The sequence below is a fragment of the Planococcus sp. 1R117A genome (assembly GCF_051417975.1).
GTDB lineage: Bacteria > Bacillota > Bacilli > Bacillales_A > Planococcaceae > Planococcus > Planococcus shenhongbingii.
In genome coordinates, this window is the sequence record NZ_JBPRLO010000005.1 from 1 (window position 1) to 230686 (window position 230686).

The 230686-nt window shown below is 44.8% G+C and carries 210 protein-coding genes and 3 riboswitches; of the genes, 147 read left to right on the forward strand and 63 right to left on the reverse strand.

What is annotated here, in order from left to right:
* Window positions 1–301: 301 nt before the first annotated feature.
* The gene (locus tag ACSFXN_RS14715; protein WP_437150828.1) at window positions 302–2284 is read left to right on the forward strand and encodes a penicillin-binding transpeptidase domain-containing protein; all 1983 of its coding nucleotides are present in this window, start codon (window positions 302–304) and stop codon (window positions 2282–2284) included.
* A gap of 348 nt (window positions 2285–2632) precedes the next feature.
* On the opposite strand, the gene ACSFXN_RS14720 is transcribed toward ACSFXN_RS14715, so the two are convergent.
* Window positions 2633–3073 (reverse strand): WapI family immunity protein, encoded by a 441-nt coding sequence (locus tag ACSFXN_RS14720; protein ID WP_437150829.1) that lies wholly within the window; start codon window positions 3071–3073, stop codon window positions 2633–2635.
* 220 nt (window positions 3074–3293) lie between these two features.
* Between ACSFXN_RS14720 and ACSFXN_RS14725 the strand changes: the two genes are divergently transcribed.
* Genes ACSFXN_RS14725 through ACSFXN_RS14735 form a run of 3 tightly spaced genes read left to right on the forward strand, consistent with a single transcriptional unit; the run spans window position 3294 to window position 7356 of the window.
* Entirely contained in the window at window positions 3294–3770 is a 477-nt protein-coding gene (locus ACSFXN_RS14725; RefSeq protein ID WP_437150830.1) for a MarR family winged helix-turn-helix transcriptional regulator, read from the forward strand.
* The gene (locus ACSFXN_RS14730; protein ID WP_437150831.1) at window positions 3767–5491 is read left to right on the forward strand and encodes an ABC transporter ATP-binding protein; all 1725 of its coding nucleotides are present in this window, start codon (window positions 3767–3769) and stop codon (window positions 5489–5491) included. Before ACSFXN_RS14725 ends, ACSFXN_RS14730 begins: the two co-directional genes overlap by 4 nt.
* Window positions 5488–7356 carry an ABC transporter ATP-binding protein gene (locus ACSFXN_RS14735; protein ID WP_437150832.1) on the forward strand — a complete coding sequence of 623 codons (1869 nt, stop codon included), beginning with the start codon at window positions 5488–5490 and terminating at the stop codon, window positions 7354–7356. The genes ACSFXN_RS14730 and ACSFXN_RS14735 overlap by 4 nt, the downstream gene beginning before the upstream one ends.
* Before the next feature lie 52 nt (window positions 7357–7408).
* Here ACSFXN_RS14735 and ACSFXN_RS14740 read toward each other — a convergent pair whose 3' ends face one another.
* Both ACSFXN_RS14740 and ACSFXN_RS14745 read right to left on the reverse strand, forming a co-directional pair.
* Window positions 7409–8248, reverse strand: coding sequence for a CPBP family intramembrane glutamic endopeptidase (locus ACSFXN_RS14740; protein WP_437150833.1), 840 nt, complete (start codon window positions 8246–8248; stop codon window positions 7409–7411).
* A gap of 81 nt (window positions 8249–8329) precedes the next feature.
* The gene (locus ACSFXN_RS14745) at window positions 8330–9205 is read right to left on the reverse strand and encodes a CPBP family intramembrane glutamic endopeptidase (RefSeq protein ID WP_437150834.1); all 876 of its coding nucleotides are present in this window, start codon (window positions 9203–9205) and stop codon (window positions 8330–8332) included.
* A gap of 302 nt (window positions 9206–9507) precedes the next feature.
* Here ACSFXN_RS14745 and ACSFXN_RS14750 point away from each other — a divergent pair, with 302 nt between their 5' ends.
* Genes ACSFXN_RS14750 through ACSFXN_RS14770 form a run of 5 tightly spaced genes read left to right on the forward strand, consistent with a single transcriptional unit; the run spans window position 9508 to window position 15587 of the window.
* On the forward strand, window positions 9508–10050 hold the full coding sequence (locus tag ACSFXN_RS14750; RefSeq protein WP_437150835.1) for a helix-turn-helix domain-containing protein: 543 nt from the start codon (window positions 9508–9510) through the stop codon (window positions 10048–10050).
* A gap of 26 nt (window positions 10051–10076) precedes the next feature.
* Window positions 10077–12122: a hydantoinase/oxoprolinase family protein gene (locus ACSFXN_RS14755; RefSeq protein ID WP_437151155.1), complete on the forward strand. Its 2046-nt coding sequence runs from the start codon at window positions 10077–10079 to the stop codon at window positions 12120–12122.
* 1 nt (window position 12123) lies between these two features.
* The gene (locus ACSFXN_RS14760) at window positions 12124–13860 is read left to right on the forward strand and encodes a hydantoinase B/oxoprolinase family protein (protein ID WP_437150836.1); all 1737 of its coding nucleotides are present in this window, start codon (window positions 12124–12126) and stop codon (window positions 13858–13860) included.
* Between the two features lie 2 nt (window positions 13861–13862).
* Entirely contained in the window at window positions 13863–14192 is a 330-nt protein-coding gene (locus ACSFXN_RS14765; protein WP_437150837.1) for a cupin domain-containing protein, read from the forward strand.
* A 42-nt stretch (window positions 14193–14234) separates the two neighbouring features.
* A complete protein-coding gene (locus ACSFXN_RS14770) occupies window positions 14235–15587 on the forward strand; it encodes a purine-cytosine permease family protein (protein ID WP_437150838.1) in 1353 nt (450 codons plus the stop codon).
* A 64-nt stretch (window positions 15588–15651) separates the two neighbouring features.
* On the opposite strand, the gene ACSFXN_RS14775 is transcribed toward ACSFXN_RS14770, so the two are convergent.
* The 3 genes from ACSFXN_RS14775 to hutG form a co-directional block, all read right to left on the reverse strand.
* Window positions 15652–16983, reverse strand: coding sequence for an FAD-containing oxidoreductase (locus ACSFXN_RS14775; protein WP_437150839.1), 1332 nt, complete (start codon window positions 16981–16983; stop codon window positions 15652–15654).
* A 157-nt stretch (window positions 16984–17140) separates the two neighbouring features.
* On the reverse strand, window positions 17141–17311 hold the full coding sequence (locus tag ACSFXN_RS14780) for a hypothetical protein (protein ID WP_437150840.1): 171 nt from the start codon (window positions 17309–17311) through the stop codon (window positions 17141–17143).
* 305 nt (window positions 17312–17616) lie between these two features.
* A complete protein-coding gene (gene hutG / locus ACSFXN_RS14785; protein WP_437150841.1) occupies window positions 17617–18552 on the reverse strand; it encodes a formimidoylglutamase in 936 nt (311 codons plus the stop codon).
* A gap of 186 nt (window positions 18553–18738) precedes the next feature.
* On the opposite strand from hutG, the gene guaD reads away from it, so the two are divergent.
* Entirely contained in the window at window positions 18739–20088 is a 1350-nt protein-coding gene (gene guaD / locus ACSFXN_RS14790) for a guanine deaminase (RefSeq protein ID WP_437150842.1), read from the forward strand.
* A 59-nt stretch (window positions 20089–20147) separates the two neighbouring features.
* On the opposite strand, the gene ACSFXN_RS14795 is transcribed toward guaD, so the two are convergent.
* The 4 genes from ACSFXN_RS14795 to ACSFXN_RS14810 form a co-directional block, all read right to left on the reverse strand.
* The gene (locus ACSFXN_RS14795) at window positions 20148–20537 is read right to left on the reverse strand and encodes a hypothetical protein (RefSeq protein WP_300991474.1); all 390 of its coding nucleotides are present in this window, start codon (window positions 20535–20537) and stop codon (window positions 20148–20150) included.
* 20 nt (window positions 20538–20557) lie between these two features.
* Window positions 20558–21949 (reverse strand): sensor histidine kinase, encoded by a 1392-nt coding sequence (locus ACSFXN_RS14800; protein ID WP_437150843.1) that lies wholly within the window; start codon window positions 21947–21949, stop codon window positions 20558–20560.
* Window positions 21946–22617 carry a response regulator transcription factor gene (locus ACSFXN_RS14805; protein WP_437150844.1) on the reverse strand — a complete coding sequence of 224 codons (672 nt, stop codon included), beginning with the start codon at window positions 22615–22617 and terminating at the stop codon, window positions 21946–21948. The genes ACSFXN_RS14800 and ACSFXN_RS14805 overlap by 4 nt, the downstream gene beginning before the upstream one ends.
* Window positions 22618–22695: 78 nt before the next feature.
* Entirely contained in the window at window positions 22696–24792 is a 2097-nt protein-coding gene (locus ACSFXN_RS14810) for an MMPL family transporter (RefSeq protein ID WP_437150845.1), read from the reverse strand.
* Between the two features lie 389 nt (window positions 24793–25181).
* Between ACSFXN_RS14810 and ACSFXN_RS14815 the strand changes: the two genes are divergently transcribed.
* From ACSFXN_RS14815 to ACSFXN_RS14835, 5 genes are all read left to right on the forward strand, one after another.
* The gene (locus tag ACSFXN_RS14815; RefSeq protein WP_437150846.1) at window positions 25182–25790 is read left to right on the forward strand and encodes a type 1 glutamine amidotransferase family protein; all 609 of its coding nucleotides are present in this window, start codon (window positions 25182–25184) and stop codon (window positions 25788–25790) included.
* A 193-nt stretch (window positions 25791–25983) separates the two neighbouring features.
* The gene (locus ACSFXN_RS14820) at window positions 25984–26259 is read left to right on the forward strand and encodes a hypothetical protein (protein WP_437150847.1); all 276 of its coding nucleotides are present in this window, start codon (window positions 25984–25986) and stop codon (window positions 26257–26259) included.
* 162 nt (window positions 26260–26421) lie between these two features.
* Window positions 26422–26751 (forward strand): ArsR/SmtB family transcription factor, encoded by a 330-nt coding sequence (locus tag ACSFXN_RS14825; protein ID WP_437150848.1) that lies wholly within the window; start codon window positions 26422–26424, stop codon window positions 26749–26751.
* A 38-nt stretch (window positions 26752–26789) separates the two neighbouring features.
* Window positions 26790–27737 carry a cation diffusion facilitator family transporter gene (locus tag ACSFXN_RS14830; RefSeq protein WP_437150849.1) on the forward strand — a complete coding sequence of 316 codons (948 nt, stop codon included), beginning with the start codon at window positions 26790–26792 and terminating at the stop codon, window positions 27735–27737.
* Window positions 27738–27933: 196 nt separating this feature from the next.
* Window positions 27934–28671: a hypothetical protein gene (locus tag ACSFXN_RS14835; RefSeq protein WP_437150850.1), complete on the forward strand. Its 738-nt coding sequence runs from the start codon at window positions 27934–27936 to the stop codon at window positions 28669–28671.
* Between the two features lie 68 nt (window positions 28672–28739).
* Here the strand turns inward: ACSFXN_RS14835 and ACSFXN_RS14840 are convergent, their stop codons facing one another.
* Both ACSFXN_RS14840 and ACSFXN_RS14845 read right to left on the reverse strand, forming a co-directional pair.
* Window positions 28740–29006 (reverse strand): hypothetical protein, encoded by a 267-nt coding sequence (locus tag ACSFXN_RS14840; protein ID WP_437150851.1) that lies wholly within the window; start codon window positions 29004–29006, stop codon window positions 28740–28742.
* A 26-nt stretch (window positions 29007–29032) separates the two neighbouring features.
* Window positions 29033–29185 carry a hypothetical protein gene (locus tag ACSFXN_RS14845; protein ID WP_437150852.1) on the reverse strand — a complete coding sequence of 51 codons (153 nt, stop codon included), beginning with the start codon at window positions 29183–29185 and terminating at the stop codon, window positions 29033–29035.
* Between the two features lie 284 nt (window positions 29186–29469).
* Between ACSFXN_RS14845 and ACSFXN_RS14850 the strand changes: the two genes are divergently transcribed.
* Together ACSFXN_RS14850 and ACSFXN_RS14855 are read left to right on the forward strand one after the other, a co-directional pair.
* Window positions 29470–30324: an RCC1 domain-containing protein gene (locus ACSFXN_RS14850; RefSeq protein ID WP_437150853.1), complete on the forward strand. Its 855-nt coding sequence runs from the start codon at window positions 29470–29472 to the stop codon at window positions 30322–30324.
* A gap of 254 nt (window positions 30325–30578) precedes the next feature.
* Window positions 30579–31235, forward strand: a complete 657-nt coding sequence (locus tag ACSFXN_RS14855; protein ID WP_437150854.1) for a hypothetical protein — start codon at window positions 30579–30581, stop codon at window positions 31233–31235.
* Between the two features lie 139 nt (window positions 31236–31374).
* On the opposite strand, the gene ACSFXN_RS14860 is transcribed toward ACSFXN_RS14855, so the two are convergent.
* On the reverse strand, window positions 31375–32091 hold the full coding sequence (locus ACSFXN_RS14860) for a 3-ketoacyl-ACP reductase (RefSeq protein ID WP_437150855.1): 717 nt from the start codon (window positions 32089–32091) through the stop codon (window positions 31375–31377).
* A gap of 391 nt (window positions 32092–32482) precedes the next feature.
* Between ACSFXN_RS14860 and ACSFXN_RS14865 the strand changes: the two genes are divergently transcribed.
* From ACSFXN_RS14865 to ACSFXN_RS14880, 4 genes are all read left to right on the forward strand, one after another.
* Entirely contained in the window at window positions 32483–33460 is a 978-nt protein-coding gene (locus tag ACSFXN_RS14865; RefSeq protein WP_437150856.1) for a formylglycine-generating enzyme family protein, read from the forward strand.
* 206 nt (window positions 33461–33666) lie between these two features.
* Window positions 33667–35955, forward strand: a complete 2289-nt coding sequence (locus ACSFXN_RS14870; RefSeq protein ID WP_437150857.1) for an arylsulfatase — start codon at window positions 33667–33669, stop codon at window positions 35953–35955.
* 610 nt (window positions 35956–36565) lie between these two features.
* Complete coding sequence (gene yiaA / locus ACSFXN_RS14875; protein WP_437150858.1) at window positions 36566–37027, forward strand: inner membrane protein YiaA; 462 nt, start codon at window positions 36566–36568, stop codon at window positions 37025–37027.
* A gap of 205 nt (window positions 37028–37232) precedes the next feature.
* Window positions 37233–38462, forward strand: coding sequence for a DUF1572 domain-containing protein (locus ACSFXN_RS14880; RefSeq protein ID WP_437150859.1), 1230 nt, complete (start codon window positions 37233–37235; stop codon window positions 38460–38462).
* Window positions 38463–38547: 85 nt separating this feature from the next.
* On the opposite strand, the gene yfkAB is transcribed toward ACSFXN_RS14880, so the two are convergent.
* A complete protein-coding gene (yfkAB, locus tag ACSFXN_RS14885) occupies window positions 38548–39678 on the reverse strand; it encodes a radical SAM/CxCxxxxC motif protein YfkAB (RefSeq protein WP_437150860.1) in 1131 nt (376 codons plus the stop codon).
* A 432-nt stretch (window positions 39679–40110) separates the two neighbouring features.
* Between yfkAB and ACSFXN_RS14890 the strand changes: the two genes are divergently transcribed.
* The 8 genes from ACSFXN_RS14890 (at window position 40111) to ACSFXN_RS14925 (ending at window position 45585) form a co-directional block, all read left to right on the forward strand.
* A complete protein-coding gene (locus tag ACSFXN_RS14890; protein ID WP_437151156.1) occupies window positions 40111–40308 on the forward strand; it encodes a DUF7669 domain-containing protein in 198 nt (65 codons plus the stop codon).
* A 78-nt stretch (window positions 40309–40386) separates the two neighbouring features.
* The gene (locus ACSFXN_RS14895; RefSeq protein ID WP_437150861.1) at window positions 40387–41181 is read left to right on the forward strand and encodes a hypothetical protein; all 795 of its coding nucleotides are present in this window, start codon (window positions 40387–40389) and stop codon (window positions 41179–41181) included.
* Entirely contained in the window at window positions 41162–41746 is a 585-nt protein-coding gene (locus ACSFXN_RS14900) for a hypothetical protein (RefSeq protein ID WP_437150862.1), read from the forward strand. Before ACSFXN_RS14895 ends, ACSFXN_RS14900 begins: the two co-directional genes overlap by 20 nt.
* Before the next feature lie 34 nt (window positions 41747–41780).
* Window positions 41781–42221, forward strand: coding sequence for a hypothetical protein (locus ACSFXN_RS14905; RefSeq protein ID WP_437150863.1), 441 nt, complete (start codon window positions 41781–41783; stop codon window positions 42219–42221).
* A 121-nt stretch (window positions 42222–42342) separates the two neighbouring features.
* Entirely contained in the window at window positions 42343–43194 is an 852-nt protein-coding gene (locus tag ACSFXN_RS14910; RefSeq protein ID WP_437150864.1) for a hypothetical protein, read from the forward strand.
* Window positions 43195–44685 carry a hypothetical protein gene (locus ACSFXN_RS14915; RefSeq protein ID WP_437150865.1) on the forward strand — a complete coding sequence of 497 codons (1491 nt, stop codon included), beginning with the start codon at window positions 43195–43197 and terminating at the stop codon, window positions 44683–44685. It begins immediately after the preceding gene.
* 34 nt (window positions 44686–44719) lie between these two features.
* The gene (locus ACSFXN_RS14920; protein ID WP_437150866.1) at window positions 44720–44896 is read left to right on the forward strand and encodes a hypothetical protein; all 177 of its coding nucleotides are present in this window, start codon (window positions 44720–44722) and stop codon (window positions 44894–44896) included.
* 164 nt (window positions 44897–45060) lie between these two features.
* Entirely contained in the window at window positions 45061–45585 is a 525-nt protein-coding gene (locus ACSFXN_RS14925) for a hypothetical protein (protein WP_437150867.1), read from the forward strand.
* Window positions 45586–45834: 249 nt separating this feature from the next.
* On the opposite strand, the gene ACSFXN_RS14930 is transcribed toward ACSFXN_RS14925, so the two are convergent.
* The 6 genes from ACSFXN_RS14930 to ACSFXN_RS14955 form a co-directional block, all read right to left on the reverse strand.
* The gene (locus ACSFXN_RS14930; protein ID WP_437150868.1) at window positions 45835–46290 is read right to left on the reverse strand and encodes a hypothetical protein; all 456 of its coding nucleotides are present in this window, start codon (window positions 46288–46290) and stop codon (window positions 45835–45837) included.
* A gap of 286 nt (window positions 46291–46576) precedes the next feature.
* Window positions 46577–46819, reverse strand: coding sequence for a hypothetical protein (locus ACSFXN_RS14935; protein ID WP_437150869.1), 243 nt, complete (start codon window positions 46817–46819; stop codon window positions 46577–46579).
* A 35-nt stretch (window positions 46820–46854) separates the two neighbouring features.
* Window positions 46855–47487: an HNH endonuclease family protein gene (locus tag ACSFXN_RS14940; protein ID WP_437150870.1), complete on the reverse strand. Its 633-nt coding sequence runs from the start codon at window positions 47485–47487 to the stop codon at window positions 46855–46857.
* A gap of 549 nt (window positions 47488–48036) precedes the next feature.
* The gene (locus ACSFXN_RS14945; protein ID WP_437150871.1) at window positions 48037–49029 is read right to left on the reverse strand and encodes an MsnO8 family LLM class oxidoreductase; all 993 of its coding nucleotides are present in this window, start codon (window positions 49027–49029) and stop codon (window positions 48037–48039) included.
* 385 nt (window positions 49030–49414) lie between these two features.
* Window positions 49415–51079 carry a DUF2207 domain-containing protein gene (locus ACSFXN_RS14950; RefSeq protein WP_437150872.1) on the reverse strand — a complete coding sequence of 555 codons (1665 nt, stop codon included), beginning with the start codon at window positions 51077–51079 and terminating at the stop codon, window positions 49415–49417.
* 187 nt (window positions 51080–51266) lie between these two features.
* Complete coding sequence (locus tag ACSFXN_RS14955) at window positions 51267–53348, reverse strand: metallophosphoesterase family protein (RefSeq protein WP_437150873.1); 2082 nt, start codon at window positions 53346–53348, stop codon at window positions 51267–51269.
* A gap of 437 nt (window positions 53349–53785) precedes the next feature.
* Between ACSFXN_RS14955 and ACSFXN_RS14960 the strand changes: the two genes are divergently transcribed.
* On the forward strand, window positions 53786–54580 hold the full coding sequence (locus ACSFXN_RS14960) for a hypothetical protein (RefSeq protein WP_437150874.1): 795 nt from the start codon (window positions 53786–53788) through the stop codon (window positions 54578–54580).
* A gap of 205 nt (window positions 54581–54785) precedes the next feature.
* Complete coding sequence (locus tag ACSFXN_RS14965) at window positions 54786–56033, forward strand: TerD family protein (protein WP_437150875.1); 1248 nt, start codon at window positions 54786–54788, stop codon at window positions 56031–56033.
* Between the two features lie 163 nt (window positions 56034–56196).
* Here ACSFXN_RS14965 and ACSFXN_RS14970 read toward each other — a convergent pair whose 3' ends face one another.
* Entirely contained in the window at window positions 56197–56562 is a 366-nt protein-coding gene (locus ACSFXN_RS14970; protein WP_437150876.1) for a peptidoglycan-binding domain-containing protein, read from the reverse strand.
* A 219-nt stretch (window positions 56563–56781) separates the two neighbouring features.
* On the opposite strand from ACSFXN_RS14970, the gene ACSFXN_RS14975 reads away from it, so the two are divergent.
* Window positions 56782–57450, forward strand: a complete 669-nt coding sequence (locus tag ACSFXN_RS14975; protein ID WP_437151158.1) for a vWA domain-containing protein — start codon at window positions 56782–56784, stop codon at window positions 57448–57450.
* A 291-nt stretch (window positions 57451–57741) separates the two neighbouring features.
* Window positions 57742–58707: a N(5)-(carboxyethyl)ornithine synthase gene (locus ACSFXN_RS14980; protein ID WP_300991519.1), complete on the forward strand. Its 966-nt coding sequence runs from the start codon at window positions 57742–57744 to the stop codon at window positions 58705–58707.
* Between the two features lie 242 nt (window positions 58708–58949).
* On the opposite strand, the gene ACSFXN_RS14985 is transcribed toward ACSFXN_RS14980, so the two are convergent.
* Together ACSFXN_RS14985 and ACSFXN_RS14990 are read right to left on the reverse strand one after the other, a co-directional pair.
* Window positions 58950–60164, reverse strand: coding sequence for a DNA/RNA non-specific endonuclease (locus ACSFXN_RS14985; protein ID WP_437150877.1), 1215 nt, complete (start codon window positions 60162–60164; stop codon window positions 58950–58952).
* 325 nt (window positions 60165–60489) lie between these two features.
* A complete protein-coding gene (locus ACSFXN_RS14990; RefSeq protein ID WP_437150878.1) occupies window positions 60490–61998 on the reverse strand; it encodes a tetratricopeptide repeat protein in 1509 nt (502 codons plus the stop codon).
* Between the two features lie 406 nt (window positions 61999–62404).
* On the opposite strand from ACSFXN_RS14990, the gene ACSFXN_RS14995 reads away from it, so the two are divergent.
* The 7 genes from ACSFXN_RS14995 to ACSFXN_RS15025 all read left to right on the forward strand — a co-directional run bounded on the left by ACSFXN_RS14995 (window position 62405) and on the right by ACSFXN_RS15025 (window position 68611).
* Window positions 62405–62914, forward strand: a complete 510-nt coding sequence (locus ACSFXN_RS14995; RefSeq protein WP_437150879.1) for a YfiT family bacillithiol transferase — start codon at window positions 62405–62407, stop codon at window positions 62912–62914.
* A gap of 267 nt (window positions 62915–63181) precedes the next feature.
* On the forward strand, window positions 63182–64024 hold the full coding sequence (locus ACSFXN_RS15000) for an aldo/keto reductase (RefSeq protein WP_437150880.1): 843 nt from the start codon (window positions 63182–63184) through the stop codon (window positions 64022–64024).
* Between the two features lie 221 nt (window positions 64025–64245).
* Window positions 64246–65232 carry a YhdH/YhfP family quinone oxidoreductase gene (locus tag ACSFXN_RS15005; protein ID WP_437150881.1) on the forward strand — a complete coding sequence of 329 codons (987 nt, stop codon included), beginning with the start codon at window positions 64246–64248 and terminating at the stop codon, window positions 65230–65232.
* Window positions 65233–65333: 101 nt separating this feature from the next.
* A complete protein-coding gene (locus tag ACSFXN_RS15010; protein WP_437150882.1) occupies window positions 65334–66143 on the forward strand; it encodes a tryptophan-rich sensory protein in 810 nt (269 codons plus the stop codon).
* A 42-nt stretch (window positions 66144–66185) separates the two neighbouring features.
* Window positions 66186–66683 (forward strand): TspO/MBR family protein, encoded by a 498-nt coding sequence (locus ACSFXN_RS15015; protein WP_437150883.1) that lies wholly within the window; start codon window positions 66186–66188, stop codon window positions 66681–66683.
* Between the two features lie 328 nt (window positions 66684–67011).
* Window positions 67012–67677 (forward strand): DUF998 domain-containing protein, encoded by a 666-nt coding sequence (locus tag ACSFXN_RS15020; RefSeq protein WP_437150884.1) that lies wholly within the window; start codon window positions 67012–67014, stop codon window positions 67675–67677.
* Between the two features lie 199 nt (window positions 67678–67876).
* A complete protein-coding gene (locus ACSFXN_RS15025; RefSeq protein WP_437150885.1) occupies window positions 67877–68611 on the forward strand; it encodes a plasmid pRiA4b ORF-3 family protein in 735 nt (244 codons plus the stop codon).
* Window positions 68612–68996: 385 nt separating this feature from the next.
* Here the strand turns inward: ACSFXN_RS15025 and ACSFXN_RS15030 are convergent, their stop codons facing one another.
* On the reverse strand, window positions 68997–69281 hold the full coding sequence (locus ACSFXN_RS15030; protein ID WP_437150886.1) for a DUF3784 domain-containing protein: 285 nt from the start codon (window positions 69279–69281) through the stop codon (window positions 68997–68999).
* A gap of 421 nt (window positions 69282–69702) precedes the next feature.
* Between ACSFXN_RS15030 and ACSFXN_RS15035 the strand changes: the two genes are divergently transcribed.
* The 11 genes from ACSFXN_RS15035 (at window position 69703) to ACSFXN_RS15085 (ending at window position 77106) form a co-directional block, all read left to right on the forward strand.
* Entirely contained in the window at window positions 69703–70836 is a 1134-nt protein-coding gene (locus ACSFXN_RS15035; protein WP_437150887.1) for an NADH-dependent flavin oxidoreductase, read from the forward strand.
* Between the two features lie 736 nt (window positions 70837–71572).
* Entirely contained in the window at window positions 71573–71956 is a 384-nt protein-coding gene (locus tag ACSFXN_RS15040) for a DUF302 domain-containing protein (RefSeq protein WP_437150888.1), read from the forward strand.
* Between the two features lie 231 nt (window positions 71957–72187).
* Window positions 72188–72448 (forward strand): metal-sensitive transcriptional regulator, encoded by a 261-nt coding sequence (locus ACSFXN_RS15045; RefSeq protein ID WP_432527725.1) that lies wholly within the window; start codon window positions 72188–72190, stop codon window positions 72446–72448.
* Between the two features lie 146 nt (window positions 72449–72594).
* Entirely contained in the window at window positions 72595–73074 is a 480-nt protein-coding gene (locus ACSFXN_RS15050) for a DsrE/DsrF/DrsH-like family protein (protein WP_437150889.1), read from the forward strand.
* Between the two features lie 21 nt (window positions 73075–73095).
* A complete protein-coding gene (locus tag ACSFXN_RS15055) occupies window positions 73096–73461 on the forward strand; it encodes a rhodanese-like domain-containing protein (RefSeq protein ID WP_437150890.1) in 366 nt (121 codons plus the stop codon).
* Window positions 73462–73479: 18 nt separating this feature from the next.
* Window positions 73480–73776 carry a rhodanese-like domain-containing protein gene (locus ACSFXN_RS15060; RefSeq protein ID WP_437150891.1) on the forward strand — a complete coding sequence of 99 codons (297 nt, stop codon included), beginning with the start codon at window positions 73480–73482 and terminating at the stop codon, window positions 73774–73776.
* A gap of 49 nt (window positions 73777–73825) precedes the next feature.
* Window positions 73826–74395: a sulfurtransferase TusA family protein gene (locus ACSFXN_RS15065; RefSeq protein ID WP_437150892.1), complete on the forward strand. Its 570-nt coding sequence runs from the start codon at window positions 73826–73828 to the stop codon at window positions 74393–74395.
* 37 nt (window positions 74396–74432) lie between these two features.
* Window positions 74433–74828, forward strand: a complete 396-nt coding sequence (locus ACSFXN_RS15070) for a DsrE/DsrF/DrsH-like family protein (protein ID WP_437150893.1) — start codon at window positions 74433–74435, stop codon at window positions 74826–74828.
* A 44-nt stretch (window positions 74829–74872) separates the two neighbouring features.
* Window positions 74873–75994, forward strand: a complete 1122-nt coding sequence (locus tag ACSFXN_RS15075; RefSeq protein WP_437150894.1) for an MBL fold metallo-hydrolase — start codon at window positions 74873–74875, stop codon at window positions 75992–75994.
* Between the two features lie 50 nt (window positions 75995–76044).
* Window positions 76045–76272 (forward strand): sulfurtransferase TusA family protein, encoded by a 228-nt coding sequence (locus ACSFXN_RS15080; protein ID WP_437150895.1) that lies wholly within the window; start codon window positions 76045–76047, stop codon window positions 76270–76272.
* Between the two features lie 57 nt (window positions 76273–76329).
* Window positions 76330–77106, forward strand: a complete 777-nt coding sequence (locus tag ACSFXN_RS15085; protein ID WP_437150896.1) for a sulfite exporter TauE/SafE family protein — start codon at window positions 76330–76332, stop codon at window positions 77104–77106.
* Between the two features lie 58 nt (window positions 77107–77164).
* On the opposite strand, the gene ACSFXN_RS15090 is transcribed toward ACSFXN_RS15085, so the two are convergent.
* On the reverse strand, window positions 77165–77365 hold the full coding sequence (locus ACSFXN_RS15090) for a thioredoxin family protein (RefSeq protein ID WP_437150897.1): 201 nt from the start codon (window positions 77363–77365) through the stop codon (window positions 77165–77167).
* Window positions 77366–78044: 679 nt separating this feature from the next.
* On the opposite strand from ACSFXN_RS15090, the gene ACSFXN_RS15095 reads away from it, so the two are divergent.
* On the forward strand, window positions 78045–78566 hold the full coding sequence (locus ACSFXN_RS15095) for an N-acetyltransferase family protein (protein WP_437150898.1): 522 nt from the start codon (window positions 78045–78047) through the stop codon (window positions 78564–78566).
* A gap of 371 nt (window positions 78567–78937) precedes the next feature.
* Here ACSFXN_RS15095 and ACSFXN_RS15100 read toward each other — a convergent pair whose 3' ends face one another.
* Window positions 78938–79543, reverse strand: coding sequence for a LysE/ArgO family amino acid transporter (locus ACSFXN_RS15100; protein WP_437150899.1), 606 nt, complete (start codon window positions 79541–79543; stop codon window positions 78938–78940).
* A 125-nt stretch (window positions 79544–79668) separates the two neighbouring features.
* On the opposite strand from ACSFXN_RS15100, the gene ACSFXN_RS15105 reads away from it, so the two are divergent.
* The 3 genes from ACSFXN_RS15105 (at window position 79669) to ACSFXN_RS15115 (ending at window position 82399) form a co-directional block, all read left to right on the forward strand.
* On the forward strand, window positions 79669–81120 hold the full coding sequence (locus tag ACSFXN_RS15105; protein ID WP_437150900.1) for a PLP-dependent aminotransferase family protein: 1452 nt from the start codon (window positions 79669–79671) through the stop codon (window positions 81118–81120).
* Window positions 81121–81398: 278 nt separating this feature from the next.
* Window positions 81399–81905 (forward strand): DinB family protein, encoded by a 507-nt coding sequence (locus tag ACSFXN_RS15110; protein ID WP_437150901.1) that lies wholly within the window; start codon window positions 81399–81401, stop codon window positions 81903–81905.
* Between the two features lie 119 nt (window positions 81906–82024).
* On the forward strand, window positions 82025–82399 hold the full coding sequence (locus ACSFXN_RS15115) for a YciI family protein (RefSeq protein WP_437150902.1): 375 nt from the start codon (window positions 82025–82027) through the stop codon (window positions 82397–82399).
* 40 nt (window positions 82400–82439) lie between these two features.
* Here the strand turns inward: ACSFXN_RS15115 and ACSFXN_RS15120 are convergent, their stop codons facing one another.
* Window positions 82440–82880: a YybH family protein gene (locus ACSFXN_RS15120; RefSeq protein ID WP_437150903.1), complete on the reverse strand. Its 441-nt coding sequence runs from the start codon at window positions 82878–82880 to the stop codon at window positions 82440–82442.
* 453 nt (window positions 82881–83333) lie between these two features.
* Window positions 83334–83693 carry a hypothetical protein gene (locus ACSFXN_RS15125; protein ID WP_437150904.1) on the reverse strand — a complete coding sequence of 120 codons (360 nt, stop codon included), beginning with the start codon at window positions 83691–83693 and terminating at the stop codon, window positions 83334–83336.
* A gap of 260 nt (window positions 83694–83953) precedes the next feature.
* Between ACSFXN_RS15125 and ACSFXN_RS15130 the strand changes: the two genes are divergently transcribed.
* A complete protein-coding gene (locus ACSFXN_RS15130; protein WP_437150905.1) occupies window positions 83954–84634 on the forward strand; it encodes a hypothetical protein in 681 nt (226 codons plus the stop codon).
* A gap of 225 nt (window positions 84635–84859) precedes the next feature.
* Here the strand turns inward: ACSFXN_RS15130 and ACSFXN_RS15135 are convergent, their stop codons facing one another.
* Window positions 84860–85735: a YitT family protein gene (locus tag ACSFXN_RS15135; protein WP_437150906.1), complete on the reverse strand. Its 876-nt coding sequence runs from the start codon at window positions 85733–85735 to the stop codon at window positions 84860–84862.
* Window positions 85736–85979: 244 nt separating this feature from the next.
* Here ACSFXN_RS15135 and ACSFXN_RS15140 point away from each other — a divergent pair, with 244 nt between their 5' ends.
* Both ACSFXN_RS15140 and ACSFXN_RS15145 read left to right on the forward strand, forming a co-directional pair.
* Window positions 85980–86348 (forward strand): YciI family protein, encoded by a 369-nt coding sequence (locus ACSFXN_RS15140; protein ID WP_437150907.1) that lies wholly within the window; start codon window positions 85980–85982, stop codon window positions 86346–86348.
* Window positions 86349–86432: 84 nt separating this feature from the next.
* Window positions 86433–87404: an NAD(P)-dependent alcohol dehydrogenase gene (locus ACSFXN_RS15145; RefSeq protein ID WP_437150908.1), complete on the forward strand. Its 972-nt coding sequence runs from the start codon at window positions 86433–86435 to the stop codon at window positions 87402–87404.
* Window positions 87405–87604: 200 nt separating this feature from the next.
* Here the strand turns inward: ACSFXN_RS15145 and ACSFXN_RS15150 are convergent, their stop codons facing one another.
* The 3 genes from ACSFXN_RS15150 to ACSFXN_RS15160 all read right to left on the reverse strand — a co-directional run bounded on the left by ACSFXN_RS15150 (window position 87605) and on the right by ACSFXN_RS15160 (window position 90613).
* Complete coding sequence (locus ACSFXN_RS15150; protein WP_437150909.1) at window positions 87605–89008, reverse strand: purine-cytosine permease family protein; 1404 nt, start codon at window positions 89006–89008, stop codon at window positions 87605–87607.
* A 363-nt stretch (window positions 89009–89371) separates the two neighbouring features.
* Window positions 89372–89788 (reverse strand): NAD(+)--rifampin ADP-ribosyltransferase, encoded by a 417-nt coding sequence (gene arr / locus ACSFXN_RS15155; protein WP_300991558.1) that lies wholly within the window; start codon window positions 89786–89788, stop codon window positions 89372–89374.
* A 258-nt stretch (window positions 89789–90046) separates the two neighbouring features.
* A complete protein-coding gene (locus tag ACSFXN_RS15160; protein ID WP_437150910.1) occupies window positions 90047–90613 on the reverse strand; it encodes a sugar O-acetyltransferase in 567 nt (188 codons plus the stop codon).
* Between the two features lie 331 nt (window positions 90614–90944).
* Between ACSFXN_RS15160 and nadX the strand changes: the two genes are divergently transcribed.
* Window positions 90945–91724, forward strand: coding sequence for an aspartate dehydrogenase (gene nadX, locus ACSFXN_RS15165; protein ID WP_437150911.1), 780 nt, complete (start codon window positions 90945–90947; stop codon window positions 91722–91724).
* A 299-nt stretch (window positions 91725–92023) separates the two neighbouring features.
* Here the strand turns inward: nadX and ACSFXN_RS15170 are convergent, their stop codons facing one another.
* Window positions 92024–92608 (reverse strand): hypothetical protein, encoded by a 585-nt coding sequence (locus ACSFXN_RS15170; protein WP_437150912.1) that lies wholly within the window; start codon window positions 92606–92608, stop codon window positions 92024–92026.
* 531 nt (window positions 92609–93139) lie between these two features.
* Here ACSFXN_RS15170 and ACSFXN_RS15175 point away from each other — a divergent pair.
* Window positions 93140–93694, forward strand: coding sequence for a DUF1269 domain-containing protein (locus ACSFXN_RS15175; RefSeq protein ID WP_437150913.1), 555 nt, complete (start codon window positions 93140–93142; stop codon window positions 93692–93694).
* Between the two features lie 267 nt (window positions 93695–93961).
* Here ACSFXN_RS15175 and ACSFXN_RS15180 read toward each other — a convergent pair whose 3' ends face one another.
* Window positions 93962–94666 (reverse strand): IclR family transcriptional regulator, encoded by a 705-nt coding sequence (locus tag ACSFXN_RS15180; RefSeq protein ID WP_437150914.1) that lies wholly within the window; start codon window positions 94664–94666, stop codon window positions 93962–93964.
* A 104-nt stretch (window positions 94667–94770) separates the two neighbouring features.
* Here ACSFXN_RS15180 and ACSFXN_RS15185 point away from each other — a divergent pair, with 104 nt between their 5' ends.
* Genes ACSFXN_RS15185 through ACSFXN_RS15195 form a run of 3 tightly spaced genes read left to right on the forward strand, consistent with a single transcriptional unit; the run spans window position 94771 to window position 98725 of the window.
* The gene (locus tag ACSFXN_RS15185; protein WP_437150915.1) at window positions 94771–96180 is read left to right on the forward strand and encodes a sodium:solute symporter family protein; all 1410 of its coding nucleotides are present in this window, start codon (window positions 94771–94773) and stop codon (window positions 96178–96180) included.
* Between the two features lies 1 nt (window position 96181).
* Window positions 96182–97531, forward strand: a complete 1350-nt coding sequence (locus tag ACSFXN_RS15190) for a dihydroorotase (protein ID WP_437150916.1) — start codon at window positions 96182–96184, stop codon at window positions 97529–97531.
* A gap of 21 nt (window positions 97532–97552) precedes the next feature.
* Window positions 97553–98725, forward strand: a complete 1173-nt coding sequence (locus tag ACSFXN_RS15195) for a Zn-dependent hydrolase (protein WP_437150917.1) — start codon at window positions 97553–97555, stop codon at window positions 98723–98725.
* A 138-nt stretch (window positions 98726–98863) separates the two neighbouring features.
* Here the strand turns inward: ACSFXN_RS15195 and ACSFXN_RS15200 are convergent, their stop codons facing one another.
* Window positions 98864–99760, reverse strand: coding sequence for a MerR family transcriptional regulator (locus tag ACSFXN_RS15200; protein ID WP_437150918.1), 897 nt, complete (start codon window positions 99758–99760; stop codon window positions 98864–98866).
* A gap of 228 nt (window positions 99761–99988) precedes the next feature.
* Between ACSFXN_RS15200 and ACSFXN_RS15205 the strand changes: the two genes are divergently transcribed.
* The 8 genes from ACSFXN_RS15205 (at window position 99989) to ACSFXN_RS15240 (ending at window position 108612) form a co-directional block, all read left to right on the forward strand.
* Entirely contained in the window at window positions 99989–101509 is a 1521-nt protein-coding gene (locus tag ACSFXN_RS15205) for a phytoene desaturase family protein (protein ID WP_437150919.1), read from the forward strand.
* A gap of 14 nt (window positions 101510–101523) precedes the next feature.
* Window positions 101524–102381, forward strand: a complete 858-nt coding sequence (locus ACSFXN_RS15210) for a phytoene/squalene synthase family protein (protein WP_437150920.1) — start codon at window positions 101524–101526, stop codon at window positions 102379–102381.
* A 360-nt stretch (window positions 102382–102741) separates the two neighbouring features.
* Window positions 102742–104241: a phytoene desaturase family protein gene (locus ACSFXN_RS15215; protein WP_437150921.1), complete on the forward strand. Its 1500-nt coding sequence runs from the start codon at window positions 102742–102744 to the stop codon at window positions 104239–104241.
* 133 nt (window positions 104242–104374) lie between these two features.
* A complete protein-coding gene (locus ACSFXN_RS15220; RefSeq protein WP_437150922.1) occupies window positions 104375–104899 on the forward strand; it encodes a glycosyl-4,4'-diaponeurosporenoate acyltransferase in 525 nt (174 codons plus the stop codon).
* 179 nt (window positions 104900–105078) lie between these two features.
* Window positions 105079–105534, forward strand: a complete 456-nt coding sequence (locus ACSFXN_RS15225; protein WP_437150923.1) for a hypothetical protein — start codon at window positions 105079–105081, stop codon at window positions 105532–105534.
* Between the two features lie 105 nt (window positions 105535–105639).
* Window positions 105640–105954 (forward strand): DUF3870 domain-containing protein, encoded by a 315-nt coding sequence (locus tag ACSFXN_RS15230; protein WP_437150924.1) that lies wholly within the window; start codon window positions 105640–105642, stop codon window positions 105952–105954.
* A gap of 253 nt (window positions 105955–106207) precedes the next feature.
* On the forward strand, window positions 106208–107368 hold the full coding sequence (locus tag ACSFXN_RS15235; protein ID WP_437150925.1) for a CaiB/BaiF CoA transferase family protein: 1161 nt from the start codon (window positions 106208–106210) through the stop codon (window positions 107366–107368).
* A gap of 17 nt (window positions 107369–107385) precedes the next feature.
* Window positions 107386–108612, forward strand: coding sequence for an acyl-CoA dehydrogenase family protein (locus ACSFXN_RS15240; protein WP_437150926.1), 1227 nt, complete (start codon window positions 107386–107388; stop codon window positions 108610–108612).
* Window positions 108613–108731: 119 nt separating this feature from the next.
* On the opposite strand, the gene ACSFXN_RS15245 is transcribed toward ACSFXN_RS15240, so the two are convergent.
* Window positions 108732–109208 carry an SRPBCC domain-containing protein gene (locus ACSFXN_RS15245; protein WP_437150927.1) on the reverse strand — a complete coding sequence of 159 codons (477 nt, stop codon included), beginning with the start codon at window positions 109206–109208 and terminating at the stop codon, window positions 108732–108734.
* A gap of 211 nt (window positions 109209–109419) precedes the next feature.
* Entirely contained in the window at window positions 109420–110169 is a 750-nt protein-coding gene (locus ACSFXN_RS15250; protein WP_437150928.1) for an SDR family NAD(P)-dependent oxidoreductase, read from the reverse strand.
* Between the two features lie 419 nt (window positions 110170–110588).
* Between ACSFXN_RS15250 and ACSFXN_RS15255 the strand changes: the two genes are divergently transcribed.
* The 3 genes from ACSFXN_RS15255 to ACSFXN_RS15265 all read left to right on the forward strand — a co-directional run bounded on the left by ACSFXN_RS15255 (window position 110589) and on the right by ACSFXN_RS15265 (window position 114012).
* On the forward strand, window positions 110589–111506 hold the full coding sequence (locus tag ACSFXN_RS15255; protein ID WP_437150929.1) for a hypothetical protein: 918 nt from the start codon (window positions 110589–110591) through the stop codon (window positions 111504–111506).
* Between the two features lie 314 nt (window positions 111507–111820).
* A complete protein-coding gene (locus ACSFXN_RS15260) occupies window positions 111821–112723 on the forward strand; it encodes an alpha/beta hydrolase (protein ID WP_437150930.1) in 903 nt (300 codons plus the stop codon).
* A 177-nt stretch (window positions 112724–112900) separates the two neighbouring features.
* Window positions 112901–113019, forward strand: a riboswitch (SAM riboswitch).
* 159 nt (window positions 113020–113178) lie between these two features.
* The gene (locus ACSFXN_RS15265; RefSeq protein WP_437150931.1) at window positions 113179–114012 is read left to right on the forward strand and encodes a MetQ/NlpA family ABC transporter substrate-binding protein; all 834 of its coding nucleotides are present in this window, start codon (window positions 113179–113181) and stop codon (window positions 114010–114012) included.
* A gap of 115 nt (window positions 114013–114127) precedes the next feature.
* Here the strand turns inward: ACSFXN_RS15265 and ACSFXN_RS15270 are convergent, their stop codons facing one another.
* Together ACSFXN_RS15270 and ACSFXN_RS15275 are read right to left on the reverse strand one after the other, a co-directional pair.
* Entirely contained in the window at window positions 114128–114931 is an 804-nt protein-coding gene (locus ACSFXN_RS15270) for a metallophosphoesterase (protein WP_437150932.1), read from the reverse strand.
* A gap of 104 nt (window positions 114932–115035) precedes the next feature.
* Window positions 115036–116337 (reverse strand): acetamidase/formamidase family protein, encoded by a 1302-nt coding sequence (locus tag ACSFXN_RS15275; protein WP_437150933.1) that lies wholly within the window; start codon window positions 116335–116337, stop codon window positions 115036–115038.
* Window positions 116338–116662: 325 nt separating this feature from the next.
* Between ACSFXN_RS15275 and ACSFXN_RS15280 the strand changes: the two genes are divergently transcribed.
* The 5 genes from ACSFXN_RS15280 (at window position 116663) to ACSFXN_RS15300 (ending at window position 126049) form a co-directional block, all read left to right on the forward strand.
* On the forward strand, window positions 116663–117406 hold the full coding sequence (locus ACSFXN_RS15280; protein WP_437150934.1) for an IclR family transcriptional regulator: 744 nt from the start codon (window positions 116663–116665) through the stop codon (window positions 117404–117406).
* An 81-nt stretch (window positions 117407–117487) separates the two neighbouring features.
* On the forward strand, window positions 117488–118636 hold the full coding sequence (locus ACSFXN_RS15285) for an NADH-dependent flavin oxidoreductase (protein WP_437150935.1): 1149 nt from the start codon (window positions 117488–117490) through the stop codon (window positions 118634–118636).
* An 861-nt stretch (window positions 118637–119497) separates the two neighbouring features.
* Window positions 119498–120853: an MFS transporter gene (locus tag ACSFXN_RS15290; protein WP_437150936.1), complete on the forward strand. Its 1356-nt coding sequence runs from the start codon at window positions 119498–119500 to the stop codon at window positions 120851–120853.
* Between the two features lie 656 nt (window positions 120854–121509).
* Window positions 121510–125280: an AAA domain-containing protein gene (locus ACSFXN_RS15295; protein ID WP_437150937.1), complete on the forward strand. Its 3771-nt coding sequence runs from the start codon at window positions 121510–121512 to the stop codon at window positions 125278–125280.
* A gap of 4 nt (window positions 125281–125284) precedes the next feature.
* Window positions 125285–126049 (forward strand): hypothetical protein, encoded by a 765-nt coding sequence (locus tag ACSFXN_RS15300; protein ID WP_437150938.1) that lies wholly within the window; start codon window positions 125285–125287, stop codon window positions 126047–126049.
* Window positions 126050–126113: 64 nt separating this feature from the next.
* On the opposite strand, the gene ACSFXN_RS15305 is transcribed toward ACSFXN_RS15300, so the two are convergent.
* A complete protein-coding gene (locus ACSFXN_RS15305) occupies window positions 126114–126995 on the reverse strand; it encodes a LysR family transcriptional regulator (protein ID WP_437150939.1) in 882 nt (293 codons plus the stop codon).
* 348 nt (window positions 126996–127343) lie between these two features.
* On the opposite strand from ACSFXN_RS15305, the gene ACSFXN_RS15310 reads away from it, so the two are divergent.
* Both ACSFXN_RS15310 and ACSFXN_RS15315 read left to right on the forward strand, forming a co-directional pair.
* Window positions 127344–128663: a GntP family permease gene (locus ACSFXN_RS15310; RefSeq protein WP_437150940.1), complete on the forward strand. Its 1320-nt coding sequence runs from the start codon at window positions 127344–127346 to the stop codon at window positions 128661–128663.
* A gap of 90 nt (window positions 128664–128753) precedes the next feature.
* Window positions 128754–129590: an NAD(P)-dependent oxidoreductase gene (locus tag ACSFXN_RS15315; RefSeq protein WP_437150941.1), complete on the forward strand. Its 837-nt coding sequence runs from the start codon at window positions 128754–128756 to the stop codon at window positions 129588–129590.
* Window positions 129591–129736: 146 nt separating this feature from the next.
* Here the strand turns inward: ACSFXN_RS15315 and ACSFXN_RS15320 are convergent, their stop codons facing one another.
* Entirely contained in the window at window positions 129737–130315 is a 579-nt protein-coding gene (locus tag ACSFXN_RS15320; RefSeq protein ID WP_437150942.1) for a DUF4256 domain-containing protein, read from the reverse strand.
* Window positions 130316–130498: 183 nt separating this feature from the next.
* Here ACSFXN_RS15320 and ACSFXN_RS15325 point away from each other — a divergent pair, with 183 nt between their 5' ends.
* From ACSFXN_RS15325 to ACSFXN_RS15410, 18 genes are all read left to right on the forward strand, one after another.
* Window positions 130499–131518, forward strand: a complete 1020-nt coding sequence (locus tag ACSFXN_RS15325; protein ID WP_437150943.1) for an SDR family oxidoreductase — start codon at window positions 130499–130501, stop codon at window positions 131516–131518.
* Window positions 131519–132165: 647 nt separating this feature from the next.
* Window positions 132166–134181, forward strand: a complete 2016-nt coding sequence (locus tag ACSFXN_RS15330; protein ID WP_437150944.1) for an LTA synthase family protein — start codon at window positions 132166–132168, stop codon at window positions 134179–134181.
* A gap of 397 nt (window positions 134182–134578) precedes the next feature.
* Window positions 134579–134691, forward strand: a riboswitch (SAM riboswitch).
* A gap of 95 nt (window positions 134692–134786) precedes the next feature.
* Window positions 134787–135596, forward strand: a complete 810-nt coding sequence (locus ACSFXN_RS15335; RefSeq protein ID WP_437150945.1) for a MetQ/NlpA family ABC transporter substrate-binding protein — start codon at window positions 134787–134789, stop codon at window positions 135594–135596.
* A gap of 65 nt (window positions 135597–135661) precedes the next feature.
* Window positions 135662–136690, forward strand: a complete 1029-nt coding sequence (locus tag ACSFXN_RS15340; protein ID WP_437150946.1) for a methionine ABC transporter ATP-binding protein — start codon at window positions 135662–135664, stop codon at window positions 136688–136690.
* A complete protein-coding gene (locus ACSFXN_RS15345; RefSeq protein WP_437150947.1) occupies window positions 136677–137348 on the forward strand; it encodes a methionine ABC transporter permease in 672 nt (223 codons plus the stop codon). Before ACSFXN_RS15340 ends, ACSFXN_RS15345 begins: the two co-directional genes overlap by 14 nt.
* An 18-nt stretch (window positions 137349–137366) precedes the next feature.
* Window positions 137367–138143 (forward strand): enoyl-CoA hydratase/isomerase family protein, encoded by a 777-nt coding sequence (locus ACSFXN_RS15350; RefSeq protein WP_437150948.1) that lies wholly within the window; start codon window positions 137367–137369, stop codon window positions 138141–138143.
* Between the two features lie 16 nt (window positions 138144–138159).
* A complete protein-coding gene (locus ACSFXN_RS15355; RefSeq protein WP_437150949.1) occupies window positions 138160–139302 on the forward strand; it encodes an alpha-hydroxy acid oxidase in 1143 nt (380 codons plus the stop codon).
* 13 nt (window positions 139303–139315) lie between these two features.
* Complete coding sequence (locus ACSFXN_RS15360) at window positions 139316–140506, forward strand: CaiB/BaiF CoA transferase family protein (protein ID WP_437150950.1); 1191 nt, start codon at window positions 139316–139318, stop codon at window positions 140504–140506.
* 395 nt (window positions 140507–140901) lie between these two features.
* Entirely contained in the window at window positions 140902–141996 is a 1095-nt protein-coding gene (locus ACSFXN_RS15365; protein WP_437150951.1) for an ABC transporter substrate-binding protein, read from the forward strand.
* Window positions 141986–142807, forward strand: coding sequence for an alkaline phosphatase family protein (locus ACSFXN_RS15370; RefSeq protein ID WP_437150952.1), 822 nt, complete (start codon window positions 141986–141988; stop codon window positions 142805–142807). Before ACSFXN_RS15365 ends, ACSFXN_RS15370 begins: the two co-directional genes overlap by 11 nt.
* A 161-nt stretch (window positions 142808–142968) precedes the next feature.
* Entirely contained in the window at window positions 142969–143745 is a 777-nt protein-coding gene (locus ACSFXN_RS15375; protein ID WP_437151159.1) for an ABC transporter permease, read from the forward strand.
* Window positions 143745–144530, forward strand: coding sequence for an ABC transporter permease (locus ACSFXN_RS15380; RefSeq protein ID WP_301856913.1), 786 nt, complete (start codon window positions 143745–143747; stop codon window positions 144528–144530). The genes ACSFXN_RS15375 and ACSFXN_RS15380 overlap by 1 nt, the downstream gene beginning before the upstream one ends.
* On the forward strand, window positions 144527–145531 hold the full coding sequence (locus ACSFXN_RS15385) for an ABC transporter ATP-binding protein (protein ID WP_437150953.1): 1005 nt from the start codon (window positions 144527–144529) through the stop codon (window positions 145529–145531). Before ACSFXN_RS15380 ends, ACSFXN_RS15385 begins: the two co-directional genes overlap by 4 nt.
* On the forward strand, window positions 145528–146310 hold the full coding sequence (locus tag ACSFXN_RS15390; protein WP_437150954.1) for a DeoR/GlpR family DNA-binding transcription regulator: 783 nt from the start codon (window positions 145528–145530) through the stop codon (window positions 146308–146310). Before ACSFXN_RS15385 ends, ACSFXN_RS15390 begins: the two co-directional genes overlap by 4 nt.
* A complete protein-coding gene (locus ACSFXN_RS15395; RefSeq protein WP_437151161.1) occupies window positions 146310–147314 on the forward strand; it encodes a histidinol phosphate phosphatase domain-containing protein in 1005 nt (334 codons plus the stop codon). The genes ACSFXN_RS15390 and ACSFXN_RS15395 overlap by 1 nt, the downstream gene beginning before the upstream one ends.
* 413 nt (window positions 147315–147727) lie before the next feature.
* A complete protein-coding gene (nhaC, locus tag ACSFXN_RS15400) occupies window positions 147728–149206 on the forward strand; it encodes a Na+/H+ antiporter NhaC (protein WP_437150955.1) in 1479 nt (492 codons plus the stop codon).
* Window positions 149207–149465: 259 nt separating this feature from the next.
* Window positions 149466–150662 carry a M20 family metallopeptidase gene (locus ACSFXN_RS15405; RefSeq protein WP_437150956.1) on the forward strand — a complete coding sequence of 399 codons (1197 nt, stop codon included), beginning with the start codon at window positions 149466–149468 and terminating at the stop codon, window positions 150660–150662.
* Between the two features lie 77 nt (window positions 150663–150739).
* Window positions 150740–150955: a hypothetical protein gene (locus ACSFXN_RS15410; RefSeq protein WP_437150957.1), complete on the forward strand. Its 216-nt coding sequence runs from the start codon at window positions 150740–150742 to the stop codon at window positions 150953–150955.
* A 218-nt stretch (window positions 150956–151173) separates the two neighbouring features.
* Here ACSFXN_RS15410 and ACSFXN_RS15415 read toward each other — a convergent pair whose 3' ends face one another.
* On the reverse strand, window positions 151174–152583 hold the full coding sequence (locus ACSFXN_RS15415; protein WP_437150958.1) for a sigma-54 interaction domain-containing protein: 1410 nt from the start codon (window positions 152581–152583) through the stop codon (window positions 151174–151176).
* Window positions 152584–152787: 204 nt separating this feature from the next.
* Between ACSFXN_RS15415 and ACSFXN_RS15420 the strand changes: the two genes are divergently transcribed.
* From ACSFXN_RS15420 to rpoN, 4 genes are all read left to right on the forward strand, one after another.
* The gene (locus ACSFXN_RS15420; protein WP_437150959.1) at window positions 152788–154128 is read left to right on the forward strand and encodes an aminotransferase family protein; all 1341 of its coding nucleotides are present in this window, start codon (window positions 152788–152790) and stop codon (window positions 154126–154128) included.
* A gap of 13 nt (window positions 154129–154141) precedes the next feature.
* Window positions 154142–155590 (forward strand): aldehyde dehydrogenase family protein, encoded by a 1449-nt coding sequence (locus ACSFXN_RS15425; RefSeq protein ID WP_437150960.1) that lies wholly within the window; start codon window positions 154142–154144, stop codon window positions 155588–155590.
* Window positions 155591–155605: 15 nt separating this feature from the next.
* Entirely contained in the window at window positions 155606–156739 is a 1134-nt protein-coding gene (gene ald, locus ACSFXN_RS15430; protein ID WP_437150961.1) for an alanine dehydrogenase, read from the forward strand.
* Window positions 156740–157466: 727 nt separating this feature from the next.
* Entirely contained in the window at window positions 157467–158816 is a 1350-nt protein-coding gene (gene rpoN / locus ACSFXN_RS15435; protein WP_437150962.1) for an RNA polymerase factor sigma-54, read from the forward strand.
* A 112-nt stretch (window positions 158817–158928) separates the two neighbouring features.
* Here the strand turns inward: rpoN and ACSFXN_RS15440 are convergent, their stop codons facing one another.
* On the reverse strand, window positions 158929–160725 hold the full coding sequence (locus ACSFXN_RS15440) for a sigma 54-interacting transcriptional regulator (RefSeq protein WP_437150963.1): 1797 nt from the start codon (window positions 160723–160725) through the stop codon (window positions 158929–158931).
* A gap of 170 nt (window positions 160726–160895) precedes the next feature.
* Between ACSFXN_RS15440 and ACSFXN_RS15445 the strand changes: the two genes are divergently transcribed.
* The 11 genes from ACSFXN_RS15445 (at window position 160896) to ACSFXN_RS15495 (ending at window position 173808) form a co-directional block, all read left to right on the forward strand.
* Window positions 160896–161099: a hypothetical protein gene (locus tag ACSFXN_RS15445; RefSeq protein WP_300991638.1), complete on the forward strand. Its 204-nt coding sequence runs from the start codon at window positions 160896–160898 to the stop codon at window positions 161097–161099.
* Between the two features lie 68 nt (window positions 161100–161167).
* Window positions 161168–162613 (forward strand): purine-cytosine permease family protein, encoded by a 1446-nt coding sequence (locus tag ACSFXN_RS15450; RefSeq protein WP_437150964.1) that lies wholly within the window; start codon window positions 161168–161170, stop codon window positions 162611–162613.
* 1 nt (window position 162614) lies between these two features.
* Window positions 162615–163607 (forward strand): heme-dependent oxidative N-demethylase family protein, encoded by a 993-nt coding sequence (locus ACSFXN_RS15455; protein WP_437150965.1) that lies wholly within the window; start codon window positions 162615–162617, stop codon window positions 163605–163607.
* Window positions 163608–163621: 14 nt separating this feature from the next.
* A complete protein-coding gene (locus ACSFXN_RS15460; RefSeq protein WP_437150966.1) occupies window positions 163622–164137 on the forward strand; it encodes a hypothetical protein in 516 nt (171 codons plus the stop codon).
* 5 nt (window positions 164138–164142) lie between these two features.
* Entirely contained in the window at window positions 164143–165108 is a 966-nt protein-coding gene (locus tag ACSFXN_RS15465) for a PDR/VanB family oxidoreductase (RefSeq protein ID WP_437150967.1), read from the forward strand.
* Between the two features lie 27 nt (window positions 165109–165135).
* On the forward strand, window positions 165136–166626 hold the full coding sequence (locus ACSFXN_RS15470; RefSeq protein ID WP_437150968.1) for an aldehyde dehydrogenase family protein: 1491 nt from the start codon (window positions 165136–165138) through the stop codon (window positions 166624–166626).
* 429 nt (window positions 166627–167055) lie between these two features.
* On the forward strand, window positions 167056–167559 hold the full coding sequence (locus ACSFXN_RS15475; protein ID WP_437150969.1) for a hypothetical protein: 504 nt from the start codon (window positions 167056–167058) through the stop codon (window positions 167557–167559).
* 265 nt (window positions 167560–167824) lie between these two features.
* Entirely contained in the window at window positions 167825–169747 is a 1923-nt protein-coding gene (locus tag ACSFXN_RS15480) for a PTS mannitol transporter subunit IICBA (protein ID WP_437150970.1), read from the forward strand.
* A 504-nt stretch (window positions 169748–170251) separates the two neighbouring features.
* Entirely contained in the window at window positions 170252–172339 is a 2088-nt protein-coding gene (locus ACSFXN_RS15485; RefSeq protein ID WP_437150971.1) for a BglG family transcription antiterminator, read from the forward strand.
* Window positions 172340–172344: 5 nt separating this feature from the next.
* Window positions 172345–173484 (forward strand): mannitol-1-phosphate 5-dehydrogenase, encoded by a 1140-nt coding sequence (locus ACSFXN_RS15490; RefSeq protein ID WP_437150972.1) that lies wholly within the window; start codon window positions 172345–172347, stop codon window positions 173482–173484.
* A 216-nt stretch (window positions 173485–173700) separates the two neighbouring features.
* The gene (locus ACSFXN_RS15495; RefSeq protein WP_437150973.1) at window positions 173701–173808 is read left to right on the forward strand and encodes a VWA domain-containing protein; all 108 of its coding nucleotides are present in this window, start codon (window positions 173701–173703) and stop codon (window positions 173806–173808) included.
* Window positions 173809–173920: 112 nt separating this feature from the next.
* Here ACSFXN_RS15495 and ACSFXN_RS15500 read toward each other — a convergent pair whose 3' ends face one another.
* On the reverse strand, window positions 173921–174604 hold the full coding sequence (locus tag ACSFXN_RS15500; RefSeq protein ID WP_437150974.1) for a GIY-YIG nuclease family protein: 684 nt from the start codon (window positions 174602–174604) through the stop codon (window positions 173921–173923).
* Between the two features lie 184 nt (window positions 174605–174788).
* On the opposite strand from ACSFXN_RS15500, the gene ACSFXN_RS15505 reads away from it, so the two are divergent.
* Window positions 174789–175154, forward strand: a complete 366-nt coding sequence (locus tag ACSFXN_RS15505) for a helix-turn-helix domain-containing protein (RefSeq protein ID WP_437150975.1) — start codon at window positions 174789–174791, stop codon at window positions 175152–175154.
* 66 nt (window positions 175155–175220) lie between these two features.
* On the opposite strand, the gene ACSFXN_RS15510 is transcribed toward ACSFXN_RS15505, so the two are convergent.
* Window positions 175221–175994, reverse strand: coding sequence for an SDR family NAD(P)-dependent oxidoreductase (locus tag ACSFXN_RS15510; protein WP_437150976.1), 774 nt, complete (start codon window positions 175992–175994; stop codon window positions 175221–175223).
* Between the two features lie 158 nt (window positions 175995–176152).
* Between ACSFXN_RS15510 and ACSFXN_RS15515 the strand changes: the two genes are divergently transcribed.
* From ACSFXN_RS15515 to ACSFXN_RS15535, 5 genes are all read left to right on the forward strand, one after another.
* Window positions 176153–176755, forward strand: coding sequence for a TetR/AcrR family transcriptional regulator (locus ACSFXN_RS15515; protein WP_437150977.1), 603 nt, complete (start codon window positions 176153–176155; stop codon window positions 176753–176755).
* Between the two features lie 459 nt (window positions 176756–177214).
* Window positions 177215–177931 (forward strand): PspA/IM30 family protein, encoded by a 717-nt coding sequence (locus ACSFXN_RS15520; RefSeq protein ID WP_437150978.1) that lies wholly within the window; start codon window positions 177215–177217, stop codon window positions 177929–177931.
* 51 nt (window positions 177932–177982) lie between these two features.
* Window positions 177983–179011, forward strand: a complete 1029-nt coding sequence (locus ACSFXN_RS15525) for a TFIIB-type zinc ribbon-containing protein (protein WP_437150979.1) — start codon at window positions 177983–177985, stop codon at window positions 179009–179011.
* Window positions 179008–179790 carry a TPM domain-containing protein gene (locus ACSFXN_RS15530; protein WP_437150980.1) on the forward strand — a complete coding sequence of 261 codons (783 nt, stop codon included), beginning with the start codon at window positions 179008–179010 and terminating at the stop codon, window positions 179788–179790. The genes ACSFXN_RS15525 and ACSFXN_RS15530 overlap by 4 nt, the downstream gene beginning before the upstream one ends.
* A gap of 33 nt (window positions 179791–179823) precedes the next feature.
* A complete protein-coding gene (locus ACSFXN_RS15535) occupies window positions 179824–180807 on the forward strand; it encodes an SPFH domain-containing protein (RefSeq protein WP_437151162.1) in 984 nt (327 codons plus the stop codon).
* An 84-nt stretch (window positions 180808–180891) separates the two neighbouring features.
* Here ACSFXN_RS15535 and ACSFXN_RS15540 read toward each other — a convergent pair whose 3' ends face one another.
* Window positions 180892–181665, reverse strand: coding sequence for a ZinT family metal-binding protein (locus ACSFXN_RS15540; protein ID WP_437150981.1), 774 nt, complete (start codon window positions 181663–181665; stop codon window positions 180892–180894).
* Window positions 181666–182382: 717 nt separating this feature from the next.
* Between ACSFXN_RS15540 and ACSFXN_RS15545 the strand changes: the two genes are divergently transcribed.
* From ACSFXN_RS15545 to ACSFXN_RS15580, 8 genes are all read left to right on the forward strand, one after another.
* Window positions 182383–183864 carry an alanine/glycine:cation symporter family protein gene (locus tag ACSFXN_RS15545; protein ID WP_437150982.1) on the forward strand — a complete coding sequence of 494 codons (1482 nt, stop codon included), beginning with the start codon at window positions 182383–182385 and terminating at the stop codon, window positions 183862–183864.
* A gap of 327 nt (window positions 183865–184191) precedes the next feature.
* Complete coding sequence (locus ACSFXN_RS15550; RefSeq protein WP_437150983.1) at window positions 184192–185049, forward strand: YitT family protein; 858 nt, start codon at window positions 184192–184194, stop codon at window positions 185047–185049.
* 345 nt (window positions 185050–185394) lie between these two features.
* Window positions 185395–186285, forward strand: a complete 891-nt coding sequence (locus tag ACSFXN_RS15555) for a YitT family protein (RefSeq protein ID WP_437150984.1) — start codon at window positions 185395–185397, stop codon at window positions 186283–186285.
* A gap of 498 nt (window positions 186286–186783) precedes the next feature.
* On the forward strand, window positions 186784–187233 hold the full coding sequence (locus tag ACSFXN_RS15560) for a PTS sugar transporter subunit IIA (RefSeq protein ID WP_437150985.1): 450 nt from the start codon (window positions 186784–186786) through the stop codon (window positions 187231–187233).
* A 110-nt stretch (window positions 187234–187343) separates the two neighbouring features.
* Window positions 187344–188732, forward strand: coding sequence for a PTS galactitol transporter subunit IIC (locus tag ACSFXN_RS15565; protein ID WP_437150986.1), 1389 nt, complete (start codon window positions 187344–187346; stop codon window positions 188730–188732).
* Window positions 188733–189017, forward strand: coding sequence for a PTS sugar transporter subunit IIB (locus tag ACSFXN_RS15570; RefSeq protein WP_437150987.1), 285 nt, complete (start codon window positions 188733–188735; stop codon window positions 189015–189017).
* 196 nt (window positions 189018–189213) lie between these two features.
* Complete coding sequence (locus ACSFXN_RS15575) at window positions 189214–190416, forward strand: Bcr/CflA family efflux MFS transporter (RefSeq protein ID WP_437150988.1); 1203 nt, start codon at window positions 189214–189216, stop codon at window positions 190414–190416.
* 145 nt (window positions 190417–190561) lie between these two features.
* Window positions 190562–191889, forward strand: a protein-coding gene (locus ACSFXN_RS15580; RefSeq protein ID WP_437150989.1) for an IS3 family transposase whose coding sequence is annotated in 2 segments (ribosomal slippage) — window positions 190562–190940 and window positions 190940–191889 — 1329 coding nt in all. Because the reading frame shifts where the segments join, the coding sequence is not laid out codon by codon here.
* A 163-nt stretch (window positions 191890–192052) separates the two neighbouring features.
* On the opposite strand, the gene ACSFXN_RS15585 is transcribed toward ACSFXN_RS15580, so the two are convergent.
* Window positions 192053–193417 carry a YjiH family protein gene (locus ACSFXN_RS15585; protein ID WP_437150990.1) on the reverse strand — a complete coding sequence of 455 codons (1365 nt, stop codon included), beginning with the start codon at window positions 193415–193417 and terminating at the stop codon, window positions 192053–192055.
* An 816-nt stretch (window positions 193418–194233) separates the two neighbouring features.
* Here ACSFXN_RS15585 and gdhA point away from each other — a divergent pair.
* The 4 genes from gdhA (at window position 194234) to ACSFXN_RS15605 (ending at window position 199835) form a co-directional block, all read left to right on the forward strand.
* On the forward strand, window positions 194234–195616 hold the full coding sequence (gene gdhA, locus ACSFXN_RS15590) for an NADP-specific glutamate dehydrogenase (RefSeq protein WP_437150991.1): 1383 nt from the start codon (window positions 194234–194236) through the stop codon (window positions 195614–195616).
* Between the two features lie 339 nt (window positions 195617–195955).
* A complete protein-coding gene (locus ACSFXN_RS15595; RefSeq protein WP_437150993.1) occupies window positions 195956–196990 on the forward strand; it encodes an ABC transporter substrate-binding protein in 1035 nt (344 codons plus the stop codon).
* 29 nt (window positions 196991–197019) lie between these two features.
* Complete coding sequence (locus tag ACSFXN_RS15600; protein WP_437150995.1) at window positions 197020–198762, forward strand: ABC transporter permease; 1743 nt, start codon at window positions 197020–197022, stop codon at window positions 198760–198762.
* Window positions 198759–199835, forward strand: a complete 1077-nt coding sequence (locus ACSFXN_RS15605) for an ABC transporter ATP-binding protein (protein ID WP_437150996.1) — start codon at window positions 198759–198761, stop codon at window positions 199833–199835. The genes ACSFXN_RS15600 and ACSFXN_RS15605 overlap by 4 nt, the downstream gene beginning before the upstream one ends.
* 474 nt (window positions 199836–200309) lie before the next feature.
* Here ACSFXN_RS15605 and ACSFXN_RS15610 read toward each other — a convergent pair whose 3' ends face one another.
* A complete protein-coding gene (locus ACSFXN_RS15610) occupies window positions 200310–200828 on the reverse strand; it encodes a DUF2798 domain-containing protein (RefSeq protein ID WP_437150997.1) in 519 nt (172 codons plus the stop codon).
* A gap of 502 nt (window positions 200829–201330) precedes the next feature.
* On the opposite strand from ACSFXN_RS15610, the gene ACSFXN_RS15615 reads away from it, so the two are divergent.
* Window positions 201331–201843 (forward strand): pyridoxamine 5'-phosphate oxidase family protein, encoded by a 513-nt coding sequence (locus ACSFXN_RS15615; protein ID WP_437150998.1) that lies wholly within the window; start codon window positions 201331–201333, stop codon window positions 201841–201843.
* 115 nt (window positions 201844–201958) lie between these two features.
* Window positions 201959–202936 (forward strand): Abi family protein, encoded by a 978-nt coding sequence (locus ACSFXN_RS15620; RefSeq protein ID WP_437150999.1) that lies wholly within the window; start codon window positions 201959–201961, stop codon window positions 202934–202936.
* Window positions 202937–203010: 74 nt separating this feature from the next.
* Here ACSFXN_RS15620 and ACSFXN_RS15625 read toward each other — a convergent pair whose 3' ends face one another.
* Together ACSFXN_RS15625 and ACSFXN_RS15630 are read right to left on the reverse strand one after the other, a co-directional pair.
* On the reverse strand, window positions 203011–204417 hold the full coding sequence (locus ACSFXN_RS15625) for an amino acid permease (protein WP_437151000.1): 1407 nt from the start codon (window positions 204415–204417) through the stop codon (window positions 203011–203013).
* Between the two features lie 254 nt (window positions 204418–204671).
* Window positions 204672–206294, reverse strand: a complete 1623-nt coding sequence (locus ACSFXN_RS15630) for a PucR family transcriptional regulator (RefSeq protein ID WP_437151001.1) — start codon at window positions 206292–206294, stop codon at window positions 204672–204674.
* A gap of 148 nt (window positions 206295–206442) precedes the next feature.
* On the opposite strand from ACSFXN_RS15630, the gene ACSFXN_RS15635 reads away from it, so the two are divergent.
* Window positions 206443–207912, forward strand: coding sequence for a CoA-acylating methylmalonate-semialdehyde dehydrogenase (locus ACSFXN_RS15635; protein WP_437151002.1), 1470 nt, complete (start codon window positions 206443–206445; stop codon window positions 207910–207912).
* 19 nt (window positions 207913–207931) lie between these two features.
* Complete coding sequence (locus ACSFXN_RS15640) at window positions 207932–209290, forward strand: aspartate aminotransferase family protein (protein ID WP_437151004.1); 1359 nt, start codon at window positions 207932–207934, stop codon at window positions 209288–209290.
* Window positions 209291–209397: 107 nt separating this feature from the next.
* On the opposite strand, the gene mug is transcribed toward ACSFXN_RS15640, so the two are convergent.
* Window positions 209398–209904, reverse strand: coding sequence for a G/U mismatch-specific DNA glycosylase (gene mug / locus ACSFXN_RS15645; RefSeq protein WP_437151005.1), 507 nt, complete (start codon window positions 209902–209904; stop codon window positions 209398–209400).
* Window positions 209905–209981: 77 nt separating this feature from the next.
* The gene (locus ACSFXN_RS15650; RefSeq protein WP_437151006.1) at window positions 209982–210731 is read right to left on the reverse strand and encodes an SDR family NAD(P)-dependent oxidoreductase; all 750 of its coding nucleotides are present in this window, start codon (window positions 210729–210731) and stop codon (window positions 209982–209984) included.
* Window positions 210732–211143: 412 nt separating this feature from the next.
* Here ACSFXN_RS15650 and ACSFXN_RS15655 point away from each other — a divergent pair, with 412 nt between their 5' ends.
* The 3 genes from ACSFXN_RS15655 (at window position 211144) to ppsA (ending at window position 215228) form a co-directional block, all read left to right on the forward strand.
* Window positions 211144–211689 carry a DUF1697 domain-containing protein gene (locus tag ACSFXN_RS15655; protein WP_437151007.1) on the forward strand — a complete coding sequence of 182 codons (546 nt, stop codon included), beginning with the start codon at window positions 211144–211146 and terminating at the stop codon, window positions 211687–211689.
* A 179-nt stretch (window positions 211690–211868) separates the two neighbouring features.
* A complete protein-coding gene (locus tag ACSFXN_RS15660; protein ID WP_437151008.1) occupies window positions 211869–212447 on the forward strand; it encodes a DUF488 domain-containing protein in 579 nt (192 codons plus the stop codon).
* A gap of 165 nt (window positions 212448–212612) precedes the next feature.
* Window positions 212613–215228 carry a phosphoenolpyruvate synthase gene (gene ppsA / locus ACSFXN_RS15665; RefSeq protein WP_437151009.1) on the forward strand — a complete coding sequence of 872 codons (2616 nt, stop codon included), beginning with the start codon at window positions 212613–212615 and terminating at the stop codon, window positions 215226–215228.
* Window positions 215229–215360: 132 nt separating this feature from the next.
* On the opposite strand, the gene ACSFXN_RS15670 is transcribed toward ppsA, so the two are convergent.
* On the reverse strand, window positions 215361–215762 hold the full coding sequence (locus tag ACSFXN_RS15670; RefSeq protein WP_437151010.1) for a DUF4181 domain-containing protein: 402 nt from the start codon (window positions 215760–215762) through the stop codon (window positions 215361–215363).
* A 273-nt stretch (window positions 215763–216035) separates the two neighbouring features.
* Window positions 216036–216245 (reverse strand): TM2 domain-containing protein, encoded by a 210-nt coding sequence (locus ACSFXN_RS15675; RefSeq protein WP_436837164.1) that lies wholly within the window; start codon window positions 216243–216245, stop codon window positions 216036–216038.
* 199 nt (window positions 216246–216444) lie between these two features.
* Here ACSFXN_RS15675 and ACSFXN_RS15680 point away from each other — a divergent pair, with 199 nt between their 5' ends.
* Window positions 216445–217341: an acetamidase/formamidase family protein gene (locus ACSFXN_RS15680; RefSeq protein WP_437151011.1), complete on the forward strand. Its 897-nt coding sequence runs from the start codon at window positions 216445–216447 to the stop codon at window positions 217339–217341.
* 95 nt (window positions 217342–217436) lie between these two features.
* Entirely contained in the window at window positions 217437–218312 is an 876-nt protein-coding gene (locus ACSFXN_RS15685) for an AraC family transcriptional regulator (RefSeq protein WP_437151012.1), read from the forward strand.
* 119 nt (window positions 218313–218431) lie between these two features.
* Here ACSFXN_RS15685 and ACSFXN_RS15690 read toward each other — a convergent pair whose 3' ends face one another.
* From ACSFXN_RS15690 to ACSFXN_RS15700, 3 genes are all read right to left on the reverse strand, one after another.
* Window positions 218432–219214 carry a glucose 1-dehydrogenase gene (locus ACSFXN_RS15690; protein ID WP_437151014.1) on the reverse strand — a complete coding sequence of 261 codons (783 nt, stop codon included), beginning with the start codon at window positions 219212–219214 and terminating at the stop codon, window positions 218432–218434.
* Between the two features lie 159 nt (window positions 219215–219373).
* Entirely contained in the window at window positions 219374–220222 is an 849-nt protein-coding gene (locus ACSFXN_RS15695; RefSeq protein ID WP_437151015.1) for an alpha/beta fold hydrolase, read from the reverse strand.
* Window positions 220223–220378: 156 nt separating this feature from the next.
* The gene (locus ACSFXN_RS15700; protein ID WP_437151017.1) at window positions 220379–220918 is read right to left on the reverse strand and encodes a helix-turn-helix domain-containing protein; all 540 of its coding nucleotides are present in this window, start codon (window positions 220916–220918) and stop codon (window positions 220379–220381) included.
* A 236-nt stretch (window positions 220919–221154) separates the two neighbouring features.
* Between ACSFXN_RS15700 and ACSFXN_RS15705 the strand changes: the two genes are divergently transcribed.
* The 3 genes from ACSFXN_RS15705 (at window position 221155) to ACSFXN_RS15715 (ending at window position 222783) form a co-directional block, all read left to right on the forward strand.
* Window positions 221155–221796 carry an alpha/beta hydrolase gene (locus tag ACSFXN_RS15705; protein ID WP_437151018.1) on the forward strand — a complete coding sequence of 214 codons (642 nt, stop codon included), beginning with the start codon at window positions 221155–221157 and terminating at the stop codon, window positions 221794–221796.
* A gap of 37 nt (window positions 221797–221833) precedes the next feature.
* The gene (locus tag ACSFXN_RS15710; protein ID WP_437151020.1) at window positions 221834–222265 is read left to right on the forward strand and encodes a DoxX family protein; all 432 of its coding nucleotides are present in this window, start codon (window positions 221834–221836) and stop codon (window positions 222263–222265) included.
* A 281-nt stretch (window positions 222266–222546) separates the two neighbouring features.
* The gene (locus tag ACSFXN_RS15715) at window positions 222547–222783 is read left to right on the forward strand and encodes a hypothetical protein (protein WP_437151022.1); all 237 of its coding nucleotides are present in this window, start codon (window positions 222547–222549) and stop codon (window positions 222781–222783) included.
* A 43-nt stretch (window positions 222784–222826) separates the two neighbouring features.
* Here ACSFXN_RS15715 and ACSFXN_RS15720 read toward each other — a convergent pair whose 3' ends face one another.
* Genes ACSFXN_RS15720 through ACSFXN_RS15730 form a run of 3 tightly spaced genes read right to left on the reverse strand, consistent with a single transcriptional unit; the run spans window position 222827 to window position 225182 of the window.
* Complete coding sequence (locus ACSFXN_RS15720; protein ID WP_437151023.1) at window positions 222827–223576, reverse strand: amino acid ABC transporter ATP-binding protein; 750 nt, start codon at window positions 223574–223576, stop codon at window positions 222827–222829.
* Window positions 223577–223591: 15 nt separating this feature from the next.
* On the reverse strand, window positions 223592–224275 hold the full coding sequence (locus ACSFXN_RS15725) for an amino acid ABC transporter permease (protein ID WP_437151024.1): 684 nt from the start codon (window positions 224273–224275) through the stop codon (window positions 223592–223594).
* 58 nt (window positions 224276–224333) lie between these two features.
* Complete coding sequence (locus ACSFXN_RS15730; protein WP_437151026.1) at window positions 224334–225182, reverse strand: transporter substrate-binding domain-containing protein; 849 nt, start codon at window positions 225180–225182, stop codon at window positions 224334–224336.
* Window positions 225183–225313: 131 nt separating this feature from the next.
* A riboswitch (SAM riboswitch) is annotated at window positions 225314–225418 on the reverse strand.
* Between the two features lie 492 nt (window positions 225419–225910).
* On the opposite strand from ACSFXN_RS15730, the gene ACSFXN_RS15735 reads away from it, so the two are divergent.
* A complete protein-coding gene (locus tag ACSFXN_RS15735) occupies window positions 225911–226345 on the forward strand; it encodes an Hsp20/alpha crystallin family protein (protein WP_437151027.1) in 435 nt (144 codons plus the stop codon).
* Window positions 226346–226432: 87 nt separating this feature from the next.
* Here ACSFXN_RS15735 and ACSFXN_RS15740 read toward each other — a convergent pair whose 3' ends face one another.
* Window positions 226433–227470, reverse strand: a complete 1038-nt coding sequence (locus ACSFXN_RS15740) for a zinc-binding dehydrogenase (protein WP_437151028.1) — start codon at window positions 227468–227470, stop codon at window positions 226433–226435.
* 164 nt (window positions 227471–227634) lie between these two features.
* Between ACSFXN_RS15740 and ACSFXN_RS15745 the strand changes: the two genes are divergently transcribed.
* The gene (locus ACSFXN_RS15745) at window positions 227635–228327 is read left to right on the forward strand and encodes a LuxR C-terminal-related transcriptional regulator (RefSeq protein ID WP_437151029.1); all 693 of its coding nucleotides are present in this window, start codon (window positions 227635–227637) and stop codon (window positions 228325–228327) included.
* A gap of 135 nt (window positions 228328–228462) precedes the next feature.
* Window positions 228463–228954 (forward strand): hypothetical protein, encoded by a 492-nt coding sequence (locus tag ACSFXN_RS15750; RefSeq protein WP_437151030.1) that lies wholly within the window; start codon window positions 228463–228465, stop codon window positions 228952–228954.
* Window positions 228955–229017: 63 nt separating this feature from the next.
* Here the strand turns inward: ACSFXN_RS15750 and msrB are convergent, their stop codons facing one another.
* Together msrB and ACSFXN_RS15760 are read right to left on the reverse strand one after the other, a co-directional pair.
* Window positions 229018–230124 carry a peptide-methionine (R)-S-oxide reductase MsrB gene (msrB, locus tag ACSFXN_RS15755; RefSeq protein ID WP_437151032.1) on the reverse strand — a complete coding sequence of 369 codons (1107 nt, stop codon included), beginning with the start codon at window positions 230122–230124 and terminating at the stop codon, window positions 229018–229020.
* A 20-nt stretch (window positions 230125–230144) separates the two neighbouring features.
* Entirely contained in the window at window positions 230145–230669 is a 525-nt protein-coding gene (locus ACSFXN_RS15760; protein ID WP_437151033.1) for a TlpA family protein disulfide reductase, read from the reverse strand.
* Between the last annotated feature and the right edge of the window lie 17 nt (window positions 230670–230686).

The following is a 230686-nucleotide window of genomic DNA, read 5'->3' on the forward strand; positions in this document are numbered from 1 at the left end:
CAATCAGTGAGGTTTTCCACTGATTGTTAGTTGAACCAATCGGGCTTTTACGGTCAGTGGAGCTTCCGCTTGGAAAAGCGGGAGTCATACTGCCCGTTAAAGCGGGATAAAATGAAAAAATGAAACAAAAGATAAAAAAAGCTGTCCTATTGGTGGACAGCTTTTTTGCGGAAAAAAGTTTCTTCAATCAAGCTAGAGTGAATATTTGGTTTATGCTTGTTGTAATAAAGTGCGCGGAGTAAAATCCATTTTCATATTCGGAAATTATTGGTAAAATAAAGCGAGAAGTGGAGGGCGAAAAATGAGAAAGAATTGGGTTGGACTATTAATCCTGGGACTGTTTGTTTTTCTGGCTGGCTGTTCCCAGCAAGCGACACCGGAAGACCGGCTTGAAGCATACATAGGCCATTGGAATAAAGGCGAGTTCACTGAAATGTATGATGGATTTTTGAATGATGGCACGAAGAACGCATATGACAAAACGCAGTTCGTCGAACGCCAGCAAAAGCTGAAAGAAGACCTCGGCATCGAGAACCTTGAAGTGAACTATACGAAACCAGCGGAAGACACGGAATGGCAAGCGGAACAGCCGGCGGATTTCCCGGTTCAAATCAAAATGGACACGATTGCTGGACCGGTGGAATTTGAAAAAACCTTGACGCTGCTCCACGAGACGCACGGAGAAACAGAAGACTGGTTCGTTGAATGGGACCCGTCATTCATTTTCCCGCAGCTGGAAGCGGAAGATGAAATCCGCATCGACTCGATTGAAGCGGTACGCGGAGAAATCCTGGACCGCAACGGTTTGGGCATTGCCATCAACGGCGGTGGTTATAATATCGGCGTTGTGCCGGAAAAGTTCACGGATAAAACAAAGAAAGCGGAACTGGCGAAAATCCTGAACCTGACTGTCGAGGAAATCGACGCGGAACTGGGGCAAAGCTGGGTCAAACCGGAATTGTTTGTGCCGCTCGCGAAAATCGCGCGCAACAATACGGAAGTACTCGATAAAGCCATTGCCATCCCGGGAGTGGCTGCACAGCAAGTGGCTATGCGTGAATATCCATACGCAGAAGCGTTGGGGCATTTAACAGGTTATATCGGCAGCATTACCGCGGAACAATTGGAAGAACGTAAAGGCGAAGGCTATGCCTCGGGGGATCAAATCGGCCGCCAAGGGCTGGAGCGTGCACTGGAAAAACAGTTGCGCGGCAAGAACGGTGTAAGAATCTGGATCGACAAACCGGCTGAAGGGGCAGAACCGATTACGGTGGCAGAGCAGCCGGTAACAGATGGAGAAAACGTCACATTGACAATCGATGCGGAATTGCAGAAAAAAGCATTCGCAGCGATGAAAGGCGAACCGGGAGCAGCAGCTGCGGTCAATCCGGACACCGGAGAAACCTTAGCGCTTGTTTCTTCGCCAAGCTTTGACCCGAACGAATTTATGCTTGGTATCAGCGGAGATCGTTTTAAGGAACTGGAAGCAGATCCAAAAACGCCATTGTTCAACCGTTTTGCGCAAGCTTATGCGCCGGGTTCTACATTGAAACCCGTAACGGCGGCAATCGGCATGGAAGCAGGAACACTGGATCCGGCAGAAGGCTTGGAGATCAACGGCAAGACTTGGCAAAATGTCTCACGCCTACATCCGGAAGCGCCGAACCCGATTGATCTGAACAAAGCGCTGGTGTACTCGGACAATATCTACTTTGCCCAGCAAGCCGTGAAAATGGGCAATGAAACATTTGTCGAAGGATTGAAGAAATACGGCTTCGGGGAAGACATTCCGTTTGCCATGAATTTAGCGGCTTCCCAAATTTCCAATGACGGCACAATCGATTCTGACGGACAGCTGGCAGCGACATCATTCGGACAAGGGCAGATGTTGACGAACATCCTGCATCTCGCTGCGATGTACGAACCTTTCCTGACCGACGGCAAGATGTACAAGCCGACCTTGCTATTGGATGAAGAAGATTCGCAAGTATGGAAAGAAGGCTTGATTTCCGCGGAAAACGCAGCAACGCTCCGCACCGGCATGCGCAAAGTGGTCGTTGATGGCTATGCCCAGTCGGCGAACGTTCCAGGTCTGGCACTCGCAGGCAAAACCGGAACAGCGGAACTGAAAGCAGCAGGAGAAGAACGCGGCAAAGAAAACGGCTTTTTCGTGACGTATAACCAAGACAAGCCGGATATGCTGCTGGCGATAATGATCGAAAACGTCGAAGACAACGGCGGCAGCGATTACGTGGCCGATATGGCAGCACAGATATTTAAATAAAATAGAAGAAGCAGCGCAACGATCCAGGAACAGTACAGTTTTCTCCGCTGTTTGGCCCCATATTTAGTGAGCAGAACCGAACGAGAGAAGGTTTTCTTGAACAGTCATTCTTTGAGAAAGTCTCTAAAGGTGACAAAACAAAGCTGAGTGCAGCGAAAGGCGGCGACTCCTGTGGGAATAGTGTGAGTCCTGAGACCCCGCAGGGAGCGTCAGCGAGCGAGGAGGCTTAGGGCCACACCCCACGGAAAGCGTCCGCCCTGGAGCGGAATGAATTAAAACAGCAAATGTTTCTCTACAATATTAAAGAAGCAGCGCATTTAGCGCTGCTTCTTTTTTCTTTCTGTTTCATTAAACCCCATCGGCTTTCCCAATCACCGGAAAAGCTTCCAGCACGGCATCGAGCTCGTCAATCAGAATCCGTAAATAACTCTGATCCGATTCAAAGTCGCAAGACAGCTGTGCACCCGTGCCAACAGGATAAAGAGTTTCAAGAATCCAGGAAATCTTGCCGAGTGGATTCATCGAGCCGGTCAGATGGATATAGTTATCAAGATTTTTTAAGATGGCAGTGCCATGCAGCCGTTCATTCATATCTCTCAGCCCGTCGACAAACTCTTTCAGTTCATCGGTTCTAAGATCCGCTTCAAAATGAACGACATATCCCGGGATTTCCAGATGGATGATGGAAGCTATCCAATTGGCGTCCCAGTAATCCCGGCTATCCGGGTAATTACGCCGCAATACGTCGATTTCCAATTTCGTTTCGTTGCCCAATACATGAAACTTCAATTTATCCACCTCGGTCAATTTAACTATGCTTTTACTTAGTCTATCAATAAAGCAGATAAAAAAATAGAGCGAGAGCTTGGGGAAAAGGAAACGAGTTTCAAGCTCGCCAATTGCCAATCCAACTCTTTGACTCCCTGCATAATAAGGAGTAGATTTAACCTATCCAAAACGAACTGTTCGAAATGGAACGGTTTTAGAACGGAAGGAATGAAAATGGCCAATGAATCAGGAGAATGAAAAACTAATGCGTTCCATCCGGTTGATGCGGTCGTTCAGGCGAGTGCAGAAGAATATGATGTGCTTAGACCAGCAAACAGCAGCGCGAAACGGCTTGTCGATGCCGCAATATGCCATTTTGATGACCTTGGCAAAACGTCAGGATATGACACAAAAAAACGTAGGGGAAGTCAGTTTTCTGCCGAAAAGCACTTTGAGCCAGGCAGTTGACGGCTTGGCGCGGGAAGGATTGCTCGAGCGCCAGCAAGTGGAAGACAACCGGCGGGAAATGGGCTTGGCTTTGACCGCTAAAGGCGAAGCGCTGGTCCATGCCATCCACAGCCAACAAGGCGGAAGCCACCAGCGGTTCCAAGAAGCGGTGGAATCGTTGACCGATGAACAATACGAAAAACTGCTGGAACTCCATCAGCACATTTCGGCGCATTTGGAAATACGCGATTTAGAGGAGCAGCGCAGATGATTAGAATCCTAAAAAACTTAAGCGTCTATAAATGGCTTGTAGTTGCTGTGACGGTTCTTATTTTTGGCCAGTCGATGGCGGACCTTTTTTTGCCGACGCTGATGGCGGACATCATTGACAACGGCGTAGTAAAAGGAAATATTCCGTATATTTGGAGCATCGGCGGCTGGATGTTATTGATTTCCGCACTTGGTGCAGCTGCTTCGATTGCGGCAAGCTTTTATTCTTCAAAAGCGGCCATGGGCATGGGACGGGACCTTCGTTTGAAAGTGTTCAGCCATGTAGAAAAATTTTCGCTGCAGGAATTTGATCGAGTCGGCACGGCATCACTGATCACCCGGACAACGAATGACATCACGCAGATTCAGCAAGTGGTCATCATGCTGCTGCGCATGGTCATCAGCGCACCGATCATGCTGGTCGGCGGGCTGATCATGGCGATTTCAAAAGACGCCAAATTGTCGCTGGTCATTGTGGGAGCCATGCCGTTTCTGGTAGGTTCGATTTTATTGATTTTCAAAAAAGGGATGCCGTTGTTCCGGGAAGTCCAAAGACGCCTCGACCGCTTGAATTTGGTGCTGCGGGAAAACCTGACTGGCATCCGTGTCATCCGGGCGTTCAACCGCGAGACGGAAGAAAAAGCGCGGCTCCAAAAAGCCAACCGCGAGCTGACGGATGTATCGATCCGGGTCAATAAAATCATGGCGTTCATGATGCCGGTGATGATGCTTATCATGAACTTGACGGTTGTCGGAGTAATTTGGTTCGGCGGCATCCGCATCAACAATGGCGCGATGCAAATCGGGGATTTGATGGCCTTTATCCAATACGTCATGATGATTATGTTTGCTCTTGTTATGGCGTCGGTGATGTTTGTCATGGTTCCGCGTGCAGCGGTTTCAGCGAACCGCATCAACGAAGTGCTCGATATGAAACCGGCGTTTGAAGACCTGGGCACTGAAGCAGCAGACTTTGAACCCGGCACTCTCGAATTTGAAGATGTGACATTCAGCTATCCAGGTGCTGAAAAACCGGCGCTGTCCAGAGTAAGCTTTAAAGCGAATCCTGGGGAAATTACCGCAATCATCGGCGGCACCGGTTCCGGAAAATCGACGCTGATCAATTTGATTCCACGGTTCTATGATATTTCAAGCGGCGCAATCCGCGTCAACGGCGTCGACATCCGGGATGCCTCACAGGACGAAGTGCGCTCGAAGCTCGGCTTCGTGCCGCAAAAATCCATTCTTTTCACCGGTACGATCGCGGACAATATCCGTTTCGGGAAAGAAGAGGCGACGCAGGCTGAATTGGAGCATGCCGCTTCGATTGCGCAGGCAACCGAGTTTATCAGCGATTTGAAAGAAGGCTACGATACCGAAATCGAACAAGGCGGATCGAATTTATCCGGAGGTCAGAAACAGCGTTTGGCGATTGCCCGCGCGCTCGTCCGGAAACCGGATATCTATATCTTCGACGACAGCTTTTCGGCACTTGATTTCAAGACGGACGCTAAGCTCCGCCGGGCATTGAAAGGTGAAACCGAAAACGCTACGGTGCTATTGGTGGCACAGCGCGTCAGTACCGTGGTCGATGCAGACCGTATCATTGTGCTGGAACATGGCCGCATAGCCGGCATGGGAACACATGAGGAATTGATGAACAGCAACGAAGTCTACCGGGAAATCGCCTATTCCCAGCTGTCAGAGGAGGAGATCGCATGAGTACGGAAAAACGGCCTCAAAGCGGCAGACCCGTCAGACAGGGACCTGGGCACGGTCCCCCTGGCGGCATGATGCTGCCAGGCGAAAAACCGAAAAATTTCAAAGCGAACTTCAAACGTCTGCTCCGCTATTTGAAGCCGCGCCGCAACCGGTTGATTGCGGTGTTCTTCGCAGCGATCCTAAGCACGGTGTTCTCAATTGTCGGGCCGAAACTTACAGGCGATGCTATTACGGAATTGTTTGAAGGGGCTTACGGCAAACTGCAGGGAGTACCGGGAGCGGCGATTGATTTCGGCGCCATTGGAGAAATTTTGTTATTGCTGACGGCCTTATATATTTTCAGCAGCCTTTTCAGTTATTTAATGCAATACATCATGTCGACCGTGGCGCAGGATACGGTTTATGACCTGCGGCAAGACGTCAATAAAAAACTGGAAAAGCTGCCATTGAATTATTTCGACAGCCGGCCAAACGGCGAGACCTTGAGCCGCATGACCAATGACATCGATACGATCGGCAGCACGCTGCAGCAAAGTTTGACGCAGTTTATCACGTCGATCGTCATGCTGGTCGGAATCATTGTCATGATGCTGACGATCAGCCCGTGGCTGACATTGATTGCGTTTGTTTCGTTGCCGCTTTCCATCTTTGTCATCCAGCCGATTTTGAAACGGTCGCAAACGCAATTCGCCAACCAGCAGCGCTCACTTGGTGAATTGAACGGCCATATCGAAGAAATGTATACTGGGCATCCAGTCGTGAAAGCGTTCGGCTACGAGAAAAAAGCGGTAACGCAGTTTGAGAAAGTGAACGATGAATTATACGATGCCGGCCGGCGCGCGCAGTTTATCTCAGGGATCATCATGCCGCTGATGACGTTTATCGGCAATTTCAGTTATGTGCTGATCAGTGTGGTCGGCGGGATTCTGGTGACGCAGCGGGCGATTTCCATTGGGGATATCCAAGCGTTCATCATGTATTCGAAACAGTTCACGCAGCCGATCATGCAGACCGCCAATATTGCGAACATCATCCAGTCGACCATTGCAGCGGCGGAACGTGTCTTTGAACTGCTCGATGAACCCGAAGAGAAAAAAGAAACGTCGACCGTCTCTTTGGAACGGGCGAACGGAGCAGTGGCGTTCGAGAACGTCGACTTTGGCTACGGCGACGACCTGTTGATCCACAATATGAACATCACAGTGACGCCTGGCCAGACAGTGGCCATTGTCGGGCCGACAGGAGCAGGCAAGACGACGTTGATCAACTTGCTGATGCGGTTCTATGAACTCAAAGGCGGCAAGATTGAAATCGATGGACTCGACACCCGTGAATTGTCCCGCTGTTCACTGCGGAAAAGCTTTGGCATGGTGCTGCAGGATACTTGGCTCTTCAACGGCACCATCAAAGACAATATTGGTTACGGCAAAACCGGCGCAACAGATGAAGAGATCTTCGCGGCAGCGGATGCAGCGCATGCAGAACATTTCATCCGCACGCTGCCGGAAGGCTACAACACCGTGTTAAATGAAGAAGCGTCGAATATTTCGCAAGGCCAGAAGCAATTGCTGACCATCGCGCGGGCCATTTTGGCAGATCCGCCGATCATGATTCTCGACGAAGCGACATCGAGCGTCGACACCCGCACCGAAGTATTCATCCAGCGGGCGATGAACCGCCTGATGGAAGGGCGCACGAGCTTTGTCATCGCCCACCGTCTGTCGACCATCAAAGATGCCGATTTGATCCTGGTCATGGACAAAGGGAATGTCATAGAACAAGGCACCCATATCCAGCTGCTCGAGAAAAACGGCTTTTATGCCGATTTGTACAATAGCCAGTTTTCCGAGAAAGTGGCGATCTAAACCAAAATACCAAAGAACCCGCCCAACGATTCGTTGGGCAGGTTCTTAACATTTAACGGCCTTGGCTTTTTTTATTCATAAACACCACGCTGCGGTTCTTTTTCCATACTTCTTCTTTAGCGAGCCAAAAGGCGAAGAGTCCCAATAGCAGCGTGCTGACTGCAAGGACGATGGCGTTCGGCATGGCTTTTCCGGCGATGTCAGCCGCTTCTTGAATGCGGATTGCTTCAGGCCATGCCGGCGCATACGCCATCGTCAAGGCAAAGAATGCATTGTAAAAAATGTGCAGGAGAATCGGTGCAAGCAAGTTGCGGGTTTTCAAGTACACTAACGCTAAAATAATCCCGAACAGAAAAGAACCGATAATATCGTCGTGCGCCAGCCCGAACAGCAAACTCGAAATCAGCACGCCGCCCCATCTGGATGTTTTCATTGCCATCCGGCTCAGCAGCACGCCGCGGAAGATGAATTCTTCAGCGACCGGCTCGAGGAAGATCAGGAGGCCAATGGTGATGATCAGGTAAACCGGGTCTTCCGGCAAAGCGATCGGTTCAAGCAAATAAGCGGCCCAGTCCGGTGAAACCGGCAGAAAGACATAGAGCTGGAGCCAAAACAAGCTTAACGTAAAGGCAATTGACAGCACAATCAAGCCAATCACAGAAGCAATCCAGCGCTCGGCACCGTCTGTAAAAACAAACGTAGAAACTGACACGCTTTGCAAGCGGAACTGATACGTAAAGAACCAGAAAGGAACAATGCCGTAAACAGCAACCGACAGCAAAACCGCTTCCAAATCTTCACTCAGAGGAAAAACGGTCGTAGCATAAACCATGGAAAGATAAACAGTGAGCGTAATCCCGACAATATAGCGAAACTTCATTTTCTGAAACATTCGTGCACCCCTTATGTAGAATAAATCCAGTATAGCAGGTAATTAGACTTATGGAACGAAAAATATAATCCCGTCACGCGTTTATGGCGTTTCGGGATTATTGGTTTCATTTTCAATCGCTTCAGCTTCTTTTTTAAGGGCTGCCTGGTACTTCTCGTCTTCTTTTTTCTGGTTCAAGATTTGGGCGAGCCGCAGGATGACGGCAAGGAGCAAAGTGCCGCTGACCAATAAGGCAATCGCGTTCGGCACGGCTTTTGCATAAATGTCCGCACTTTCCGCGACCGTCAGCCATTGCGGCCAGCCGGGGCTGATGTACATCAAGCCGACCACGAGCGAGTTGTGGAAGACGTGCAGCAAAATCGGGATCAGCAGATTGTCCGTCAAAAGATACAAAATAGAGGCCGTCACGCCGAACAAAAATGCCCCGAAGAAATCCATATGCAGCATCCCGAATAACAAACTCGACAGCCAGACGCCTTCCCACATAGAAGTCTTGACGATCAAGCGCTTCAACAGCAATCCGCGGAACATGAATTCTTCCGCAATCGGTCCGATGACCGCTACGATCAGTGAAACCGTGATCAGATAAGCCGTATTGTCAGGAAGCGAAGCCGGCTTAAGCAGGTAATCGACCATCTGGGGAGCGATTGGCGCCAGCATCCGCAATTGCAGCCACAGAATGCCGATCGAGAAAAACATCGACAACATCACCAAACTGATTGCCGGCAAAATCCAGCGCGACGCTCCTTTCAGAAACACCACATGGGTTACCGGCACCTTTTGCTTTCTGAACTGAGAACCGAAATACGAAACGGGCACGACGACATAGAACATCAGCTGCATGCCCACATCCATCAGGAAAATATTCGAAGAAAACTGCACCAGCACAAAAGCGGCAAGAACCATCCCGCAAAACATCCAGTTAAATAATTCACGAGTCCTCATTTCTTCAAACATCGTTGTGCACCGCCTCTCAGGTAATCACACGGAAAGGGCAGCAATAGCAGTTTGTTATCTATATAATACCCGCTGAAGCCAGAAAATAAGACCAGCAGAATTTGGTTTTTGAAAATTTTGCGTGTCCAATAGCTTAAGGAATAAAAGCTTAAGTAATACAAAATTTGTAGATAAAAATTAATTAATAAAAATTTAATAAATATTCTACCAATTCGAAAGCGATTATGCTATCATGGTAAAAAGTTTAAGCAAACTATAATTATTACTGTCACACTGTATTTTTTAAGGAAGTAGGTATAGATATGGATGGAATCTATCAAAAAATCAAGAACTTACGCATTGAACAAGGGTACACCTTAAAAGATTTAAGCGAGAAAACAGAGCTGTCCGTCAGTTTTTTATCGCAGATTGAAAGGGGATCATCGTCTCTTGCCATCACATCGTTAAAAAAAATCGCAGACGCTTTTGCCGTGCCGATTACGTATTTCTTTGATACCGATACCAGCCACAATTATACGGTGCCAGCGAATGAACGCAAACCGTTTCGGTTGGAAGGCGCACCGACAACTTATACGCGTTTGAACGGTGAATTCGGTAGCCGGATGCTGGAACCGCTAATGGTGACATTGGCGCCAAAACAGGAGCAGATTCAGACTTCCAGCCATCCAGGGGAAGAGTTTTACTACGTGCTGAAAGGTGCGGCGCTGTTTAAAGTGGACGGCAAAGAATATTTTGTCAGGGAAGGCGATTCGATTCATTACCCATCAGATGTGCCTCATGCATGGGAAAACCCTTTAAATGAGGAAACCGTAATTTTATGTGTATTGACGCCGGTGATATTTTAATTCAAAAGAAAGAGGGCTGATCGTTGATGAGAGTGGCTACTGATATCGGGGGAACATTTACGGATTTAGTATATGTGGATGAAAACGGCAAAGTGGGTGTGGCCAAGAGCCATACGACCCCGCCTAACTTTGAACAAGGAGTAATTGACGTAATAGTGAAAAGCGGCATTGACCAGCAGGCGATTGAAACGTTTATCCACGGGACAACCGTTATCATCAATGCGCTGACGGAACGAAAAGGCGTAAAGACGGGCTTGATCACAACAAAAGGATTCCGCGATGTGCTGGAAATCGCCCGCGGAAACCGACCGGATTTATTCAACGTTCGCTATAAAAAACCGGTTCCTTTTGTGGAACGCTACTTGCGCCAGGAAGTGGAAGAACGGCTGAACCAAAAAGGCGAAGTTGTCACACCGCTCAACAAAGAGCAAGTCAAAGAACTGATCGCCTACTTCAAAAAAGAAGGCGTTGAAGCACTAGCGGTTTCTTATTTACATGCATATAAAAATCCGGAACATGAGCAGCAAACGGTCGAATTGATCCAGGAATTATGGCCGGAAGTATCGGTTACGGCTTCACACGAAGTGACCAAGGAATGGCGCGAATACGAACGGACGAACACAGCGGTCCTGAATTCCTACGTCAAACCGATTGCTTCCAAATACATCAACCGGCTGAACGCCAAACTGGTTGAAAACGAAGCAGACAGTTTTAATTACATTATGCAGTCAAACGGCGGCACAACGACGTTCGAACAAGCGAAAAAGACGCCAATCAATATGGTTGAATCCGGTCCGGTCGCAGGCATTTACGGTGCGGCATATCTCGGAGAAATCATCGGGGAGAAAAATGTTATTGCATTCGATATCGGCGGCACCACTGCGAAATGTTCACTCATTTCTAACGGTGAAGTAAAAGTGTCAACCGATTATTACATTGAAAAAGATGATCTCAATGCCGGTTACCCGATCAAATCACCGGTCGTCGACATTGTTGAAATCGGCAACGGCGGCGGATCAATCGCTTGGATTGATGAAGGCGGATCATTGAAAGTAGGGCCTCAATCTGCAGGAGCAGTACCGGGTCCGGTTGCATATGGACAAGGCGGCACTGAACCGACCACGACTGACGCCAATTTGCTGACAGGGCGCTTGTCACCGGAAAACTTCGATTACCAAGTCGATTTAAATTCCGTCAAGCAAGCCATCAACGACAAAGTAGGGAAAGTCTACGGCCTGGAACCGGAAGAAGCGGCACTCGGCATCATCCGCATCGCTAATGCCAATATGCTGAACGCATTGAAGCTTATTTCAGTCCGAAAAGGCCATGACCCGCGCGACTTCACGTTAGTGGCTTTCGGCGGCGGCGGTTCGATGCACGCACCGGCACTGGCCCGTGAACTCGGCGTCAAGAAAGTCGTTGTACCGATTGCCTCATCAGTATTCTCAGCTTGGGGCATGCTGATGACAGATTTGCGCCATGACTATATCCAGACGTACATCAACCGCTTGCAAGACGTTAGTCTGGCCGAATTGAACAATGAATGGGACAAACTTGAAACACAGGCACGGCAGCAATATGCCGAAGAACATGTCAGCGAAGAAGACATCGTCTTTAACCGCTTTGTTGATATGCGCTATTCCGGCCAAGAGCATACCGTAAAAGTGCCGCTGCCAAACGGAGAGATTACGGAAGAAACGGTAGCGCAGACCATCACTTTGTTCCATGACATGCATGAACAAAGCTATACGTTCAAATTGGAGGAAGCACAGACGGAAATCGTCAACTTGCATTTGACGGCATTCGGTTCCGTGCAAAAGCCGGAATTGCAGAAACTTGAAGCGGGCAGCACAGATCTTAAAACAGCTCTGAAAGAAACACGCAATGTATTTTATGAAAACGACGGCTGGGTGGCGACAAACGTTTACCACCGCGACTTGCTTGCACCAGGCATGGCCATTCAAGGTCCTGCAATCGTCGAAGAGCCGACGGCAACCACCGTGTTCTATGCCGGCCAGACTTTATCAGTTGATGTTTATGGAAACCTGATTATCGAGACGGAGGTGCAATAAGATGACAATGACACGCCCAGTGAAAGTGGATCCGTTCACAATTGAAATTGTCAAAGATTCCTTGATTGCCATTGGAGATGAGATGTTCCATGCACTTGCCCGGACATCTATGAGCCCCATCATCTATGAAGTGCTCGATTACGCGAGCGGCTTGACGGATGCCAAAGGGCAGCTATTAACGCAAGGAAATGGCGTCACCGGATTTATCGGAATGCTGACGTTTATGGTCAAAGAAACCTTGAACAAATTCGGGGAAGATGGCTTGAAAGAAGGCGACATCATCATTATCAACGACTCGTATGTCGGCGGCGGTTCGCATTTATCCGATGTCGGCCTGGTTATGCCAATCTTCCACGAAGGAAAAATCATTGCCTTTTCCGCCAATAAAGCGCATTGGACAGATGTCGGCGGCAAAGATCCTGGATCGTTCAGCAACGACGCGACAGAAATCTACCAGGAAGGCCTGCAGTTCCCCTGCGTTAAATTATTCGATGAAGGCAAATTGAACCAAGCTGTTCTCGATATCATCAAAGTGAATATCCGCTTCCCGGATTTATCAATCGGCGACTTATGGGCGCAAGTGGCAGCGCTTCGCACAGGTGAAAAACGCGTCAAGGAATTGTGCAAAAAGAACGGCGCGGACGTGGTTCAGGCATCGATCGATCACCACTTAAATCACGGTGAGCAATTAGCGCGCAAGGAATTGGCAAAATTGCCGAAAGGCGAATTCTACGCGGAGGATTTTGTCGATGACGACGGTTTTGGCAACGGGCCCTTCCCGATTAAAGTAAAAGTGACGATCACCGATGACAAATTCATCTGTGATTTCCGCGGCAGCCATCCGCAAGTGCCGGGACCGGTCAACTGTACTTATACCGGACTCGTTTCAGCGGTGCGGACGATTTTCCTTGCGGCGACCAATCCATCTCAAGACGTCAATGACGGCGTGTTCCGCCCGCTTGAAATCATTACGGATCCGAAATCAATCTTAGCGGCTGAACGCCCTGCACCGGTTTCGATTTACTGGGAAAGCATGCAAGGGGGCGCCGACTTGGTATGGCAAGCGCTTGCGCCATCACTTCCAGAGCGTTTGTCTGCTGGACAACTTCTATCGGTTTGTGCCGTGACGCTGTCGGGACAGCATCACGTAACGGATGAGCCGTTCCTGATTGTGGAGCCTTCTGCCGGTGGCTGGGGCGCAGCACAAGGGCAGGACGGGGCACGCGGCCAGTTCTGCATCGGCGATGGTGAAACGTATAACGTGCCAGTCGAAGTGGCAGAAACACGCTACGGTGTCATGATTGACGAATACAGCCTGCGAACAGACGGAAAAGGTGCCGGGGAATTCATCGGCGGTGCCGGAGTAACACGCACTTACCGGGCCATGACCGACAAGCAATTCGTATCGGCTACTTTCGGCCGCAATAAATACTTGCCATGGGGCTTGAACGGCGGCGAAGAAGGGTCACCGAACGAATTCACGATTGAAAAAGCCAATGGTGAAACGGACGGCCCATTTGGAATCTATCCTCGCTACCCACTCAATACGGGGGATGTTGTGAGACTCATGACTGCTACAGGTGGCGGTTACGGCAATCCGCTGCAGCGTCCGGCAGAACAAGTGGCGAAAGACGTGAAAAATGAATACATCACGATCGAACAGGCAAAAGAAGTGTTTGGCGTCATCGTCAACGCAGAAACATTTGAAGTGGATGGTTTAACTGGGAGAGGGGTTTAATAATGGACATTTTGAACATCAAAGACTTGGAGCAAGAAGGCAATGAATCTTATTCCATGCATACGATTTTTGAAGAACAGCAAGCGGATGCGGCAGTGAAAGTCGGGCATGTCATCATTTATCCTGGTGAAACTGTTCCACTCTCCGGTGTCTCAAAACATGCCGAAAACGAATACTCTGTAATCGTCAAAGGCTCACTTGTCACAGAAATCGACGGACAAAAATACCGGGTATCAGCTGGGCAAGCGACGTTCATTCCAAAAGGCGAAGAACATATTGCCGTCAACGACGGCGACGAAGCCTGTGAACTTGTCTTTGTGATGGTTGGCTAATAGCACGAACAAAGAAAAATGAGTGAAGAGGAGTTGGGGGAAATGGCGAAGCAGGATCAATCACATTCCATGATGGAAGATGGCGCTTTAGACGCGGTTCCAGCAGATAAACGACAGCATTGGATTACGCCGACGATGATTTTCGGCGGATTGGAATTTTCAATTCCGGTATTGATGGTAGGAGCGACGCTTGCCGGATCATTCGGCATGTCGCAGATTTTCTGGATCTTGCTCGTTGCACTTTTTGTTTTTCAATGGCTTGGCAACGCAGTATCAGGCTTTATCGGCGCAAAGACAGGCCGTTCTTCCTCGGTGATTACAAGAGCGAGTTTCGGCTCGGTTCAGGCCCGCCTCATTGTGGGATTGACCATTTTCATCGTATCGCTTGGCTGGTGGGCGTTGCAGACAGCTGTAGCCGGAAATGCCATCTCAGCGATGCTTGGCATCGATTACGAAACAAATTACGGCACTTGGGCCATCATCACGGTCGTTATCGGATTGTTATTTGCGATTCCTTCCATCATCGGCTACGGTTCGATGAAGTGGACGGACTATATCGCCGTGCCGGCTGGCCTGTTACTGGTAATCGGAGGAATTGTCCTGGCGTTCCGCAATACCGGATTTGAAGCCATCATGGAATGGCAGCCGGAACCGAGCATGACAATTTTTGCAGCAATCTCTTTGATTATCGGGGTCAACGTTTCCCAGTGGGTTATCGCTTCTGACTATACCCGCTACGCAAAGCCGAAAATGAAAGATACGGTATTGATTCCGCTTGGCATCATCGGCGTCGGATTCCCATTATTTTACGTAGGTGCTGTCATGTCGGTCGGCGTCGGTGACGCAGATATCGTCAATGTCATGATGGGACTTGGTTTTCCGGTCTGGGGCTTCTTGATCCTATGGTTCGCGACATGGACTAGCCAGCTCGTCAACAACTACAGCATGGGTCTGGCGATGGCAAATATGTTCAATGTCGCATCGAACAAAGGGCGTGCTATCCTGACGCTGATCGGAACATTGATCGCCATCGTTATCGCCCTTGCCGGAATCCTGGATTACTTTATGGACTTCCTGTACATGACCGCGTTGATTTATCCGGCAATTGCCGGCGTCATGATGGCCGATTTCTTCTTTATCCGCAAGCAGCAATGGGAAGATAACGAAGGCTGGAACTGGATGGCGACAATCGGCATCGTTGCCGGCGTCCTAGTCGGCTATTACTCGCAATACGTCAATACTTTCGGGCTCCCGGCCGTTCAGTCGCTGCTCGCTTCCATGGTCGTTTACTATGTCGCGATGAAAATCAAAGCAGCCGTCAAGCCGGACCATTTCACAGCGGTCATGGTTGACGGCAAAGTGAAAGACAATGTAGAGACAGAACCTGTTCAATAAACAATGAAGAGAAACGAAACCCCGCTTGCGGCAGAAATATCTGCCGCAAGCGGGGTTTTTATCTTTATTGTTTGACGTCAAAAAGTGCATTAAACGCTTCGCTCATCACCGGATGATTGTAGATTTGGTCCCGCAGGAATGTATACGGCGCATCCAAATCCATCGCCAGTTTCACAAGGTTGATGAGTTCTGGAGATTCCGGCCCGAATAAGCTCGCTCCCAAAATGCGGTCGGTTTTTTGATCGATCACCACTTTGAACAAGCCGCGCAAATCATTGATGACATGCGCCCGCGGATGGGCTTTGATCGGCAGTGTGCCTTCCAGTATATCAAAGCCTTGTTCTTCCGCTTCTTTCGCTGTTAGACCGACCCTTGAAAGTGGCGGGTCGATAAAGACGGAGTAAGGAATGTTATTGCGGCTGTCGAGTGAGCGGTTGCCGCCGCCGAACAAGGCATCCATGACAATGCGCGAATCGTCCAAGGAGATGTACGTAAACTGCATGCCGCCTTTCACGTCACCCATCGCCCAGATATTTTCCGCTGTTGTTTGAAGATGCTCATTCACTTCGATGTCGCCGTTATCGGTCAGTTTTACCGCTGTATTTTCAAGGCCAAGCCCCTCGACATTCGGTTTCCGGCCCGTCGCGAGAAGCACAGCATTTGCCGTTAAGCTTTCTCCGTCCGACAAAGTCACGGTGACGGAATCGCTGTTTTGTTCGATAATTTCTTCTGCGTGGGAACCGAAAACAAAACGGATACCTTGCGCTTCCATCTCTTTCTGGATTTCGGCAACGATATCCCGGTCTTCATGCGGCAGCAGTTCATCTTCCGGAGTGATGACGGTGACTTCTGCACCGAAATTAGTGTACATCGACGCGTATTCAAGCCCGATATAACCGGCACCGACAATCGCCAGTTTTTTAGGCAGCTGTTTCAGTTCAATCAGCGTGGTGCTGGTATAGACTTTATCCGACGTGTTGACGCCTTTGATTGGCGGGATGTTGCTAGTGGCACCCGTGTTAATGAAAATGTGTTCGGCAGTCAACACTTCCTGCAGCCCGTCGCCCGTGATTTCCACTTCTTTATCGGAAAGGAATTTCGCAGCCGCGGTGAAAATCGTAACGTTTTCATTGTCTGCTAGGCTTTTGTGATTTTTGGCCCGCAGCTTTTCCACCACTTCGTTTTTCCGTTCAATCGCATCCGTATAAGGAATTTCATTCAAGCCGTCATGGACGAGGATTTTCGTCGGGATGCAGGCGATATTGATGCACGTGCCGCCGTACATCTCCGGATCTTTCTCAACAAGCGCGACTTTCCAGTCTTTAGCGGCAAGTTCCCCGGCCAATGTCTTGCCAGCTTTCCCGAACCCGATAATGATCGCATCAAAAGTTTGCATAAATCTTCACCTTTCTTTATTTCAATTAAGAACTTATATAAATTGCCTCACTTTCTTATCTTCCCTCAATGGTTTTGCCTAAACAGGGAGAAAATGTCCAAATAAAAACACTTGGACGGAATCCAAGTGTTTTTCTCTACTAATATGTACAAAATGATTAAGCGTTCTTTTTACCAAGCTCCAGCTTTTTCTGTTCCAACGCAATCTTACCGCGCTCCAGCTGGATTTTCGCCAAATTGAGCTTTGCTTTTGTGTTGATGTCGAAGCCGACCAGCACGAGGAAACCAAGGCCCAGTACAGCAATCAACGCAAACATGCCGATTTCCATTTAATCACTCCTTTATCCTTAGAGACGGAAAAGTTTTAAGGACTCCTTTTCCATAATACGGAACAGAAGGTGAAGGGTTTCACGATTTTATTAAAATAAGCCTCGGAAACAGCTCATATTTCAGTGCAGAATCGTATTTTTGCCACTACTGGTCGTATTTTCAGGACTACTGGTCGTATTTCGTCCGTAACTGGTCGTATTTTCAGGTTTACTGGTCGTATTTGCCGCCGCTGCAATAAAATCAATGAAAGATAACCAGCCAAACAAAAAAGCGCTTGGAAATCCAAGCGCTCTTTAAACCGTGATCAATGAAACGCAGCCATCACTTCAGCTACCAGATATGCGGCAAGCTTCGTCGTTTTGCCGTTTTCATCGATTGTCGGATTGACTTCGGAAATATCAAAGCTGTGCACTTTTTTGTTGGCGACAATATGCCACAACAATTGGCGCACGACGACCGGTTCGAGCCCGAATGGGGAAGCGTCGACAATGCTCGGCGCATAAAAGGACGATAGCGATTCCATGCAAAAAGTGACGAGTACATGGTCATAATTCTTACAGAACGCATCAATGACGTTTTGCGTGCTTTGCAAGTCGCGCAGCGCCAAATCTTCGGCAAGGACGAACTGTGCGCCGAGCTGTTCCGCTTTGTTGAAAATCGCCCGCGTGTTGCCGAGCGGCTGGACGCCAAGGACGAGATAGCCGGCATTGCTGTCGGTTTCCAGAATCTGTTTGAATACGGTGCGGGAATCCGGGCGTTCCGCATCCTGCAAATCGAAATACGCATCAATGCTGATGATGCCGATTTTCGCATCCGGGCCGAGAAAGCGCCGCGCGCCCCAATAATGGCCGTACGTTGTTTCATGCCCGCCGCCTAAAATGATGGGCGTTGCGGAGCGGCCCAGCAAATTGCTGATGTGTTCACCCAGTTCTCTCTGGGCTTTTTCCATATCGCCGCCTTTTTGCATCACCGTGCCGGCATCGACAAGCTGTCGGCCGCCTAAGTGATCGGGAAGGTCCGCCAGATGGCTGCGGATTTGATCCGGTGCTTCTGCGGCTCCCGTTTGTCCGCCGCTGCGCTTAGCTCCTTCATCGCATTCAAAGCCGATGATGGAAAAAGAACGTTCGGGAACTTCATCGCTGCATAAGAGTTCAACGCTCTGATGGAAGCGGAAACTGGCCCGGTCTGTCCGGCTGTCAATATGTCCGTGCCAAAAATGCCTTTTCGGTAATTTATACAAACCTAACACCTCGAGTTAATGGAATGAAAAACATAATACTCTCATTGTAATGAATTTCGGAGCAGAATGCACAATAACAGCGAAATATAAAGCAGAAAAACAAGAAACAGGGTTTGACCTTTTTCACGGAATCTTCCTATAATGAGTCATTGTACAATTAACAAGGACCGGGAGGCATCAGACAACATGGCAAAAGTAATTAAAGGAACCGGCTTTTCAAGCGTCAGCCGGCAGGAAATCGAGATACTGGAAGACCATCTTTTCTGCATAAACGAAGACGGCTTTATTGCCCAGCGCATTTCCCCGAAACAAGAGGAATACGAAGAAGTGCTGCAGCAAGCGCGCAAAGAAGAGCAGCTGATTGAACTTGAAGAAGGCCAATACTTGCTTCCGGGCTTTATTGATCTCCACATCCATGCACCGCAATGGGCGCAGAGCGGTACGGCACTCGATTTGCCGCTGTATGAATGGCTCAATGCCCATACCTTCCCATTGGAAGCGAAGTTTTCGGACACAGCTTTTGCGCACAAAACCTATCATCATTTGGTGGATACCTTGCTGGCAAGCGGCACAACAACCGCTCTTTACTTTGCGACGATCCATGAAGAAGCAAGTTATATCCTGGCACAGATCTGCGCGGAGAAAGGGCAGCGCGGACTAATCGGGAAAGTGGTGATGGACGACCCTGAGCAAAATCCGGACTATTACCGCGATGCCAGTGCTGAAGAGGCGTTGGCAGGCACAGAGCGTTTCATCAAACGAGTGAAAGAACTGAACGCCGGTACCAAGCAAGGCGTCTATCCGGTAGTGACGCCGCGTTTTGTGCCGAGCTGCACGGACAGCGTGCTGGAAGGCCTCGGCAAAATTGCTGAAGCGCATGACGTCCACGTCACTTCACATTGCAGCGAAAGCGATTGGGCGCACGACCATGTAAAAGAACGCTTCGGCATAAACGATGCCCAAGTCTTGAAAGGCTTCGGTTTGTTGACCGACAAAGCGGTGATGGCGCATTCCAATTTCCTGAGCGACGAAGATGCCAGGACTTATCAAGAACAAGGAACAGCGATTGCCCATTGCCCGGTGTCCAACGCCTATTTTGCCAATAGCGTTATCCCGATTAAGCATTTCTCGGACATGGGCGTGGAAGTCGGGCTTGGCACCGATTTGTCCGGCGGCTTTGATCCGAGTGTCTATTCAGCGATCCGACAAGCCGTCATGTCTTCCCGCATGCTGGAAGACGGCGTCGATCCGCAAAAAGATGCGTCATCCCGCGGCCGGGCCCATTCCCGCATCACTGTTAAAGAAGCGTTTTATTTTGCTACAGCGGGAGGCGGCGAAAGCGTCAGCCTTCCCATTGGCCGGCTGGCGAAAGGGTACGCCTTTGATGCGCAAATCGTCGACACGGGGATAGAAGATGCCTCGATGCCGATTTTCGACGGAATGGATACACTGGATGACATTTTCGAAAAGCTGCTGTATTTGACGCAGCGCCGGAACATTGTCTCAGTATTCGTGCATGGACAACAAGTAAAATAATCAAACCACAAAAGAACCCTTCCAAGCATTTAACGCTTGGAAGGGTTCTTCTTCAGTTATTATTCTTTCTCCGTCACGAACGTAATCACTGCAAACAACAAGAACGCGAACAGCAATAACGAACCGCCGGCGATGAATAAAATCGTCACCAAGGTATCGTTCCAGTTGAACGGATTCAAGTTGTAAATCCACATGCCGGCACTTAAGCCGAAAGCGCCAAGCATGGCGAGCACACTGTGGATGGCGACCAGTTTTTTATACTTGATGGTATAAACCCGGTAAAAAATGCCCCAGGCAAAAACCGACAGCCAGCCGACGACCAGGATATGGGCGTGGACGGGGCGCAGGGAATAGTCCATTTCGCCGGCCATTTGAGAGCCGAGGAACGTGCCGATCAAGCCGAAAATGGCCGAGAATTGAATCAAACGCAAACTCCAAACTTTTTCCATTGAATAAATCCTCCAATTTCTTATCGTATTGCTTCCGGCACCGGGAAGGTGATGGTGAATTCGCTACCTGTGCCGACTTGGCTATCCACCCGGATGTCTCCGTGGTGCAGCGACACAATCTGCTGGACGATGGCCAGGCCAAGTCCGGTGCCGTCTGTTTTGCGGGCGGCATCGACCCGGTAAAAGCGGTCGAATAGTTGCGGGATGGCAGCTTCCGCGATGCCGATGCCGCTGTCTTTAAACATAACAGCAACTGCTCCATCCGAAGCATTCAATCCGATTTCAATGCTGCCGCCAGGTTTATTATACTTGATGGCGTTCGTCAGCAGGTTGTCCCAGACATTTTCGAGCAGTTCCGGATCGCCGCGGAAAACGGCCGGCGACAGCTTATAGGAAATGTCGATGTCTTCTTCTTCCAGCCGCCAGCGGTATTTTCGGACGACGCTTTTTAAGCTTTCATCGAGCCGGAACTCAGCCGTTTTCATCGGGTACGCGCCTTGGTCGAGCGACGTCAACAGCAGCAATTGGCGCGTCAGACTCGACAGCCGCTTTGCTTCCTGGTCGATGATCGACGTATAGGCCAGGCGGTCGCTGTCCGGCAAATCCGGCGATTTCAACAGGTCGGCGTAGCCTTGGATATTCATCAGCGGCGACTGGAAATCATGCGATACATTGCTGATGAACGATTTCCGTGCCAAGTCGTTATGCTGCAGCTGGATCTGCATCAAGTTGAAGCTTTCCGATAGCTGGCCAATTTCGTCATTGCGCTGGATTTCGAGCGGATAGCTATAGTTTTCACGGGCGATGTATTTCGTCGCTTCTGTCAGCTGGACAATCGGGCGCGTCAGCTGGCGGGCCATCCACACCATGCCGAGAATGCTGACGACGCCGATTGCCCCGACAAAGCCGATCAACACGGAATGGATATCCGTCGCAAGCAGCTTGGTATCCGGCCGGATAAACAGCCCGTAACGCTCACCGTCATACGTGAACGGCACGCCGACCGTATTGTGCAGCTTGTTGGTAAAATGGGCAATCATGAAAATCTGGTTCGAAAAATCATCCAGGCCGGTATAGCGTTCGCCGTTACTTATGGCGCGCTGCGCTTCTTCTGGCAGCGTGGTGTCTTCAAACGCTTCACCGTAAAACTTTTTTCGGCCATCGCTGTCGACTACCGCAATCTGATAGCCGAGATTGGCGACAGCTTCCAAGTAGTGGTCGAAGTTGTTGTCAGAATGGGGAACCATGTTCAGAGTCGCGGTGATTTCCTCGGCGATGCCGATATTCTGTTTGATGGTATCTTCTTTCGTAACACTCAAATAGAAAACGTTGGCCAGCGTAAAGCCGATCAAAATGGAAAGCGCTAAAATGAACAGCGTGGCAACGATAAACTGCCGGTACAAGGTTTTCATTTAGGCGCCTCAAGTTTATAGCCGATGCCGCGCAGCGTATGAATTTCAACATTCGCCCCGTAGCGTTTCAGGCGGTCGCGGATGCGGTTGATATGGGTATTCAGCGTCATTTCGCTGCTTTCGTTGTCTTCGCCCCAGACATGCTCCAGCAGCAAAGAGCGGGGCGTCGCCATATTCGCCCGCGATGCCAACAGCGACAGCAATTCAAACTCCTTTAGCGGCAAGATCAAGGTTTCATTGTTAATCGCCACTTCGAAATTCGGGCGGTTGATCGACAAATTGCCGGCGTGCAGGATTTCCTGGATTGAACGCTCGAACCGCCGCAGCACCACCGCCACCCGGAATAAGAGTTCCTTCGGCTCGAACGGCTTGACCATATAATCTTCCGTTCCCGACAAAAAGCCTTTTTCCTTGTCTTCCAACTGGCCTTTCGCGGTTAGCAGAATCACCGGGACATCGAGGTCCTGCGTCAAGAGGCGAGTCAGTTCAAAGCCGTCCATGCCGGGCATCATGACATCGACAATCGCCAAATCAACGGTTTCTTCTTCAAGCAGCATCAGCGCCTGTTCCGCGTCACTGGCTTTGAACACGGTATAGCCTTCCCGTCCAAGGTGGATGGCCACGAGCTGCTGAATATAGAAATCGTCATCTACGACGAGTATTTTCATGCGAATTCCTCCCCATCGCTTGGAAAGCCCGGCACATCAGAGGCCGGGCTTTCAGCTACCTTTATTATGCCGGGTTTCTTAATCTTTTTCAAAAAACAAAATCAGCGCCGGCAGCAGCATGCCGCGCACCAGGAACGTATCGATCAAAATGCCGATCGACACCATAAAGCCGAAAATGAATAAATCGGCAATCGGCATGGTGGTGAGTGCCGCAAACGTCGCTGCCAGAATGATGCCGGCAGAAGAAATCACGCCACCGGTATGGCTGATGGCAATTTCAAGCGCGTCTTTCACTTTCCGCGAACGCCGCTCTTCCATAAAGCGCGAAATCAGGATGATGTTGTAGTCGATGCCAAGCGCCACCAGGAACACGAACGCATAGACCGGCACCCGCGTACTGATCGCTTCAAAGCTGAACAATACATCAATGAGGAAAATCCCAAGGCCAAGCGCCGAAAGGTAAGAGAATAAAATTGTCGCCATCATGTAAATCGGCATTTTCCAGGAACGCGTCAATGCGAACAGCAGCACGAGAATCAATAAAGTTTCCAGTATGACAATCTTGTAAATGTCCTGATTGTTGACGTCCCGTTCATCAACGAGTTTCGGGGTGATGCCGCCGAAATGCGTTTCGCCGTCAATCGCTGCTTGTTCAAGCAATGCCCCGCTGTCATCCCGCAATTGCTTCACGAAATCCAAAGCTTCGGTGGAATACGGATTGATCGACAACGCCAAGTTGAATTCCAATGCCTGGCCGTCATCGGTGCAGTTGGACAAACGCGCAGAAGCGATTTCATCGTAAGACGCAAGCTGCTCGGAAAGATCAATCGCCGCTTGTTCGGCAATCGGCTCATCGCTGACGACCAATAGAGAAGAAGGGGCGATGTCGCCTTTCTCGAATTTCTCTTCGACGATTTCATAGCCGACTCGGGAAGGCATATCGTCCGGGAAAGATTTTACCGTATCAAATTCAAAGTCGAGGTTCAGCACGTTGAGCGCTGACACCAGCATCAAAATGGCCACAAGCCCGCCGGAAAGAAGTGGCTTGTTAACGACGAATTTTGCCACCGGTCCCCAGATGCCGTGTTTCACATTTTTCGCATCGCCGTATTTCGGCACTTTCGGCCAGAACGCCTTGCGCCCGAATAAGGTGAACAGCGCCGGAATCAGTGTGATCGACGCAATCATGATGACGAACACCGCCATGCCGAACGTCGGGGCGAAGTTCGCGTAGTCGCGGAAATCCGCAAAGAACAGCACGAGCATCGCCGCCAGCACCGTACCGCCGGCAAAGAAAACCGGTTCGCCGGTCGCACGCATGGCGTATTTCATCGCTTCGTATTTGCTTTCATAATGGTTCAGTTCCTCGCGGTAGCGGGAGAACACGAACAGCGAGTAATCGATGACCGCCGCGAACAATAAAATACTCATGATCGAAGTGGTCTGGCTGGTCAGTTCCAAGCCGCCGGCACCCATAAAGGCGAGAGCCTGGTTGACCACTTGATAGACGATGCCGGTCGCAAGCAGCGGGATGATCGCGAGCAGCGGTGAGCGGTAAATGACGATCAGCAGCACTAAGATAATCAAGACGGTCGCAATCAATAAGACAAAGTCCGCTTGTTCGAACAGCTTCACGGTGTCACCGGCAATGCCGGCAGGTCCCGTGATGTAGAACTGCATGCTGTCAAAATCGGCGGCGATGCCGCGTCCGATTTCGGAAGCTTCGTCGTTGATCTCGGCGAAGTCAGCGCTTCCAAGGCCGGCTTCCAAGGTCATTGGCACGATCATCGTGGTTTTGTCTTCGGAGTAAAAGCCTTGAAGGGCAGGCGGCGGCAATTGGCTGATGTCGACGATCGAGTCGACGCCTTCAATATCGGCGGCCGCAATGCCAGCCATGATTTCCTGGACTTCTGCCAGGTTCACTTCGCCTTCGTCGTTATGGAAGACAAGGATGCCGGGCGTCCCTTGGTCGTCCGGGAAATACTCTTTCAGTTTCTGGTCCGCGATGATCGACTGGGCGTCATCGGGCAGCGACTGGAAGTTGGCCACTTTGTAATCGTTCAGTGTCGGCCCGAACGTGAGACCAATCGCCAGGACAATCCAGGCGATGATGGTGATCCACATGCCGCGTTTTGTGGAGACCCAGTCGGTGATCGGGTTCAGTAGTTTGTTCATGTATGCCACTCCTCATTCGAATTTAAGTATCGTAACCACATCATCATAGCGGACGAATATAAATTGAATATCAATTTTTGATGGCGGGGAGTTGAACAGTATTCAGGATTTGGCGTAGCCGAAGAATTCGCTTCAGGTGGACGCTTTCCGCGGGGTGGTCCGCAAGCCTCCTCGGCCTATGGCCTGCGGGGTCTCGCTTGGACCACTGAACCCGCAGGAGTCGCCACCTTCCGCTCTTTCTTCTGATATTACTCTCAAATGAGGTGAATTCAGTATGCCAGTATCATTAAATTTTATTATATATCAGAAAATTCGGAAGTGTTATAATGCAGAGTAAGTAGAATATTTGATGTGGAGAAAAGCATGTTTAAATGAAGGGAGAGGGTTGGATGGAGCTTGAGAAAGTGTTGTTTGTGGTGCTGGACGAGTATGCGGATTGGGAAGCGGCGTCTTTGGCTGCGGCGCTAAATGAGAAGCCGGAGCAGGGCGAGCAGAAGTATGAAGTGAAGACGGTATCGCTCAGCAAGGAGCCGGTGAGTTCGATCGGCGGGTTCCGTACGGTGGCGGATTATACAGTGGATGAAGTGGGCGACGATTTTGCGGGACTGGTGCTGATCGGCGGCAACTCGTGGCGTAAAGAAGAAAGCAAAGCGGTTCAGAAGCTGGTGCAAAAAGCGCTGGATGGCAATAAAGTCTTAGGCGCAATTTGCGATGCCACGGTCTTTCTTGGGATGAACGGCGTCTTGAATCATATCCGGCATACGAGCAATCATTTGCCTGAACTGCAGGACGCGGCGGGTGAGAATTATACGAATGAAGCGCGCTACGTGGAGCAGCAGGCAGTGCGCGATGGCAATATCATCACTGCCAACGGCTCTGCATATCTGGAGTTCGGAAAAGAAGTGATGACGGCACTCGAGTCAGCGCCGCAGCCGGAAATTGATGAGTGGTATGAGTTTTTTAAGAGCGGCTATTATGAGTTTATCAAAAATCGATAAGGAATTGGCTGGATCAAAGTAAGCCGCCCAGTTTTAGAACAAGCAATAGCACCTCAATTCGTCCGGTTTTGAAAAACCAAACATTGCGAATCGGGGTGCTTTTTTATGTATCTCTCTTAACTAAGTAATTTTGCTGCAAACTGGATTCAATTCAAATTTAAAAGATTCATCATTTGTAGGAGGTGGTTGATGAATGAAAAAATCTTTCTTTTCGATAGCAGGCGGTTTAATTACAGGACTGATTTTAGCGTTTATCTTTTTTGATTACCAAACGATCAAGAACGAGCATATCGGGTTAGGCGGAGTTGACCGCATGGTAAAAGACATGGATTTTGAATTTGTTTTTAATGCTTCGTTACTGGTGATCGGAATGTCCACCATCATTTATTTGATTTGGAGCTGGATAGATAAAAAGAAAGAGGAGAAGTTTTTGAAGAACTATACCAATAGCAGAAAGCGAGACAATTAAAATGACAGTTAAAGCATTTTCCCATCGGATGCTTTTTTCTTGGACTTATTTGCAGCTCTCTATTGATTGACGATTCGATTTATTTAAAATAGAATATGAGCATATACTAATATATACATATAGTAGAACGAAAATAGTGAATCAGGAAATGAGGCGGAACCGATGGAACCATACAAAGAAAATGTAGCGCTAAAAAGCAGCAACGATTTGGACGAGGAAACTTTATTTGTCGTATCGCAGACGTTCAAGGCATTGGGCGATCCGACGAGAATCCGGATCCTCAATTTGCTGTTTGAAGGGGAATATGCCGTCAATGATATTGCGGAGACGCTGCAGCTGAAACAGTCCACGGTATCGCATCAGCTCCGGTTCCTGAAAAATCTGCGCTTGGTGAAATTCCGGAGAGAAGGCACGACGTTGTTTTATTCCCATGACGATGATCATGTGATGAGTGTGCTGAAGATGGCCATCGAACATGCCTGCCATAATTGATCCGGCAGGTGATTGAAGACAGTTAGGAGGTTTTTCAAGTGGCGCACGATCATGGGCATGACCACACGCATGGGGCGAATAAAAAAGTGTTGATCATCAGTTTTGCCATCATCACGGCTTATATGGTGATTGAAGCGGTCGGGGGATGGCTGACAAACAGCTTGGCGCTGCTGGCGGATGCCGGGCATATGCTGAGTGACTCCATTTCGATGGGCGTCGCGATATTGGCGTTCACGTTAGGCGAAAGAGTGGCCGACTACAGCAAGACCTACGGCTATAAACGGTTTGAAATACTGGCGGCGGTTTTCAACGGCGTGACGCTTGTAGGGATTTCCGTTTACATCTTTTACGAAGCGTACCACCGGTTTGCCAATCCGCCTGAAGTGGCATCTACCGGTATGCTGATCATCGCGGCTATCGGTTTACTCGTCAATGTCCTGGTTGCGTGGCTGCTGATGCGCGGAGGCGATACGAAAGAAAATTTGAATGTGCGGGCAGCGTTTCTCCATGTACTCGGCGATTTGCTCGGTTCAGTTGGAGCGGTTGCGGCGGCCTTGCTCATCATGTTTTTCAATTGGGGCTGGGCAGATCCGCTGGCAAGCGTCATTGTCGCCGTGCTGATTCTGATCAGCGGCTGGCGAGTCACGAAAGACGCTGTGCACATCTTGATGGAAGGCACGCCAAAAAACATGGATCTGGACGACATCATCGATACGATGGAAAACGTGGAAGGCATTGAAAGTATCCACGATTTGCATGTCTGGTGCATCACGAGCGGCCAAAACGCGCTTTCCTGCCATGCCGTCGTCGATGGCAATCTGTCCGTCGGGGCCAGCCAGGAAATTTTGCGGAACGTCGAGCATAAACTCGGGCATAAAGGGATTGGGCATGTCACGATCCAGATGGAAAATAACGAACACCCGCATGAAAATGGATTGCTGTGCCAGAATAACGGGGAATCAGGGATTCATCGGCATGAACATTAAAAAACGCTTGGACAAATTCTGTCCAAGCGTTTTTGCCGTTCCGTATTTCAATGAAGAACCCGTTGCGCCTCTTGTTCATCTTTCTTTGATATTTATTCACTTACATACGATATTTCCGCTCCAGATGAGCTAAAATTTCCGAAAAAAGGGTATACCAAATTAATTGCTAAGAAGATTTTCCGAAGGGGAGGTTGCCATGTTCATCACAAGCCTGCTTGTCATCATCGGGTTCATGATGGTGCATATTTTTACGGATGCCATTAAGTATTTGGAGAAGCGAATGACCGACCGGCTGATGTCGCTGGTTTCCGGCGGTTCAATTGCATACGTTTTTTTGCATCTGGTTCCTGAACTGACGCATTATAAGGATGTCGCACAAGAAGCGCACTTAAACACCTGGCTGGAAGGGATCGACTATGTTACCTATATGGCAGCATTGCTTGGGATTGCCGTGTTTTATGGCATCAACCAATTAAGCGAAAAGTCCGAGCGGGAAAATAGGCGCAAAGAGAATTTAACAAGGCCATCTACAGCTGTATTCGTCCTTGAAATCAGTGCTTTTGCTCTTTACAGCGGCTTGATCGGTTATCTTATCCAAGAGCTGAGCGGCGACAGCATTGCTGCTTATGCCATATACTTCATCGTTTTTTCGTTTCATTTTATTGCCAAAAACCGAAACCTCTATTTGACGCATGAAGAACTTTATACCCGGATAGGTAGATGGATTTTAGCGGCTTCGGTTCTGGTCGGATGGATCCTATACGAGACGACGCATGCAAGCGAGCTGACTCTGGCCTTTCTGTCGTCGTTCCTGACAGGCGGAATTGTATTGAACATCTTGAACGATGAGCTGCCGGAAGAAAGGAAAAGCAGTTTTCCTGCGTTTCTCTTTGGTATGGTCTTTATTGCCGTTTTGCTGCAAATTATCATTTGATGAAAAAGCTGCACAAGAAAAAACCGCAGTCTGAAGGCTGCGGTTTTACTGAAAGAGATTTAAGTGGATCAACGCAGAGCCTGTTCGGCCAGGTGCTCATCTTCCTTTTTCACATAGAAATCATATTGCGTATTGGTGATTTCTGAAGTAGTCCTGGCGAAAGGCATAGTACCTTCTTGGCCGCCGCCAAAGACACTGTAATTCGACTTCCGTACAACGTCATAGGAAATGCCGTGCTCGCTTAATTGATTGGCCGCCTTGAAATACGGCTCATTGCCGAAAGCTGAGTGAACCAGGCATTTCTTTTCCATAAACAAAAACCGGAATAATCCCATTCCAACCGCACCCCTTTCTGAAACTCCTAGCGCTTCCGCAGTTCCTCCAAAATGTCCTTCAAAAGAGCATTCCGTTCTTTAGCCAAGCTGAATGCTTTTACAATCAAATAAATCACTACTGCAAAAAGCACGAAATAAAACACCATCATGAACATCGGCCACAGCATCAGGTTGCTCACATCAATCACCGTCCTTATCAGTAATACGCAACAAACTTCCAAATGTTTCAAAAAAGAAGAGTGGAAGCAATGAAGATTAAACGGATTGATGCTCTCTGATCTTTTAAGCAAATCCATCGAATGAACAGCTATGTATTTTATTCTGAAAGCTGTGTTAGATTATGGGTAACTATTGGGAAAACAGAAATTCAAACGGCTGAAATTATTATGAAATATGGCTGCAGGAAATTCCTCAATTAATAAGCTAAAACGAAATCCGAAATATGGTTTTAAGGAGGGGAAACATGGAGGATAAACGATGGCCAAAAGCTGCCATAGCGGCGGGGTATCGCCATAGCATCGGGCTGAAAACGGACGGCACGGTAGTTGTGGCAGGCGACAATAAATATGGCCAATGCGATGTGAGTGGATGGCGCGATATGACAGCGGTAGCAGCGGGCAGCGCCCATATAGGGAGTTCCCATACGGTTGGACTGAAATCGGACGGCACAGCTGCGGCTATAGGATGGAATAAGTACGGCCAATGTGAAGTGAATGACTGGCGTGATATAGCGGCGATCGCAGCAGGCTGGCGCCGTACGGTTGGAATTAAAGTGGATGGCACGGCAGTCGCTGTTGGCCGAAACAATGATGGCCAGTGCAATGTAGATGACTGGCATGACATCGTAGCGGTATCGGCGGGGGACTGGCATACCGTTGGGCTGAAGTCGGACGGCACGGTGATAAGTGCGGGAAACAATCGATACGGCCAAGGCGATGTGAGCGGCTGGTGCGATATCGTGGAAGTCGCCGCGGGGTACCTTCATACCGCCGGATTAAAATCGGATGGTACGGTGGCAGCTGTAGGGTTGAATAAAGACAGCCAATGCGAGGTAAGCAACTGGCGGAATATCGTGGCGATAGCAGCGGGGAGCAATCATACAGTCGGTTTGAAAGCGGATGGCACAGCAGTGGCAATAGGCCGGAACAATGAAGGGCAATGCGAGGTGAACGGCTGGCGTGACACCGTGGCGGTATCGGCAGGAAGCGCGCATACGCTCGGCCTTACATCCGACGGCACGGTAGTAGCTGCTGGCCGGAATACGGAACGTCAATGTGAGGTAACCGGTTGGAGCGGCATCGAGGCAGCCGGCAATTAATTATTGAAGGACCAATCATTCTGATTGAACAAGACACCTGAAGCAGCGGAGACAATTTATTATAGAAGAAAAAAGATTGGGCAGATGGATTCTGTCTGATCTTTTTTTATTAAGGATTCGTAATCTTGAAGGAGGAATACTGATCTTAAATATAGAATTTGTGGCTATATCTTTTATTTTGACTGCTAATATTCGATGGGGAAATTTGTTAATAACTTCATCAGTTCAACAATAAGGAAAGAAAGGTGGGACGAATGGAGACAGCCGGAAAGATCTTTTATCTCAGTGCTGTGTTATTGTTGCTGACGGGTTGTGTCGGTAACACGAATGAAGAAGCTGCAACAGGTGCTCCAGGAGAAAGCTCTGTAAATGAATCAGCAGAAAAAGATACAAGCGAAACCGATGGAAACACATCAAAAGGTGAGGGAGAGGAAGCGGATATGAACAAGGAAAACGAAGTCTCTTCAGAAGAAACTATCACAACTGATCAGGATAGCACCACTCCAGATGCAGGCAATCAGCAAGAAGATGCCTTATCCGAGTATTCTAGCGAGCAGATCGAATACGCCCGAGTGTGGCTGCAGCTCGGGCCGAACCAGAACATCGACGGCTTGTATGTGGAAAAAATACCCGCTGATACGCCGCTCAATCCGGACGATGAAACAAGCGGCGTCTATCCGGAAGACGTCATTCAGCTTGCTGGTTCCCGTCTGGTCGATGGCTCTGTCACCTATAGCGGCAACGGAGACGGCACCATCAATGTCTATAACGTGCCGCTGCGCTGGGACGGCGAGTATCCGGCGGGGGAAGAGTTCTACACGGAGATCATTGATAATACGGAGTCGGTAGCTGTTGATGTAGGGGAAGATGAGGAAGTTATTCGGTTGATTAAATTGCTGAAGGATGAATGATAATCAGCCATAGCACTATAAATAGACACCAATCAAAAAATCCCATTCAAGCAGAAATTTTCTGTTTGAATGGGATTTAGTTATTTCATTAAAATCAGGTTAAACCATTGCCTCTATATGTATAGAGTTCGTTATCCAATTACGGATTAGTCGACCATAGTCCAGCCGATTTCAACAGAACACGTGGATGCAGCTTCAGTTGGGCAACCATCATTTCAGCCAAATCTTCCGGCTGCATGACTTTGTCTGGATTGCCGTCCGTCAGGTTTTCCGAAAACGCCAGGTCAGTGGCAACCGTACTTGGTGTTAGAGCACTAACGCGGATATTGTGTTTTCTGACTTCCAGCATCAATGATTCCGTCAGTCCCAGGACACCGAATTTCGAAGCGCTGTAAGCACTTGTCACCGGTGCACCTTTTTGGCCGGCTGTTGATGAAATATTGATGATGTCGCCAGCTTCGCGCTCAATCATCTGCGGCAATACAGCATGCGTCACATAGTAAACGCCCATCAAGTTCGTGTCAATAATGCCTTTCCATTCGTCAGGCGACAGCTCAAGGAACTTGCCGAATTTGCCGATGCCGGCATTGTTGATCAAAATATCAATCGACCCCAGCTCTTCCGTTATATGTTCGACTGCTGCATTGACGGCTTTCATGTCAGCGACGTCAGCCACAGCAAATACTGTTTTCACTCCGTATTGTTCCAGTTCCGCTGCCACGTTCTCCAGATTGGCTGCAGTACGTCCAACAAGTCCTACGTTTATGCCTTCCGCTGCAAAAGCGAGGGCGGTCGCCCGGCCGATGCCTTTCCCCGCTCCTGTAATCAACGCATTTTTTCCTGTTAAGTTTTGCATATGAACAGCTCCTCTATAATCAATCAGTTCCATCCATCAGTGTAGCAAAGCATGGAGAAAAAAGCCTAGTGAAGAACTTCACGAAAAGAGTTCTGGTCCTTCGCTAAGAAAGGACGCTTTACTCGGTTTTCTCATCACTTAAATGGATCAAACCAAACTCGCTCAAATTAGTGCGAATAATCATCGCAATAGCTAGACAATTCTATTTATTGCTTGCATTGACTTACTTATCACCTTTGTTATAATAAATTGTACGAATAAAGTAAGAATGTACGATATTCGTACAAATCTGAATATTATTAAATGTAAGCCCTTTATATTTATATATTGAAAATTAGTTTACAGTAGATTTTTTTGGGATCACGGATTTTTAGGTTGGGAGGCGTAGGTAATGGAACAAAAAGAAAATTCGCATTGTTGTGCTGCAAGTCGTTTGAAATTGAGGGACAATGATGATTGGAAACTGGAAAAGGATGTTAAATTGGACCCAAAGTTAACCGGAAAGAAATTTTCAAGGGAGAATATGGTTTATATACCTGGAGGAAGTTTTCTCATGGGAACAAATGACAAAGAGGGCTTTCCTTTAGACGGAGAGGGTCCCATTCGAAAGGTAACGGTTAGTCCCTTTTATATGGATGAATGTACTGTAACAAATGCTGACTTCAAATCTTTCGTAACTGCAACAGGATATATTACAGAAGCCGAGAAATTTGGAAATTCATTTGTTTTTTATCAGTTTTTGAGTTCAGAAACTGATAAAAAAGTGACGCAGAGAGTACAACAAACACCATGGTGGATGGTTGTAGAGGGTGCTTGTTGGAAAAATCCCGAAGGTCCTGATTCCACGATAGATGGTCGCTTGGATCACCCGGTAATACATATTTCATGGAATGATGCGCAAGCGTACTGTAAATGGTCTGGTAAACGGTTACCCACTGAAGCAGAGTGGGAATTTGCTGCTCGCGGGGGATTAGAACAAAAAAAGTATCCATGGGGTGATGAGTTGACGCCTGGTGGAATTCACCAATGTAATATTTGGCAGGGGAGTTTCCCGAAAGTAAACAATATGGAGGATGGTTATGCTGGCACAGCACCGGCTAAGTCTTTTCCAACAAACGGATATGGCTTATATAACATTTCCGGAAATGTTTGGGAGTGGTGTTCCGACTGGTTTAGCATAAACATTCAAAGCCGGGGCGGTGGTGTAAACCCAAAAGGGCCTAAAACAGGCGACATGCGAATCATGCGCGGCGGATCCTATTTATGTCATCAATCTTATTGTAATCGCTATCGTGTCGCGGCACGAACTTCGAATACGCCAGATAGTTCAACTGGCAATATTGGGTTTCGCTGCGTTGTTGATGTCTAAGAAAACTATTAGCGGGATTAAAAAGAAATTTTACTTATTTGGGGTACCAATATGTTCCTTTCTTCTTGATTTAGTTGAATAGTTTAGTAAAGATGTTCCAAAACTGGCTAGGTGATCAATAGAGGTTAATGGATAGGGCAGTGAAAGAAAAACGAATGAATCCGTAAAAGCAATACAATTATTGTGAGGAAGATGGGGGAAGACATATGGGGAATAAGAGGATTTTTTCTAACTATATTAATAAGTTAAGTGTGTTTGGTACAGTAGCTCTACTAGCTTCGGCATCTGTATTAAGCGGTTGTTCATCGGGGGAAAAGGTTGAAAGCACAAAAAGAGAATCTGCAATAGAGCCTGATACAAACGTCATTTACATTGTGCTGGATGATACAGGTTTTTCAGATCTGGGAAGTTATGGGTCCGAAATAAAAACTCCGGTTATGGATGAGCTAGCCGAAAATGGACTAAGGTATAATAATGCCCATGTAACACCACTTTGTTCACCGACAAGAGCATCATTACTGACAGGAAGGAATTCACATGAAGTTGGTGTTGGGACAGTTACCAATTTCGACATGGGACCGGAATTTCCGAATAAGCGGGGAGCGATTAAACCTGAAGCCGGAACGATTGCTGAAGTGTTAAGGGAAAATGATTACAATACTTATGCAGCCGGAAAATGGCATTTGGCTCCAACCGATCAAACAACCCCTGCGGGTCCTTATGATAATTGGCCACTCCAAAAAGGATTTGACCAATATTATGGCTTTATAGAGGATTCATCAGACCAATATAGACCAGATTTAACGATTGATAACACCCAGATACCTTCTCCTAATGACGAGGAGTATCATTTTTCAGAAGCAATCGTTGAGAATTCGAATAGATACATCACCAATCATACAAGTATTCATCCAGACAAAAACTTTTTCTTGTATCTGACTTTCGGTGCGCAGCATTCTCCGCATCAAGTACCGGAAAAGTATATAGATATGTATGAAGGTGTATATGACAAGGGTTGGGATGAAGTTAGGGAAGAACGTTTCGAGAAACAAAAAGAGTTGGGTATTATTCCGGAAGATACAAAATTATCGCCTAGCAATGAAGACATAAAACATTGGGATGAATTAACCGAAGTAGAGAAAAAGAACTACATCAGATTTCAACAAACGTATGCAGGTTTCTTAACACATACTGATGAACAAATCGGGAAATTAGTAGACAATCTACGTAGCCTCGATCAGCTGGAAGATACTATGATTGTATTAATATCGGACAATGGAGCCAGTGGAGGGGGAGGAGCTAACGGTTCGTCGAGTAGAACTTTAGCCTTTAACGGCGAGGGTGAAACAATTGAAGAAGTAGACAAACATTACGAAAATTTTGGCAATGACCAAACAGGAATGGACTATCCTAGAGGATGGGCGCAAGTGAGTAACACACCTTTTAGAAGCTATAAAAACACTGCTTTCGAGGGAGGAACCCATTCGCCATTAATTATCCATCATCCGAAGTTAATAAAAGATCCAGGTTCCATCAGATCACAATACGTTAACGTAAATGATATTACACCAACTGTATTTGACATAATAGGAATCACACCTCCAGAAGAAATAAATGGAGTGAAACAAATGGAATATTCCGGAGAAAGTTTTAAAGAGACATTTACAAACCCTAAAGCTAAAGGGAGAGAAACACAGTATTTTGAAGTGTCAGGACAAAGGGCTATCTATCATGATGGATGGAAAGCGGTAGCAAATCATACAAAAGGGGAAGCCTTCGAAGAGGATCAATGGTCTTTGTATAATGTTGAGGAGGATTTTTCTGAAACGGTGGATATTGCAAAAGAAAATACCGATAAATTGGAAGAATTACAAAAACTGTGGTTGGAAGAAGCGGAAAAGTATGGAGCACTACCGCTGACTGATCTCTTTATAGAAGGATTTTTATCTATTCCAGATGATACGTTGAGAGCAAAAAATCATTTTACGTATTATAGAGGAATGAGCAGGTTAACAGACTCGGCAGCCGCACCGATCATTAACCGTTCCTATGAAATCAATATTCCAATTGAACGTAATAACAGTGAAGAAGATGGTGTTCTTTTAGCGCACGGCGGCATCGAAGCCGGTTACACAATTTATATTAAAAATAATAAATTGGTGTATGAATATATATTAGGCGATAGAGAATATAAAATTACTTCTAATGTTGATGTACCAGTCGGTGAGTCCGTGGTGGCTTACAAATTCGATAAGACAGGCTCACACGAGGGGAAAGGTACATTGTACATTGATGGTAAAAAAGTCGGGGAAACCAATTTAGAAGAAACACAGTCCTACAAAATGTCATTTGAAGGCCTGGATGTCGGAAAAGATTCTGCCTATCCAGTTAGTCAAGAATATGCGGATCAAGGTGAATTCGAATTTAAAGGGAAACTCCTAAAAGTTGAATATAAACTTGGGAATGATGAAGAGTTTATAACACCTAAAAGTTAATTGGTGAGGTCGGACTCCCTAGTCCTAGGAAATATATGCCCGTAAACATAAAAACAGGAAAAAGCATTTACAGAGCTTTTTCCTGTTTTTATGATATGGCTGTTTGTCGAATTAAGTGCAACAATTTTTCCTGAAACGCCTCGTATGCAGTTGTCCAGCTTAAAATCGCACCCCTGTGTACCGAAAGATGTCATCTATTCACGAAAATTACATAGCCACCAGCCATCCTAACTGAAATCAGTCGGTTTCGAGGATGGCTGGTGTATGTTTATGGGCATTGAGAAATGTTTATAATTGTTCCAGACACAGGGGTGAAATGGCAAATTTGCAAAACCGCTGGCGAAAATTAATTTATTCAGCGGTTTTCAATTTTGCAGGAAATTGAAAACGGAGAACCGCATTTATCTTTTTAAAATTTTGCTTTAAACCATCATTCTAAATCCAATTGCATATGGTAGAATAATCCTAATAATGAATTTTATAAAATAATATTAGCGATGCAGGAAGGACGGCAATCAGGCACTGCTTTTATTCGTATAGTTTCCTGGATCGAGAAAGCAAGGCAAAGGGAAAGCAAAATCCGCATTATCAAATGACAGGGGCTGAATGTATGTTGGGAGAAAGAGAAGAAGATGTGTTCACTAAAAAACCGGCGGAGAAACGCAGGCTTGGTGAACCGACTGGCGCTTTCAAAGGCGCGGCTTGGGGTGCATTGCTAATTGGGGTGTCGTCGTATTTGATCGGGTTGTATAATGCGGCGATGGAGTTGAACGAAAAAGGGTATTATATTGTATTGCTGATTCTCGGACTTTACTCCGCCGTATCGCTTCAAAAAGCCGTCAGAGACCGCGATGAAGGAATACGGGTCACGAATCTGTACTACGGCATCAGCTGGTTTGCGCTGATTTCGGCGATTGCTTTAATGGCGATCGGCCTATTCAACGCCGGCAGTATTGTGCTCAGCGAGAAAGGCTTTTACGGCATCTCATTCGTGCTGAGCTTGTTCGCGGTCGTCACGGTCCAAAAGAACGTCCGCGATACGGAAGAAGCGAAAAATATCGGAGAATCGTGACACGATTCCAAGCAACTATCATAAAGAAAGAAGCGTCCAATATCTGTTGGGCGCTTCTTTTTATGTTTGGAAATAGCAGTCCCCTTAATCGTAAATCTTCATAATGAATTGATTCATAATGCGGATTCTGGGTACATGTTTATTAAGAAGACGAAGCGGTCATTTTGACCAATCTATAAGATCGATTAGAAATGAGGTTTATAATGTGGAAAATATCCTTCCAATAGCAGCAGTAGTACTAATTTTGATAGTTGGCCTTTTCCTTTATTTTAATAGAAGAAAAGAAACACCTGCAGAGCCTGAAATATCATCAAGTCCAGAAAGCGAACCGGAAATAAAAAATAGTGAGCCGGTTATAGAAGAAGATCCTTATGTTCCTTTTATGCCTCACATTTCAGAAGTTGAAGATGAAGAAATAGGGGAAAGGCAATATAGAAAGATAGAAATCCCGGCAATTTTGAAATTCGATATTCGGGAAACGCTTAATGCCGGGGCACTGGTAATTGAAGATGCCAAAAAATATAAGGTGAAATTCAGTCCTGAAGTGGTGAAAGGGTTAAAGAACAAAAACATGACGCTTATAGAACGAGTGAACAGAAAAGGGTATCTTCCTGCAGTAAAAAAAGACGGCACGAAAGGCATTTATGAACAAGCCGTTTTATTGAAAAAGGTTGATCCGAAACTGGTTGCCCATGCGAGCTTCAGTCTGTTAACCGCTGTTGTCGGGCAGCAGCAATTGATTGAAATCCAAAGTTCGTTAAAAAAGATTGAAGAAAAATTAGCTGTTCTATTGCAAAACAGAGACAATGATTTTGCCGGGAAAATCGAATCCAGGTTCAGCTATTTCAGAGAAGTAATCACACGCTTCAGAAATAATGGCATCCTGCTTGGTGGCGTGGAAGATCAAAAAGTAGAAGATTTCTATACGGCTACTCTTCAAGATTTAAAGGTCTTAAATAAAGATCTTAAAGGAATAGGAGAAAACATCGATAAGTTGAAAGAACATGAAACGATTCGGAATTGGGGAGAAGCGGCAGTAATAAAGGATTATAAGAAACTAATTGATACATTCAACAACAAACAAGAATTGGTGTTATTGAACATCAAGTTCATCGAAGAATGTTACGAGCCTTATTTAACTTCAGTAAGAAATTATCAGGAAGCGAATTCAAAATCCCAAGCGTTAGTCGAAGTGGTGGCTGAAAACAATAACATTATTAGTGTAATTGAAAGCAAAGTGAAAAAGATTGAAGAGAACTATAAAGTGAAATTGAACTTTGGGGTAAAAGCGTTGAAATACAGAAACCTTGAAGGTTTGAAAGAAGTCGCTCCCTTGAGGATCAGTCAGCAAAAGCTTGCCGCAAAAGAGATTCCTACCGAGCTGCTGTTTGAAATCACTGATGAAGAAAAAGTGTATGCGTACGTGCCTGAATAAGGAAGAACATCACTTAATATTCAGAGTTGAAGACATGAAAAGGCCCGATCTAGTTGGATTCTTCCACTAGATCGGGCTCTTTAAATTAAACGGTAATTTTTGATTTTTGGACAGTGAAATCGGTTTCCGGGTAATAGGCATCTTTCACTAACAGATTCGGTCCGAGACATTTTGCTGCGGGACAATGGCAGCCGATCGTCTTCGCTAATGGCCGTTCCAGCCAGCGGTCAAGCATGGCCGGCAACGAATCGGTCTGGATATTGCCCATCGCAGGGGTATCGCCAAAATCCGTGACGATGACTTCGCCGGTGAAAATATTAACGTTTAACCGGGAGCGGCCATCCGGGTCATTGCGGACGGTGACGTTTTTGCTGGCATGGATGCGGTTCAATAATTTAGTATCTTCTTCGTTTTGGCTGCACGGATAAAACGGCAATGTACCGAATAACATCCAGACATTGTCATCGCGGGCATCCAATAAGTCATGGATCGCTTTTCTCGTTTCATCGAGCGATAACACTTCCAGTTGGCTGGCGAAATCGCTTGGGTACATCGGATGCACTTCGTGGCGCGCGCATTTCATTTCTTCAATGATCTGCTTGTGGATGCTCTTCAAATGAGGCAATGTCCGTTTGTTCAGCATTGTTTCTGCCGATACCATCACGCCGGCTTCCGACAGCGCACGGCTGTTGTCAATCATGCGCTGGAACTGTTCGGCCCGCCGCTCTCTGGAAGGTTTGCGTTCCATATTGGCAAACCCGCCATCGACAAAATCATCGATTGTGCCCCAGTTATGGGAAATGTGCAGGACATCCAAGTAAGGCGCGATTTCCATATAGCGGTCAAGCGGCATCGTCAAATTCGAATTCATTTGGGTGCGGACTCCGCGTGCATGGGCGTATTTTAATAGAGGCAACACATAATTGGCGACCGATTTTTTTGAAAACATTGGCTCTCCGCCGGTCAAACTGATCGTCCGCAAATGCGGAATTTCATCCAATCGCGCAAAGAGCAGCTCGATCGGCAAAGCATCCGGATCCTTATGCGCCAGCATATAGCCGACAGCACAATGTTCACAGCGCATATTGCATAAATAGGTCGTGGTAAATTCGATGCTGGATAAGGTCAGTTTGCCGTGTTCTTGAATATCCATATACGCTTCCCACGGATCGTATTGGGGTGTAATTTTGGTAAGTGTTGTTGCAGTGTTTTCCATATATACCGAACTCCTAATAATTTTCTCGACTATTAAGTATGCGCTTTTCGATTTGCTTGCGCAAGGGGCGGTTGTTAACTCTTAATCCGATTACTAATTGCGTGCCTGGGAAAATTTTTAAACGGTTCCGACCATTCAAGGCAATTGTCTGGAAGGAAAAATCATTAGGGTGAGAAGGGGTTCTGGGTAATGGAGCTTTGATAGTTTTGAAAAAATCGGAATCACTGTGAATTATGCCGTCCCTTAGAAAGTTAAATTTTTATGTATTAAAATGGAAATATATATGTATATATTTATGTTAAAATGATACTATTTACTCAATGAATTAAATAGTAAAAAAGTATGTGCATGCAAAAGGGGACATAACATATGACCACTAATCAAAAGAACCGAACCACTGCTAGAGATTAAATTCTGTCAGCAGTAAAAGTAATTACCCAAGAACGGCAGGGTAAAAGTTTTAAATTTGAAGAAGTGATCATTCTAATGAAAAGTCGAGAGACAACTTATAAAGAAAGTACAATCCGAACACATATCACTTCAAGATGTTGCGCTAATTCTCCTAACCATCATGGGTCTGTTTACAATGATTATGAAAGAATAGGAAAAGGTTTGTATAGATTGATTTAGATACAGCTTAATTTGCAGGCTATATAAAATAAGCTCCTTTAGATTTAACTAACTATTATTTTGAAAGAAGAGATGTTGATGATCAGTGAAATTAAAGGGAAGATTTCGAGGTCTGGGAGTAATTTGACCGATAGATTAGAAGACAAATTAACCGGGGACTTCTTCGGAGCGCTTAGGTATTTGCCTTTTGAGCAAGGGTTGAAAGGAATATTACAACAAGTTAAGTTTGCTGAAGAGAAAGACCAGAATGAGTGGCTGACATTATTAGATTTGCAGAGCAGTTATAAACTTGATTATAAATTTTGGCCGAAACATCCTAAAGGGGAAATTGATTTAATGCTAGAATTCGATGATTTACTAGTCGGAATCGAAGTGAAATACAAAAGTGGTATTTCTTCGGAAGATGATGCGGAAGTAAAGAAAGTCATTGATTACAAGGATAGCCTTCATCAATTATCCAAGTATTCACATATGCTTGAAGAACGAGCAGGCAATCGAAAATGTTATCTCCTCTTTTTAGCTCCATTTGCTATTCAGTATCAAGTGCAACAAAAACTGAATGTTACATATGAAATTTCACCAGCTGTCAAAATGGGGTACACCATTTGGGAAGACTTACATACGGCACTTATTTGGATGACAAAGACAGCTCAGCAAGGCGCACAACAATTGGTACTAACAGACGCAAAAGAATTACTGGAAGTAAAAGGATTGAAAAGATTCAGCGGATTTGTGAATTTCACTGCTTTTTATGAAATACAGCATACACCTTATATTTATGAAAGTGATAAAGCTTTACCAAGCTCAGCATGGTCTTGGCCAGAAATGCAGTCATCAGAGGAGGATCAACCTTATGTCTACAGTACATACTAAAGGTGAAAATATTGTTCGAGCAAGCAATCTATTAAAAGAAACCTATGAGAATTTGAGTGTATTGTTTAGTGAATTGGATCGTGTTGGCGAGGAACAAGGATATGTTTCGATTACTCCGAGATTTATGCGCTACAAATCGACAATTGATTCCGACGGCTGGCTTATAACAAATTTCATCAAACTTTATGTGAAATCTACAACGATTCCAGAGGGTGTTGATGATATTAGAGACTTGCCTTGGTATGGTGTGATGGTGGATTTAACTGAAGATGACGAAGTGGACTTTCCGGTACTTTCAATATTGCGTTATCAATTTGATCAGTCTTACTGGAACGGTATACCATCAGTCTCCGACCATTGGACATTTTGGTCTCCGTTTTACGAAGAAGAGTTTGATAGATTGCATACAAAGAATGAATGGACTGTACTATCAAACGGTAAATTAAAGAAAAAATATGCTGGATTTGAAAAGCTAAAAGCGATTGATATGCCATTGTTTGATGTAAAGTCTCCAGAAGATGTTCGGGTAAAGGTTTTTGAAGGGTTTAAACAACTGGATTTTTAAGGAAAGAAATTAAATTTAGAAAGCAGGAATTCGAATGAAAGAAGTAATTTCACTTCCGGCAGGACGGACGCAAAAGATAATACAAAAGTATTTAATTCACGCACATCCACATCCACGCTCGTATAAAGAAGCTGAATTTATCGCTCTTCGTAAAAAGGGCGGCATAATGGATACACTCTATAATGTTCAGCATGAAGTAGTTTTGTGTCCTAGAAATGAAAATTTAAATGAACAAATCAATCACCTGAATGAAAACTTTCAAGAACGTCTTAAAGGATATATCCAAGAGCGAAGTAACACCTTTGGTTTTGATGAGAGAGAAGAATATAAGTTTTATCTATTGGAAATTAAAAGGTATTTGAACCATCTTCCAAGAACAGCGACAACTTCACAAGCTCACACTTACTTTACTTTTAGTGAGCTGACGAGCGGGAGACAGATTGTTTTAAGAGAATCCGAAATGAAGAAGCAATAAAAATTAAACAAATAAAATACAATTTAATAATTCTACAAGTTTGAATTCATATGTCGATTAATTAAGAATTATACCTTCCATTCCAGAATTCATAATAACCAATTAAAAGGGGATAACTTCTATGTTAAATAGTTCATTGAAAAAAGAAGCAATTGAAGAGTTGAAAAATTCACTAGCCACTCACGAAAAATCTTCAAAAAAACTACAAAATAGAGCAATTAGTCTTCACAACACTCGTGCCTATGGAGTAGATGTTATTAATAAAGTAGAAGCATACATTAACAAATTAGCCAATACTCCAAAAGAATTTGAGAAAACATTTGAGAAAGTAGAAGTCAATTTATCAAGCTTTAAAATACTCAGTGAAATTTCATATGACGAAAAAGAAATGATTAAATTAGCCGGAGGAGGTACTGCGGTAGGTGTAGCGGCAGGTGTAGCTACTGCAGCAATTGCGCCGACTGCTGCTATGGCAATTGCTACAACTTTTGGAGTTGCTTCGACAGGAACTGCTATTTCTAGTTTATCAGGGGTAGCAGCAACTAATGCTGCATTAGCATGGTTAGGCGGAGGTGCTCTTGCGGCTGGTGGTGGGGGTGTAGCAGGTGGCGGAGCATTATTGGCGTTAGCTGGTCCTATTGGCTGGGGAATTGGAGCTGCTAGCCTTGCAGCCGGAGGAATTCTTGCCAACAAAAAAAATAAAGAAGCTGCTATTAAAGCTGATAAAGAACGTGTGGATGTTATAAAGGCAATTAAAGTTCTGGAGGCAACAGCCACAGAAATTACAAAGTTAAATGCTTCAACCGAAAGACTCGCTACAAGTATTGAACAGAGCTTAATCTCGTTTGTAAGTAACGCAAAAAGTGTGGAATCTTACACTGAATTTTCACAAGACGAAAAAGATTTATTAAGAGCTTTAATAAATAATACTGAAAGTCTTTCAGTTTTATTTAAGAAGGAAATCGGAGAGTAGATGTCTACACATGTTTGGAAAGATCAAGTCAATGCAGCCGGTGTAGATGGATTTAATCAGTGGAAAGAAGCTTCTATAAATAATCAGTTAGAACAAGTTGTAATAGAAAATATAAAAAACCAAAATCTACAAAATCAAAATTTTGAAAACGCGTTAGGACATATGATGAAAATGCGCGTCTTTTTATCGAATCCCAAAAATATTCTTGGATCAGAACAAACAAAACATGGAGAAGTGGCAGAGCATTTAGAGGTGAATGTACGGAATGCTTGGGCTGTTTTGAATGGGCAAAGCGAAGTTGCTACCTTTAATGGAGTTGGCCGCACTGCTCCTGAAGACTTCATCATTGAAGGCATTAAATATCAGTCGAAATTTATTAATGGAACAAATAATACACTTAAGCATGTACTCAATCATTATGAAAAATACGAAGATGGGTTAATGAATTATTCTATTCCTAAAGATCAATATAAAGTTATTGAAGCAATAAGAGCAGGTGAAACTCCTAGTCAGTTAAGTGATAAGTCTGCACGTGCTATTCTAAAAAAGGTAGAGGAAATAGAAAGTCAAACAGGTAGAAGTTTTCAAGATTTGGTACAACCATCCGTATCAAACTATGATGAAGTACAATTAGGTGTAGTTGGAAAAACCGTTTCGAATTATCAGAATGAAATTGTAGAAGAAAATCAAGAAATTCAAGATGGAATTCTCAAAGAAGCAAAAACAAAAACAAAAATACTTGAAGCTAAAAAAGGTCCTTCGATAGGTGAAGGAGCTAAAATTGCAGGTAGTGCTGCAGCAATTGCTGCTTCTTTAAATACTATAACAGTCATGTACAGCAAAGTTAAGGAAGGAAAAAAGATACAGGATTTTAATGAAGACGACTGGAAAGAAATCGGTTTAAGTTCCGCAAAAGCAGGTGCAAAAGGTGGAGTGACTGCAGGAAGCATTTATACTTTGACAAACTTGACTTCGTTATCGGCACCATTTGCCGGTGCTGTAGTTAGTGCCGCTATGGGGTTAGCAACCTTGAGCGTAGATTTGAAAGAAGACCGAATTTCTATGGATGAGTTTGTTACAGAAGGTCAGATTCTTTGTCTTGAAGCAGGGATAGCAGCTACTGGCGGGGCAATTGGACAGATGTTAATACCTATTCCAGTATTAGGTTCTATTATTGGAACGGTGACAGCGAATTTTGTTTGGGGATTTGCAAAAGACAATATTGGTGCTAAAGAACAGGAACTAAAGAAAGTACTTAATGAGTATACAAATTCTCTGCTAGTAGATGTAGATCAAGCTTATGAAGACATTATTTCTAAAATAAATGCAACATACAACCGTTACAACTCTCTTATTGAAGCAGCATTTGATGTTCAAGCAAATTCGGCTGTTCTGGCTGCTGCTTCTGTTGATTTGGCAATAGAAATAGGTGTAGATAATTCGAGGATTTTAAGAAATAATGCTGATTTAGATTCATTTTTCTTAGGATAAAAAATAAGGAAGTATAAAATGAAGAAATCAAAAAATGAAGCCGGAATTTATCGCTAAGGCAAAAGCATATGCTGAAGAGATAAGGGAAAGAGCAGGTATTCCTGTCGAAGTTATCAAGGAGATTCAAGGAGAAGCTGGTGTAATGACCGAGTATGATCAGAACATGTGGCATGCGAGAGAGGTTTTGAGGGGAATCGATGGTGATTACTGATATAGAGATACATTAGAATATTTTAAATTCAGATTTGTTAGTGCTACGAAGCAAGAGTCTTCTTTATATTTATAAATATACTTCTTGAATTGAGAGGACACCATGCTAAACATATTTAAAGAAACACTCACTAATATATTTGAGCAATATGAGGAGAGAAAATAATGGTAGTACTTCTAGTAATTATATTAATAATTACCTTTACAATTGTATATGCCAAAAAACAAAACCAGGAGACAGAAAAGAAAAATGTTAGAGCGGATAGTACTTTGAAAACTAACTTAGAAGTAAATTCTCAAATTTCAAAGGAGAAGGAAGAGCAAGCGAAAGACAAAGAGATTATCCTCTACGACATTCGAAATTTAATCAGTTTGGATAATGGATGGGCGCATTATTTTTCTTATAATGAGGAACGGATACGTTATGAAGGGAGAAAAAGAGGGGAAACGCAAAGTTATGGTGACTTTTCTATAAATATGCTGTCTAGAGTTGAATTGGTAATGGGTGAAGAAACTCGTTCTGGATATGTAAGGGCATTTCTCGATTTTTATACCGATGATGGAAACAGTAGAGTTTATATTACTGACAAAAAACTCATAAATGAAAATATCGACTTCTTAGAAGAGATTGCAGATACGATAAATGAAGAAATTATTCCAAACTATGAAGAGTTGGAATTTGTGAATTAGAATTGCGTGGAACATAGGACACTGGAATTAAAAGAAATATGAAATGCCTTTCCAATTTTTTATCGGAAAGGCATTTTCCTATGTTCTTGAATATCCATATACACTTCCTACGAATCGTATTGCGGCGTAATTTTGATGAGTGTTGTTGCATGATTTTCCATTTATACTGAACTCCTAATAATTTTCTCAACTATTAAGTATGCCCTTTCGATTTGCTTGCGCAAGGTTCGGTTTCAATTCATGCTATCATCATTGATGAACACCAGTAATCTCTTCCATCAACCGAATCCATTCTTCTCTCTTAAAATCATACATATCCAGTTCGATCTTCCGCAGAACCAGATGGATGCTATCGAACTTTTCATCTGAGCGGAATCTCCACCAGCTTTTCACTGTGGGAGCCTTGGTGCCTGGCGGGTAATACATCAATGTGCCTTCAGGATTTATGATGTCCTCGACTCGATCAACATCCAAAAGATTATGCGGGAAATCAATATAGAGGCCGAGAGACGCTTTATGGGGCGTGATAGACCCGATTTTATGCATGGATTCCGCATCCTTCTTTTCAAGAGAATCACTCCAGGGAACCGGGTTATGGCTGGCAATCAAGATCTTGCCTTCTGCATTCGTTTCAATCTTGCAATTCGGAAGACTGTTAAAGAATTCGAGCATTTCGTCCATTTTTTTCGTTACTGATTTGTTCACTTTGCCACTCCTTCAACTTACTCATTGGTCCTATCATAATTCAAAACCCCACTACTTGTAAATATGAACAGTATCTATAGCATTTTCGTCTCTCTATATAAAAAACAATTCCAAACGATTTTGACCATTCACTGCAATTTATGCTTTATACATTTCTGTCCCGGTAGATAAGTGTTTTAGACGTGGGTTATTCATTTCTTCATTTTGTTGTAATAAAAACAGCTAAGAAAAAGCTGTCCCTAAAAACTTCCGGGGACAGCTCTTTTTATGCGATAGAATAAAGTCCTTAATTCCGTTCCAAAACATTGGTGAGCATATGGTGGACGACTTCATGGTCGCGCGGGTCGTTTAGGATGTATTTACCGCCCGGCAGTGTATACCATTCTTCGGCGCCAACATACGTGATTGAAAGCGTTAAAGCCCCGTTTTCATCGCAGCTTGTTCGCAATTCGAGTTCGCCGCTAATTACGCCGACTTCCTCAGTCATGACTCCATGGGACGCTGTGAATACCGATGATTTTGTTTCCAAATCTCCACCTCCAACTTCTGGTTATCTACTGAAATTTAGTAAGAGCATGAGTAAAGCATCGTTTGCAGGGCTGTTTTTTCTGATGACTGTAAGCTCATGTCATAGCTGTACTTCGTGTTGATCCACATTTTTGCATAAGCGCACTTTGCTCCCGCACGCGGAGGCTGCCATGTCGATGGGTCCTGGTCACCTTTCGAACGGTTGACGCTTGCTGTCACTGCGATCAGCTTTGGCCCGTTCAGGTCATTAGCGAAATTTTGGCGTTTTGTCTGAGTCCAGCTGCTTGCACCTGAACGCCACGCTTCAGCAAGCGGGACGACATGGTCAATATCAATTTCTGAGGGTGAATATACGGTGACACCATCATAATAACTATACCATTTGCCGGATGTGACCGGGCAACTTCCGCTGTAGTAGTCGGCGTCGCGCTTCAGCACGACTTGGCGCGTATCACAGCCTCCGCCTTGGCTGATCCAGTGCGGAAATTTGTCCCGCGAATAGCCGGTCATGGAACCCTCTGTCTTTACGGTCAGGGCGTTCAGCTGGGATTGGGCGTCAGCTTTTGTCGGAATGCCAGGAGGCAAGCCGGCAGATGCAGAATTCGGATTAAACTGAAAAACACCGAACATCAAAACGAGAGTTGCGGCAAATAAGAAAAACTTTTTCATTACAGAATTTCCTCCCTTGTAGTTTATATGTATCACCATCCATCCTGAAACTGATGAGATGCTAATGCCTTGGTGCAATGGTGCGATTAAAGCAGCAGATAAAGTAATCCTATATCCAAATCGTAATGCATAAACGGCCTATATAAAAGTAAATAATAGTAAATATTATGTAAATATTTGAAGTGATGAAGGATTTCATAACCATTAGCCTTACAGTTGGCTGGAGTTTTCCACTTGGATGACTGTTGAACATTTAGCCGGAGCATCTCTCGATATTTGTTTATAAAATTCTCCTACACAATTAACTCATGGAGTATTACGAAAAAAGATCATATAGGAGTGGCTCTCAAAATGCATAGAAAAAAAGCCACCTTCAATGAAATCAATCGATTTCGAAGGTGGCTTTGTATTTTTATGAAGTTGGCAGGTATTCATAATTGGGCCGGCCGCAGGGACCATTTAGTACTGGTCGGTAAAAGGTAAAATAAAAGAAATTAGCTTCCTAATCGAAGTTTTCAGGATATTCCTCCTTGAATCTGTAAAACGTTTCTATAACAACTCCTGTGCCAGCAACCGGTAGACATCCAGCCGTTTTTCCTGGGAATGGGGGATGCTGCAAATCATAGCTTCTTCAAAACCGTATTCCATTTGCTCCTGCTGCAATTGAAGGGCTACGTCTTTGGCGGAACCGACTAAATGGATGTTGCGGTTTGCCTGGATTTGCATGCGGTCCATTTCCGTCAATGCAGAGTTTTGTGCTTCTTCGGGTGTCATGAGGGGCATAATGCGGCCGCGCGTTAGCATCAGACGCGAAATATCCTGCGGCAATGCTTCGTATTCCGCTTCTTCGGCCGTTTCAGCCGTTGTCGCTAAATACGACACCGAAATTTCGGGTTTTTCCATAAAAGCGGAAGGGACGAAATTTGTCCGGTAGGAATCCAAAATGTCTTTCGTCATGCCGCCGTTAAAGAATTGGGCAAATGAATAGCCGACGCCCATTCGTCCCGCTTCCAATGCGCTATTGCCGCTCGAGCCGAGAAGCCAAGCTTCCGGGAGCTTGATATTTGTCGGAGAAGCAATTGTTTTATTGTACATATTGTCCTCAGGCACTTCGTCGTTAATCAGTTTCAGCGCCGTGTCGAATTTCCCGTACATATCATCCGTCATGGCCCGGCGTCCTTGAGACAAGGCATAGATGGAACTATGGTCGCCTCCCGGTGCGCGCCCTACACCGAAATCGATGCGGCCTGGCGCAAGTGCGCTCAGTGTCTTGAACACCTCCGCAAGTTTCAAAGGCGAATAATGCATCATCATCACGCCGCCTGTGCCGATTCGGATGTTTTCTGTTTTGGCGCTCAAATATGCGGCAGTGACTTCAGGAGCGGAGCTGGAAAACGCGCCTGAGCCATGATGTTCCGCCATCCACATCCGGCTGTAGCCTAACTTGTCGGCGAGAACCGCAAGTTCCACCGCTTTTTTCATGGCATCTTCTGCCGTGTTACCTGTCGTCACGGGAGCTTGATCCAATACGCTTAGTTTCATCTAAATTACTTCCTTTCTTGAATTGCAAGTTTGCATAGTAAGGAGTATAGCAGTCCGGCATAATGGAATCATGTCATCTGCCTGTGAAATACTCACGTCCCTGTATCGAACACAATTTCCACTATACAAGAAAGCTGCATATCAACACGCTACTCTCGCTGATTCAAGGGGTGACGATTGTATGTTTATAGAGGGAAGAAATTATTCATAATTGAGCCGTACACAGGGACCATTTAGGAACCACTGGAAAAACGTTGAAATAAGTAGAGTAGATACTATGAAAACGCCGCTCCAAGGAATACTTATTTCCTCGAAGCGGCGTTTTTTATTGATACTTATAGATTGGATGAGAATTAAATTGATCCCGGCACTGGCACCCTTCAATTTAGAACGCCCCAGATCCTCCGCCACCGCCGCCAACTCCTGCACCAGAACCTGCCGTGCCGCTGCTTGCACTGGCGGCAGTAGTCGAACCGGCTGATACGAAAACGGCCGTCATGAATATCGGATTCATGACAAAGCTCGAATCGTCTGCTGTCGCTTGGGCGGAAGTGAAAGCCGCAACTTTCCGTTCGGCGGTTGTTGGGTCGCTGCCGAGCAGGTAGGCATAGGCGCGCTGCTTTTCATCCAGCGTCAGCCGTTCCCACTGTTCAGCTGGCAAGTTTTGCATGGCCGATTTCAGTTTTCGCCAATGATGGCGGATTTCATGCCCTTCGAATGTGATGGGCGTGTAGCCGATGGCAAAGCCGAACGCGAGCAACGCCAAAGCGATGGAAGCCGCCATCCAAGGGAAGAGCTGGTAGATTCCGGTATAGATGGCGAGTCCGATGAATATGGCACCCAGGATGCCGGCAGCTCCGCGCAGATCACGGTGCTTCTCGTAATAATTCTTTTCTTTCACTTCCAGGCTGACGCCTTTATTCCATTCGGCGATGGCGTCGTTATACCCCGCATGATTCAGTTCGTTTTTCGTGAATTCTTCCACTTGCTGAAGCGTGAATTCCTGGCTGTCGCCGATGCGGTCGAATAACAGCTCGATCAAAGTAGCTTCATGAGTATGATCGATTTTTCGGTGGATCAGCTCAAAATGATCTTCCGTGAGCTGCCGGATATTGCCTTTTCGCATAAGCTCCAGGACGGCTGCCGAGATGGCATTCGGCGACAGGAACACTGAGTTTGTGAAATAAAGAAGCGCCGGAATGCTCATCGACTCTTTCGGTACAAAAAATTCATAAGGGACTTTACGGATTTGCCGTTTCCGCTGAATAGCACGCATCCATGCCAAGAAAATTCCGGACAGCAGCAAAACGCCGCCAATCGAAATGGCTGGAATCCCGACGTTCTTTGCGGTTTGCTGATTCTGGGCGAAAGCCGCTGCTTCATTTTCCAGTTGCTCCTGGTCTTTTGCAAGTTCGTCGCGGACAGTACCGTCCATTGTAGATGCACCCGGGAACAGTTCGGGTTCAAAAATCGCCCGGACATTGGCGTTTTCGCCGTCCGGCACATAGCCCAACTCAAACACTGCAGCACCGTCATCTGTGACACGATCTGTGCCGAAAGCTTCCTCGTAGCCGAGAGCTTCTGTATTTTCAGCCGGAGCGGGGGGAGTGACGGCAATCGTCATGTCGCCATATTCGCTTTCGTTGCTTTCGTCGAAGAACGCCCAGTAAAACTGCGCACCATCTTCAAATTTTTCCACCGCATTGGCAATATCATAACTCAGTTCGATTTCAATTATGTCGCCATCCTCACCTGAGCGGTAAATCTTGTAAAGGCCATCTTCCATTTCCACCCTCAATGATTTGCCGTTTTCCGAAGCCGAGAAATTCTCGATGGCCGTTCCTTCTTTTTCAATAAGGCTGCGGGTGATGCCATTAAAATCATCATCGAATTCGTACGTGAATCGTTCCGTGACATCCGCTGTGCCGTCCGCGTTTAACTGCGCATCGATCCGGACTTCATTAATGTCAAAGTCAATCGCGTATACCTGCACGGGAACCAGCAAAGCTAAAATAAAAACTAATGCGTATGGAATGATTTTTCTCTTCATGATCCATCACCTCTTGTACAAGCATACGGATGGCGCTTGAAAAAGTTTCAAGGAGGGAGGCGGAGGCTTGTCTTTAAACGAATGTAAATAGCTCTGAAAACAGAAAAACCCCAAATGGATCACTTTATTTAAAGTGTATACCATTTGAGGTTCAGTTTAATCTACTCTATTCCCTAGAAAAACAGTGTTATTTTTGTGCGTTGCTGTGTTCCGGAGGATTGCCATTCTTTTGGCCGTTTCCTTTATTCCCATTTCCTTCTTTGCAAACTCCGATCGCTTTTCCTTTTCCATTCCCTGGTTTTTCGCACGCCTCTGATGATGCCGTCATATTTCCGTTTTTATCAAAATAAATCGTTTGAACATCATCGTAGACACGGCGTTCTGTTTTGACCAAGTCATAGTTGTCATCAAGAATCGGGAAAATATAGACGGGTGATAGGGTTAACTTCGCACCGTTTGGCATGTTGGCGAAGTCCATTTGCAAATGGCCATAATGCAGTCCGCCATCAATTAACTGTTTGACGCCATTTTCATTCGTCTTCCATAATTCGGGCTCATTTCGGCTTGCACTCCACTCGCTGTGCGAATTGTAGTCGAGCGGTACAAGCTGGCCGTCTTCATTTCGAACCATTTTTTCGCCGCGTAAGCCATCTCCCGCTACACCGACGTCATACGAATGAAAGCCAGTGCCATCCTCATTTGAATCAACCCAGCTGCGTTCAAACATTTCATCATGTCCAGACAGGACCACAGCTACACCGTATTTTTCAAACATCGGAGTATACACTCTCATGGCCACACCAGACTGGCTGTCCGGGTGCTCGTGATTTGGCGGCGTACCATGGACTCCATTTGAATACGCAGCATGGTGGAATTGGACAAGAACGATTTGCCCTTTTTCGCGTGCATCTTTCAATTGTTCTTCTGCCCATTTGTATTGCTCTGTACCTGGGTTAAAGTTTGGCAAGTCGGAATCTTCCGGGCTTGTCCCTTCGAATACTTCCGTAAACGCTTCGTTATAGGCTTCAGCTGTAAATTCATTTTGTGTGTCTGTCGTATAATACGGATCACCCGCAGCACCTTCTTCTGCCCATACCTCTTCCTTCAAGACAGAATCATCTTCGCTGTATTTTTCGCCAGTCAAGGTTCCTGTTTTCGCTGATTCATCAGGAACGCCATTTGTGGAGTCCAATGTCAATAAAGTCACCGGACCGATATCTGTCCGGTAATAAGAATCTTTATACTGCGGATTATTCGCATCCCCAGGCGTATCGAAATATTCATGGTATCGATTGCGTGAAATCACGGCAGGTGTCCGGTCAGCATCACTGCCATATCCTCCGTTTATGGATGCATATGTTTCCCAGTTTCCTAAAGCAGGCAATAAGGGGGTACGGGAAGCCAGATCTGTGTAGTCACCTGCAAAATGACGCCAAAATTCATCCCAGGCAGGCTGGAATCCTGAACCTTGTCCAAGGTCACCCGCGATAAGCAGTGCATCCGGGTCAGCCGCCTCGATATGGGCTAAGTTTTCATTTAACGCCGTTTGCTGATCAAGCGGATAACGGACCAAAAACATATCATTGCGCGATTTGTTTCCATATTTCTGATCAAAGGCGGACCCTTTGCCTGGACGCTCCTCTGAACCCGGTGCATAGGTGTTCACCGGATGCGATTCCCATTCCCGATGTTCTAATGCTCCGTATGGTTCTGTTTCCGCGTCAGAAAAAGCGACCAATGTTAAATCGTCCCATTTGTCGCGTTCCGGGTACGTTTTAAACGTGGCATGATGCGTTTCTTCTCCTTGCTTTACTTTATACGAATAGGTGGAATTCGGCTTTAGCCCTTCAATGGACACCGAGTGCTTATAATTGGCATTCGATTCCAGCCATGATCCTTGTGGAATGGTTTCTGTTTTGCCATTTCCGCTGTCATACGTTAATTCCTGTTTTAACTCTTTTTCCGTGTACTCCATCAAGTCCATGTAATATGGATCCGACGTGACGGTTTTCTTGCCTTTGATTCCCGGGCCTGTGACAGTAACGGTACTAGGTTCATCTAATTCGGATACCCAGCTGATCTTCATAGATGTACTGGCTGGAGACTGCAGATAGGGCAAGACCCGGAATCCTGTTTCCGGTTCACGCAAGGCGAATTCAGAACTGTCTTGGCCTTCCTCTGCCAGTGGGCTTGTCGGCAGCAGGCCCGAAATGCCGATTAATAGAGCCATTGTTGAAATGGTTAGCTTGCTTGAAAATGCCTTCTTCACTAGAACACTCCCTAACTTCAATTGTCTCTACCATTTTACCAATCCATTATTTCTAGGAGATGACGCCACTGTAAATAACTATGGAGCTTGTGTAAAGAAGCCGGCTTCTAAAAACCTGGTTCCAGGAAGGAAACAGATCAAAAAATTTTGTTTATAAACTCCGAGTTAAATTCCATACATTTGCCTGTCTATAAAATTAGATTTTAGAGCGGCGGTTCTTGAGTTTTATTCAAGATGAATAGATCATTTAGGAAATGTGTTGCTTCTTGGAAAGTAACATTAAACTTTTGAATCTTTTATAGCGTGTGTTCCGTATAATTAAAGCGAGATGGAAAAAATACTCATCTTCCGAAGGGGTGCTTTTGAAAAGTCTTATCTAATCTAATGACTTTTTAAAGCTTCGTTTCTCACTTACTCTTTGCGAAAGGCATGATTTAATGGGCACAGTTTCACTTGTCATCTTCCTCTTTTTTCTCCCGTGCGCCTGGTTTTTCTGGACCAGCATGAGTTTGAAAAGCGGCAAAACCGGGAAATCCCGCTGGAGAATATCCCTAGCGGCTCTTATTGCAGTGGTCCTCATCAGTGTTGTTTTGAACTACTATTTTTCCAATGCCTATCAGCTTTCTTTTTTTCAGAATGGTTTTGAAAGCACCATGGCCATCATTGTTACCGCAGCGTTTCTGCTTGTTATTACCATCATTAACGTGATTGTAAGCATCCTATTCAAAGGCGCCCCGAAATCCTTCCATAACCCTAAGGCGGTATGGATTTTCACAGCGGTGTTCTGCGCAATAATCCTGTTTTTCACCATGTGGGTTTATCCGTTAGGGGAGAAAGCCTCCTATATCCAAAAAGTTGAAAAGGCTTTAGCCCTGTCCGAGCAGCAGCAAGCCGATGAGGAAATCACCGTCCTGTTTATGAGTTCTGAAAAGGACTGTTTACGGACTACAAACTCAAATTGCACTAACGAAAAGTATAAAAACACATTTTTCCTTAAAAACAATTTAGATACACAAAAAGAGATCCAAGTGCGGATTCGGGCACTGGATTCCAAACAAAAAGAATTGAAGGTCATCGAATCTGATATTATGACGCTGGAAGCGGGAGAGTTGAAGTTGGTCGAGACGGAGGAATCGTCTGAACTGGAGAGTATCTGGAGCCGTTCTTCCTTTGAAACCGATACTCGGGTCCATTCCTATGAATCTTTGTATAGATACCGCGATAACAACTAAAAAAGCTTCCATCTGTGTCAAATACAATTTAATAAATCTGCGTAAGAAATCCGCCCATCCAACTATCGGGCGGATTTCTTTTCTCATGGCATTAGAAAAGTCAAGCAGCTAATATGTCCCTTTTTTATAAACCCTGAAAATAATATACAGAAATAGTATAGTAAATTTAGGAAATTAATTTTATTAATTAGAAGGAGGAAGATTGATGGCAGTTTTGGTGAAAGGGCAAAAAGTGGATTTAACAAAAGCGAATCCCACACTGGCAAAAATCAAAGTAGGGCTTGGATGGGATATCGGCAGCAGCAATCAAACTTTGGATTTAGACGCGGTTGCTTTGATGGTGAATGCGGCAGGACAACTGGCTAATAAAGAAAATATCGTTTTCTACAATAACTTGATCAGCCGGGACGGGGCAGTTCAGCTATCAAAAGATAACCGAACGGGAGAAGGGGCGGGAGACGATGAACAAATCATCATCGATTTAAAAAAGATTTCTTCCGACATTCAGAAAATCGTCGTGGCCATTCATATTCATGAAGGGGAAGCGAAAAAACAAGATTTCAGCCAAGCGAAGAACGCCTACATACAAATCGATGACGCTCAAAGCGGACAGTTGTTGCACCGATTCGATTTAGGAACAGATTTATTGAAAGGTACCGGAATTATTGCTGGCGAAGTATATCTGCATAATGGAGAATGGAAGTTTTCGGCAGTCGGACAAAGCTTCGTCAGAAGCCTGCGTGACCTATGTGCAACGCATAACTTTCAAGCGGAGCCTGCTTTCTTTGTGAAGGCGCCAGTCAAGAAAGAAGCGCCGAAAAATGCTGGAACTTCTTCTTCAATCAATCTCACGAAAATCGAGTTAAAGAAGACAGGCGACAAGATCAATTTAAACAAGACCAGTTCTCCATTAGGCGAAATTTTGGTGAACCTGAACTGGAATCAAAAAACGGCGAAAGGATTTTTGTCATCGGTTTTAAATTCCAGCTCTTCTGTCGATTTGGATCTGGGCTGTCTCTTTGAATTGGAAGACGGCTATAAAGGGACGGTTCAGGCTTTAGGAAATGCATTTGGCGACTTAACCTATGAACCGTATATTGCTCTTGACCATGACGATCGAACCGGCGCAGTTAAAGGCGGCGAAAATCTTCGGATCAATGGCAATAAAATAACCAAGTTCAAAAGGATTCTCGTTTATGCATTTATTTATGAAGGAGCGGCAAATTGGGCGGAGGTTGATGGAGTCGTGACCCTCAAGCAGCAAAGTGGGCCGGATATCGAGGTTCGCCTGGATGAACACCGGAAAGGGAAAAGAATGTGCGCGATTGCACTTCTTGAGAACGTCAATAACGAAACAATGAGTGTGAAAAAGGTAGTTGAATATTTCAATGGCCATCAGGAAATGGATAGAGCATTCAACTGGAATATGAGGTGGGGCGCTGGTTCGAAATAAAGGTCCTTTAAGCAAGAGATTTGAAGCAGTACAAGACAACAACCCTAATGCAGTTAATACACTTGAAGTGGGTAGACTTCCAGAAATTTTATTTCGCATTCACTAATACATAAGGGCCGTGTCAGAAACTGGTTAGTTTCTGACGCGTCCCTTTTTTACACTACTAATATTCCCCGTATATGGCGACCCACGTATTCACGCCGACAATGCCGTCGACTTTCAAGCCTTTATCCCTCTGATATTTCCGGACATTCTTGTCGGTCTCGGCCCCGAAAACGCCATCAACCGCCGTTTTTAAGCCATAATGATTCAATGTCCATTGGAGAAGTTCCACTTCAATGCGCTTACTTCCTTCGCGCAGGATGAATTGATGCTCCGGTGCGATGTCCATTAGATTTTTCAATTCAGCTGGCAGCTTGTCTTCCTGAACTGCAGCTGCATGGCTTGTGGCTTCCACCGGCTGTAAGGAGAAGGGAAAGGCAATCAATAACCCGAATGCCAGCAGCATTGGAATCCATTTCTTCTTCACGGCTGATTCCTCCTGGAATTATAGTTGCCTCCAATGTACCCAGTCTAGGATGAAACGAAACGGTTATTTTTTATTTCTAATAGTTTACATTTATGTGTTAGTTCTGTCATTGGCGTTGCCAAGACGTTATACTTAATAAAAAGAATCATACAGGAGGCGTACGTCTTGGGGTTATTCGATAAAATAGGACTTTTTAAAAAGCCGGAAAAAGAAGAAAAAATCAGTGGCATTTCATTGAAGAAAAAAGCGGCAACAATTGTGTTAGAGAAGAAGAAATTGACTGGAGTTTCTGCCAGAGTCGGTGTGGTGCTTGATATTTCGGGTTCGATGAGAAAACTGTACAACGAAGGTGTCGTGCAGGATGTAGTGGAGCGGGTGCTGGCGGTCGCAAGCCAATTCGATGATGACGGCGAGCTGGATGTTTGGGTCTACGACAACGAATTCTCACGGCTGCCGGCAGCGACCGAAGCGACGTTCATGGGCTATGTAGAAAAAAACATCTTGTCAAATACGGGCGTCCATAAATTCGGCCGCAACGATGAGCCGAAAGTGATGGAAGATGTGATCCGCAAGTATACAAAGCAAGACCCGAGCAATGAGCCAGTGTTCCTCGTTTTCATCAATGATGGCGGATGCAAACCGGGCATCAAGAAATTCATCGTGGAATCATCGGGCCAGCCGATTTTTTGGCAGTTTGTCGGGATTGGCGATTCGAATTTTGATGTCTTGCGAAAACTTGATACGATGGGCGGACGCGTCGTCGACAACGCGAACTTCTTCCATCTCGACGACATCAGCCAAGTATCGGATGAAGAATTATATGATCAGCTGTTGAATGAATTTCCGATGTGGCTGAAGGAAGCGAAAGAAAAGCAGATTTTGAAGTAAAGAACGATGCCAGTCTTGTTAAAATCGCGCTCCTGTGCACGACACAATTTAAGATATGCAATCATACTGCATAAGAAAGCCGATAAAATCAGCAATGGAGATATCGTCCTCATTCAATTGAAAGATCACGAACACTGAAAGTCTGTGATTTCAATAAATAACAATAAAATCCAAACGATTTTCATCGGTCATGGTATGATTTGAAGAGAGCCGTGTTTCACGCAGTGCTTAAATCGCTGTGTTTGCCGTCTGTACAAGTTAAGTTGAAACGGAGGGTTTATTATTTACACATTGGGATTTGTCATCAGCCATAAAAACAACGAAAAACGCCGGGCTATTTTGCCGAAGGATATGTCGGGCATCAAGTTTCCCGAGCGCCTGTATTTTGAACAGGGCTACGGAGAAGCATTAGGCATAGCGGACGAAGAATATAAGGCGCACGGCGTCCATATCGTCTCGCGCGAACGCGCATTGGAATGTGAAGCGATTGTTGACGTGAAACTTGGCGACGCCGATTATTTCGACCAAATCACTGAAGGCAAACTATTGATCGGCTGGGCGCATGCTGTCCAGGACATCCGTTTCACTGACGCGGTGCTAGCGGGCAACCATACGGTCATCGCATGGGAAGAAATGTTCGAAGGCGGCCGCTATATCTTTTACCGCAACCGCGAAGTAGCGGGCGAAGCGGCTATTCTTCAAGCGTACCAGCATGTCGGCAAAATGCCGTATGAAACGAAAGTGGCGATCCTTGGCAACGGCCATACCGCCAAAGGCGCGATGCGCATCCTCCACGGACTGGGCGCAGAAGTTGATGTGTTCGGGCGTAGGCTCGAATCGCTGTTCCGCGAGAAAATGACCGAATATGATGTTCTCGTAAACTGCGTTATGTGGGACACGAAACGCACAGACCGCATCATCTACAAAGAAGATTTGAAACGTTTGAAAAAAGGCGCCACGATCATCGATGTCAGCTGCGACCCGGAACTGGAAATCGAAACGTCACGCCCGTCGACGATCGACAATCCGGTGTACACAGTTGACGGCATCATCCATTACACAGTCGATAACACGCCGGCCATGTTCCCGCATACCGTCACAAAAGTGTTGAGCGAAGGTTTCTGGAGCATGCTTGATGACTTGACGGAAGGCAATTGGTCCGACATGGTCAAAGAAGCAGTCGTCATTGAAAACGGCCGCATCATCGACCCAAACATCACCGAGTTCAGAGAAGCACGCGGCTTGTTGGTGAAATAAATTAAAGCAGACTCCCGCACAGGAATTTGGTGCGGGAGTTTTTTTGAAAAAACGCTTTTCTGGATAATTGCCGATTGATACTATATATCAGGAATGGGAAAACTGTTATACAAATAAAAACGGCAATGCCTAAGCATCACCGTTTCTGCTTCTATCTATATCAACTCTCGCATATGGTTAAAAACCGTGAACCTCATAAACTGTTCTTCCGCTCATTTATTTCACTCGAAAGTTCCAGCTGCTTACTCACCGACCATGCCGTCATTATCATTATCCCGCATATGGGGGTATAACCAATGATCGCTCGTGATGGGCATGCTGAAACCTGCTGCTTCTGCTTCTTTGATCGTCACTTGTCCGTTGCCGTTTGTATCGACACTCGAAACATCCCCGCCTGTGTTTGCAGGGGCTGACTCGGCAGGGACACTCTCTGGGGTTGGACTGCTTGAATCAGCAGGCTCACTGCCTGTTAAACCGAGTGATGCGTTTACTTCATCCGGGTTCACGTTGTCAAAGGTATCAACGACTTCGTTGCCCATGACTGTATAGGTATACTGGTAACTGGAAGGGATTTGCGTTTCCGTATCCGGATAGGTGATGATCGCTTCAAAATTCGTTGCTCCGCCTGCATCGCGGATTACTTTTTCCATATAAGCCTGATCGCCATGCCGGTTGAGCGTACTTTCCTGCGGGGTGATGTTATAGGCATTCGATACTCCTCCAAGAGAATCCGCAATGACATGTCCTTCATCTAAAAGGTCACTTTCGACGCCCGGAACTTTCGCCTCATCTGAATAGTATCTGCCAGACGATGTTACCGGTTCGCTGCTGTCATCTTGTATAACGAGTTCGTCCGCAATGACACGCACAAGTTGCCCGTATTCATTCGTAAAGGCCCAGTATTCACGGTCCCCATACCCGATATCAACGACGACGTTGGCTTCGCGGTATCCAGACACATCACCGCCATCCACTTCGATCAGGTCATATCCGGCAAACCGGTCATTATTCAGTTGGGCTGCTGCTTCCGCAGCGGCTTTTTCTTTAGCTGCCAGTTCCTGCGCTTCTTTCTGTTTCGTAAGCTCTTCAGCCTTCGCTTTTTCTTCAGCTTTTTTCTCAGCCGCCAGACGCGCTTCTTTCTCTTGCGCAAGCTTCTCAGCCGCTGCTTTTTCTTCGGCTTCTTTCTCAGCTGCGAGGTGAGCTTCTTCTTCTTTTTTCTTATCTTCCTCCGCAGCCGTCTGTTCACTTTCAATGCCTTCTGCAGTTTCTACTTCGTCTGCTGTAGATCCGACTCCAATAATAGAACCAATTATCACTGCAAATGAAACACCCGCCGCTAGTCCAGCTTTCTTAACAGTCAGCCCTTTTTTGAACAAAGCACTGACGAGCAACATCACGATGCTCGCAGCAAAAGCCAGTAAGGCAACCAGCAGCAATAAAACAAATAAAACATCCATTTATTATTTCCCCCTGTTTTCTCTCTTTCTAGATCTATATTGCTATTTTCCAAAGATGAATATAACACAATTTGGAAGGTAAATACTAGGGGATGGTAAATTTCCGTTTGGAATTATCTGTATTTGTTAGTTAATTCAATCATATACGCGTTATAAATAGAACCAACTCGGATTAGAATAAAAGTTACGTAACTAAAAATAGGATTTAAAAGTGTGGTTTTTCTTTTTATTCACCCTTATAAATTATTAGAAAATGGCATCTTTTACTTGAGAACAAAATGAAAAGAGCTTCCGCGGAATGCGGAAACTCTTTTTTTGATGGATATCAACTGGCTTCCGGAAATTCTTTCTCTACCTTTTCAGTCAGTTGTTTAATAATGGTTTCATTGTAGATAAGTTCTTCATCCAAAAGAATCATATATCCTTCGTATGGTGAAGACGAGCTGATTAGTTCATAGGCTTCCAGGTATGCCTCTAAATCGTACATATCTTCATCCTCCGATGATTCTTCAGCAGCTGTTTTGATCAATTCCAATGATTTTTCAGGGTTGATAAGCACATAAATTTCCGCAAGCGTCGTCAAATCATCAATCCGGTATTCAGGGTCCCCATTTTCAAGGTGTCTTTCCATGAATTTAATCGCTTCATTAAATTGGCCCTGCATAAGATAAAGGTCGGTCTGCATCCATGCCAGTTGACTTAAATCCTCATCCGAGGCAAGTGCTGAAAGCTCGTCAATGATGCCAGCTGCTTCTGCATAGTTACCTTTTTCCATCGCTTCATAAGCAGCGTTATATTTTTCCTGCTCTGTTTTGCTTTCCTCAACCACGTCATCAAGGAAGGTTTTTTGGAAATCGCCAAGCGTCATGCCGGTTGTTTCTTCCAGCATTTCATAGAATTCACTTGGCAATTTTGCAGGCAGAAAAGTCTTCAATACATCTTCTCCATGTTCATTGACAAGCGACTCGACCGCCAAAAAACTTTGGATGTAGGGATCGTATTTCCGTGTATACGTGTCGTGGAAAGAATAGTTATAATCCAATAGATGGAAATCAACGGTTTCAACGTCTTCCAGCTCATACCAGTCACTGCTTTCGCCTGCGAGGTAGTCAGCAGTTCCTTCTTCAAACCAAGACGGCAGACGTGTCTCAGCCAATCTATGTGTTTCGGAATATAGATGGCTTTGATGATGACTATATTCGTGAAGCAAGATGATATCCCAAGAATAATCGTCCGGGACCATATGGATTTCCTGGGTAGAATAATCATAATAGCCCCTCGCTTCGTCATGACCAGTCGCTTCTGCCAATGTATCGAAATCATCATGGAAAACAATAGTCAGGTTGCCTGTGTCTTCATTGCCAAAAAAATCGGCAATACGCCCTTTTTCCCGTTCCAGAAACTCATCAATTTTACTGATTTCACCTTTTGTTGAAGAAGTATACGAATAAGTAACATCGTTTTTCTCCATAGTGCCTGACAAATCCTGATTCGTACTGCTATTCCAAAGCGACGAAGCCAGCGTTTGGGTTTTTTCGGCAGCTGTAAAATTTCCCGTGAGCTCTTTGGCTTCCAACAAGGTATTCGCAACAGCGAACAAGCCGATTGCCGAACTGAGGTAAACGGTCAAAATCAGAAGACTCGCGACTTGCATCCGGCTGGTCAACCGTATTTTTTTGAGCTGTCCGATTTCGATGCCGTAGAGGCTGAAAGCAAGTACAGCTATGCAAAGTGCCAGCAACACTAAGGAAATCAGAATTCCAAGCACCAAGCCTTGACTAAATATCAGCCAGTAACTGCCAATACTCATCCCTATAAATATAATTATTAACATTATTGCTTTTACTAGAAATTTCAAGTCGCTCTCCACTTTCCATTTAAAATTAACTCAAACTATATATCTGCCGAATGAAAAGGAAGAGGGCGCTAAATTCAGCTATTACTTACTTTTTCGCCTCGTGTAACATACAAAAACCTGCTTATAATAAGGAATAGTATCAGAAGATTTTCTACTAAGTTTTCTATATATTAACATTTATTGGTACTGGAATATATCTATTTTCCTTAAGTATTTAGTCTTTATTTAAAATGCTTCGATTTACTGAAAAGGGGGGATTGTGTAGCTCCCTGGGAAGCAGAAACAAGCGCACAGCCACTCGGTTTACAAAACCCAATCTCATTGGTATATTGACTGTGAATACGATAACCCCAAATACGGATAAGGAAAAGAGGTTGGAAAAATGGATGTGAGATTTCCTATTGGAGAATTAGAAGTTCCTGAAGACGTGAAAGCTGAGCATGTGCAAGAATGGCTCGGGAAAATCGGCAGTTACACGACGCGGCTGCGGGAAGTGGTCGATGGCTTAAACGACGAACAGCTCGGTAAGAAGTACCGGGAAGGCAGCTGGACTGTGCGTCAGCTGGTGCACCATATTGCGGATTCACAGCTTACTATGTACCAGCGCCTGCGGCTGGCTTTGACGGATAACAATCCGACGGTTCCGGCTTTTGATCAGGAAAAATGGGCGGCGCTTCCGGATAACGATCTGCCAGTGGAAAGTTCGATCCGGATACTGGAAGGCTTGAACGAACGGATTGTGGCACTTGGGCAGCATGTGACGGATGAGCAATTGGACCGCGTCTTCACCCATGAAACGAACGGTGAAATCAGCGTCGCCACGAAACTGGCGAAACTGTGCTGGCACGAAGAGCATCATTTGGAACATATCAAGATCGCCTTGGCGAACTAAATCGCTCTCATGCGTCAATTATTATTTAAGCTATACAATAATTTCATATTAGGAATCCGCTCTATTTACCAATGGAGCGGATTCCTTTTTTTGCTTTATGGGCCCTGAAGAGGAGTATTTGTAGCGGTTTACACTCTTCTGATCCGGAAAATACAATCTCTTTGTCACATGGACAGAAATTAGCAGTTGGGCACAAAAGACGGAATAGTTTGAGTTTGGGACCGGGTAAGCGTAATCTTATAGCAGAGAAGAGAGGAGTGAACGTGAATGGAAAAAGCAATACCAGAAGTGACGTTGAACGACGGCACCATGCTGCCGGTTACCGGACTCGGTACATATGGCCTTTGGGGCAATGCAGGGGCGAACGCAGTGAGCAGCGGGATTAATGCCGGTTACCGGCTGATCGATACGGCCTATAATTATGAGAACGAAGGAGCAGTCGGGGAAGGGATCAAGCGCAGCGGCATATCCCGCGAGGAATTGTGGATTACTTCCAAGCTGCCAGGCCGCTATCATACTTACGACAAAGCATTGGTTGCCATTCAGGAATCGCTGTACCGTTCAAAGCTGGATTATTTAGATTTGTATGTGATTCACTGGCCGCTTCCAAATCAAGACCAATACGTGGAAGCGTGGCAGGCTTTGATTGATGCGAAGAAATGGGGGCTCGTCCGATCGATTGGCGTGAGTAACTTCCTGCCTGAGCACCTGGAGCGCATCATTGGCGAGACCGGGGTAACGCCGAGTCTCAACCAGGTTGAATTGCATCCGTTCTTCATTCAGGAAGAACAGCGGCAAGCGCATGAGAAACACAATATCCAAACACAGTCATGGAGCCCGCTTGCCAGGGCTGTTGATATTCTGTCGAATGAAACAATCCGTAAAATCGCCGGGAACCACAATAAGTCCATTGCTCAAATTGTGCTGCGCTGGCATTACCAGATTGGCTCTGTTTCGATTCCGAGATCCACTTCTCCTCAGCGGCAGCGGGAAAACCTGGAGATTTTTAGTTTTGCCTTAAGCGAAGCTGAAATGGCTGAAATAGCCGAGTTGTCACGTCCGGATGGCAGACTGAATAGCCAGGATCCAGCTACCTATGAAGAGTTTTAACATAAGCATTGGGGGCACCTCATTCCATCAATCGCACTTCAAGGAAAAAAACAGTTCTAAACGATACTGAACCTGTACAAAAATTTATAGTCCAACCCATGGCACACCCGCTGCAGCATATTGTCGGGTGTGTTTTTTCATGTTCTTTGGCTGAAATTTACAGGATAACAGTTTTACCAAAAAGCCAATTCGGGAAGAGATAGGGGAGGAGGGGTATATCTATGGATTCATTTAAAGCGATTGTCGTCAAAGAACAGGAAGACGAAGTGATTTATGGAGTGGAACAAATAAGCGAGGACCAGCTGTCAGACGGTGAGGTCCTTATTAAAGTGGCGTATTCTTCGATCAATTACAAAGATATGTTGGCGGTACAGAAAAAAGGGGGCGTGATCCGGAACTATCCGATGATTCCCGGGATCGATTTGAGCGGTACGGTGGTCGAGTCGGCAGATTCCCGTTTTCAGGAGGGACAGGAAGTGATTGTCACCGGATTTGAAATGGGCATGAGCCACACAGGCGGGTTCGCCGAATATGCCCGGGTACCTGCAGATTGGGTGGTGCCGCTGCCAGAAGGTTTAAGCCTGCGGGACGCCATGGTTTTCGGAACAGCCGGCTTCACGGCTGCATTGTCCATCCTGGCATTGGAACAAAACGGCATGGACCCGAAAAACAATCCCGAAATACTGGTGACTGGATCTACTGGCGGCGTCGGCAGCATCGCGGTACAGATGCTCGCTAAAATCGGCTATCAAAATATTACAGCGCTGGTCCGGAAAGATCATCAAGTGGACGTAGCGAAATCACTCGGTGCGCATACCGTCATTTTCCCGGACGACTTAGGCGAATTGAAAAAGCCGTTGAACAAAGAAAAATTCGATTATGTACTGGATACCGTCGGAGGGGATGTTACCTCTGTTTTGATCCCGCAGCTTTCCTACGGCGGCAGCATGACCGCCTGCGGAATGGCAGCCGGTGTTGAGTTAAAAGCAACCGTTTTGCCGTTTATCTTGCGAGGAGTCAATTTGCTCGGCATTGATTCCGTCAATGTGCCGATCGAAAAACGGCCTGCGATTTGGGCGAAAATGGCGGATGACTGGAACATTGCGGGAACGACTTTGGCAGAGGAGATTCCGCTTGAAGAAGTGCCCGGCACGATTGAGGCCATCAAAAACGGAGAGCATTTGGGACGGACCATTGTGAAGTGCTAGCGAATCGCGGGCTAATTCCAAGTTTGCATAGTCTGGTGTCGATCTTGTAGAGAGATATTCTTTGGACGAAAGCAAAACAGCTATCGAAAGGATCGGTTACTATGGATGAAAACACGCTGAAAAAAACGAAAATATTCACCGTTTTAAATCTGGTCGTTTATTTTTCAACGCTCGGCGTCAACTATCTCGGTTCTTCAGGATTTTTTAACGGAAATACCCAAAAGGATATCTCAGACAAATACACGACGCTCATATCCCCGGCACCTTTTACTTTTTCCATTTGGGGCGTCATTTACAGTTTGCTGCTGGTTACGCTAATTTACTTATTTGTAAAAAGAAAAGATAAGAACGTCAGCCGGCTGGTTTTATTGATTTCTCCATTATTCATCGTGAGCTCTCTATGCAATATGGGGTGGATCGTCGCGTTCTCTTATGAACGGCTGGGCATATCCACCATTTTGATATTTGGCATGTTGTTCTCCTTGCTCATTATCGTGGAAAGAATTTATAAAAATCGCTTTGAATTTCCTTCCACGCTTGCGGGGCTCAGTTTTACTTTCTATGGTTCGTGGGTGTTCATTGCGACCATCGTCAATATTTCTTTGTTTTTAGTGCAGCTGGAGTGGAACGGATTCGGGATTTCCGATTCCGTCTGGACCATCATCGTATTGGGGATTGCCATCGCCTTTGTCCTCTTTTACTTGTGGCGGTTTAAAAACGCCGCCTTTCCGATTCCTTTAGCTTGGGCTTTCTTTGGGATCTACAGTTCGTATACGAGCGGACGGCTCGATCCGGCTATGTCCTCGGCCATTCAAGGAGTTCTTTTAGCCGGGATCGGGATCTTTGTTATTGCTGCTGTGTGGAGATTTGTTAAAAATGGAAACGCTCTTTTCCTGAGACATACAGGTTAAGCGCGTTCTTGAAAGACAAGTAAATTTAGAGGAGGAAATTGCATGGAGTTCTTGAAAGTGGAAGGCAAGGTCAGCCCTGGAAAACTGGCCGTGAGCATCATGGTGCCGGTTGTCGGCGGCTCATTAGCCGGCGCGTTCGCAAACCGCAATACCCAAGAAGAGTACGCAAAATTGAAAAAGCCTTCCTTTTCTCCGCCGCCTTGGATTTTTCCTTTGGCATGGACCGCTTTATACACTTCCATGGGGATGGCAAAATACCGTGCGGCTCAAAAAGCCGCGTTGAAAAACGAAGCGGGGAAAGTGCTGGTCCCTTACAATCTGCAATTAGGCCTGAACTTCCTGTGGTCATTCCTTTTCTTCAAATGGGGGCTGCGCGGCACCGCGCTTGCGGAAATGGTTTTGCTGCTCGCCACGATCACGTGGACGACGTATGAATTTTACCAATACGATCAAACCGCCGGCAATCTCATGATCCCTTATATCGCTTGGGTAATGTTTGCAATGGGCTTGAACAGCTCAATTTGGAAGCTGAATAAATGAATGACAAAAAAATCGCGTTCCCGGGAAAGAAAAATTTTAAATGGTTTGGCCATACACTAAAATTTATATCAGATAAATAGCCGCTCCGAGGAACTCAACATTCTTCGGAGCGGCTATTTGTTTTAGTCATACTGATAAGTTATTTGGGAATTGTCTGTTTTCATGGAATGACCCAAAGCGCTTTCCCATCATCCAATTCAAAACGCCGCAGATCGCACGTAATAAAAGTTGAAGAGAGGGAACGTTAAAATAATATTTGGCATAGAGCATGTTACGATGAACGGTATAATCTATCTTAAATAAACTAATATAGAAGGTGACGATGAGGATGTTTTATATTAGTACAAAAAAGCTTTTGGCAGCAGGCATGATGGCAGGCCCCTTATTTACACTTTCTTGGTTAATAAATGGTGCTGTTCGTGAAGGATATAATCCGCTGCGGCATCCTGTCAGCTCATTGTCTATCGGCAGCAACGGCTGGATACAGGCTATTACTTTCCTTATTGTTGGCATCCTGCTTTTAGGGTTTTCGTTTGTTCTTATCCGAATTTTAAAATCTCAAGGAGTTTCAGTTGGCGGTGCACGTCTCATAGCATTATGTGCAATAGGGTTGATCGGAGCAGGCCTGTTCGTATGTGATCCTTTGAGCGGTTATCCATCCGGATTACATACAGCTCGATCAGATAGAAGCATTTCCGGCATACTGCATGATATGTTTTCTGCGTTTCTTTTTATTGGGTATCCATTTGCTGCTTTCAAGTTCTATAAAATATTCCTGCAGAAGAAAGAGCCTGCTTGGGCAAACTACACCATAGTTTCAGCATTTGCTTTTATTTGTTTTTTCATTATAACAAGTATGGGTTTTGGCCAAGTAACAGGTTTTGTTGAGTACGGAGGGTTATTCCAGCGTATTACGTTAACGATATTTTGGATTTGGGTGACGTTGATTTCTCTCTATTTTTTGCAGCGAGACAGAAAAGTAGTAATGAAATAATAAAAAACTGTGCTTTGATAAAAAGGGGAAGGCGTCTCTGGGTATATATAATGAAGTAGAAACTCGGCAGTTGAACGGCAACTACCGGTTTAATTCACTAATTACATTTTGATTGGTGTTCTTATCGTTTGTCTGATGGTGTCGCTCCTTGGGAAGTATAAAACAAGGTCATTCAAATAGAAAGCAAGGTGAATAAACCATGAAATCTTATATCATCAGAATCGAACTCGAACACTCCGATCCGCTGATTTGGCGGCAGGTAATCATGCCGGCAGGAGCCACCTTCAATATGCTTCATGACATAATCCAGCAGGTGACAAATTTTCAGAGCGGCTATCCCTTAGGCGGATATCACCTGTTTGAATTCGATTTGGCGGAAGACAATATCCGGGTGACGAATGACGAGGAAGCCTACCTCGAGCATCAGTATTTCAAGAAGAACCGGAAAGAGTTTGCAGAGCGGCTGAAGAACATGGAGCCTGAGCACAAACGCTTTGAGGAAGCTTATCAAAAGCGGCTTTCAATGGTAGTCCGGAAGCCTTCAGGCATCAAGGTTGATGAATATTTGGAGAAGCACGGTGAGCTTCTTTACAGGTACGATTTTGGCGACAGTTGGGAATTTCGGATTCGATTGGAATCGATTGTCGATGATTATTATTTCGGGTTTCCGACGCTGCTGGACGGAGCGGAGACGGCACCACCTGAAGATGTAGGCGGCATTCATGCATTTTATGAGTTCCTGCAAATTTACCGCAACCCGCAGCATCCCGAGCACAAAGAAACGAAGGTCTGGGCAGACAGCCAGTACTTCAAAGAATATGATCCAGACCGAATCAACGGCAGACTGAAAAGCCGGATGTACAAAAAGACGGAATGGGATAAAATCCAACATGAAAACCATCGGGTGATTGAGGACAAATACCGGAAGAGTTGAGCAGCTGCTTCATATAGAAGAATCACCACTTCTAAGGAAATAAAATCGATGAGCACGTCCGGCATTTGGTAACCCGTTCAGTTGAGTGGTATAAAAGAAGAATTAACAATGCGTTTAGACCCAAAATCAGTAATGATTCCAACAGTCTTCTTCTCTTGTTACACCGTGCTTTTTCACGAATAACAATGCCTTTGATACTGCAATTAGCATGATTTTTGACAAGGTGACAATAGCCCTTGTTATATCCGGAAATCGTGTTGAGTCAACAGCCAATTCCATTGTTAAGGGCTTTGTTAAAGATTAGTGCTGATAGTAAAAAAAAGAACTTCCAATTGTCATGAAAGGTCTATTTCGTATTATAGGTTTATTAAACCTGAGCGCGCTTTTAATCAAACAACCTTTTATTGATAATTACATACGTTATTGTTAATAAAGCTAACATAGCAATTACAAGAACAGTTTTTTCATAAGTGTAATCAATAAAGCTATGGATAACTACTAACAATCCTAAAGGCAGGAAAAATACTCCTCCTGCAATTTTACCTAATAAAGATTTATTTTTTATGTTTTTTTCATTAAACCCAGCTAATAGCCACGTTTGCTTTTTTACAGCTACCAAGTAGGAAACAAGTAAAAAAGCTGTTCCGATAATTAATAATCCGTAGTCCATTTTCGACCCTCCTGAAACTGTATTTATTTCCCAATAATCTTTTTACGATTCTGGGTATAAAAAGTTTCAAATTTAGCTAACTTGAATCGTGCTGTGCTTCTTGAATAATAGGATTTAATCGAAAGGATAGCGTTTGCTATCCTTTTTGCTTTTCACGAAATTAAAAATAGCACCCAAAACAGGTGCTGAAAGCACAATGTCAATATCTCTCCTAATTTCAATCTGGAACCTGCGGCAAATAGGTTGCTACTTCTGATGTTTGTCCCACTAAATGGAACGGGCAAGCATTTGACCAGGCGTGTTTTTGAATGTTCTCCTTCCTTTAACAACGACAACCCATAAGCTAGAATTCTTGTAGTCACCCAGAGCTTATGCTAATTTGGATAAATGAACCAATAAAAGAAAAGAGGGATTTATTTATATGAAACCACAATATAAAGCTTTATTCGAAGAAATCACCTTGCCGAACGGCGTCGTGCTGAACGACCGTTTAGGCGTTGCTCCGATGACTACATATTCAGGGAATCCGGACGGCACCGTATCCGATGAAGAACTTGTCTATTACCGTCGCCGCTCAAATATCGGAAGCTTGTTCATCTCCGCATGCATAGCGGTTTCTGAAAACGGCCTCGCATTCCCGGGACAATTTGTCGCGTATAACGAAGATGTCATGCCGCGTTTGACGCGTCTGGCGACTGAGATGAAAGCGAATGGCAACAAGGCGATCCTGCAGATGCAGCACGGCGGACGCCAAGGGCAGCCGGATTTGATTGCTGCGAACGAAACGGTGGCCCCAAGTGCGGTCGGAGGATCTGCCCATAAGCCGGCACCACGTGAACTGACAGAGGAAGAAATCACAAACATCATCCGTGATTTCGGCGAAACGACGCGCCGTGCCATCGAAGCCGGTTTTGACGGAGTCGAAATCCACGGTGCCAATACGTACCTGATCCAGCAATTTGTATCGGAAATGACGAATCGCCGGGAAGACGAATGGGGCGGCAGCTTCGAAAACCGCTTGAAATTCCCGCTTGCCGTTCTTGCGGAAGTAAAGCGCGTGGCAGTCGATTACGCAAGCGAAGAATTTATTATCGGCTACCGTGTGTCGCCGGAAGAATACAGTGAAATGGGAATCGGTTATACGATTGAAGAAACTAAAATCCTGACCGAAAAGTTGATCGAAGGCGGCATCCATTACCTTCACGTGTCGCTCATGGATTTCAAAAAACGCCCTCATAATGAAGCAATAGAAGGCAGCATCGTCGAAATCCTCTCTGAGCAAATCGCTGGCCGCGTGGCATTTGTGGTCGTCGGCAGTATCACGAAACCGCAAGACGCAATTGCCGCACTTGAAGAAGGCGCGGATATCGTCGTGATGGGACGCCAAGTGCTGGCAGATCCGGAATGGACGGAAAAAGTGAAACAAGGCAAAGAAGACGAAATTTATAAGAACGTACCGAAAGAGCGGATCGGCAAGCTCGATATTCCGGGACCTCTTTGGGAAAAGATCGTCCAGTACAAAATGGTGGAAATTGAAGAAGGCGTAAACGTTTAAGTTCGAATACGAATCAGGAAAGCTCTCTAGCCAAAAGGCTAGAGAGCTTTGTTTGTTTTATTATTCATTTTAATGGAAAGGCAACTAATTTCTAGTGCATACCATTTTAATATTTTAATGGTGAATCTTGAAATGTACTATTTGCTCTTTGCCGCTAACACGTTTGAAGCTAAATTTATGATCTTTCATAATTACCTCTAAAGCAGAGTTTTCTTTATGTATTCCTGTAAACCGTTCGTAAAAGTGTATGCAATTCCGTGAACGTTCGTAAAGTGTTTTGATACGTTTATGAACGCTGTTTTTGCCGTTTTTCAGCTGTTTTTAGAGTGTTCGTAAACCTGTACTTTTACGAACGCTTTTATTTTCAGTACTCCTACCTTCACTAGTTTTTATTGGCACACTAAGCTTTAAACTAATGCTTAAGAAGTGGCACGGAAAGTCCGACTTACAATCATCACTGAGTCGTATCTATTGTTTCTGAGAGGATTTAGAGATATTCTTAAATTGTTATATACCCCGTGGGGTTTATTTGCGACAGAGGAGGCGAAGGCATGAAAGTCTTATGGAATGCTTTGTGACCGGCTCAACGATTTGCGTTCCTGGCAGGAATCGCGTTTCTATTTTTTACACTTATAACGAAGTTTTACTAATTCAATTAAAATGCAGGATGTTTTATTCGGTTAAATGAGGGAATTTTACCAAAAGAACAAGTTCGCAAAAAGAGAGGAGCAACAACATGTTTAATTACACGGTGGAAACTTCAAAAAGCAGAGATGAAGCGGTACGGGATCTTGAAGAAAAATTGACGGAAGAAAAGTTTGGTGTCCTGTGGAATTTCGATTTGACTGCCAAACTCCAGGAAAAAGGGGAGAGCTTTAATACGCCTTTTACGGTACTGGAAGTCTGCAATCCGAAGGAAGCGAACCGGGTCCTGTCTGAAGATTTGATGATTGGCTACTTCCTTCCCTGCAAAATTGTCGTGTATGAAGAGAACGGTACAACAAAAATCGGGATGCCGAAACCGAGCGCGTTGACTGAAATGGTTGAGAATGAGTCAATTAAAAAAATTGCGTTGGAAATCGAAGAACGGTTGATTGGATGTATCGATAAGTCGGTGTAACAGCTACCAACTCTATTTTTTTTCTAAAATAGTATACCCCAGACGGTAATTGTTCGATTGTTTAAAAGAAGATGAAGGATTGTCTTCTGCTCTGCAGCCTCTGCCTTATAGCAGCAGATGTTTGCGGATGATCCTTCATTTATCCCGGCCAGTTCAAAGGGTTGATTTCATACCCATGAGGGTATATGATAGGTTTATGAGATTGATTCTTTAACAGGAGGCAAGAGAGTGATGGAATACGATAAACAAGTTCAAAACCGGTTAAAACGGATTGAAGGCCAACTTAAAGGTGTATTGCGGATGGTGGAAGAAAATGAAGACTGTCGGGATGTCGTCACCCAGTTATCGGCTGTGCGAAGTGCAGTAGATCGTGCCATCGGCGTGATTGTCAGTGAGAATCTGGAGCAATGTGTCCGGGAAAGCCTTGAAAAAGGGGAAAGCACAGACAAACTTGTAAAAGATGCAGTCAGTCTGCTCGTCAAAAGCAGATAAGGAAGCCCTCAATCTTTCGGGTTGACGGCTTTCCTTATGCATGTTAATATACCCCAATGGGTATATTGAATATCCGTTGAGTTGCTGATTTTTTATTTGAGATTTTAAATACCCCTAGCGGTATATTGAATGGAGGAAACAAACAAGTGGATCAGAAAAAGACAACAAACATCATTTTATTCAGTGGGGATTACGACAAAGCGATGGCCGCTTACATCATCGCCAACGGAGCAGCAGCTTATGATCACGAAGTGACCATCTTTCATACGTTCTGGGGATTGAATGCACTCCGAAAAGACAACCCGCCAGCGGTGAAGAAAACATTCCTGGAAAAGCAGTTTGCCAAGATGATGCCGCGAGGCGCGGATAAGATGGGCTTGTCCAATATGAACATGGGCGGCATGGGAACGAAAATGATCAAACAGGTCATCAACAAGCACAATGCGATGACAATGCCGCAGCTGATTGAAATGGCGCAGGAGCAGGAAATCAACCTTGTGGCGTGCACGATGACGATGGACCTTCTCGGGCTGAAGCAGGAAGAATTGCTGGAAGATGTCACTTACGCCGGTGTAGCCGCATATCTCGCGGATGCCGAAGACGGCAACGTCAACTTATTCATCTAATAGAAGGAAAAGAGGGGAAACATGGATACTTGGGTAATGATTCTAATCGGAGCTGTCATTGTCTTTATCGGTTACCGGGCTATGTCACCGGCAAAAGGTGTGAAATCCATTTCCACTGACGATTTAAAACCTGAATTGAAGAAAAAAAATAAACAATTCATCGATGTCCGGACACCGGCGGAATTCAAGGCGAACCGCATCAAGGAATTCAAGAACATTCCATTGAATGAACTGCCTAAGCGCACGGGTGAACTCGATGTGAACAAAGAAACGTATGTGATCTGCCAAAGCGGCATGAGAAGCAGCAAAGCAGCTTCAATCTTGAAGAAAAAAGGATTCGACCACGTGATCAATGTCAGAGGCGGCATGGGAAGCTACCGTCCTTAATTTGGAGGAGGAAAAAAGATGAATCGCATGACAATTCAGGAAGTACAAGAATACATCGAAAATAATAAAGACGCATCTCTTATTGATGTACGGGAAACAGAGGAAGTAAAGGCAGGAAAAATTCCTGGCGCCGTCAATATCCCACTAGGCCTTATCGAGTTTCGCTTACAGGACATCGACAAGTCAAAAGAACATATAATGGTATGCCGTTCCGGAAACCGCAGCGGTCAGGCAACGCGCTTTTTGGAAAGCCAAGGGTTTAATGTCGTCAATATGGACGGCGGCATGCTGGAATGGGAAGGTCCTACGGAATAAATTTTTTTACTTTAAAATATACCCCCACGGGTAAAATGGAGGAATTCACATGATTCAAACGGATAAAGTACTGGATGCGAAGGGGCTTGCTTGCCCAATGCCGATTGTTAAAACGAAAAAAGCGTTGAAGGATATGGAGCCTGGCCAGGTCATCGAAGTGCAGGCGACCGACAAGGGGTCGCTCGCAGATATGAAAGCTTGGGCGAAGAGCAGCGGAAACCAATACCTCGGAACTACTGAGGAAGGCGATGTGCTAACGCATTACCTCCGCAAAGCGGACCAGTCGGAAGAAAAAGAGGAAGTCCAATTTCCGCATACCGTGACAAACGCTGAGTTGCAAGAGCAGCTCGGGCGTGATGATGTCATCGTGCTGGATGTCCGGGAACCGGCAGAATATGCATTTGGCCATATCGGAGGGGCAATCTCCATTCCACTTGGCGAACTGGAAAACCGGACACAGGAATTGGATGCTGAAAAAGAAGTGTTCGTCATCTGCCGCACCGGCAACCGCAGCGATTTTGCAGCAAAACAATTGACCGAAAAAGGCTTTAACCGCGTGAAAAACGCCATCGAGGGCATGACCCAATGGGATGGCGCAACAAATCAAAACAACGCATAAGCAACTTAACAAAACAACTTAACTGGAGGAATTACAAATGGCTGGAAAAACAGCAATCATCGCATCAAACGGAACCTTATTCGACGCTTACAAAGTCTACAACATCGCCACTGCAGCAGCGGCAAGCGATCACGAGGTGGCCATCTTCTTCACCTTCGAAGGATTGAACCTAATCCACAAGGAAGCATATGGCCAATTGGCGCTTCCGGTAGGCAAGGAACAACTGGCAGAAGGCTTTAAAAGAGCCAATGTGCCGGCAATTCCGGAACTGGCGGAAATGGCGCAGGAACTCGGCGTCAAGTTCATCGGCTGCCAAATGACCATGGACGTCAACGGGCTTGAAAAAGAAGCTTTCGTGGACGGCATTGAAGTTGGCGGAGCGGTGACGTTCCTGGAGTTCGCCAAAGACGCAGACGTCACATTGACATTCTAATCTAAAAAATTTTAACGAAAAATATACGGGTGGAGGTATTCAAATTGACGATTAAAGCAATGACAGCAAAAGAAGTGGCACGGAAAGTGATTGATAACGAACCGTTGTTCATCCTGGATGTACGCAACGGCGATGCGTTCGCGGATTGGAAAATCGAGGGCGGCAACATCCAGTATTTAAACACACCTTATTTTGATTTATTGGACGGGGTCGAAGAAGTGGTTTCGGAACTTCCAACAGACAGAGACATTCTCGTCGTCTGTGCAAAAGAAGGGTCGTCGGTGATGGTTGCGGAGATGTTGTCAGAAGAAGGCATCGATGCGGCGTATCTTGAAGGCGGCATGAAGGCTTGGAGCGACCATTTGGAACCGGTGAAAGTCGGCAATCTGAAAAATGGCGGGGAGTTGTACCAATTTGTGCGCCTTGGCAAAGGCTGCTTGTCGTATATGGCCATTTCGGACGGCGAAGCCGCACTCATTGACGCAACACGCATGACGGCCAGTTACCTGGATTTCGCAAAGGAAAAAGGCGCAATGATCAAGCATGTATTCGATACCCACCTTCACGCGGACCACATTTCCGGAGGGCGTGCAATTGCAGAAGCGACCGGCGCAGCGTATTATTTGCCGCCTGCAGATGCAGAAGAAGTCGTATTTGATTACGTTGAGTTGGTAAACGGATTGACCGTGACACTTGGCAGAACTAAAGTGGAAGCTCTTTATTCGCCAGGCCACACCATCGGTTCTACATCCTTCATCTTGGATGACCACTACTTGATGACAGGCGACATTCTGTTCATCGATTCCATTGGACGCCCGGACCTTGCGGGACTGGCAGAAGACTGGGTCGGCGATTTGCGGGAATCCCTTTACACACGCTATAAGGAATTAGCGAATGATTTGGTTGTTCTTCCGGCTCACTTCATGATCATGGATGAACTGAACGAAGACGGCAGTGTCTACAAGCAACTCGGCGACTTGTTCAAAGAAAACCATGGCCTAAACATTGAGGATGAGCAGGAATTCCGCGACATGGTAACGAAAAATTTGCCGCCGCAGCCGAATGCTTATATGGACATCCGCAAGATGAATATGGGGAAAATCATGCCGGACGAAGAAGTGCAGCGTGAAATGGAAATCGGACCAAACCGCTGTGCGGTACGCTAAGCAAGAAATACGAATCAACTAAATAACTCAAATTTGAAGGAGAGATTTTGATGAACGCAGATAAAGTATTAGACGCAAAAGGCTTGGCTTGCCCAATGCCGATCGTGAAAACGAGAAAAGAAATGAAGGAAATGGAATCCGGCCAGGTATTGGAAATCCAGGCGACTGACAAAGGAGCCAAAGCGGATATGACCGCATGGGCGAAATCCGGCGGCCATGAACTGCTGGATTCCCAAGAAGACGGCGATGTCCTAAAGTTCTGGATCCGGAAAGGCTAAAGGCTGAAAAGGGCATCGAACTGATGCCCTTTTTCCTTTTAGAAAGGTGGAACTGGGATGAGTCTAGATTTTATGATCGCTATTTTCCTGATCGGTTTTATTGGTTCGTTTATCTCCGGCATGGTCGGCATCGGCGGTTCGATCATCAAATACCCGATGCTCCTCTACATACCGGTGATGCTCGGGTATACAGCGTTTAGCGCCCATGAGGTGTCCGGCATCAGCGCGATCCAGGTATTCTTCGCGACGATTGCTGGTGTTTGGGCCTACCGCAGCAGCGGTTATTTGAACAAAACGCTCATCGCTTATATGGGCGGAGCGATTCTTCTCGGAAGCTTTATCGGCGGCTACGGTTCGACGCTGATGTCAGAACAGGGCATTAACTTTGTCTATGCCATTTTGGCGACGATTGCCGTCATCATGATGTTCCTTCCGAAAAAAGGCATCGACAATATCCCGATCGATCAAGTGACGTTCAATAAATGGCTGGCTGCAGGGCTGGCGTTCATCGTCGGAATCGCAGCGGGCATCGTCGGTGCGGCCGGGGCATTCATTTTGGTGCCGATCATGCTCGTAGTGTTGAAGATTCCGACGCGAATGACCATTGCGACTTCACTGGCGATTACGTTCATTTCGTCCATCGGTTCAACGGTCGGGAAAATCGTAACAGACCAGATCTTGTACGGGCCGGCAGCCGTCATGGTTGTGGCAAGCATTTTGGCGGCACCGCTCGGGGCAAAGTTAGGGCAGAAGATGAACACGAAATATCTCCAATGGATTTTATCACTATTGATTTTAGCAACAGCCATCAAAATCTGGCTCGATATTTTGTAAGGTGTCCGACAAAAAAATAGAAAGGAGGCAGCCAAGCTGCCTCCTTTTTGCTTTGTCTTCAAGAGTAAAAACCACTGTAGATTTTTTCAACTTTCCTTTTGAATTCCTCCATGTGAACAAACCTGGCTTCTCTCAAGATCTCTTTTCCATCAGCAAACAAAACAAGGACCGGAACGGTGAAAATGGACAGGAAACCGGCCAGCTCGGGAATTTCCTCGGCATTTGCCAACCTTGTTTGGATACGCGGAAAATCATGCATCGCTTCCTCCACCTGAGGAAGTAAACCGTGGCAGACACTTCAATGGGTTGTAAGGACATAGAGAAATTGCAGTCCGGTTTCTTTGCTAAAGGACTGTACTTCTTCCATTGAGGCAAGTTCTTTCATGTTTTATCACTCCTGACTTCACCTTTTTCCTTTTATACCCGCTTGGGTGAAGGTAAAGCGAAAAGAAGGGGAAAAGAATTCTTCGGTTCTTTTCTATTGCTTCATCTGCTTTTTCATACTGAAGATATTGGATAGATCCGTTAATAGGTAAACTATAGTAACTGGCTGTTTAAAAGGACTGAATTCAAATCTCTTCATGCGGCCTAAGAAAAAAGCGAAGGCATATCAACAAACTTCAGCAGGCCACTACATTAATTTTTGCAGAAAAAGTCAGAGTGATGAAGTTTACACATGACCGCTTATCGGAAGAGAAGAAGCTCAGACATGAGTTTCTTCTTTCTTCTTTTTTGTTTGGATAAGTGTACTTTTACGAACGCTTTTTCTGAGGCTTTAAAGTGTTTAACTACTTGAATATTAAAATTCTATAAGAAAGTAATATTAGGAGTTAATTAGATTTTTCTTTTAAAAAGGAGGTGTTATTGGCTTCTTGGAAAGTATATTGTGTCAAAGCATGTTAAAATATTTCCATTGTATATTACTGGAGGTAAATAGTTTGAAGATTAAAAAAGCAAGTGAAGAAGATATTAAAGGTATAGCAAGAGTTTACGTTGATAGTTGGAAGACTACTTACCAAGGCTTAGTCCCAGACAGTTACTTGGACAAGTTATCCTATGAAAAAACAGAACAAAAGTGGCTTGATTTTTTACATAAAGAAGAAGAACCTTTTATTTATATTGCTTTGAATGATGCAGAAAAGATTATCGGTTTTGCATCTGGGAAAATTCTTGCTGATGAAACTTTTAAGGGAGAATTGTATTCACTTTATCTATTACCGGAGTGCAGAGGATTAGGTATAGGAAGACAACTTGTATCAGCTATTGCGAAGCATTTTATTGGAAGAGGCATTGATTCCATAATCGTGTGGGTAATGGAACAAAATGAATCCGGACTTGGTTTCTATGAACGGATGGGAGGAAAGGAATATCTTCGTAGGACGAGCGAGTTTGATGGGAAAATAGTTAATGATGTAGCCTACGGTTGGAAAGATCTCTCAGAATTAATTATGAAAGAATGAAAATAACTGTCCACTAAGTAAAAAAGGGTAGTTACAGGCAAGATACATACAAGCAAAGGATTTATCTGTATTCAGTTAACTATTGACGGTCACATTTTTTCTTAGCAGTATCTATTATTTCCTAACTAATTCTTTTAAGAATAATGAAAAACAGTTTCCATATCATCAATTTATCGGTAGCTGTACAAATAGAACGGGAGAGAAAAGGCTAACTATAGAGCCTTTTCTCTCCTTTTCCTTATGAAATATAATATTACTAATGCATTTTTTTAGAAGGATGATGTTAATTGGTATAAAAATATAGAGTATGGCCCGCGATGAAAGATCGAAGAGGGAACATTCCTTTATTTTTTATTAAACCGCTAGTGTGTCTACAGTTGTGACAAAATATACAGAGCCATCATCCAGATAATCAATGCGGATAGCTGATTGATTCTTTTCAAAAGCCTCCCACTTGTATCGAATTGACCGACTTTTCTTCCGACAATGGCCAACGAAATGAACCAAATCCAAGAAACACCGATAACCGCTGCTGTGAACACCCATTTTTCTTCTCCGGCATAGACGAGTGAGCTTGTGCCAATTACACCGATCGTATCCATAATGGCATGGGGATTTAGTAAAGAGACAGATGCCGCAAATGTAACCTGCCGTTGAGCCGTTAATTGGCTGGCATGTTGATTCGAGCTGGTTTCTGGATTCGTTTTCCACATCACCCAGCCCATATAAGATAGAAATACAAAGCCTACCAGAAACAGACTTGTTTTTAACCATTCAAAACTAAAGACAATTGCCGATACACCAGTAACAGCTAAATAAATGAGCGCTGTATCACAAATGGCCGCCGTCATGACTGCTGGGAAGGCATGCGAGAGCTTTCGATAAGTGGCTCCTTGATTAAATATAAATACGTTTTGGACTCCTAAAGGCAATATGAGTCCAAACGCTAATACAATTCCATGAAGTAATGGTTCCATAATTTTTCCTCCTAACGTCTACCTATTCAGAATAGAGAAAGCAGGTCCATTTGTCTCCGACCAATTGGATGGGAATTATCCCAACCAATTTGATATAATCTACAGGCAAGAAAGGAAGTGCCGATATGTCTGAAAACATCTGGAGACCACAGAAATCTTCATCGATTCCATTGCACCAGCAAATTACGGAACATATCAAACAGAAAATAATGGTGGGAGAGTGGACGGTAGGATTTAAACTTCCACCCCAAAGGGCATTGGCAGCACAATTCCAAGTGAACCGAAGCACCATCGTCACGGCACTCGAAGAACTGATTGCCGATGGATTGGTTGAATCCAAAAGGGGAAGTGGTACGCAGGTGGCCAATAATACATGGAATATCCTCGCATCCGATCCTCCTGACTGGACCCATTATGTGCAATCCGGCATTCATGCGCCAAACCTGGCCATAATCCAGGAAATAAATAAAGCAGAAGCGGACCCTGCTGTCGTCCGGCTCGGAACAGGGGAATTGTCTCCTGAGCTTTTGCCCATAGAGAACATGAAGAAGACCATGCAACTTAAACAACATCAGCCATTGGCGCTGGGGTATATCGAACCCAAAGGAAGTCTTTCCTTGCGGCAAGCTGTCAGTGATTATTTAAAACCAAAAGGGATCGACGCCTCGCCTGATTCGATTCTGATTGTTTCAGGTGCAGTTCAAGCGTTGCAATTGATTGCTGTCGGCTTGTTGAAAAGAGGGGCTGCGATTCTGCACGAAACGCCTTCCTACCTTAATTCTATCCACGTGTTTCAATCGGCAGGAATGAATTTACTTGGCATTCCACTTGACCAAGAAGGGATGGAAGCCAAATCGATTGGCCGCTTAAAGCGCCAGCACGACGGCGCCTTGCTCTATACCATTCCTTCTTTTCATAATCCGACAGGAAAGGTGATGTCGAAAGAAAGGCGGCAAGAGCTATTGGAGGTCAGCCAAAGAGAGTCCTTGCCCATTATTGAAGATGATGTTTACGGGGAATTGTGGTTCGATGAGCAACCTCCTCCTCCACTCAAGGCGGACGATCGGCAAGGGAATGTCTTGTATGTAGGGAGTGTTTCGAAGACATTGAGTCCAGGCCTGCGAATCGGCTGGCTTGTCGGGCCAGAGCCGGTCATTACCCGGTTGGCGGACATTAAAATGCAAACCGATTACGGATCCAGTTCCATCTCGCAGCATTTGGTCGAGGAATGGCTCAGGAGTGGCATGTATCAGGAGTTCATCAGCCAGACCCGCCAGAAATTGAAAGAACAGAGAGATTTTACGCTTGGGCTCTTAACGAAGTATTTCGCATCCATCGCCACATGGGACATTCCGAAAGGCGGATTTTATATTTGGCTGGAGCTGAATGGTGGGATATCTGTTCGAAAACTGTTTGATCTGGCGCTGAAAGAGGGGATTCTGCTGAATCCAGGAATTGTTTACGATAAAATGGATCAGAATCATTTTCGCATTTCGTATTCCTATGCTTCGAAAGAAGAACTGGAAAAAGGGTTGCGGAGACTTTCTGAGATCATTAAAAATTTTCAAATTATATAAACAGAAACGTTATGAAGAAAAATAGCTTAGTGAAAATATTTGGCAACTATTCTTTTATATAAATCAGAACTATAAGTTTACATATGACCGCTTATCGGAAGGGAAGAAGTGATGGAATAAGCTTCTTTCCTTCCATTTGTTCGTAAACGTGTACTTTTACGAACGGTTTTATGTTGGTGAATAACACCTAAAGAAGTCCCTGATTAATTATGGTACAATTATCGATGAATTAAAGTCTGAAAATTCAAAACTTATAAGCTGCTGATGGAGGGGAGAAAATGAGTAGAAAAGAAGTACTTTCCATTTTCAAAAATGAGCTTAGCAAATACTCGCCAGAACAGCTACGGCATATTCCTGGAGAAGGAGTTTGGTCCATTGGGCAGATGTATGACCATATCATTCTAGTAGCGCATGAGTATCTCGATAATGTAGAAATATGTGCTGCATCAAATGAAGAACAATCTTTAGGTAAAACTTTGGCTGGTAAGAAATTATTTAAAGATGGTGGATTTCCGCCTTTTAAAATCAGACTTCCAGATGAAATGAATGCTCCGCCCAATAATTCAGATGGCAGAGAAAAACTGGCGAAAAGAATGGAAGAGGTCATTGAGAGATTGGAGCATTGGGAAGCGGAAGTGACTTCAATCAATCCGAATTATAAAGTTGAACACGGGGGATTCGGCTGGCTGAATGCAAAAGAATGGTTGGACTTAGTGGTGATGCATTCCCATCATCACTTGCGTCAAAAAGACGAGCTTGAAAGTTATCTGAAAAAGGAAATGTAGTTTTTGAGTGATGTTAAGCAAACTTTTTTGGAAATTGGTTTTACGAATTTTGATTTTAGTCCCTTCGCTAAAATTTATAAAAAAAAGGAAAAGTACGTATCTCAAAAGGAGGCTTTTAGATGAAATACTTGTGCTTGGGTTACCTCAACAAGGAGAAGATGGAGGAATTGCCAAAGGAAGAAATCGATGCCATCATGCTGGAATGCCAGCCACATCTTGAGGAATTATCCAACAGTGGTCATGTGCTGGTAGATGCTGGCGTTGCACAAGAAGTGAAGAGCTTGCAGCGGGTTGACGGAAAGATACAAGTTAGTAAAGGTTATTTAACTCAGCCGGAAAAAATCATTGGAAGTGCGTTCATACTGGAAGCCCAGAACATTGAAGAAGCAATTCGAGTGGCTTCTCTACATCCGACTGTGCAGGTCAGTTTAGGAGAACAGCTTGGGTGGGAAATTGAAATCCGCCAGATCGACTCCTTCGACATGAAAGACTAAAGGGATTGCAGAGGCAAGCCCTTTGTTCTTGTCCACTATGTTACTTTAAATCTAAAATGCCTTTCCCCGTTTCAAAATCTATCGGCAATGAGGAATGTTCATGGACAATCGCCCATGAGCCCTTTGCTTTTTTGAGTCCAAAGGTGAACCGGTTGATTGTCTGCTGAAGCTGCATATCCGATTCTTCTTGATAGCCAGTAAATGTCACGGCGCAATGTACAAAAGCCAAAGTTGAAGTTTCTTCAATTACGGCATCGTCAAAAGCGACTTTTAGGAGAACGCCCCCTTCACGCAGGCCATTGAACCAATTGGATACATTTTCCTTCCATGCAGAAATCCCTTTGCTTTCCCAGTTTTCCCAACAGTCATAAATGTGAATTTCAGAAGCATACAGGGACAATAATTTCTCGACATCTTTTTCATAAATTGCGGTTCTGTAGGTTTCAAGGACATCGTGCACATCAGAAAATCTTTCTGCCATCAATCTCTTCTCCTTTCCTGGATCAAATATAGAAATCTATAGCTCAGCTCTTTATCAGTAGGTTATCTAGTCTGAATTCGAGGTTCAACTCGTTTATCCTGCTTCAAAATCCAAGTGTATTCCTTTATCTAGAACAGAAGAGGAGGTAAAGAAAGCTGTTTAGAAATAATATTGCTAGAAGCAATCAAAACGAAGTTAAATTCAATTGCAATAAGAACATAAAAATACTTTAGGAAGAATAGTAAAAATTGATGATAAGTTTACATATCAGGTTATCGGTAGGGGAAAAGCGTAAGGAGAGCTTTTCTCTTTCTTTTCATCTGGAAAAGTGTACTTTGACAAGCACTTTTAAAAAGTTAAATTAAGCGCGTTCTTAAATTTCAAATGGAATACTTATTTCTTAACGCCAGGTGCTTTTTCAGCCAGTGTTTTTATCTCCGTTAAGCCATTGTCCTAAATTGTCCGACGGCCTAATTCTTTCTGAATCATCTCAAGCTTGGCGGATCGGAGCTTGCGCTCGTATGGGTCCGTTTCGGATTCTGGCTTGGCGAGATAGTCTTCGTTATACTTGATTTCAAGGTAGAGGATGTCAGTAGTCTCCATAACGGCATGTCGGTGGGACTTTTCCACTTCCGCTTCGATTTTCCCCAATTCATATTCTGCTGGATCTCGCTGAGCAATTTCGGCTTGAATTATCGTTATTGCTTTCAAATCCGGTCTCTTTTCATGGTTCAATCGTGTCAGTCGCTCATACAACTTCTTGTTCGTCATTTTTTTAACGTTCGCTTCACTGTATCTCGAAAATAAGCTCATCATTATCCTCCTTTAAACCTCTGTTGGTGCAATTGCTCATGCCTTTCGTTCACATAAAACGAAGTTGGTTGTTCAGAATAGGAACTTTCACTGATAAGTACACAGTACCATAACGGGATCAACTCCTATAAACTGAATGAGACTCGCCTAGTTCAAGTCGCGCATGTTAATTGTCTCAGTTTCATCTGTAATTGTTTGTACTTGGACATCCTCCTTCGTAATTAATACAAAAAGTACAAAATGAAATGAGGGCATTTAGAATGATTGGAAAAATTTTCAGGAAATTATTTTCTAGAGATTACGGGCTATCAGCAACAGAGTTTGCGTCACTTCTGTGCTATAAAACATGGAAGGAAGCTAAAGGAAATACCTATGCCATTTTCTTTACGCAAGCGGATGACTGTTGGTTTGCGACAGAACTTCCTGACGGTCAATGGGCGGTGTGGAAAGAAGAAGGAGAAATGCCATATCCTTTTACGGTGTTTTCCACTTGGCATGAGGCGATTGGACATCTTCGGGGCTTATTTGACGAAACCGCATTGCCAGAAAGCCATTGGATCATGGAAGCGTCAAAAAAGAAGGTGAGAGATTTAGTCGATAAAGAAACTCAAATACAAATCTTGCTCTCTGGGAACGCCTTACAATTTGCTTGTGAAACACTGGGTGTGAAAGATATGAGAATTCGTGAATACGCTGAAGTCTTTACAGTAAGCATGGAGGAAGTCTATGACTACGTTTTGAACCATGGACTCCCGCCAAGTGACGCGACGAGGGATCCGCTGGTTGAAGGCTTCCATTATTACAAGAAAGACGGCAAATGGCACACTTTTTTCAGGGAGAGAGGCCAGACATTCGACAAAAAGAATTTTGATGACGAGGAGCTTGGCAAAAGGTACATCGTTACCACATTGGTGCAATTAAGTGGCACGGGACTGTACTAACACTTAGAAGTGCAAAGGGTAAATAGGCGTTAATTTCTTAAGCTTTTAGTCAAGGTTTTTATGAGTTTACAGATGAGGGGATTATCAGAAGTTTCAATATATGAAGTAAAAAATTTAAAAACCAGTAACCTCTCCATTAAGGTTACTGGTTTTTTAAAATTCTATGCAAAATAAAACTTGAATTGATGCAACTTATCTCTAAAAATAACATCCACCACTAACAGATCAGTGGATATCCCGCTTTTTAAAGCTTCCGCCTCTGACTTCAGCTGCATCGTAAACGACGATGAATGCGTTGCTGTCGATTTCGTAGATGATTTCTTTCATTTTGCTGTCTTCGAGCCGGTTGATGATGCAAGTAATTTCTTTGTGTTCCTCATTCGTGTAGGCGCCTTTGACGATGCTGTAAGTAGCATTGCGGCCGAGGCGGTCGTAGATGGTCTGAACGAGCAGCTCCGGTTCACGCGAAATAATTTTATATGTTTTGGAGCCGCTGAATCCTTCTTCGACCAGATAGATTACTTTGGACGCGATGAAATAAGCAATCCCGGAAAGGAAAGCGCCTTTCAGGCCGAAGACGAAAGAAACAATGATAAAGACGAATACATTAAGGAATAAAATCATATCACTCGTTCCGAATGGCAATTTGCGTGAAAGCAGCACAGCCAGCATATCGATGCCGTCGAGCGCCCCGCCGTTCCGAAGAGCAAGGCCCATACCAATACCGATAATGATTCCGCCGATAACGGTGACCAGCAAGGTATCGCCTTCAACGATAGTCGGAACGTGGTGCATGACCGTTGTTGCATAGGCGAGAGAAGCAATGCCGATGAAAGAGTAGATGGCGAAGCTTCTGCCGATTTGTTTATAGCCTAAATAGACAAATGGAATGTTCAGAAGAGCAATCAGCAAACCAAGCGGTATTCCGGATAATTGGGAGCCGACGATGCTAATGCCTGTAATTCCGCCATCCGATACATTGTTCGGAATCAGCACGGCTTCAAGGCCGTAAGCGGTGATAAATGCTCCGATGATAATGGAGAGCGCCCGTAAAAGCGTTTTGGCTTTAATCTTTTTTCGTTTTGTGTCTGTTGCACTCATTCTATTTTCTCCTTCTCTGAAGTTTCATGATGGAATTTTTTCACGCTAATTATTAAATATAACCTTTTTTTGGCTTTTTTAGTAGGAAAAACTTGAAGGGGACGATCAAGAAGAGCGGACCTGTAATAGAAAATTTACTAAAAAAAGGGATTGGAAGCGGATGTCTTGAATTTTATTAAGGATGAGCAAAATTATAGTAAGAGTTGAGTGTCAAAGGCTGCAGCCTTAAAAAGGAGGAATTTCCATGCTGTTTATGTTGATAGTCAAAGCTTCACCCAGTTCGGAAGCCGGAAAGCGCCCAAGCACGGAGTTGATAGAAGCCATGTCCAGGTATAACGAGGAGTTAAAGGAGGCGGGTGTTCGGGTTATGACAGAAGGGCTTCATCCCAGTTCGAATGGAATTCGCCTTTCGTATGTGAAGCCTGGTGAAAAGCCTGTGGTTACAGAAGGACCTTTTGCAAATCCAAAAGAATTAATTTCCGGTTTCATTTTGATTGATGTGAAATCGAGGGAAGAGGCCATCGAATGGGCCATGCGGATGCCGGACCCGATTGGAGATGGCGAAGGCGAGATTGAATTGCGTCAATTGCACGAAGGGCCAATGGAGATGTAGAGTTTAGAAACGCTGTCCGAATAAGCTTCACTTGGTAATGGCATGGCCGGTGGCTTTTCACCGGACAAAAAAGGGGGACGGAAAATGAAAGCCATGGTCTGCACCCGGTACGGGCCGCCGGAAGTTTTGGAGCTGCAACAGCTCGACAAGCCGGTACCAAAAGCCGGTGAAATTCTGATAAAAGTTTACGCGTCCACTGTCACAGCAGGAGATTGCGAGATCCGGAGCTTTAAATTCCCGGTGTTATTATGGGTTCCGCTGCGACTGTTTTTTGGCGTGCGGAAACCGAGATTGGACGTGCTGGGGCAGGAATTCGCCGGAGAAGTTGAATTTGCGGGAGACGCGCAGACGCTATTCAAAAAAGGGGATCGTGTATTTGGTGCGACTGGATTGAAGCTTGGCGCGTATGCCGACTTTCTGTGCCTTCCCGGCAGTAATGCCATCGCCCGCATACCTGAAGGGCTTAGTTTTGAAGAAGCCGCCACCATCCCGACAGGCGGAATGAATGCCTTGTTTTTTCTTCGGAAAGCGAGAATCCAAGCCGGCCAGAAAGTGCTTATTATCGGAGCCGGCGGAAGCATCGGCACGATGGCCGTTCAGCTCGCCAAAAATTCAGGCGCTGAAGTGACGGCCATCGACAGCAAGGAAAAGCTGGACATGCTCTTATCCATCGGTACGGACAACGTAATTGATTACCGGCAAGAGGATTTTACTGCAAATAGCGAAACCTATGATGTGATTTTCGACGTTGCGGGAAAAAGCCCTTTTTCGAAAACGGTCAATTCATTGAAGCCTAAAGGCATTTACCTGATGGGCAATCCGAGCCTTTCCCAAATGTTCCGGAGGCTTTTGCCGACAAAAAAAGGCGACCGGAAAATTATAGCGGGAGCGGCCAGCTATAAAGCCGAAGATTTACGCTATCTGAGCAAACTATTGGCAGAAGGCAGAATCAAGCCGGTCGTTGATCAAGTATTCCCGCTGGAACAGCTGCGCCAAGCACATCATTATGTAGAGAGTGGAGCGAAGAAGGGGAATGTGGTCATTGCCAATCAATAATGTGAGTCAATCGTACTGAACATTAAAATCGTTCTTTGTGTAAAAAATGATTCTAAATTAATCTCTTCATTGCTGCGCCCGCTGCATCAGCATTTCAGGTGTGGCTTTTCGTTTTATTCACCATTAGAAAAGCTGTCCCAAAAAGCCGTTATTCACGACTTTTCCGTACAGCCTTTCCAAGAGCGTTCATTTCCAATCCATCAGGCAATATAATCATCTTTATTCACATCTGTCGCTTCCACTTTCTCATAATAAGCACCTTTTGTGATCAGCGCCAAAACCACTGTCATGACAGCTGCCATCAGCGCGGCTAAGAAAGCGGCGGTGCTTTGGAGGAAAAGTCCGAAATAACCAAGTGCGGCAACAGTTCCAATTATAGTCGGCACCAGCAGTGAGACAACGCCGACGGGATTCCATTTAAAGAGATTTTCTTGTCTGGCATCGTAATAACGAGGCCCGATTTTCAGCAATTTTTTGACGATGAGCGCATCGGTTACGAGAATCGCTGCCCACGACATCAGCGCTACCCCCTGGAACGTCATCGCTGTTTGCAGGTGGTCGATGATGCCGCCAAGCATCAGCACCATGGCCGTAACAGCTGCCATGACTACCCAGAAGCGCCGGCCTGGAGTGAACCGGAACATATTTTCAAAAAAGCTCGATAGGGAAAGCGAAGCGCTGTAAATATTCGTGATATTGATGCGGACTTGCGTCAATGTCGTAAACAGGACGCCGCCGAGTCCGAGCAGCACAACGATATAGACACCGGGGTTCGATTCGCCTATTCGGACCCCGAACCAGATGCCGAGGCAGCCCATGACGCCGAAACAGAAAATCTGCGGAATAAAGCCGATTGCGATGGAGCCGATTTTCAAATCTTTCGGCTTCAGGAAACGCGCATAATCGGAAGCGATCAGCGCTGTCAGCCCCATGATGCCGTGCTGCATCCCGATGCATAATAATAAAGCTGTGCCGCCGATCTGGGCACCTTCTGGCATGTACGTCCAAAAACTTCCATCGTAGACGGATGGACGGTTGTAGGCAACGACGATTGCCGCGATTAAAAAAAAACCGAAAACCGGCAAGGACCATTTTTGAAGTTTGTCCAATTGTTTGATGCCGAACCAGTTCAAGGGGATAACCAATGAACCAAAGATGATGATAAGAATCCACTGGGGGATTACGGGAAAATATGCATGGATAGCGGTCACCAGGATCATGCCTTCAAAAGCACAGTACATGATGAAGTTTGATGCATAAATCAAAGAAGTGAGCGAGGCTCCGATGTAACCGAATCCTCCTCGGGATAGTAAATTGACGTTCATTCCCGACTTGGCAGACAGGTAGACGATAAAGGAACCGACAATGCCCGCTGCAATAATCGCATAGGCCGCTGAAATGAGGGCATTCGCCGCTCCGAATTGAAGTGCCATAACACTGCCCATCTGGAAATAGAAAATGGCCGTCGCAATTCCGAATGTAATGTTCGTGATGCTTAGCCAGCTCATTCTCCGATATTCCCGCGGAATTTTGTCCAAAGAATAATCCTTTTTTCTGTTTGCTTCCATTTCTCGTTCAAGATCTGCAGCAGAATCAGTTCTCATGTCAGCTCCTTCTTTCCTATTTAGATTTCTGCAGTGCCTGTTTTGTGCATATAAAAAGCAATGGAATGTACGGGAAAATTAAAAGTCAATGCCAAGGACATAGGCATCCTCTTGAGTGAAAAAATCCGAAATGGTTCCAGTAATTTATTCTTTATATCTTTCCGTACCCGCTCTTACCGTATTTTAGGCATTAAAACAGCTTGTCGGTATTGAACACTATTTAAGAAATACAGTGAACTTATTTTGCAATTAAACAAAACAAAAAACACCAGCTTCGAAATCGATTGATCTCGAAGCTGGTGTTTATCTCTTTATTTTAGCTAATGAAGTGAGGGAACTAATCAGGAATGTCCTTTTAAAAATTCAGTCCAATATAATCGCCTTCCCTTGTTCCCGCAAAGCTTTTAAAGAAGCCAGCATATGATTGATTTGTTCATCAGAATGCCGTTCCCAAGATCCCAATTCAGCAACGATCTTCAGAGGAGATTTGGATCGGTAGGAGCGTGTTGGATTGCCGGGAAACCGTTTGTCGGTCAAGTTCGGGTCATTTTCAAAATCACCCAGTGGTTCGACCAGGTAAATTCTTTCTTTGGCGTTGGAGGCTGCGAGTTCCGCACCCCATTTGGCAGCTTCCAATGTGGCTGTGAAATAGATGTAATTGGATTTCTTGTCCTGGTAATTGGATAAATTCTGCGCCTCCAATAAATCACCGATCTTCAATTGGGCTTTTGTTCCATGAAAGAAAGGACCGGGGTCTAAGACATCTTTTTTGTCATTCATACGGATCTGCCTCCTGTACTATTCGCATTGTATAGAACAGTATAGGGCAGGGATTCGGAGAAAAGTAGTCTATAAATCATTTTTTATCAGCGGTATAATGGTAGTAAAGAGAGTGATATCGAACGACAAAGATTAAATAAAACCGTCGTTTAAGAATCTGGTAATCCGGTTAACGCCAGAGTGAGGTATATATCTGAATAAAATAGGGAAAGCCCAACTTCTCTGTTGTTCTGGAGAAATTGGGCTTTTGTTGCTGAGCTAAATCGTTTTCACAAACTTCGCCGGCACTCCGGCAATCACTGTATTTGCAGGGACATCCTTCGTCACTACGGCACCTGCCGCAACAACGGAATTGTCACCGATCGTCACACCGGGCAGAATCATGGCGCTGGAACCGATCCAGGCATTTTCACCGATGATCACAGGTGAGGAGTAGGTGGTGTTCCGGGTTTCCAAAGGCAGTCCATGATTCAGTGTGGCGATCGTGACATTCATGCCGATTTGTGAACCGCTGCCTATTTGGATTCCTCCCCGGTCCTGGAACGAGCAGCCGGTGTTGAAGAAGACGTTCTTTCCAATGGTGATATTTTTGCCGAAGTCGGTGTAGAACGGCGGGAAGCACATGAACGACGGATCCACGGTGCTACCGGTCAGTTCACTGAAAAGCTCCACGATTTCTTCTTTTGAATGATACGAAGTATTCAGTTCCATGGTGATCCTTTGCGCTTCAAAACTGCATTGCACCAATAATCCATATAACTCTTGATCGCCGGCTGGGATGGAGTTGCCTTTCCGGCAAAAATCGATAAATTCGTTCATGTCCATTGTTTATTGCCACCTTTCTTTTTGGCCTAACTGGGACTCGGATACCGCATTCATGTTTGATCGAACTGCTTGTTGTTTGTCGATCTTCTTATAAAATATAATTTAACACACAAAGTGATTAAACGAAGCTGAGATGTTCCGGGGAATGCTGTTAAGCCAGTTGGTGCAGAAATCGACCGGTTTTCTGATGAAGTCCTTTACGCATGCGACTGAACATTATTTTGTGGAACAGCGTAATTAAAGGGTGAATCATCATTCCTTATAATTTACATACGTATGTCATAATCATGGTAGTGTTGATTTTTGATTCAAATAGATGAGGAGGCCAATCATGAACATCGGAATCATCGGAACAGGAAACATTGCATCGTACTTGTTGGAACAGATAAATCGAAACCACCTAGCCAACGGAAGGGTCACAGCTATTTTCGGGCGCAACGAGGAAGTGGGACAGCAGTTAAGCGAACAGTTTGAAGCCGATTTCTACACAGACCTTCAAGGATTTTTAGACTTGCCGCTCGATATTGTGGTGGAAGCAGCGACGGTGGAAGCGGCCAAAATCTATTTAAAAGATGTGGCCGCCCATCAGAAAGATCTCGTCGTCAGCAGCATCGGCGTCTTTAAAGATGTCGCTTTCTTGGATGAGCTGAAAAGTTTGGCGGAGTCCAACGGCACGCATATCTTCTTGCCGTCCGGTGCAATCGGTGGATTGGACGTCTTGCAGTCGGCGAAAGCGGCTGGTGGGTTAGAGCGTGTCCAGATTACGACACGGAAATCTCCCGCATCGCTTGGGATTGAATCGGACGAAGAAAAGGTGCTATTCGAAGGCTCCGCATATGAAGCCGTCGAGAAATTCCCGAAGAATGTCAACGTAGCATTGGTGCTCGCACTTGCTGGCATCGGAGCCGAGAAAACGAAAGTGCGCGTCATCGTCGATCCGGCCGTCGAGCGGAATACCCACACAATCGAAGCGGAAGGGGATTTCGGCAGGATGCAGCTGCAAGTCGAAAACAATCCGATGCCGAGCAATCCGAAAACAAGCCTGCTCGCTGCCTTGAGTATTCTGGCTGTTTTGCAGAATAAAGATAAAGCTTTGCGGATCGGGAACTGAATTCTTGTTCTGAAAGTGAAAAAGTAGCCGGTTTTGCTTAAAAAATCCCTCTGAAATGGAGGGAATAGATAGGATTCATCCAATTGATTTTAGTAAACCTATTTAGAATTTAAGTGTAAGCAATTTGCTTTGAATCATTTCTTTTATTGAAGCATCTCATTTTTAAAAAATGAAAGCGACAGCTGGACACATTGCATGTCCAGCTGTCGCTTTTTTATCGGGTTGAATCCTGGTTTCTGAATGAGTTGTCTCAAAAAGCTTTCGATAAACTGCAGGGCATCTTACATCGATTATCTGATTTATTTCTTTTGTCTTTGCCTTAAAATAATAAAAGCCGTAACGGTCCCTCCAACTAACCCATCGATCATATCAATCATGGTGTCATCCGGGTTCCGTCCTTGGATTGTAAAGTTGAGCAATTTATCTCCAGCGAACTCCATCAATTCCCAGACCGCTGCAGAAGCAAGCGAAAAACAAATGATGTAAAGGCCGATAAAAGCATTTGGGAGTCGGGCTGTCAACTGTTCTCCCACCATTTTCTTCAGGATGATCCAGCTTCCAACCGCCAGCATGATTCCTGATCCGATATGAAGAAAATCATCAAAATGCGGAATATCATAAAAACCGCCAAAAGTACCCAGCCCCACTGAAATAAAGATAAAGCCATAAACGATGTTCACAAAAAAGCTCGGCAGCGAAAGTTTAAGATGTCTTTGCGCAAAAGCGATCGCCCCCATCAGTATGAGTGTGAAAATACCCATTATCACTTTTGTGTTTTCTCCACTGGCAAACATATAACCCGTGCCAATGGCCAGCAAAATGAACACACTCCACCAAACGGTTCTTTCCCCTGTTTCACCGTGGCCGTTCTTCAATAATTCCATCTACGTTCATCCTTTCAAAAACCTTTAAAAAAATGCCCTATTGAATCATTTTACTTCATATCCAGCTCAAAGGGGCTGATTTACCATTGAGTCGCGGTTCACTGGCGCTGTTCATTTGGGCTTTTAAAATTCAATGGAATCACAATTGCAGTAGCTCTAGGGTCCGGAAAGCGGCTCTAATTACCGGCTCGATTTTTACGGTAACCCGCCACAAATGGAATTTAAGAGTAAATTCAGAGAAAAAGGGTATGTATTATAAGGTAGGGCTAAAAAAGTCCAGCGAGTGAGTATCAAACGGATTTTTTGTTTGGTATGGACACTGGCCATAAAAAATGTGCTCCTGTCACTTCCTTTACATCGCTGAGCTATTGTTTAGCAGGATGGCAGATTGTTTGATGCGGGCAATTATTTGTTTGAGATTACCAGGTATACAGTATTTCCAAGCTTGCCGTTATTAGTAAAAAACGGCGGTGACGGAAGAATTATATGGAGCAGCATTTCGAATAATAAAAAATGGAGTGGATGTAACACATGGAAAACGTCATCATTAGTTATTTTAAGGTAGAAAGCGAAGCTTATCAGGCGTTATCGGATTTGAAAAAAGCCAGTACATTCAATGAGAATTTTAAATTGTCACAAGCGGCATTATTAAAAAAATCAAATGGGCAAATCATCATGCAAGATGGTTTTGACACAGGCAAACGAACGCAAAATGATACGTGGAAAGGCGGGTTAATCGGTACGCTTGTTGGGATCTTAGGCGGTCCGCTTGGCATGCTGCTTGGGTTCGGAATCGGGTCCGTGGTCGGAATGGCCAAAGATACAGGCGAAGCCAAGGAAGAATCGAACCTTATTACAGCAATCTCTACCCGAATGACAGAAGGGGAAGTGGCAATTGTGGCAATCGCCCAGGAGCTGACTGAAGAATCCTATAATCTGATTTTAGAGAAGTACGGTGCGGTAACAGTGCGTTACAGTGCCAGCGATATCCAGGAAGAAGTGGAACATGCTCAGAATGTGGAGAAAAACCTCCAGGATCGGGCAAAAGAAGAAATGCGGCAGAAACGTTCTGAGTTTCGTAAATAAAAAGCCGGAGAATAACACCGCAAATTCAAGGAAGAATTTCAAAACCTTTAAAAAAGGTTTCTTCCGCAGACTAAACTGAAATAAGCAATCTAAATATAGAAGACTCCAACCCCCTGTTTAAACTTTTCATGGAAACAGGGGTTGGAGTTGTACTTTTTATCTATACCGTTAATGCAATTACTAAAAAGACGTTTCCTGTAAAGCCCAAAGAGTGGCTATGCAGGAAACGTCTTTTCTGTATCGGGTTTTCTTTTGGATACTTACTTCTCACTCCATCATCAACGAAATATCCGCCGCCGCTTCTTTCAAGCGGTGAATATAAGCATCGATTTTGTCTCCGTTTATTCGGAAAGCGGGTCCGGCGATAGATAATCCGCCCATGATATATTTTCCGCTTCGAAGGATTGGTGCGGAGATGCCGATTGCTCTTTCGTCCACTTCAGAATTGGTGAGGGCGTATGCGTTATGTCGGATCTGTGCCAGCTCTTGCTCCAGTTTTTCTCCGTCGGCGAGGGAAAGAGAGGATGTGATGAGGAATTGCCGGTGCTCATCGGGTAAATAAGCGAGCAAAATTTTTGATGAAGCTCCTTTAAAAATATCCAGCACTTGCCCCGCTTCGTAGGAGTACCGTAATTTATGCTTGCTTTCCAAATGGGCTAACACCTTCACTTTAGAGCCTTTAACCGCGGTCAAGTTAATGGATTCGCCTAAATCATCATTCAGTTCCTGCATGATCGGCAACGCCGTCTCAATCAGTACATCGAAGGAATCTTCTTTGACGCGGGAAATTTCATCTGCCAGCCAGCCTGGTGCATACAGTCCTTTTCCGGCCGGTTCAAGCAATCCAGCCCGAATCAGCGCTTTGATTTGCCTGTAAAGAGAGCTTCTCGGGACATCCATTTCCTGCAAAATCTCTTCAATATGGAGCGGCGAACCGTATGAGTGGAATAATTGCAAAACTTTTAAGTTCATTCGACGACTCCTTTCAGTCTCAATATATGAGACATTCTATTTGTCTTAATATTCTTCATACTATAGGATTTTTAGTAATAAATCAATAAAAAAGGGGTTTTACAATGACTACGAATGTGATTTTATTTCTGACAATTGGAGTTGTCTTGCTGGCAATTGTAATTTTTTCTTACTTTTTGGGACGCAAGAATCAAGGGATTGAGAACTGGTATGTGGGAGGCAGGTCGCTTCCGCTTTATGTACAGATCGGGACGCAATTTGCGACGGTGATGGGCGGTGCGGTAATTGTTGGTCTGGTTGGAACAGCTTATACGAGCGGCTGGTCGACTTTGACATATGGTTTATTGACGATGATCGGCTTTATTCCATTTCTATTCATGGCAAAGTGGTTGAGGAACAGTGAATTTGAAACAATGCCGGATATTATCAAAAAGATTTACGGAAACCATCCGGTTTTATCTGTGCTGACGATTTTAAGTACGCTGATTGTTCCATTCGGCTGGATGATCACGCAGCTTGTCGGCTTTGGAAAAATATTCTCGACGATTACGGGAGTGGATGCATCACTCATGGTGACGATTTTTGCGGTGATCAGCCTGGCATTCGTTTTGCCAGCAGGCATGACTTCTGTTGCCTGGACAGATTTTATCTTCGGCTGTGCGATGGCGGTCGGAGCTGTAATCGCTTTCTTCATGGCAATGGATTTGGGTGATGGCTTCCAAACAATCATGGCCAGTACGCCAAGTGAAATTTCCGATTTTCCAAGCGGGCTTGTCGGTATAGGGATGGGGACAGTCCTGTTTTGGATATTCGGGGTCATGCCAGGTAACTTGACCAACCAGCAATTGTACCAGCGCATCTTCTCTGCGGATAATTCAAAAAATGCGACAATTTCCATTGGAGTGACGGCTGTGCTGTTTGCCTTAGCGACTTTCTGGTCATCGACGATCGGTTTGACGGTGCGTTCACTCAATCCTTCACTCGACAACCCAGAAAACGCGACAGGCTGGTTTTTGACGCAGACACCGGATTGGTTTTTGATCATGTTTGCGGTGTTTATCGTAGCGACAATCATGTCGACGCTGAGCAGTGCAGTTCAATCGGTCGTCGTGACAATTACGAAAGACATCTACACGAATTACATCAATCCAAACATTGAAGAAAAGAAACTGGTTTCGGTTTCCAGAATCGTTTCAGTAGCTGTACTGGCACTGGCTGTTATGATGGCGAACTTTTATCCGCAGGCGCTTAGCTGGATTGTCGCATCATTCGCCTATTCGGTGTCGGCATTGCTTGTGCCGATTTTAGGCGGCTTTATCTTGAAAGACAAAAACATCCTGGATCACCGTGCAGGAATTGCAAGTATTGTGATGGGAGTGGGCGGTTCTGCCATCGCTCATATGCTGGGCTCAGATATGTATGTCATGTATGGGTTAGCGGCGTCATTAATCGGCTTAATTGCGTCATATATCGCTTTGGCTGCGGCGGCACCCAGTAAAGTGAAGGAGAGTTAAGATGAAATTTGAAAAAGTGATTAAAGGAAATATTGTAACGCCTGAAGGGAATTTCTTAGGCGAAATTGGCATAAACGGCGGAAAAATAATAGAGATATCGGAAACAACCGGCGTGCTCACAGGGCAGGAAGTCCATGAGTACGGAGAGGATTTCGTGTTCCCAGGTTTTATCGATGCACATGTCCATTGTTACAGCAATCCGAATGAAGGCATCAAAAAAGCTTCTTCCGCAGCAGCGAAAGGCGGGATCACGACGTTCTTGGATATGCCGTATGATTTGCCAATCCCGGTTGCGAGTATCGATGTGCTGAGAAATAAAATTAACACAATCAATGAAGAGTCGATTGTCGATATCGCTTTATGGGGGACCATTCCAAAAGAGAACGGGGCAGCGGTGATTGATGAACTGGCGGAAGGCGGAGTTGCAGCTTTCAAGCTGTCCACATTTGAAACAGATCCGTACCGTTTCCCGAGAATAGCGGATGCCGATATACTGGAAGCAATGAAAAAAACGGCGGAACGGGATTTGGTGATTGCTTTCCATGCCGAAAATGATGAATTGCTGACGCACTATATCGACGATGCAAAAGCGGAAAACCACTTGGAGCCGATCTATCACAATTTGACAAGGCCGCCGGTAACGGAAACAACTGCTGTCATCAAATTATTGGATATGGCTTCCTGGACAGGTGCAAAACTGCACATTGTCCATGTCAGCCATGCGAAAAGCATCGACTACATCAATTGGTTCAAGCAGCAAGGAACAAACGTCACTGCTGAAACCTGCTATAACTACTTGTTATTGACTACCGAAGATTTAAAGAAACACGGTCCGAAAGCGAAAATCAACCCGCCGCTCAGACAGCCTCAGGAAGTTGCAGACCTGGAAGCGCAATTGATGGATGACGGCATCGACTTTATTACGTCCGATCATGCACCATGGCAAAAAGCGGATAAATCAATCGGAGAGAATGATATCTTCAAGGCGAAATCAGGGACTCCCGGCCTGGAAATCATGGTTCCGTTATTGTTTGACCGACTGATAGGAAAGAAAGAAGTAACTGTGAGTCACTTTGCTGATTTGCTGGCACTTGCTCCTGCTAAGCGTTTTAAGCTTGTCCATAAAGGTTCGATTGAAGAAGGGAAAGACGCCGATTTCGCAGTCATCAAAAACAATGCAGCCTGGGAAATCGACGAAAACGAATTTCTCTCGGTTTCCGATGTCTCGCCATATCACGGGCAGCAAGTGAACAACCGGATCGAGGCGACTTTTGTCAGAGGACAATTGGTGTATTCTCATGATAAAGGTGTAGAAGAACGGGCCACTGGCCAATTTGTAAAACCGAATTAAGATTTGGAGGATGTGATCAAAATGAAGATTAACCATCAAAGATTAATGGATCTGCTGGATGAATTGAATCAGATCACTTCAGAAGGGGAAGGAATCACTCGCCTTGCTTACACGGAACAAGAACAAGCGGCGCTGGACTGGTTCGTCGAAAAATGTGAGCAGCATTCCATTAGAACGCACCGTGATGCAATCGGCAATGTATTCGGGACCATCGGACCGGAAGCTGAAAAAGGGATTTTGATCGGGTCGCATCTTGATACGGTGAAAAACGGCGGAAAATACGACGGCGCACTGGGTGTAGTAGCGGGGTTGGAAATATTGATCACGCTGTTGGAGACCGGTGCTCAATTAGAGAAGCCGGTGACGGTCGTTTCGTTCCGCGGTGAAGAAGCGAATATTCTGGGCGGCACATTCGGCAGCCGGGCATTTTGCGGAACCATCGAATTTGATGAAGATTTTATCAAACGGCTGAAAAGTACGCCTTTCAGCCTACAGCAAGTGAAAGAGACCATCGGAGCAGAACGGTACAGCAATTACTTGGAACTCCACATCGAACAAGGGAAAAAGCTGGAAAACAATGGAGCGGACATCGGAGTCGTCCATGCGATTGCAGGCATCAAGAGGCTGGATGTCACTGTCCACGGGGAAGCTGCACATTCCGGGACAATGGGGATGGAAGAGCGGAACGATGCGCTCATCAGCACGGCAAAAATCCTGCTGGAATTCGAGCGTCTTGTCAAAGCATATGGCGAACCGAATGTCGGGACAGTCGGAGAATTGTATGTGCATCCGAATTTGCCGAACGTCGTGCCGGGGCGGGTGGATTTCACTCTCGAAGTCAGAGGGACGGACCTGGAGACGATGCGTGAAATAGCGGAGCGGTTTTCGGACTATGCCTCCACTTACCACCAGGTGGCCATCAAGCCGAATGTCGAAAAGCACCCATCCGATCTCTCGGGAAAAATAGTTGCCACAGTCGAGCAAGTTTGCAAGGAAGCCGGTATGGGCTACCGGGTCATGATGAGCGGTGCAAATCACGATGCGAATTCGCTGGCGGCCGTCATGGATTCTGGGATCATCTTCATCCCGTGCGTGAACGGTGTCAGCCATAACCCGAATGAATGCGTGGAAGCAGCCGATATTGAGAAAGGTGCGAATGTGTTGCTTAGAAGTGCATTGAGCTTATTGGAATGATTCTTTTCACGCATCTCAATAAATACTGGAAATGAAAAACAGGCACCGTTTCAATCTTGAAACGATGCCTGTTTTTTGATGGCCAAAAAGAGGACCACCTCCATGATAGAAAGCAGGCTATCTTTGACTTCATTTTTACTAATCACTCTTATCACGGTTTTCCTCAAAAACATCCGACATGGAATAAGCGATCTGGATCCTATTCGGCTTGAAATAGATTTTGTGATCGAACACGCCGCTGCCTCCTATGAAGAATGCAGTAGCTTCGTTTCTTTCTGCAATGTCTTCCAGCTGTTCAAACAAATGAAGATTGTGCTGGAACGGCGTGGCGGTTGTTGCGGATAACAGGATTTTCTGCGGCTGCAATCGCTGCACTAAGTACTCAATCGACGACAGCTTCGGGGAAGGTCCGGCAGCAATCGTTTGCCATCCATGCATCATCGCTTGGAGCAAAATAATATGCAAGGGAATTTCATGCGTTTCGTGGGGCAAACAGCACCCGAGCATGAGAGGGGACCCTTCCGCCAAGTCAAAGTTTCTCCGGATTTGGACCAAGAAATCACGGACGGCCAAACTGGTGATGGTTTCTTGGCTTTCATCCCATTTTCCGCTTGCCCATAAATCCCCGATTTCCCGCATCAACGGCTGGACCGTAGTGCTTAAGAATTTCTCCAAGCCATAACGGTGAAGTGCCTGCTTTAATAACAGCAATAAACCGGCCTCATCGTAAATAGCGCCTTTCTCTAAAAGGGCCAGTACATCTTCGCTTAAAGGCATTTTAGGAACGGGATCTGGAGCTTGATGCGAATGGAACAAATGCAGCGCTTCTTTCATGGAATAGCCTTGGTCCCGCAATCTGCAAACTTTCATCAATGTGCCCACGTCTTCGCATGTGTACAACCTATATCCATTTCTATGCCGTTTCGGGCAAATCAGTCCATAGCGCTGTTCCCATTTACGGATCACTTGCGGAGATAAACCAGTAAGTTCAGAAACTTCTTTTACAAGAAGACCATGTTCTTGGTTTGTTTTCATTGTGCCGGGCCTCTTTTCCTCGAAGAAATCCTAGTATTTCTTATATACTTACCTTATACTAATGCTATATAAACATTATACAAAAATTATGCGGTTAATGTTTCAAACCGATTGTGATGGGTATAAAAGGTAATAATACACTGTGCTTCTATGGTTAACTGTAAAATGTTTTGGCCAAACCTTGTACAAGTGGAGCGTTAGACTAAAAGCAGAATCGAGGAGATTCATTTGAAAAAGAGTGTTAGTGTCATCGGGGCAGGCGTGGCCGGGCTTGCGAGTGCTTGCCGGCTGCAGTGTGCTGGATACGAAGTTACCTTATATGAAAAAGAAGCCATGGCTGGCGGAAAGATGAACCGAATCCAACAAGACGGTTATCAGTTTGACTTAGGGCCGACTATTGTCATGATGCCCGAACTTTACCGTGAAGTATTTGAAATGTGCGGCGTCGACCCGGATGACTATATTCCGATGCAGCGTCTGGATCCGATGTACAGCGTCTTTTTTGAAGGGGAGAGGGATGAGCATTACGAAATCAGCTCAGACTTGATCAAGCTGACAAAAACGCTCGAACAATTTGGAGAAGAAGATGCGCAAGGGTTTTTTAAATACATCCAAGAGATCTACAGCCGTTTCGTAGTCGCTAAAGAACATTTTCTTCAAAAACCTTTCCGCAAACCATCCGACTTTTACAATCTGTCGGTGCTGCGCCAAGGGTTAAAGCTGAAGACGTTCGACAATGCGGATACTTTCATCAGCAAATACATTAAAAACGAACGCCTGAAACAAATGATCAGTTTCCAAACCCTGTATATCGGTGTTTCTCCTTACAGCGGCCCATCTCTTTACACAATGATTCCGATGATCGAATTCCTGTATGGTGTATGGTTCATCAAAGGCGGAATGTATACCTTGGCACAGTCTCTTGAACGCTTATTCTTGGAAAAGGGCGGCACGGTTCGCTACAACTCTCCGGTGGATGAGATTGTGATTGAAGGCGGCCAAGCGAAAGGCATTCAGGTGAACGGCGAATTCATTCCTTCAGACTTTGTGATGTGCAATGCCGATTTCCCTTATGCGATGAAAAATCTGGTTGCAGAACCGAAGGCAAAAGGAAAATATACCGATAAGAAAATCGACAAGATGAAATACTCGTGCTCGTGTTTCTTGATGTATCTCGGCATGGATAAGAAGTATGAGGAAGTGCCGAATGCCCACAACTTTGTTTTCAATGAAGAACTGGAGCAGAACTTGAATGATATCTTTTCAGGAAAGCGCCTCGACACGGCCTCATTTTATGTCTACATCGGTTCGAAGCTGGATCCAAGCCTCGCACCAGAAGGGAAAGACGGGCTGTATGTACTCGTTCCAGTCTCTGATAAATCGTGTTCCCAGTATGAATGGAACGATGAAACAATCCAGCATTACCGCAACAATATTTTGAATGCCCTGGAAAAAATCAAAGGATTCGAAAACGTGAAACAGGAAATCGTATCTGAATCGTATATGACCCCGCCCGATTTTGAACGGCGCTTTAACGCCTACAACGGAGCAACTTTCGGTCTTCAGCCAACACTTGCCCAGAGCAATCATTTGCGCCCTCAAAGTAAAGCCACTCATTGTGAAAACCTTTACTTTACAGGAAGCAGCACTCACCCGGGCGCCGGCGTTCCAATTGTTCTGCTGTCCGCACGAATCGCCACGGAGGAACTATTGCATGATGACAAAGGAATCCTATTCCATACCCGCTGAAAGGGGAGCTTTCTATGACTGCTCAAATGTCTGTTCCAGACGACTTTGCGTTTTGTGAACAAATCATTAAACGACACTCGAAAAGTTTTTACTACGCCTTCTCAAAACTGCCGGAGGAAAAAGCGCAAGCCGTCTATGCCCTTTATGCTTTTTGCCGGACAGCAGATGATAGCGTGGATGAAAACCTTGGAAGTGCAGCTCAGTTGGCAGCTTTGGATAAATTAACAGATGAACTTGATCGTTTTGCCAGGAAGCAGGAAATCAATCATCCGTTGTGGCGTGCATTGCGTGTGGTCTTCAACAAATATGATATGGACCTTGAGCCGTTTTATGACCAAATCAAAGGGCAAAGGATGGACATCTCTTTTTCCGCGCCTCAAACGCTGGAAGATGTGGAAACGTATAGCTATTACGTTGCCGGGTCTGTTGGCCGGATGCTGTTGCCGATCATTGCTTCAAAGTCGAAAGTGGATTGTACAGACTCAGCCGTCAGTCTCGGCGTAGCGATGCAATTGACGAATATTTTACGGGATGTCGGAGAAGACTACCGCGGGAAAAGAAGAATCTACCTTCCGACTGAAGAACTTAAGAGAGCGGGCTACCGCGTTGAGCAATTGGCCAACGCGGAAATCACCGGTAGTTTTATAGAAGTTTGGGAAGGGATGGCCAAGCGCGCTGAAGACCTGTATGACGAGTTTCTTGAATGCGTTTCGAACTTTGACGAAGACAGCCGCTTTCCTGTACTTGTTTCGGCACAAGTCTACCGAGGGATTTTAGGAAGTGTTCGCCAAAACAATTACGACTGTTTCGCCCGGAAAAACTATGTGACGAAACGGGAAATGGTGCGGATTTTGAGTGACTCAATTATATAAGTTTTAAGGTAATGGACTTTTATATACCGCTTCGGCCGCTTTGGGCAGGACTTCCGCGATGAGCCGAGAAGAACACTCGTCTCATCACTCCGTCTCGCCCTTGGACGCGCCTGCGCTTTATTCGCTTTTTAGAAAAAAGAGGATTATTGATATAGCTTTTTGATGATAGCTCTCTTAGATATGGAGCAAAACAGCGGAGAAAACCGTACTGTCTCTGCATCGCTTCGCTGCTTCGTCGCAAAGACTTAGCCTCCCAGGCTTCGGCTAATGTCTTGCCGCGGGAAAGCGGAGCTGTTTTGTGGAATATCAGCAAGCTAACTTATTTATGAAAATAACTTCGGAAAGAAGGACGGTACACATATGGCGAATCCCAACAAATCCGTACTCGTTATCGGAGGAGGGCTCGGCGGCTTATCTGCCGCTATTTCTCTCGCACAAAACGGGTACGCTGTTTCTTTATATGAGAAGAATACACATGTGGGCGGCAAACTGAACCGTCTGGAACAGGACGGTTTCGGCTTCGACCTGGGCCCGTCCATTTTAACCATGCCGCATATTTTCGATAAGCTGTTCCGCGGCAGCGGCAAGCGCTTGGTTGATTACGTGCCCATCAAGCGGCTCGGGCGCGAATGGCGTTCTTTCTTTCCGGACGGCACGGTGTTGGATTTATATGGAGATCTTCGCTTGATGGAACGGGAAAATCCGGCGCTTTCCCGTAAGGACATGAAAGAGTATTATGCATTTCTGAAGTACGCAAAACGGCTTTATGACACGACGGAAGCCGGCTATTTTGCAGAAGGCATCGATACAGTGAAAGAGGCTGTTAAGCATCACGGAGCCATGGCAGCTTTAAAAGGCTTCGACGTGAATTCAACTGTGCATGGAGCGATTTCCAAACGGATCAGCAGCCCGCATCTGCGTGATATGCTTTCCTATTTCGTCAAATACGTCGGTTCTTCTCCATACAATGCTCCGGCGGTTCTCAATATGATGATTTACATGCAGCATACGCAAGGCTGCTGGTATGTGCCGGGCGGGATGCATAAATTGGCGGAAGGCTTGACGAAGCTGGCGGTTGAAGAAGGCGTTCAAATCCATACCGGGATGGGTGTGGCACAGGCGCATACGAATAAAAATAAGCAAATCACGGGTGTTGAACTGGAAGATGGATCGTTCAAGGCCGCCGATTATTATGTATCGAATATGGAAGTCATCCCGTTTTATAGAAAGATGGTGGCTGCGGAAGGGAAGTTTGTGCGGAAGCTGGAGAAGAAGTTTGAACCGTCAAGTTCCGGCCTTGTCCTGCATCTTGGGGTGAAAAAGGAATATCCTTTCTTGAATCACCACAACTTCTTCTTTTCGGAGAACTTGCATGAACAGATGGAGAAAGTGTTCAAGAAACATGAACTGCCGGACGATCCCACTATCTACGTCGTCAATGCCAACAAAACCGATCCGACCCAAGCGCCTTCCGGACATGAGAACTTGAAAATCTTGCCGCATATCCCTTATATCCAAGACCAGCCATTTACCGCGGAGGATTATGCGAAGTTCGAAGCACGCGTTCTGGAAAAGCTGGAACGCATGGGCTTGCATGGATTGCGGGATCATATTGTGACACGCGACGTCTGGACGCCCCATGATATTGAACGCAAATACGGATCCGACCGGGGAGCCATTTACGGCACCGTTTCCGATAAAAAGACAAACAAAGGCTTCAAGCACCAAAAACAAAGCGAGCTTTATGACAATCTTTATTTCGTCGGCGGTACGGTAAATCCAGGCGGCGGCATGCCGATGGTCACACTCAGCGGCCAGCAAGTGAGCGATAAAATCGTGAAGCGCGATAAAGGGAAATAAGCCGTTCACAATGACTGTGTTTCTATCCGGTTTTATTGCTTTGTTCACTTTCTCTATTTGACCATCTACGCAAATCAATGAGCTAGCAGGGAGCAATGCCCGAATTTAAATAAAATGCTGAGGTGATCCGCAAATGCCGTTAATTGAATTGCCCATCGGTTGGCTTGTGTTGGCGGATGCCGCTGCATGGACGTTTTTTCAACTCGTCATTTCTTATGGTGCGACCCGTATTCCTTTTCACTGGTTTGTCCGCCATGACCGGCTATTCCGCTCATTCCGTTTTGAACGGAATGGGGAGTTGTGGCAGCAGCTTTTTCGGATTAAAGGATGGAAAGGGCATTTGCCGGACGGGTCCATGTTTTTCCCGAGTGCTTATAACAAGCAGGCGCTTCATGGACACGATAGCCCGTCTTTGGCTGAATTTGTGGTTGAATCCAGAAGAGCGGAATTGACCCATTGGTTAGTGATGCTGCCTGCTCCGCTATTTTGGCTATGGAATCCCGCAGGGGCATTTTGGATGAACGTAGCCTATGCTTTTTTCTTTAATATTCCATTCATCATTACCCAGCGGTATAATCGTCCCCGCTTAGAGCGCTTGATCATCCAAAAGCAAAACAAGTCCCAGGCACTGCCTGACAGCAGAATATTGAAAAGCTGACAAGGATCAAGAGGCGACTCATGGTCCTTTTTGATTTGAAAAGATTCATCTATGTAAATAAAAGGACTTTGGAAAACCGTTGGCGAATATACTGTCAAAAAGAATCTGAAGATACTTTATGTGCCCAGCGAATGACGGAGGAAGCCGGCCAAATTGCAACGAAATGGGAGGAATCAGTGATGGACACAACTGCTCGAGACGACATGATAAAGCGAATGGACTTTTTCATCGGCAATTGGAATATGGAAGTGATTCACCCTCATATTCAGCCGAGCCCGATCTCAGGACAAACCAATTTCAGGTGGCTCGATGAGAAGTATGTCATCCAACGAACGCATATCAACAAAAGCGAATTTCCCGACAACACGATTATTTACGACTGCAATCCGGATACGGGACAGTATTTGATGCATTATTTCGATTCGCGGGGAGTGACTCGTTTGTACCCCATGAATTTGGAGAATGGAGTTTGGAAATGGTGGAGAAACACAGCCGATTTTTCGCCTTTGAAGTTCCAGCAGCGTTTTACCGGAGAAGTCGATGACACGGGAAAGACCATACGAAGCCTATTGGAAAAATCGGACGACGGCGTGAATTGGGAGCGTGATTTCGAAGTGGTGTATCGAAAAGAATAAGTTGATGCAGATCATTGATGCGGAATTTAAAAAGGCGTCAAGCTGTTTGAAATGGTACTATACTGAAAGAGTTAAGGTTTGTTTCTTGAAGAAAGGAATGAAAAGATGAACACGATTTTTATTGCAGGGCACTCCCGGCTGCCGTCCGGAATGGCCGCTCAAAACATCTACGAAACGCTGACAATTACAGCAGAAGTGGATAAAAAATACGGCGTGATTGTAACAGCCAGCTGCACTTTAGCGACGGCTCACGGCCAGGAATACATTCATCAATTGCTCAGGGGATACAGCCTTCAAGACGGGATAGAAGAACCGATCGCAAAATTGAAAAGCCATTACTTAGGAAAAGCAGGGAATGCCTTGATTTCCGCCTTAAAGGATTTGCACAAACAATACGAGACTCGTGAAATTCACCATTGATTTTTCAGATTATTTTATTTTTTCTATTTACAAGCAAAACTTAATAGGTTAGGATTGGAAGTACGAATCATGCCGAAACGCAAACGCGTTCGTCCCGCATGGTCAATTTTTAAATGTATAATCCCATACTGCCTAGTCTGCCGACAACCTCTTCCAGGTTTTCGCCACAGATAAAAGCCAGTTCAATATTGACAAACAGCTTGCTGTTGTCTATTTGAACTGGCTTTTTTGTTGCCACGAAAGGAGTGAAATTATGTCTGGAGCATTAGAAAACATCAAAGTCCTGGATTTATCGCGGGTACTGGCAGGTCCTTATTGCACCATGATCTTAGGCGATTTAGGCGCAGAAGTCCTGAAAGTGGAAGCGCCCGGAGGAAGTGATGAAACCCGGAGGTGGGGGCCGCCTTTCAAGGAAGACGTAAGCGCATATTATCTCAGTGCCAATCGAAACAAAAAAGCCATAACAGTGGATCTGCGGACGGAAGAAGGCGTTGAAATCGTTAAAACGCTGGCTTCGGAAAGCGATGTGGTGATCAATAACTTCAAAACCGGGAAAATGGAAAGCTTTGGGCTGGGCTATGAGACATTGGCGGAGCTAAATCCGCGCATCGTTTATTGTTCGATTACCGGGTTCGGGGAGACGGGGCCAGAGCGTGATATGCCGGGCTATGATTTTATCATCCAAGCCATGAGCGGGTTGATGAGCATAACGGGAACAACAGAATCAGGTCCGCAAAAGTCGGGGGTTGCAATTGTCGATGTCTTGACGGGACTGTATGCGTGCATCGGCATCCAGGCGGCCTTATTGGAACGCACTGTTTCGGGAAAAGGGCAAAAGCTCGATATTTCCTTGTATGATTCTGCGGTGAGCGCATTGATCAATATTGGCAGCAGTTACTTGATGTCAGAAAAGATTCCAACGGCTCTCGGAAATACGCATGCCAATATTGTCCCGTACCAAACATTCCGCACTGCTGACGGCGAAATGGTGATTGCCGTCGGAAACGACCATCAATTTGCAGCACTGTGCAAGGTTCTTGGGAAACCGGAGCTTGCCTGGGATGATAAGTACAAATCAAATCCGATGCGTGTAGAGAATCGGGAACAGCTGATTCCAATTCTTCAAGAGCAATTATTAGCGGAGAAAACAGCTTTTTGGCAAGAAAAACTGAAAGAATGCAATGTTCCGAGTGGTCCCATTCAGAACTTGGAGGACGTTGTAAATGACAAGCAGCTTCAATCACGGAACATGTTTATCGAACACGATCATCCGACAGCCGGCCGAATCAAAATGATCGGCAGCCCGCTGAAATTGTCCAGAACGCCAGTGGAAGTGAAACGCCATCCGCCGATGCCGGGAGAACATAATGAGGAAGTATTCAACCGCTTAAAAAAAATGAAAACATATAACTAATAAGGGAGAGAAAAACTATGAACTTTAAATTTACTCAAGAACAGGAATTGCTGCGCAGCGCTACCCGGAATTTTGTAGACAAGGAAATCATGCCCTATATCGAAGAATGGGACCGCGAAGGGCAATCAGACCCGGCGATTTATTCCAAACTTGCAGAACTTGGATTGATGGGTGTATGCATTCCCGAACAATATGGCGGCAGTGGCATGGATTATAATTCACTGGCCATCGTTTGTGAAGAGTTGGAGCGGGGCGACACGACTTTCCGGACAGCGGTTTCGGTCCATATTGGACTGAATAGCATGACGCTTCTTCAGTGGGGAACCGAAGAACAGAAACAGAAGTATTTAACGCCGCAAGCCAGCGGAGAAAAAATCGGAGCATTCGGGTTGACCGAGCCAGGCGCTGGATCAGACGTGGCTGCGATGCAGACGACTGCCAAAAAAGACGGCGACCACTATATTCTGAATGGCCAAAAAACATGGATTTCCTTATGCGATGTGGCCGACCATTTCCTGGTTTTCGCTTACACCGGAGAACAGTCAGAGAAACATAAAGCGATTTCGGCATTTATTGTAGAACGGACGTGGGAAGGATTTTCATCCAAAGCGATCAAAGGGAAACACGGCATCCGGGCAGGCAACACCGGGGAGTTGTTCTTCGAGGACGTCAAAGTGCCAAAAGAGAATTTGCTTGGCGAAGAAGGAGAAGGATTTAAAATCGCGATGGCTGCACTCGACAATGGCCGTTTTACTGTTGCTGCAGGAGCAGTGGGGCAAATCATGGCTTGTTTGGAAGCGAGCGTCAGTTATTGCCACGAACGCAAAACCTTCGGAAAAGAGATTGGCAGACACCAGCTTGTTCAGCAAATGATTGCCAAAATGGAAGCGGGCTATCAAATGAGCCGTCTGCTTGTGTACCGGGCCGGCGAACTGAAAAACGAAGGAAAGCGCAATACGAGAGAAACGTCATTGGCAAAATGGCAAGCCTGTGATTTTGCCAACCAGGCTGCAGACGACGCTTTCCAAATTCACGGAGCTTATGGATACTCGGACCAGTATCCGGTCAGCCGCTTTTTGCGAAATTCCAAAGCGCCGGTCATATATGAAGGAACACGTGAAATCCATACCATTATGCAAGCGGAATATGTACTCGGTTATAAGGAAGACAAACCGTTAAGCAAAACCCTTCCAGCTTGGCAAGAGGAAACAGGCGAAACCGTTGCTTCTTTGCCAAATAACTAGATCTTAAAATTTTATGGGAATACAATAAGCGGCAATAAACATTGCCACACTCGCTGCATCAGCAGGCTGGGTGTGGCAATTGAACTGCTTCCCTGGAAGCGGGAAGTATATTTTACCGTCTATTTTCCAAGAAATTCAGCAAGGTTTTCAAGTGTGGAATTCAAACCATCGTCATGATCTTCTTTTCGTATTCCTTCAGGGACATGTTCGCAAACGATTGTCACTTTTGTTCCTGCTGGAACGGCTTCCAAGTACCAAGTCTGGCTCATCTCGCCGGAGAACGCCGGATCTTCAGAATCGAATTTTCCGGAACATACAATTTTGGTATCCGGAACCAACTCCAAAAACTTCCCTTCGGTTACGTCCGTATTGTCTGAAGTCTTTCCAGGGGTTGAGTGATCGGTTTCGTAAGTAAGAGTCATCCGGTAAGTTCCACCTTCGTGAGGTTCAAAAACGTCCATATGGGCCGACATTCCTTTTGGCGGAAGCCAAGAACGCAAAGATTCAGGGTTCATGAACGCTTGGTAGATAGCGTTTGGCGATGCCTTAATCACTCGTGAAGCGGAATCGATTCTGCAGTTGGACCGGGTTGCCATGATAAAACCTCCTCAGTAATTTTTCATCCATTTTAATTTCAATTTCATCATAAACGTATAAGGCATCAGATGCATTTTATTTGTATGATTGTCGGCCAACTCCAACGGTTGTAATCTTCTATACAGATGAAACACCAGTAAGTCCAATTGAATATAAAAAGAAAAATGACTTCGGATTTGTACCCGAAGTCATTTTTAAATTATTTCTTGATTAAAGTGCGCCCATGCCGCCATCAACACGATACTGAGCACCTGTGATGAATGTGCTTTCATCCGATGCCAAGAACAATACCAAGTTCGAGATATCATCAGATTCACCATAGCGGCCAAGTGGAATGCTGGTTGCGAGTGTTGCTTCGTCCACTTTCAGCCCGCTTTCGAGCGAACGCATCATGCGTGTATTGACTGGAGATGGGTGAATAGAGTTGACCCGGATTCCATAAGCTGCGTTTTCGATTGCGGCGGCTTTCGTTAAACCGACTACTGCGTGTTTTGATGCAATATAAGGGGAAACGTTTGGAGATCCTCCTAAACCGGCAACTGATGAAGTATTGATGATGCTGCCTGATTTTTGGTTGATCATGACTGGCAAAACATTTTGCAGGCCTAAGAATACGCCGCGGACGTTGACAGCCAGAACTTTATCCAAATCTTCTACTTTCTGTTCAACGATCGGCGCGACTTTCCCTTCAATTCCTGCGTTATTAAAGAAAATATCGATTTTTCCGTAAGTGTCCATTGTTTTCTTGACATAATTTTTAACGTCTTCTTCTTTAGTTACATCTGCTTGGACGGTTAAGACATTATCGCCCAATTCTTTTTTCGCTTCAGCCAACGCCTCTTCGAATAAATCAACCAATACGACAGACGCACCTTCTTCTAAAAAGCGTTTAGCGGTAACTTTACCGATTCCACCAGCACCACCTGTAATGACTGCTACTTTGTCTTGTAATCTGCTCATACTAAAACTCCTCCTTAGATTTTTCTGAATTTGTACAGCTGAGTTCCTGTACCTTACATTTAATACTACGCCAATATATCTTTAATTCAAGATATCTGCTTATAATTGCACGATGAATCGGGAAAATTCAGAACGGTTGAAAAATTTTGCTGTCACAGAATGTGTGTTATGACGGCTGGAAAACTATGAAATCTATTAAATAGAATCGTATTAAGGACGTGAGAAAGTCAGCTATTCAAGTTTGTAATTATGTCGCTTTTAAGACAGGAAAAGCTTTAAATGTTTCTTTAAAATACAATCGTTATAGACTAAAGGAATTGTTCATTGTAATATAAAGGAAAAGAAATAAAACTAAAAGATTAGCTGAAGCTCATATCCGGTACAATACAAAATTATAGTTTCTAGAAAGAGGAATAAAAATGAAAATCCAATTCAAAAACATGACAAAAAATCTTATCTTATTCAGCACGATCACAAGTGTTGCTTTAACTGGCGGAGTAGGAAGCGTCTTTGCTGCAGAAGCACCAGCATACTCGAATACTCAAGCCTACGAAGCGCAGCATATTGAACAGGATACGAAGTATTCGAAAAAGGTAATGAAAGCGGTCCGGGTTAGTTTAGGAGCAAATGCTAAGTCAACCCAAGTAGATGCTGTGATTCAAACGATGCCGAAAGTGAACGTCATGGACCGTTACTTAGCTTCATTTGGCAAAAAGGTCAAAGGCAATGAAGTTCGGCTGGCGGTAAAAGAAATCTTTGATATCGATCTGAACTACGTTTCGAAGATGGATTATGGCAGCAAATTGGCCAGCTATCCTACAGATGTGATGGAAAGCTTGCGTGTTTCCTTGAACGAAGAACCGGCATCGACTAAGCAAGATGCACGGATTATGGAAATGGCGAAGAATGAAGTGATGGACCGCTATCTGAAAGATCACGATTACGCACTCACTGGCGCAGAGAGCCGTGTGCTGATCAATCAGATTTTTGGGGTTAATCTGGAGGGCATTTCCACTTTGGAACATATGCAATTAGCAGTCAGCTCTAAAGGCCAATGGATTGTGAAAAGTGATACAGATCTATTCGTTCTCGAATCCAGCTTGGATGATGTCGATGTTTCGATCTATACGACACCTTACTTTAAAGAAGTGACAGGCAGCGACCAATTGCCGGAGCCGTTAAAAACGAACTTAATGAATCTTGGCTTTACATATAACGAAGAAGCCAATCTTTTGTATTACAAAAACCCAACCGGTGAATCCGTACCGGATGCGTTCAAAGGCCGAGTAATGGGAATTCTTATTGGCACGATTGTGACGGAATACAAGAACAAATAATGGGAAAACCTTCAGGGACTTAGAGGAAACTCTTGGTCCTTTTTTGCGCTTTCCTTTGTTGCAGAATGATTGGGCATGATGGGGTATGGATCAAAACTTAATGTTTTAGAAGAATATAAGACAGGCTGAATTCTGGCAGCTCCGCTAGGTTTGGTAATGAAAAATACTAAACAGATTCTTTAAAAAGAATTCTCCTTCAATTGACCCGTACAATAATCAATCCTTTATATTAATTATCTGATTTTTCTGATACATTTAGAAAGAGGAAGTTTTTGCTATATTTTCGAAATAATAAATTCCAAAGGAGGGATGAAATGAAGGTTATCAAGAATGATGTTACGTTCGTAAGCGAAGGGTTAAATTGTAAGGGCTGGTTGTACGTTCCGGAAGGAGGAGAGCTTAGCAAAAAACCGGCGATTGTCATGGCGCATGGATTTAATGCGGTGAAAGAGATGCATTTGAAGAACTTTGCGGAAAAATTTGCAGAGGCAGGTTTTGCCGTATTGGTTTTTGATTACCGATTTATCGGGGAAAGTGAAGGGGAGCCAAGGCAGCATGTGATTCCTGCAGAGCAGCATAAAGATTATAGAAATGCAATCAGCTGGATTTCAACTCATGATCAAGTAGATGAAAATCGAATTGGCATATGGGGAGCTGGCTACAGTGGAGCTCATGTATTGCATTTGGCAGCAATAGATCCACGGGTGAAAGTTGTCGTAGCCCAAGCTCCCGTGGTAAACGGATGGAAGAGTGCTCAACGGTTAATGAGAAATGACATATTCCATGGATTCGTCCAAAATCTAAGTGCTTACCGTCTGGCCCGTTATATGGGAGCGGAGCACCAGTATGTGCCGGTAGTTGCACCAGAGGGTGAAGTAAGTGCTTTGCCGATTCCAGAGGCTTTTGACTGGTTTACTGAAACAGGGAACACGATTGCACCAAATTGGGAAAATAGAATTACGCTTGAAACAATGGAAGCTCTTTTGGAATATAGCCCGAGCAGCACGATTGAGCGTATTTCCCCGACACCTTTATTAATGTTGGTGGCAGAAAATGATATGTTGGCGACAGCGGATTTAACCATAGAAGCTTTTCAAAAAGCACATGAGCCTAAAAAATTAGTGGTTCTTCCCGGCGGCCACTATAGTGCCTATGTAGACCCAGGATTGTCGGATTTTCTGCCACCACAAATTGAGTGGTTCAAGGAGCATTTGTGAGACTGATTTAAAGAAAGCAGAGAGACAAAAAAAATGCTTTCCTTTATCAATGGAAATTCTAAACCTAAGTGGTATTTCAATCTGGTTCTTTATTGCTAAAATTCACAATAAACAAAATGGGTCTTGCTTTTTGCGTTATATTGAAATAGTATGAAAATATAAATTAAATATGTAAATCTCTTATGAAGAGCGGCGGAGGGACTGGCCCTGTGAAGCCCGGCAACCATTCAAGGTTTTGAACGACCATGAAAAGGTGCTACATCCTGCAAAATACTTGGTATTTTGGAAAATAAGAGAGGTGTAAACTCAAACTTTTTTGAATGCCTCTCTTTTAAGAGAGGCATTTTTATTTTTCACAGAAAAGGAAGCGGGTTGTCATTACAACGGCTGCATGCAGTTGAAGGTTTTACTGGCCACACTGGCAATGAAAAAGAAACAGGAAAAGGGGAAATGACATGAAGAAATGGATAGCAGGAAGTGTACTGGTTTTGTCAGCAGCAGTTTTAGGAGCTTGCGGAAGTGGTGAAGAGGCATCAACTAAAGAAGCGGAAAGCCTTGTCAGTGATGGTGTTTTAACGGTCGGCGTAACCGGAGGTCCGCATGAAGAGCTCGTCGAAAAAGTTGCGGAACTTGCAGAAGAGCAAGGACTGGACTTCACTATTGAAACGAAAGTGTTCTCTGACTACGTAATGCCGAATGTTGCGTTAGCAGAAGAGGAAATTGACTTGAACTCATTCCAGACGGAACCGTTTTTTGAAGAAATGAAAAAAAGCCGGGACTTGGATTTGGTCCGCGTCGGTGATACGGTAACGTTTCCGATGGGCATTTATTCATTAGACTACAAAGATGTCAGCGAACTGCCGGAAGGAGCAAAAATCGGTTTGCCGAGTGATCCGACCAATAGTGGACGGGCTCTAGCTTTGTTCGAAAAAGCGGGCCTTCTTAAAGTGAAGGAAGGCGTTGGCTTGCAGGCGACGGTAATGGATATCGCTGAAAATAAAAACAACTACGAGTTTATCGAACTGGACTCTGCTCAAATTCCACGCCAATTGAACGAGCTGGATGCAGCAGCCATCAATACCAATTTCGCGCTTGAAGCGGGCTTTGTGCCAGCAGAAGATTCGATTTTCATCGAACCAAGCGACTCGCCTTTCGTCAATCTTGTTGCATCACGCACTGAAAACAAAGACGATGAAGCGATCAAGCAATTCCTTGAACTGTACCATAGCGATGAAGTAAAACAATTCATTGAAAAAGAGTTTGCGGGATCGCTTATTCCTTCTTGGTAAAACTTAATGAGAAAGCCGCCTTCGATGGAATCCATCGAAGGCGGCTTTTTTTGTTTAACGGTATTGGCCAGTATTCGCAGGTCCGAAAAAGGGAGTAGGCGGATAGCACAATTCTTTAAATTTCAATCATTTTAATCGTTGATGCGATTTCTTCTTCAGCTGACTGCAGGTTCCATTCATGCGGGTAATAGCCGAGCGGATTGCAGATTACTTCAATGTTTTTATAATGTTCATGATAGCGTGTATGGGTATGGCCAAAAATAAGCTTTTTGACCTGGTATTCCATCGCCAGTTCGCCAAAGCGGGAACTTCCCATCATGGCATTGAAGAAATCCCAGCTCGGATCTTCCTTCACTTGCAGAAAATGAGCGAACGGTACAACATGAGTGACCAGGATGATGTTTTTGCCGCGATATTCTTTGAGCCAGTTCTCCAGTTTTGCGGTATACTGCTCCGTCAAGGCAGAGTCGGTTACTGGCCAGTGGGCATACGTTTTATCCGGCCACGTAAAGCTGCCGAATGTGCCTTTGGCAAATTGCTGTTCAGTAAATCCCGCAACGCCGAATGTGTAATCATACCAGCCGCCATCGTCGATTACGACCCAGTCTTCGTTCAATTGGACAGGGCCGTTGCCAAGATTTCCGCGGAACTCGAGAAGTTTGGAATAGGCAGCGGCGGAATCTTCCGCATAGACATCGTGGTTGCCATGGACGAATAATAGCTTGGTTTCTGGAAAACCGTCTTGCAGCCGATTTAAAAGAGCCAAACCTTTTTCAGGGCCGGCAGCTATATCTCCGCTCACGATGAATACGTCGGGGGAGTGGTTTTTTACCCATTGTTCGACTATGGCTAAAATATCTGTTTCTGTTTTTTTGCGGTTTAACCCTTCATGAATGTCTGATAAAACGGCGATTTTCAACTGCGGTTCCTCCTGTCTCGGTTGCATCTGGTTAAAATTCGTATAGCCGTCATGCACGGATTCAGTAAGAACGCCATTCCTTTTCCGGAATGGCGTTTTTGGTATTATCCGTACTGATTTTTGACTAAGTCGAATAAATCGGTTTTTTTCAAATACGCTTCCGGAGCAAGGAAAGTCACCGTAATGACGCCTGGATGGCGGCCGATTTCAATCGCTCCAGTGATGGTCGCGCGGTTCATGATTTCCGGAACGGACACACCGAAAAATTCAGCAGCACGGTTCAACCCATTTTCAGTCGCATCATTCAAATTCGGCCCGGATCCGATAAAAGAGACCGGATAGGATTGTTCAATCTGAGAGACGTTCCATTTGTCAGCAATTTGCTGGGCGGATTGCCGTTCTTCTGCAGTGAACGGCTTCGCCGTATAGGGCAGATCCTCGATATTCGGCAGCAAAATCGGTCCTTTGATATTAAACCCTTTCAAAACATGGACTTGGAGATGGGTGATGCCCGAAACGTCTGCTGTATGCCCGGCGATTTCACCGTCTCCTTGCATCGCATGCATATCACCGAGGTAAACGCCGCCTCCGGGAACTTTAACAGGGCAGATCAAAACAGCACCGGCGCGCACACGGTTGACATCCAAATGGCCGTCCGTCCGGTGGGTTTCCAATTCTTCCTGCGTGCTCGCATAATCATGGGTGGCACCGACCAGGAAAGAACCGAAGTCTCCGGCATTATGGGAATCAGGCGTTGGCCGGGATGGCGTCGTTCCCAATTGTCCAAGGAAAGGGCGCATGCGTGCCATCGTGCCGACCAAGTCATGCGGTGCAAACGTGACGACCGGATTTTGTACAGAAGCTTCGGGAGTTTTCATGTAATCCCGTCCGGCTTTTGCAATGGTTTCAGCTGCTTCTTGCGGCAAGGTGAGGCCGACATCGCCGTTTTCCCCGAAGAAAATGGTATAGCCATTCGTGAAAACGAATGGAGTGGCGTCCGCTCCACACTTCGCACAGCGGATGGCTTCCATGCCGATGCCTTTAATGACGGTTTCCGGATTCTTTGTTCCGCATTCCGGACATTTCGCGGCGACGTAGCCATCACCGTCTGCGCGGTCTTCAATCATTTTGTCGTTGCCGGAAGCGGTCGCTTGCGAAGTGACCGTGATGGACTGGATCCGGATGGCAATTGCGTCGCCCGGTTCAGCCCCTTCCACATAAACAGGTTTTGTCACTTCGTGGCCGCCCTTGATGCTTGGCGTAATCATGGGGCCCCAACAGCCTGGAGCCGTATTCGCAATAATGTATCCACCGTCTTTCACCGGCCCTAACATTTCTTTTCCCGGATCCAAAATGCCGTCTACGAAATGATTGACGAATAACGTTTCGACTACCGTTTTGTTCACAATAATCCTCCTCTTTGTTTGAATTATCAGATTACTTAAATTATATAGGTTTAGGGGGCCTTTAACAATTAAATGCGCTGTTTTTCATTTTAAAACAGCCTGCTCATTTCAGAATTTAAAGAAGGAAGACGACTTTTTTACATCAATAAAACCAACGATTTCAAAGATGGCTTCCATCTATATAACAGCAGGAGCCAGGCCCATAAATGAGCCGTGCATCGGAATAGGAAGCAACAGTTAAGTTTCACATAGTGAAACAAAATGCCAAGTTGTTGTAAGTGCAGAAAGGCTCCTTTAAGATGAGTTCAAAGATGAGGTGAACTTGATGAGCAACTATGAGGTGGCCACATTAAAAAAAGGGCTGCAGATTTTGGACCTGCTGCAAGAAGAGGAACTTCTGACCTTAACCGAAATCACAGCGGCTTTATCTTTAAACAAAACTACGGCTTTTCGCTTGCTCTGCACTTTGGAAAACATGGACTACGTCATCAAAAAAGATAAGTACTTCACGTTGAGCAAAGGCAAGTTTCATCAAAGCCACAGCACACGCGCTTTTGACTGGACTTCATTGAAAACGCCTTATCAATTAGGAGTAGAGGAGTCAGAAGGGGTTTATATCGGCGTATTGGAAGACAACGACGTGGTGATGAAGCAAATGCTCAAACCGCCTTTCAAGGAACCGTTTCAACCTGAGATTGGCGACCGGTCTCCCGCCCATATTAGCGCACTTGGCAAAGTCATACTGGCGAACTTAAAGCCTGCAGAACCAGAGGGAATTTCTTTCCGCCTCTCGCTTAGCCAGGCTACAGACCAGACCTTCATCGATCGGGAGTTGTTTGAGCAGCATTTGGACATCATCCAAAAACAGGGATTTGCCATTGATGATGAAGAACGTTTTGTCGGCGTCCGCTGCATCGCAGCACCGGTATTCTATAAAGACCGCGTCATTGCCGCAGTTGCGATTGCCGGACCCGTCGACAAGATGAAAAAGACTTTGCTGAGAGGCTTGACCAATAAAGTCAAAGCCGTCAGCAAAGAAATCACAAAAGAGCTGGACCTTCGCTATTAGGAATGGCAAGGCTTAAAATTTTAATAGCTTCGTATTCAACAGCCACAAAGTTTTGTAAACATCAAGAGGAGAGATTAACCGATGAAGGAAAGTTATAAACCATTATTTGAACCTTTAACATTGCGAAATGGCGTGCAGTTGAAAAATCGCATCGTCATGCCGCCGATGACTACTTTTTCAGCAAATCCAGATGACACGGCTTCAGATGCAGAACTGGCTTATTATGCCGCCCGTTCAAGCGGTCCAGGCATGGTTGTTACCGCCTGCGCGTATGTCCAGGAAAATGGCAAAGGCTTTGAAGGGCAATTTTCGGCACACCAGGATGCGATGATTCCGAGCCTCCGCAGCGTAGCTTCTTCTATAAAAGAACAAGGCGCAAAAGCGGTGCTGCAGCTTTATCATGGCGGCCGCTTAGCGGTACCCCATCTGATTTCAAATGGAGAAACGGTCAGCGCAAGCAGTGTGGCGCCGCTATTGGATAGGGGGTTCTATAGCATTGAACAGACACCCCGCAGCTTAACCGACATCGAAGTGCTGGAATTGATCCGGGATTTCGGCGAAGCGACGAGACGGGCGATTGAAGCCGGATTTGATGGAGTGGAATTGCACGGCGCAAGCGGCTACATCATCCAGCAATTCTTTTCTCCTCATTCCAATACACGGAATGATCGCTGGGGAGATTCTCTTGAGAATCGCCTGGCTTTCCCATTAGCTGTTATTGAGGAAGCGAAAAAAATCATTGCGGAACATGCCAAAGAACCGTTTATCCTTGGCTACCGCTTGTCACCGGAAGAACCCGAAACACCGGGCATTACGATGGCCGAGACATTTGCGCTTCTCGATGCTTTAAAAGAAGCGGATCTGGATTACCTTCATATGGCGTTGAATGATTTTTGGTCGAAGCCGCGGCGCGGTGTGGAAAGCGACCGATCACGGATTGAACTGATTCAGGAACATGTCGGAGACCGTGTGCCGATTATTGGTGTAGGTTCCATACATACACCAGACCAGGCTGTCGAAGCACTTGAGCAAACAGGTATTCCTTTGATTGCTCTTGGAAGACAACTGATTATGGAGCCGACTTGGGTGGAAAAAGTCGAACAAGGACAGGAAACCGAAATTCAAACGGCAATCCATTCCGATGACCAGGATAAACTTCAGGTACCGGATCCATTATGGGAGTTAATGATGTCTGTTCCGGGTTGGTTTCCAGTAAAAGTCACAAAATAATTAAGAATTTAATCTAAATTAAAGCGGCAAGGGAATTCTCCTTTGCCGTTTTTTTATGGTTGCGGCCGTTTTGATTCAAGGAGTGGCCTGTTGGATTTTCCTGCATCAAAAGTTCGAATTTCGATTATGCGTATATTTATTAAGATTGCTTTTGACTACCAGGCTTTCGTCAGCTAGCAAATTTTGTCAGGATTGTAGCTGAGTACAGCGGCTGAAGAAAGAGCCATCTTTTAAGAGTTTCAATTAAGAACTATTTTAAATTAAGGTTCCGATATATGCTTAAAAACCTGATAGGACCATAAACCTGTTTTTAAGTAAGCAGAAAATTCTCCATTGACTTTACAATGAGCCATAAATATACTAATAGTGTAATAAGTTCTCTATTTATAGAATATTTAATGAAAGCGCTTTAAATGAGTTATATTCATATATCTATTTCTATATTTTTGCTTCTCTATTTATTTTCGCTGGCTAAATTGATTTATGGGAGTTATTCAGATTAGGCAGAGAAAGCGAAGGAGAGAAAGTGTTAGGCGTCATAATGGCTCCGCAAATTTTAAACAGCTTTCTGCTGAATTAGGCAGAATACCTCTTCTTCAAACAGCGTATGCAGCTGTTTGGAAGGGGTTCTGTTTTTAGTAACATCTTTCAACTAAAGCATAAATTTAAGAATGGTATTGAAGAAAAGTGCTTGTAAGAGCATTGCATAATCAGTGGTACGAACTTCATGATTTTGCCATTTCATGCATTAAGGCTGAAATAGCGGATCAGGAGAAATAAGGCAAGTTTATCAAAGAAAAGAACAAGCACGTAAAGAAAGTGGAGTTTTTGCAGAAGAACTAAAAGACGAGGGGGACTAGTATGGCTACAATAAATACGAACGAAGTAATCGCCAACAGTAAATTCAATCGCTTCCATTGGAGTTTGCTGTTATGGAGTTTTTTGATCATCGCATTTGATGGATATGATTTGGTGGTTTACGGTACGGTAGTGCCGGTGCTGATTGAGAACTGGAACTTGACATCAGTTGAAGCTGGTGCCATGGGCAGTTATGGATTATTCGGTATGATGTTCGGTGCCGTTTTCTTTGGAACATTGGCAGATCGGATCGGGCGCAAAAAAGTAGTGGTAATGACAGTTATCCTATTCAGTTTGTTTACCGTATTGTGCGGCTTTGCCGACACGCCGACGATGTTTTCAACGTATCGCTTTTTAGCAGGCCTTGGCCTTGGCGGAATCATGCCGAACGTCATTGCGTTGCTGACGGATTATTCACCTAAATCGATGAGAAGCATGATGGTTTCAATCGTTTTATGCGGCTATTCCGTAGGTGGGATATTGGCGCCTTTGCTGGGCATTTACTTGATGCCGCAATTCGGCTGGGAATCGATCTTCTGGATTGCAGGCTTGCCGCTTTTGGCCCTGCCATGGATGTACAAACAATTGCCGGAGACTGCCAGCCATTTGATCCGTTCCGGCAATAAAAAAGAACTTTTCAAGATTTTGAGAAAAGTGAGCCCGGAAACGGAATTCAATGATAACGATGAAGTATTGGAACTCGAAAAATCAGATACGAAAGTTCCGCTTGTCGGCTTGTTCAAAGAAAAGCGCGGCTTGAGTACAGTCATGTTCTGGATTGCTTTCTTCTCTTGCTTGTTGATGGTCTACGGACTGAATACATGGTTGCCTAAATTGATGATGGATGCAGGATATGCATTGAATTCAAGTCTTGGCTTCCTTATCGCATTGCAAGGCGGCGCGATTGTCGGTACTTTGATCATTGCCCGTCTTTGCGATAAATACGGTGCTAAAAAATTGCTGGTGCCGATGTACGCATCAGGCGCAGTCGTCTTGACTTTACTTGGTTTTGGCGGCAACATTGTCGTAATTTATGTCTTGGTGGCAATTGCCGGAGCAGCAACAATCGGCTCACAAAATATTGTCCAGGCTTATGTCTCGCAATATTACCCGGCTTACATCCGTTCGACTGCACTTGGAACGGCATCAAGCATCGGCCGCATCGGCGGCATGCTTGGACCGGTTCTTGGCGGTTTTCTGTTATCAATCAGTTTGCCGATCCAGATGAACTTCATCGCTTTCGCGATTCCAGGATTGATAGCTGCAATCGCCTTGGCATTAGTGCCCGATAAAGAATCATATGCAAGACAAAAAGAATTAAAAATACACACTTCTCAAACGAGTGAGACGATGTATTAATATTAAGAAGAACTGCATCCTTGAGGATGCAGTTCTTTCAGTTTGTTGAGAAAGTTAAAATTTGTATTAGTTGTCCCCCTTAACCGATATTCCGCCAACCAGCTCCGCTTGCCGCGGGCGAGCGCCAAGCCTCCTCATCCGCTTCGCTCCTTGCGGGGTCTCGGCTGTCTCGCTATCCCGCAGGCGTCTGCGCTGGTTGTCTCCATATCTAGAGAGCAAGCATAAACATTAGAGAGCTTTCCGAAACAATCACACTTTTAGAGAGTCTCTAGAAGTGGTAAAAGGAAGCTGAATGCAGCGGAAGGTGGGCGACTCCAGCGGAAATAACATGAGCTGAAGACCCTGGACTGAGCAAAGCGAAGGAAGCGGCTGAAGCCATGTCCGCGGAAAGCGTCCCACCTGGAGCGAAATGTGAAAAGGATATAGAGAGTTTCTCTACAGCTTAGATTGGCGTTCATTAGGCCAGACAGCAGCTGGCGTGGTATGTAGAAATCAGTGTTTTCGTGCAACTTTTTTAGTCATAAAATTCACAGCTTAACAACATAAATTCCAAGAATAGATGATATGATGATTAAATGAAAAAGAACAGCTTTTATTTTTGAAGGGCTGGATCTTGGCACAAGAGATTTCTTCAGTTATACAGAACAGGTGATTAAATGGTATTAGCAAAAACAGGTACATACAGCACATCCTTACGAATGACAAAGACCGCTACGGAAAAGATGAGAGGGTTCGGCATCAACGAACGCTCATTTTTTATGGAGAAACAGGCTTTTAATGTGTTTATCGAAAGGTATCCTTCAAATCCGGATGCCTCTCTTTCGGTTGCCCTGATTTTCGACAAAGCGGAGAATAAGCGTTTGACCGAGAAGGAACTGGAAGGATTGATCGTCTTTCACTGTGTCGTCAAGAACCATCAATTGCTGGTGACGAATGTGACGCTTCGGAAAGCGTATGGAGCGCTCGGAACGAACTGGCAGCGTGAAGAATCCATCCGTTTTGACAACTCCCGGGACCCAGCGCCAGTCGTACTCCTCAATTTGTTCAATCGCATGACACCGGCAAAGGAAAGTTCGGATTATGTGAAAAAGCGGATTTCCAGCTGGGAAGGCTATTTGAAGATTCAGGAACGCGGCATGGATATACCGGATATCAAGACTTCTTATTCGAAACTGGCTTTTAGCCGCGATTTCAGCCGCATCACGTTGACCGGCTGCCAAATGAAAGACAATGAGTGGAAAACCTTGAAGAATTTAAGTGTTCGGCTTGCCGGGATTGATGGCGATGTCGGAACGGTGATCAAAGCAGCGAACCGGACGGTCGAAATAGAACTTCAAAATTACGCCGTCAAACAGCTTCGCGAGAAAGAACATTCATTAAATAAAAGAGAAGTGGTCTTCAGCAATTTTGCGGCCCTCAGCCAAATCAGAAGGCTGCGCCAAGGTTTTACGAATTTAGAAAAGGGTTTGGCAGTGAATCCGAATCTTGACCGCCTGTTGTTTGAAGAAAAACTGCCGGTGCAGCCGCTCCAAAAAATAGAACGGCTGGCATTCCATAATCGGCTGAATGAATTCCAGCAGCAAGCTGTATCAGGTGCGGTGGCGGCGGAAGATTTGTATGTCATCCAAGGTCCGCCTGGCACAGGGAAAACCACGGTAATTGCAGAGATCTGCCTTCAAAATGCCAAAAAGGGATTGAAGACGCTTGTCGCTTCACAGTCGAATTTAGCGGTTGATAATGCACTCGGCCGTTTGCTGGCGCATAAAGATATCCGAATTTTGCGTGTCGGCCGGACCGAAAGCATCGAAGAAGAAGGCAAAAAATTTATCGAAGAAAACGTCGGCCAGTATTGGAAAGACAATACACTGAAAGAAATATCGGCACAATACGAGACGCGCCAAAAACGGGAAACCCAGCTGGAAAAAGAACTCGCGGCAACGGAACAAGCTTATGAAGAGTTGCAGCCGGTTTACGAAAACTTAGCGGCAGCCGTCAAGGAGAAGAAAACAGCGCAGGAAAAACATCATGCCATTGAAACGGCATTGGAAGAAGAACAAGACAAACTAAAAGCATTCGAGCTTTTGAAACAAAAAGCCATGGATGAACAGCGTGAAATGACACAAAAGCTGCAGGCGCTTGAAAAGTTGATTCACCAAGATCAATTCATGATTGAAAGCAAGAGCATCCAGTGGTTCCAGGAAGAGCAAAAGCGGATATCGGATAATATCCAGCAACTCGAGCGTGCATTGCTGTCCAGAAAGCTTGAAGAAGAATTGACCAGTAAAAAGCGGGATCTTGCTGCAATTGCTGATAAACGCAAACAAGTAACGGCGGTTATTGAACAGAAGAACGCTTTAGCAGATGCAACCGGACGCGTGAAAAAAGTGGACAGCTTGATACAGGTGATGGCTGAGCAAAAAATTGAAGAAACACCGGCCATCACTTATTCTTTCAATAAATTAGAGATGATCCGTGAAAAGATGAATGAGTTTGAAAAACTGCGGAAATACAACGAACTGATTGCCGCAGCGATTTCCTATGTGGAACAATTATTAATGCCTTTTAACCCTTCTATTGATGAAATGAAGCAGCACGCCTTAGCAAAACCGGAAGCCTACCGTTCTTCTGAAATCGATTCCTTTTTGGAAAAGCTGCGGGAAGTACTGAAGAGTCCGCAGCGAAACGAGCCGGCGGTTTTGGCAAAAGCGCTCACAGGGTTGTACAAGCGCCAACAGAATCTATGGAGAAGAGGCGCGAAGCTGAAGTCTGCGGAAGCGTATATCGAAGAAACCAAGCGGACTTTTCAGGAATTGAAAAAGGCGGTGTGCGGAGAGCTGTTAAAGCAGCAACAGCATTATCTCGAGTTGGACCGGAAATGGCAGACAGAACTGGAACGGAAGCAGCAGGACTTAGCTCCGCTTGAACAGCAATACAAAGAACTGGCTGTTGATGCCGATATTCCTGAAGATATCGAAGCAGCCATCCGTGAATATAAAGCTGAACTCGTTGAACTCCAAAAAGAAAAAGCCTTGTATGAACAGGCAGAAAAGCGGTTGGAAGAACTTCAAGGCGATTGTGCACAAGAAACAACTGCTTTAGAGATCCAGGAAGCAAGAATGGCTGAAATAAACGCTGAACTGGAACAAGTACAAGAAAGCATATCGCTCAAAGAAAAAGAAGTGGATGCTTTAAAAAATATCCTTTCTTCCAACCCCGAGGCCGAATACGAAGAAACGGCGAAGAAAATCGCCAGTCTTTCATTTGATCAGGAATCCCTCAAACAGGAAAAGAAGAATCTGCCTTTGATGCAGTCCATCCAGAAAAAATGGCTGGATTTATTGGAAGGCGCGAATGACCATGATTTAGATGAAATCCGCAAATTGTATATCAAGCATGCCAATGTCATTGGGACGACTTGTGTGGCTTCTGCACGCAAGGATTTCGTCGACAACTATCCGGTATTTGATGTCGTGATCATCGATGAAGTGTCGAAAGCAACACCGCCGGAACTGTTGCTGCCAATGCTGAAAGGCAAGAAAATCATTTTGGTCGGTGACCACCATCAATTGCCGCCGCTTCTTGGAAATGACACTTTGGAAGAAACGCTCGAGGAAATGATCAAAGAAAACAGCGGCTTTGAAGAAAAGCGGGAGCTTGAGAAGCTGCTGGAAGAGTCGTTGTTTGAGCGTTTGTATAAAAACTTGCCGGAAGCCAATAAGACGATGCTTGCGATTCAGTACCGGATGCATGCGGATATCATGGAAACGATCTCGCCGTTTTATGAAGGGGAGCACAAGCAATTGCAATGCGGACTTATGGATTCCGACCAGGAACGCGATCATTTACTCGAATCGAATTCAGTGAAACGCAGGAACCACTTGATGTGGCTGGATCTGCCGAATGAACCGGCGTATTTTGAAGAACGGATGAGCGGCGGGAAAAGTTTATACAATCCAGCAGAACTTGGGGAAATCAGTGCGCTGTTAGTGGAAATGAATGGTGCAGTGGCGGAAGCGAAGCGGGCTGGAAGAATGGCGGCAAACGAGCTGAAAAGCGTCGGTGTCATCTCTTTCTACGGCGAACAAGTCAAACGGCTGCAGCGGATGATTGACCAAGAGCTGCGCTTGCCGCATTTGACGATCCGGACCGGAACCGTCGACCGGTTCCAAGGAAGCGAAATGGAAATCATTCTGCTCAGTATGGTGCGCAACAACCAAAACAACCACGGCGATATCGGATTCGCAAAAGATTACCGCCGCTTGAACGTCGCGTTGTCACGAGCCAAGCAATTATTGGTATTGGTCGGCAGTTCGGAAATGTTCACGAAACGTGCGAAAAAAGATGAAACTAAGAAAATGTACCAGCATGTATTGGAAACCGTTAAACAGAAAAATGGCTTGAAGCTATTGCAGGGAAGCAAGGGGTGAGCGTGTGGATCAACTTAAAAATGAGCTTCGGTCGCGTCTGCTGGCCATCTCCGATGTGTCCATCATAAAAGAACAGGTGTGGAAGCTGCCGATTGTGTCCTATGACGTAAGTTTTAACCGGGTCAAGCGATTGAAAATGGACATCTTGATGAAAATGCTGCTCTTTGCTTTTCAGGAATCGGATATCCGCAGAGCCGCTGCTTTAGCGGATATGCTGCTGGTGGAAGAGCTGTTTATCCGCGACTTGATCGACAAGATGCAGCGCGGGCAATTGATTCAGCTTGAAAAAAAGGGCTTTAAATTGACGGCTAAAGGATATAGCTACCTGGAAAAAGGCATTTTTGATGAAGAAATGGAAGGGGATCAAACATTGATCTCCTATAGTGCCATCCATGACGATTACCTGTTAACGGCAGAAGCTGCTCATCCGGAAGCTGAAGAGAAGCTTCCGCTTTATCGCTATGACGCAGTAAAAGGAAGCTTGAAAAAAGACCGAATGCAGCAGCTTCTTGCCAAGGAAATGGTGTATGCAGAGGAAGGAAGTTTTCAAATCATCGTGACGGACATTACAGCTTGCATTGAGCACAAAACGCACTGGATTCCGTGCATTGAATTTCAATTATACGATCAACAGCAGGACCTTTTTTATGCCCGCGTCTGGAATACATTGCAAGGCAGCTGGGATGAGAAGCTGGCGAAGCAAATTGAAGAGCGCGAAGTGGTGAAATGGCGTAAAGCGATGGAGGAACGGGAATCGGCTTTGGGTTGAATATCTATGAATGACAAAAGAGCTTCCGGGGGTGCAAGCTACTCCCGGAAGCTCTTTTTTATGATTAGAAAGGTGCGTTATCCGATAGATAGTGGATGAATTCACGGACCGCAGGTGAAGGTTTTTTCTTCTTTTTGGATATGAGGCCCAGTTTCCAAGGAAATGTTGGATTGACGATGGGAATTGCTTTGATTAATTCAGGATCGAATTTTTTCTCGATAGGTTTCGGGCAAATTGAAATCCCTAAGTTTTCGCCAATCATTTCACTGATGAAGCCCCATTCGGAAATTTCATAAGCGATTTTTGGCTGAAAACCGGCTCGCTGGCATTCTTGGACAATCAGGCTATGAAAGAGCGCTTGTTTAAACAGGATGAAGGTTTCATGTTTCAGCTCTTTCATTTCCACTTTTTCCTTCTGTGCGAAGGGATGGGAATGATGAACAAAAAGCGCCAGTTGTTCATCGACCAAAGGAACTGAATCGAACTCCTTGTCATCCACTGGCAAAATTACTACCCCCAAGTCCGATTTTCCGTCTCTAACATCCTGTTGGACTTTTTTCGAGTCATCTTCCGTAATTTTTAGTTTGATATCGGGATATAGATTATTAAACCCTTTGATGATTTTCGGGAAAAACAAAAACCCGATTACTGGCGGGATGCCAATTTTTATTTTTCCTTTTTTTAAGTTCATTAAATCGTATAGGTTAACAGATAAATCATTCAGCGATTCCATAATCACTTCGCCTTCCGCCAAGACGATTTCCCCTGCCTCTGTTAAATCAATTTTCTTTGTCGAACGGTCAATCAGTTCAACATTCAATTCATCTTCCAAGTCTTTGACTACTTTACTGATTGTAGACTGTGACAGATGAAGGGACTTCGACGCTTCCGTGAAACTTTTATATTTAGCTACTTCTATAAAGTAAGTAAGATGGCGTATGTCCATATCTCTAAACTCCTAACCATGATTAATATAGATGATTATCATTCTAAACATTCATTTTACTCATGAACAGTTGAATTGTATACTATATGGGTCGTTAACAATTTTAACTTAGAAGAGAAGAAACGGATGGTGAATGAATAAGATTTTTCAGATAATTTCTGTTTTATTTTCACAAGGCATAAAAACTAGATAAGGCATTGACGTAAAGCTGTTGCCATACTTGTGAATTATATATCTTGAATTCGAGATACTTTAGCCTTGGAAAAAGAGAACAAGCATTGTATGCGCATACTGAGCAAGTTTTCTTGGAAGAGTAAAACTACTAAAAAGTAATGAGGTAAAAATAAAATGGATATATTGGGTTTACTGGGAATTGCGTTAGGAATCCTGACGATCATTCTCTTTATTGTGAAAAAGTTCAGCATCATCGTGGCAGCTCCCATCGCTACGATTGTCGTCCTGCTGTTCAGTGGAGTCCCGATACTGGAGACGGTATTTGGCAAAGAAAACTCCTATATGACGGCACTTGCCGGATTTATTGCGGCCAACTTTGCCATCTTCTTATTGGGTTCGATCTTGGCGAAATATATGGACAAGAGTGGGGCGACGGTTTCGATCGCCGATAAAGTCTTGTCGGTGGTCGGAACGAAGAACCCGTACAATGCTTTAGTGGCATTGTTCATCATTTCCGCCATCCTCACATACGGCGGCATTAACGTTTTCGTCATCATCTTTGCTTTGATTCCGATGGCGAAGCCGATTTTCCAACAGTTGAACATTTCCTGGAAATTGGTGATTATTCCGATTTTCGGGGGGACATCAACATTCACCATGACGATGCTGCCGGGGGCACCGTCCCTGCATAATATTGTACCATCAACGGGCTTGGGTACTTCGCTGACAGCAGCACCGTTAATCGGGATTGTGACCTCGATTGTTGCGATTGTTTTCATCCTGCTATTCATGAAATGGTCGCTCAATAAGAGTTTGAAGAAGAACGAAACCTTCGAAGTGAAAGACGGCGTATTGAAAGATGAAGCGGTCGTTGACCGTGAACTGCCTTCATTCCTTGTCAGCTTGCTGCCGATTGTCACTTTGCTGGCCATCATCCTGATTTTCAGTTCAGTGAACAATATCATCATTGTGGCTTTGATTGTAGCGATTTTACTGAGTGCGGTTTTATTCCGTAAACAAATCACTCAACAAAGAGAAGCATTAAACGAAGGGGCTGCCGACTCATTGGCATCCACCATCACGACAGGCAGTACCATTGCATTTGGTAGCATTACCACCAGTGTTCCAGCGTTTAAAGGCGTCTTCCGAATGATCCAATCGATCCCTGGACCTCCGATCCTGTCACTGATGATCGGTACAGGTCTGATCAGCGGGATCACCGCTTCCGCAGTTGGAGCCATCGGAATCGCAGTCCAGAACTTTGCCCCGATTTATCTGGAAATGGGGATGAATCCTGAAACGATCCACCGTACAATTGCCATCTCGGCGGGGGCATTAGCTATCGTCCCTTACTCTGGTTTCTTAATCATCTTTAACAGCTTGACAGGATTGCCGATGAAAGACACCTTCAAAAATGCCTTTATCAGTATTAACGTAACCCACTGGATCGCGCTGATTGTCATCATCATCATGACGTTGGTAGGTTTAGCTTAATCACGAAACAAGAAGAACATTAAAAGAACGATGAAATCAGAACGAATCCGCACCACCAAAAATTCAACACCCTATTAGGAGGAATTCGACATGAGTAAAAAAATTGGATTTGTAGGATTAGGAACAATGGGCTTCCCAATGGCAGTCAACTTATTGAAAGCTGGATTTGAAGTTATCGGATACGACGCATTCCCAGCGGTTTATCCAAAAGCGGAAGCAGCAGGAATCACGATGGTTAAGACTTTGAAAGAAGTAGCGGAACAATCCGACGAAGCAATCATCTCTATGGTTCGCGACTACGCGCAAAACGTTGACATCATCTTCGGTGAAGGCGGTCTGTTGTCCGCTCAGCCAAAAGGCAAAACCATCATCGTGATGAGTACACTAGATCCGGAAACGATGAACCAATTGAGCAAAAAAGTTGAAGAAGAAAGTGATTTGAACTTGATTGACGCAGCAGTGAGCGGCGGGGCATCTGGTGCTCAAGCAGGTACGTTGTCGATCATGACTTCCGGTTCAGAAGAAATCGTGAAATCGTTCCAGCCTTACTTTGATGCAGTTGGCTCGAACACATTCTACTATGGCACAGAAGTCGGCAACAGCCAGGCAGCGAAATTGATCAATAACCTGATCCTCGGCATCAACATGAATGCTGTAGCGGAAGGCTTGAAACTAGGGGCACATTACAACTTGCCTGAAGAAGAAGTATTGAACTTGTTGAAAGTGAGCACAGGTGACAGCTGGGTAGTCCGCAACTGGAGCGATGTTTCTGAATGGACATCTGAAACTGCGTTGGCTGTTCTATTGAAAGACTTAATCGCGTCTTACAACCAAGGCATCAAACACAATGTTTCTATGCCATTCAACGCCTTGTCATCGATTCAATTGTTCAACTCGATGGAAAAAGAGAAGCCAGAAGCAAAGTAATTGAACAAATAGGTTGGTTAGACAATTTTTAATAGGAAAGGGTTCTGTATTACATAGAATCCTTTCCTTTTCATTTGGACATAAGTTTAATGAAAACGAGCTTCTACGGGCTGTATTTTCCCAGTAGAAGCTCGTTTTCATCAAGTTTAAACTTTCAACGCACCGCGGAAACCCCGGGCAGCGTAATAGGAGTCTGCGCCGTTGTGATACAAAAAGACTTGCCCGTAGCGGAGATCGCAGAAAAGAGCGCCACCGCGTTCCCGGATCTGCTCGGGGGTTTGTACCCAACTGGAAGTCTTCAGATCGAAATTCCCCAATTTTTGCAGCGCCCGGTACTGTTCTTCCGACAATAGCTCAATGCCCATGTCTGCTGCCATGCCGATTGCGCTGTTTTCAGGTTTGTTTTTCTTTCTCGCCTCCAGCGCTTCCGGGTCATAACAAACACTTCTGCGGCCTTTCGGGCTTTCCTCTGAACAATCATAGAAAATGTATTCATCTTCCGCTTTATCGTAATCTACGGCATCCGGTTCCCCGCCCGTCCGTTCCATCTCATAGAGCGACCACAGCTTGGCGGGATTCGCCTCCAGCTTGGCTTGAATCTTATCCCATTCCAGCCATTCATGGCGAGTGATGTTGTTCTCGAAACGGTCTTTCAATGTGCTGAGCAGTTCTTCGCGTTGTTCTGGTGTCAATTCGTTTTTGCTGCTGTTATTTGTCTTGGTCATGTGTTTTCCTCCTTAGGTTTATTTATATAGGTAATAACTCAAGTATATCTAAAAATGTTGCTTCTATGGAAAAAAAGGAATGTCCGATGCCGCGGTAGAATATTATAAGCTGATGGCTGCAGAAGAAATGACTGAGATTCGATTTTTTAATAAACCTTTTTGAAAAAAGAAAGGGGAATAGATATGAAAATCTTGATTCTTGGAGGCACTCGTTTTTTGGGCCGTTTTCTGACTGAAACAGCGCTTCAGAAAGGGCATGAAGTGACGTTGTTTAATCGCGGGAAAACAAATCCGGAGTTGTTTCCGGAGACAGAGAAGCTGATTGGAGACCGGGACAGGGATTTAAAGGAGCTGGAAGGGCGTTCGTGGGATGCAGTGATTGATACATGCGGTTATGTTCCGTGGACTGTCCGGGAATCAGCCGAGCTGCTCAATGATGCAGCCGGGCATTATACTTTCATCTCAACTGCCTCAGTTTATGCAGAATTGGAAGAACCGGGAATTGATGAAAATCATGTGGTCGGGCAGCTGGCACCAGAAAAAGTAGAAGAGCTGAAGAAAATGGAAGCCAGTAAAGTGGTCAGCGAACATTACGGAGAATTGAAGTTTTTATGCGAGCAGGAAGTGGAACGGGCATTTCCAGAACGCAGTTTGATCATCCGGCCGGGGCTTATTGTCGGGCCTTATGATTTTACGGACCGCTTCAATTACTGGGTAAATCGCATTGCAAAAGGCGGGGAAGTGCTGGCGCCGGGACGAAGACACAAAGAAGTGCAATTCATCGATGTCCGGGACTTGGCCGAGTGGATCGTCAAACTGGTGGAAGCGCAGACTACCGGAACCTTTAATGCGACAGGGCCTGAAAAAAAGTTGACGATGAAGAAGTTTTTGGAAGTCTGCAAGGCGGTTGCCGAAAGCGATGCGGAATTGTGCTGGGTTGATGAAAACTTTTTATTGGGACATGGAATAGAAGGTTGGTCAGACATGCCGCTATGGATACCGGACCGGGAAAAGATGGCCGGTTTCCTCACAGTGGACATTCGAAAAGCGCTGAAAGCCGGACTGACGTTCCGGCCGGTCAGCGAAACGGTTCGCGACACGCTCGCCTGGGAAGCTGCGCGAACAGTAACAAAGCGCAATGCAGGATTGGATCCAGAGAAAGAAAAAGCGGTGCTGGAAGATTGGAAACAACGGGCTCTTTAAAATAGAAAGTTCATTGGCTTCCGGTTGTAAGTACATTTGGATCAAGTATTTGATGCAGCAGCTGCTGCAGGATAATTTGTCTCCTGCTTCAGCAGCTGCTTGTTTTTGTTAGGAGAAGAATATGCCATGGAACAATTTCATTTAAATAGTTTGGAAGAACTTCCCTATTTGTGGTAAACTAATAAGATAGGGGATTTTTAATCAAACATCAATCGCTTTTTAATAAAATAACAGCTTTGTCATAAGGATAGGCAGAGCTGCTTATGCGAATTAATAATATTATTTCATTAGACGCTGAGAATGTTTAGGAATAGCCAATGATTGAGCCAGAACGGGTTATTGGTTTCACAGCGAAATATGCGAAAGCCAACGGGGAAAATAACCGGTCGCAGTGGAAATGAAATGAAAAAACCAAGTTTGGGAACCTTAGGCGAGGCGAATCGTTCCTAAAAATAGAAGGTTTTATTTCTTTTGAAACAATAGCTGTGAGAGCGGAAAACTTTAAACTGTCATTTTTATTAGTATTTTAGTAAAATGGAGTTTGTCATTCTTTGTAAGAAGTTCTCGCTTGAGGTTATCTGACTTCAAGCTTTTTTAGTTCAATGTCCGAATAGTTCCCGTGAAGTTTAATAATGAGAAGGTGCAATATGGAGAAAAACAAAACTGCGAATACTAAAACTTATAACAAGTATGTACCTCTTTTTCTATTAGCTGTTGTCATGCTATGGATGAAGACCTATGTATCCCAAAAAACACAATTTAAATTAGATGTCGACGGATTCCTCCAGGAGTTCCTGCTGTTCATCAACCCACTCGGATCCGCGCTGTTGCTTTTAAGCTTGTCGCTCTTTTTTAAAGGTACGCGAAAGTACATATCACTCCTAGTAATCTATATCCTCATGTCTGTCTTTTTGTATGCGAACGTGGTGTACTACCGATTTTTCAGTGATTTCATCACGTTGCCGACAATGTTTCAAACACAGAATTTCGGCGATTTAGGAGGCAGTATCGCTACACTGATACAGCCGACCGATTTACTTTTCTTTGTGGATGTTGTTTTACTGGCATATTTAGTATTTTCGAAAAGAGTCAAGAAAGAGTCCCGCAACTTCAAAACCAAAACTGTCCTTCCGGTCATCACCATCGCATTGGCCGTTTCGTTCTTCAATCTTGGCTTGGCGGAAGCAGACCGGCCGGAATTATTGACCCGCGGTTTTGACAGAAGTTACATTGTGAAGTATTTAGGCATGTATAATTACGCTCTTTATGACACAGTTGAAACGCTTAAATCCTCTTCTCAACGAGTATTGGCTGACAGCGACGAAGTTACAGAAGTGTTGAACTACACAAAATCCAATCATGCAGCTCCAAATGAAGCATATTTCGGTGCAGCTGAAGGGATGAATGTCGTTTACCTGCATCTGGAATCGATGCAGACATTCTTGATGGACTATAAATTGAACGGGGAAGAAGTGACTCCGTTTTTAAATTCAATGATTAAAGATCAAAATACGCTGTATTTCGATAATTTCTTCCATCAAACCGCTCAAGGTAAAACAGCGGATGCGGAATTCCTGCTGGAAAACTCGCTATTCGGTTTGTCCAAAGGATCGGCTTTTATCACGAAAAGCGACAATACGTATCAGTCAGCTCCTGCCATTTTGAAAGATAAAGGATATACATCTGCTGTCTTCCACGGCAACAACGGTACCTTCTGGAATCGCTCTGAAATCTATAAATCCTTTGGCTATGACCATTTCTTTGATATTGAGTCTTATACCGGCTTGACTGAAGCAGATATGGCAGAATACGGCGTAATGGATAAGCCGTTCTTTGAGCAGTCGGCAGATATGCTGGCCACATTGCCGGAGCCTTTTTATTCGAAATTCATCACGGTGTCGCACCATTTCCCTTATAAAATCGACCAGGAGTTGACGACAATCGGAAAAGGCACGACGGGTGATGCAAGTGTCGATAATTACTTCCAGACAGCGCGCTACGCGGATGAAGCGATTCAGCAGTTTTTTGCGGATCTGGAACAATCCGGTTTAGCGGATAACACGATGATTGTGATGTACGGCGACCATTACGGAATTTCCGACAATCACAATAAAGCGATGGAACAAGTGCTTTCAAAAGAAATCACTCCAGTTGAAAACACCAAGCTGCAGCGGGTTCCGCTGTTCATCCACGTGCCAGGCATGGAAGGCGGCATCAACCATACGTATGGCGGCCAAATCGACCTTCTGCCGACTGTGATGCATTTGCTTGGAGTTGAAACACAGAATTACATCCAGTTCGGTACAGATCTATTGTCCGATGAACATGAAGAACTGGTGACTTTCAGAAATGGTGATTATGCCAGTCCGGAGATCTATTCAATTGGTGACACCTTCTATGACCCTGAAACCGGGTTGCCAATCGATGAGAATCAACTGGAACAAGCGCAAAAACTCCAGCAGTACGGGAATTACGAATTGCAGCTGTCAGACCGGGTAGTCAACGGCGACTTGCTGAGATTCTATACACCTGATGGATTCAAGCCCATTGATCCAGCCGACTATAATTACTTGAACAAACCTGCTGTAGGGCCGGTTGAAGAACCGGCAGTTGAACCAGTTGAACCAGTTGAACCAGTTGAACCAGTCGAACCAATAGAATAACTGATGAAATAGAAGAGGTATCTGAGAAGCCGGCTTTTGCTGGCTTTAGAGATAGCCTCTTTTTCTTTTCCTGCGAATTTCTCCAATCACTGCAATTTTCACCCGGTTCTCCAACGCCTTCTTTTGCTTGTTAACCACAGTATCTCAAAGCATTGATAATCTATTGCAAAGAAGATGTAAAGAATTGTGAAGTTTGAATCTGATCCTTGGTCCGTTAACGGGCACAACTGAAAATGGAACACTTGTTTCCAGTTTATCGGAAGTTTTGGTTGAAGTGAAATGCCGATGATTATTGTTATACAATTTTAAGAAAAAATAATATTAAGAAAACGTTGACTTTGACGTGTTAATGCGCTAAATTTATCAATAAGGTTTCGCAATTGAATAAGCAACTAATCTCTTATCAAGAGTAGCGGAGGGACTGGCCCTATGAAGCTCGGCAACCATCCATGTTAATCACATGGAAAGGTGCTACATCCAGCAGAACTGAAAAGTTCTGAAAGATAAGAGAGGATGAATTTACGATAAATTTGTGCCTCTCTTTCTTTATGGAAAGAGAGGCTTTTTCGTATTTCGAGCTTAAAAAACTATTGGGGGATATTAAAATGAGAAAACTAGGTGTTTTTACAGCTTTAACTATTGCAGCAGGTTTATTGGCAGGGTGCAGCGGCAATACCGAGTCCACTGAATTGAGCGAAGAAAAATTAGTGGTGGGCGTTACTTCTGGTCCCCATGAGCAAATCATGGAAGTCGTATCGGAAGTCGCTAAAGAAGACGGACTGGAAATTGAGCTGAAAGTCTTTACCGATTATGTGCTGCCGAACACGGCGCTTTCTGAAGGTGATTTGGACGTCAATAGCTACCAGCATAAACCGTTCCTGGAAGCGTTCAATGAAGATCATGGAACAACTCTGGTGCCTGGCGCGACAACGATTCTAAATCCAATGGGCGTTTATTCGAACGAATATGACTCCATTGAAAAATTGCCGAAAGGCTCAACATTCGGTTTGCCGAACGATCCAACGAACGGCGCCCGTGCCTTGTTCATCCTGGAAGAAGCGGGAGTCATCACGCTGAAAGAAGGAACGGAAGAAACGGCATCGGTTTTTGATGTAGAAGAAAACCCGCTGGAACTTGAGTTTATCGAGCTGGAAGCAGCGCAGATTCCGAAGCAGTTAAGCGAACTGGACGCAGCAGCCATCAACACAAACTGGGCGATTGAAGCAGGATTAAATACACTTGAAGATTCGATTTTATTGGAATCAAGCGATTCTCCGTACGTCAACCATATTGTGGTAAGAGAAGAAAATAAAGACGACGCTGTACTTGAAAAGCTGAACGCGGCTTATCAGTCTGATAAAGTCAAAGCCTTTATCGAAGAAGAATTCGATGGGTCTGTATTGCCAATCTGGTAAAATTCGGAGAGCCGCGTGGCATTTATGCCACGGGCCTTTCCTATTTAGAAGGAAGTGTAACGAGCATGATTCAACTAGAGAATGTTTCAAAAGAATTTAAATCGAAAAAAGGAGTTATCCGGGCAGTGAGCGATGTATCGCTGCATGTGAAAAAAGGGGAAATCCATGGCGTCATCGGTTATAGCGGAGCCGGGAAAAGCACGTTGATCCGCTGCGTGAATTTACTGGAAGCTCCAACCGCTGGAAAAGTGCGGCTGAATGACCGGGAGTTTACGGAGCTGTCGAAAAGTGAACTGTTGGAAGAACGCAAAAATATCGGCATGATCTTCCAAGGGTTCAATTTGCTTCGGACGGCTACAGTCGAAGAGAATATCTCCATTCCTTTAAAGCTGATCGGAGTGGAAGCTGCGGAAATTCCAAAGCGAGTGGAAAAGTATCTGGAGATCGTCGGCTTAACAGAAAAGAAAAACGCTTACCCGGCACAATTATCAGGCGGACAAAAACAGCGTGTCGCCATTGCCCGTGCCCTTGCACAAGAGCCGGATGTCTTGCTCAGCGATGAAGCGACGAGCGCACTCGATCCTGAAACCACCGAATCGATTCTGGATTTGCTGCTGAAGATTAATGCGGAATTCGGCATCACTATCTTGCTGATCACCCATGAAATGCATGTCATTCAGAAAATATGCGACCATGTCTATGTGATGGACGGCGGTGAAATTGTGGAAGACGGTCCGGTAATCGATTTGTTTTCAAAACCGCAGCATAAAACGACACGGAGTTTCCTGAATACGATTTCGCAGCGGAAATTGTCGAAGGAGTTTGTCGCTAACCTGAAGAAAAGCGGTTCAGTGCTGCGTCTGACGTTCCGCGGAGAAGCTACAGGAGATCCGGTTCTTGCCGCTATGGCAAAAGAATTTGATGTAAAGCCGAATATTTTAACGGCGAACATCATGGAATTGAAAAATGGGGTCATTGGAAACCTGGATGTGCATATTGCAGGAGCAAAAGAAGAAGTTGGCCGCTCGTTGGAGTTTTTAAAATTCAAGGGTGTAGTGATTGAGGAATGGGATGATCAATATGGAAAGATTTAATACATTCGTTGAACAATGGCTGCCGGTGATTGGGACCGCAGTTCTTGAAACCGCTCAAATGGTGTTGATTTCACTGGCGATTTCCGCTGTACTGGGAATACCTTTAGGGATTTTGCTGGTATTGACGCGGCGCGGGCAAGCTTGGGAAAACAAATGGGTATATCAAATCCTGAATCTGCTTGTCAACATAATCCGTTCAATTCCGTTCATTATTCTGCTGTTTTTCATCTTGCCATTTACGAAGCTGCTTGTCGGCACAACGATTGGCGTCCAAGGCGTTATCGTGCCTTTAGTCATTTATACCGCGCCGTATATAGCCCGGTTAATGGAGTCTTCTTTATTGGAAGTGGACAGCGGCGTCCGTGAAGCTTATGAAGCGATGGGCATCAAAACAAGACATATTATCTGGAATGTTTTATTGCGCGAAGCGCGCCCGTCGATTGTCCTCGGGTTGACGATTGCTACAGTCGGGCTGATCGGCGCTACAGCGATGGCCGGGCTTGTCGGAGCAGGCGGATTGGGTGACTTGGCTTACCGTTATGGCCATTTGCGCTATGAGGTCGATGTTATGTATGCTACCGTTTTTATCTTAATCATTCTGGTTCAAGGCGTTCAAAGTCTTGGGAATTATTTTTCGGCCCGTCTAAAAAAAGATTAAACAGAGGAGATTATTTCAATGCAAAACGAATTGTATCTGGAGAAAGACGGAGCGATCGCGACACTTGTGATCAACCGCGCGGACCAGCGCAATGCATTTTCACTCGACATGTTCAAACAATTGCCGTCATTGCTGACTGAAGCGGCTGAAGATTCTTCTATTAAAGTGCTGATTCTTAGAGGCGTCGATAACAGGGCTTTTTCAGCAGGAGCGGATATCAAGGAATTCATGGACAATCGTTTGTCTCAGCAAAAAGCAAAAAACTATAACGACCATGCCCTGGCAGCAATCGAGCAGCTTTACCGTTTTCCGAAGCCGACCATTGCACTGATCCGGAAACTGGCGATCGGCGGCGGATTGGAATTGGCAATGTCCTGCGATTTCCGCATTGCGTCAACTGACAGCAAATTCGGCATCACAGCGGCGCGCCTCGGCATCATCTATAATCTGCGGAGCACGAAACGCTTGTTGAACGTTATCGGCCCGGTTAAAACAAAAGAGCTCCTGTATACCGGGAAACTGATCAAAGCGGAAGAAGCGAAAGAACTTGGAATCGTGCAGCAGCTGCACGAAGGAGATGCGGCCAACGAGGCGGCATGGAGTTTTGCCCAGGAACTGGCTGCTGTGTCTTCAACAGCGATGCATGGCAATAAAAAAGTGATCCAAGCCATCATTGACGGAGCACAATCCGAAGATGAACAAATGGCTTCGCTGATTTTGGATTCTTTCGAATCCGATGATTATAAAGAAGGCATTCAAGCTTTCCTGGAGAAAAGACAACCGAATTTCACTTGATAAAGGAGCGATTCTGATGAGCAGCAGATTAGAAGGAGATGCGTTTTTAAAAAACATCGCCTCTCAAAATGATTCTCCGCTGACGCATGAAGAGTGGGAACAAAGCGCAGAACAGAAAATGAAAGCACATGAGTTCGGGCATATCCGTTCAGGTGCTGGAGCAGAAGAAACGCTGCGCCGGAACCGTTCCGCGTTTTCGAAATGGGCCATCTTGCCCCGCATGCTGAATGATGTTTCTTCTATTGATACTTCGATCACTTTATTTGGGCATAAGTACGCCCATCCTTTTTTGCTGGCGCCGATCGGCATGCAGAGACTTGCCCATGAAGACGGAGATCTCGCTTCTGTCCGCGCAGCCGCAAAATGGAATGTGCCTTTTATCGCCAGCACCGTCTCCAGCTATTCACTGGAAGACATCGCAGAAGCGGCAGGAACTAACCCAAGATGGTTCCAGCTGTATTGGTCAAATAACGAAGCCGTTTCATACAGTATGCTGAAACGCGCTGAACAAGCTGGATATGAAGCCATTGTGGTGACCGTGGATACGGTCATGCTTGGCTGGCGGGAAGAAGATCTGCGAAACAACTTTTCCCCGCTGCGTGAAGGCATAGGGAAAGCGAATTACCTCAATGACCGTGTTTTTATGGAATCATTGGCTGATACGAGTGATGCAGGCATTATCCAAGGCATTTTGGAGAATATCCATCATCCATCATTCGATTGGAAAAAAATCGAAGACATCAAACAAGCGACTACATTGCCCGTCTTGCTGAAAGGTATCCTCCATCCGGATGATGCCATATTGGCTGTAGAAGCAGGGATTGATGGCATCATCGTCTCTAATCACGGAGGCCGTCAATTGGACGGTGTAGCGGCATCACTTGATGCCTTGCCGCTGATTGCCGAAGCGGTTAATGGAAGAATCCCGCTCTTGTTGGACAGCGGCATCCGGAGAGGCACGGATCTCGTCAAGGCTTTGGCGCTTGGTGCAGATGCCGTGCTGCTCGGCCGGCCTTATATTTATGGGCTGGCTGTTGCTGGGCAGGCTGGCGTCGAACAAGTACTGGAAAACTTTATAGAAGAAACGAAAGTGTCACTGGCATTAGCCGGCATTCCCGATATATCAAAATTCGCTTCTATTAAATTGATCAGAGAGTAAGGAGAGGTTAACGGTGAAACAAGCTTTGCAGGGTCTGCGCGTGGTGGATTTGACGCAAGTATTGGCGGGGCCTTATTGCACAATGGTTCTCGGCGATATGGGTGCTGACGTCATTAAAGTTGAAAAAGCGGCTGGCGGGGACGACACCCGTAAAATGGGCCCTTATATAAACGAAGAAAGCTATATGTATATGATGGTCAACCGCAACAAACGCGGCATGTGCCTGGATCTGAAAGCGCCGGAAGGACTGGCTGTTTTCAAGGAATTGATCCGGACGGCTGATGTGGTGATTGAAAATTACCGGCCAGGTGTGGCGGATAAGCTGGGAATCGGATACGAGGCATTGAAAGCCGTTAATCCTGCGCTTATTTATTGCTCGATTTCCGGATATGGACAGACCGGTCCCTACAGCCAAAAAGGCGGCTATGACATTATGGCCCAAGGACTCGGCGGCTTTATCGACATGACCGGCGAAAAGCAAGGCAAGCCGGTAAAAGTGGGAATCGCCATCAATGATATCGCAGCTGCCCAAACGGCAATCCAATCAATCATGGCAGCTTATATCCATCAGCTGAAAACAGGGGAAGGGCAATACATCGATGTATCGCTGGTCGATTCCGGATTGGCTTGGACAGTATGGGAAGCGGCGGCTTATTTTGGAAAAGGCGAAGTTGCTTCCCGCAACGGCACGGCTCACCGGGTTTCTGCCCCTTACCAAGGATACGAAACCAAAGACGGTTCGATTCTGGTAGGTGCCGGCAATCAAAAATTATGGGAGAAATTCTGTTTGGAAGTCGTTGGGAAACCTGAATGGCTGGAAGACCCAAGATATGAAACAAACAGCAAGCGGAATGATCATTCGGAAGAGCTGGAACAAGAAATCGAAACCGTGTTTGCTGAACATTCATCTGAACACTGGCTTCAATTATTGGACAAAAGCGGCATTCCGTGCGGCCCGATCTATTCCTACGATCAAACATTGGCGGACCCGCATATCAATTTCCGCCAAATGATCCAGCAGTTTGAACATCCTGTTGCTGGCCCTGTGAAAACTCTGGGATTCCCAGCGAAATTCTCTGAAACGCCAGGCCAAATCAACAAACCGGCGCCGACTCTTGGCCAGCACAATGAAGAAATTTTGCAGGAACTTGGATTTTTAGAAGCAGACATCGAAGAATTAAAAGGGAATAAAGTTTTCCTGTAATTTCTGTTATATAGAAAGTGAAGAGCCTCTCCGGCATCTGTCGGAGAGGCTTTTTGAAATTAAAGAAACCCACTTTCATGCCACACCCCATCCGCTGTTATATGGAGAGGCAGTGTTTTATTTTTGTTAAGTTGAATTAAAGGATTATCCTTTTGTATCTCGTTTTGCCTCGCTTTGGAATCCCCCGAGATTTAACCATCCCTTCTGAAATCCGAAAAGAAGTCAACTCTTTTTTTACTATATTTCAATAATAAAGAACATCTTTATATTCTCCATAATTCCTCAACAATCTTTATCAAGAGTTATCAAAGGCTCCATACTGGCTCAATGTTTGTTTACTATGATTATCACTGTAATCAAATCAAAACAAACAAAAACAAACGGAGGTTCTAAAAATGGTCTTTAAACAGATTTTAAAACGAAGCATGCTGGGAATCATGGCTGTCAGTTTGCTGGCGGCATGTTCTGATAATAGTAAAGATGTGAGTGCTCAAGTAGATGGCAATTCTTTGTCGAAGGATGAAGTAGTGGAAAAAGCGAAAGCGGAAGGCGAAGTGAATTCAGTAGGCATGCCCGACACATGGGCTAACTGGGAAGAGACTTGGAATGAAATAGAAACCGAGTTTAACATAGACCACACTGATACAGATATGTCGAGTGCGGAAGAGCTGGCAAAATTCGAAGCGGAAAAAGACAATGCCTCTGCGGATATCGGTGATGTTGGAATTGCTTTCGGACCAATTGCGGAAGAAAAAGGATTGACTCAAGCTTATAAAACAAGTTATTGGGATGATATTCCGGAATGGGCGAAAGATGATGAAGGCCATTGGGTAGTCGGATATACAGGTACTATGGCTTTTCTGACAGATACAAGCAATGTTAAAAATCCGCCGAAATCATGGGAAGACATTAAAAATGGCGATTATGTTGTAAGCATTGGCGATGCCTTAACGGCGAACCAGGCGCAATTTGCCATTTTAGGAGCGGCGATGGCTTTTGGCGGCGATGAAAATAACCTGCAGCCGGGCATCGACTTTTTCGCTGAACTGGCAGAACAGGGACGCTTGCAGGGAGATCCGACGGTGGCAAACCTTGAAAAGGGGGAAATCGATGTAGCCATCATGTGGGATTTCAATGCATTGGGCTACAGCAATCAAATTGACGAATCCCGATTCGATGTTGTCATTCCTGAAGAAGGGTCGGTTACTTCCGGGTATGCCACTGTAATCAATAAATATGCTCAAAATCCACATGCGGCGATGTTAGCAAGAGAGTATATCCTGTCTGATGAAGGGCAAGAAAACTTGGCGAAAGGCTATGCCCGTCCAATCCGTGAAAATGTAGAACTTTCACCGGAAGTGAAAGCGATGCTGCTGCCGGATGAAATGTATGAAAAAGCAAAACCGGTCGAAGACCAGGCTGCTTGGGAAGAAGCAACAAAAAAAATCCCACAAATGTGGCAGGAGCAGGTATTGATCCATGGCAACTAATCGAGTCGTTCTAATCGTCGTAGATGCCCTCCGGTTTGATACAGCTTGCAGCCATATGGGCTATATGCAGCATTTAGTGGAAAGCGGCGTGGCTGCGCGTTATCAAGTGCGTTCAGAAGTTCCCGCCCTGTCCCGCCCATTATACGAGACCATTCTGACAGGTACACCACCTATTGTCCATGGCATCAACAGCAACCGGACGGTGCGGCTATCGACTCAGCAGAGCTTGTTCCATTTGGCAAAAAGCAGCGGAAAAAAGACCGCCGCCGCCGCTTATCATTGGGTGAGTGAGTTGTATAATTCAGCGCCGTTCAATGTCATGGAAGATCGGATTCAACTGGATACAGGACTGCCGATTGAAAACGGCTTATTTTATTTCGAAGACCATTACCCGGATAGCCACCTCTTTGCGGAAGCTTCGTGGTTACTGGAGCAAAAAAAACCCGATTTTCTCTATATCCATCCAATGAATGTGGATGATGATGGCCACAAGTTTACAGCGGATTCAAAAGAATACCGGAATCGCGTGCTTTCAGTCGACGCCTTGCTTTCAGTCTTTCTTCCATTATGCATGGAACGGGGATACGACGTTATCGTCACTGCTGACCACGGAATGACGGCAGACGGCAACCACGGCGGAAACACAGCTGAAGATCGTCACGTCCCGCTGTTTGTGCTATCTGACAAAGTGGCAGCCGCGGTATCGGATGAGCTTGTCTCCCAGTTGGAGATTGCCCCGCTGGTCTGCCGGTTGCTGGAAATTGAACCGTCAGAAGCCATGGTTTCTTTAACGCTCGAAGGGTGCCGTTGATTTCGGAAATCAGGGTTTGCTTGGAAAACTAAGATAAGCTACAAATTGATATGCAGCAGAAAGGCTTTTGCCTTTCTGTATTCTTTAATGGAAGCAGTGATATTTTGACACCGAAAAGAAAGTCTTTGCTCTTGCTCATTCCGTTCATCATTCTCATGCTCATGTTCTTTGCCTTGCCTTTGGTTAATATGTTCATTTCAAGTTTTACTAACAGCGACGGCTTCACCATGAATCAGTATAAAACGACTTTGACAAGCAGTTATATTTTACAAGGGTTTAAAAACAGCATTACGCTGTCAGCCGTTTCTGCTTTGGTCGCGCTTGTCGTGACGCTGTTTGCGGTTTACGCAATGATGCGCTTCTCGGATCCGGTAAGAGAACGGATCTTGGTCATGATCAATTTAACTTCGAATTTTTCAGGTATTCCCTTGGCGTTTGCATTTATTGTCCTGCTTGGGAATAGCGGCCTGTTTACTTTAATGTTTGAAAAATGGGGGATTGATGCATTTTCTTCTTTTTCTTTGTATAGCTGGAGCGGTTTGTTGCTCATCTATATCTATTTCCAATTGCCGCTTTCACTCATGCTCTTATATCCGATTTACTACGGAATCCAGCAGCAGTGGAAAGATGCCGCTGCCTTGCTCGGAGCCAATACGATTCAGTTCTGGATGAAAATCGGAATTCCGGTCATGCTTCCGGGAATCGTCGGGACATTCAGCATATTGTTTGCCAACGCGATGGGTGCGTATGCATCGGCTTATGCCCTCACCGGCAGCAGCTTCAATCTAGCAGCTATCCGAATCGGAACTTTGCTGTCCGGAGATATTTTTGCCCAACCGGAACTTGCCAGTGCCATAGCCGTGCTGCTCGGGGCAACGATGATTTCAGCGATGATCCTGAGTGAATGGAGCATTAAGAAAACGAGGAGGAGTCTATGATGAAGAAAAAGGGGATCCCTGATCTATTCTTGTTTTTTCTAGTTCTTTACTTGGTATTGCCCATTATTGCCACGGCGCTTTATGCTTTTGCAACGAAATGGAACAGTACAGTATTTCCGGAAGGGCTAACCTTCAAATGGCTGAAAGTGCTGTTCCAGGATGCCGACTTCATTCAAGCATTCGGACGTTCGGTTTTGTTGTCTGGAGGCGCAGTCCTTCTTGCCTTCCTATTCATTGTTCCGGCGATATTCGTCGTGGTGCTGTATTTTCCGAAATATGAAAAATGGATGCAAACCATTGTTGTCCTGGTCTATGCTTTCCCAGGCGTCATTTTAGCGGTTGGCTTGATCCGTACATACTCCCAATTTGGAGTGCCGATGATTTTGGCGGTGTTAGGCGCTTATGTCATCAGCATTTTTCCTTATATTTACCAAGGAACACGCAACAGCCTTAGAAATATTAACGCTAAACAATTATTGGATGCAGCGGAGCTATTAGGTGCTTCAAAGCTGCAGGCTTTTTCGAAAGTCTTGCTGCCAGCAGTATATCCAGGGTTATTCGTCGGTGCTTTATTGTCGTTCTCGATTTTATTCGGGGAGTTCGTGCTCATCAACCTGGTCGTCGGCTCAAGATTTGAAACCGTTCAAATCTATTTGATGGAAAAACTGAGCACCAGTGGCCATGTGGCAAGTGCAGTTGTCTTTGTATATCTTGTGTTGATGGGGATTTTGACTTTGGCGATCTCCATATTGACAAAACAATCGAAAGGTCTGGTGAAGTCATGAGTTATGTCCAAATAGAAAACCTTGAAAAAACCTACGGTGCCTCCACCGTTCTTTCTTCCATTGATATGTCGATTGAAAAAGGAGAATTCGTTACGCTTCTTGGGCCGAGTGGCTGCGGCAAAAGCACCATTCTGCGCATCATTGCCGGGTTAACGGAAGCCACATCGGGCAAAGTGAAAATCGAAAACAAAAACATGGAAAAAGTGCCGACCAAAAAACGTGAAATCGGCATGGTGTTCCAGTCCTATGCATTGTTCCCCAATATGACGGTTTACGAAAATGTAGCCTTTGGCTTGAAAATCAATAAAATGCCTGCAGGAGAAATAGAAACGAAAGTGCAGGAAATCTTGGAGATTGTCCATCTGTCTGATAAAGGCGCTGCTTATCCTCACGAATTATCCGGAGGCCAGCAGCAGCGGGTGGCATTGGCGCGGGCTTTGATCGTCAAACCGAAAGTGCTGCTGCTGGATGAGCCGCTCAGCGCGCTGGATGCCCAAATCCGAAAAAAATTGCAGGCGGATTTGCGTTCCATCCAAATGAAAATGGGAATTACGATGATTCTCGTAACGCATGACCAGGAAGAAGCAATGGCTGTATCGGATAAGATTTTTGTCATGAATAAAGGGGAAATTGCCCAATGGGGAACGCCCACTGAAATCTATACAAAGCCCAAAACAGAGTTTATTGCAAACTTCATCGGCCATTACAATGTCTTCGACAAAATGGAACTGGAAGGGCTGCTAGGAGAAACAGTAGCGAAAACAGGAGACAAACTGGCGATTCGTCCAGAAGCGATTTCGTTTGAAGGAAATGCTGCGGACTACCGTTTAAAAGCGGTCGCCCAAAAATCAGTGATGAGCGGAAACGTCATTCGCACCGTATTCCAGTCAGGAAAGCGGGAGTTTTCTGTAGAACAGCTGCATCACCGCGGGTATTCGATTGAAGTTGGAAAGGAATACGAATGTTATGTCGCGCCGGAAGATGTGATTGATTTAACATGACTTTTTCTAAACTCGAAAGATTCCATTATATACTCAATCAGTTGCAGGAAAAACAGAAAATATCTGTTGGGGACATTGCCGAACAATTGGAAGTCGCACCGGAAACTACCCGGAGAGATCTGGGAGAATTGGAAGAGCGAAAATTATTGACCCGTGTACACGGTGGAGCTGTCCATTTTGTTAATCTTCGGGTTGAACCGCAATTCAAACGGAAAATGGATATGCAAAAAGATGCAAAACGGCAAATTGCCAAAGTTGCTGCCAGCCGGATTATAGATGGCGATACCATCGGAGTGGACACTGGCAGTACGACGGTATACCTGGCAGATTATTTGGACGGCTTGCATAACCTGACCGTAGTCACCAATTCACTCGCTGCTGCTGAGCGTTTTAACCTCGCATTGGAAGAAGGGCGGATAACCGGAAAAGTGATTTTGCTGGGAGGCATTACAAACCCGGCACAAGCTTCAGTGGCTGGTTCCATAACTGTCGAATGGCTAAATAAAATGAATCTGGATAAAGCCTTTTTATCTTGCGGCGGCATAAAAGATGGAACCGTCTTTGACTTTGACATGGACGAATCGCTGGTTTCGTCAAAAATGCTGGAGCGGAGCGGCAGCCGGATCTTGATGGCCGATTCTTCTAAAATCGGGCAGCAATCGTTTTACAGCATTTGCGGCATGGATGAACTAAGCGAAGTCCTCTGTGATGGGCCGTGCCCGAAAGACTGGCCGGAATACGAGCAGCTATGGACGGTAGTTGAAGGAGGAATAGAATGATGAAGATGGATTATCACGTTCATTTGGAAGAAGGACCCTATACATTGAACTGGCTGGAACGCACTTCTAAGACCTTCGCGTCCTTCGAAACGCCAAGTGATTTGAAGAAAGGCTCGAAGGAATTTATGATCTGGCAAGTCAAGCAGTTACAAGATCGGATGGCATACGGTTGCTTTAGCAGTTTCTGGCTGGACTTGTATTTGGAAAAAGCGAAGCAGTTAGGTTTGAAGGAAGTCGGCATCGTTGACCATTTATATCGCTTTAAAGAAACACGGAGTTATTTTGAAAAAAACATGATTCTCGATCATACTCATCCCATCGGGAAAGTTCAATCAGACTGGCTGGACCAGGTCATGACGGAGAAAATGGATGATTTTGTTGACGCAATCGTAAGGGAAAAAGAAAAATGGAAACTGCAAGGAATTGAATTGAAGCTCGGCATCGAAGCGGATTATTTTAAAGGCTGCGAAGCGGAGCTGATGGAACTGTTAGGAGAATATCCTTGGGATTTCGTTATCGGATCTGTTCACTTTATAGACGGATGGGGATTCGATAACCCTCAAACCGCCTATGCTTTCCAGAAGTTTGATCTAAAGGATTTGTACAATCGATTTTATGCCACTGTGGAAAGCGCCATCCGGTCAGAGTTATTTGATTTTGTAGCGCATTTGGATAATTTGAAAGTTTTTAACTACCAGGTGGAAGATGCGGCGTTCAATCAAAAATGGCACGAAGCCATAGCGGATGCGCTTGTCGAGACAAAAACTGCCACCGAAGTGAATGCTGGGCTGTATTACCGGTATCCGGTGAAGGAAATGTGCCCGGGGCCATCCTTTTTAAAAACTTTAGTGGAGCGGGGAGTCGAATTCACTTTGTCATCCGATAGCCATTATCCGGACGATCTTGGAAATTATACAGCTGAAAATAGCGAGAAGTTAAAAGAATTGGGCATGAAAAGCTTAGTGAGCTTTGATCAGCGGATGAAAAAGTATCACTATTTATGATAAAACGATGGCCAAGAAATCATTTTTAAATACATAGCTAAGAGAAAAGGAGTTGTCCCAAAAGTAATTTGGGACAACTCCTTTTCGACGAAGCTAGCGAAGCGATGCAGGAGCAATAGTATTAACCTACGCTTTATTAGAAGCAAGGGGCTGTCCAATAAGTCTAATAATAGACTTGTTGGACAGCCCCTTTTTGTTTTGGCGGCAATACTTTCTAATAAAAGTGTTTTAATGAATTTCTGCGCTTCTTCAACCAAGTCGAAGTCTTCCTCGAATATCAGCCAACAGACAAATAATTTTTTAGAAATTATCCCAACTTCGGAAATAAACAGTTAAAATTAAATTTTTTTCTAGATTATTTTGAATTTTAATGTAATATAAAGTCATACTTTAAATGTAAGGGGTTGCATGAGATGCAAACGGAGCAGCAAGAGATCAAAACAAAGCAACGAGAGATTGAAACACCGTTTTTATTGGCGATTATTCCATTGATTACTATGATTGCCGTAATGGCTATCACGATTATCATATTCGAAGGCAGTCCGCATGTCCCTTTGGCTGTGGGAACAGTGGTTGCTGCATTTATCGCTTGGCGTCTGGGCTATAAATGGGAAGACATCGAAGAAGGAGCCTATAAAGGAATCCGTCTCGCTCTTCCGGCAATTTTAATCATCATAGTTGTTGGAATGATCATTGCCTCTTGGATTGGTGGAGGCATTATTGCAACCATGATCTATTACGGATTACAAATCATTACCCCTTCTTTGTTCTTAATGACCATCTGCGTCATTTGCGGAATTGTTTCACTGGCAATCGGCAGTTCCTGGTCGACAATGGGGACCATCGGTGTAGCAGGCATGGGGATTGGCATAAGTATGGGCATCCCAGCGGCAATGGTGGCTGGAGCGGTTATCTCAGGAGCGTACTTTGGCGATAAGATGTCGCCGCTGTCTGATACTACTAATTTGGCGGCTGGCATAACAGGAACAAATTTATTTGACCATATTAAGCATATGACCTATACGACGATACCGGGCCTGGTCCTTGCTTTGATCGTCTATTTTTTCCTTGGCCGTCAATTCGGCGGAGCTGAAGTGGATAAAGAAAATATCCAAAACATCTTGGCGGCACTCAACAGCAGTTTCATCATTTCACCTTGGCTATTGCTTGTGCCTTTGGCGATTGTGGTTATGGTAATGCTGAAAGTGCCGGCATTGCCTGCATTAATAGCGGGAGTATTTCTCGGCTTTATGTGCCAAATTCTTGTGCAGGGCGGAAATGTTGGAGATGCGGTCAACACGCTCCATGACGGTTTTGTGATTGCTTCAGGAAACGACATGGTTGATGAATTATTTAACCGCGGCGGTATTGAAGCGATGATGTTCACCGTTTCCTTGACTATTTTTGCTATGGTCTTTGGCGGTGTTTTAGAACAGACAGGCATGCTGAAAGCCATAGTTAAACAAATTTTGAAAGTGGCGAAATCAGCCGGCAGTTTAATCGCTGCAACCATCGTTTCGGCTTTCTTCACAAATGCTACGGCTTCAGAACAATACATTTCGATCCTTTTGCCGGGCAGGATGTATGCGAGAGCTTATCAGGAAAAAGGGCTGCATTCGAAAAACTTATCCCGTGCGCTTGAAGACGGCGGAACTTTGACTTCGCCATTTATTCCCTGGAATACATGCGGAGTCTTTATCCTGGCGACTTTGGCAGTCCATCCATTTGCGTATGCTCCTTATGCGGTGGTCAATTATGCAGTGCCAATCATTGGAATCATCATGGCGCTCGTCGGCTACAAAGTTCAGTTTTTGACAGAAGATGAAATGACGCAATTGAAAGCCAAGCAAGAAAGAATGAATCGTGAAAACGAATTGACAGAAGGCGTTTAAAAGATAATTAAAAGCGGGCATCCCTTTAACTTTCAAAGGGATGCCCGCTTTTTTAGGGACTGATGCCATTCATCACTTAGACGAGTTGAACTTGTCCAAAGATTGGACATTGGACCGTTACTTGGCAAGAAAGAATTTTCCTGATGCAAAGAAGTAACGGAAGCTGCATTCCAGCCATATGCGACTTTAAGAGGAAATAGCAGGTGGAAAGCATTTTTTCATTAAGATACGGGTAGAGTCAGGGAAAGGAGGTTTTCTGATGTTAACTGCAGAATTGATGAATAAATTAGAAGAAAAAGAACAGCGGATTATTGATATACGCCGGCATCTCCACGAGCATCCGGAACTTTCATTCGAAGAGGAGAAGACATCCGCTTATATTGAAGATTTCTATAAAGAGCTGCCGGTGGATGCAGTCGATACGAATGTAGGAGGACACCGGGGGATTGTTGTAACAATCAAAGGTGCCAAGCCCGGAAAGACCATAGCAATACGTGCCGATTTTGATGCTTTGCCGATCCAGGAAGAAACCGAGCTGCCGTTCGCTTCCAAAAACGAAGGGGTCATGCACGCTTGCGGCCATGATGGACACACCGCTTATATGCTGGTTTTAGCTGAGACCTTGGCAGAAATGAAAGAGCAATTGGCGGGGACGGTTAAAATCATTCACCAGCCGGCTGAGGAAATGCCGCCGGGCGGAGCGATTGGCATGGTCAAAGCGGGCGTTCTCGATGGCGTGGATGCCGTCTTCGGAATTCACGTCATGTCGACAATGGAAACCGGCCAGATCTTTTACAGAAGCGGCAATACCCAAACCGGGAGAGCCCGCTTCAAGCTGCTTGTCCAAGGGAAAGGCGGCCATGGCTCTTCTCCGCATATGGCGAATGACGCCATTGTTGCAGCAAGTTCGTTTGTGATGAATTGCCAAACCATCATCAGCCGCCGGGTCAATCCTTTCGATACCGCAGTGGTTACCATCGGTTCTTTTGACGGCAAAGGGCAATTCAATGTCATTAAAGATGCCGTAGCTCTTGAAGGAGATGTGCGGACGATGTCAGAGGAATCCCGTGAACTGGTGGAAGCGGAAGTGCGTAATTTTGCTAAAGGGTTGGAAGAGTCTTTTGGTGTTGAAACAGTTCTTGAATATGAGAATGACTATCCTGTCCTTTATAACGATCCGGAAATGACGGAACGCGTCCGCCAAGCGCTGATCCAAGCGGCGATTCCAGAAGTCGATGCCGTCAAGGAAGTCGCGCCGCAGCCGCCGTCCGAGGATTTCGCTTATTACCTGCAAGAAAAGCCTGGCTGCTTTTTTTATGTGGGCGCCAAACCCGAAGGCAAAGACTGGTATCCGCATCATCATCCGAAATTCGAAATTGATGAAAAGAGCCTGCTGATTAGTGCGAAAGCTATGGCAGCAGTGGTTGCTTTTTTCTGCGGGACAAGTGAATCTTGAAGATGTTTTAAATGGGATTAGTATTTGCTGCAATGGGTAAACTTAAACTAATTATTTTTAAACAGGAGGGAAGGACAATGGCCAGAAAAGGAACAGCAGGACGAATGTCCAAAAAACAATTAGGCTCTACTGAATCCGGAATCGACCAGGCGATCAATAAAACAAAACAAGCGTTTGACAAGGACAATGAAGCGACTGAATATGAAGGCGTCGAGGATGAAATGGAAGCTGCAAAAGAGTATTCAAAGAAGGCATCGGACAATCCGCCGGCAAGGGAGACCGATGGCAAATAGTGAAGAAAAAAGCCCCTTCAAGGGCTTTTTTTTATGGAATAAAACCTTTTAAATCGTATTTCTCTCACTACTGGTCGTATTTTCCGTGTAGTGAGTCGTGTTTTCTCCGCTACTGGTCGTATTTCAGGCGTAGTGAATCGTATTTTCAAAAAGCTGATAAAAATTAAAACCGTTTGCGGCTGTAGAGATGAATATCTCTATGGCTTTTCTGTGCGGTTTTACCCTTTTCGGACAATAGAATATTGTTTCAGCTTCCGGACCACAGACGGCTGGCTGATGCCGAGAAAATCGGCCATTTCATATGTCGTTTTACAGCGTTCCAGGGCTCTAAGGAGCAGGGTTTTTTCAGTTTTTTCAATGGCGGTTTTCCAATCTGCATCGTCAAAAATGCCATGTTCGATTTCTGGAGTCGCATGAGTTTCAACAGGAAGGCTGATATTTTTAAAATTGATGGGCAAATGTTCAGGGTGGATCGTTTCTTCGTCAGCTGTCAGTATGACGCGTTCTAAGACATTTTCCAGTTCACGCACATTTCCCGGCCAATTGTATTGGGTCAGAATATCGTAGGTCACAGCATGAAGCTTTTTGGACATGCTGTATTTTTCGTTGATTGTTTGTACATAATGCTGGACTAAAATAGGAATGTCTTCTCTTCGCTCCTTTAATGGAGGAATCTGAAGCGGGATGATATTGATGCGATAAAATAAGTCCAAGCGAAATGCCTCTTTTTCGACCATTTCTTCAATATTTTTATTCGTCGCTGTAATTAACCGAAAATCCACCTGTCTTTCTTTTTTTCCTCCGATCCGCATGACCTTTTTTTCTTGCAGCACACGCAGCAGCTTCGCTTGTACCGCTAAAGGCAATTCACCAATTTCATCTAAAAAGAGAGTGCCTTGTGCGGCCTGCTCGATCAACCCTTGTTTGCCTTGCTTGCTGGCTCCAGTAAAAGAGCCGGATTCATAACCGAACATTTCCGATTCAAATAAGGTTTCGGGGATTGTGCTGCAATCCACTTCTATGAAAGGTTCGTTTTTTCGGTTGCTTTGGGCATGCAGCATGCGGGCGAATGTGCTTTTTCCTACGCCTGAAGGCCCGAGCAAAAGGACAGAGGCATCTGTTTTAGAAACCCTGTAAATTGTTCGTACAATTTGTTCGATGGAAGAACTTCGATACAAGATGCCGTGATAATCCGACTCTTTTCCTCTCAGTTCCTCCACTTCATTCTGATAGCTGACCAATTTCTTTTCCAGATCTTTATATTGTTCCTGTAAATTGAATATTTCGGTTTGGTCTTGGCTGTAGCTGATGGCCCGGATAATCTCGCCGCTATTGCTGAATACAGGAAATCCAGTAGCCATGACCGTTCGCCCAGTATTGGTCTTCTGCAGAATCTGAACCGGTTTCTTGCTTTCAAGGACCATTGCGTGAATGGAAGGGGATAAAATTCCTTCTTCTTGCAATTGATAAACGGATTTCCCGATATACTGATCCGGTTCAATTCCGTAGATGGACCAGTGATTGGGATTTGAACGCAAAATGATGCCGTCTTGATCCGTAATGGTGATGTTATTATTCGACGTTTCGATAATCTTGTCCAATTCTGTTTGCAATAAATCAATCTGCATGCAATCGCTCCTCTAAAAATCATTCAACATTGATTCAAAAATAAATCAATTTCAATGAATAATTCAAATATGAATCAAATATAACATTTTAATTCAAATATGAATCAATAAATTGAAAATATTCTATCCATCTCTGCAAAAAAGAGTTGGCACGGAACTTGCTATATAAATAATAAGTACAAAAATTATTGATATCAAAGGGAGATGTTATTAATGAATACAGAAAATACAATCCAGGAATTAATGGAATTAGATAAAAAACACTTTTTACACCCTACTTCGCCAATCGGGCAGCAGCAAGAAAAAGGTCCTTCTTTCATCTTTACAGAAGGGCAAGGCATTTACTTAACTGACATGAGCGGAAAGAAATTGATCGATGGCATGTCGTCACTTTGGAATGTCAATATTGGCCATGGCCGCGAAGAAATCAGTGAAGTCGCTGCTGCGCAAATGAAGAAGCTGGCGTTCAGCTCTTGCTTTGCTACATTCAGCAATGAACCGGCAATCCGTTTAGCGGCAAAACTTGCAGAAATTGCACCTGGAAACTTATCAGCGACGTTTTTCACTTCAGGCGGATCTGAAGCGAACGATACGGCCTATAAACTCGCGCGCCATTACTGGATACTGAAGGGACAGCCGAATCGCCAGAAAATCATTTCGCGCACAAAGTCCTATCACGGTGTTTCGATGGGAGCAACAAGTGCGACGGGATTAAAACCGTTCCGGGATTTCAACACGTCAATCGCACCTGACTTCCATTATGCTGAAAACTTCTCAACTGACTCGTTGCTGGAAGTCATTGAACGTGAAGGTGCACAGACCATTGCCGCTTTTATCGCTGAACCGGTACAAGGTGCTGGTGGTGTCCACATTGTTCCTGAAGGATACTTCAAAGAAGTTCGCAGAATCTGCGATGAGCATGGCATTTTGTTCATTACTGATGAAGTGATTACTGGATTTGGGCGTACAGGAACTTACTTTGGCATCGAACATTACGATGTGGTTCCGGACATGATGTGCTTTGCAAAAGGCGTGACAAGCGGTTATGCGCAATTAGGCGGCGTGATGATATCCGAGACTCTTCACAAAGAATTTGCTGAGCTTTCGACTGGGACACTTTTACACGGCTACACATATAGCGGCCATGCAATGGCTTGTGCAGTCGCTTTGAAAAATATCGAAATCATTGAACAGGAAAATTTAATCGCCAATTCCAAGCAAATGGGTGAAGCCATGCTTGCAGGATTCAAAGAGCTTCAACAACGCCATGACATTATTGGAGAAGTGAGAGCTCTTGGTTTGATAGGGGCAATCGAAGTAGTCAAAGACAAACAGACAAACGAAAGATTTGAATCACCATTAGTGCCGCAGCTCGTTGCCGAGGCCGCTAATAGAGGCCTGATTTTCCGTTCGGTCGTATTTGATGGGCAAGATACACTTGTGTTCGCTCCACCGTTAGTCATCAGCCAAACAGAAGTGGACGCGATGGTTAACATCCTTGACGAAGTATTTACAGTTGTTGGCAAGAATCTCGTGAAAGTATAAGGAGGCGGAATATATGGCACAGACAGAAACGATTGCAGCGAAAAAACAATTATTTATCAATGGGGAATGGGTTGGGACGGAAACGTATAAACCTCTTTATTCACCTTATAGCAATGAAGAAATTGCTCAAGTTCCTTCTGCGACTGCAGAAGACGTGGACAAGGCAATCGATGCAGCATTTAAGGCAACGGACATCATGGCTGAAATGGCTGCGCATGAACGCGCCGCAATTTTAGAGAACGTAGCGAGAATCTTTGAGGAACGTGCAGATGAAGCGGCCGCCATTATTGCCAGTGAAGCAGCCAAGCCAATCAAAACAGCGCAGGCAGAAGTGAGCCGGACGATTGCCACTTATAAATTTGCAGCCGAAGAAGCAAAACGCATTCACGGCGAGACCATTCCGATGGATGCAGCTCCAGGAGGGGAAAACCGCATCGCTTATACGGTCCGTGAACCTCTGGGAGTGATTGGTGCGATCACACCTTTCAACTTCCCAATGAACTTGGTAGCCCATAAAGTGGGTCCAGCAATCGCTTCTGGAAACACAGTCGTGCTGAAACCGGCGGGCCAAACTCCTCTGTCGTCCCTGTTTTTAGCGGAGGTGTTCCAGGAAGCCGGCTTGCCAGCAGGTGCATTGAATGTCGTAACAGGCAGTGGGGCAGTTATTGGCGAAGTGCTCGTCAAAGATGACCGAGTGAAGAAAATTTCATTTACCGGAAGTCCGGCAGTCGGCATCGGCATTCGCAACAAAGCCGGATTGAAGCGGGTAACGCTGGAACTGGGTTCCAATGCGGCCGTCATCATTGACCGTGGAATCGACCTTGATAAAATTATTGCCCGGTGTGTGGCAGGAGCTTTTGCGTTTCAGGGCCAAGTTTGTATTTCGCTGCAGCGCGCCTATGTCCATGAGGACTTGTATGAAGAATTCGTCGAAAAAATGGTCGCAGCCACCAATAAGCTGAAACTCGGTGATCCGCAAGATCCATCAACAGATGTCTCTGCGTTGATTAGCCCGAAAGATGTGGAACGTGCTCTTGCATGGATTGAAGAAGCGAAACAAGGCGGAGCGAACATAGCGGCAGGCGGCGCGGCAGAAGGAAACATGCTGCATCCAACTATTTTAACCGGTGTTGATGCCGAACTGAAAGTTTCCTGCCAGGAAGTGTTTGCACCGATCATTGTCATTAACAAAGTCGGATCCGTTCAAGAAGCGATTGACCAAGTCAATAATTCACGCTACGGCCTGCAGGCAGGGATTTACACTGAAAACATCCATACGGCGCTAATGGCGACGAAAAAACTGCATGTCGGCGGCGTTATGGTAAATGACATTCCGACATTCCGTGTCGATCACATGCCTTACGGCGGTGTGAAAGAAAGCGGAGTTGGGCGTGAAGGCGTGAAATACGCTATTGAAGAAATGACCGAACTTAAGCTTGTCGTGTTTAATCAAAATTATTAATGAGGAGTGAAATAGATGATTATTGGAGTGCCAAAAGAAATTAAAAACAACGAAAACCGGGTAGGAATGACGCCAGCAGGCGTAACGGCTTTTAAAAAGAACGGCCATGAAGTCTGGATTCAAACGAATGCAGGCTCAGGAAGTGGTTTCACAGATGTAGAATATCAAAACGCAGGAGCAAAAATTGTTGGAACAGCAGAAGAGGCATGGTCAGCTGAAATGGTCATCAAAGTGAAAGAACCGGTAGCAGAGGAATATCACAACTTCCGTGAAGGCCAGATCCTTTATACGTACCTGCACTTAGCTCCAGAACCGGAACTGACTAAAGCGTTGATCGACAAGAAAGTGACGGCTATTGCGTATGAGACGATCCAACTTGATAGTGGAGCACTTCCGCTTCTAACACCGATGAGCGAAGTGGCCGGGCGGATGTCTGTTCAAATCGGCGCACAATTCCTTGAGAATCCAAAAGGAGGCAGAGGCGTTCTTTTAGGCGGAGTTCCAAGCGTAGCGCCAGGCAATGTAGTCATCATCGGCGGCGGCATCGTTGGAACCAATGCTGCGAAAATGGCTGTCGGCTTAGGAGCGAATGTGACAATTCTTGATGTCAATATTGACCGGCTCCGCCAGCTGGATGACCAGTTCGGCGGAAGGCTGAAGACTTTGGCTTCCAACCCTTTTAATATTGCGAATGCCGTAAAAGAAGCTGATTTGCTTGTCGGCGCAGTATTAATCCCAGGTTCTCGGGCGCCAATGCTCGTATCGGAAGAAATGGTGAAAACCATGCAGCCAGGAGCCGTTATTGTGGATGTTGCAATTGATCAAGGCGGTTCGATTGAGACGGTTGACCATATTACGACACATAGCGATCCGACTTACATCAAACATGGCGTTGTCCATTATTCCGTAGCGAATATGCCAGGAGCAGTAGCCCGCACATCTACAATGGCGTTGACGAATGTCACTATTCCGTACGGCGTGCAGATTGCCAATAAAGGCTATAAACAAGCTGCATTAGCGAACAAAGCACTCGCCAAAGGCATCAACGTTGTCGATGGGAAAGTCACTTATAAAGCAGTAGCTGAAGCGCATGGCTATCAATATGTAGCAATTGAAGAAAACCTGAACGAAGCGGTAGCTGCACTTTAAGAGTATATGAACTTCTGTAAAGCAGTCTTTCATAGCTGAAGCGCAATCACCGCTAGAACTTAATGCAGGCAAATAAAAACAGATAATCCCTTTGCGGATTATCTGTTTTTGGTTTGGTGAGAAAGCTACAGATTAATCATCTTACTTAACCGATATTCCGCCAACCAGCTGCGAAGACAGTGGCCGAGGTCTGTGAGGCCATGTCTTTGCGACGAAGCGCGTAGCGCTGCAGGAGCATATGTTTTAGCTGCGGGCTTGCGCCGAACTAACTCGGTCGGGCCGAGTTAGTTCGACACTTCGACACTTCGACACTTCGTCGCTACGCTATCCCGCAGGCGTCTCCGCTGGTTGGCTCCATATCTAGAGAACCGGAACAAATAGGAGAAGGTTTTCTTGAACAGTCACTCTTTTCGAGCGCCTCTAAAAGTGGTAAAAGGAAGTTGAATGCAGCGGAAGGCGGCGACTCCTGAGGGAATAGTGTGAGCCCTGAGACCCCGCAGGGAGCGTCAGCGAGCGAGGAGGCTTAGGGCCACACCCCTCGGAAAGCGTCCGCCCTGAAGCGAAATGAAATAAAAAAGCAATCAAAACATCTTCATAATCAATGTTTCTTCATCATCTTTACTGTTATAACAGAATGGATTAAAAACATATTTTTAATAAAGTGCAGTAAAAGTTGCCGATGTGTATTATCATACTATTAACAATGTTTTAAAAGGTGGTAATGTTCATGCAGCTAGAAGTTAATATCAAACAGAGTTTAGCATTAAAAATGACGCAGGAAATGCAACAATCGCTGCAGGTTCTCCAAATGTCGGCAGTGGAACTGCAAGCAAGTCTAGCAGAGAAAGTGTCGGAAAATCCTTTATTGAATATTGAATACCAAGACCATCAAGTTGACTTTAAAAAAATTGAGAAGATGGCTCTTTTGAAGAATCATTCGGGTTCAGCCACTTCGGTTAAACATATAAGCGAGGATTATTTACATACTAAGAGACCGGTAAGCCAGGATGTTGAGGATATAGAAAAGTACTTGGTGGAACAAATCCCGTCTAATGCCGATTTGAGCGATATCGAAAAAAGAGTCCTTCTTTTCTATATTAATAACTTAGATGAGTCGGGATATTTGGATGTTGACTTGGAGACTGCGGCTGACAAGTTTGGTGTGACAATCGAGTCAGCGGAAAAAGTTTTGCGGATTCTTCATACCTTTGAACCGGCTGGCATTGGCGCACGAAGCCTGAAAGAGTGCCTATTGATCCAAATGGCAGAAACCCACTCAGAAACTTGTTTGCCTTATCGAATTGTTGCCCACCATCTGGATGATTTGGCGCAAGGTGCCTTGAAAAAAATTGCGGTTTTGTGCAAAATGCCTAAAGCGGAGGTACAAGCTGCTGTTGATTTCATCAGATCCCTTAAACCAAAGCCGCTGCAGGAAGTGGCTTCAAGCGCGGTCGAGTATGTCATTCCGGATATCATAGTGGATGAAGTGGGAGGCGAATGGGTTGTAAGCGTTAATAGAAAACATATACCTACAATATCGATTAATGAATATTACGCGCACATGATGAAAGAATGCGATGCTGAGACAAAAAAGTATTTAAAAACGAATTTAAAAGATGCCAGCATCTTGATCCAAGGTTTGGAACAAAGAGATCAAACGCTTTATAGGCTGGCGAGGCTGCTTGTCGAAGTACAGACAAGTTTTTTCGAAAAAGGGCTAGCGGCTTTAAAACCCATGCGTTTGAAAGATGTTGCGGAGCTGCTGGAAGTCCATGAGTCTACAATCAGCCGAGCGGTCAACAGCAAATACATCCAAACGCCTTTTGGGGTATTCAAGCTGCAAGCGCTTTTCGCCAAAGGCTTCCTGAATACAGAGGGCCAAACAGAGTCCACTTCCCATATTAAAGCAAGAATTAAAGAAATTATTGAGTCGGAAGATAGCAGGAAACCATATTCCGACCAAAAATTGGCCGCTATATTGAAAGAGGAGAATGTCCATATTTCCCGAAGAACAGTGGCGAAATACAGAGAAGAACTGTTGATCAGCAATTCAGCGAAGAGGGTCCGGTACAGTTAAAGCCACTGGCTATAGAAGAATATAAACTAAAAGAAGGTGAAAGTATTGATGTGATATTCATTCATCAATCTTTCACCTTCTTTTTCTATCCAATTATTCGGTTAGTCAAAGCTTATAGGGTGATATTCAATTGCTTGCTGAGCCGCTGCAATTCGCTGTTGACGTATTCTTCACTGTAATCGAATCCGATAATGGCAATGATCTGGCCAAATTCATCGTAAAGTGGAGCGGCGCTGCTCTTCCATACCCCGTATTCATCTTCATATAAAGGCGTGACTCCGCTTTTTCCTTTAAAGGCCTCATAAATTACTTTCATCATTTCAGGCGGTCCGATATATTCTTCGCCGGGTTCAATGACAAAATCATTAGATGCTGCCACATGAAGCACTTTTCCATCCGGCTGCATCTGGAATACATATACCCATTTGATTCCGCCTTCTTGCTGATGGATTGCCGTGAATTTCTGGGAAAGAGGTGCTTGGAGTGCTGCGTTCGCTGTATCTTTCATCGCATTTCGCACTTCTTCGGGAGAAATGGTCACGGCTGTGACAACGGTGATGGAACGCAAATGTTTGTTTAACTGCTCTTCCAAAATTCTCCGCTTACTGAGCTGGCCAACTCCGTTATTTTGCATTTCCCTGATTTTTTTGTATTTCCGGCTCATGGTGGGCTGGCTGATGCCTAGGATATTCGAAGCCAATTTGACCGACTTGTATTGATCCATCGCCATTGTAATCAGCTCTTCTTCCACCATTTCCACAGCTTCTTGAAGCGGCATCAATTGGCTGATCATGGGGCTGGTGACCCGGGATGGAAATTTCGGCGGAATAATTTGTTCAATCAATGAGCTTGTAATAAGAGATTCATTGGATAGAACAATCAGACGGTCCACCATGTTTTCAAGCTCTCGAATATTTCCGGGCCATGGCTGCAAACATAAATAATCAAGTGCATCTGGAGAAAAACTGATTTGTTTTTGATAACGCGTATTGAATTTCTGGATGAAGTGCTGAACCAGGGAAGGGATTTCTTCCACTCGGTCACGCAAAGGTGGAATCATTACCGGTACTACATTTAATCGGTAATATAAATCTTCCCGGAATTCTCCTTTTGCTACTGCTTCTTCAAGTGGTCTGTTGGTTGCCGCAATGACCTGTATATCTACTGGGTACGATTGACTGCTGCCGATAGGGGTAATGACCCGTTCTTCAAGTGCCCGTAAAATTTTCACTTGCAGTGACAACGATAATTCACCGACTTCATCCAAAAACAGAATTCCAGTATGCGCTTGGCGGAATTTCCCTTCGACACCGCCCCTTTTAGCTCCCGTAAAAGCCCCGTCTACAAACCCGAACAATTCACTTTCCAATAAGTTCTCAGGAATCGCTCCGCAGTTTATGGAAACAAATGGTTTGTCGGCGCGATTGCCTATTCGGTGGATCGTTTTTGCCGCCATTTCTTTTCCGACCCCCGATTCCCCGAGCAAGAGGACGGTTACTCCGACTGCAGCAACTTTCTGCAGTTTAGAAGCGACTTCCTGCATTGCTTGGCTGTTTACGATAAAGGACGAAGATTTGAAATCGATCGATTCAGTTTTTTCTTTCTCTATATAGGTAGGGACCAGATGTGTATAAGCAAAGTAGAAATGATTTTGATCCTTAAAGACCGTGGTCAGGACATCGAGCCCCATCCAGGTGGTTTGCCGGAAAACCTGTTTTTCTAAACCTGTTTCTATTTGGGAATAAACCCCTTCCGTGAATAATTTGATTTCCAGTTCATTTATTGTTTTATATGCAGAAATATTATCCGGAAAGGCAGCGCCTTCCCCGTCTGCTGAGCAAATATGGCCGTCCTTGGTGGCCACAATCAAGTAATCATAAATTTGAAGTAAGACAGATTTCCATTCCATTTGCAATGCTCCTATTCGAAATTTCAGAATTGAATTTATATTTCATTAATGAATGAAGTTACGGAAAACCATTCTTGTGAAGTAAGAATTAAAGCGCTTTCATAGTTGGCACGCTTATTGCTATATAAATTAATATACATTTAAATATTTTATAAAATGGGAGGTTAATTATGAAAGAGAAGAGCAAATACGAGCAAAATCTTCAATCTGATGACCCATTTATCCGAGGCATGTACGAAGACTTGGAACAAAGAATCCAAGTTTATGAAAACAGTGAAAACGACAAGACAGAACATACCCAGTGGAAAGATGCCACGGGAGTCATAGCCATTATGAGCCTGATTACCATCCTCTTAGTTGCTACAGTCATATAGAGTCTAGAATACCATGCAAAAAACGTTTTACCAATACTAGAAAATGACAGTTAAGAAGGAGGGGTTTTATGCCAAAACAAACATCAGCTGTAACAAATGACGTTGCTTTCGGATTTTTGCCCACAGACAAAAAAGGGCGCATTTTCAATTTCGGGGATTTACTGCTCGTCCAGGTTGTCATTGGTTTATCAGCTTTCGGCCTCTTGACCGGCGCTTATACAGGAACCATGTTGGGGTCATCTGAATCCTTGGCAGCCACGCTCTTTGGAAATGCCTTTCCAATGTTTTTAATCGCACCCATTATTCTATTCTTCGCCAGGTATGGAATTGATACATTTGTCGGCTTCCGCAGTTCTCTGGGCTATAAAGGCGCATACGGATTTTTCTTCATCTTTTTAGTTCTAACTCTCGGTTATATTGCAATTGCTTTGTTTATGGCAGGGGAGGCTTTGGTTGAAGTGGCTGTCTGGCTGGGTATGCCGTCTTTCTTTGCCAGTCCCGGGACCGGTACACCGTTTTTTGCCATATTCCTGTTTGCAGTGACATTTATGATTACGGTGCGCGGCCCTGCAGCCATCCGAAGATTCAATCTTTTTGCAGTCCCGGCTTTCATTATTTTCCTGGTAGGACTGATCGCGATTATCCTTTTTGGCCAACATATTCCGGCCTTGAACTCGCTGCTTCCTACTGAACCATTTGAAACCAATTCACGTTCACTTGCCATCGCACTTGAAATCAATATCGGTTTAGGATTTTCGTGGCTCCCTTATTTAGGCCAATACAGCAGGCTTGCTAAAAATGAAAAGCATGCTTTTAAAGCTGGTTTCTATAGTTTTGGCGTCATCGTTTCTTTGGCATCAATTGTTGCGGCTTTTTCAACATTGATCGCAGGTTCACTGGCACCGGCAAGCTGGATGATGCCAATCGCAGGTCCATACGCCGGATTTATCGGTTTGGTGATGCTGACAGTAGCCAACGTAGGTGCAGCGATTTTCCTTATGTATTCGCAAGCTGTCAGCTTCAAAGCTTTGTTCCCGAAAAAGACATGGCTATTTTCAATGGCAACTACGATTCCTGCGGTATTCCTATTATTAAGCGCTACTTTCTATAACGCTTTCGGGTCTTTCATAGCTGTCATTTCATTTATCATGGCAAGCCTTGGCGGAATTATTATCGCTGACTACTTCTTTGTTAAAAAGCAAAAAATTTCCTTAAGGCATCTTTACGATACAGAAGGAGCCTATACGTATTGGAAAGGGGTAAACCCATCCGCACTTGTCGCGATTGCAGTCAGTGTCCTGGTTTACTGGGGATTATACAATCCGCTTACATTCAACTCGAGCAATCTATTTTTATACATGTCAGCAGGGATTCCAACCTATTTTGCGGCATTGATTTCGTATTACGTGTCCGCTAAATATATTTTCAAATATGAAGTTGATCAAGTTAATAGTCCTGTCATTGTAAAACCTAAAGAAACAGCAAATACCTTAATCTCGAAAGGGGAAATTTAATATGTTCACACAAAGCATGGATTTTAAAACTACTGATTTATCGACGTTTCCGTTTCCTTTTACTTCAGGAAACTACCGCTATTCCAACGACTTGAAAAAGCTGCAAAATATAAACTGTGTGGAAATTACTCCGGAGTATGAATTGATGATCCAAGCCAAAAGACGTTTGTTGCAGGAACAGCCAGACGTCCGTTTTCAATCTTTCCCGCACACACATGAAATGCAGTGGGAAGTGCTTGAAATGCTGGTCGATATGGCAGTCAGCCGTTACCCGCAGCATTTTGAAGTGACGAAAGACGGCCCCAACTGGACGTTCAAAAACAACATCTTGGGAGAAGAAGAGTCTTTCGTTTTTGGAGACTCCAGCACGTTGGAGCTAGAGCCTTTGGATTATATTGGACGCCATTTCCATAACGATTTTGTTTTGATGGTGCAGCGCGATGATAATTATTATTTGGAAGTTGGACAAGTGTCTTACGCCGCTTTGTTTTCAGCACATTGGAATAAAGGGATGTCTTTCAATGAGATTCATGGCCCTGTTCCATTTGTATCACGCAAAGGTGATCAGCTGGCCGATCGGGTCCGCCAGTTCTTGCACTCGATTGAAGCGGGGGAACCTTGGACACGCATCAACTGGAACTTAATGGCTAACCGTTGGGATGTCAACTACGAAACAATGGATGTTTGGGCACCTGAGAGAAATTTGATCACGGCTGAAAATGCCGGTGAACTGGTCCGCCTTCGCGTAGAAGAGCAGAAATTTTACCGTATGCCAAGAAGCAATGCGATTTTATTTGTTTTGAATACGCAGTTCCTTCCAATGGAAGACATGAAATTGCGCCAGGAATGGTTTGATTTAACTTATAGCGTCTTGCAGGATATTCCAGAACCAATGGCAGAGTATAAAGGGATTGCTCCTTATTTGCCGCAAACGGTTGAATATTTGCGCAGAGAAGATGAAAAAATGAAAGCAAATCAAGAAAGCCGAGCATAAAGGAGAGGATTTTTATGTACAGCCGTCCGGTATTATTTGATCAATCCCCTACATTAGCCGATAAATTTTCACTGTTGCAAGGACGAACAAAAATTGCGGTGTTGTTTGATGAAAGCGGAAAATGGCAAGCAGAAGACTTGTTGGAAAAAGTGGGGAATATTCCTGCAACTGCGCTTCTGATTTCAGAAAGCACGTCCAGCCAGACAATCAGTGAATTCATTGTTTCTCAAAAAATGGGAACCCAATTATGCATTATCGCCGAATGGGATAGGGCTTATCGGATTTTTTCTGCTGCTGTTGACGAAGGTGCATCAGAAGAGGAAATCCAAACACTCATTATCGGTCAAAAAAAGCGCTTTATTTACTGCATGAAGTGTTTCAGCACTTCTGAAATTCCGGTCAATGAGTCAGCTGTGCAATGCCAGTGCAGCGCTCATTTAGAAGTCGGGCCATTCTTTTCAAAGTTTAGAAAAGGTTATATTGGCTATCCTTTTATACCTGTCGAACAGCGACAAACAGTGGGGAGTTGATAGAGATGAGAGTCGCAGGGAATATTCAAGTGGAAGTCGTTCAAATCACACGGGAGACGGAGTTTGTAAAACGGTTCCGATTTGCTCCTACAGATAATTTGCTGTTGCCGGCATTTGCGGGAGGAGCTCATATAAAAACGTTTCTGCAGAAAGAAGGCGAAGTTTTAGAGAGAGCTTATTCTCTCGTAAGCCCGCCTACAGAACGGAATTTCTACGAAATAGCAATCCGGCAAGATGATTACTCAACAGGCGGATCCCTTTATTGGCATACGGAAGTTGAAGTTGGTACAGTACTCGAAATCAGTTTCCCTAGAAACCATTTTGCTTTAAGCTACCAGGCGAAGCACCATGTTTTTTATGCAGCAGGCATAGGCATCACCCCGTTTTTGACAATGGCGAAAGATTTGGAGGAGTGGCAGACTTTCGAACTCCATTACACTGCTCGTACGGCAGAACAATGTGCATTTTATGAGCAATTAAAAGAACAGTATGGGGACCGGTGCCATTTCCACTTTTCACGCAGCGATAACCCGCAAAAGATGTCGCCGGCTTCCATGCTGGATCACCGAATCGGCACGCATGTCTATTTCTGCGGACCGGTAAGCATGGTAAAAGAATACCGGGATGCAGCGGCGTCCTATGGATACCCAGCAAAAGCCATTCATTTCGAGTTATTCTCCAGCGGGCAGGATAACGGACCGAAAAATGCATTTATCGCTGAACTGATTGACAGCGAAACAACGCTGCATGTAGGCGAGAATGAGACATTATTGGATGCATTGCTAAAAGCAGGAATTGACGCGCCGTACGCTTGTAAAATAGGCGGCTGCGGCAGCTGTGAATTAGAAGTCGCTGAAGGTGAAGTTCTTCACCGTGATATCTTCTTGACGGATGATGACCGTCAAAAACGAAACTCTATTATAGCTTGCTGTTCACGCGCCAAATCTGGAAAAATTGCGATTAAAATTTAATCTAGAAAAAATAAGGGGGAAAATAAAATGACAGTATTGACAAGTGTATTGGAACTGAAAAATTACATTAACGGGGAATGGCGATTGGCTGAATCCGGCGAAATTTCTAAGGTCATCAATCCGGCAAACCAGGAAGTGATCGCCCATGCGCCGCGTTCAAGCAAAGAAGAGACGGAAGAAGCGATTCGTGCAGCCCGCGCATCATTTGAAAGCGGAATTTGGTCGGGCAAAACGACGCATGAACGTGCAGCCATTCTTAATGCGATTGCAGACAAAATCGATGAGCGAGCAGAAGAATTGACGGTTCTGGAAACGATGGATAACGGCAAACGCAAAGAAGAAGCAGGGTATGACATTGCTGATGCAGCAACTTGCTTCCGTTATTATGCGGGTTTGATCCTACATCCTGAAGGCGAAACGTATCAGGTGCCTGACAATGTACAGGCAATGGTAGTGAAAGAGCCAGTAGGCGTAGCAGGATTGATTGTTCCTTGGAATTTTCCGCTTCTCATGAGCGTCTGGAAAATCGCGCCTGCACTAGCAGCAGGAAACTCTATCGTGTACAAACCTGCTGAAGTAACACCGGTTACAGCAATGAAGCTGTTTGAAATCATGGAAGAAGTCGGCATTCCTAAAGGTGTTGCCAATATGGTATTAGGCCGTGGTTCAGTTATCGGCCAAACCATTGCAGAAAGCATGGACGTGGATGTTGTTTCTTTCACTGGAAGCACAGAAGTAGGACGCGGAATCATGCGGGCAGCAGCTGGCAACCTGAAGAAGATTTCACTCGAACTGGGCGGCAAGTCGCCGAATATCGTTTTTGCAGATGCTGATTTTGAAACAGCTGTAGATTATGGTTTATTCGGCATTTTCTTTGGCGCAGGGCAAGTGTGTTCGTCGGGAAGCCGCATTTTAGTTGAAGAAAGCATTTACGATGAATACGTTAAGCGCTATGTTGAACGCGCAAACAAAATTGTAGTTGGCCCTGGTTTGAAAGAAGGCGTTGATGTAGGCGCGATTGTAAGCGAAGCCCAAATGAACAGCATTTTAAATTACATCGAAATCGGCAAAGCAGAAGGCGCAACATTAGCAGCTGGCGGCTATCGCTTAACTGAAGACGGGCTTGATAAAGGATTTTTCATCAAACCTACTGTCTTCACAGATGTCACTAACGACATGCGCATAGTTCGCGAAGAGATCTTTGGCCCTGTTGTGACCATCCAGAAATTCCGCACAGAAGAAGAAGCGATTCAGCTGGCGAATGATACCGACTACGGTCTTGCAGGCGGCGTATTCTCCAATGATGGAGCCAAAGCGCTGCGGGTCATTAAGAAAATCCGCGCTGGCATTACGTGGATCAACGATTACCATCCGACTTATGTGGAAGGCCCATGGGGCGGATATAAACAAAGCGGGATTGGCAGAAGCCTCGGGAAATACGGCATGGAAGATTTCCAAGAGGTAAAGCAAATTAACACGAGACTGAATGTTGAACCGAATGGCTGGTTCCCGAGCTGACACGAATAGAAAATGACCGAATCTTTACTGTTAGTGAGATCGTCGTGTTGAAGAAAGGCCAGTAAGTGTACAGCAAATGCATATTTTAAAAGCCACAGCTAAAAAGCGCAACTTCCCTAGTTAGAGATGACTAACAACGGAGAGCGGTTTTTCAGCTGCGGCTTTTTTTTGCGTTGTATCATTTGTAGCATCTAGTATTAACTGGAAGAAGCAAATGGTACTAATTATTTCGAATGCGCAGAAAACTATGATAAATGTGATGGCGATATGCTACTATAAAAGGTACATATAACTATGAAAGTGTGAGGATAAAAAAATATAAAAAAATTGTAGGTAATTTGGATTTCGAAAAAGAATCCGATAGATTGCATGAGTGAGGCATTCCTGACAGTCAAAACTACAATATAAAGGCAAAGAGGAGAGAAGCCGATGACTGGCATAAGAAGGTTGTTCCTGGCAAATGACCAAAGAGTATTTAAAGTTGCCCAATCCCAGGATGAGGGAAACGAAGGAATAGAAGAGTTAGCCAATCAGCGAGTCTTGGAAGTTATCCTTTATTATGAAACAAGAAATAAAAAACCATATGATTTACTTGTTGTGGAGTTTGATCGGCTTGTATTAAGTTCAGAAGGAAAAGAGGCAGGTACCTGTAAAGAGGAAAGAATAAAGCGGCATCATTTCTTTGGAATCGGCTTCAAAACTGCAGAAGATCTAGCTGCTAGAAAAAGCCCGTTGTCTTTGCCGTCAGCCCCCATCGTTCCGACGCTTAAAGAAAAAGAAGCCTTATACAAATACATAGAGGAGAACCTTCCCTCCTTATCGCTGGAAGCGCCTTTGGTTTTAGAAATGAATCTTAAACGTCTTCAATCGATTTATCAAAACCAAGTTAAATTAATTAAAGAGGCAATGAAAATAAGAAATGGCAAGAGATGATGAGCGACAAAAAATTCATTGCAAAAAAGCTTTAAGGCGTCTAAGAAGAACGACTTATAAATGAAAGGTTGATAAGGCGGTGCCAGCAGCTTTTATAGTTGCTGGCACCGCCTTTTTCTTCTATATAAATATAGAAAGGATAGGGTTGTCCTGGCAGGGGCGACAAAGTTGACTTTCAATGTTATTGAATGCGCTTCCATTTATCCTCTATGATTTAAGTAAGATTAAAAAAGCGAAGGCTTTTTTCATAGAAAGGATGAATGAGATGAATCAATCAGCAATGAAAGTTTCCATACAAAAGTTCGGCAACTTCCTGAGTTCGATGGTACTGCCAAACATCGGCGCATTTATCGCTTGGGGATTAATCACGGCATTGTTCATTCCAACGGGCTTTTTCCCGAATGAAGAACTCGGCAAAATGGTCGGTCCGATGGTTACCTATATGCTGCCGCTGTTGATCGGGTATACAGGCGGCCGGCTGATCTATGACCAGCGAGGCGGCGTAGTCGGTACAATTGCAACGATGGGGGTCATTATCGGGGCTCCGGATACACCAATGTTCTTAGGGGCCATGATTATGGGGCCGCTCGGAGCATTTGTCATTAAGAAATTTGACCAGTTGATCGAAGGCAAGATTCGGACCGGATTTGAAATGCTGGTCAACAACTTTTCTGCCGGTATTTTGGGAGGCGGACTTGCTATCCTGGCGTTCCTCGGAGTTGGCCCGGCTGTAAAAGCATTTACAGAAGTTCTGGTTTCAGGCGTTGACTGGTTATTGGCAGCAGGCTTGTTGCCATTAACGAGTATTTTAATCGAACCGGCAAAAATTCTGTTCTTGAACAATGCCATCAACCATGGCGTCTTGTCGCCAATCGGATTGGAGCAAGTTCAGCAAGCCGGAAAATCAGTTCTGTTCTTGTTGGAATCAAATCCAGGACCAGGTCTTGGTGTGTTGCTTGCTTTCATGCTGTTTGGAAAAGGAATGGCGAAACAATCAGCTCCAGGAGCAGCCATCATCCATTTCTTCGGCGGGATTCATGAAATTTACTTCCCGTACGTGCTGATGAAGCCGATGTTGCTGGTATCAGTCATTTTAGGCGGCATGAGCGGCGTCTTTACACTTGTGTTGATGGGCGGGGGTTTGGTGGCTCCTGCATCACCAGGAAGCATTCTGGCGATTGCTGCAGTAACACCGCCTGAAGGAATGGCTTACTTGGCTAACTTTGCCGCGGTATTTGTGGCAACAGCCGTTTCGTTCCTAATTTCCGCAGTCATTCTGAAATCGAGCAAACAAACAGATGAAGATATTAACGAAGCGACAAAGAAAATGGAACAAATGAAAGGCAAGAAAAGCTCAATTGCTGGAGAGCTAGGAGCGACTGCAGCAACGGCTAAAGGGGTATTCCCGGAAAACGTGGAAAAAATTATTTTTGCCTGTGATGCCGGAATGGGATCGAGTGCGATGGGCGCTTCTCTTCTGCGCAAGAAAGTAAAAGAAGCGGGCCTGGATGTTAAAGTAACGAATACGGCAATCAGCACCATTCCATCCGATTCTCCAATCGTCATCACGCAGGAAGAACTGACTCCGCGGGCGCAAAGCAAAGTGCCGAACGCCTATCATATTTCAGTTGATAACTTCCTATCCAGTCCGGAATACGACACATTGATCGACCGGCTGAAAAATGGTGTGACAGGCGAGCAAGTGGAGCTGGTTGAAGAAAGCGAAGCTGCAGCAACAGAAGCACCACATGAAACTCAAGAAGAACAGCTGCTGCTTGAAGAAAACATCTTTATCGGCCAAAGCTTCAGCAATAAAGAAGAAGCGATCCGCTTTGCCGGACAAGCACTTGTGAATGCTGGCTATGTGGAAGAATCCTATGTAGATGAAATGATGAAGCGTGAAGAAATCACGACAACTTATATGGGCAACAATGTTGCGATTCCCCACGGCACCGAAGAAGCCAAAAAATCGGTCATCAAATCAGGCTTTACTGTTGTTCAGGTTCCAAATGGAGTAGACTTTAATGGAGAAAGTGCAAAATTGATCTTTGGCATCGCCGGCAAAGACGGCACCCACTTGGAAATCCTTTCAGGTATTGCAGTCATTTGTGCTGAACAGGACAACGTTGATCAGCTGGCAGAAGCAAAATCCGCTAAAGAACTATTAGAGATCATCAACAGCAACTAAATATTTCAAAGAGAAAGGCAGGATTTCCTGCCTTTTTGCCTATATATGTTGGATAAAGGATTTTCATCTGCCGATATTCCGCCAAACAGCTGCGCTTTCCTGCGGGCGAGCGCCAAGCCTCCTCAGTCGCTTCGCTCCTTGCGGGGTCTCGGCTGTCTCGCTATCCCGCGGGAGTCTCCGCTGTTTGGCTCCATATCTAAGAGAACTATCATCAAAAAGCTATATCAATAATCCTCTTTATTCTAAAAAGTGTATTAAGCGCAGGCGCGTCCAAGGGCTAGGCGAAGCAAGAAGACAGGTGGTCTTCCTGGCTTCTTGCGGGAGCCAATGAGGTGACCAAAGTTTTTGGGCACCTCATTTGCGACGAGCTTGCGCAGGAGCACAAGTCTTTGCCTTACCCAAAGCGGCCGAAGCGGTGTGGTAAAAAATGATTCTATAGTTCAACATATCTATTTTGCATTTCTCGCTCTTGAAGGAATCTTAAAAGTGAAATGAGTGAAATAGATGTTTATTACCTTTAGGGAAAAATCCATTATCGAGTTGATTGTCAGAACCTCTGGAAAGCATACGGTACACTCCCTATCTACATATCTGAATGTCAGTGCCAGAACGATCCAGCGGGATTTGAAGTCAGTAGAGAAGCTGTTGAAGCAATTTGATTTAGAAGTAAAGCGCACAGCAAATGAAGGACTCTTCATTGAAGGGAATGATGATCAAGTCTACCGGCTGATCCAGCGATTGATCAGTGTCAGCCCGACGGACGAAACGCCGGAAGAGCGGAAGTTAAGTTTGCTGATCACTTTGCTGCATGAAGGCCCTTCTTTCAAAAAGCAGGTCCTAGCCAAACAAGTGGGGATCAGCACTGCAACGCTGACGTCGTACTTGGATGATTTGACCGAATGGCTTCATAAATTTTCGGTCACCTTGTCGAGGAGAAGAGGCGTCGGGATAGAAGTGGACGGCCGGGAAGCCAATAAACGGCATGCACTGGCCAGTTACTTCCTTGTTTATTTTTACGAAGAACTCATTGAAAGTTTGTATTTCCTGCAACAAGGGAAAAACCCGGAAGAGAAAATTCTTGGCTATTTTTCACCGCAGTATCTGGCAGTGATCGATGGATTAGTGAACCAAAAAATCAATAAAGAACAAACAAGATTGGCGGACAGCGATTACATTGGACTGGTCGTCCACACATGCCTGACGCTGCAGCGGACGGAACAGCAATTCCTGCTGGAACCAGGTGAAGGGGTTTCAAGTGAATCGGCTGGAGAGCATCAATTGATGGAAGCGATTTGCGAAGAGTTAAGCGAACAGCTTGCCATAGCGCTGACTGCCGAAGACGTGCATTTTTTGACGGTCATTTTAAAAGGGTCAAAAGTACAGGCGGCTGACTTGGTCTATTACGACAGTGTGCTGCTTGGCAAGCTGATCAAAAACCTCATTCACGATGTGTCAGCCCAGTTGCATATCGATTTGACCGATGACTTTTCACTGTATCAAGGCTTGCTCGCGCATATGGGACCATCCATTTTCCGCTTAAAGCAAAACCTGGAACCTTTTAATCCATTGACCGACGAAATCAAAAGAAAATATCCGGTCTTATTTATGGCAGTGAAGCAGAGCCTGGAAAATGAATTCAAGAACATTGAATTTCCGGCAGATGAAGTCGCTTTTATTGTCCTGCATTTCGGTTCGGCTTTGCTGATGAACGAAGAAAGAGTGCAAATCAATGCAGTAGTTGTCTGCCCGACAGGCATCGGAACTTCCAAGATGCTGGCGAGCCGCATTCAAAAAGAGCTGGCGGAAATCAGTTCGGTGGAAATTTTATCGATCAACGATTTTCAATCCGCGCATTTTCAGGATTATGATTTGGTGATCTCCACGATTCGGCTTCCGATTACAGAGGTAGATTATATCATGGTGAGTCCATTGCTCAGTGACAAAGACATTGGATCCATCGAAAGTTACCTGCAGCATAATGTAGAGAAAATCACCAGGAAAAAGCAATACTTGAATTTTGGGAACTCAGACGAAGTCCGATTCGAGAACAATCGGCCGAATATGCAGAACCTCCTGCAGGAAATAAAAGACGTGCAGTCCAGCATGGATGCGATCCTTACCAATTTCAAGGTGTTTAGAAAACAGCAGGTCACGGATCACTGGCAGGTTTTAGAGGAAGTGCTTGAGCAGGCAGAACGGGACGGGCTTGTCGCCAGTGCCGATGCCGCTATGCGTCAATTAGAAGAACGGGAAGTAAAAGGCGGGCTCGGGATTCCGAATACCGATATGGCTCTTTTCCATTGCCGCGATGAATCTATTCGGGAGCTCTTGTTTCAAATAGTGCATTTGGATACCCCGTCCGTGGTTAAAGGGATGGATGGCGGAAGGGTGCAGATGAGAAATCTGCTGTTGATGCTGGCACCGCTCGACATGGGTGCCAGAGAACAGGAAATATTGAGCCTCATCAGTTCAAGCTTGATCGAAAGCGATGCAGCCATGATGATTTTTTCATCTTCCAATGAGAGCATGATCCGAAACAAACTGGAAGATTTATTTTTTGATTACCTACAAAATAATTTGATAAAGGAATGATCCCATTGAAACAAACCGTTCATTTTGGAGCAGGAAACATTGGCAGAGGGTTTATCGGGGCGTTATTTTCCGAGTCCGGTTATCATGTGACATTCGTGGATGTTGCAGACCAGATCATCAACAAATTAAATGAAGAACAAAAATACAACGTAAAGCTGGCGCAAGCGCAAGAAGAAACGATTACCATCGAAAATGTTTCAGGCGTCAACAATATGAAAGATGAAGGCAGTGTTATTGAAGTTATTCAAAAAGCGACTTATTTGACCACCGCGATTGGCCCGAATATCTTACCGCGGATTGCACCGCTGATTGCCCAAGGCATTGCGGCACGCCTTCAGGCTACCGATGAAAAATTGTATGTCATTGCTTGTGAAAACCAAATTGGAGCAACCGATATCTTGAAAAAACATATTCTGGACAATCTTGACGCGGAAACGAAGAACAAGCTGGAAGGCAGAATTTATTTCTTCAACTCCGCAGTCGATCGGATCGTGCCGATTCAAGACAGCAGTTCACTCGATGTACTCGTGGAACCTTATTACGAGTGGGTAGTCGAAACCAGCGAAACAATTCCGCCGGTAACAGGCATGACCCTTGTCGAGAACCTTGCACCTTTTATCGAACGGAAGCTTTTTACCGTTAATACAGGGCATGCCGTGATTGCATACCTTGGTTATCTTGCCGGCAAATCGACAATTGACCAAACCTTGGCAGATAAGCAAATTGAAGACCAAGTGCGGGAAACGCTGAAAGAAACAGGCGCATATCTCATAAAAGAGTACGGCCTTGATGAAGAAGAACACCTGGCTTATATCAATAAAAACATCGAGCGCTTCAAGAATTCGTTTTTAAATGATGGGGTTACAAGAGTAGGACGGGCACCTATACGTAAGCTCGGACCGGATGACCGCTTTATCCGGCCGACGACGCAAGCGCAAAAAGCTGGATTGTCTTATACCTATCTGGCCAAAGCGATTGCAGCTGCGTTAGCTTTCGACAATCCAGAAGATGAAGATGCAATGAAAATTCAGCACATGATCCAGGAAAACGGACCTGCATCGGTGTTGAAAGAAGTAAGCGGTTTGGAAGAAGACAGCGAAATCACTCAAGAAGTGATTCGCCAATATGAATCTTTGAAAGCATAGTAAGTGAGAAACCCTCTTAAGATGATTCTTAAGAGGGTTTTTTGTGCTATTTTCTTAAAGAATTTGGCTAAAGACAATTTCTTTTACTTCCTGGAATGAATCATCAGGAAGTCTTTCGACAAATACAGCGTTTCGGGCTGACAAATCAAGCGATTTGATGTGCTGGCATAGAACGGAACTCTGAGTGGCGGTTCTCGAGCCCAAAAGGAAAGTTAAATGGAAGGGCGTTTTATCGATAACGCAAACTTCTTTCATTTAGAAGATGTAAATAAAGTAACAGATGAAGAATTATACGATCAATTGCTGGATGAGTTTGCACAATAGTTGAAAGAAGCGAAAGAAAAAAGAGTGGTGCGCTGATATATGCGAAAAGGCCGACTTGAAGAAGTCGGCCTTTTGTATTTTTTTAGAGGTTTCCTATTAAAAGTCCATAGAATTACTTCTCTTTCAAAACACCTGCTGTCACTAAGTTATTCAAAGCTCCTTTATTCTTGAAACGGAAATAACCGCTCAATCGATTCAAGTCTTTTTGAGTCAGAAGAGAATAATCTGTAACCAATTCATATTTGTCTTCTAATTTGGCAAGCAAGGTTTTAGCAAATTCAACTTGTTTAGCAGTCAGTAATTTATCTTCTTTACTCTCAATCTGTGTTTCAACTGGTTTTGGCGGTTCTGGGATTTGAATCGTTTCATTGATTTCAAAAGTGTATTTTCCTGCTTTGATCCAAGCAATATCTTCTTTGCTCAAAGAAAACCATTCGCCTTCTAACCGTTTATCGGCGAAATGCTTGTGGAAGGCAACTTCTGTTTGGTGATGGTTGCCGGATTTGATTAAAAAGATAAGTTTGTTTTCAAAAGGGAGTTTCACGCCGAAAACGTTCATTCTCTTTTCGACATTTTTGGTCTTGCCAATTTTAAAAGATCCGTTCATATACTCTTGGACAAAATATACATAACCTGGAGCCTTGCCTGGAAGATTAGGTGATTCCAGAACTTTTTCAAGTTCGTATTGATTAGATTCAAAGAGGTATATTTTATTTGATTGGGCAACCGGTGGAGTATTCGCAGTACCGGAAGCAGTGCTGCTGGATAGTAGTTTATTTAAAAGATTTTTAATCATTACTTGGCCGTCCTCCTCTAAAAAAGTATTAAAAAAGTACTGTTATTTTGATTATAACTTAAATGGTAATATGTTACTATTGGATTATTAGCGTTAGGTCTTAATAATTAATGATTTTCCTTAGAATTGTTAATGAAGGAATTGAATTATTAAAGAAATTATTTAAGAAAGAAGGGAAAGGTCCATGCCGAAATTATCCGAGAACTTAAAATTATTCAGGGAAAAGAATAAGTTGACCCAGCAGCTCGTTTCACAGCATCTGAAAATCACAAAAGCCGTGTACGTTAAATATGAAGCGGGAAGTGCGGAGCCGAATCTTAAACTTCTAATGAAGATGGCAGACTTGTATAGTGTTTCCCTTGATGAGTTAATCGGCAGACAGTTTATGCCGAACGGCAAAATGATCGATCAGCTTCTGATGAAGAAAGAAATAACCAAAGAAATGAACAAAGAAATCAACAGTATGGTAAAACAAATTGCCAATGAATTTATCCAAAGCAAGGAAGCGGATATTGTGAGAAGAGTAAAATTGAAGTTTGGTTTGAATTAAGACAAAAAGAAACAAAAACTGGCATGAATTTTAAAATTCATGCCAGTTTTTTATTTTATTGGGTTATTAAGAACGTGAAATCCATCCGCCATCTACAACCAGTTCTAATCCTGTTACATATTTCGATTCATCAGAGGCTAAATAAAGATAAGCGTTTGCAATGTCTAAAGCTTCCCCAGCATAAGGAGGTAAAGCAGATCGCCCCTCATAATGAGCACCCATTTCTTCCCGTGATTTAATGCCAGCTTTTTCAACCATTCCTGTAAAAATAGCGCCAGGATGCACTGAATTTACGCGAATGTTGCTTTCTCCAAACCACTGCGCTGCGTGTTTGGTCAATGCACGCACAGCCCCTTTGGATGCACTATAAGCTGCGCCATGCCCATCGCCCATGCCGCCAAGAATTGCCGCAATCGAAGAAGTGTTGACAATCGAACCGCCGCCATTGTTCTGCATATGCGGAATGACTGATTTCATCCCAAGCCAGACGCCTGTCGTATTGATGGCCATCACTTTATCCCAATCATCCAATTCAGCTTCTAAAATGCCTTTCGCAATATGGATTCCTGCATTATTTACGAGAATATCGATTTTGCCGTATTCTTCAATTGTTTTGTCAATGACTTCTTTCCAGGAATCCGGTTGGGAAACGTCCAAACGAAGCGCAATGGCTTCGCCGCCATTCGACTTGATTTCGTTCACTTTTTCCTCTAAGGCATCCACGACGACATCGGTAGCAACTACTTTTGCGCCTTCTTTCGCAAACAACTGTGCTCCTGCTAATCCCATCCCGCTTGCTGCTCCAGTAATAATTGCTACTTTTCCATCTAATCTTGCCATATGAACTCCTCCTTAAAATAAAAAGTTAATTCAATTACATCGTAAAGGAGAAGGATAGTATAGACTATAAACAAGCAAGGTGATTATGTAAGATATAAAACAGGAAGAGATGTTTTGTGCGAATTTCGAAGAGAAATTGGACAAAGGGGATGTTTTTGTTGGAAATTAAAAAGGAGAAACAAAAAAGTATAGTCAGAGCAAAATCTGCTTTCATCAATGCCTATATCCAGTTAATCGAAGAAACGGGTGATCCTCAAAATATTACTGTATCTGAAATTGCAGCTAAAGCGGAATATAGCCGGAGCGCATTTTACTTTCACTTTAAAGACAAAGAAGCGATTAACGAAGCATTATTTAATATTGCTTTAGGAGGGATTTATGAGGCATTGACAAAGCCTTATAAAAAAGCTCAAGAAATTTCTTTAGATAGTCTAGTTCCATCAAGGCAATTATTTTTTGAGTTTATCGAGAAAGAAAGGTATTTATTTTGTTCGTTGAATAAACTGTCTCTTAACCCATCAATTTTTGATCGTATGGAAGAAGTCTGTTTAGATGTCTTTCTAAACAGACATCATCTTAACATCAATACGAATGTGATTGATTATGAAATAGCTATAAGTTACCATTTCAGTGCTTTAATCGGGATGACGAAATACTGGATAATAAACAACTTTAAATATTCTTCACATTATATGGCTGAACAAATGGCCCATATTTCTTTGTATCCGCCAGTTTCGATTACAGTGACTGATAGCGTATAAATAGAATTGAGCTTCGTATATAAATACCGCTCTTAGCTGATTATAGTTTATCCAGTTTTTTATTAACTTAAGGTGTATACGTAAAAAGGCGTTAAGAAGAATCCAATGGATTTTTCTTAACGCCTTTAGCTTTTCATCGGTGATAAACCAGTATGATTTAAATTTCTATCGACGCTCTTAGCGATTTCTATCGGTGTTTATCGCCGCCTAATCGACGTTTCAGCAATTTCTATCGGTGTTTCAACCATCCTAATCAGTGTTCTGCAATTTATATCGAACAAAATGAAAACTTTCTAATACTCAATACGTATAGCAGTAGACAGTTTTTCTAAACAAGCTGTCTTGCCAAACAACTCCACCCGGGATTACACATGATTATTCACCGGCGGTTAAGGGTAATCTCTCCTTATAAGAGGAACTGCCGAGCAGTCCGAAAACCACACTAAAAGGAGAATGATGATGGAAATTCTAAAACGCTTCAGAGACATTATGGCAAGCAATATTCATGCAATGCTGGATCAAGCGGAGGATCCGGAGAAAATGATTGACCAGTATTTGCGCGATTTGAATAGCGACCTTGGGAAAGTGAAGTCGGAGACGGCTGCCATTATGGCGGCTGAAAAGCGGGAGCGCCGGGAACTGGCGGAGCTGCAAAAAGAAATCGACGATATGCAGCGCTACGCAGTGAAAGCGCTGGAAGCGCAAAACGAAGACGATGCCCGGAAGTTCCTTCAACGCAAAGCGGAACTGACGGAAAAGGAAAAGACGATGCAGACGGCTGTGGAACTGGCAGCTGCCAATACAACACAGATGCGCCAAATGCACGACAAACTGGAATCGGATATCGGGGAACTGGAATCGCGCCGTGCCGAGCTGAAAGGGAAAGCCTCTGTTGCGAAGACGCAAAAACGCATGAACGACTTGAATTCTTCTGTGAGCAGTACAGGTGAGCGGATTTCCGCGTTCGATAAAATGGAAGAGAAGATCAACCAGCAGCTTGATGAAGCAATGGCCATGTCAGAGCTGAATAAAAGTTCAGGCACCGACATCAAAGATTTGGCTGCGAAATACGAGACCGATACGGATGTGGACAGTGAACTGGAATCGCTTAAAGGCGGAATCAATGTGGACGATGAGCTGGAGGCGCTGAAATCTCAGCTAAGTAAAGGCGAATAATGGCTATGGAGAAGAAAATGGTTCCCTGCATGCAGAAGGGAGGAAGCGGGATTGGTTGTTCAGTATAAATGCCCCAATTGCGGATCGGATATGGCGTTTGACGCGGATTCGGGCACGTTGTCCTGCCCCAGTTGTGGAAGACAGGATAATATTGAAACGTTTCCAGAAGAGAATATCCAGCAGAAGTTTGAAATGGATGAAGCAAAAGAATACCATTGCGAAAACTGCGGTGCCGTAATTCTGACAGAAGCCAGTACAACAGCCACCCATTGCAGTTTCTGCGGCGCGCCGGTTGTGCTGTCGGACCGGCTTACGGGTGAGTTCGCGCCTGCGAAAGTGATTCCTTTCACAATCACTAAAGAAGAAGCTGTCGCCGCTTTCAAGAAATGGACGCGGAACGGCCGGTTGACGCCGAGAGGCTTCATGAACGGTGACCGGATCAAGAAAATGACGGGGATGTATGTGCCGTTCTGGCTTTATGATATTGATGGAACTGCTGAAGTGGCGGCAATCGGGACGCGCGTGCATCAATACCAGCGTGGCGATACCATTTATACTGAGACGGACTTTTACGACGTGTACCGGGGAATCGATCTCAGTTACCTTAAAGTGCCGGCGGATGCGTCGGAAAAAATGGACGATGAATTGATGGACAAACTGGAACCTTATGATTACCAGGAGCTTAAGGATTTTAAGATGCCCTATCTCGCCGGGTATTTGGCGGAAAAATACGATTACGACGATGAGGTTTTATTCTCAAGAGTGGAATCGAAAATCGTGCCGTACATCGATGCGTATATTAATGGCACGATTTCGGGCTACTCGACCGTCAGTTATACCCAAAAACAAATTCAGGCGAATAAAAAAAATGTTTACTACACGTTATTCCCTGTGTGGATGGTGTACTATGACTTTGAAAACAAGGAACACACCTTTGCGATGAATGGCCAGACCGGGAAAGTGGTCGGCAAGCCGCCGATCAGCGGAGGCAAAGTAGCTGCCTGGTTCACCGGCATCGCTGCAGGCACTTTCGCAGTGATGAAAGCCATTTCGTATGTCATAGGAGGTGTTCTTTGGTGAGACTACTAGATCTAAAAGCACCGGTTTTGTTTCTGTTGATGGTTTTTACAATATTAACTGGTGGACTGGCGGTTTCAGCCCAGACCGACCAGCATGTTTATGATAACGCGGGCTTGCTGAGTGAAGCGGACGTAAGGGAACTTGAAGCCCTTGCAGCAGAGCACAGCCAAAAACATGGAGCCGATTTTCTGTTTTTGACCACTTCGAACATGGGTGGTTTGCCTATCACTACATATATGGGCGATTTTTTTGACCAATGGGCAGTAGAAAACAATCAGGAAAATGCAGTCTTGCTGACAATCGATATAGGGACGCGGCAAGTCTACCTCGCCGGTTTCGGGACAGCGGAAACCTCGCTTGATAATCAACGGGTCGATATGGTGCTCGACCGCATCATGCCATTTATGCGGAGCGGCGATTACGGCGGCGCGTTCCGTGAGACAGTGACGACAGCAAGCCGCTATATGGAATACCGGCCAGGCGTAAATCCAGAGAACATTTTCTTGAAAACCTGGTTTCAGGCGGCAGTATCTTTGCTGCTTGGCGGCGTCATTGTCGGCTCGATGGTCTTAAATGCAGGCGGACGTGTCACGACAACAGCCCGCACTTACTTTGATGGCAACAATACGAGGGTGAGAAGCCAGCGTGACCAATTCCGGAATAAGACCGTATCGCGGCGCAGAATTCCGAAAAGCAATAGCAGTGGCGGCGGCGGTTTCGGCGGTGGCGGTTCAACTGGAGGCGGACGTTCTTTCAGCGGTGGCGGCCGCAATTTCTAGACGCAAATCGAATTAAAGGAAGGAATGAACAATATGGCCTTTTTCGGCAATCAATTTTCAGATGTAGTGGAATGGGACGAATTCAGAGAAGATATGATTTTCTGGAAGTGGACCAATCAGGAAATCAAAAAAGGCAGTAAGCTGATCATCCGTCCCGGACAGGATGCTGTTTTCCTGAATAACGGCAAAATCGAAGGGATTTTTGAAGACGACGGCGAATATGACATCGAATCAGAAATTGTGCCGTTCTTGTCGACGTTAAAAGGATTCCGTTTCGGTTTCAACTCCGGCATGCGGGTTGAAGTGCTGTTTGTAAATACCAAAGAGTTTGTCGTAAGATGGGGCACGAAAAACCCCATCAATATACCAGCCCCTGAACTGCCGGGTGGCATGCCAATCCGGGCGAATGGCACTTTCCAGTTTAAAGTGAATGATTATATGGCATTGATCGATAAAATCGCGGGCATCCGCGACAGCTATTTGGTGGATGAAGTAAAGATCCGGATTACCGCAATTCTCGATCAGCTCCTGATGAAATGGATTACCAAAGAAGGCAAGAACATGTTCAATCTGCAGGCCAACGCCCATGAAATTGGCGCTGGCATCCAAGATGACTTGAATATGGAATTGATGGACGACGGCATGAAAATCACCGGCTTCCAGGTTATGAGCTTCAACTATCCGCAGGAAATCCAGGATATGATCAACAAAAGCGCTTCCCACGGCATGGTGGGCGACATTTCGAAATACCAGCAGATCTCCGTTGCCGATGCGATGGGGAAATCATCCGGATCCAATACCGCGTCCGATATGGCCGGCATGATGATGGGAATGAACATCGCCAAAGAAATGATGGGAAAACAAAAAGAATCTGCTTCTGAGAATCAGCCCGCTGCGGGCAATCAAAACTCGAAAGCAGCAGGCGGCAACGCAGCAACACCGAATTTCTGTCCGAATTGCGGCCAGAAAAATGAAGGCGCCAAGTTCTGTCCGAATTGCGGGCAAAAGTTAGTTTAATCGAAAAGCCCATCAAGCAGGTAAAACGATTTCCTGCTTGGCGGGCTTTTTTTATTCATATTCCAGCTAGGGCTATTTCCCGCATTAATGCGCCATCATCTCATGTGCAATCGTATGCCCATCCATAGTAGAAGGATAATAAGTCGGCCAGTTTACGACTTCATCAAGCAAAGCTTGGCGGTCATCGCCCCAATACAAGTGGTAATGGGATGCAGGAGTTGGAAAGATGCTATGGTCACTGAATTGGATAAACTTCGGAAGGCCAGCCGTTTCTTCCGCTAACTTAAAGACAAAGCGGACGCCTCGATTTCCTGCTTCATATGTAAGGATTTCATAGCCGTCGTAGACATACTTCCCTGAAAGTTCTTCGCCGTTTTGGACGAACGTGACAATATCTTCTTTAATAACGATTCGGTCGACATCTGTCTTATAGCCAGTGGTGTAATATTCTTTGTATTCTTCAGCAGTCATTTTGTCTGAATGCGAAGCTTTATCGGCAAACACTTCATCAAGTTCTCCGCTTTTTAAGTATGGATATACTGACTGCCAATACCCATCCCAATCGGATAGAGGACGGTCTTTTACTTGGCTGTCTTCAAAAAAACCATCATAGATTTTCTGGGTTGCTTCGTCAAGCTCATGGCTGTGAACAGAGGCATGGTCATGCTCGTGCTCATGGCTGCTTTCCTCTGAATGGCTTTCCATCGCTTGTTCCTGTGTTTCAGCGGAATCACCAGAAACGCTTGAAGCAGAAGGGGTTTCTTGTTCAGCCTCAGCTAGTTTTGCAGATTGACAACCAGCCGCCAGCAAGGAACTGATTGACAGGATGGCTATGCCTTTACTTAATGAATTTTTCATTATTAACACTCCTTTTAAATAGTAATGATTACACTTTATGATTATACAGATAAACGCTTGTTTCTGTAAAAATAAAAATATTATGAATTTATCTATCCGATTTTTAATACGATTGCCGCTTTTTTCATTCAATCAAAATACTTTGTAAAATAAATAGGGAGCATTACGATAATCATGGCTTCGAATGGTTCCTTATACACAAAAAATATTACTGCATGCATGGCTAAATTATGATTCTACAAAAACTTCTTAGAATTACGTTTATAAATTATTAGCAAGGGAACATTACTGTATCAATATATGTAAATTTGAACTTACTATTTAAAGGTATTTTAAAATACAAAAAGTATTTTAGGGAATAAAACAGTAAACGCTTTAAGATCAATTAATAGGGAGGGGTTAGAAGGACCATACTTATTGCAGATATAAATCTAGGAGAAATATATTGTGCGGCGACATAAGAAAATTAATCTTAGAACTGTTGCAAGAACTGACTGGTGGAAATGAATAATGCGCAGCAGCATTAATACATAAGAAATATCGGATTTCCGCCACTTTCCATGAGGCGGATTTAAAAATGCTATTCAGCTGAACAGCCAAACGACAGCAAAAAAAGTTGGAATGGAAAACGCCAAATAGGAGCGTTTAGAGATGAAGTCATATTGGCACTCAATTTAATAAAGTACCATCAAAAAGTTGATATACGAGGGAGGACATATGGAGAATTTTGTAGATTGGATGAATGGAATCGTTTGGAGTTCGGCATTAGTCTATCTTTTTTTGATAGTAGGATTGTTTTATACGATTGCCACACGTTTTTTGCAAGTGAGGCTTCTAAAGGATATGGTGAAGCTAGTTTTCAAAGGGGATAAATCGAAAGCGGGAGTATCTTCTTTCCAAGCATTTTCAATGTCATTGGGAAGCAGAGTGGGAACCGGAAATATCGCTGGTGTAGCCACTGCCATCGCATTTGGTGGACCTGGAGCCGTTTTTTGGATGTGGGTTATGGCGATTTTGGGCGGTGCTACTTCGTTTATTGAAATTACGTTGACACAAGTTTACAAACGCAAAGTAAATGGCGAATATCGCGGAGGCACGCCTTACTACATAGAAAAAGGATTGAAAGCAAAATGGTTTGCTGTCGTGTTTGCGGCAATTACGCTCATTGTCATGGGCGTGCTGTGGCCGGGACTGCAAGCTAACACCATCGCAATCGCAATGGAAAATGCGTTCGGAATCGAACCGTATATTACTGGCATCATGGTAGTCACGGTGCTCGGGGTCATCATTTTTGGAGGCGTCAAGCGGATTGCTAAAGCTGCTGAAATTATCGTTCCTATTATGGCATTCATCTATATCTTGATGGCTGTGATTATTCTGTTCTTTAACATTACTGAGTTGCCTGGAGTCATTTCACTTATCATTTCAAGTGCATTTGGTGCCAATGCGGCGTTTGGAGGAATTGTTGGTTCCGCCATCTCATGGGGGGTTCAGCGGGGAGCATTCTCGAACGCAGCAGGAATCGGCAGTGAAACATTTGATGCAGGCGCTGCAGAAGTATCTCATCCTGCCAAGCAAGGGCTGGTTCAATCGTTTTCAGTTTATATTGATACCATCCTCATCTGTTCAGCTACAGCCTTTATGATTCTGCTGACTGGCATGTATAATGTCCAACCGGAAGGAGGAGCTCCAATTGTGAATAACCTTGGAGATGCCGAACCGTCTGCCTATACACAATTGGCAGTGGAATCTGTGATCCCTGGATTCGGTGCTGCTTTCCTGGCCATAGCGCTGTTCTTCTTTTGTTTCACTACTGCTATGTCTTATTACTATAAAGCAGAAACCTGTTTGGTCTTCATAAGACAGAATCCAAAAGCGGATTTAACATGGCCAAGACATGTGTTAAAAGTCGTCTTATTGGCCATGACTTTTTACGGCAGTGTGGCAAGTGCCAAATTTGCTTGGGCATTAGGAGACCTTGGGATGGGCAGTATGGCTTGGCTGAACTTTGTCGCCATTTTACTCCTTACAAAGCCTGCTTTAAAAGTATTGAGAGACTACGAAAAACAGAAAAAAGAAGGGAAAGATCCTGTTTTCGATCCATTAAAATTAGGGTTCAAAGACGCAGACTTCTGGGTGAAAGAGTATGACGAATCTGAAGTCTATGAACTGGATAAAGGAAAAGCGGAATCCATTTAAAGTAAAAGAGGCGGAAATTTAAATTTGAAAATCTGTCCTTGACGCTGATTTGGGACTGCATAAAGGAAAGGCGTTTCCATTGCTCATAAGAGTAAGAGGAAACGCTTTTGCTTTGCTGTAAAGTAGCTGTACAAAATCAATAAGCATAATATTATAGCTCTATAAAAATAAGTTCTTATATTTAGAGAAATAAAACTTGCGTTCCGTCCATATTGTCCCCTATAATTTGAAACATTATGCCGGAACTTTAAAAGGCCGAACGGAATTACAGATGGCCTTTTTTGATTTTCATTGATGTTGAATTTACTGAAGAATGGAGACTGATTTATGGATAAACTTTATAGTTTGATAATTATTTTTGCAGGATCGGTGCTGCTTGGATTTGCCTTCAATATGTTTTTACTGCCGCATGAAATTTTATCAGGCGGCGTCACAGGGCTGGCGATGATTTTTGGTTTGCTGACACCGGTCAATACCGGAATCTGGCTATTTGTCCTAAACGTTCCGGTCTTTATACTGGGATGGTTCAAACTAGGCAAGGTGTTTATCTTTAATAGCATTTTTTCGGTGGCAGTGACATCGATTTCCATGCAGTATATTCCGGTCATGAAAGTGACGGAAGATGTATTGCTATCCTCTGTATTTGGAGGAGTTCTTGTCGGTGCTGGCGCTGGTTTCATCATCCGTTTCTACGGTTCAGGCGGCGGTTTTGATATTATCGGCCTGCTTTTGACGATGAAGCGCGACATTCCGCTTGGCTTTTTGATCTTCGCTCTTAACAGCCTTGTTATTTTTGCATCGGGCTTCATCTTTTCATGGGAACTTGCGATGTATACGATGGCTTCGATTTACATCACCGGATTGGTCATTGACCGGATCCACACACGCCATATCAAGCTGGCCTTGATGGTGGTGACGAGCAAAGGAGACGACGTCAAAAAGAAACTGCTCGAGAATCTGTACCGCGGCATTACTGTGACGGACGGTGAAGGCGCCTATTCGGGCAATAAAGTCAAAGTGCTCTACAGCGTTATCTCACGCTATGAACTTGCTTATGTCCGGCCGCTGATCAAAGCAGTCGACCCAAACGCTTTTGTCAGCATCAGCGAGACGATGGAAGTTATGGGTAATTTCCGGAAGACTGATAATTTCAAGAAGACGCCGGGAACGGACGGCTCTTTATAAGGAATAACGTTTGAAGTATTTAAATAAGTAAAGCGGCAAAGCCTTCAAGAATTACTAATCTTGAGGGCTTTTTCATGCTTTTTTCGGTCTAAGAAGGCACCTAAAGAGTTACTTATTAGTATTATCGTATAAGGCCAATCAATAGATCTTCAATATATGGCGAAAATAAAAACACGAAAAAATGAGTCGCTTTATATGCGTAAAGAAAACTTGCAATCCTGCCCCTTCACCCCCTATAATTTGTTACATTGTGCCACAGCCACGGAAGGTCGAAGCGGAATATGCGTGGCCTTTTTTTGATGGTTTTTTTAGGCAACGAGTATAGGGAAGAACGGAGAATTATATATGGATAAACTTTACAGTGCACTGGTTATTTTCGTAGGATCGGTGCTGCTTGGATTTGCATTTAATATGTTATTGCTGCCTCATGAAATTCTATCAGGCGGTATTACAGGGATTGCCATGATTTTCAGTTTGATGACACCCATCAATGCCGGAGTCTGGCTGTTGGTGTTGAATATCCCGATTTTAGTAATAGGCTGGATGAAACTAGGCAAGATGTTTATTTTCAATAGCATTTACTCAGTGGTAGTGACATCGGTTTCCATGCTTTATATCCCGGTCATAAAAGTGACAGAAGATCCATTATTGTCATCGGTATTCGGTGGAGTTCTGGTAGGAGTTGGTGTCGGATTTATCATCCGTTCATATGGTTCGACAGGCGGCTTTGACGTAGTCGGCCTTCTTTTGACAATGAAGCGCGATATCCCACTTGGTTTTTTAGTATTTGTTCTCAATAGCCTGGTTGTTTTCGTATCCGGGTTCATCTTTACATGGGAACTCGCAATGTATACGATGGCTTCGATTTATATCACCGGCCTTGTTGTTGACCGGATTCATACGCGCCACATCAAGCTAGGATTGATGGTGGTGACAAGCAAAGGCGACGCTGTCAAAAAGCAATTGCTTGAGAATCTGTACCGGGGCATCACTGTGACCGACGGTGAAGGCGCCTATTCAGGAAATAAAGTCAAAGTGCTTTATAGTGTGATTTCGCGCTATGAGCTGGCATATGTCCGGCCGCTTATCAAAGCCGTCGATCCGAATGCTTTCGTCAGCATCAGCGAAACGATGGAAGTTATGGGGAATTTCCGCAAGGATGATAATTTTAAAAAGGGTCCGGGGACGGGCAGTTCGATCAATGGCATAGTTACGAATCCATCCGAGCAGGCATAAACAAATAACAGAAGTAAAAAAGCCTTCCAGCAATATGGAAGGCTTGTTCGTTTTAACTATCTGAATAATTGAAAAATGTATTTTCATTTTAACAGATAGGTATATAATGAAGGTAAAAGGAGGAGTTGAAATGGAACCAACCTTTGGTCTTGTGCCTTTGCTCGTACTTGCCGCCATAGCAGTTGTTCTCATCATGACTTATTTCATCTTCCACCATTGGGCAAAATAAAGAACACGACCAAAAAAGCCGCATATTTGGTATGTGGCTTTTTTGCATAGAACATACGGGGCCGGAATATATGTTAAGTGTATTTGAATAGAGTTCATAATATTCCAGATATTCTATTGATTAATTTTGAAAGCGCTTTTATAATATGGATAAAATCATATGTGCTAATGCAGAACAATTGTAAAAAACCAGGAACTGCTCATAAGAGGAGGGACGGTAAAAATAAATTCGCTGCGGCATCAAACGCATGAAACAAGGAGGAGTGGATGATGAAGCTAGATGAGGAATTGGTCATTATTGAAATGGAGGCCAATTCAAAAGAAGAAGTGCTGACCATATTAGGCAACCAGCTGCTTAAGAAAGGGTTTGTCAAAGAAAATTTTGTCGAAAGTATCCTTGAGCGGGAAAAAACGTTTCCTACGGGACTGCCTACTGTGCCGTTTGGCGTTGCAATCCCCCATACTGACGGCAATATGGTGAATGAGTCGAAAATAGCTTTTGCTACTTTGAAAAAAACGGTAAAGTTCGTTGCGATGGGGCAAGGAGACCAATTGGTCGACGTAAAGTTGGTATTTTTGCTTGCCTTGAAACATCCATCTGGCCAATTAGAGATGCTGCAGAAATTAGTGGGGCTTTTTCAAAATCCGGATACGGTGTCGAGATTGGCTGCCGTTAAAAATGTAGACGAGTTAAATGAGCTGGTCGGAGACAAATCGTAGAAACAGCGCAGCAGCTGAACTTTAATCTGAAAAAGTCATACTGTACTTTTTATTAATCCATTCAAGCTGCAATACTCTGCCACAAAATATTAATTTGAGGAGGAGATTTGATGGGGTTTCTACAATGGTTCGTGGACCTCGGAGCTACAGTCCTGTTGCCGATTTTAATTTTTATCTTTGCGCTGGTGCTGGGGACTAAGCCAGGAAAAGCTCTCCGTGCAGGGATAATCGTCGGAATCGGGTTCGTGGGGATCAACTTGGTCATCGGCTTGCTGGTGGATAGTTTAGGGCCTGCTGCCCAAGCGATGGTCGATAATTTTGGATTTAACTTAAATACAATCGATGTCGGCTGGCCGGCAGCTGCAGCCATATCTTACGGGACATCGTTAGGGAGTTTAGCGATTCCACTTGGCGTCGGTGTAAATATTCTCTTATTGACCTTCGGGTTGACCAAAACGCTGAACGTCGATATCTGGAATTTCTGGCATGTCGCTTTTACGGGTTCTTTGGTTTATGCGCTGACCTCAGATTTTTGGCTGGGCATACTCACCATTATCGTTCATTTGATGCTGCTGTATTTAATGGCGGACGTCCTGGCGAAATATATTGAGAGATTCTATGGATTTCAAAACATCACCTTTCCGCACGGTACATCGGCACCATCGGCCTTTGTTGCCTTGCCGATGAACTGGGTTTTCGACCGGATTCCTGGATTCAATAAGCTGGAAGCAGACCCGGAATCCATTCAGAAAAGACTCGGCATCCTGGGTGATTCAACGATTATCGGTGTAGTAATCGGGATTTTGATCGGGATTTTGGCAGGATACGATGTGCCGGGAATTCTGCAGCTGGCAATCCAGACAGGTGCCGTCATGGTGCTCTTGCCAAGAATGGTCGCTCTTTTGATGGAAGGCTTAATCCCGGTATCGGAAGCAGCAGGCGCATTCGTTAAAAAGCGTTTTCCGGGAAGGGACTTGTATATCGGCATGGACAGTGCACTGGCAATCGGGCATCCGGCCGTATTGTCTTCCGCTTTGCTGCTCATTCCAATCACGATTTTCCTGGCGGTGCTGCTGCCTGGAAATTCCGTTCTGCCATTTGCTGATTTAGCATCGATTCCATTTTTAATTTGTTTGATGGTGCCGATATTCAGAGGGAATATTGTCCGGACCGTCATCGGCGGGACCATCTATATTGGAGTAGGTTTATATATCGCCACGTGGATAGCTCCGCTGTTCACAGAGGCAGCGATTGCTTCAAATTTCGACATGGGGGAGAACTCCAGCATTTCTTCATTGATTGATGGAGCGGTTTGGACAACGTTCATCTTCGTCTGGATTCCAAAAATACTGAGCTGGTATGGCATGGGCGCTTTGGGGCTGTTGACTCTTTTCGGATTGATCTATCAAAATAAAATCAAACCGAATCGGACAAGAGCAAAAGAAGAAAAAGCAGACGAATCAGCAGAAGACGATCGTATAGAAGGGAAGGAAGCGTAGATGAAAAAATTATTGATTATGTGCGGTACAGGAATTGCCACTTCAACGGTGGTTAAAGGGAAAGTGGAAGAATGGCTGAAAGCGAATAATTTGAGCCAGGAAGTTAAAATCTACCAGTCAAAAGTTAGCGATGAAATAAACCGGATCGATGAATACGATGTGGTGCTGACCACTACATTGGTGCCGGACAAGATCAAAGACAAAGTGATTGACGGTGTGCCGCTTTTGACGGGCATCGGAATTGACAGCATGTACGAAAAAGTTCTAGCTGAGATCAAACGTTAATGCTTCTTGTGAACAAGGCTGAGCCACCTGTGTATAGCGGGTGGCTTTTGTCGTTTACAGTTAAAACAAAGGGTTTTAGAACGCGTGCTATTTTTGGAATTAAGGCTTTCTATTGAATTTATCCTATAAATGCTTAAACCTTTTAACCGAGTGCTGTATAGTTAGTTACGTATTCTACTGAAAGGTGTTAAAAGATATGCTACATAATCCGACAGGAAAAAAACGAATTGGGCTAGCATTGCTTCTCAGCATGCTGGGAATTCTGGCACCCTTGAATATTGATATGTATTTGCCAAGTTTCCCATTGATTGCTGAAGAGTTAAATGCCCATGTCTCACTGGTTCAAATGAGTTTGACAGCCTGTCTGATTGGCTTGGCGGTTGGCCAAATCATTATTGGGCCATTGAGCGATTCACAAGGCAGACGGAAACCGTTGATCATCTCGATTTTCTTATTTGCGCTATCATCTCTGCTTTGTGCAGTAGCACCGACGATTGAACTCTTGATCGTAGGCCGTTTTTTACAGGGGTTGACAGCCGCAGGAGGCGTTGCCCTTTCCAAAGCAGTGGTCAGTGATGTTTTCACCGGCAGGGAAATGACCAAGTTTTTTGCGTTGTTGATGGTTATCAATGCGGTGGCCCCCATGGCAGCACCGATTGCTGGCGGCGCCATCCTGGCAGTGCCATTTGCCGGATGGGAAACCATCTTTTACTTTTTAGGATTTCTTGGTTTGGTGATGGCAGTGATCATCATCTTCCGTCTTCCTGAAACGCTCCCTAAAGAAGAGCGAATTCCGAGTTCACTCGGTGCTTCTGTGCGTACGATGGGCAGCTTGCTGAAAACCCGGCCGTTTATAGGCTATGCGTTGGTTGCTGGAATGATCCACGGCGGCAGTTTTGCTTATGTAGCAGGAACGCCTTTTGTCTATCAGGAAATCTATGGGGTTTCCCCTCAAACCTTTGGCTTGCTGTTCGGCATCAACGGCATTGCCATGATTCTTGGGAGTTATATCATCGGCAAGTTCGGCGGCATTGTTTCTGAACACAGCCTGCTGCAGGGAGCTGTTTTTCTGGCTTCCGGAGCCACATTCCTGCTTTTGATCATGACCATTATTGAAGGGCCGCTCGCCTCCATCGTCACGCTGATTTTTATTTATATGATCGCAGTCGGGATGACGTTTACGAGCTCTTTCACTTTGGCTATGCATGGCCAAGGGCATAGGGCGGGTAGTGCCAGTGCAGTGGTAGGGATGTTGCCATTGGTGATCGGCTCGCTCGTTTCGCCGCTTGTCGGCATCAATGAAACCTCTGCTGTCCCAATGGGTGCTATCCTGTTCGGCTCATCCGTTCTGGGGCTGATTGTTTTCTTCACATTGACGGGAAAGAAAAATGCAGTTTAAGCAAATGAATTAATTAAAAAACAGAAGCTGAAGGTGAACTGAACCCCAAATGGTAGACACTTTAAAAAGTGACCCCATTTGGGGTTTTTTCTGTTTTCAGACCCCGGTATACTAAATGTAGCTAACTTGGACGGGAGAAGATCACATGAGTAAAATCATTTTTAACGAACATCAGCGCCGGGTCTTGGAGGCGAACCCGAATATCGCTTCCGTTTCGGATCGAGCGATCCAATACACGCCGGAATTCAAAATCCACGCCGTGAAAGAAAACCAGGCGGGCAAAGGGCCTGCCCAAATCTTTGCCGAAGGGGGATTTGATTTGACTGTAATCGGTTCCCGGAAAGCAAGCTCCTCCTTGAACCGTTGGCGGACAACCTACAGGATGTACGGAGAAGACGCCTTCTTCGAAGAGCGCCGTGGAAAAGGCAGTACTGGGCGCCCTTCTGCGAACGATCTCTCCGCGGAGAAAAAGCTGGAGAAAGCGGAAGCGCGCATCAACTACCTGGAAGCGGAAAATGAGCTGCTAAAAAAGCTCGAGGCGCTCGAGAGGCAGGCGAAGAAACGCACTTGACTCCAGCGGAAAAATACGGAGCCATTAACGCGGTGGTCCGCAAATTTCAATTGAAGAACTTGGTGGAAACCCTTTGCCGGACGGCGGGTGTCAGCCGGAGTGGCTATTACGCCTGGTTGGAGAACGTGGAACGGCACGCCATTCGCGAAGAACACGACTACCGAGATTACCTGTTGCTTAAAAGCATCTACGATGCGCATCGTGGGAAAATCGGCTATCGCACCTTTTATATGGTGCTCGCGGAACTGTTGGAAACACCGATGAACCATAAGAAGATTCTGCGCCTCATGCGCAAATTTAACCTATCTGCCACTATCCGGCGAGCGAATCCCTATAAGCAAATCGCCAAAGCCACACAAGAACATGCGGTCTGTCCGAACCGGTTAAACCGTGAGTTTGAACAAGATGAGCCCGGTAAGGTATATGTCACCGATATCACCTATCTGCCAAATCGTTCAGGGAAAATGGCGTACCTGTCGTGCGTGAAAGATGTCGCCACCCGGGAAATCGTCGCCTATGAAGTCTCCACCACGCTTACGATGGAAATTGTGTATCGCACATTAAAAAAACTGAAGGAAGCGTTGGATGGAAATGTTCATCCGGAAGCGATGATCCATTCCGATCAAGGGTTCCACTATACCCATCCGGAATACCAACAACGCGTGAAGAAAATAGGAATGACCCAGTCGATGTCCCGCCGGGGCAATTGCATTGACAATGCCCCCATGGAATCCTTTTTTGGCCACTTCAAAGATGATGTCGATTTTAAACAGGCCACCAGCCTTTCCGAATTGAAAGAACTGGTGGATGAGTACATGGCGCATTACAACGGAACGCGTAGGCAATGGAATTTAAAAAAGATGACTCCGGCACAATACCGAAGTCATCTGATGGCAGCGTGAGCTGCAGGGTACTTTTATTAAACTGTCCATTAAATGGGGCTCAGTTCAAGGGAAGTCTTCAGCTTCTGTTTTTATATCAATCGCACCACTTTTGTTTTAACTTGAAATTTGAACGCAAAAAGAATCCACTCCCGAACCGAAAGTTCGAAGGAGTGGATTCTTTTTATACAAATAAATGGCCGAACAAGACAAGAATCGGCAGGGTAATCGCAGTGCGTAGTGCAAAAATCGCGGCAAGCTCCCAGAACTTAAGCGGGATATTTGAACGCAGGATCAACAGTCCAACTTCAGACATATAGATGATTTGCGTCAAAGACACACCGGCCAGGACAAAGCGGGTCAATTCGCTTTCAATGCCGCTGCCAAGAACAGCCGGCAAGAACATATCCGCGAAGCCGACGAGGAATGTAGGAGCCGCTTCAGCCGCTTCCGGAAGTCCCAATAATGTCAGTACCGGAATCAGCGGATAGGATATGATTTTGAATAGCGGTGTGTATTCCGCGATGATCAATGCCATTGTTCCAAGCGCCATAACCAATGGTATCAATGCGAGCCAAATATCAAGCACCGTTTCAATGCCGATTATTGCAAGTTTCTTTGGGCTAGCGGCGCTGTCTGCTTTAAGGCGCGCTTCGTTGAAGCCCCATTTGACCAATGATACGCCTTCAGGAATCGTATCATCGACTTGTTTTCCAACCGGCGCAAAATACTCATTCTTTTTGCGGGACAACGGCGGAATACGCGGCATGATAACTGCAGCCACCAAACAAGCGACGGAAACAGCCAAGTAGAACGGCAAAAACAAGTGGCCGATGCCAACGACATTTGCCACGACTAAACTGAAAGCGACGGATGCAATCGAAAACGTCGTGGCGATAACGGAAGCTTCGCGTTCTGTGTAATAGCCTTCATCGTATTGCTTCATTGTTACCAATACGCCGACTGGCGCAGCACCCATCCAAGATGCCATCGCATCAATCGACGAGCGGCCAGGTAAAGTGAACACGGGGCGCATAAATTTGTTAACCAGTACACCGACAAATTCCATCAGCCCGAACTCTACAAGCAAAGGCAATAAAATGCCGGCGAACAAGAACCAAGTGAGCAACACTGGAGCCAGATCAAAGAGGACGACTCCGCCTGTGTTGCGGGAAGCGATTGCGTCAGGGCCGATTTCATAAAAGGCCATGATGCAGAATGCGAAAGCGACTACCTTTACTGCAAGATTGAACGGTCCGTTGATGAATGTCGTGCGCAGAAAAGGTGACTTTTTCACAAACTCCGGCTTTAAAGCCGTTGCAGCTAAACTGGAGATGGCTGAAAAACCAAGCAGGAATAAGATGAATGCCGGAATTACTCCACTGAAAGTAGAGAGCAGGAATGATGCTAAGATGCCGACACCAATTGTTACTTCCCCGTTATAAGATATGGGGCATAAAAACAAGAGTGCTCCGATTAGGGATGGAACCAGAAATTTCCAAGTTGATGCTGGTGAAACTGTCTTTTTGTAGCTTTGAAGCGTAGTCATGTGTTTTCCCCTCCATCCTCTTTTATTCAATAATGTATACACTATACATTATTCGGGAATAAGGTTACAAGGGAATTTTAAACTTCCTTTATAGAACCGTTTTTTTTTGCTGTAAATAAAGCTTTCTTTCCTATTAATTTATTTGATAAAAAAATGATCAGAGTTTTCTGGAAATAATGTTGAATAAAAATACGAAGTTCGTATATAATATTAATAAAAAGAAGATGATTAAACAGCTCCAAATCTTTCTTTTATGTTTAAGTAATTTTCTCTTTTTTAAAAAACGGAGACTATTGATAAATTTGTAAATATATTAAATCTAAGTGTATTAAAAGTGCTTATTTTTCATTTGAATGGATAAAATTCTTACTTTACAATAACAAAATCTGATAGTATGAGTATTAATAGATTTTTTAAAACTTATAATAATATCTAGATAGAAGAGCTTTTGTGCCTCCCTTAAAAAAAGAAACGTTAGAAGCGTCATAAATAACGAGTGAATATTTGATTCTTGCATCAGCATGTAGCTGATGAAAGAATTTTTATTTTTTATTTAGCTCAAAGTCAAAGCATATTGTTTTTTATTAATTCTAAAAATCCCATAGAGCTTGCTGTATAAGTATTTAAAGAAAAATCGGAAGCTTTTTCTAAAGTTTTTTATCGTTGCAAAGAGAGCCAGTTTTGAAAAACAGCTTCTTATCTTAAAATATTTAATTGATTATAAGGAAATCAGTTTGTATAATGATTTATAAACACTTATTTTTTTGGATAATTATTCACCTTTACCCTTGTTTCTAATGAAAGGAATGAATACAATTGCAGTATATTGAAAGAGAAGATAAAGTCATCCAACAATCAGCTTATGAATATATAAAAGCCACTCATAAAAAAGTTAAAGAACGCAATCCTGGGGAATCTGAATTTTTACAGGCGACATGGGAAGTCTTTGCATCATTACAGCCTGTTTTTGAACAGCATCCTGAATATGTGCAAGAAGGTATTCTGGAGCGCATTTCCGAGCCTGAACGTTTTATCGCATTTCGGGTCACTTGGGAAGATGATAATGGAAACGTCCATGTAAACAGGGGATATCGGGTGCAGTTCAACAGCACACTGGGGCCTTATAAAGGCGGCCTCCGTTTTCATCCTTCTTTAACTGGCAGCGTCGTGAAATTTCTTGGCTTTGAGCAGATTTTCAAGAACGCCTTAACTGGCTTGCCAATTGGTGGAGGCAAAGGCGGTTCCGATTTCGATCCCAAAGGGCGATCAGACCGGGAAATTATGCGTTTTTGCCAAAGTTTCATGACAGAACTCAGCCGCCACATCGGACCAGATATCGATGTTCCTGCGGGTGACATCGGCGTTGGCAAACGGGAAATCGGCTATTTGTTCGGACAGTATAAGCGCATCCGCAATGCTTTCGAAGCCGGTGTCTTCACGGGCAAAAATCCGGACAACGGCGGCAGCTTGATCCGCAAAGAAGCGACGGGTTACGGCACAGTCTATTTTGTTGAAGAAATGCTGAAAGGCCAGGGCCATTCTTTTGCCGGCAGCAAGGTCATCGTTTCCGGTTCAGGAAATGTATCGATTTATGCAATGGAAAAAGCGATTGAGTTTGGCGCAAAAGTTGTTGCGTGTAGCGACTCGGAAGGGTATATCTACGACCCGGAAGGCATTAACGTGGAAACCGTTAAGCAGCTGAAGGAAGTAGAAAGAAAAAGAATTTACCATTACCTTGAACATCATCCCAATGCACGTTTCGGTAAAGACAAAACAGAAATCTGGACGCTTCCATGCGACATCGCTCTTCCTTGTGCGACGCAAAATGAAATCGGCAGAGAAAGTGCAGAAGCCCTGGTAGACAACGGAGTCAAAGCAGTGGGCGAAGGTGCGAATATGCCATGTGACGATGAAGCGGTCCGCGTGCTGACACACAACAAGGTTCTTTTTGCACCGGCGAAAGCTGCGAATGCGGGAGGCGTAGCAGTTTCTGCGATGGAAATGTCACAGAACAGCATGCGCTATTCTTGGTCATCTGAAGAAGTTGACGCTAAATTGCATCAAGTCATGAAGACTATTTATAAAAATTGCATGGAAACTGCAGAAAAATACGGTTCCCCAGGCAATCTGATTGTTGGCGCCAATATTGCCGGCTTTAAAAAAGTAGCAGATGCAATGCTTGATCACGGATTAAACTAACTTGGTTTTAAAAATAGATGAAAAAGAGCTCAGGCGAAGAAATTTGCCTGAGCTCTTTTTTGTTCCAAAGAAGTGCAATTCACGAATAACGAACCCGGTTGCTTATGGCCACATTTTTTATCAATGTTTTCAGCAGCTTCTATCGGCGTTTTGCCAATCTCAATCGGCGTTTCGCGAATGCCAGTCGGTATTTCCAGACTTCTTATCGAGGTTCTCCGGAAAACTCTTTAGTCCTCTTTACGCAATCCTTATACTTCTTAACAGTTTCTCCACAATAACTTCACACTCAAGCTTTACACTAAATGAATAAACAACGAGAGAAACTGAGGGGGAATTGAGATGAACAAATTGTTTACAGGTGCAAGTGTGCTTGCCATGACAGCGATGCTGGCAGCGTGCAGCGGAGAAGAAGCGGCAAATAATGCAGAGGCGGAAAGCACGGATAGCGGATCAGCGGTTTCCGGTTCACTCGATTTTTATACATCGCAGCCGGATGCGGATGCACAGGCGCTTGTGGACGCCTTTACTGAAAAGAATCCAGATGTGGAAGTCAGCATTTTCCGTTCAGGCACCGAAGAAGTGGTATCGAAAATCCAGGCGGAAGACCAGGCAGGTGATATTCAAGCTGATGTTTTATTGGTAGCAGATTCCGTGACGTTCGAGAATTTCAAAAAAGAAGAATTGCTGCTGCCTTACAAGTCACCGGAAGCAGAAGCGATTGATGAATCATTTGTCGACCCGGATGGAGCTTATACCGGAACGAAAGTGATGGCAACAGGGCTTGTCGTCAATACGAACGAAGTGAAGGATCTGCCGGACAGCTGGACTGTTTTGACGGAAGAAGCCTCAAAAGGCAAAGCGGTTATGCCAAGCCCGCTGTATTCAGGGGCAGCAGCTTATAATTTGGGCGTCATCACGAAACAGGACGATATGGGATGGGAATTCTATGATAACCTGCGCGCCAATGACATCACCATCACGCAAGGAAACGGAGCCGTCCTTGAAGGAGTGGCAATGGGCGAACAGCATTATGGCATGATTGTGGACTACCTTGTAGCTCAGGCGAAGAGCGATGGATCTCCGGTTGAGCTTGTGTATCCGAAAGAAGGTGTGCCGGTCATTACAGAACCGGTGGGCATCCTGGCGAATACGGATAACGAAAAAGCCGCACAGGCATTTGTCGATTTTGTGCTGTCGGAAGAAGGGCAGGAATTGGCGTCTGAACAAGGATATACGCCTATCCGTGAAGGCATCGAAGCACCAGAAGGCCTGAAATCATTGGATGAAATGAACGTGCTGGAAGCCGATTCAGTGGAATTGCTGGAAACACGCGAAGACGATAAAGCGAAGTTCGGAGAGATTTTTGGCCAGTAATCGATTTTGCAAGGCAAGGAGCTAACGACATGACGTTAAAACAGCAGGCAATTGGAGAGAGAAAAAAGGGCATGCCCTCTTTCTCTCTCTTTTTTCAAAACAAAAAATTCTATAAAGGCATTGGCTTATTGGCAGTGTTTCTGCTTTTCCTATTGCCGGTGCTTCGGCTCGTGTGGCTTAGTTTTGTTGATGGAAGTGGCCTGACCTTGGATTACTATCGACAAGTGCTGCAGGAAACAGCGACTTGGGTGACGGTCCAAAATACGCTAATCATTGTACTGGGTTCAACGCTTTTGGCGCTTGTTTTAGGTATCGGGTTTTCCTGGATTGTCGCCTATGTCGAGGTGAGCGGGAAACGGACGATGCAGCTGTTCATCTTTCTGCCGTTTATCATTCCTTCCTATATCACAACACTCGCATGGACGCAGTTTTTCAGCGGCTCAGGTCCAGTGGCGGCGCTATTGTCCCGGCTTCCAGGAAATCTGGAAGTGCCGAACCTGTATAGCATCGGCGGCATTATTCTGCTGCTCGGATTGTCGCATTATCCGCTCGTTTATCTCTTTACGGTCAACGTCTTCCGCAAGATCCCCCGTGATTTGGAAGAAGCGGCGGCGACGTCCGGCTTGTCGAAAAAGCAGGCATTGCAAAAAGTAGTGTTGCCGCTGGCGCTTCCCGGAATTGCGAGCGGCGGGCTGATCGCCTTTTTATCTAATCTCGACAATTTCGGGATTCCCGCTTTTTTAGGGACGCCTTCGAATATCCGTGTGCTCAGTACCTATATTTACGAACAAGTGGTAGGATTCGGGCCGGAAGCTTTCTCGCGGGCTGCCGTTTTGTCCGTCATGCTCGGTGTAATCGCGCTTGCCGGCACATTGCTGCAATGGTTTTTGCTCAGGCGGAGCCGCGTTACCGAAACGGCACGCAGCGATTCACAGCCGCGTATTTTCCTAAAGCCGATGAAAAGAAGATTACTGGAAATCGCTTTATGGATATTTTTGCTTGTGACGAGCGTTATGCCGCTGATTGCGATGGGTGCTTTGTCGCTGATTTCTGCCTACGGCGTACCGTTTACGTTAGAGAATCTGTCATTGAAGAATTATGAGCAGGTTTTTTTAAATGATTCCAAACCGGCAGCGGCATTTATGAATAGCCTAAAACTCGCGTTGGTTACGATGGCCATTTGCTTGTTCCTCGGAACCTTGTTTGCCTATCTCCGGTTTAAATATCCTGACTGGAGCACGAAAACGGCGGAATTGTTTATCACGATTCCGTATGCACTGCCGGGAACGGTATTTGCGCTTTGCATGATTTTTATGTGGATGGAGCCGGTGCCTGGATGGAACCCTGGAATATACGGTACTGTTTTTATCTTGTTCATCGCCTATACCACCCGATTCCTGGTGCTGCAGGTCCGTGGCAGCTATACAGCCTTCCTGCAGATCGACCCGTCGATGGAAGAAGCGGCACGGACTTCAGGAGCCAAGGGCTGGGCAAAGTGGCGCAAGATTTTATTGCCATTACTGTTCCCGGGAATCCTCAGTGGTGCGTTGCTGGTATTTTTGATGGCATTGACGGAACTCACCGTATCGAGTCTGTTATGGTCTTCCGGTTCTGAAACGATTGGTGTGGTGATCTTTGGTTACGAGCAGGCGGGCTACTCAACGTATTCGACTGCATTCTCTACAGTGCTTGTACTGGGCATTTTGCTCGGCGGCGCATTGTTTATGATGCTCGGCAAGCTATGGGACAGAAAGGTGCTGAAAGCAAAATGATTGAAGTTCAAGACGTTTCAAAGAAATACGGAGATTTTACGGCGCTCCATTCGGTCGATTTGAAAATAAAAACCGGGGAATTTATCGCGGTGCTCGGCCCTTCCGGCTGCGGCAAAACCACGCTTTTAAAATTGCTCGCGGGATTCATGGGTCCGACAACAGGAAACATCGTCATGGACGGCACTCTTACGGCCACGGCAAAACGGGTCACGCCACCCGAAAAACGCAATATCGGGATGGTGTTCCAGTCATTTGCCTTATGGCCGCATATGACGGTCGCGGACCATATCAAGTTTCCGCTCGACCACCATCCAAACCGGAAAAAAGAAAGCAAAGCCGAACTGCAGTCCAGAATCAATGATGTGCTGGGGCTTGTCGGACTGGATGCTTTTGCAGCACGCTATCCATCGGAACTGTCTGGCGGGCAGAAACAGCGGGTGGCCTTGGCGCGGGCGATTGCACCGCTGCCGAATCTGTTATTGATGGATGAGCCATTCAGTGCGCTTGATGTGGAGCTGCGGATGGAGATGCGAAAAGAAATTCAGAAGCTGCACCGGGAAACAGGGGCTTCCATTGTTTTTGTCACACACGACCAAAGCGAAGCGCTTGCCATCGCAGATAAAATCGTGGTGATGAACGATGGTCGCATCGAACAAATCGCGCCGCCGGAAATCATCTACACGCGCCCTGAAACTCCATTTGTAGCGACGTTCGTTGGAAAATGCAATTTGATCAAAGGGCAGTGGCAAAAAGAAGGGTTTGTGCCGGAAATCGACCCTGGCAGCATTTGGCCGGATCTTGGTGTGGCACGCAGCTTTAAAACGGACGGCATCTACCCGGTGCGGCCGGAACAATTGCAATTATCTCCAGCGAAAAAGAACGGACTCCATGGACGCGTCACATTTGTCCAGTATCAAGGGCATGAAATCCACTATACCGTGGAAGTAGCAGGAGGCACATGGACAGTGCACGAGCCGGTTTATTTGCCGCGATTTCAGGCCGGAGATGCGGTGGAAGTTTCGCTGAAGGCAGGCGCAGGTCAGGAAAGAGATTTTCTTTCTGCTGCGAGATGAAAAAAAGCTTCCAAGCACATAAGTGTCTGGAAGTCAGCTTGTTGAAATAGTTGAAATTTGTATCAGTGATCCGCCCTTAACCGATATTCTGCCAACCAGCTGCGCTTGCCGCGGGCGAGCGCCAAGCCGCTTCGTCGCTTACGCTCCTGCAGGGTCTCGGCTGTCTCGCTATCCCGCAGGCGTCTTCGCTGGTTGGCTCCATATCTGGAGAGCAGGTATAAACATTAAATAGCTTTCCAAAACCATCACACATTTAGAGTGTCTCTAAATGTGACAACAGAGAGCTGAATGCAACGGAAGGTGGGCGACTCCTGCGGAAATAACATGAGCTGAAGGCCCCGCAGGAGCGAAGCGACGAGGAGACTGAAGCCATGTCCGCGGAAAGCGTCCCACCTGGAGCGAAATGAGAAAAGGCTATCGAGAGTTTCTCGACAGCCTGAGCTTCCAGGCACATAAGTGCCTGGAAGCAAATTTTTAGTTCTGTACTTGAGGTGCTGCTGCTAATCCGGCTTTTTTATCCTGTGCTTCATGCAGTTTGACCATGGCGAAACGCGCAATCGGCTGGATCACCAGGCTTTCTGCAGCGAGAACGATGATAAAGTTGCGCGGCCAGTACTGCAGCCAGCTGCTGAAAAGTTCAGGATGGAAACCGTTGCCGACAATGTCGCCGATCAACGTCATAGCGGCGGACATTCCGAGTACGGTGAAAAGAATACGGAATAGGATTTTCGAGTTGAAGCTGTCAGTGGGTTTGGTGAATTTTGCGGTTAATGCCTCTGCAATGCGGCCGAAAATAGCGGGTTCAATAATCATGACGATTATCCACATGATCGGCAATGTTTTTAATATAGTGAAAGCAATCTCGCCATTAAATTCTCCGGCAAAGTAAATGATGCTGAATGTAGTCATGAACAAAACGGTCATAGTGGAAATGAGTGCGCCATATAAAAGGCCCTCTTTTCCGTTTCTCGGCAGTCTTTTTTCTTGGTGCATGTTTTTCTTCCTTTCCAAAAGCTTTTATTTGACCATGGCAATACGATAAATCATGTACAAATGAAGCGATGGTCGCGGCAATAAAGGTCAGCTTTTGGAGAACATCAATAGTGGATCTGCTATTGATTGTCTGCCTGCGGATTTCCGTTATTCGTTTACTATCTCTATTATTTCAAACATACATTTTGGATAACCATTCGTTTGCGGTTATGCTCAATTTAAAGTTGTTACTCTATACAGTCTGTTTTAAACCTTAACAAAATTATTTGCGAAAAGGTAAGTGTCCATTTTATGTCTTTTGGAAAAAGGAGATTCAATAAAAAATCTCTTAGAGGAATTTCAATGTCATCAGAAAAATGTGCCATGCCGTATCGTGATAAATTCAACTAATATTACAGCTGCGAGATGGAAAAGTTTTGAGGGTTGGAAAAAAGGGGAAATATTATAAATACAATGTTTTAAGATTTTTCATGAATAGAAATTGTGTAGGAGGAGATCGACCATGGCAGACAAATCAACCCAAGAAGCAATTGAGAAAGTCAAGGAGTTGATCAAGGACATTGAGGTAGCGATGTTCACGACAATATCAAACGGCAAAGCGGTATCACGTCCGATGCAGACCCAGGAAACGGAATTCGATGGAGATTTGTGGTTTATGACCATGAAAGATACAGCAAAATACCAGGAAATCCTGCAAAATCCTACAGTCAACTTGGCGTACTCCGGAAAGTCATACGTCTCAATCAGCGGAACCGCAGAAATCAGCGAAGATTTGGAGAAGAAAAAAGAATTCTGGAATCCGATCCTCGAAAAATTACTGGAAACGACTTATGATGATCCCAATGTAGTACTGATCAAAGTATCAGCGGAGACAGCCGAGTACTGGGAGACAGGAAATAAATTAAAGAGCGCCGCAAAGTTTGTTAAAAAGCTCACGACTAAGGAAACCATGGATGAAGACAGTGATTTGAACGAAACGGTCGAATTTGATCGCCTATACGGCAGTGACAATTAATTTAACATGAAAAGGCCAGTCGAACAGACTGAGCCTTTTTTTGTGCAGATAAAGGGTTTATTATTCTCAATAACTAGCTTAGAGTTAAAGGAAAGAAAATCAAAGGATGAGAATGATGAAAGTCTTTGCGTCACATGATGAACAGATTAAAATCCTTCAAGAGCGGGGATTGAGCGTGCCGGACAAAGCGGCTGCCAAACGAATTTTGTCGCGTGAGAATTATTATGCGTTGATTGATGCTTATAAAGAGCCGTTTCTCCAAAAGGATGAACGGCTTAATCCGTATCGCCTGGAACGATACATAGAAGGTACAGAGTTCGGTCATGTCTATGCGTTGTACCGCTTTGACCGGGAACTGCGGATGCTGATGCTGAACGAGCTCTTGAAGTTTGAGAAAAACATCAAATCAAAAATAGCGTACCGTTTCTCAGAAAAGTTCAAGGAGACCGACAGCTTTCTCGAACCGGAAAATTACAGTCCCGACAGCAGGCATCATCACGAGCGGGACCGCATCATTTCGACGCTCGCCAATCTTATCAAAAGCCACAAAAAGCGAGACCGTGTGAGATACCCCGCCATCCGGGAATTTTTCGACAAGCACCGGAATGTGCCGCTATGGGTGCTCGCCAATTTCTTGTCGCTTGGCCAAATCACCAATTTCTACACGGTAATCGATGAAGAGCTGCGGGAACGGATTGCCCGGGATTTTGCCGAAGAGTACAGCGAAGAATACAGCCAGATCCGTTTGAAAGCAAGTGAAATTGATGCGATTCTTGTTGTCGCTTTCCCGTACCGCAATAAATCTGCGCATGAGGAAGTGCTGTACCGCTTCCGGCTCGCGCATCCGGTGGAACTCGGCAAGGCAGAAGAATTGATGGCGATGCCAAAAGGAAGCCTCAGTAAGGGAACGGTATCTTCTATGGTGAATTTGCTGAAGCTGGTGCTTGCGCGAGAAGAATATGAAATTTTTTCGAAAGAGCTGGAACGGCTGGTGAATGAGCTCGAAGGGGCTGTCATGGAGCAGGCTTTTGAAAGGGTCATGAATGATACAGGATTTTTTCATGAATTTAGAAATCCGAAGAAAATGACATGACATGAAAAACCCGCTTCAGCTAATTGGCTGAAGCGGGTTTCAGTATTTCGGAGCAGGCATTTCCTCGGCATTCATCAGATACGTGTAGTGTCCGCTGATTTTTGCAGAGCACTTTCATCCATCTTGTTGAGCATATTCTTCTTCCGGATGAAAATGAAGTACGATGCTACAGTAAAGCCGGCGATCAATGAAGTAAGCACAGCTTGTACGCGAAGTGATTCGATAAACAGCATGGCGATATAGATTCCTGAAATGGCGAAGATAGTGGCATAAGTCAAGTAAGGGAAAAGCCACATCTTGATTTGCAGGGCTTCCGGATTTTCCCGCTCGAACTTGCGGCGCATGCGCAAATGGGAAAATGCAATAACCAGATAAACTAATAGAGCGACTGCACCAGATGAGTTGATCAAGAACAGGAAAATCTTATCTGGTGAAATATAACTGAAGATGACTGCAATATACGAAAATACAGTGCTGAACAGAATAGCGCGGATAGGGACGCCTTTTTTGCTGAGTTTTAAAAAGGCTTTCGGTGCATCGCCTTTTTGGGCCATTCCATACAGCATCCGTGAATTTGCATACAACGCAGAATTCAAGCAGGACAGCACAGCTGTCAATACAACAAAGTTCATGATCTGCGCTGCAGCGGGAATGCCGATATGGTCAAGCACGGCAACAAACGGACTGACCAGCACATTGGCTGAGTTCCAGGGCAGCAAAGTGACAACCAGCGCAATGGAACCGATATAGAACACTAAAATACGCCAGATGACGCTGTTCGTCGCAATCCGGACTGCCTTGGCAGGATGGTCGGATTCTCCGGCTGCAATAGTAACAATTTCAGTTCCCATGAATGAGAAGATGACCACTGTAATACCGAGTAATACAGAACCGATGCCTGTTGGCATGAAGCCGCCGCTTCCCAGTAAATTTGTAGTTCCCGGAGAATCTACACCCGGGTACCATCCGAAAACAACACAGAGGCCAAGAATGAGGAATAAGGTAATGCTGACCACTTTGATAAGTGAAAACCAATACTCAAATTCGCCGAATGACTTAACGGAAAATAAGTTCGTTAACGTCAACGCAATTGTTAAAATCAATGCCATAAGCCAAAGCGGAAAATCCGGAAGCCAGTATTGCATAATGGCTGCGCCTGCAATTGCCTCGATGGCAATGACAACTACCCAGAAAAACCAGTACAGCCAGCCAATCGTAAATCCGGCCCATTGGCCGATTGATTCGTTGGCATAAGTCGCAAAAGAACCGCTTGTCGGATTAGCCGCCGACATTTCACCGAGCATTCGCATTACCAGTACGACAAGAGTTCCAGCCAGTGCATACGACAAGACTGCACCTGGGCCTGTCGAGTTGATGACCGCGCCACTTCCGATAAACAGCCCGGCTCCAATTACTCCTGCAATTGAAATCATGCTTATGTGCCGGATTTTTAAGTCCGGATTCAATTGTTGTTGCGTCATGTGCTTTTCCCTCCTTAAATGTGCATCGCTCCGATATTGCTCGCTCACTAATGTAAACGGTTACAAAAATCAGAATATTCTTTATGTCAATCATCATACATAATATGTTTTTGAAAAAATGTAGACAACATGTAAAGAAAAAGTGCCAGAAGGTTTTACTAACTGTAAATTGAACAGGACTTTATGAAAACAGGCATACTTCAAAAAAGAGGACAATGTTTAATGCCCTCTATAAGAGTTGCAGCTTAAACTGTTTATTTAGCGTCCAAAAGACGGATAGCCATTATTGCACTTTCAAGAGCGAGCCGTTTAGCGGGAGCCATAAAATCTTTGCCAAGCAGCGTTTCCAGTTTTTCCAGCCGCAGATAAAGCGTTTGCCGGACAACAAAGAGGCGATCGGCTGTTTCTTTTTTCGAGCCGTTGGACTCCAGGTAAGCTTCTAAAGTTGCAAATAAGTTGCTGTCCATTTTCTGATCGTATTCAAAGACAGGTGCCAGATAACTTTCGGCGTAAGATTTTAAAAAACCGCTGTCTTCAAACTCCAGTAAAAGTTTGTAAATGCCCAGATTTTCGTACAAAGGAGATTCTACAATTCCGCTATGCATCATTCGGGCGGCTTTGCCAGCTTCTTCATAAGCTTTTTTGGCTTTTTCAATATCCTGGTAAACTGAACTGACCCCGCAAGCGCAATTCTTTCCTTCAATAAAATGGAGGCCTTTCATGTCAGTGATTTGCCGAATGACTTGTAAAGACCGGTTGGCTTCGTTTTTTAAATGTTCAGCGGAAATAAAGGAAGCGATGGCCACAATCTCGCTTTTGCTGCAGGACAAGGCAGGGAAAAATCCGGCCCGCTTGAAAAGCGCCCGTACACTCATCAGTCTCTGTAATTTGATTTCTTCCCAATCGCTTTGCTGAAATTCCGCATCGGTGGATTTGGTAGAAATCGTAAAGACCCGGTAATAGGTATTGCGGCTTGGCGGCGGCAGAAAGGCTTGGAAATCATCCTGCTCAACTGTTCTGCCATTAACCAAATTGCGGACAAACTCATCTTCATTATTTTGTTTGCGTTCTTCGATAGTTCGATGGCGCAGCAAAATCTGTGCAATGGCAAGGGAGGCTCTGTCTAATATGAGAAAAGAAAATTCTTCAGGCCGGGACTGATCGAGCTGCAAGCACAAATGGCCGAGTACTTGTCCAAGTCCTTCTACTGGCATAACGGCAAAAGTAATGCCTTCAAATGTCAGCAAACGTTGTTCTATGTATTCATCCGGCGACTGTTCCAGCTGAGTGCGGATTTCTTTTTCCCACACTTTACTGTCAGAAGGGAAGAAATAAGGTTTTTCATTGTCTGTGATAAAAATGGCGCGCTGCTGAAAAAATTGATGCAGTTCCTGCAAGATTTTTAGAATTCCATTATGTGTCAGGGAAAGTGAATTGAACTTTCTGGACAATGCGTCCAGTTGGGAAAGCATCTGATGGTGCTGATTGATGATGAAAGTATGCAGATCCTGTGTGATGTCGACAAAGCGGGTGGTCTTATCAAAAATGATGACCGGAAAAGCGCAACGGTCTGCCAGTTCAATAAGTTCTTGCGGAATTTCTTTGAAATAAGGGCCCATTTCTATACAGATGCCGGCAACTTCCTCATCAATCAGTCTTTTAACATATTTCAGCTGCGTCTGAAGATCTAATTGCAAGCCGACGCCAGTCGTGAAAATTAGTTCGCCGCCGTTAATCAAAGTATCAAGTTCCTTTACTTCCAGAATGTGTGACCATTTCACTTGTCTGTCGAGTCCTTCTCTTCCTGCAATCAAGCGTGCATTGGCAAAACTCTTCCTTTCAAGCACTTCTCTAATAGTCAATTTCAGCTTTTCCATATAGCAGAGTCCTCCATAACGTTAAAAAAATCTTTTGATTATTATACAAAGTGTCAATTGATAGTATTCGGAATTATTTGTAAAGTACAGTTAGTAGTTTAAAGAATTTATAGGGATATGGCAAGAACATTCGAATGGAGGAATAATAATGACAATGGCAGCAACTGAAAAGAAAACGCTTACAAATTTTATTGGTGGACAATGGGTAAAGTCAACGACAGATAAATACGAGAAAGTTCCTAACCCGGCTACTGGTGAAATTTTAGCTGAAGTGCCGATTTCAACCGCTGAAGATTTAGAAAAAGCTGTAGCCGCTGCGAAGCAAGCTTTTAAAAAGTGGAAAAAAGTAGCGGTTCCACAGCGCGCGAGAATTCTTTTTAAATACCAGCAATTATTAATTGAAAACTGGGAAGCGTTGGCGAAAATTATTACGATTGAAAATGGCAAGAATTACGCCGAAGCATATGGAGAAGTGCAGCGTGGGATTGAATGTGTTGAGTTTGCAGCAGGCGCGCCGACATTGATGATGGGCCAGCAGCTGCCAGATATCGCAACCAACATTGAATCAGGCATGTATCGTTATCCGATCGGTGTCGTTGGCGGAATCACGCCATTCAACTTCCCGATGATGGTGCCGTGCTGGATGTTCCCACTGGCTATCGCCAGCGGAAATACATTTATCTTAAAACCATCAGAACGGACACCTCTTTTGGCAAACCGCCTGGCGGAACTTTTCCAGGAAGCGGGTCTGCCGGATGGCGTTCTGAATGTTGTCCACGGTGCCCATGATATCGTCAATGGTATTCTCAGCCATCCGGATATTCCAGCAATTTCGTTTGTAGGTTCGCAGCCGGTTGCCGAGTATGTCTATAAAACAGGAACAGCGCATGGCAAAAGAGTACAGGCGCTTGCCGGTGCGAAAAACCACACAATCGTTATGCCAGATGCGGATATGGAACTGACATTGACTAATATCATCAATGCAGCTTTCGGTTCAGCAGGCGAACGGTGCATGGCGTGTGCAGTGGTCGTAGCAGTGGGGGACGTAGCGGACGAGCTGGCAGAAAGGCTCGTAGAAGAATCCAACAAGCTGACAATCGGCAATGGCTTGGAAAAAGATGTCTTCCTGGGTCCGGTCATCAGAGATTCCCATCTGGACAAAACGGTCAGTTATATCGAATCCGGCATTGAAGAAGGAGCGAAATTGCTGCGTGATGGGCGGAATGACCAATCTTCTTCTGAAGGCGGATATTTCATCGGGCCGACCATTTTCGACGGCGTTACACAAGAAATGAGAATTTGGAAAGAGGAAATCTTTGCACCTGTCCTTTCGATTGTTCGGGTAGAGACATTGGATGAAGCGATCGAATTCACCAATCAATCCGATTTTGCAAACGGAGCTTGTCTCTTTACGGACAGCGCTAAAGCCATCCGCAAATTCAGAGAAGAAATCGACGCTGGCATGCTCGGCATCAACCTGGGTGTTCCGGCACCGATGGCATTTTTCCCATTCTCAGGTTATAAAAAATCGTTCTATGGTGATCTGCATGCCAATGGCCGCGACGGCATTGAGTTCTATACACGCAAGAAAATGATGACTGCACGGCATTCGTTCTAAAAAAGGGGAGGGAAAATAGATGGCTACTGCAAAAGAGACATCCAAAACATTAGTGGAAAAAGATCGTGAAAATGTTTGGCACCATATTTCGTCTTACAATGACACAAAAAGGCCGATGGTGGTGGAAAGCGGAGAAGGTGCATGGATCACAGATCACGAAGGCAACCGTTATTTGGACGGCATGTCCGGACTTTGGTGTCTGAATGTCGGATATGGCCGCGAGGAACTAGCGGCGGCGGCTTATGAACAAATGAAAAAGTTGGCTTATGTGCCGATGACCCAGAGCCATGAGCCGGCTATCGAGCTTGCGGAAAAGCTGAACAGCATGCTTGGAGATGATTATAAGATCTTTTATTCCAATAGCGGATCGGATGCCAATGAAGTGGCTTTTAAACTGGCTCGCCAGTACCACCAGCAAAATGGGGAGCATTCCCGTTTTAAATTCATCTCCCGTTACCGTGCTTATCACGGCAGTTCGATGGGAGCCATGGCAGCGACAGGGCAGGCGTTGCGCAAGTATAAGTATGAACCGCTAGCCCCTGGGTTTTTGCATATTGCGCCGCCGGACAATTACCGCCGTCCAGCTGGCCAGTCAGTCGAGGAGTACAACCTTCAACGCGCCCAGGAATTTGAAGAGAAAATCATTTGGGAACAAAAAGAGACGATTGCCGGCATTATCATGGAACCGCTTATTACAGGCGGCGGCATCCTGATTCCGCATCCCGTCTACGTGGAAAAAGTGCAGGAAATCTGCAGCCGCCACGGTGTGCTGCTCATAATCGACGAAGTTATCTGCGGCTTTGGAAGAACCGGAAAAATGTTCGGGCATCAGCATTTTAATATTAAGCCGGACATCATCACGATGGCAAAAGGGTTAACAAGCGCTTATCTGCCGCTTTCCGTCACGGCTATCCGAAAAGACATTTACGACCGCTTTGACACTGAAAAAGAAAATAGCCATTTCCGCCACGTCAATACTTTCGGTGGAAATCCGTCAGCGTGTGCCGTAGCTTTGAAAAACCTGGAGATCCTGGAACGGGAAAACTTGGTAGAACGCTCAGCCGAACTGGGTGACCGCTTGCTGAAAGAACTGGAAAGCTTAAAAGATCATCCATATGTAGGGGATATTCGTGGACTCGGATTTCTTCTGGGAATTGAAATGGTCGAAAACAAAGAAACAAAAGAACCGGCTTCCAACGAACGCATCGCAAAAATCATGGGAGCCTGCAAAGCGAACGGCCTCATTATCGGCAGAAACGGAGATACTGTGGCAGGGTTCAATAACATCCTGGCCCTGAGCCCGCCGCTGTCGTGCACTGACGAGGATTTCGACTTTATCGTTTCTGTTTTGAAGAAAGTATTTAAAGACCATGAGTAAAATACTTTCTTGAAGTTTTCTGATTTGAACCCAAACGGCAGCCACTCTGAAAATGGCTGCCATTTGGGTTTTCTCTATTCTAGTTCTGAATTATGCAAAGAGATATTTCAACTAAACTCTTTAAGCCCTTTATAAATCTCGACAATTTCCTCCTGCTTCATCCGAACGAGGCCGCTCGAAGAAGGAGCAACATATTCCACTATTCCCGGAATCACCGGATTTTCCTGGACTCCCCATGAAATAGAACGTTTTTTGCTGTATTCCTGGTAGACGCCTTTGCCGACGAAGCAGACCGCTTTCGGCTGATACTTTTTGATTTTCTGCAGCAGCAGCGCAGCGCCTTCTGCGTACTCCGCTTTGGAGATTTCTGCCGCTTCTTTTGTTGGCCGGGCAACGATATTTGTCAGCCCGTAGCCGAGAGAAAGCAGCTTCCTGTTTTCTTCAGGCGCAAACTTTCGCGGGGTCAAACCCGCTTCGTAAAGGATTTTCCAAAACCGGTTGTTGGGATTGGCATAATGAAAACCGGTTTCAGAAGACCGGATGCTTGGATTAAACCCCACAAAGAGAATTTTTAAGTTTTCCTGCAGGTGGTCGGGAATGGGTTCTAAATGCAATTAAGGTTCCTCCTTTGGAAGAGCTATAAAAAAGGCAAACCCCAAAAGGAGTTTGCCAAGAAATTACTTCGCTGAACTTATTTCGTGTTTGTAAAGCCGCCATCGATGCGAATCACTTCGCCATTGATGTACTGAGCTTTAGATGTCAGCAAAAACGTTACCAGTTCGGCAACTTCATCGGCTGTGCCCAGGCGTCTTTGTGGGATTCCAGCTTCAGCATTGGCTTTCATTTCGGGATTGGCTTCATAAAATGATTTTACCATCGGCGTCTCCGTTGGGCCAGGAGCAATCGCATTTACACGAAGTCCGTCTTTTGCATATTCCGCAACCATACTCTTAGTCAACCCGACAATGCCGTGCTTCGTAGCCGAGTAAGTGACCACAGAATCCTGCCCGATCACTCCAGCACTTGAAGCGGTGTTGACAATTGAGCCGCCGCCATTTTTCAGCATGACTTCTGCTACATAACGGACGCCATACAAAGCGCCCAACAAATTAATGCCGACGATTTGTTCAATTTCTTTGATGTCTGTATCCAAAAAGAATTTCCCGCTTCCAGAAATCCCTGCATTGTTAAAGAAATAATCGATGCGGCCAAAGTGTTCAACTGTCTGATCCACATATTTTTTCACTTCTTCAGCTTTTGAAACGTCCGCTTTGATGAAAATTGCGTCAGGACCTAATTTCTTCACCATTTCCACGGTCTCGTTCCCGCCTTTTTCGTTTACGTCCACAACGGAAATATTGACTCCATCTTTTGCTAAACGGGCGGCTGTTGCCTGTCCTAAGCCACTTCCCGCACCTGTAATAATTGCAACTGTATCCATCAAAAATCTACCTCCATCTTTTGAATGAAAAGTTTCTTCTTTATTTTCCTCCTACCTGTATTCCTCTAAAAAGGGCAATTAAAACAATTAGACGTTGAATTCCTATCGATGTTCAGAAAGGTATCTATCAATGCTTCCAAAAAAATCAAACTAAAATTCAGAACCAAACACCATAATGGAAAAGACCTTCGCTGTCGGTGAAGGTCTCCAAAAAAAATTGTTACAGTGCCAAAGACGAGCGGTGTTGCCTAAGTTGAATCATCGTTGCTTCAACTGATTTCTAAAATGGCCACAGCATCCTCTTTCTTATGGGCTTTGCTAATTCATCAAATGCTTGCCATTTCACAGATAATGGATAAAGTAGATTTTAATACGAACGAGATTTATACGATAATTGATAGGGGGAACTACTATGCGATATGTGGCACTTCTTCGGGGCATCAATGTTGGCGGAAAAAACAAACTGGATATGAAGTCTCTTAAAGAAGTATTTGAACGGGTAGGAATGGTTTCAGTCAAGACCTATATCAACTCTGGCAATATCATTTTCAGCAGCGATGAACTTTCTGTAAAATCGTTATCGGCGACTTTGGAGAAAGCCATTTACGCAAACTTCAATTTGCAGATTCGTGTGCTGGTTTATAATTTCGAGGACTATGAAAAGATTGCATTGGCTGTTCCGGAAACCTGGACAAATGATGATCAAATGAAAAGCGATGTGCTGTTTTTATGGGAAGAAATTAATAATGAAAGCGTGCTTGGCCAATTAGTCGCTAAACCGGAAATCGATCAAATCAATTATGTTCCAGGTGCAATTTTATGGGCAGTGGACAGGCAATTAGTGACGAAAAGTGGAATGATGAAAGTGGCAGGTTCCGAACTTTATAAACATATGACCGTCCGAAACGTCAATACGGTCCGAAAAATTTATGCATTAATGAAAGACGGCAAAGAGTGACTCTGACTATTTCTGTTGTCGTTGACGAGTTGAAGATTCTTCCAAGCTCTTTGCCTTTTGGCAGAGGGTTTAATCGGTGTTTCAAAAACTTAATTGATTTTATTGCCATAAAATGGCGGGGCAACTTCTGTTTGAACCGCACTTTCTTCAGGAATAGAGTAACAAGGAGGGAGCAGGCTATGATGATTTATACAATCGGGCATTCCAGCCATTCAAAAGAGCAGTTCGAGAAGATGTTAAAGGAAACGGGCATTGAGCTATTGGCGGACGTCCGGGCATTTCCTGGAAGCCGGAAGTGGCCGCAGTTCTCGAAGGATGTCTTTCCCGCATGGCTCGAAGCAGAAGGAATTACATATGAGCATTTCCCGAAACTCGGCGGCAGGCGCCGAAAGTCGAAAGGAGTGGATGCCAAGATGAATGGAGGCTGGCGCAACCGCTCTTTTCAGAATTACGCGGATTACACTTTATCGGAAGAATTTCAGCAGGGAATAGCGGAACTTCTGCAAAAAGCATCTCAACAGAAGACGGCGTACTGCTGTTCGGAACGGCACCCTTCCCGATGCCACCGGCTGCTGATTTCAAATTGGCTTGTAGCGAATGGCTATCACGTATGCCACATCCTTGACGGGAAAGACGGAGTTGTGGAACTGGTCGATCACGAATTAGGGATGTGGGGAGCGCCGGCAGAATTGAAAGACGGCGGGACAGTAACTTATCCGCCGGAAGAAGTGAATGAAACAGACACCGAAAGTAAATAAAATGGGAATCTACAGCATCGCCTCCAGCAAAGCAGCAATTAGGGAGGCAATTTTTTATTTTATTCAACTTCTTTTCCACCTCAACAACTGTTTAAAGGGATTGCGATTTTGATGGCGAATTCTATAAGCAACAAAATTACGGCAATTTGCAAAGGGGTGAGCATTTTGCAAAAGTATGTGAAGGATTTTCAGGAAATCGGCAAAGAGGATTTGCTGCTGGTTGGAGGAAAAGGCTTGAATTTAGGAGAATTGGCAAAAGTGCCAACTGTCCAGGTGCCGTCCGGATTTTGCGTGACGACTGAAGCTTTTAAGCAGGTACTGAATGGAAATGCCGAGGTGCTTGCCTTGCTTCAACAAGTAGCTGATTTAACGGCAGCAGACAAGGAACGAATCAAGGAACTCAGTGCGGAACTGCGGAATGCCATGGAACAGACGGAGATGCCGGAAGAAATAGAACGGGAAATCGTTTCCTCTTTTCAACGGTCAGGAGAACATTTTGCTTACGCGGTTCGCTCCAGTGCGACGGCTGAGGATTTGCCAACAGCATCATTTGCGGGACAGCAGGATTCCTTCTTGAATATCCGGGGAAAGCAGGACCTCATAAAGCATGTCATTAAATGCTGGGCTTCCTTATTTACGGAACGGGCAGTAGTGTACCGCATTCAAAATGGCTTTGACCACCGGAAAGTCTATTTATCGGTCGTTATTCAGCAAATGGTTTTTCCTGAAGTTTCCGGAATTCTATTCACTGCAGACCCGATAACAACAAACCGCAACGTAACATCGATTGACGCGAGTTTCGGACTGGGAGAAGCGCTAGTTTCCGGAATTGTATCAGCGGACAATTACAAAGTCCGGAAAGGGAAAATTATCAACCGGACAATTTCCACGAAGAAAATCGCTGTCTACCCATCTGAAGAAGGTGGGACAGAGCAGCGGGAAGTGGCGCTGGCTCAACAGGAGCAACAAGCGCTCCCAGATGTGCAGATACTAGCATTGGAAAAGATTGGTCGGCAAATAGAAATGCGGTTCGGAAAGCCGCAGGATATTGAATGGTGCTTAGCGGACGGAGAGGTTTTTATTGTGCAAAGCCGTCCTATTACAACTTTGTATCCGCTGCCGGAAAAGCGTGACGGACAATTCCGCATTTACCTGTCGTTTGGCCATCAGCAAATGATGACCGAGCCCATCAAACCGCTCGGCATGTCGTTTTTTAAATTCATCTCGGATGTTGAATTGATCCCGGCGGGCGGCCGGTTGTTTCTTGATTTGTCGCATGATTTAGCTGCATGGAGCGGCCGGCAAATCTTCTTAAAAACGATGAAGTCAAACGATCTTTTATTGTATGATGCCCTCGAAAATTTTCTCAAGAGAAAACAGGTGCTGCCAAAAGGGCAACGCATGTTCAAAATAGGTTCTGACCAATTTTCCTTGGCATTTTTTCGAGAGATAATGAAAACTTATCGAACTAATGACCGAAGGCTGCCTGGCCAGCTAATCAATCTTAACGAAGCATTTATCAGAGAATTGGGATGGCGCATCCAAACAGTTTCTGGCGATGAACTGTTTAGATTAATTGAAGAAGACCAGCAAGAATTAAGAAAAGCCATTTCCAATCCGCAAAGCATGGCCGCCATCATGGTTGGTGTTTACGCATCTTATTGGCTTAATGAGAACATAGAAAAATGGCTGGGAGAAAAGAATGTGGCGGACATTTTCAGCCAGTCGGTCACGAATAATGTCACTTCGAACATGGGACTGGAATTATTGGATGTATCCGATGTGGTGCGGAATTATCCTGAAGTGTTGGCGTATTTTGAAAAGCCTAATAAAAGCAGCTTTTTTGAAGATCTTGAAAAACTGGAAGGCGGCCCAGCGGTCAGTCAGGTTCTGCGAGATTATCTCGGGAAATATGGCATGCGCTGTTCTGGAGAAATCGATATCTCCAAAACCCGCTGGAGTGAAGACCCGACTATTCTGGTACCTGTGATTTTAGGCAATATCAAAAACTTTGGGCCCAATGCCCGAAAGACAAAAATGGAAGAAGGAAAACGGAAAGCCAAACAAAAAAGACAAGAAATTTTAAGCCGTTTGGGGGAATTGCCTGGAGGCACGCGAAAAGTAAAAAAAACAAAGAAAATGATCAGTGTACTTCAGAATTTCATCGGATACCGGGAATATCCGAAATTCGCCTTTATCAAACGCTATTACTTCTATAAGAAAGCTTTGATGCAAGAAGCTGCCTTCTTGCAGGAGAAAGGGGTTATCGAACAAGCTGAGGATGTCTATTATTTATCGTTTGAAGAATTTCGCAATGCGGTGAATGGTGGAACCGTCGATCGCCAAATAATTGAAGAAAGACAAGCGGCGTATCGATATTATGAGAAACTGATGCCTCCGCGTCTGATGACATCAGAAGGCGAGCAGATTTCCGGAACTTATCATCCTGACAAACTGCCGGCCGGCGCATTGCCGGGACTGCCGGTTTCTGCAGGAGTGGTCGAAGGAAGGGCAAGGGTTATAGTGAAAATGGAGGATGCGCATATTGAAGCGGGGGATATTCTCGTTACGGCTTTTACCGATCCAAGCTGGACGCCTTTGTTTGTTTCGTTAGCCGGGTTGGTGACAGAAGTCGGCGGACTGATGACCCATGGCGCTGTGATTGCAAGAGAATACGGACTGCCGGCTGTCGTTGCAGTGGAAAATGCCACTAAGGATATTAAAGACGGACAGAGAATCCGCATCAACGGCTCTGAAGGTTATGTGGAATTATTGGATTAGGCTCCATAAGCCGCTTTTCTTTATCATTGTTTCCCCTTTTTATTGCCACCGTGCAATGGCAGCCTTAAGATCTTTGAGCGATATTTTTCAGCAAAGAAGCATCAAGAGCTAAAATATTAAATGCTCTTCAAGTTAGATTAATAAAGACAGCAGGTCAAACCAAATGGCGGCTCCTAAAGCGAAGGCGAAAATGGACATCTCACTGATCGTCAAGATGGATTGTTTCGGATCTTCTGAGTATTTCCATTGAAAAAAAGCTGTTACCGAATAATCCAGAATTAGGAGAATAAGCAATGCCAATAGGAATAGATTGAACGAAACCCCATCATAAATAATCAAATAAATAAAAGTGATGTTTACAATCAAAGAAACAACTCTCAATATCCGGTCGATTTTCCCGTGCAGACTGTTGACATGGTTATAAGAGAAAAATTCCTTTTTCACTTTTTTAATATCGAATGCTTTTCTGAGAAATATTTTTACTAACCAACTAAAGAAGAATAACAGCAAAACGGCTAAAAAGAACTTTTCCATAGCATAACACCCCCGAGACTAAACTAAAAACAGCTTCTTCAATACTGATACGTTCCAGAAGATGACTGGTTTCATTTAAATGAATTTGGTGATGAATAGAGAACGTGAGAGTTGGAAGGCGATCTTCAAAAAATTAGCTGTTGGAAAAAGTAAGGAGATGGTCTTGCAATGGGAATAGTCCACAGTAAGGCTTTTGCCAGTGATGCCAAAGAAGAAAAGCGGATAGGAAAATGCCCTGATGATCTGGCAGATCATCAGGGCATTTCTTGTTCCTTAATATCTTCTTCCATGCTTTGCCTGAAAATTCTCTTCTGATGACAATAGATAAGTAACTCCTTCAATAAAACCGATAATTGCAGGAATGGCTGTCCAACAGAAGGCAAGATACAAAAGACCGGTCTTGGGTTTGCCAAGATAAAATTTATGGGCTCCAAAATCACCTAAAAAGATTCCGAGCAGTCCAGCGGCCAGCTTGTTTTTCATCGTAATCATCCTTTCTGCGTGATACTTGTGTTTTCCCTTCTGCAGGGAAGTTAATCATCGATGACTTGAAAACTCAGTTCCTCGAAAATAAAGCAATTGAATGATTGAACTGAAAAATCCAATAAATTGAGTAGAACCATTTCTCGCTTCCAGCAATTCAGCTATAATGAATTTTAAAAGCTTAAAAGGATGGGACAATATGAAGCGATTTTCAAGTGTCAAAACAATTACTTCTTTTTCGAAGCAACACCAACCTGCATACTTTGCCGAGCTGAATGAAGTTGTGGAAATTGAAACCTTAGACTGCTATGCCGGGCAAGTGAAAACCGCCGAAACACTGCGTGCAGATATTGATAGGAGCCAGCTGAATCCTGCGACCGGACCGATTTATATCAATGGTATTCAAGCGGGGGATACGTTATGCGTGGAAGTGATGGCAATTGAAACAGGCGATTTCGGCATCATGATGGCTGCACCGGGACTTGGCCCTTTAGGAAAATCTATCACGGACTCGACGACAAAAATCCTGCCGATCAGTGACGGGAGTATTCAATTCAATAAAAATCTTCAGCTGCCAGTAAAAGCGATGATCGGAGTAGCCGGTGTGGCGCCGGAAGAAGATGCAATTTCGACCGCCGTTCCAGGGACACATGGCGGCAACCTCGATACGAAAGATATCAAGGCGGGCAATAAACTGTATCTTCCTGTTGTTGTGGACGGAGCACTCGCCGCGTTTGGCGATTTGCATGCGGCAATGGGTGACGGGGAACTGAGTGGAACCGGTGTTGAAACAAGCGGCGTTATTCGGCTGGGTTTCACGAAAGTTCCGATCCAGCTTGAAAATCCGATGGTTGAAGACAGGGAGTTCCTCTATTTTATCGCGTCAGCCGAATCATACGAAGACGCCATTCAGACAGCTTTGTTTCAAACTGCAACCCAATTGGCAAGCTGGCTTGAGCTGCCGTTTGATGACAGTTACCGCTTAATGAGCGCCGTATGCGATTTGAAATTCAGCCAGATTGTCAACAAGCTGGTTACGGTGAGAGTCGCAGTGCCCAAGTCGTTATTTGCAGATTCATTTCCTTGGGAGCGTTGAATTTTGAGGAAGGAGAGCCGACTTTTTCGGTACATTGTTAATCGGATAAGCTTCTTTTATTCCTCTTACAATAGAAAGTGAAAGGAGGTCAGCATATGGATATGCTAAAAGACATGAACGCAGCCTTGCACTATATTGAAGAACATCTGGATGGCGATATTGAATTTGATAAAGTTGCGGAGATTGCAGGGGTTTCGGAATACCATTTCCGAAAATTGTTTTCGTATTTGTCCGGCATGAGCCTCGGCACCTATATCCGCAACCGCCGGCTGTCCCAGGCAGCCAGTGACTTGCAGCAGGGCAGGGAACGGGTATTGGATGTGGCGGTCAAATACGGTTACGATTCAGCGGACGGTTTCAGCCGTGCGTTCCGTGAATGGTCGGGCATGAATCCGTCAGAAGTGAAAAACAGCGAATCGTTCAAAGTGTTTCCGAAGCTGACTTTCCAGCTTTCAATACGGGGAGGAATAGATATGGAATACCGCATCGTTGAAAAAGAAGCATTCAAATTGGTGGGAATCAAAAAACGGGTGCCCATCGTATTTCAAGGAGAGAATCCGGAAATCTTGAAAATGGTGAAGTCACTTACGTCAGAGCAGCGTGAGAAACTTCAAAAGCTGCGCAATACGGAAGTCAAAACAGTGGTCAACGCATCGTTCAATTTTGACGAGAAACGTTATGAAGAGGAAGGCCAGCTGGATCATCTCATTGGCTCCATTACGACAATGAACGCAGATTTTGAAGGTTTGGATGTCGTTGAAGTACCCCCAAGAACCTGGGCGATTTTTAGTTCGGAAGGGCCGTTCCCTGACACTTTGCAAGACACATGGGCAAAAATATTTTCAGAATGGCTGCCGTCATCACCTTATGAACTGATGGAAGGGCCGGAAATCTCGTTTAATGGTGATTTTTCAAATCCGGTGAATGTTTATAGTGAAATCTGGATTCCAGTGAAAGAGAACAAGAAATAAAGCAGAAAGCAGCTTGCAGCTGTAATCAGAACTATGAGCAGGGTACCAGAGAATGATATAGACAAAATGAAAAACCATCCCTGTAAACCAGATCGGTTACAGGAGATGGTTTTTGTCTATTAATATTTATAGGACTGGCCGCCATCGATGTTGACGACAGTTGCGTTGATAAAGCGGGAACTGTCAGAGAGAAGGAAAGCGACAAGGTTGCCGACTTCTTCCGGTTTGCCGAAACGTTTCATGGGGTTGACGCTGACGAATTCCTGGCCGGCAGCTTCCCAGTTGTCGCCTGCCATTTGCTTGAGGGAACCTTCCACCATCGGCGTCATGATTGCACCGGGTGCAATCGCATTGATGCTGATGCCGTACTGGCCATATTCGATGCCGGAGTTGCGGGTTAAGCCAACCACGCCGTGCTTGCTTGCTGCATAGCCGGACTGATTGCCGACTCCGCGGATTCCACCGACAGATGCTGTATTGACAATTGAACCATAGCCTTGCTTTTTCATAACTTTCAAAACGTACTTCATGCCGTAGAACACGCCGTTCAAGTTAACACTGATTACTTTTTGGAATTCATCAGAACCGTAATCTTCTGTCAGGTTCTGTTTTCCTTCGATGCCGGCATTGTTGAAAAAGCCATCAATTTTCCCGAAAGTGTCGACCGTGAATTGGACGTACTTTTGAACTTCTTCTTCATTTGTTACGTTTGCTTCAACAAGTTCAACCGCTGCATTTTGCGCCGCTTCAAGGATTTCTGTTTTGCTTTCCTCGAGCGCTTCTTTATTCATGTCAACCAGTACAAGTTTTGCGCCTTGTTTGGCAATCGCCAAAGCAGCTGCACGCCCAAGCCCTGAACCGCCTCCGGTAATCAATATAACTTTGTCTGTGAAATCAATCATCTAATAACCTCTCCTTTTCCATAAGGTAATAAACTGAATACACTGTAAGTTTAATTGGGTGTAATGAGACATTCAACTATTAGGCAGTCACGTAATGAACTAAATCGATATTTTCTTTGTTTAGGTCATGAAGTAAAAGTAAGTTACTGGAGAAACAGTTTAAATGGCAGAGTGGGAAGTAATAGCTTCAATGATTTCATCCCAGTCGCCGGCGGGGAGTTCATGCCCGGTTCCTTCAAGGCGCACCAGCTTGGCATGAGGAATTTCTTCCATCAAAGCGAGAGCATGCCCGTATGGCAAGATGGTATCTTCCGTCCCATGAATGATGAGCACAGGCATAGTCACTTGCTTGGAAGTACCTTGGAAAGACTCGTCAGATTCAAGCAAGGCATGATTGAACATACTCAGCAAATTATTGGCGCGCTCAATTTCCTGTCGGACTTGTGTCGTTGCACGTTCAGCATCAAAAGAATGTTTGGAACCGGACAAGAGGCGGGATCCTGTTACCAGATAATCGGCAACCACTGCTTTGTCGCTCCAATCGAGCTCAGCGCTCCTTGCATGATAGGCAAGGATCCGTTCGTCCATCGGAGGAAATTCACGGGATTCGTCGGTTTCAATGATGCCTGATGAAATCAATGTGATGCTTTGAATGCGTTCCGGATATTTGATTGCGGCAATCTGTGCCAGCATCCCCCCAAGCGACATGCCAATAAGATGTGCTTTTCCAAGGCCATAAGCATCCATGATCCGGAGAATATCGTCGGCCATATCCGATACCGTGTAATTCAGTTTTCCAGGCTCATAGCAAGTGGAACGGCCGACATCACGGTTATCGTAGCGGATTACAAAGCGACCTTGGTTTGCCAGTTTGCGGCAAAATTCCTCATCCCAATACACCATCGAAGACATCGCCCCCATGATCAAAAGAAGGGGCGGGTCAGTTGGATTGCCAAAGCTTTCCGAGAATAATTCTATGCCATCGCTGTGAATCATCTTTTCTGCCATCAGGTATTCCTCCATTCAGTAAATGAACTGTTAAAGAAAGTATAATTGTGTAATTCGTTGAATTCAATGAAGTAAAATAGAAGATAAGAAAAAGCGTTTCTCATGCCTTTAAGAAGGTTGAGAAACGCTTTTATTTGGTACATGGAAAGAAGAAACTCAATAAATTTCTGTGAGTTCCGTGTCTGAGTAAACGGAAACCTGGACTACCGCTTTTCCCTCGCCGATATTTTTGACGAAATGCGGAACGCAGGCATTCCAGCTGAATGAATCCCCTGCTTCGGCAATGATGGAATCTTCGCCTTGTTCAGCAAGGATTTTACCTTCCAGAACCAGATGGGATTCTACTCCTTCGTGTGCATTGCTTTCTCCAGTAGATGTGCCGGGAGGAAATTCAACAATCATCATCCGCAATCCGCCGATCGATGATAAATGCTCCACTTTCAAGTTATTGTATGTGGAGTAGCTCCGTTTATCTTTCCTGACCACTCGCATATGCTCTTGTTTTTCCAGCAGTAAATAAGGCAGCGGCACCTCCAGGTAATTGGAGATGGTTTGCAGCGTGCTGATGGACGGGGAACTATTATTATTTTCAATATTGCTGACAAAGCCTTTTGACAAACCTGTTTCTTCACACAGTTGGGCAATAGTTATTTTTTTCCGGTTACGTATGCTCCGGATTTTTGATCCGATATCCATTTTTTTCACCTCATTAGTTGCTTCATAAGAAACTTAGTTTTATTTTAGCAAACAAATGGTTGACATTCCAGTGAAACCTTGTTATCTTATAGAAAATAAAGATTCTTATTAGGAAACAAATTTGAGCTGAAGAGGCCATTTTTTCTGTATGGATGTTTCTTGATAAGAATATTTTATTCTTTTAATAGTTTTTCAATTCACACCCAGAAAAAATAATCACAGGGAGGATGAGCAGAATGAGCGCGCCTTTAGTTTACGAATTGCAAAAGCCACGTAACGCAGATCCTGGCAAAACTTATCCAGCACTTTTTGTCATGCATGGCATGGGCAGCAATGAAAAGGACATGCTGAATTTGGTTAACGGACTGGAAGAGCATTTTTATATTTTCAGTATTCGCGGACCGCTCGAACGGCCTCCAGGTTATGCCTTTTTCACGATTGAGCGATATGGGAAACCTCATCAGGAAGTGTTTGAGGCAGCGGTTGATAAAGTCAAAGATTTTATCGGCTGGGCTGAAGGCGAATATCCATTGGATGCAAGCCAGATTTACTTGCTTGGATTTAGCCAAGGGGCAATTCTTTCGATGGCAGCCGGGCTGGCATTAGGAAAGCGCATCAAGGGCATTGTCGCTTTGAGCGGCTATATCCCGGAATTCGTAAAAATCGAATTCCAGCAAAGTTCAATGGAAGGACTTTCGCTGTTCATCTCACACGGCGAACAAGATCAGGCCTTGCCCTTTGAATGGGGACAAGCAAGCCGGGATTATTTCCAAGGCTTGGGGGCGAATGTGACATTCAAGAACTATCCGGTACCGCATACAGTATCACTTCAGAATTACAAGGATTTTGAAAAATGGCTGCTGGATTCACTGGCATGACCAAAAAAAGAAAACAGATTTTTAGGAGGAAATAACAATGACAAATAAAGCAGAAGCAAGTACAGTATTGTTGCGTGTAGTATTGGGAATCAGTTTCTTTATCCACGGATTGGTGAAATTTCAGGGAGGCATCGGCAACACGGCAGGCTGGTTTGACAGTATCGGCATCCCGGGATCTTTAGCGTATGTAGTGGCTCTAATTGAAATGGTAGGCGGATTCGCGTTAATTATTGGATTAGGTACACGAATCGTATCGGCGTTATTGGCGATAGTAATGCTTGGTGCAATTTTCACTGCGAAATTGCCAGCTGGCTTTTTAGGCGACGGTGTGGGAGCAGGATATGAATTGGACATCGCTTTCATGGCAATCGCTATTTTCCTTGCAGTGAACGGCAGCAGAATGCTGGCAGTTGATGGCATCCTTTCAAAAGCACAGCAAAGCAAACACGAATCCAGCCATACAGCTTAATAAAGAAAAAGAAAAAGGCGTTTCCCGTTACCTCAAAGGTGATTGGAAATGCCTTTTTTGCTTTTAACTCGAAACCATGATGATGAATTCTCTATTAAGAGCTGCTTTATTATATAAAAGAAAATGAAATAACAAGGCCGTTTTTTATTTGGAGAGAAGGGTATAGAAAAGAATAAGGATACAATTCGAGTGAGGTCGGCATAAGCGAAAGAGCGCTACCTTGACAGGGTAGAGGTCTCTGGAATTTTTCAAAATATAGACTTACGATGGAGGGATCTGCTGTGAAATCAAACTCTTCAGAAGGAAACACTTCAAACAATAAATCCGCGATGGATAAAATTGCCGAGAAAGCAAAAGATGCTTTAGAGAAAGACGAGAGCAAGAAAGTCAATTTGGAAGGCCATTTTCAAAATGCACCTGACGAAGGAAGGGAAGATGTTCCGCAAAGTGATAAAATCATTAAAGACCGTAAGACTGGCGAAGAAACTTACATCGAGAATACCGGAGATAAATATTAAAAAGCGTATCAGATAACCTTTGAGGTTACCCGGTACGCTTTTCTTATGCTCTCCGCAGTAAAACCTTTTGCAGGAATTTCTGCGTACGTTCTTCAGTCGGATAGGTGAAGATGTCTTCCGGTTTTCCTTGCTCGACGATATGGCCATCGGCGATAAATACAACACGGTCGGACACTTCACGGGCAAAGTCCATTTCATGCGTAACGAGGACCATTGTCTGTCCTTCCGATGCCAGTTCTTTAATGACTGTCAGTACTTCTCCAACGAGTTCAGGATCAAGCGCAGAAGTCGGTTCATCGAACAACAGCAGATCAGGTTTTAAGGCAAGGATGCGTGCGATGGCTGCCCGCTGCTTTTGTCCACCAGACAATTGTTCGGGATACTGGTTTTTATGATCCAGTAAGCCAACTTTCTGCAGCAGTCCTTCCGCTTCAAAGACGACTTCCTGCTTGTTTCTTTTTTGTACGACGAGCGGTGCTTCAATGATGTTTTCAATCACCGTTTTATGCGGGAATAAGTGAAAATGCTGAAACACCATGCCGGAATATTGGCGGATGTCGATTTTCTGCTTTTTGGTCGGATTCTTTCCATTGAACGCCACGTGTACATTGTTGATTTGCAGCGATCCGGCAGAAGGGGTTTCCAGTAAATTAAGGCAGCGCAGCAAGGTGGTTTTTCCAGAGCCTGAAGGACCGATAATACTGACGACTTCCCCTTTTTCAATTTCAAACGAGATGGACTTCAATACTTCCACATCTTTAAATTTCTTACTTAGGTTTTCCACTTTAATCATATTCCGTACCTCCAATCAAGCTGCAACATAGCGGTTGGCTTTCTTCTCAAGATAATCCTGCAGCAGCGTGACCAGTGCACAAATTGCCCAGTAAATAAGCGCTACCAGAATATACAAAGTCAAACTTTCATAGGTTTGGCCAACCACCACTTTTGCCCGGTAAAACATTTCTGAAACCGTGATGACCATAGCAAGGGAAGTTCCTTTGATGATATCCATAAAAGTGCTCGATAAAGGCGGTAAGGCAATGCGTGTCGCTTGCGGCAAGATGATGCGGGTCATGGTTTGCCAATAGCTCATCCGAAGTGTTTCCGCAGCTTCCCATTGTCCTTTCGCTACAGAGGAAATGGCGGAACGGATAATTTCAGCTGTGTAGGCAGAAAAATGGATGCTGATGCCAATGATGGCTGCAGTTAATGGCGCCATCTCGATGCCCACCATTGGAAAGCCGAAGTACAGGATAAACAGCATGACCAACAGCGGTGTACCCCGCATAAAGGAAATAAACAGTCGGGCAGGCACTGAAATCAGTTTAAACCGGTTCATGCGGGCGAGGGCAACAAACAAACCCAGAACTAAGGCGAAAAACATACTGACTAGTGCGATTAAAATGGTTTGCCAGGCCCCCTCTAAAATGAAGGGGAGGGAGTCGAGCGCAATTTCTACATTGAATAGATATTCCCATTTAAAGTCGGTCATCGGAAGACTCCTTTACTCATTATGTATAGAGGAGGAATCCGGGGATTCCTCAAGGTTTTTATTCTTTCTCAAGAGGCTGTGTTACATCAGCACCCAGGAATTTGTTTGAAATTTCCTTGATTGTGCCATCAGCCAGCAATTCTTCAAGAGCACCATCAATTTTTTCTTTCAGCTCCGGGCTGTCTTTAGGCAATACGATTGCGCTGCTGCTGAAAGAGAATTTTACTTCTTCAGCAAGCTTTAAACCTGGTTTGTCGTATTGCTCAAGCGAACGCATCAATACGAGGTAGTCATTCAGCGTGGCATCAACGCGGCCATTGACGATTTCCGGAAGGACTGTATCAGAACCTGTATAGACAATTACTTCGGCTCCTTGTTCCTGTGCGAACTTCGAGTAATTGCTTGTCGCGGAACCGCCAACTTTTTTACCTTTTAAATCTTCTACAGATTCTATGCCTGAGTTATCGCTTTCACGCACAATGGCAGAACCATAAGAATGCTTGATCGGGATGGTGAAATCAAATTTTTCTTTGCGCTCATCTGTGACAGAGAAATCGTTTGCTGCTATATCGATCTGGCCGTTGCGGAGTGCCGGAAGCAAGCCATCAAATTCCATTTCTTTAAACTCGACTTCCAGCCCAAGTTTCTCGCCTAAAGCACGGGCTACTTCCACATCATAACCGGTCAATTCTTTCGTTGTTTCGTCATGGTATGTAATAGGATAATAAAGACCTTCGGTTCCAACGACGATTTTTCCGGATTCCTGGATGCGTTCCCAGGAATTTTGTTCTTTGCCTTCTGTTGAAGCGGTTGCTTCACTAGTGGATTTTTCGCTGCCGCATGCCGCCAATAACAAACCGATTACGGCTACGACAAACAATAATAAAAAGCTTTTTGAATTTTTCATTCTGTTACACCTTCCTTTTCTATAAGTTTACTTGGTTTAAAGTTAATAGAATTGCTCTCGCATGAAGGCAAACAAAAAGCCTCTTCCATAAGAAGAGGCTGACATGCGAAATCACATTGAATATCCAGCTCTTCTTATCTCTCAAGCTCATGCTTGTTGGATTTGGCACAGTGCTCAATTTTGAGCCCGCTGCCGAGGTTTCGCAGGGCCAATCCCTCCACCTCTCATGATAAGAACGAATTACTATTAAACTATGTAGAAAACTTTACCACCATTGCATTTAATCGTCAACATAATATTCTGACAGAATGATTTTCTCAACTTTAAATCCGCTTCTGGTTTAATAAATTCATTTTTCTCTTCACTATGCATCCATTAAACAGGACTCGGCAAACGTTTATCAAGAAGGTGAAAAACAAGAAAAATTCTTGGGAAAAAAAGTGATTTAAGAAAGGGGGAAGTTTGGAAATCCAGTTGTACCAACGGTTTTATGCAATGTGAATCTGTTGACAGCCGAACAGTTTTGAATATAATTTTAAGTAGAAAGACCAGAATTAAAAGAAAGGGGTAAGAAGAAAATGTGGGCGTTGAAAGTCATCGCATGGCAAGCCCGAGTTGTAGAAGGGTGGCCATAGGAAAACCGGTTGCTTCTAAAAAAGTGATTAGGATCTTGTGACTTTTGAAAAGCTGGCATTAACCAAAAATACTTTAAAAAGGAGAAGATCACAATGAGCACTTTGTTTCCAAGAAAACAAACTGACCTATTCCCAAGCCTCTTTGGAAGCGGATTGGAATCTGACTTCTTTAATAAGTTTTTTGGGGAAAATACCTACCCTCAAGTTGATATAAGAGAGAAGAAAGATGGCTATGAATTTATGGTCGATCTTCCTGGATTCTCAAAAGAAGAAGTCGAAGTGGAGTACAAAGACGGCTATTTGGAAATCCGCGGTGAAAGAAACCAAAGCTGGGAGTCTAATGATGAAGAAGGACGCTTCGTACGCAAAGAACGTTCTTACGGTTCATTCAAGCGCAGCTTCTATATTGGTGAAATTGATGAAAAACAAATTATAGGCTCATTTGAAAAAGGGGTATTGATGCTTCAAGTGCCTAAGTCCAATGAGCAGGCACGAAAAGACAAAGGTTACCGGATTCCAATCGAATAAGGCATCGCCTCATATTCCCATTATTTATCGGGAAGCGCAAAAAGCCGGAGTGCAGCTGTAAATCAGCTGCACTCCGGTTATTTTTGTTTATGCATGATAATCGGTTACCACAAAAGTTCCCGTAGTAGCAAAATTAGACATATCTTCGAAAATGCCTTCAACTTCAGATAATCCGATTTCGCGCGTCACCATTTTGCCAGGCTGCAATTTTCCAAGAGCGACTTGCTCTAAAAGAGAAGTGAAGCGGAAAGCAGGAATCCCAAGAGTGGTGATAAATGATTTCTCAGTAAGGACCATGTGATCGACCGGAATGGAGATGAATCCGGCCTCTTTCTTAGAGGTCACGCCGATTTGTAAATGACGTCCACCTTTTTTCAAGCTATTGATGGCCGGTACACAAGTTTCTGTGATTCCAAGGGCGTCTACGGAAACATCTGCGCCGCCTTTTGTGATTTCTTGCACAGCTTCAACAGGATCATTGTCTTTGCTGTTGATGACAAAGTCAGCACCCAATTTCTTAGCCAACGCCAGATTGGAGTCATTGATATCGACTCCGATAACGAACGCGCCCATAGAAGAAGCGATATGGATAGCGGATAACCCGATTCCGCCACAGCCATAGACCACGACTTTTTCTCCTGGCATCACATTCACACGATCTACAACGCCGTGATAGGCAGTCATAAAACGGCAGCCCAACGCAGCTGCATCAGAAAAACTCAAATTGTCTGGCAGAGAAATGGCATTGCGGTCGCCTTTTGGCACGGCTACGTATTCCCCGTAACCGCCTTGATAAGCTGTGCCTGGAACGATAAACGAGTCACATAGCTGTGTGTTTCCCGCTATACAATGTGGGCAGGTACCATCACTTCCTGAAAACGGAACAATTACACGGTCACCGCGTTTAAAGTTTTTAATATCGCTGCCCACTTCTTCAACAATTCCACAAAACTCGTGGCCGATAATAGGCTGGACAATCCCATGATCTCCGACCCAAACATGCCAGTCGCTCCGGCAAACACCATTGGCCATCGTTTTAATGATGAGACCATCTTTTTCGATCACAGGAACCGGGACTTCTTGGATTACTGCTTTTTGGACATCTTCGATTACTAATGCTTTCATCGTTTCTCTCCTTTTTATTAAAAAATTTAATTATAAGCAATTAGATACAGCACATAAGAACTAAAAATATCAGCGCTTACATAATTTAATGTTATAATATTCGTAGTATTTAGTATATTCCCCATTTAGTATGGACTACCTACCTCAAAAGGAAGTGGAATTCGATGCAGATGCCTACCATTTATGACCGGTTGGAAACAATAAAAAGGATAGCTTCTCATGAGAAGCTGATTATTGAAATACTAGAGGCTTTCTCTGAAGCCTTTCCTGTTTTGGATGTCTATCTTTGCCGCTATTCTCCTATTGGCTTTTTAGGCGAAGGTGTTATTTCGCTGGAACAAAATGAAATCAAGTACATCCATGATCTGCGGTATGATATCAGGACTTTGCCGACGATTGAGGCAGCCATCTTTGAGAAAAAAGCAAAGTTTTATAAAGGCAGGGAGCTGTTCGAGAAAACCAGCAGCAATTACGTCATTGATTCGAATGTAAATTCTTTTCTGGTTGTCCCGCTTTTCAGCGGCCGGGCGGTTATGGGGTTTATTTATAGTTTAAGTATTAAAGAGGATGCGGATTTTACTGTGGAGGTATTAGAAGATATTACCCGGTTTGGTGAAGAAGTCGGAACAATCCTCCAGTCTTCTCTATGTGAAGGAAAACAGCAAGTATTGAGCAATAGGGAACTGGAAGTGATGAAAGAGATTTCGTTTGGAGGTACTACCAAAGAAATTGCAGATAAAATGGAAATCAGTGAACAGACTGTGAAGCAATACGTAAAGCTGGCAATAAAAAAGATGGCTGCTACGAACCGTACCCATGTGATTGCAGAGTTATTCAGGAAAGGGATTTTGTCTTAAAGGAGCAAGGGAATTTTAATAGCAGGCAGCTTTCATAAAATCCGCTAATGAATCAATCAAAATAAATTAGGGAACTGATAAAAATTCTGCTGGCACCACATCGAAAGCAAAAGGTCAGCTAAGGGAGGAAGTAAATTGACAAGCATGAAAAATACAATTGGGTTAGCAGTGCAAATAGTAGGAATAGGAGTTATTGCCATAAACTTTTTTCGCGCCATTGCGAGCATTGAATTGATAGGAGGCAGCTTGGCACTTGATATTTTCATCCAAGGAGTCTTATATGGAGTATTATTGCTGGGATTCGGTGAAGTGATTAATCTGTTGCAAGGCATATTCAATCAACGGGAACATGGAGGTGGCCATATCCGGCAGAAATCCACTGAGCTTACAAATGACAATAAAAAAATGATTTCATCAGATGTAAAACAACAAATTAAAGAAATATACATGAAGAAAAAAGTGGAAATTGAAAGCATTGAAGAAACCCCTTATGAAGGATATGCAATTGTGCATTATCAGGGGAAACGGGACATCGTAGATTTGAATGGCTTTCATCCGAGAATCTTGGCGGATCATGAAGTGAAGAATCATAGCGGGTTAAAGGAGATTATGGAAAGAGAACAATAATAATAAAAAGAACTGCCTTTTATAAAACAAAAGGGCAGTTCTTTTGGTTATTTCCAGCAGCTATCACAGCATCTCTTTCAAATACCCGTAACCCTCAGCTTCCATCTCCGCTTCAGGGATAAACAAGATCGATGCACTATTGATGCAATAGCGCAGGCCTCCTTTGTCTTTTGGTCCGTCGTTAAAGACATGGCCAAGATGGCTGTCGCCGGAGCGGCTCCGGACTTCGATGCGTGTCATATTAAAGCTGGTGTCTTTATGCTCGGTTACGACGTCCGGTTCAATCGGCTGAGTGAAGCTCGGCCAGCCGCATTTGGAATCGTATTTCTCCCGCGATGAGAAAAGCGGTTCGCCGGTTGCGACATCCACGTAAATTCCTGGCTCGTAATTATCCCAGTATTCATTGGAGTAGGCGGTTTCGGTGTCATTTTCCTGAGTCACATTGTACTGGGCATCTGTCAGTTTGGTTTTCAGTTCCTTGTCGCTCGGTTTTGGATAAAGAGCCGGGTCAATTAATGCGGGTACCTCCTGGTCTTCGAGTGAATCAAATTCAACATGGCAATAGCCGTTCGGATTTTTCTCCAGGTAATCCTGATGATATTCTTCGGCAAGGTAATAATGTTCAAGCGGTTCGACTTCGGTTACAATCGGGTCATCATATTTCGGTGCTTCATTTGCCATTACTTTTTCGATGACAGCGCGGTCCTTTTCATCTTCATAATAGATTCCAGTTCGGTATTGCTCGCCCCGGTCGTTGCCTTGCTGATTCAACAACGTCGGGTCGATGATCATAAAATAGTGGGACAGCAGCTTTTCAAGATCTACACGTTCCGGGTCATAACGGACATGGACCGTTTCCGCATGCCCAGTGTTTTTCCGTGTCACTTCTTCATAAGTCGGGTTTTCGGTGTTGCCGTTGGCATAGCCGGAAGTGACGTCATAAACGCCGAACACACGCGCCATATAAGCTTCGACCCCCCAAAAACAACCGCCGGCAAGCCAGATATCCTTCAAATTATCGGTATCAAACGTTAACCCCTTATTCGGATTATCGGGAAAGCGGGATTCGGACCCAGCCGCAGTTGTTTCACTTGCCGTGTTGAAGTTTGGGACAGAACAGCCGGCTAACAGCAGCATCAATAGTAATATAAAGGCTTTTTTGAAGTTCATCTCTTAATGGCCGCCTTTCATTATTGGATGCTTTCAAAGCTCTCATAAATTTGTGCATTGCTGAAATGCCCCGGTGAACTTTTTACCAGGACACCATCAGAACCGATATAAACGGAAGTCGGATAGGCGAGTACGCCATATTCTTCAAAGACAGTGCCACCTTCATCCAATAAAACCGTAATGTTTGAAGCATTCTCGATACCACCAAACCACTTGGCGAAAGATTCACTGTCTTTTTCAGCATTAGAACTCGGCGATACGATGGTTAAAACTTCAAAGTCCGTGTCTTCATCTGCTAATGTATTCAATTCTTCCATGCCGGCAAGACAAATAGAACACCAAGAAGCCCAAAACTTCACATAAACTTTTTTACCGGCATACTTTGAAAGGTCATGCTGTTTGCCTTCTAAATCGACTAAATCAAAAACGGGCGCTTGTTTGCCGTCATTCATAGGTTGTGCAGTGGACGTGGCCTGGTTGCTGGAGCAGCTGGCTAAGACAAAAGCAAGAACAGCGACGAAGAAAATTTTAATCGGTACATTCATCTTGATCATCCTTTACT

Excerpts from the sequence above, each read along its gene's own strand:
- ACSFXN_RS14715 (WP_437150828.1), top strand. The coding sequence starts at position 302 with ATGAGAAAGAATTGGGTTGGACTATTAATCCTGGGACTGTTTGTTTTT.
- ACSFXN_RS14725 (WP_437150830.1), top strand. The coding sequence starts at position 3,294 with ATGAATCAGGAGAATGAAAAACTAATGCGTTCCATCCGGTTGATGCGG.
- ACSFXN_RS14730 (WP_437150831.1), top strand. The coding sequence starts at position 3,767 with ATGATTAGAATCCTAAAAAACTTAAGCGTCTATAAATGGCTTGTAGTT.
- ACSFXN_RS14735 (WP_437150832.1), top strand. The coding sequence starts at position 5,488 with ATGAGTACGGAAAAACGGCCTCAAAGCGGCAGACCCGTCAGACAGGGA.
- ACSFXN_RS14740 (WP_437150833.1), bottom strand. The coding sequence starts at position 8,248 with ATGTTTCAGAAAATGAAGTTTCGCTATATTGTCGGGATTACGCTCACT.
- ACSFXN_RS14745 (WP_437150834.1), bottom strand. The coding sequence starts at position 9,205 with ATGTTTGAAGAAATGAGGACTCGTGAATTATTTAACTGGATGTTTTGC.
- ACSFXN_RS14750 (WP_437150835.1), top strand. The coding sequence starts at position 9,508 with ATGGATGGAATCTATCAAAAAATCAAGAACTTACGCATTGAACAAGGG.
- ACSFXN_RS14755 (WP_437151155.1), top strand. The coding sequence starts at position 10,077 with ATGAGAGTGGCTACTGATATCGGGGGAACATTTACGGATTTAGTATAT.
- ACSFXN_RS14760 (WP_437150836.1), top strand. The coding sequence starts at position 12,124 with ATGACAATGACACGCCCAGTGAAAGTGGATCCGTTCACAATTGAAATT.
- ACSFXN_RS14765 (WP_437150837.1), top strand. The coding sequence starts at position 13,863 with ATGGACATTTTGAACATCAAAGACTTGGAGCAAGAAGGCAATGAATCT.
- ACSFXN_RS14770 (WP_437150838.1), top strand. The coding sequence starts at position 14,235 with ATGGCGAAGCAGGATCAATCACATTCCATGATGGAAGATGGCGCTTTA.
- ACSFXN_RS14775 (WP_437150839.1), bottom strand. The coding sequence starts at position 16,983 with ATGCAAACTTTTGATGCGATCATTATCGGGTTCGGGAAAGCTGGCAAG.
- ACSFXN_RS14780 (WP_437150840.1), bottom strand. The coding sequence starts at position 17,311 with ATGGAAATCGGCATGTTTGCGTTGATTGCTGTACTGGGCCTTGGTTTC.
- guaD (WP_437150842.1), top strand. The coding sequence starts at position 18,739 with ATGGCAAAAGTAATTAAAGGAACCGGCTTTTCAAGCGTCAGCCGGCAG.
- ACSFXN_RS14795 (WP_300991474.1), bottom strand. The coding sequence starts at position 20,537 with ATGGAAAAAGTTTGGAGTTTGCGTTTGATTCAATTCTCGGCCATTTTC.
- ACSFXN_RS14800 (WP_437150843.1), bottom strand. The coding sequence starts at position 21,949 with ATGAAAACCTTGTACCGGCAGTTTATCGTTGCCACGCTGTTCATTTTA.
- ACSFXN_RS14805 (WP_437150844.1), bottom strand. The coding sequence starts at position 22,617 with ATGAAAATACTCGTCGTAGATGACGATTTCTATATTCAGCAGCTCGTG.
- ACSFXN_RS14810 (WP_437150845.1), bottom strand. The coding sequence starts at position 24,792 with ATGAACAAACTACTGAACCCGATCACCGACTGGGTCTCCACAAAACGC.
- ACSFXN_RS14815 (WP_437150846.1), top strand. The coding sequence starts at position 25,182 with ATGGAGCTTGAGAAAGTGTTGTTTGTGGTGCTGGACGAGTATGCGGAT.
- ACSFXN_RS14820 (WP_437150847.1), top strand. The coding sequence starts at position 25,984 with ATGAAAAAATCTTTCTTTTCGATAGCAGGCGGTTTAATTACAGGACTG.
- ACSFXN_RS14825 (WP_437150848.1), top strand. The coding sequence starts at position 26,422 with ATGGAACCATACAAAGAAAATGTAGCGCTAAAAAGCAGCAACGATTTG.
- ACSFXN_RS14835 (WP_437150850.1), top strand. The coding sequence starts at position 27,934 with ATGTTCATCACAAGCCTGCTTGTCATCATCGGGTTCATGATGGTGCAT.
- ACSFXN_RS14840 (WP_437150851.1), bottom strand. The coding sequence starts at position 29,006 with ATGGGATTATTCCGGTTTTTGTTTATGGAAAAGAAATGCCTGGTTCAC.
- ACSFXN_RS14850 (WP_437150853.1), top strand. The coding sequence starts at position 29,470 with ATGGAGGATAAACGATGGCCAAAAGCTGCCATAGCGGCGGGGTATCGC.
- ACSFXN_RS14855 (WP_437150854.1), top strand. The coding sequence starts at position 30,579 with ATGGAGACAGCCGGAAAGATCTTTTATCTCAGTGCTGTGTTATTGTTG.
- ACSFXN_RS14860 (WP_437150855.1), bottom strand. The coding sequence starts at position 32,091 with ATGCAAAACTTAACAGGAAAAAATGCGTTGATTACAGGAGCGGGGAAA.
- ACSFXN_RS14865 (WP_437150856.1), top strand. The coding sequence starts at position 32,483 with ATGGAACAAAAAGAAAATTCGCATTGTTGTGCTGCAAGTCGTTTGAAA.
- ACSFXN_RS14870 (WP_437150857.1), top strand. The coding sequence starts at position 33,667 with ATGGGGAATAAGAGGATTTTTTCTAACTATATTAATAAGTTAAGTGTG.
- yiaA (WP_437150858.1), top strand. The coding sequence starts at position 36,566 with ATGTTGGGAGAAAGAGAAGAAGATGTGTTCACTAAAAAACCGGCGGAG.
- yfkAB (WP_437150860.1), bottom strand. The coding sequence starts at position 39,678 with ATGGAAAACACTGCAACAACACTTACCAAAATTACACCCCAATACGAT.
- ACSFXN_RS14895 (WP_437150861.1), top strand. The coding sequence starts at position 40,387 with ATGATCAGTGAAATTAAAGGGAAGATTTCGAGGTCTGGGAGTAATTTG.
- ACSFXN_RS14900 (WP_437150862.1), top strand. The coding sequence starts at position 41,162 with ATGTCTACAGTACATACTAAAGGTGAAAATATTGTTCGAGCAAGCAAT.
- ACSFXN_RS14905 (WP_437150863.1), top strand. The coding sequence starts at position 41,781 with ATGAAAGAAGTAATTTCACTTCCGGCAGGACGGACGCAAAAGATAATA.
- ACSFXN_RS14910 (WP_437150864.1), top strand. The coding sequence starts at position 42,343 with ATGTTAAATAGTTCATTGAAAAAAGAAGCAATTGAAGAGTTGAAAAAT.
- ACSFXN_RS14915 (WP_437150865.1), top strand. The coding sequence starts at position 43,195 with ATGTCTACACATGTTTGGAAAGATCAAGTCAATGCAGCCGGTGTAGAT.
- ACSFXN_RS14920 (WP_437150866.1), top strand. The coding sequence starts at position 44,720 with ATGAAGCCGGAATTTATCGCTAAGGCAAAAGCATATGCTGAAGAGATA.
- ACSFXN_RS14925 (WP_437150867.1), top strand. The coding sequence starts at position 45,061 with ATGGTAGTACTTCTAGTAATTATATTAATAATTACCTTTACAATTGTA.
- ACSFXN_RS14940 (WP_437150870.1), bottom strand. The coding sequence starts at position 47,487 with ATGAAAAAGTTTTTCTTATTTGCCGCAACTCTCGTTTTGATGTTCGGT.
- ACSFXN_RS14945 (WP_437150871.1), bottom strand. The coding sequence starts at position 49,029 with ATGAAACTAAGCGTATTGGATCAAGCTCCCGTGACGACAGGTAACACG.
- ACSFXN_RS14950 (WP_437150872.1), bottom strand. The coding sequence starts at position 51,079 with ATGAAGAGAAAAATCATTCCATACGCATTAGTTTTTATTTTAGCTTTG.
- ACSFXN_RS14960 (WP_437150874.1), top strand. The coding sequence starts at position 53,786 with ATGGGCACAGTTTCACTTGTCATCTTCCTCTTTTTTCTCCCGTGCGCC.
- ACSFXN_RS14965 (WP_437150875.1), top strand. The coding sequence starts at position 54,786 with ATGGCAGTTTTGGTGAAAGGGCAAAAAGTGGATTTAACAAAAGCGAAT.
- ACSFXN_RS14985 (WP_437150877.1), bottom strand. The coding sequence starts at position 60,164 with ATGGATGTTTTATTTGTTTTATTGCTGCTGGTTGCCTTACTGGCTTTT.
- ACSFXN_RS14990 (WP_437150878.1), bottom strand. The coding sequence starts at position 61,998 with ATGTTAATAATTATATTTATAGGGATGAGTATTGGCAGTTACTGGCTG.
- ACSFXN_RS14995 (WP_437150879.1), top strand. The coding sequence starts at position 62,405 with ATGGATGTGAGATTTCCTATTGGAGAATTAGAAGTTCCTGAAGACGTG.
- ACSFXN_RS15000 (WP_437150880.1), top strand. The coding sequence starts at position 63,182 with ATGGAAAAAGCAATACCAGAAGTGACGTTGAACGACGGCACCATGCTG.
- ACSFXN_RS15005 (WP_437150881.1), top strand. The coding sequence starts at position 64,246 with ATGGATTCATTTAAAGCGATTGTCGTCAAAGAACAGGAAGACGAAGTG.
- ACSFXN_RS15010 (WP_437150882.1), top strand. The coding sequence starts at position 65,334 with ATGGATGAAAACACGCTGAAAAAAACGAAAATATTCACCGTTTTAAAT.
- ACSFXN_RS15015 (WP_437150883.1), top strand. The coding sequence starts at position 66,186 with ATGGAGTTCTTGAAAGTGGAAGGCAAGGTCAGCCCTGGAAAACTGGCC.
- ACSFXN_RS15020 (WP_437150884.1), top strand. The coding sequence starts at position 67,012 with ATGTTTTATATTAGTACAAAAAAGCTTTTGGCAGCAGGCATGATGGCA.
- ACSFXN_RS15025 (WP_437150885.1), top strand. The coding sequence starts at position 67,877 with ATGAAATCTTATATCATCAGAATCGAACTCGAACACTCCGATCCGCTG.
- ACSFXN_RS15030 (WP_437150886.1), bottom strand. The coding sequence starts at position 69,281 with ATGGACTACGGATTATTAATTATCGGAACAGCTTTTTTACTTGTTTCC.
- ACSFXN_RS15035 (WP_437150887.1), top strand. The coding sequence starts at position 69,703 with ATGAAACCACAATATAAAGCTTTATTCGAAGAAATCACCTTGCCGAAC.
- ACSFXN_RS15040 (WP_437150888.1), top strand. The coding sequence starts at position 71,573 with ATGTTTAATTACACGGTGGAAACTTCAAAAAGCAGAGATGAAGCGGTA.
- ACSFXN_RS15045 (WP_432527725.1), top strand. The coding sequence starts at position 72,188 with ATGGAATACGATAAACAAGTTCAAAACCGGTTAAAACGGATTGAAGGC.
- ACSFXN_RS15055 (WP_437150890.1), top strand. The coding sequence starts at position 73,096 with ATGGATACTTGGGTAATGATTCTAATCGGAGCTGTCATTGTCTTTATC.
- ACSFXN_RS15060 (WP_437150891.1), top strand. The coding sequence starts at position 73,480 with ATGAATCGCATGACAATTCAGGAAGTACAAGAATACATCGAAAATAAT.
- ACSFXN_RS15065 (WP_437150892.1), top strand. The coding sequence starts at position 73,826 with ATGATTCAAACGGATAAAGTACTGGATGCGAAGGGGCTTGCTTGCCCA.
- ACSFXN_RS15070 (WP_437150893.1), top strand. The coding sequence starts at position 74,433 with ATGGCTGGAAAAACAGCAATCATCGCATCAAACGGAACCTTATTCGAC.
- ACSFXN_RS15080 (WP_437150895.1), top strand. The coding sequence starts at position 76,045 with ATGAACGCAGATAAAGTATTAGACGCAAAAGGCTTGGCTTGCCCAATG.
- ACSFXN_RS15085 (WP_437150896.1), top strand. The coding sequence starts at position 76,330 with ATGAGTCTAGATTTTATGATCGCTATTTTCCTGATCGGTTTTATTGGT.
- ACSFXN_RS15090 (WP_437150897.1), bottom strand. The coding sequence starts at position 77,365 with ATGCATGATTTTCCGCGTATCCAAACAAGGTTGGCAAATGCCGAGGAA.
- ACSFXN_RS15100 (WP_437150899.1), bottom strand. The coding sequence starts at position 79,543 with ATGGAACCATTACTTCATGGAATTGTATTAGCGTTTGGACTCATATTG.
- ACSFXN_RS15105 (WP_437150900.1), top strand. The coding sequence starts at position 79,669 with ATGTCTGAAAACATCTGGAGACCACAGAAATCTTCATCGATTCCATTG.
- ACSFXN_RS15110 (WP_437150901.1), top strand. The coding sequence starts at position 81,399 with ATGAGTAGAAAAGAAGTACTTTCCATTTTCAAAAATGAGCTTAGCAAA.
- ACSFXN_RS15115 (WP_437150902.1), top strand. The coding sequence starts at position 82,025 with ATGAAATACTTGTGCTTGGGTTACCTCAACAAGGAGAAGATGGAGGAA.
- ACSFXN_RS15120 (WP_437150903.1), bottom strand. The coding sequence starts at position 82,880 with ATGGCAGAAAGATTTTCTGATGTGCACGATGTCCTTGAAACCTACAGA.
- ACSFXN_RS15125 (WP_437150904.1), bottom strand. The coding sequence starts at position 83,693 with ATGAGCTTATTTTCGAGATACAGTGAAGCGAACGTTAAAAAAATGACG.
- ACSFXN_RS15130 (WP_437150905.1), top strand. The coding sequence starts at position 83,954 with ATGATTGGAAAAATTTTCAGGAAATTATTTTCTAGAGATTACGGGCTA.
- ACSFXN_RS15135 (WP_437150906.1), bottom strand. The coding sequence starts at position 85,735 with ATGAGTGCAACAGACACAAAACGAAAAAAGATTAAAGCCAAAACGCTT.
- ACSFXN_RS15140 (WP_437150907.1), top strand. The coding sequence starts at position 85,980 with ATGCTGTTTATGTTGATAGTCAAAGCTTCACCCAGTTCGGAAGCCGGA.
- ACSFXN_RS15145 (WP_437150908.1), top strand. The coding sequence starts at position 86,433 with ATGAAAGCCATGGTCTGCACCCGGTACGGGCCGCCGGAAGTTTTGGAG.
- ACSFXN_RS15150 (WP_437150909.1), bottom strand. The coding sequence starts at position 89,008 with ATGAGAACTGATTCTGCTGCAGATCTTGAACGAGAAATGGAAGCAAAC.
- arr (WP_300991558.1), bottom strand. The coding sequence starts at position 89,788 with ATGAATGACAAAAAAGATGTCTTAGACCCCGGTCCTTTCTTTCATGGA.
- ACSFXN_RS15160 (WP_437150910.1), bottom strand. The coding sequence starts at position 90,613 with ATGGACATGAACGAATTTATCGATTTTTGCCGGAAAGGCAACTCCATC.
- nadX (WP_437150911.1), top strand. The coding sequence starts at position 90,945 with ATGAACATCGGAATCATCGGAACAGGAAACATTGCATCGTACTTGTTG.
- ACSFXN_RS15170 (WP_437150912.1), bottom strand. The coding sequence starts at position 92,608 with ATGGAATTATTGAAGAACGGCCACGGTGAAACAGGGGAAAGAACCGTT.
- ACSFXN_RS15175 (WP_437150913.1), top strand. The coding sequence starts at position 93,140 with ATGGAAAACGTCATCATTAGTTATTTTAAGGTAGAAAGCGAAGCTTAT.
- ACSFXN_RS15180 (WP_437150914.1), bottom strand. The coding sequence starts at position 94,666 with ATGAACTTAAAAGTTTTGCAATTATTCCACTCATACGGTTCGCCGCTC.
- ACSFXN_RS15185 (WP_437150915.1), top strand. The coding sequence starts at position 94,771 with ATGACTACGAATGTGATTTTATTTCTGACAATTGGAGTTGTCTTGCTG.
- ACSFXN_RS15190 (WP_437150916.1), top strand. The coding sequence starts at position 96,182 with ATGAAATTTGAAAAAGTGATTAAAGGAAATATTGTAACGCCTGAAGGG.
- ACSFXN_RS15195 (WP_437150917.1), top strand. The coding sequence starts at position 97,553 with ATGAAGATTAACCATCAAAGATTAATGGATCTGCTGGATGAATTGAAT.
- ACSFXN_RS15200 (WP_437150918.1), bottom strand. The coding sequence starts at position 99,760 with ATGAAAACAAACCAAGAACATGGTCTTCTTGTAAAAGAAGTTTCTGAA.
- ACSFXN_RS15210 (WP_437150920.1), top strand. The coding sequence starts at position 101,524 with ATGACTGCTCAAATGTCTGTTCCAGACGACTTTGCGTTTTGTGAACAA.
- ACSFXN_RS15215 (WP_437150921.1), top strand. The coding sequence starts at position 102,742 with ATGGCGAATCCCAACAAATCCGTACTCGTTATCGGAGGAGGGCTCGGC.
- ACSFXN_RS15220 (WP_437150922.1), top strand. The coding sequence starts at position 104,375 with ATGCCGTTAATTGAATTGCCCATCGGTTGGCTTGTGTTGGCGGATGCC.
- ACSFXN_RS15225 (WP_437150923.1), top strand. The coding sequence starts at position 105,079 with ATGGACACAACTGCTCGAGACGACATGATAAAGCGAATGGACTTTTTC.
- ACSFXN_RS15230 (WP_437150924.1), top strand. The coding sequence starts at position 105,640 with ATGAACACGATTTTTATTGCAGGGCACTCCCGGCTGCCGTCCGGAATG.
- ACSFXN_RS15235 (WP_437150925.1), top strand. The coding sequence starts at position 106,208 with ATGTCTGGAGCATTAGAAAACATCAAAGTCCTGGATTTATCGCGGGTA.
- ACSFXN_RS15240 (WP_437150926.1), top strand. The coding sequence starts at position 107,386 with ATGAACTTTAAATTTACTCAAGAACAGGAATTGCTGCGCAGCGCTACC.
- ACSFXN_RS15245 (WP_437150927.1), bottom strand. The coding sequence starts at position 109,208 with ATGGCAACCCGGTCCAACTGCAGAATCGATTCCGCTTCACGAGTGATT.
- ACSFXN_RS15250 (WP_437150928.1), bottom strand. The coding sequence starts at position 110,169 with ATGAGCAGATTACAAGACAAAGTAGCAGTCATTACAGGTGGTGCTGGT.
- ACSFXN_RS15255 (WP_437150929.1), top strand. The coding sequence starts at position 110,589 with ATGAAAATCCAATTCAAAAACATGACAAAAAATCTTATCTTATTCAGC.
- ACSFXN_RS15260 (WP_437150930.1), top strand. The coding sequence starts at position 111,821 with ATGAAGGTTATCAAGAATGATGTTACGTTCGTAAGCGAAGGGTTAAAT.
- ACSFXN_RS15265 (WP_437150931.1), top strand. The coding sequence starts at position 113,179 with ATGAAGAAATGGATAGCAGGAAGTGTACTGGTTTTGTCAGCAGCAGTT.
- ACSFXN_RS15280 (WP_437150934.1), top strand. The coding sequence starts at position 116,663 with ATGAGCAACTATGAGGTGGCCACATTAAAAAAAGGGCTGCAGATTTTG.
- ACSFXN_RS15285 (WP_437150935.1), top strand. The coding sequence starts at position 117,488 with ATGAAGGAAAGTTATAAACCATTATTTGAACCTTTAACATTGCGAAAT.
- ACSFXN_RS15290 (WP_437150936.1), top strand. The coding sequence starts at position 119,498 with ATGGCTACAATAAATACGAACGAAGTAATCGCCAACAGTAAATTCAAT.
- ACSFXN_RS15295 (WP_437150937.1), top strand. The coding sequence starts at position 121,510 with ATGGTATTAGCAAAAACAGGTACATACAGCACATCCTTACGAATGACA.
- ACSFXN_RS15305 (WP_437150939.1), bottom strand. The coding sequence starts at position 126,995 with ATGGACATACGCCATCTTACTTACTTTATAGAAGTAGCTAAATATAAA.
- ACSFXN_RS15310 (WP_437150940.1), top strand. The coding sequence starts at position 127,344 with ATGGATATATTGGGTTTACTGGGAATTGCGTTAGGAATCCTGACGATC.
- ACSFXN_RS15315 (WP_437150941.1), top strand. The coding sequence starts at position 128,754 with ATGAGTAAAAAAATTGGATTTGTAGGATTAGGAACAATGGGCTTCCCA.
- ACSFXN_RS15320 (WP_437150942.1), bottom strand. The coding sequence starts at position 130,315 with ATGACCAAGACAAATAACAGCAGCAAAAACGAATTGACACCAGAACAA.
- ACSFXN_RS15325 (WP_437150943.1), top strand. The coding sequence starts at position 130,499 with ATGAAAATCTTGATTCTTGGAGGCACTCGTTTTTTGGGCCGTTTTCTG.
- ACSFXN_RS15330 (WP_437150944.1), top strand. The coding sequence starts at position 132,166 with ATGGAGAAAAACAAAACTGCGAATACTAAAACTTATAACAAGTATGTA.
- ACSFXN_RS15335 (WP_437150945.1), top strand. The coding sequence starts at position 134,787 with ATGAGAAAACTAGGTGTTTTTACAGCTTTAACTATTGCAGCAGGTTTA.
- ACSFXN_RS15340 (WP_437150946.1), top strand. The coding sequence starts at position 135,662 with ATGATTCAACTAGAGAATGTTTCAAAAGAATTTAAATCGAAAAAAGGA.
- ACSFXN_RS15345 (WP_437150947.1), top strand. The coding sequence starts at position 136,677 with ATGGAAAGATTTAATACATTCGTTGAACAATGGCTGCCGGTGATTGGG.
- ACSFXN_RS15350 (WP_437150948.1), top strand. The coding sequence starts at position 137,367 with ATGCAAAACGAATTGTATCTGGAGAAAGACGGAGCGATCGCGACACTT.
- ACSFXN_RS15355 (WP_437150949.1), top strand. The coding sequence starts at position 138,160 with ATGAGCAGCAGATTAGAAGGAGATGCGTTTTTAAAAAACATCGCCTCT.
- ACSFXN_RS15365 (WP_437150951.1), top strand. The coding sequence starts at position 140,902 with ATGGTCTTTAAACAGATTTTAAAACGAAGCATGCTGGGAATCATGGCT.
- ACSFXN_RS15370 (WP_437150952.1), top strand. The coding sequence starts at position 141,986 with ATGGCAACTAATCGAGTCGTTCTAATCGTCGTAGATGCCCTCCGGTTT.
- ACSFXN_RS15375 (WP_437151159.1), top strand. The coding sequence starts at position 142,969 with ATGTTCTTTGCCTTGCCTTTGGTTAATATGTTCATTTCAAGTTTTACT.
- ACSFXN_RS15380 (WP_301856913.1), top strand. The coding sequence starts at position 143,745 with ATGAAGAAAAAGGGGATCCCTGATCTATTCTTGTTTTTTCTAGTTCTT.
- ACSFXN_RS15385 (WP_437150953.1), top strand. The coding sequence starts at position 144,527 with ATGAGTTATGTCCAAATAGAAAACCTTGAAAAAACCTACGGTGCCTCC.
- ACSFXN_RS15390 (WP_437150954.1), top strand. The coding sequence starts at position 145,528 with ATGACTTTTTCTAAACTCGAAAGATTCCATTATATACTCAATCAGTTG.
- ACSFXN_RS15395 (WP_437151161.1), top strand. The coding sequence starts at position 146,310 with ATGAAGATGGATTATCACGTTCATTTGGAAGAAGGACCCTATACATTG.
- nhaC (WP_437150955.1), top strand. The coding sequence starts at position 147,728 with ATGCAAACGGAGCAGCAAGAGATCAAAACAAAGCAACGAGAGATTGAA.
- ACSFXN_RS15405 (WP_437150956.1), top strand. The coding sequence starts at position 149,466 with ATGTTAACTGCAGAATTGATGAATAAATTAGAAGAAAAAGAACAGCGG.
- ACSFXN_RS15410 (WP_437150957.1), top strand. The coding sequence starts at position 150,740 with ATGGCCAGAAAAGGAACAGCAGGACGAATGTCCAAAAAACAATTAGGC.
- ACSFXN_RS15415 (WP_437150958.1), bottom strand. The coding sequence starts at position 152,583 with ATGCAGATTGATTTATTGCAAACAGAATTGGACAAGATTATCGAAACG.
- ACSFXN_RS15420 (WP_437150959.1), top strand. The coding sequence starts at position 152,788 with ATGTTATTAATGAATACAGAAAATACAATCCAGGAATTAATGGAATTA.
- ACSFXN_RS15425 (WP_437150960.1), top strand. The coding sequence starts at position 154,142 with ATGGCACAGACAGAAACGATTGCAGCGAAAAAACAATTATTTATCAAT.
- ald (WP_437150961.1), top strand. The coding sequence starts at position 155,606 with ATGATTATTGGAGTGCCAAAAGAAATTAAAAACAACGAAAACCGGGTA.
- rpoN (WP_437150962.1), top strand. The coding sequence starts at position 157,467 with ATGCAGCTAGAAGTTAATATCAAACAGAGTTTAGCATTAAAAATGACG.
- ACSFXN_RS15440 (WP_437150963.1), bottom strand. The coding sequence starts at position 160,725 with ATGGAATGGAAATCTGTCTTACTTCAAATTTATGATTACTTGATTGTG.
- ACSFXN_RS15445 (WP_300991638.1), top strand. The coding sequence starts at position 160,896 with ATGAAAGAGAAGAGCAAATACGAGCAAAATCTTCAATCTGATGACCCA.
- ACSFXN_RS15450 (WP_437150964.1), top strand. The coding sequence starts at position 161,168 with ATGCCAAAACAAACATCAGCTGTAACAAATGACGTTGCTTTCGGATTT.
- ACSFXN_RS15455 (WP_437150965.1), top strand. The coding sequence starts at position 162,615 with ATGTTCACACAAAGCATGGATTTTAAAACTACTGATTTATCGACGTTT.
- ACSFXN_RS15460 (WP_437150966.1), top strand. The coding sequence starts at position 163,622 with ATGTACAGCCGTCCGGTATTATTTGATCAATCCCCTACATTAGCCGAT.
- ACSFXN_RS15465 (WP_437150967.1), top strand. The coding sequence starts at position 164,143 with ATGAGAGTCGCAGGGAATATTCAAGTGGAAGTCGTTCAAATCACACGG.
- ACSFXN_RS15470 (WP_437150968.1), top strand. The coding sequence starts at position 165,136 with ATGACAGTATTGACAAGTGTATTGGAACTGAAAAATTACATTAACGGG.
- ACSFXN_RS15475 (WP_437150969.1), top strand. The coding sequence starts at position 167,056 with ATGACTGGCATAAGAAGGTTGTTCCTGGCAAATGACCAAAGAGTATTT.
- ACSFXN_RS15480 (WP_437150970.1), top strand. The coding sequence starts at position 167,825 with ATGAATCAATCAGCAATGAAAGTTTCCATACAAAAGTTCGGCAACTTC.
- ACSFXN_RS15485 (WP_437150971.1), top strand. The coding sequence starts at position 170,252 with ATGTTTATTACCTTTAGGGAAAAATCCATTATCGAGTTGATTGTCAGA.
- ACSFXN_RS15495 (WP_437150973.1), top strand. The coding sequence starts at position 173,701 with ATGGAAGGGCGTTTTATCGATAACGCAAACTTCTTTCATTTAGAAGAT.
- ACSFXN_RS15500 (WP_437150974.1), bottom strand. The coding sequence starts at position 174,604 with ATGATTAAAAATCTTTTAAATAAACTACTATCCAGCAGCACTGCTTCC.
- ACSFXN_RS15505 (WP_437150975.1), top strand. The coding sequence starts at position 174,789 with ATGCCGAAATTATCCGAGAACTTAAAATTATTCAGGGAAAAGAATAAG.
- ACSFXN_RS15510 (WP_437150976.1), bottom strand. The coding sequence starts at position 175,994 with ATGGCAAGATTAGATGGAAAAGTAGCAATTATTACTGGAGCAGCAAGC.
- ACSFXN_RS15520 (WP_437150978.1), top strand. The coding sequence starts at position 177,215 with ATGGAAATTCTAAAACGCTTCAGAGACATTATGGCAAGCAATATTCAT.
- ACSFXN_RS15535 (WP_437151162.1), top strand. The coding sequence starts at position 179,824 with ATGGCCTTTTTCGGCAATCAATTTTCAGATGTAGTGGAATGGGACGAA.
- ACSFXN_RS15540 (WP_437150981.1), bottom strand. The coding sequence starts at position 181,665 with ATGAAAAATTCATTAAGTAAAGGCATAGCCATCCTGTCAATCAGTTCC.
- ACSFXN_RS15545 (WP_437150982.1), top strand. The coding sequence starts at position 182,383 with ATGGAGAATTTTGTAGATTGGATGAATGGAATCGTTTGGAGTTCGGCA.
- ACSFXN_RS15550 (WP_437150983.1), top strand. The coding sequence starts at position 184,192 with ATGGATAAACTTTATAGTTTGATAATTATTTTTGCAGGATCGGTGCTG.
- ACSFXN_RS15555 (WP_437150984.1), top strand. The coding sequence starts at position 185,395 with ATGGATAAACTTTACAGTGCACTGGTTATTTTCGTAGGATCGGTGCTG.
- ACSFXN_RS15560 (WP_437150985.1), top strand. The coding sequence starts at position 186,784 with ATGAAGCTAGATGAGGAATTGGTCATTATTGAAATGGAGGCCAATTCA.
- ACSFXN_RS15565 (WP_437150986.1), top strand. The coding sequence starts at position 187,344 with ATGGGGTTTCTACAATGGTTCGTGGACCTCGGAGCTACAGTCCTGTTG.
- ACSFXN_RS15570 (WP_437150987.1), top strand. The coding sequence starts at position 188,733 with ATGAAAAAATTATTGATTATGTGCGGTACAGGAATTGCCACTTCAACG.
- ACSFXN_RS15575 (WP_437150988.1), top strand. The coding sequence starts at position 189,214 with ATGCTACATAATCCGACAGGAAAAAAACGAATTGGGCTAGCATTGCTT.
- ACSFXN_RS15585 (WP_437150990.1), bottom strand. The coding sequence starts at position 193,417 with ATGACTACGCTTCAAAGCTACAAAAAGACAGTTTCACCAGCATCAACT.
- ACSFXN_RS15595 (WP_437150993.1), top strand. The coding sequence starts at position 195,956 with ATGAACAAATTGTTTACAGGTGCAAGTGTGCTTGCCATGACAGCGATG.
- ACSFXN_RS15600 (WP_437150995.1), top strand. The coding sequence starts at position 197,020 with ATGACGTTAAAACAGCAGGCAATTGGAGAGAGAAAAAAGGGCATGCCC.
- ACSFXN_RS15605 (WP_437150996.1), top strand. The coding sequence starts at position 198,759 with ATGATTGAAGTTCAAGACGTTTCAAAGAAATACGGAGATTTTACGGCG.
- ACSFXN_RS15610 (WP_437150997.1), bottom strand. The coding sequence starts at position 200,828 with ATGCACCAAGAAAAAAGACTGCCGAGAAACGGAAAAGAGGGCCTTTTA.
- ACSFXN_RS15615 (WP_437150998.1), top strand. The coding sequence starts at position 201,331 with ATGGCAGACAAATCAACCCAAGAAGCAATTGAGAAAGTCAAGGAGTTG.
- ACSFXN_RS15620 (WP_437150999.1), top strand. The coding sequence starts at position 201,959 with ATGAAAGTCTTTGCGTCACATGATGAACAGATTAAAATCCTTCAAGAG.
- ACSFXN_RS15625 (WP_437151000.1), bottom strand. The coding sequence starts at position 204,417 with ATGACGCAACAACAATTGAATCCGGACTTAAAAATCCGGCACATAAGC.
- ACSFXN_RS15630 (WP_437151001.1), bottom strand. The coding sequence starts at position 206,294 with ATGGAAAAGCTGAAATTGACTATTAGAGAAGTGCTTGAAAGGAAGAGT.
- ACSFXN_RS15635 (WP_437151002.1), top strand. The coding sequence starts at position 206,443 with ATGACAATGGCAGCAACTGAAAAGAAAACGCTTACAAATTTTATTGGT.
- ACSFXN_RS15640 (WP_437151004.1), top strand. The coding sequence starts at position 207,932 with ATGGCTACTGCAAAAGAGACATCCAAAACATTAGTGGAAAAAGATCGT.
- ACSFXN_RS15650 (WP_437151006.1), bottom strand. The coding sequence starts at position 210,731 with ATGGATACAGTTGCAATTATTACAGGTGCGGGAAGTGGCTTAGGACAG.
- ACSFXN_RS15655 (WP_437151007.1), top strand. The coding sequence starts at position 211,144 with ATGCGATATGTGGCACTTCTTCGGGGCATCAATGTTGGCGGAAAAAAC.
- ACSFXN_RS15660 (WP_437151008.1), top strand. The coding sequence starts at position 211,869 with ATGATGATTTATACAATCGGGCATTCCAGCCATTCAAAAGAGCAGTTC.
- ACSFXN_RS15670 (WP_437151010.1), bottom strand. The coding sequence starts at position 215,762 with ATGGAAAAGTTCTTTTTAGCCGTTTTGCTGTTATTCTTCTTTAGTTGG.
- ACSFXN_RS15675 (WP_436837164.1), bottom strand. The coding sequence starts at position 216,245 with ATGAAAAACAAGCTGGCCGCTGGACTGCTCGGAATCTTTTTAGGTGAT.
- ACSFXN_RS15680 (WP_437151011.1), top strand. The coding sequence starts at position 216,445 with ATGAAGCGATTTTCAAGTGTCAAAACAATTACTTCTTTTTCGAAGCAA.
- ACSFXN_RS15685 (WP_437151012.1), top strand. The coding sequence starts at position 217,437 with ATGGATATGCTAAAAGACATGAACGCAGCCTTGCACTATATTGAAGAA.
- ACSFXN_RS15690 (WP_437151014.1), bottom strand. The coding sequence starts at position 219,214 with ATGATTGATTTCACAGACAAAGTTATATTGATTACCGGAGGCGGTTCA.
- ACSFXN_RS15695 (WP_437151015.1), bottom strand. The coding sequence starts at position 220,222 with ATGGCAGAAAAGATGATTCACAGCGATGGCATAGAATTATTCTCGGAA.
- ACSFXN_RS15700 (WP_437151017.1), bottom strand. The coding sequence starts at position 220,918 with ATGGATATCGGATCAAAAATCCGGAGCATACGTAACCGGAAAAAAATA.
- ACSFXN_RS15705 (WP_437151018.1), top strand. The coding sequence starts at position 221,155 with ATGAGCGCGCCTTTAGTTTACGAATTGCAAAAGCCACGTAACGCAGAT.
- ACSFXN_RS15710 (WP_437151020.1), top strand. The coding sequence starts at position 221,834 with ATGACAAATAAAGCAGAAGCAAGTACAGTATTGTTGCGTGTAGTATTG.
- ACSFXN_RS15720 (WP_437151023.1), bottom strand. The coding sequence starts at position 223,576 with ATGATTAAAGTGGAAAACCTAAGTAAGAAATTTAAAGATGTGGAAGTA.
- ACSFXN_RS15725 (WP_437151024.1), bottom strand. The coding sequence starts at position 224,275 with ATGACCGACTTTAAATGGGAATATCTATTCAATGTAGAAATTGCGCTC.
- ACSFXN_RS15730 (WP_437151026.1), bottom strand. The coding sequence starts at position 225,182 with ATGAAAAATTCAAAAAGCTTTTTATTATTGTTTGTCGTAGCCGTAATC.
- ACSFXN_RS15735 (WP_437151027.1), top strand. The coding sequence starts at position 225,911 with ATGAGCACTTTGTTTCCAAGAAAACAAACTGACCTATTCCCAAGCCTC.
- ACSFXN_RS15740 (WP_437151028.1), bottom strand. The coding sequence starts at position 227,470 with ATGAAAGCATTAGTAATCGAAGATGTCCAAAAAGCAGTAATCCAAGAA.
- ACSFXN_RS15745 (WP_437151029.1), top strand. The coding sequence starts at position 227,635 with ATGCAGATGCCTACCATTTATGACCGGTTGGAAACAATAAAAAGGATA.
- msrB (WP_437151032.1), bottom strand. The coding sequence starts at position 230,124 with ATGAACTTCAAAAAAGCCTTTATATTACTATTGATGCTGCTGTTAGCC.
- ACSFXN_RS15760 (WP_437151033.1), bottom strand. The coding sequence starts at position 230,669 with ATGAATGTACCGATTAAAATTTTCTTCGTCGCTGTTCTTGCTTTTGTC.